This window comes from Tenacibaculum sp. MAR_2009_124 (assembly GCF_900105455.1).
GTDB lineage: Bacteria > Bacteroidota > Bacteroidia > Flavobacteriales > Flavobacteriaceae > Polaribacter.
Genome location: NZ_FNSF01000001.1, coordinates 697,058 through 927,743 on the forward strand (window position 1 = coordinate 697,058; position 230,686 = coordinate 927,743).

The window sequence follows — 230,686 nt, forward strand, 5'->3', positions numbered from 1 at the left end:
GCCTGAATTTTTTAATAGGCTGAAAGAAGTAGCTCCAAACTTATCTGTAAATGACTTGAAACATTGTACTTATATAGTGTCAAACTTAAAAAGTAAGGAAGTAGCTCAATTAATAAATGTTTCACCAAGAAGTGTTGAAACCACGAGATATAGAATTAAAAAGAAATTGGGGCTAGAAAAGGAAGAGAGTTTATATGATCTTTTGACGGACCTTTAAAAAAAATTACCAAGAGCAGAAAATCTGTCTTGGTAATAAAAATCAACGGTAAACTTTAAAAGGGGACTCTCTCAATTGAAAGTCTATTTAAACTATATTCATGACAAATGTAGACCGAGTACAAGCGGTTTTTTTTAATGTAGTGCCTTTTTGCTGGACTTGTAGTATGTTTGACGTGTTAAACTTTAAATTAAGGTTAGAGATTCACTTTAAATGTTAATTAATTGAGGATTATTTTGTCAATTGAAATATTTTTTAAATATTTGCAACGTTCATAAAAACATAGAAATGACTTTTATTCAACTACATCATCATCATTTTCATTATTGCACTCAAGCGATCTGAAAATGTATTGAATAAAATCTAAATATATTTTAAACCCGTTTGAGTAAATCAAACGGGTTTTTATTTCTACGGTACCAAGAAATAACTTTCCAAAAAGATTTACTCAAACTAAAGAAACTAAAATGAGTAAATTAAAAATAGCCATACAGAAATCAGGAAGATTAAATCAAGATTCTCTTCAAATTTTAAAAAATTGCGGAATTTCAATTGATAACGGAAAGGATCAACTTAAAGCATCATCAAGTAATTTTCCATTAGAAGTTTTTTATTTAAGAAACGGAGATATCCCTCAATATTTAATGGATGGAGTTGTTGATATTGCCATTATTGGTGAAAACTTATTGATAGAAAAAGGTGGAGGTATTGATTTTATTGAGGAGCTTGGTTTTTCAAAATGCCGAGTGTCGTTGGCAATTCCCAAAGGTGAAGTTTATAACGGGTTACAATATTTTCAAGGAAAGAAAATAGCGACTTCTTACCCCAAAACAGTGAGTGATTATTTAGAAAAAAATAATATACAAGCGCAATTACACATTATAAATGGATCGGTTGAGATTGCTCCTAATATTGGTTTGGCAGATGGTATTTGTGATATTGTTTCTAGTGGCTCTACATTATTCAAGAATAACTTACAAGAGGTAGAGGTAATTTTAAAGTCTGAAGCCGTTCTTGCGGTTTCTCCTAAAATTCAAGATTCAAAGAAAGAAATTTTAGACAAACTTCAATTCAGAATTCAGTCTGTTTTAAAAGGAAGACAATCTCGTTATGTATTATTAAATGCTCCAAATGATAAATTAGATGAAATTATTAATATTCTTCCAGGAATGAGAAGTCCAACCGTATTACCATTAGTGGAAGAAGGTTGGAGTTCGGTTCATTCGGTACTTAATAAAAATGAATTTTGGGAGGTAATAGATGAATTAAAAAAGTCGGGTGCCGAAGGAATATTGGTGTGTCCTATAGAAAAAATGGTATTATAAAATGGATAATCTAATACGAATAATTAAAAATCCAGATGAAAACTCTATTCAGAGATTAACGAAAAGGGTTTTATTAAATAATGAAGGATTAATAGAAAAAGTAAAGAAGGTTCTTTCGGAAGTAAAGCGGAATGGAAATAAAGCACTTAAAGAATATACAAAACAGTTTGATGGGGTAGTCATTGATAATATTTTGGTGTCTAATAAAGAGTTGGAAGAAGCTGAAAGTTTAATAGATCCATCTTTGAAAGAAGCAATTCAATTAGCGCAATCGAATATAACAAAGTTTCATACTTCTCAGATAACTGAGGAAAAAGTAATAGAAACAACTGAAGGTGTTAATTGTTGGAGAAAAAGTGTTGCTATAGAAAAAGTGGGATTGTATATCCCTGGAGGCTCTGCACCATTATTTTCTACAATTTTAATGTTGGGAATTCCTTCAAAATTAGCAGGGTGTAAGGAAATTGTGCTGTGCACACCTCCAAATAAAGAAGGTAAAATCAATCCAGTTATATTATACACGGCTTCTTTGGTAGGTGTTACCAAAATTTTTAAAGTCGGAGGAGCGCAAGCTATCGCGGCAATGGCGTTTGGAACAGAAACCATTCCTAATGTTTATAAAATTTTAGGACCTGGAAATCAATTTGTGACTAAGGCAAAAGAATTAGTTCAACAAGAAGGAGTCGCAATTGATATGCCCGCAGGGCCTAGTGAAGTTTTGGTAATTGCTGATGAAACAGGAAATGCAGAATATATAGCGGCAGATTTACTTTCTCAAGCGGAGCATGGCCAAGATAGCCAGGCAGTATTAGTTACTGTTGATGAGAATATAGCGAAAAATGTTGCAGAGGAAGTTAAAAAGCAATTAGATCAATTACCAAGAAAGGATATAGCAAACAAAGCTATTGAAAATAGTTTTGTTTTAGTTTTAAAGAATTATACAGACTGTCTTGATTTTAGTAATAAATATGCTCCTGAGCATTTAATTATCGCCTCAGAGAATCCAGAGAAATTTGTTGAAGGAATCGTTAATGCTGGATCAGTTTTTTTGGGGAATTATAGTTGTGAGAGTGCTGGAGACTATGCAAGTGGAACAAACCATACCCTACCAACAAATGGATTTGCCAAAAACTATAGTGGAGTTTCACTGGATAGCTTTGTAAAGAAAATAACATTTCAAAAAGTAACTAAAAGGGGAATAAAAAATATAGGGAATGCAATTGAGTTAATGGCGAGTGCAGAAGGATTGGAAGCACACAAAAATGCAATTACTGTTAGATTAAAAGATATTGAAAATGTTTAAATTAAATTCATTAATACGACCTAATATCATACGTTTAAAGGCGTATTCATCGGCTCGCGATGAGTTTAAAGGAGAGGCGGAAGTATTTTTAGATGCCAATGAAAATCCCTTTGGAGATTTAAATCGTTATCCAGATCCTAATCAATTAGAGATCAAGAAAAAACTTTCAAAAATAAAAAAGATAAATAAAGATCAAATTTTTATTGGAAACGGAAGCGATGAAGTTATTGATTTGGTGTATAGAATTTTCTGTGAACCAGGAATAGATAAGGCGTTAACCTTTTCTCCTACTTATGGAATGTATGATGTTTCAGCAGCAATTAATAATATAGAATTGATAAAAGTTCCGTTAAATAATAATTTCGAAATCGATACGAAAGAATTAGATAGGTATATCAAAGATGAAAACCTAAAGGTTATTTTTATCTGTTCGCCTAATAATCCAACGGGTAACTCGTTTGATAGAACTTCCGTTGAATATATTTTAAATAATTTCAATGGTATTGTAGTGGTTGATGAGGCTTATATTGATTTTAGTTCTAGAGAATCATGCATCTCGCAACTCAATGATTTTCCTAATTTAATTGTTTGTCAAACATTTAGTAAAGCATGGGGATTGGCAGGTGTTCGTGTAGGAGCAGCGTATTCAACTCCAGAGATTATTGATTGGTTTAAAAAAGTAAAACCTCCTTATAATGTAAGTTCATTAAATCAGGAAGCCGTTTTAAGTAGGTTAGAAAATAAGGCACAATTCGAAATTGAAAAGAATATAATCCTTAATGAGAAGGAAAAAATCATCAAGCGATTTCAAGAACTAAAACTAGTTAAAAAGATATATCCTTCTGAAGCCAACTTTATATTAATTGAAGTAATTAATGCGAATGATTTATATGAAAATCTAGTAAATCAAAGAATCATAACCAGAAACAGGAGTAAGTTGGTAAGAAACGGTTTACGAATTACGGTTGGGAGTAAACAGGAAAACGATAGGCTAATCCAAGCAATGGAAAGAATTAGTAAGCAATCATTAACGCCAAAAACGTAAAATACAATTCAATATTATGAAATGAACATGAATTTTTTTTAATCAAAAAATATACTCAAGGTATGATTAAAATAAATTCATGTGAGAACGAGTGTAACGAGTGGTTACATGAGGTCTTAAATTTTGGGATAGTTTTATCCCATCACAAAATTTTAAACACATGAAAAAAGTATTATTTATTGATAGAGATGGAACTTTAATCAAAGAACCAGCCGATGAACAAGTAGACTCATTTGAGAAATTGGTTTTTTATCCTAAGGTTTTTCAAGGATTAGGTAAAATAGCGAAAGAACTAGATTTTGAGTTGGTATTGATAACAAATCAAGATGGATTAGGAACTGATGTATATCCGGAAAACACATTTTGGCCTGTTCAAAATTTTGTGATGGAGGCATTAAAACAAGAAGGTATTGTGTTTGCTAATGAAATTATTGACAGAACTTTTGCTAAGGATAACCAACCAACAAGAAAACCCAATACAGGTTTGTTAACGGAGTATTTTTCTGAGGAGTATGATTTAGCGAATTCTTTTGTAATTGGAGATCGATTAACAGATGTTGAGTTAGCGAAAAACTTAAAATCAAAAGCAGTTTATATAAATGATGAAACCTATTTAGGTTCTGATGAAATTACGGTAAAACGTAATGACCTTGATGAATATATTGCTTTGGAAAGTAATGATTGGAATACTATTTATGAGTTTTTGAAATTAAAAGATAGATCTGCAGAAATAGAAAGAAACACCAATGAAACAAAAATAAGTATTGAGCTGAATTTAGATGGAACAGGCAGGAGTAATATTAATACAGGAATTGCCTTTTTCGATCATATGCTCGACCAAATAGCACGTCATGGGCAAATGGATTTGAATATCGAGGTTGTGGGAGATTTAGAAGTAGATGAGCATCACACAATTGAAGATACTGCCATTGCTTTGGGAGAAGTGTTTTCAAAAGCCTTAGGAAACAAACTGGGGATAGAGCGCTATGGTTTCTGCCTACCAATGGACGATTGTTTGGCTCAAGTTGCTATTGATTTTGGAGGCAGAAATTGGTTAGTTTGGGAGGCTGAATTTAAGAGAGAAATGATTGGCAAAATGCCTACTGAAATGTTTTATCATTTTTTTAAATCCTTTACTGATGGCGCAAGATGTAACTTGAATATTAAGGCTGAAGGAACTAATGAACACCATAAGATAGAGGCAATATTTAAAGCTTTTGCAAAAGCTATTAAAGTAGCTGTTAAAAGAGATGCCGATAAGATGATTTTACCATCAACGAAAGGAGTTTTATAATAATTTACTAAGAACAATTGTAAAATTATTGAAGCCAATAACTAACAATATATTAATTGGTTACTAATAATTAAATAAAGGAGATTTGAAAAATGATAGCAATAATAAAGTATAATGCAGGAAATATACGATCCGTACAAAACGCCCTTTCGAGATTAGGATACGAAAGCATTATAACAGATAATCACGAAGAGATTTTGAAAGCGGATAAAGTAATCTTTCCTGGAGTTGGAGAAGCCAGTTCGGCAATGGCTTACTTAAAAGAACGACAACTTGACAAATTGATTCTTTCCTTAAAGCAGCCAGTATTAGGAATATGTCTTGGTTTACAATTATTATGTAAAGATTCGGAAGAAGGTAATACCAAATGTTTAGGGGTTTTTAATGCGTCCACGAAACGTTTTCCTCCGAAAGATAAAGTACCACATATGGGGTGGAATAATTTTTTAATGAATCCAAAATCAAATTTATTTAATAAAATACCAAAAGATAACGACGTGTATTATGTTCATGGTTATTATGCGGAAATTAGTGATGACACGATTGCAACAAGTAATTATATTGTTTCATTTAGTTCTATAATGAAAAGGAATAATTTTTATGCAATGCAATTTCATCCAGAGAAATCAGCCGAGGTAGGTGAACAACTATTAAAAAACTTTTTAGAAATTTAACAATGAAAATTATACCAGCAATCGATATAATAGAGGGGAAGTGTGTAAGGCTAACCAAGGGAGATTACAATACCAAAAAAGTGTATAATGAAAACCCATTAGAGATAGCAAAGGAGTTTGAAGATAGTGGAATTCAATATTTGCATTTAGTTGATTTAGATGGAGCTAAATCTAGTCGTATTGTAAATCATAAAGTATTAGAAACAATAGCATCCAAAACAAGATTAATCATAGATTTTGGAGGAGGTTTAAAATCTGAAGATGATGCAAGGATAGCTTTTGAAAGTGGAGCAAGTCAAATAACGGGAGGTAGCATCGCTGTGAAGAACCCGTCGGTTTTCATGAATTGGATGAATACCTATGGTAGTGAGAAGATCATATTAGGAGCGGATTGTATTGATAGAAAAATAGCAACTCATGGTTGGCTTGAAAAATCAGAATTAGATGTTGTTAATTTTATCAAAGAATACGAGTCTAAGGGAGTTAAAAACTGTATCTGTACGGATGTTGCAAAAGATGGAATGTTGCAAGGTGCTTCAGTTGATTTGTATAAGGAAGTCATTAAGGAAAGCCAAGTTAATCTTGTAGCTAGTGGAGGAGTTTCAAATATGGATGATTTATTTGAACTAAAGGAAATAGGGTGTAGCGGAGCTATTTTGGGGAAAGCTATATACGAGGGCAAAATAACGTTAAAAGAATTACAACAATTATGCTAAAAAAGAGAATCATTCCTTGTTTAGATATAAAAAATGGACGTACAGTAAAAGGAATAAACTTTGTTGATATACGTGATGCTGGAGATCCTATTGAGTTGGCTAAACAGTATGTACTGCAAGGGGCAGATGAATTGGTGTTTTTGGATATAACAGCAACTTTGGAGAATAGAAAAACACTAGTGAACCTTGTTGAGAGTATAGCACAAGAGATCAATATTCCATTTACTGTTGGTGGAGGAATAAGTTCAGTTGATGATGCGTTGGCTTTAATCAATGCTGGAGCCGATAAAGTGAGTATTAACTCTTCTGCTGTGAAAAATCCTCAACTTATTATCGATTTAAAAGAGCGCTTTGGAAGTCAGTTCGTTGTTGTAGCTATTGATACAAAAAATGTAGATGGAGTTTGGAAGGTTTTTACAAAGGGAGGTACTTTTGAAACAGATTTGAAAACCTTAGATTGGGCTAAAAAAGTTGAGAGTTTAGGTGCCGGTGAAATATTGTTGACTTCAATGAATAGCGATGGGACTAAAGATGGCTTCGATATAGAAGTAACTAAAGCGGTGAGTACTTCCGTAAATATCCCAGTTATAGCATCAGGGGGAGCAGGTCAGGTCGAGCATTTTGATGAAGTGTTTACAAAAACTCAGGCAAGCGCAGGTTTAGCTGCAAGTATTTTCCATTTTGGAGAAATACCAATACCAAAATTAAAAAAAGAATTAAAACGAAAAAATATTCCAATACGATGAATATAGATTTTTTAAAAGTAGATGGATTAGTTCCTGTTATTATTCAAGATAGAGCAACATTGCAGGTGTTAATGCTTGGTTATATGAATAAAGAGGCATTTGAAAAAACCGAAAAGGAAGGAGTGGTTACCTTTTATAGTAGAACCAAGAAACGTTTATGGACAAAGGGAGAAACATCAGGAAACTTTCTACATGTTGAAAATATTCAGCTTGATTGTGATAATGATACCTTATTAATACAGGTAACTCCAAAAGGACCAACCTGTCATAAAGGTACAACCTCTTGTTTCGGAGAAGAGGTAGATAAAGGTTTTTTGTATAAATTAGAAGAAATTATTCATGATAGAATAGATAATAATATTGAAGGGTCATATACGAATAAACTCTATAAAAGAGGTATTAATAAAGTTGCTCAAAAAGTAGGAGAAGAAGCGGTTGAGTTGGTTATTGAAGCAAAAGATGATAATGACGAACTGTTTAAAAATGAGGCAGCTGATTTATTATATCACTATTTAATTTTATTGAAAGCGAAAGGTGTTCCATTGGTATCTATAGAAAGAATATTAAAAGATAGGAATTAGAGGTGCTAATAATAAATAACATTTAAAATCAGTATTGTGAACACAATACTGATTTTTTATGGAACTAATTTAACTTTTCATAAAGCAGTGATAAGTTCAAAAATCAGAGTAGCATGGTTTATTTTATGATGGTTTAATTCTTTTTTTAATTTTGGTATTGGTTTTTCTTGAAGGCAGTTTATAAATATTTTTTGTTTATTGTATTTTTATTTTTTGTAAACAAAATAAATATGTGTTTATGAGTGGGTAAATTCTAAAAGTTATTGCTTAAAAGTAGATTCCATGATAAAATAGATAGGAGGTTGCCAATGCTATTGAAGCTTTTTTTCTAATTATAAAAGATGTTTTTTAAATTTTGTTTATTTTTTATTTTGTTTTGTTAAACAAAATTGATTAAATTTGGAATGCACTTAAATTTAAGTGCATATTTTTTAAATAAATTCATTTTGTTTAATGTTTTTTTTGATAAAATAAACAAAGTCTGAATTTTCCGAATATAGACTATAAATAAGAAGTAGGTACTAACTTAAAACAATAAGCAATGTTTTCTAAAAATTTAAAAACAATTTTCTTCTCTGGATTGGTATTTGTTTCTGCGTCGTTTATCTCTTGTTCTGATGACGATACTCCAGTAGTTGACCAACCAAAAAATATTGTAGAACTAGCCTCTGCTACTGCTGATTTGAGTTCTCTCGTTACTGCAGTACAAAAGGCAGGTTTGGTAGATGCGCTTTCTGCGGATGGTAGTTTAACAGTATTTGCTCCGACCAATACTGCTTTTCAAGCGTTGTTAGATTCCAATAACGATTGGAATTCTATAGATGATATTCCTACAGATGTCTTAACTAATGTGCTCAAGTTTCATGTATTAGGGCAGAAGGTAACATCGGGTGATTTATCAGACTCATACACCAATACTTTGGCGGTTGGACCAAATGATGAAAGTTTGTCTTTACAAATAGAAACTACAGGAGCTATTGAATTCAATGGTGATGCAAAGCCAATTACAGTAAATGTAGAAGCGAGCAACGGTATTGTTCATATAATTGACAAAGTAATGCTGCCACCTAATGTTGTAACAACGGCAATTAATAATTCAAACTTCTCAACGCTTGTAGCAGCCTTAACAGATAGTAGACATACTACTGATTTTGTATCTATTTTAAATGGTGAAGGACCATTTACGATTTTTGCACCAACAAACGAGGCTTTTCAAGCATTATTAGATAGTAATGCAGATTGGAGCGGCTTAGCGGATATTCCAATTGAAACGTTAGATGCTGTTCTAAAATACCATGTCGTAAACGCAGCTAATGTGCAAGCGAAACAATTACAAAATAACCAAGAAATAACTATGTTAAGTACAGGAACAGTTATTGTTGATTTAACTGACGGGGCTAAGTTAAAAACCTCAAGTGATCAAACGGTTACTATAACTGCAACTGACGTTCAAGGAACCAACGGAGTAATTCATGTCGTGAATATGGTTTTACTCCCAGGAGTCTAAAAATTCCTAGACTTTTCTATTTAAATCGGTATACTTTTGTTGTTATACCGATTTTGTTATTTTTGCAGAAAAAGCCCTTGAAGGTATTCCTTATTTCTGCGCTCTTAATTTGCTATCTTTTCCAAACTTATTTTTATCTGAAAAGAATTACTAATAACGGAGTCTTAACGAGATCTCAGAAAGTTGTTAATGGTATTTTTATTTGTTTATTACCCTTTATTTGGTATTTCTTGATTAAAGACTTAATTAAAGATGAATTTGAAGTTATGACCAAAGTGAAGAGAGATTACTTACAGAAAAGAGAGCCTTCCCTTCATAGTCAGAATGACGGAGGAGCATAGCCTTAAATGAATTTTGTAAGAGGTGATGAATTTAGTTAATGTGTAATTCTGGCATGTTTTGAAGCATGGGTATGGCAAGATTGCTTACTTTTGCTGTGCATTTTTATTTTAAGTTTATAATATTAAAATGCAAAAATTAATTAAAGAATAGAGATTTGAAAGAGGCATTGCAAGAACTGTTTATTGAGTTAAAGGAGAGCTATACTAACGATAGTTTCGTAAAGCTTACATTAAGTAAAACAGTAAAAAAAAGTGATACGTTAGCAAATGTATATATAAGAAAAGTTATTATAAAAGATGAGCCTTGTTTACAATTCTTGTATAGGTACTTAACCAATGATCAGGTTAAAAACTACACTTTAGAAGAGAGTATTAATGAACTTGAGATACTTTTAACTGAGAAATTTAAAGCAGCTACTTTATTTACTTTATCTAATGATTTAATTGTTTTAATTTCAAAAAAGAAAAAGGTTAGTTATAAAAAAACAAAGCCGAGTTTAACAAAAAAGCCTTCAGAAAATCACGATAAATCTAAAGAAAGATTGGCTTCAGGTAAGTACCTAGAATTATTAGGAGTTACGGATAAGCAGGGAAACGTTATTCCAAAAATGGCAGATAAGTATCGTCAAATCAATAAGTATTTAGAGATCATAGAAGTTCAATTAAAAGCTGTTAAGCTACCTAAAACGATTCATATTGTTGATATGGGGTCAGGAAAGGGATATTTGACGTTTGCTTTGTATGATTATTTAGTAAATAAACGGAATCATAAAGTAACGTTAACAGGAATCGAGTTACGAGATTCTTTGGTCGATTATTGCAATGATGTAGCTGATAAATGCGGGTATTCTGATTTAAAATTTGTCGCACAGCCCATTCAAGACTATGATAACGATAAAATTGATATTTTAATTGCACTTCATGCGTGCGATACAGCAACTGATGATGCTATTTTTAAAGGTCTTTCTGCGAAATCAGAATTGATCATTTGTGCTCCGTGTTGCCATAAACAAGTAAGACAGCAAGTAAAAGGAAAGGAACAGGAAAGTCCGCTATTGAAATATGGTATTTTTAAAGAGCGCCATTTTGAAATGATAACCGATACTATTCGTGCGTTAATTATGGAAAAACATAATTATAATACAAAAGTGTTTGAGTTTATCAGCAACGAACATACTAGAAAAAATGTAATGCTAATTGGTTCTAAATCGAATAAAAAGTTTGATGTTGACTCATTAAACAAGAAAATAGAAGAGTTAAAAACTGCCTATCAAATAGACGAGCATTATTTAGAGAGTTTGTTTTAATAAAGTACATACTTATACCATTTACTTTGACTTTCCTTGAGCTTTTTTTACAAGTTCAAGAGTTACTTCAAAAATAGGTGATTGTTCCATTTTACTCTTTAACCAAGCGTAAAAACTCATTACAAATATGTCTTCCTGTTGTGCACCGACAAATTCAAATGATGATTCTACCAAATCATTAAATTGGGTGGTTGTAATTATCGAAGGATCTTTATAGTATTGTTCTACAAGCTTTAAATACTCAATAACTCTTTCTTGATTTATTTTTTTGATATATGTATAGTATTTTCTTTTAAAACTTAACAATCTAGATTCAAATAGATTTAAATTTTCGAGTTCAAGATGTAATAATATTTCAAAAAGGTTCTTCTTAATTACCCATTCAATTCCAACTTTATCAATATACCATTTATCCGAATGATTTAATTTATGTAGTAACTTAATTGCCTTACCAAACTGATTACTTTGAAAATAAAACATTAACAAACTTAATTGAATCTCCAAAAGTGATTTCTGATCCACGTGCTTTTTGAGTATGGCGTCTTCTAGTAAGCTAATCGCTTCATTTTGCTCATTCCTATAGTTCTTATTTAAAGCGAAGAGTAATAGGTAATTTAAATAGAAGAGTTTGAAGTATTTTTTGTTGTTGTCATTCATTAATACTAACATATACTTAAGATAGTTTAATGATTCCTCAAATTTTTTGTTTCTAAAAAGAGTGTTAGCAATCAGGTATAATACACGTATATGATAAAAAAGTTGTTTCTCTTTTCCTTTTTTACTTGTAATAATTCCATAAGTTTTTATTAAAAAAGGTTCTACTTTTAAGTAGTTTTTATGAATAAAAGCAGAAATATTGACTATTGAAATTAATTGGTATAATGATTTAAAAGAAAGGGAATCGTCGATGTTAATATGATGCTCTTTGAATATCGAGTTGATAAAAGATTCGAAATTAGAAATAGAACCTTTGTCGTTGGGGATTAGAATTAAGTTATTTCTAATTTTTGCATAAATAATATTGAGTTCTTCTTCAAGAAAGTAATTTTTTTGATTGGATTTAAATTCTTTAATAGTTTTGTTTAAATCTGTTTTTGGATGAAGGTGTGCGTATTGAATTTTGGTGTGATATATCTCGTTTAAAATAGAGAATAGTTCATAGTCTCTTGCCAATAACTCAGCTTTATTTAATAGTTTATAAGCTTCGCCATAATTTTGTTGAAATAGAAAATCTCTAGCAACCATAATGTATTTAATCAACAACATGTCTATCGAGTTTTCTCCTTGAATCTTATTCATAGCAATAAAATCGATAAGGCTTTCATGCAGGCGTTGTTTTAATGTATATAGTGCAGCCCTATTTTGTTTACCGTACAAAGTGTTGCATATCAATGCAGTTGAAGATTCTTGCTGTTTTAAAAGTTTAAATAACTGAATGTTTTTTGTGTCTCTTCTTTTGTTTCTTCTGGCTAAATACAACTCGAATTTTTGTTGTTCTTCTTGCGAAAATGATGAAATAATATGAGTAATTTGATTCATTTTATCGTTTGATTTTTTACAATAATATGTAGTAAATATAAGTTTTTTTCTATTTATTATATTAAATATATCAATAGGTTTTTTAAAATGTTGTTTTGTAAAACTTGTTGATTAATCTCAATTTTGAACCATAATTGAAACCAAAAGATATGGACAATCAAATAAAAAACGAATTCGATCAAACCAGAAAAAATAAAATAGAAAAAGAAGAAAAAAGAAAAGTATATAATCAAAAACCAACTTCTGCATATGTAGGAGCCTCTTGGGCAGGGTTGTTAATAGGAATAACTGCGTATTGCATTGGTTTATGGAATGTTGAAATGGAACTCAACGAAAAAGGCTACTATTTTACTGTATTATTATTTGCCTTATTTTCTGTAATATCCGTTCAAAAATCGATAAGAGATCGATTGGAAGGAATTCATGTTACAGAAATATATTATAGCATTAGTTGGTTTACCACAATAGTTTCTATCATCCTTTTAATTGTAGGGTTATGGAATGCGGATTTATTATTAAGTGAAAAAGGATTTTACGCAATGGCTTTTACATTGAGTATTTATGCGGCAATATCTGTTCAAAAAAACACAAGAGATACAGAATATGTAAATAAAAATGCTGAGGAAGAGGAAGAATAGTTGACATATCTTTCAGTTTTGCCCTTGAAACGCTATGGTTTCGGGGCATTTTTTTTTGTATACATTCGTATCAAATATCATTATTCATAAACTTATATCAGAAAAAAGTTTATTGTACATTTGAAAGGCAACTTCTTTATGTTAGGTTCATGAAGAGTGCAAAGAAAACTATTTAAAGATTTTAATAATATTATTAGAATTTAGAAACATCACTTTGTGTGTCAACTAAAATGAATATGAATAAAACTAAAATTCTAATCATAGCGTCCTTTTTTTCCATTTATGTCATATGGGGATCGACTTATTTAATGAATAAAATAGCGGTTGCGATTTTAGATCCAATGTTTATTGGAGCTTTCCGTTTTACCTCTGCAGGGGTGTTAATTATGCTTATAGCTAAAATGACAAATAAGTCATTGAAAATAACGAAGAAGCAATTAATGAATTCGACCATAGCTGGATTTCTTTTTTTAGTGTATGGGAATGGTGTTTTCGTTTGGGCTTTAAAATATGTAGATAGTGGGTTTGCTGCTTTATTGGCATCAACACAACCACTATTTGTACTTTTTCTAATGAGATTGATTGACGGAAAGAAAATGCAAGGAAGATCAATAATTGGTGTTTGTCTGGGAATTATAGGAATGTATTTACTAGTTAGTCAGAAAGAAGTTACTTCTTCAGAGAATATGATTCTGGGTATTTTTATGATTCTTTCGTGTGTTTTAAGTTGGAGTTATGGCAGCGTGTTTGTTTCTAAAGCGGATTTACCAAAAAACTTTTTTGTAAGCACAGGTTACCAAATGGTTATTGCTGGATTGATGTTGTTTTCATTGAGTTATTTAGTTGGAGAAACTTGGAAAATTCCAACGGAATGGGGAGGCAAGGTTCAGTTATCAATGGTTTTATTAATTCTGTTTGGAGGAATTGTGGCGTTTACGGCATTTAATTTTTTATTGAAAAATGTTTCTGCCGAAAAGGTGGCAACTTCTGCCTATGTAAATCCAGTAATAGCGTTATTATTAGGATGGTATTTTTTAAATGAAAAATTAAGCCCTCAATCTATAATTGCTTCTGCGGTTTTATTAACGGGGGTATATTTTATCAATTCTAGAAAGAAACAAAGTAAACTGAAAGTTACCACCAAACCACAAAAAGTTTAATAAACTCTCCGTTCGGTTTTTTTACCCAGCAAAGAGGCGAACTTTCCTGATCGATGAACTTTAAAATTTCAGGCAAAGAATTTTCGAAACTTAACCATTCTACGTTCGCATGTGGAATAATTAACCAATCGTGCTTGCTTGGAATATAAAGTTTACAATGAGCAAATTGTTTTAAAACGTTATAATGACAATAGAATCCTGCAATACAGTTATTATTAATTACTGGGTAGCTTTTTTCTTTATCATTTAACGGAATATATAGTTGTGCTTTAAAATAGATCTGTTGTTTTATTTGGTCAGAAATTAGATTTACTTCCTTTAAGTAAGCTTTACTTTCTTCTGAAAAGAGTAGAGGTAGTTGTTTGTTTTTTAATTTGGTTAGTTTTTGTACCAGTGAATCCCTTTTATTTGGACCGATCCATTTATAAATTTCGTCGTCCGATATTTTCGGATCGTACAAATAGAATTTGTAAATAATTTCTAAATGAATAGGAACATTATTTTGAAAGAGTAGACAGTCGATTTCACCTAAGGTTATTTTTTCCTTTTGAATTTGAACATTTTCTACTATGATGTCAATATTGGATTCATTTTTTAAATCGAAAGAAACAAACCTTTCTACAAGCTTACCCAATCTTAAATTTTCTGTAATTACAGTATTAAGAGAACAAGGATTGGTAGTTTCAATATTAAATTGCTCCAAATTAAAAACACCTTTTCCATACCATAGAAAAGGTGTTTTATGAAAACCTATATATTGTAATTGTAAGTTTTTTTGTTTTTGGTGCATTTGCTTTTACTATTCTTTAATTCCTAGTTTAGCCAATGCTTTGCTAGTGATATCAAAACGATCATCAATATAAGCGAAATCATTTCCTCTCGTTGATAATATTTGTGTATATCCTTCAGCTTTTGCTATTTCTTGAATGGCAGTATTCAATTTTTTATATAAAGGTTTCATAAATTCATCTCTTCTCAATTGAATTAAAGTTGAACCATTTTTACGAAATTTAGCCATTTCTTGTTCTATAGTTGCAATCTCATTTATTTTGTTCTTTCTGTCGTCTTCAGCTAATGTTTTTTCAACCTTTTTAAAAGCTTCGATTTTTGCATTATAATCTTTCGCTTTTATTTGAAACGTAGAATCTAACTTTTTTCCGTAAGCATTAATTCTAGTAACAACTTCTTTCATTTCCGGCATTTTTCCCATAATAAAATCAGTATCAACGGTTCCAACTTTGGTTTGAGAAAAACCGAAACTTGTTATTAGCAATGCTACTATAAGGGTAATTTTAAATTTCATTCGTTCGTATTTATTATTTATTATTAGATATAATTTCAATTGTTTGTTTTTTCTCTATAGGTTTTTTAATTCGGATATTTACTTTCGAATAATTCCAAACCCCGTTGGTTTTGTGAGCTATAATATCCATTACAGCTTTCCCTTTTGATCCAATGATTCTAATAGTTGAATGTACTGTTTGACTATTATTACTGTAGGCAACTTCGCCTTCTAGTATAGACATTTTATCAATTGGTTCAATTTTTCCAAGTAAATCAAATATTTTTGGGTCAGTTTTTACCTTATCTAAAGCATCTTCATAAAGCTCAGTATCCGAATAAGCTTTAAAAATATCAGCTCCTATTTTTCCAAACTCCGTACTAACCACGAAAATTAAAAGGAAGAATATGATACAAAAAGATATTAACCACTTTAGATTTCGTTTCCACCAATTCCTTTCTAACCGTTGATTCATTCTTTTGAAAGTGTTTTACTCAAATTATTCAAATGGTCGAAATTCCATTGTCACAAATATATAAAAGTGAGCATCTTGAGTATTCAAAAAAAAGTTAAAATTTAGCACTAATGGTTTTAATGACCCTTTCAACATCCTCTTGAAAATCGAACCAAATTATAGTCTCGTCTTTTCTAAACCATGTTCCTTGTCGTTTGGCAAAACGTCTTGTATTCTTTTTTATTTCATCAATAGCAAAATCTATTGTGAACTTACCACTGAAATAATCGAAAAGCTCTCTGTAACCAACAGTTTGAAGGGCATTTAAATGTTTATGAGGCAATAATGTTTCAACTTCTTCAAGCAATCCATTATTCATCATAATATCAACACGTTTATTAATACGTGCATACATAATTTCTCTATCCGCTTTCAATCCAATTTTTATACTATTGAAATTTCGAGGGGCTTTCGGCTTATTTTTGTAAGAAGAATAGGTTTGTTCTGAGCCAAGGCATATTTCTAAGGCCCTTATTAGGCGATGCGGGTTGTCTATAGCAATTGAATTATAAGTTTCAATATCTAAGTCTTTTAACTGTTCTTGAAGAACATTAATTCCTTCAGATTCTAGTTTTAAACTAAGGTTTTTCCTTATTTCAGGATCAACGTCTGGAAAATAATCTAAACCCTTTAAAACTGCATCAACATACAGTCCGCTGCCGCCAACCATAATTTGAATTGGAGATTTTTTAAAAAGTTCATCAAGTTTTAAAAGAGCATCCTTTTCAAATTGCCCCACATTGTAATCTTCAGAAATACTTCTGTTTTGAATAAAATGATGAGGTGCCATGGCAAGTTCATTGTCATTAGGAACAGCCGTTCCAATAGCCATTTCTTTATAAAACTGTCGAGAGTCACAAGAAATGATTTCGCAACCAAAGTGCTGTGCTAATTTTATACTTAAAGCTGTTTTTCCAATGGCTGTAGCTCCAACAATAGTAATAAGTGTATTTGTCATTTAATTATGAAGTTTACTTCCGCAGTGATTGCAATGGCTAGCGTCATCGTCATGGCCTTCTTCACCACAGTTTGGACATGCTTGAGTGTTTAAATGTAAATCTTGTGTTTTTGTCATTTCCGAAGATATAATTCCAGTCGGAACGGCAATAATACCATAACCGAGAATCATAATAATACTCGCAATTAACTGTCCGAAAGCAGTATGAGGAGCAATATCGCCATATCCAACAGTTGTTAAGGTAACAATCGCCCAATACACGCTTCTAGGAATACTCGTAAAGCCATTATCTCCTCCTTCAATTAAATACATGACAGTTCCAAGTATGATGCAAAGAATTAAAACAAAAAATAAGAAAACAGCAATTTTGGCCTTACTAGCTTTAAGTGCCTTTGCGAAATTATTACTTTCACCAATAAATCTTGCTAGTTTTAATATCCTAAAAACGCGCAGCAATCGCAACGCTCTTAGGGCAACTAAACTGTGAGTTCCAATAAAGAAAATGGATAGGTATTTAGGTATTGTCGATAAAAGATCAATAATACCATAAAAACTAAAAATGTACTTGGAAGGCTTATTGATAGCAAAAAGACGAAGAATATATTCTATAGAGAACAAAATAGTCAAAATCCATTCTCCAATATTTAAGGCACTGCCGTATTTAACTTGAATATCATCAACACTTTCTAGCATAACAAAAAGTACGGATGAAAGTATAGCAATCATTAAAATAACATCAAATACCCTTCCTTCACGTGTATCGGCTTCATAAATAATTTCATGAAGCTTCTTTTTCCATTTATTTTGTTGGTTTTTCAAAAAATGATCAGTTGTTAAATATTAACAAAAATATGTTTTTGGATGTTGCTTACCAAATTTCGTTTGTTATGATGGTATAATGGTGTTACTATTCGTAAACAGCTATAGCGCGAACAGGTGATCCAGTACCTCCTTTTATTTTTAAAGGTAGGGCAATAAAACGAAATCGACCTCTTCCAATTAATTTATGAAGATTGATCATGTTCTCATAGTGAGTAAACCCATAATCTCCACAAACATGATGTACTTTTTTATTTGAGACTCCAGGTACCCCAGGTGACATGGTTTCTACTCCAAAAGCGGCTATTTTTTTAGTACCTAAATATTCGGCACATTCAACTGTAATTCCTGGACCATCTTTCCAATTGTCGGTATTAAAATGTTTACGATAATGATCAGTATATAGTAAAACTGTATCACCTTGATGAATTTCAAGATTTTCTTTACGTAAGGCCTCTTCAATTTCTTTAGAGGAAATGAGTTCTTTCAAGCCTTTATGAGAAAAATCTAAACATATTCCTTCGGTATAAAACATAGAGAGAGGCATAGTATCGATAGACTTCCCTTTGTGTTTTGCAGCCATATGATTGATGGCGTCAACATGTGTTCCAGTATGTTCACCTAATTCCAGTTTGTAAACACTAGGAGTGATTGTAGTTGGATTTTCAATGCCATCCCACTCTTCATGTGTATTATGAACAGACATTTTTACCTGTGGTAATCCTTTATAAACAGGCATGTCTTCATAAATTTCTTGACTTAAATCTATAATTTCTGGTGTCAATTACAATTCAATTTTTACGTTGTAAGCTTCTAAGTCTTTAATGTAGTTATGAGCAATAAAGTCTTTACTGTCAAATTCTTCCTGACGTTTCTTTTTCATTTCAATACGTTTAACGGCTTTTAAAAACCTTCGCATTTCTATTTCGTCATTAATAATAATTCCAGGAACAGCTTTTCCTTTTCCATTTTCATCCTTCGCTACCATGGTAAAGTAAGAAGAGTTGCAATGATTTACTTTTCCTGTTTGAATGTTTTGAGATTCAACTCTAATTCCTACCACCATTGAAGTTTTACCGACAAAATTAATGGACGCTCTCATGGTAACTAACTCACCAACCTCAATAGGATTTAAAAAATCTACCGTATCCACCGAAGCAGTTACACAATAGGTAGCTGAGTGTTTAGACGCACAAGCAAATGCGATTTGATCCATTAGATTTAACACATAACCACCATGAATTTTACCACTAAAATTAGCATGAGCCGGCAGCATGAGTTCAGTAATAGATATTCTTGTGTCTTCTACATTAACAAATTTATTCTTCATTTTTTTCTATCGTACCACCCCTAAAATGCGGTGATTGTTCTTCTTCTACTTTAGTAACAAAATATTTAGTATCTCCTAACCAAAAGAAAGTACCAAAACGCTCTTTATAATGTACTTTCACGTATCTTCCTTGATATTTTTGAAGATTATCAATTACTTCCTTTTCTTTATCTTCTATGGAAAAAGAAAAAATTTGAGCTCCTGAAATACCTTGACTTATTTGGCCTTCCCAAGTTTTTATGGCAATTCCTTTGTAGCTAATTTTAATTAATTCTCCCGAGCGAACACCTTCACTGTAAGGGATAAAATAGATAAAAGCATAATATAAACCAGCTATTAAAGCTATAATTACCAGAATCAAGGCTAGTATTTTTTTCATTGAAATATTTTAATTTTTGTATAACAAAAGTAAGGTTAAAATTTTGACTTGTAAAATGAATTGAAATTGGTAAGTTTGTCTTGCTGTAAAAATAAAAAAATGAATTACATTTTATTTGATGGTGATGTGAGAAATGCCTTGTTACCATTTACATATACGAGGCCTGTGGCTGATATTAGAGTAGGAATTTTAACCATAAGAGAAAAGTGGGAAAAGTTTTTAGGAATAACTACCACAACCATTACTGAAGAGTATTTAGAGGAGAAGTTTCCAATGGTAGAAATGGAAATTAATATTTTATTAAATTCATCATATATACCAACGAAACCATTAGTTGAAATGGTTAAGAACCTTGAACCAAATCAGGCAATTTTTAAAGGTGAGGATGTAATTGCTTTTTATACAACAGACTCTCAAGAAGAAGTAGATTTTAGTGAATATGATCAAATTGAGTTTGATGATGATCTTATTCAAATAAAAAATACCTGGAATATTTTTAATTTAAATGCTGAAGCGATTAGAGCTGATTTCGATTTAATTACCGAAGGAAGGAAGTCGCAGCCAATTCCAGAAACCGTTAATTGTATAAATAGAGAAGATATTTTTATTGAAGAAGGTGCTGAAATTACATTTGCAACTCTAAATGCTTCTAAAGGACCAATTTATATCGGTAAGAATGCTTTGGTTATGGAAGGTTGTATGATAAGAGGCGCCTTTGCCATGGGAGAAAGCTCGGTATTGAAAATGGGAGCAAAAATTTATGGAGCAACTACACTCGGACCTTATTGTAAAGTTGGAGGTGAAGTAAATAATTCGGTTTTATTTGAGCATTCAAATAAAGGACATGATGGTTATTTAGGAAATTCTGTTCTTGGTGAATGGTGTAATCTTGGTGCGGACACTAATAATTCTAATTTAAAAAACAATTATGCTGAAGTTCGTTTGTGGAACTATGAAACAGGAAGGTTTGCAAAAACAGGATTGCAATTTTGTGGATTGATGATGGGAGACCATTCTAAATGTGGAATCAATACCATGTTCAATACGGGTACGGTTATTGGAGTCTCTGCAAACATTTTTGGAAGTGGATTTCCAAGAAATTTTGTACCATCTTTCAGTTGGGGAGGAGCATCGGGCTTTACTGAGTATAAAACAAATAAAGTATTTGAAGTTGCAGAAGTAGTAATGAAAAGAAGAGGCTTAGAATTTGATGAGAAAGAAAAAAGAATACTCGACCATATATTTGAAGAAACAAAAAAATATAGAAATTATTAATTCAAAGCCTTACCGATAAAGTAAGGCTTTTTTATGGTAATTGAAAACTTATAACTTTCTAAGTTATTGATTTACTTTAAAATTGTAGTAAATAAAAATGCTGAAAACTTAATAATATATATAAATTTTCCTTTTTTTGTAGTAACCAAATAACCAAACTATGACTACTTTAAGAGTATTGTTACTTGCAATTTTATTTTTAAATCAGATTCCACTAAGTGCGCAATCGAATTCAAATAAAATAGAGCTTCCTCCAAGCTATATCATCAATGAGTTTCGTCAATTGTACGAACAAAATAAATCTTTTAAATCGACTATTGATGATTCTTTTGAATACATCAAAAAAAATGATGCTAATAATTACTGGTATGAAAAGTCGCCTACAGATTTGTTTAAGTTTGTAGAGGACTGGTATTATTTTCTGCCATTAGTTGATGATGGATTAACTTATATTAGACGATTTGAGCAGTTTTATAAGAATAATCCGAAAGGATTAGAAATGCTGTATGAAGAACCAGGCAAATCCTGGTTACAAAATTTTGCCATTGCGAGAGGTAAATATATGGACAGTAAAGCGTCTAGAAAAAAATTGGATAAGTGGTTGAAGGATGCGTTGATAAATATAGACGATTACCAAGTTCCAGAAAAAGGGTTTCAATCTTTTAATGAGTTTTTTACAAGAGATTTGAAGTTAGGAGCTAGAACAATTGATTCGCCAACTGACAAAAGCATTTTCGTATCACCAGCGGATTGCGAGCTTGCAGCGATAAACTATAATATAAAGCTCGATACCAAGATAAATACAAAAGGGAGTGAGTATTTGGAAGTCGCAGAGATATTGAGTAATTCAAAATTTGCTAAAAAATTTAAAGAAGGTACTGTAGTTACCTTGATTTTAGTTCCAACATCATATCATCATTTCCATTCTCCTGTTTCCGGTAAAATGCTAGAGTCTAATGAAAACCTCCCAGGAGCATTTTACGACAGAAGTAAAACAGGGACTTACCACAGAGGTTATTATATTATTGATACTGAAAAATACGGTCATATAGCTATGGTTCCTATTGGATTAGCGACCATAAATTCAATAAATTTTGAAGAAAAATTCAGGAATGTTAAGGATTCAAAGCCTGTTGAAGTTCAGAAAGGAGAAAAACTTGGGCATTTTGCCTACGGAGGATCGAAGATTTTAATTTTTATGGAAAAAGAACATATGACTGAGTTAAGTTTTTTACAAGGCCAAAGAATTGGAAGAATGAAAAATTAGAGCTAGATCAAAATATTTTTTAAAAGAAACGGGCTTCAAGGTTAACTAAGTTAAAATTGAAGCCTGTTTTAGTTTTATGAAGTTCTGTGTGTTTTTAAGCCCTTTTTTAATAATATTGCAGTAGTTATAAGTTTGATTGAACTTAGAAACTGCTAATGAGTAAACAGTTCGAAATTGAAAAATGAAATAACAAACCAACAAGCCAAGGTGCCTGTTGTTATATTAAATGGGTTTTTAGGCTCTGGAAAAACTACGACGTTGAGAAACCTACTCGTACAATCTAAAAAGAAAGAATTGTCTGTTTCGGTTGTTGTTAATGATATGAGCGAGCTTGATGTTGATGGCGAGTTAATTGCAGATACAGAAATTGTTAGAAAGGCCGATCATAATTTTGAGTCTATCCATTCTTGCGTATTGAGTAGTAAAAAAGGAATCCAAAAATTGGAGGAGGTACTCAAAAAGATGCTGTCAAATCATAAACCAGATTTAATCATTATTGAAACTTCTGGAAGCTGTCATCCGATGCCTTTGATAGAGTTCTTTAAATCGCAATTAGAATTCGATTTGACGGGAGTATTGGTGTTGGCAGATAGTTCTATGTTTGCACAGGATTATAATTATGGTGAACAATTAATCCCTAGTTTACAAAACAACTTACAATCTCAAAAAAGAGATATGGTTAATTTGTTAGTAGAGCAAATAATGTTCTGTAGTCATTTGATTTTAACAAAAGCAGATAGAATACCCGAAGGAAAGCTAGCTACAATTGCCCAATCCATTCATCCACTTAATCCTTATGTAGATGTACTTTCTGTACAATTTGGAAGGTTGGATTTCGATAGCATATTGAATTTACCAAGTTATGATTTTTTCAAAGTGGCAAAATTAATAGAAGAATTAAAACCTACGCTAGAGAAGGAGTTAGATGCCGATCGACCTTATAATATGGTAACCAAAGTGATTAAAGATGATCGACCATTTCATCCTCAACGCCTATGGGAGGTTTGTCATAAATATTTAGATCAACGAATTTATCGAAGTAAAGGTTTTTTTTGGCTGTGTACTCGTGATAAAATATCGTTATTATGGAATCAGGCGGCAGGGAACATTAGCCTTGAATTAATGGGGTATTGGCGTTCGGGGGTTTTAGAAGAAGAAAATAACAATCTTAGTGATGAGGAGCTAGAACAATTGGAAGAACTTTTGAACAAAGAAACAGGTCGTTTTGGGGATCGTCATTGTCATTTAACCGTTATTGGTGACAGAGATCATGTTGATCGATTTACCGAAGCTTTAAAAATGTGTTTTCTTACAGAAGAAGAAATTGATCATTGGGAATACGGACATGAATTCCAAGACCCTTGGCCAAAGAATATGGTGAAAATGGCTTAGAATATAAGAGTAATTTAATAATGAGATTTAAAAATAAAAAAACTCCCAAGTAGGGAGTTTTTATTTTATATATATGTATTGGTTTACGAAGTTTATTGTTTAAATCTCTTTCTTAATGCTAGTATGAAAAAGGTTATGAGTATGGCAGAAAATATTGTTTGTAAATACCTTATCCCCCAATATTTATATTCTAAACTAGGTTTGAATAATGGAATAGCAGCATCTAAACTCTTTCTTATAGGATTCCAATTCCAGTCACAACATGGATTAAGGAAACACCAATCTGAATAAATTAATGGAAAAATTAGAGTTGTAGAAATAAAGAGAATAAAGAAAGGTCTTTTAAAATCTTGTGTACCACCAAGTATATTGTAAAACACGTATATAGTCCATTCGAAAATACTATTTTCTTTCCAAAGGTTTTTTTGTTTCATAAGCATTTCACTTAAATGAGCTTTTGCTGATTGTTCCCAATGTTTATTATTAGAGAAATTCTTTTTTAGACGTCTAAATATTAATTCTAATTGACCTAATTTTCCTTCTTCTGTATTAGGTATTTTTTTTTCATCTAACAAAACAATTCTACTTCCTTTTTCATTCCAACTGCAGTCTTCAAATTTTACTATTTCAATATTCGATTGCCACAAACAGACGTTTTTCATGTCTACTCGCCTAAATATAGTATTTTCATTAAAAGTGTTACTAACAAATAGAACAGACTCATTTATTTGATTTATATCAGAAAAAAGGACTGATTCGTTTTTTATGAATTTAGTGTTATTGAAGTCTATTTCCTTATCGAATATATTACGCACGAAGCAAGTAGAAGAAGAAAATTCACAGAAACTAAAATCAGCTGATGAAAATGACGTCTCCGTGAAGTTAGCTTCCCCTTTGAAGTTTGTAATGCGAAAATTACAGAATTTTTTGAATTTAGCACGACTAAAATTGATTCCACAGTCTTCTTTAAATGTAACAAAGGAAAAGTTTACATCTTCATTAAATTTAGCATTCATGAAATTAAAACTATCATGAAATACCGAGTTCGTAAACGATGCGTTTTTATAAAAAAAACAATTTTTAAAGTCCCCGTAACCTTCGAAAATTGCTTCATCAAATTCTACTTCACAATAAAAACTAATTTCTTCACCAGATTCCCAAAAGTTACCAGATACTAATTTGTGAGTTCTATTTTTTATTAATTGATTGAAAACACCTTCAAAACGTGGAAAATGGAAGCCTTTACAATTTAATTTTTTGGTTTTCAGTGCTTCTTTCTTTGCGTGTAGCCTAATTAATTTCCAAAAAGTTTTAACTGCATTGGGTCTCCATGATTTTAATTCTTTGGTAGTTAATTCACCTATTTCTTTATTATACCAATTCTTTTTAGATTCTTGGAAGTAATTTTTTACAAGTTCATCATATTCACTTTCTTTTAAATCTTCATATTTCGTTTCAAGAAAATACTGTATTCTTTCATCTGATAACATTAGCTAGTTTTTTTGTAGGTTGGTTTTTGGTTAGGAAATGTACAAAAAGTAAGAATAATTACTTTATATATTCAGGTGTTTTATTGTTGTTGTTCAGAATTAAAATGAGAAGGAGTTGAGTTGAATTTCAATGCTTATTGTCAGGCATAAATAAATATTCAAGTCATTCTGAAATAATTTCGGAGTCTCGTCGCACTTTGTATAAAGATAGTCGTGATGAGAACTTGAAACGGGGTTAGATTGACTGTTAGAGTTTATTACCTATTTAGAGATGGATTTTTTGTAAAACTAACAATTGAGAACTCAAAACTCAACATTGATAATTTATTACTGATAATTGATCATTGAAAAAACTGAGCATAAAAAAACTCCCTACTCGGGAGTTTTTTTATACGATATAATATAAATAATGTGTTTACTACATTTCCATTGAATGGTAGACTTGATTTACATCATCATCTTCTTCCAATTTATCTAAAAGCTTTTCAACTTCCTCTTGTTGTTCCGCAGAAAGCTTTGCAGTGGTGGTAGGGATTCTTTCAAATTCAGAAGAAAGAATATCTAAGCTATTTTCTTCTAAGTATTTTTGGATGGCACCAAACTGTTCGAAAGGAGCATAAATTAAAATCCCGTCCTCGTCTTTAAAAACTTCCTCTACATCGAACTCAATCATTTCAAGTTCGAATTCTTCTAAATCCATTTTTAAAGAAGATTCTTCGATTCTAAAGTTCACGGTATGATCAAACATAAAAGCAACAGAACCAGAAGTACCTAAGTTTCCGTTACATTTATTAAATGCAGCACGTACATTTGCAACCGTTCTGTTATTATTATTGGTAGCCGTTTCAACTAAAACTGCTACTCCATGTGGAGCATATCCTTCAAAAAGTACTTCTTTATAATTTTCGGTATTTTTATCAGAAGCTTTTTTAATAGCACGTGCAACATTATCCTTAGGCATGTTCGCCGCCTTAGCATTTTGAATTATAACACGTAATCGAGAGTTTGATTCAGGGTTAGGACCGCCTTCTTTAACTGCCATTACAATATCTTTACCAATGCGAGTAAAGGTTTTAGCCATTGCTGACCAACGTTTCATTTTTCTTGCTTTCCTGAATTCAAATGCTCTTCCCATTTATAAAAAATTTGTTTAATGCTTGCAAATGTAATTATTGCAATAAAATTTTACAATTAATTGTTTTGCGTTTTAGTATTTATTTTTTAAAAATACTCCTAACTTTTAATTTGTTGTCAGTTGGAGTAATTTTTATCGAGAACTACCTGTTTATTTCTCGATACAAAATTGTTTTCCCTTTAATTTTAAATAATTTCACTGGAAATGCCAGTCTTGATCGAAACAAACACGTAATAATCTCCTATCGAGTAGTGAAGCGGACTCATTTCTCACTTCTCAATACTTTAACGTTAGAACCTTTTTTTGAATAAAAGATCTTCACTTTCTTTGTCGTAGGCTTTCCATGTTCCTATTTGAACATCTTTTTTAAACTTACCAGAAATTTTTACATTTCCGTTTCTATAATATTCTTTAAAATCACCATGTTTTAATCCATTTTTAAGTTCAACTTCGATATGAACTTGTCCATTTTCATATTTTTTAATGAATTCAGAAGTACTTAAATCGTTCGGATATATTTCGGGCAATTTAAAAACTGTTTCTTCAGTTAAAACGGTGTCTACTTCTTTCGATATTTTTTGTATGAGTTCGTATCGTAGTTTTTTGTCTTCAATTTGTTGTTGTTGAATATTCACTGGGTTTTCATATGAAGCAACCAAGTAGTTCTCGAAAAAATCTCCTTTTGAAATCAACTGTAATCCTACTTGAGAAAAAGAAACAATATAATCTTTGTTTTTACGGATACTGTTTCGTGTTTTACTATCGGTTAATGTCAGCAATTCATCATAAATATAAGGAGTATTGACATATGCGAAAACACTTGATTTTTCATCAAATTGATCGTTAAAATCTAAATAATTTTGATTTGAAGCCAATGTAAAACCAATGAGTTGCGTATTGATAATCTCTTTTAAAGTATTTGGGCTATTACTAAAAATAACATAATCATCAATAATAGTGAAATATGGTTTTTCCATTTTAGCAAATAAATTACCAGCCAGTATTTTAAAGAAGCCTTTTAAATCTAAAAAGTTAATATCATAGCCTTTATAATTTATTTGTTTAAACTTTAACGGTGTTTTTTCTTTAATTTTTGAAAGAATAAAATTGAGTTTTTCTCTTGCTTTATCAATGTTTTTGGTCGTTAAAACAACAGCTAAATTTTGCTTCTTTTTTGATATTACATCGTTAATATGAAGCAAAGCAATTTCGCTACCAATCCAACTAAATACATCGTCCTTTAAATTGATATCAAGCATGTTTTCAACTTCCTTTACTTGTTCATTATATGCTTCAAATGTATCTTCATTCTCTTCCTTTATAGATTCGAAATTTTCGTAAAAAGTATCGAAATCATCAAAAGCAAAACTTAAATAAAGCGCTGTATTTTTAGGAGCCACTTTCGCAATGGTTCTTTTTCCTTTGCCAGATTTTTGAAGAGCCCGTAAATAGCTTTCAGAAGTCAAGTCGAAATTAGTAAAACCTTCTGCTTGTATCGTTGTACTTTCTTTTAGCCCAATATTGAAACCGGAATATAACCAAGATTTTTCAATAGTATTTAAAAGCTCAGAATTCATTTTGTTTGAAAAACAAGCTAAGTATTTGTTAAGGTATTTGTATTGCACAAACATCTTAAAAAAACCATCTTCAGGAGTTTCTTTGTTGATTTCTATAAAGTTAACATCTCTACCAATAACAGGGGTTTGATATTGATCGATTGATTTCTCAATCAATACATGGGTATAAGATGCAATGAGTTGATTTTTTATAAAAGAAAGGTATAATGTTTCTCGTTCCTTTTTATTATAAAGCTCTGTAATTTCATGATCTTTATAGGTTCTTTTAGTAACTTCGAAACCTTCACCAGCAAGTTTTGCTATCGAGTTTTTTAGAAATCTTAATTTCGATAGTTTTTGAATATCCACAGTATAAAACAAACCATAACTTTTAGGTTTATATACATGAATAGAAATCAAAATATCACGTTCTCCAATAAACTCAATCAGTTTTTTTTGTTCTTTAAATGTTTGGTCTAAAGTATTTAAACTTTCAGTTATTTCACTGAAATAGTCATTTTTTTGGAGGTGTTTCCAAATATTACTGTTGCTAATTTCATCCCAAGCATCGATAGGCCTTTCAGTATCAACAATAAAAACGGCATCATCAGGTATAAGATAAATCGGATTGATATTGTCTTCACTTGCAGTGGTGAAAATGTATGCCTGATAAGCTAATAAAGCTCCTACAAGAACCACAACGCTAATTATAATCTTCTTTTTCATTAGAGTATATTGAGGTTAAACATTTGGTTGTACTTTTATTTTGGATTGATAATGACTGTAGTATTCATATTTCTTTATAAGCGTATTTGATAGTTGTAATAAACCCCTCTTAGAGGGATTTATCGATTATCGTTTTTGTTAAGTTGTAATTATACTTGTATAACTCCTAAATTAAATGGTTTTTCAATCGGAGCATGATCAGCTGCCTCAATTCCCATAGAAACCCATTTTCTGGTATCTAAAGGATCAATAATAGCATCCGTCCAAATTCTGGCAGCAGCATAATAAGGAGAAATCTGATTATCATAACGAGATTTTATCTTATCAAATAATTCTTTCTCTTTTTCTGGAGTGATTTCTTCACCTTTTTTCTTTAAAGAAGCGGTTTCAATTTGTAATAAAACCTTGGCAGCAGAGGCACCACTCATTACAGCTAATTCAGCACTTGGCCAGGCAGCAATTAATCTCGGATCATAAGCTTTACCACACATGGCATAATTACCGGCACCATAAGAGTTTCCGATAACAATTGTGAACTTAGGAACTACAGAGTTACTGACGGCATTTACCATTTTCGCTCCATCCTTAATAATTCCACCATGTTCAGATTTACTTCCTACCATAAATCCAGTTACATCTTGTAAAAATACAAGAGGTATTTTTTTCTGATTACAATTGGCTATAAATCGAGTAGCTTTATCGGCAGAATCGTTATAGATAACACCACCAAATTGCATTTCTCCTTTTTTTGTTTTTACTAACTTACGTTGATTGGCAACAATACCAACAGCCCATCCATCAATTCTGGCATATCCTGTAATAATGGTTTGACCATAACCTTTCTTATACTGTTCAAACTCCGAATTATCAACTAAGCGTTTTATAATATCGAGCATGTCATATTGTTCGTGACGTGCCTTTGGTAAAAGACCATAAATGTCGTTTTCATTTTCTTTTGGAGGAAAGGATTCTTTTCTACTGAAACCAGCCTTATCATAATCTCCAATTTTGTCAACGATATTTTTAATGGTATTTAAAGCATCTTTATCATCTTTAGCTTTATAATCAGTAACACCTGAAATTTCGCAATGTGTAGTGGCTCCACCTAATGTTTCATTATCAATGGTTTCTCCAATAGCCGCCTTTACTAAATAACTTCCTGCTAAAAATATACTACCCGTTTTATCCACAATTAAAGCTTCATCACTCATAATAGGTAAATAAGCACCACCCGCAACACAGCTACCCATAACAGCGGCAATTTGAGTAATTCCCATACTGCTCATTACTGCATTATTTCTAAAAATTCTTCCAAAATGCTCTTTGTCAGGAAAAATCTCATCTTGCATAGGTAAATAAACTCCAGCTGAATCTACTAAATAGATAATAGGTAGCTTATTTTCAATAGCGATTTCTTGAGCTCTTAAGTTTTTCTTTCCTGTAATAGGAAACCAAGCTCCAGCTTTTACCGTAGCATCGTTGGCAACAACAATACATTGTTTTCCTTGGACATATCCTATTTTAACAACAACTCCTCCTGACGGACAACCACCATGTTCTTTATACATGTCTTCTCCAGCAAAAGCACCAATTTCAATAGACTTATCATCATCTAATAAATAATCAATACGCTCTCTGGCCGTCATTTTTCCTTTTTCATGGAGTTTATCAATTCTCTTTTGACCTCCACCAAGTTTTACTTTGGCGAAACGTCTACGTAAATCTGATACTAAAAGTTTGTTGTGATCTTCGTTTTTATTAAAGGTAAGGTCCATATAATGTTATCGTTGTTTGTAAGCAATTGCTAAAATAATAAATTACTAAATAAGGTTCAATGGGAAAATATAAGCTTTGTGTTAACTGTTTCACAAAGGAAATGAGTTCTAATTCTTTTTAAGAGATGTTAGGAGTAATTATTCAATATTTCACTAACGGTTTTATCAATGTTTTCATATTCAAGTTGTCTCTCGAGTCTTGAAGGTTCTGCGACACGAACCTCACAATTATTCAATGAACAAGTTTCACAGGTAATTCCAACTTCTTTTGTATGAATTTTTGAATCGCTAATAAATTTTAATTTCTTTTTTAAATGAGGCGAGATTAAAAAACCAATAGAAATGCTTCTATTTAATTGTTTTCTGAATGGATCGGGAGTCGCAGAAGACAATACTAAATATTCGTTATTAGAATTTTCATAGGAAGAGATTTGTAGCCCAAATGAAGAAGTATTGTTGGTTTTTTCTAAATCTTTTATGGATTGAATTGAAACCCATCTTCTGCAATAGTGTTCATTATTTCTATTGGCATGAGGAGTTTGTTGCTGCGTAATGTGTAGTTCTTTTGTAAGTCTGAATTTTGGTGATCCCAATTTATGTGTAAATCTTAAAAAGAATAGATTTTTAATATGGAAAAACTTGGGTAAAATATTTGTCAATCGCTGATAAAAACTTTCTTCAGAGCAATTGTACGAATCCATGATTTTAATAAACTCCTCAGTTTTCCAAATTTCCATATCGAAAAATGTATTCAAACGATTAACCAATGTTTTCTTTGGAATAATTAAGGCTCCCGCAAAATAGGAGGCAATAAAATTATTTAAAACTTTATCAAAATCATCAAATTTCACCCAAGGGAACGTATATAAGCGGTGTGTGATTTTTAAATGATTGTAAGCAAGCTCTTTTGCGTAAATGAATGTTTTTTGTGCTTCAGAGATATCATTACTTATTAAAAGTGTTTTCTTCGAAGGAATGTAAATATTACGCAACTCCATCAAGTTATTATGCTTTCCTAGTTCGTCTCTATCTATGGTATAACCAAATTCTTCAACAAGAATTTCTTCTAAGTCTTTAGAAGAAACGTTTTCTTCTAAATTTAAATGATAAGAATTTGCGAAGTTTTGAACATGGTCTTCTATATCATCAAAGTAGTTATTATGGGCTTCCTGATATGATCTTAGTGCTGCGAGAAAAAAACTCTCTCTCGTCAAATTATAGTTTTGAGATATTTTAATAATTGTACTAATAAAGGCATTGACTTTTGCAGGTGCACTAGCAACAATATCAATCAAGTTTTTTTCTTGAATACCAAAAAGCTCAAGAGGTATTTCTTTTAAAATTTTAGATTTTAAGATTTCGCCAATAGGAGCTAAGTTTTTGTCTAATTTAAGGGAAACCAAATGATCATACGGAACATCAAGTTGTTCAGAAAGGATGGCAATTTTATCTGTTTTTGGATATTTTTTCCCTTTTTCAATTTCGTTTAAATAAGATTTAGATAGGCCTGTAAGCTTTGCTAAACCAAAAAGTGAAAGCTTTTTTTCAGTTCTAATTTGCTTGAGTTTAAGCCCGAAAATAAGGCGAATGTATTCATCTTCTATGTGCATAAAATCAAAGATAGTAAATAATAGCGAATTAATAAATTTAGAAAACTTTGTAAAAATAGCGAACGTTCGCTTGTGGAGTTCAAAAATATTTTATATCATTGTTGTATCAAACAAAAAATGATAATCATGAACACAGAAACAATTACAAAAGAAATTGGATTAACAGGTTTTAATACAGTTAACTACAATGATGTGTTAACTGAGGAAGCGTTAAGTTTTTTGGTCGCATTGCATAAAACGTTTAATAAGGAAAGGTTATCATTATTAGAAGATAGAAAAATCTATCAAGCTTATTTTGACGCGGGTAATTTCCCGAGTTTTCCTGAAGAAACTAAAGAATTGAGACGGTCGGATTGGGTCTGTGCTCCTTTACCAAAAGACTTGTTGGATAGAAGAGTTGAGATAACGGGACCTGTGAGTCGTAAAATGATTATTAATGCTTTAAACTCAGGAGCCAAAACCTTCATGGCAGATTTTGAAGATAGTAATTCACCTACGATCGAAAATGTACTAAATGGACAGGTTAATTTAAGAGATGCGGTAAATGGAACAATTTCTTTTTATGATGAAAGAAGAAGTAAAAGTTATCAATTAAATGAAATGACAGCTGTTTTATTGGTAAGACCAAGAGGGCTGCATTTAAATGAAAAGCACATTACCATTAAAGGTGAAGAAATGAGTGCTTCTTTGGTAGATTTTGGATTGTACTTTTTCCATAATATTCACAAGTTATTGAAAAAAGACTCTGCGAGTTATTTTTATTTACCAAAGTTAGAGCATTACTTGGAAGCACGTTGGTGGAATGATGTATTCGTTTTTGCTCAAGATTATCTAAATATTCCACAGGGAACTATTAAAGCCACTGTTTTAGTGGAAACCATAACAGCAAGTTTTCAACTCGATGAGATTATTTATGAATTAAAAAATCACATGGCTGGTTTAAATTGTGGACGATGGGATTATATATTTTCTTATATCAAGAAATTCAGAAAGCACCAGAACTTTATTGTACCTAATAGAAGTCAAGTTACTATGCAAACACCTTTTATGGAAGCCTATTCATTAAGGGTTATTCAAAAATGTCATAAACGTGGTGTTCACGCCATGGGAGGAATGGCAGCTCAAATTCCTGTTAAGAATAATGAAGAAGCCAATAAGTTGGCCTTTGCAAAAGTAAGAAAAGACAAGGAGCAGGAAGCAAAAAATGGACATGACGGTACTTGGGTGGCACATCCAGGTTTGGTTGAAATAGCCAGATCAGTCTTTAACGAATATATGCCGAATAAAAACCAAATAGGTAAAAGAATTGATGAGCTTATAATCACTGAAGAAGCATTGGTAGAATTACCCAAAGGAACAATTACAGAACAAGGAGTTCGTGACAATATTAATGTTGGGATTTTATATATTGAAAGTTGGTTAAAAGGAAATGGAGCGGCTGCTTTATATAACCTAATGGAAGATGCGGCGACAGCCGAAATATCTAGAACTCAAGTTTGGCAGTGGTTACGAAGTGAAGTTTCTTTGGATAATGGACAATTATTGAATAAAGAGTTGTACCAATTTTTAAAAGAGGAAGAAGTCACTAAGATTAAAAATTTAGTTGGAGGGGATAGATTTAACTCAGGAAGATTCGAAGAAGCTATTAAGTTATTCGATGAACTAGTATTAACGGAAGATTTTATCGAGTTTTTAACCTTACCAGCGTACGAAATTTTATAAAAAAAAGCCCCGTAAATGCGGCAACATTTAAAGGGCAAAATAAGCATTAACAGATTAATAACTTATATCAAGAACAAAATTATGAAAAATATAGAACAAAACAGTTATAGCTCAGCATTAGAAACAGTAATAGGTCTTAAAGAAAAATATGGAGATAAGTGGAATGCAATAAGACCACATAATGCGGCCAGAATGATTACTCAAAATCAGCTTAAAACTGGATTGGATATTGCAAAATACACGGCTAATATTATGAGACAAGATATGGCCGAATACGACAAAAACCCATCTAATTATACCCAATCTCTTGGGTGCTGGCACGGGTTTGTAGCTCAGCAAAAAATGATCGCTGTAAAAAAGCATTACAAAACAACCAATAAAAAGTACTTATACTTGTCTGGTTGGATGATTGCTGCCTTGCGTTCGGAATTTGGACCGCTTCCTGATCAGTCAATGCACGAAAAGGTAGCTGTTCCGTCACTTATCGAAGAGATTTACAATTTTTTAAGGCAAGCGGATGCCATTGAATTAAATGATTTATACAGACAACTGGAAAGGGGAGAAGATGTACAAGATAAGATAGATAACTACGAAACACATATTGTACCAATCATAGCTGATATCGATGCTGGTTTTGGAAATGAGGAAGCTACCTACTTATTAGCAAAAAAAATGATTCAAGCAGGAGCTTGTGCCATTCAAATTGAAAATCAAGTATCTGATGCAAAGCAATGCGGACATCAGGATGGGAAGGTAACTGTGCCTCATGAAGATTTTATTGCCAAATTAAATGCGGTTCGATATGCATTTCTTGAATTGGGAATTGATGATGGAGTTATTGTAGCAAGAACGGATTCTGAAGGAGCTGGATTGACACAGAAATTACCAGTGAGCAAAGAACCAGGAGACTTAGCCTCGAAATACTTAGATTTTGTAGAATGTGAAGAAGTTGCCATAAGTGATGTTTCTGATAATGAAGTTTTGCTAAAGAGAAAAGGAAAGTTAGTACGCCCTGTTCGACTTGCTAATGGATTGTATAAATTTAGAGAAGGAACAAATATTGATAGAGTGGTATTAGATTGTATTACAAGTTTACAAAATGGAGCCGACTTATTATGGATAGAAACTCCAACACCTCATGTTGGTCAAATTGCTAGCATGGTAAATAGGGTAAAAGAAGTAATACCTAATGCAAAATTAGTTTATAACAATTCTCCTTCTTTTAACTGGACATTGAATTTCCGTAATCAAGTTTATGAAGAAATGTTGGCAGAAGATGAAAACATGACTGGATACGATCGTAATAATTTAATGGATGCCGAATATGATGGTTCAGAGCTTTGTTTTAGAGCGGATGAAAAAATAAAATCATTTCAATTAGATGCCGCAAGAAAGGCGGGAGTTTTTCACCACTTGATTACGTTACCAACCTATCACACAACAGCACTTCATATGAACGATTTAACCGAGGGTTATTTCGGAGAGGAAGGAATGTTAGCGTATGTAAAGGGTGTTCAAAGACAAGAAATAAGAAAAGGAGTATCGTGTGTAAAACACCAACGAATGGCTGGATCGGATTTGGGAGATGATCATAAAACTTTCTTTGCAGGCGATAATGCAATAAAGGCAGGAGGTCAAAAAAATACGTCTAATCAGTTTGAAACGAAACAATCTGGGGTAAAAGAGGTTCCAAAGCAAGAGTCGGCGGTAGCATAATATTTCAAAAAGCGAATATATATTTAGTTAACCTAGGTACTAATGCGATTAATTTATGATATCGAATAGATTAGGTGTTATTTTGAAGTGGAAAAGACTGTCATAGCTGACAGTCTTTTCAATTTACAATTCATTATTTGATGAATTTTTTTAATTCCTTAGGAGTGAAAAATGACCAGATCGTATATAAGTCTTATCATTTTTATCGGTTAAAATTATTCTAAACCAATAATCATTAGAAGGTAAAGTTTGTCCATTATAACTTCCATCCCAACCGAAGTCCTCGTTAATATTTTGTTTTGATATGGTTTTTCCAAAACGATCAAATATAATTACTTCAGCTAATGGAAAATAGGTACTATTAACTCCTCTCACAGTCCATATGTCGTTATAACCATCTTGATTGGGAGTAAAGAACTTAGGGAACTCTACCAGAGCTATTTCCACTTGCGCAATTCCACAATCGTTTTTGTCTTGTACCAAAATAGTATAGATTCCTCCTTGAAGATTCTCGAATTTAGGTTCGTCCTGGTAGGTAGCTACAATATCTCCATTTTCACTTTGAAGAGCAAATTCATAATCGCCTATTCCTAAATTGTTGTTTTCATTATTAATAATGATAGAGTAATTATTGTTTCCGTTGTTATTAGTATCGTCAATAACGGTAACGTCATCTTCTTGGATTGATGCAATAACAGACTCGTTAACAACAATTTCTAAAGGTCTTTGGCAACCAGTTGTTGTGTTTGTTGCTGTTATGATGTAGGTGCCTCCATTTGAAACATTTATATTGTCTGTAATTCCAATTGTTGCATTTGGTTGATTTGAATTAACCCATTCATATTCGTAAGTAGCACTATCAGAATTTTCAACAGCAATGTTTAACGGGGGGGTATTTAAGCAAACTATTTGAGGTGTAGTAACTTCAAAATAGGGAAGTTCATTAATAATAATGTCAAAAGTTAAATTTGTATTGTAACAACCAGATTGTTTGTCTTCGACTCTTATATAAATGGTTTGAGGGGTGCTCAAATTCGTGTATTCATTACTATTAATACCGTTGATATTAGCATTTGCATCTGCTAATGTTGGATGAAATGTAACGTTAAAGTTTGAGTATTCTGAAGCACTATAATTGGCAAGTATTTCCTGAATTTTTGTACTTAAATTAATGTCTTCTATAATGCCATCAGTATCACTGCTAAGTCCACCATTATTATGATCACATTCAATGTAATTCATGATACTGGTTGGAAGGTCGGGCTCTGGAAATACTCTCAAAAGTAACTGCGATCCACCAGATATACAACCTGAGTCTCTACTTTCAAGACTGACCCATAAAATTTCTTCGCCAATATTATTAACGATATTGGTATTGGCAGGGTTCATATCATAAATCAATGGTACAGGGTTCAATGCAGTATATGAATCAGCTTCGGTATTATGGAAAGAGATAATATAGTCAGCTATATCTCTTCCGTTTAAAATTTCATTAATCCTTTGAGCAAGATCTATATTTTGTTCCAAACCGTTTCTGGTATCATTATCTTCAGTTCCAGCATCACAGAGTTCAATCGGAGTAATGTTCATACTTAACTCTGAAAGTGGATTAATTGTAATATTGAATTGGGTATTTGGATTGATACAACTGGTGGCGTTGTCTTGAACCGCTACATAAATCGTTTGTTCGCTTATTGTTCCAGGAACAAACCCCGCTGGTGCGGTATTCCTATAAGAACTGTCGTTTGTTATAGGATTACTTGCAGAAAGAGCATCGTTGAAACTGGTATGAAAAGAGACTGTAAAATCATTAGGGTTTTGTGTTCCTAAAATATCATTTACTTTAGCTCTTAAGTCTATATTAATATTTTCGCCATCTGTTGAAGAACCACTATCTCTATCATCACAAAGAACAATTGGTGTTACTACATTTGCTTCAGGAATACTAGTTAAAATGGTAAATTCTCCAAGACCAACACACTCATTGTTTTGAGAGTTGATAATTTTAAGATATAGTGTTTGCGGAGTTAACGCTGGTAAATTAATATTTCTATAACTTGATAGATCAGGAATCGCATTTGTCACCGTATTTCTATCAGCCATATTCTCGAAGACTAAAATATCGAGGTCAGGTTGAATATTAGCAGGGAACAATGCTTTTACATCGGTTACAACAGAACTTAAATTAAAGTTGGTAATACCATCTGTATTATCATTGCTTCCAGTAATATCATTGCCATTGGTATCAAGGAAATCATCACATTCATAAAATTGGTTGTTGTAAGCAACATTACTTGCATACCCCACAATTATATTGATTGAAGAAATTCGATAACATTGATTGTTATTAATAGTTCTTACCCATATCATTTGACCATTTGATGCATTGTAACTTGCAGGATTTGAAATTATATTAGTGTTACTAATTGCATCATTTTGGGTAGGGTAGTACTGAAACGTTTCATTGGTATGATTCACAGAAATGTTTTGTTGTGCCAATGTTAAATTCATTATCGTTGTTAAGTCTGCATCTGTATCACATTGTCTTAAATCAATATTATTAACAACAGTAGGTAAAGAATTAATAACTAAATTAAAAGGAATAAAACTAGTTGAACTGGGCTCAGTGACAACATTACAATCTGTATTCAAACTGTTTTCAACTCGCACATAAATAGTTTGACTGTTAGCAGTGATGTTGGTATATGGAATACTTTTATCAATAACATCTGTTGTTGAATTAGTTTGAGCACCTGTTAATGTAGTGTGGTATGAAACTGAAAAAGTACTGGTAGAAAGACTTCCTAAAATTTCAGAATCTTTAGAGGCTAAGTCAAAATTATTAAAAATACCATCAGTATCACTACCACTTATTAAATCGTCACAAACAATATAATCAGTCGGTTGAGTTACTTCTGGTTCAGAGCTAACGGTGATATTGAATTGAGTAACATCATAGCAAGCGGTCGGAGCATTTTTATTGTGAATACGAGCGAAAATATTTTGAGAGCCAAAAGCCGTAGGATTTGTATAGTTATTAGGCAACGCATTACCTGAAATATTGGCATTTGCATCGTTAATATTAGAATAATAAATAATATCAAATTGATTAGCGTCCTGTCCATTCAGAATTAAAGGAGTTACTAAGCTTTGTAAATCAAAAGTGTGGAACCCATCACCGTCGGTATCGCAATATAATATGTCGTCGATATTGTTAGCAACTGGATTTGGGAAGAATGTAATTTCAACCTCGTCACTTCCAGTACCTCCTGTATTATCAGTAACTTCAACTTTATAGATACCAGAAGTATTATTGTTAATCAAAAGAGTGGCGCTTGTTTCGCCTACTATCTCATTAAAGCCTGACCCTGTATCCAAAAACCATTTGTATGCTGTAACCGTTCCATTCGATGGAGTAGCATCAAGTGTAATTTCTGTACCATCACATACTTTTTGATCTGGACCAAGAGTAGAAGATATAATAGAACAATCGGTGGTAGCTCCATTTGGATCCGAAGGATTCGTGCTCTCCATGCTTATAGTCCCGGCTTCTTCTTGGAAGTTTGTAACAAGAATTACGTAGTATTCTCCATTTTGAACAGAGTTTACTTCTAAAAATTCTATAGCATCTACCAAATAGCTACAGTCTTTAATACTAGCAGAGTCTAGTAAACTATAATCACCACCTCGAATATTGTCAAGTTCAGTTTCCGTATAGGGACCCCAAATAATAAAATCTACATCAATAAGATCTCCAGGATTACCATTTAAATTTCTTTGTGTAATGGTAAGTGCTAGATTCCCTGGATCGTCAACACGAATAAAAAACCAAGAAGGATAAGGTTGAGAGGCTAAACAACCATAGGCTGGACCCGCGGCTGCTTGAGTTGCAGGATTTGTACTTCCATCTGCTAGAGAGTTACAAAATGTAATTCCCGTATCGGAACAGAAGGCAGCTGTTCCAGTAATCTCACTATTGTTCAGAGTTTCCCCATCACAATTTTGAGAATAAGAGTTCACTGATTTTAATAAAAAAATCGAGCAAACAATTAAAATAAGCTTTTTCATAAAAGATAATAGTTAATTTTCCCTAATGCCTCAAATATTGAGCCACTTTAAGTTAACAAATAGTCAACCAAAAGTAAAAATACTAATTTTTTAGGGGGTACCTAAGTTAAAGTATAATTATTATGTTAAAGTTAAAACTCCACTAAAAAAGTGGAGTTTTAATAGAGGTATATTTAGTTTTGGAGTTGTTTTTCGAGTTTAGTTACTCGTTCTAATAGTGTTTTTAGTAGCTCATTTTCTTTTTCAAGTTTTTGAATTTTAGCATTTTGATTTTTAATACTTTTCTCTTGAGCTATCGTATATAAAGTGAGTTCCTCAATTTTTTTTAGAAGATTCATGTCCATTTCTCCTTGCATGACGCATTTAATCCAAATGCTGTAATTACAGCAAATGCTATTTTCGTTTTCATAATAATGTATATTTAAGTAATGTAATGTTTCGATTTATTATATAGAATACATAAGGAAAGATCAAGTCATTATAACTTGATTTCCATAGCAATTCATTTAATACTGCAAAAGTAAAAAAAATAATAAACAAGAAAAAAGGAAGGGTAAAATTTGAAGACTAATACTTTTGCTCCTCAATATTTTTTGTTACTTCAGAAAGTACGTCACCAGTATGTTGTGTCGATTTCGATTCTATTAACATTATAAGGCATTCATTGTTCGATGATACGCGATGATTAACTCCTTTTTTGACAACATATAGCTCACCTGTTTTCATTGTAAAACTCGCTTGGTTTTCTATTTCCATTAAGAGGCTTCCTTCTAGGATATAGAATAGTTCATCTTCATCTTTATGATTGTGCCACGGAATGTCTTCTCCTTTTATTTTAGCCAATTTCACATACTGATCATTAACCTCAGAGATTATCCTTGGAGAAAAGTATTGTGTTATAGTATCTGCTTCGTTTTTTAAATTCTGTTGTTTGTTCATTGTCATTTATCTGTTGAAGTGTTTATTAGGATTAACATATATTATAAAGGTTTCAAAGGATTCAGTTTTAATTCCATTTTAATATTGCAGCGCTCATAAGGACAATTTTCTTCCACTGGAATTTCAACGAATCCATATTTTCGATAGATGTAAATAGCATTTTCTAAAAGTGTATTGGAATAAAGAATTAAGATATCAAGATCTAAATCTCTAGCGAAATCTATACAATGTTGCATTAATTTTTGACCGATTTTATATCCTCTATGTTTAGGTGATACAGCCATTTTGGTTAACTCATAAATGCCATCTTTAGGCATTAAGGCAACAGTGCCAACAATCGTATCGTTCAATTTAGCAAAGAAAATATATCCATTTTTATCGAGTATATATTTTTTTGGGTTGCGTAAAACTTCTTCGTCATAGGGTTCAACATAAAAAAACGTTCTCAACCATTCTATGTTAAGTTCGTAAAAATGTGTATCGTATTCTTTTTTGTATGAAGTGATGTCTATCGTATCTTTAATGTCTTTCATTTTTATATGTTCAATAATAGCTTTACTAAAACTTTTTTCTTCAAATTGTGATTCCAATATATTTAAATGTTCAATAAGTGATTTAGATTCGAATCCTGTATATTTTTTGATTATATATTCGATACTTTCCCATATTGGAGAGACTTCTTTTACTAATTTTATTCCTTCATTGGATAAATAGAAAATTTTTTTTCTCTTGTCAATATCATGTTCCTTGTAAAGGATAAGATTTTTTTTTAATAGCTTGTTAATAGTTTGTGTGGTGGCGGGTTGAGTGGTTCGTAAACAATTGTTAATTTCAGTATTGGTTACACCGTTTCTGTTTTTTATAATTTTAAAAGTAGGGAAGAGGTAAGGGTCAAAATTAATATTAAAAGTATCATAAACAACTTGAGTTTCTCTCATTAAATATTCACTAATACGTTTTAGTCTCGAGCCCATACTTATTTCTCCTAATCCTTGTAATGTGTCCATGTATTATGATTTATATAAGTACTTATGTAAAAATAAATAAATAATTTTAAATTGAAAGAAATAATGAGAAAAAGTAATTTTCCTTGAAAATATTTTCCATGGAATTTATTTTTCATACATTTGTAACAGTTAAAAAACACATTATCATGAAAACTAACAAAATAATCTTTTACGTAACGACAGGTCTTTTATCTTTAATGATGCTTATGTCGGCAGGAATGTACTTGTTTAATAATACTGAAATTTCTGGTATGTTCGAAAACTTTGGATATCCTACGTATATTATATACCCATATGCTTTCGCTAAAGTTTTAGGGATTGTTGCATTATGGTTCTTTAGGGGGAAAGCGTTAAACGAATGGGCTTATGCTGGGTTTTTCTTTGCCTTTATTTTAGCTATTTTCGCTCACGTAATGATAGGAGATGGAGAACAATTTGGTGCTATAATAGCATTAGTCCTTTTGATAGCCTCTTATATTTTTAGCAAAAAAATTAATGAATAAAATTACAACTTCTGAAGTTAGGTTAACGGAAAAAAAATACTTAGCTGAAGCTAAAATGCGAAATCATTTTGCTGTAATAGATGAGCCTTTGAAATCTGGGGGAAGTGATACTGCACCAACACCTGTTGAATATTTATTGACAGCAATAGGAGGCTGTGTATCCATAACACTTCGGATGTATGCCGAAAGAAAAGGGTGGGATTTAGGTGAAATTGAAGTTAAAGTTACTCAGAAGGATAGTTTAGGACCGAAAGGCATTACAAAATCATTAGTTGAGGAAATTTCATTTGAAAAAGAAGTAACAGATGAGCAAAGAAAAAAGCTCATTGAAATAGCGGGTAAATGTCCTGTAGCCAAAATGGTAAAAGGAGAAACTCCAATTGAAAGTTTAATCGTGTAATACTACAAATAAATAATAATATAAAATGAAAAAAATAGCCGCATTTGCTGGAAGTACAAGTAAAACATCAATCAATAAAAAGTTAGCTGGATTTGCAGCACAACAACTTCAAAATACAACCTTTGATGTATTAGATTTGAACGATTACGAAGTACCTATGTTTAGTGAGGGTTTTGAAAAAGATAATGAATATCCGAATGGAGCTGAATTATTTAATGAAACACTAGATAAATACGATGGATTTATTATATCGTTAGCAGAGCATAATGGATCATACTCGGCAGCGTTTAAAAATTTATTTGATTGGGTGTCAAGAAAAAATAGAGAAGTATTCAGAAACAAACCAGTTTTAGTTATGGCTACATCTCCCGGAGGTAGAGGAGGGGCAACTGTTTTAGAAGCTGCTCAAGGAACTTTCCCTCATATGGGTGCAAATGTAACCGGAACATATACCTTACCGAAATTTTATGATGTTTTTAAAGATGATAAAATTACGGATGATGATAAGTCGCTTGAATTGAAGAATACCGTTACGGAATTTGAACAAGCACTATAAAATGAAACTCGTTTAGACCTCAAAGTTTAAACGAGTTTTTATTTAATTCCATTTGTAATTTTAAATTGCAAATGGTATACCAAGAACGAACAAAAACGAAAATCATGTCAGAAGGCAAGGAAATTTTAAAAACGTACGAAAAAGATGAGTTAAAAGTTTATTGGAAACCGAATTCTTGTATTCATTCAACGAAATGTTGGAAAGGTTTAATACAGGTATTTAACCCAAAAAATAGACCATGGGTAAACTTGGAAACAGCTACAAGTAAAAGAATTCAAAAGCAAATTGACGAATGTCCGTCAGGGGCGTTATCTTACGAGCTAAATACCGATGGTAAGGCCAAATACGATACAGAGGTAAAGTGTTTAGAAAATGGTCCTCTCATCATTATGGGAGATGTTCATGTCATTAATTCAAATGGTGCTGAAGAATTAAAAAAGAAAGCAACAGCTTTTTGTCGATGTGGTGCTTCAAATAATAAACCCTATTGCGATGGAACACATGGCAAAGTTGGTTTCATTGGGTAATTTCAATGGGTAAATGGTATTACCTTATTAAGATTATATAATTACCTTGAATTTATATTCCTTGGAAAATAAAAATATTTTACGTAAATTTGTACTATAAATTAAGAAAGGAGGATTCAAAATGAATATTACACTATATGGTAAAAAAGGACATGCATATACTATTGCGTATCGGAACTTTTTAAAATCTGCTGAGGTACAGTTTATTTTTAAGGATATATATGAAGATTCGGAGGCCAAAGAACATACAAAAAAGTTATATGATGGTATGATTAAATATCCAACCTTATTTGTAAATGATGATGTATATTTGACGCCAACTTCTGATACTTTTAATAAAGTAATGAAGGATTTAAAATTAAGAGCGTAATTATAATATGGGAGATATATCAAAGGACATTAATTCAAAATTTGAAGATAGTAGAGTGAAAGCTTTTATAAATATTAAGTACACGGCTAACTGGATTCAAAGTAAGGAAAATGAATTTTTTAAGCCTTATGGTATATCACCACAACAATATAATATTCTACGAATTTTAAGAGGTGCTAAAGAAGCTATAAAAGTTCAGATTATAAAGGATAGAATGATCGAAAGAGCACCTAATGCTACGCGTTTAATGGACAAATTATGTGATAAGAATTATATTCATCGTATTCGATGTGAACATGATAGAAGAGTGGTGTATATAAATATTACAGAGATGGGAATAGATATTATGAAGACAATCGATAAAGAGCTTTATTTTGAGTTTATGGATAACCTATCAAAAGATGAAGCTGAACAATTAAGTATATTACTTGATAAAATTAGGTAAGACCGAAAAAAAAATTTACAAAAATATTTTCCATGGAAAATAAATTATTTTAAACAAATGAGAACAAAAACAATAAAGAATAAAATGGGGAGTCCGATGGTAGATATGGGGCCAATAAGATTAAGACAACCGTTGCCTGCGCAAGGAGTGGATATGGTAGATCCGTTTTTGTTATTACACCATTACGGACCCTATGCGATAAGTGCTTTTAATAATCCTTTTGATCTTGGACCACATCCACATAGAGGTTTTGAACCCATTACCTTATTATTTAAAGGGGAACAATGGCATAGAGATTCTTTAGGTAATGAAATGCTAGTAAAAGCAGGAGATGTTCAATGGACCACAGCAGGACGAGGTATTATTCATGCGGAAGGCCCAGCGAAGGAGTTTGTAGAAAGAGGAGGAGATCTCGAAGGCATACAACTATGGTTGAATTTACCTGCTGAAAAGAAAATGATGACGCCACACTATCAGCATGTGAAAAGTGAAGACATTTCTACTGTTGAAGATAAAGAAGGAAATTTTATGTTAAAAGTTATTGCGGGAGAGCAAAAAGGAGTAAACGGTAAAGTTTTAACTCAAACCGAAGTAAATGTATTTACGGCAGATGTTAAAGATTCAGGGAAAATGACTATTGATATTCCAGTTCATCATGAGTCCTTAATATACTTGTTAGACGGTGAAGTTTTAGTAAATAATGAAGCTACCTTAAAAAGGGGGCAACACAAATGATAACATTTCATCAAGATGGCGATCAAATAGAATTGGAAGGTAGAGGAGAGAGCAGATTATTAATTCTTTCAGGGGTTCCTTTAAAAGAAAAAGTAGCTTCTTGGGGACCTTATGTTATGAATTCACAGACTGAAATCATGGAAGCTCTCAGAGATTATCAGCAAGGGAAAATGGGATATTTATATTAATAATTTTAAGTATACATAAACCCCTCACAGAATTTAAATTCTGTGAGGGGTTTTTATATGATTTCACTACTCATGAAGTAGTTATTTAATTCTACAAAAATTATAAGTGAATTACTTCATCATAAGCATCAGCAACAGCTTCCATAACCGCTTCACTCATGGTTGGGTGAGGGTGGATAGCTTTTAATACTTCATGACCAGTAGTTTCCAATTTACGTCCTAATACAGCTTCAGCAATCATATCGGTAACACCAGCACCAATCATATGACAACCTAACCATTCACCGTATTTAGCGTCGAAAATTACTTTTACAAAACCATCAGGAGTTCCAGCAGCTTTTGCTTTACCAGAGGCAGAGAAAGGGAATTTACCAACTTTAATGTCATATCCTTGCTCTTTTGCCTTGTCTTCAGTTAAACCAACAGAAGCAATTTCAGGAGTTGCATACGTACAACCAGGAATGTTTCCATAATCGATAGTTTCCGTATGTAAACCAGCTAATTTTTCAACACAAGTAATTCCTTCAGCAGAAGCAACGTGCGCTAAAGCAGGACCAGGAGTTACATCACCAATAGCATAATATCCAGGGATATTTGTTTGATAGTAATCATTTACTAAGATTTTATCTCTGTCTGTAATAATTCCTACATCCTCTAAACCAATATTCTCAATATTCGTTTTAATACCTACGGCAGACAACACGATATCAGCTTCTAATATTTGCTCGCCTTTTTTAGTTTTTACTGTTGCCTTAACACCATCTCCAGAAGTATCAACAGACTCAACAGAAGAGCTTGTCATTACTTTAATTCCAGCTTTCTTGAAAGAACGCTCCATTTGCTTAGAAACATCTTTATCTTCAACAGGAACAATGTTTGGCATAAACTCAACTACAGTAACATCAGTGCCCATAGAGTTATAGAAGTGAGCAAACTCAACTCCAATAGCACCAGAACCAACAACAATCATTGATTTAGGTTGTGTAGGTAACGTCATGGCTTCACGGTAACCAATTACTTTTTTACCATCTTGGGGTAAGTTTGGTAATACACGTGAACGCGCTCCAGTAGCAATAATAATATGATTAGCTGAATATTCAGTAACCTTTCCATCACTATCGGTTACATCAACTTTTTTACCCGTTTTTAGTTTCCCAAATCCGTCAATTACATCAATTTTATTTTTCTTCATCAGGAACTGAACACCTTTGCTCATTCCTTCAGCAACACCGCGACTTCGCTTAATAACAGCATCAAAGTCTTTATCAATAGCTTCAGCTTTTAAACCATATTCATCAACATGCTTTAAATAATCATATACTTGTGCAGATTTTAATAAAGCTTTTGTAGGGATACATCCCCAGTTCAAGCATATTCCACCTAAGTTTTCTTTCTCAACTACGGCAGTTTTAAATCCTAATTGTGATGCTCTAATGGCAGTTACATAACCTCCAGGACCACTTCCAATTACTAGTACGTCGTATTTCATGTTTTAGTTGTTTACTTAATTTTATAAGAAGCAAGTTTTTTAAAAAACAAATGCTCCATTGAATTCATTAATTTAATTTATTTGGGCGTTCGAGCGGGCTTTCCGTTATATCTTTTGTTTTCTATTCTCAATATTTGCTTCGCAAACTCGAATCAAAACCAAAAGGATGCCACTTCAATCCCTAACGCTAATTTAATTATGAATGATAAATTTTGAATTAATAGTTCAAAATTCAAAACTCATAATTCAACATTTACAATTAAAAATCTACATTCTTTCAGGAACATTAATTCCTAATAAGTTAAATGCTAGTTTTATGGTGTCCGCTACCTTATTGGACAGTTGGACTCTAAATATTTTTTTATCCATATTTTCTTCTCCTAATATTGATACATTTTGATAAAAAGAATTAAACTCTTTAACCAAATCGTATGTGTAGTTAGCAACTACGGCAGGAGAATAGCTTTTTGCGGCCTGTTGAATTGTGTCAGGGAAAAGAGCAAGTTGTTTAATTAACTCTTTCTCCTTTTCATGTAATTCAATACCAGAAACCTCTTTATTATGACCAAACTCTGCTTTCCTTAAAATAGATTGAATTCTTGCATATGTATATTGAACGAAAGGCCCTGTATTTCCTTGAAAATCTACAGAAGCTTGCGGATCAAACAAAATTCTCTTTTTAGGATCAACCTTTAAAATGAAATATTTTAAAGCCCCTAAACCAATGGTTTTATATAAAGAATCTTTCTCATCTGTTGAATAGCCTTCTAATTTCCCTAGTTCTTGTGAAATTTCTTTGGCAGTATCGGACATTTCATCCATTAAGTCATCAGCATCCACAACAGTACCTTCTCTCGATTTCATTTTACCAGAAGGTAAATCAACCATTCCATAACTTAAATGATATAGTTGATCAGCCCAAGTATATCCTAATTTCTTAAGAATTAAAAATAACACCTTAAAATGATAGTCTTGTTCGTTTCCAACAGTATAAACCATTCCATTTAAATCTGTAAAATCTTTGGCTCTTTGAATGGCGGTTCCAATATCTTGCGTCATGTATACGGCTGTACCATCGGAACGAAGTACTAATTTTTCATCAAGACCTTCGCTAGTTAAATCACACCAAACAGAACCGTCCTCTTTTTTAAAGAAAACTCCATCTTTCAAGCCTTGATCTATAATATCTTTTCCTAATAGGTACGTATTACTTTCATAATACAATGTATCGAAATCAACACCAATATTTTTGTAGGTAACATCAAAGCCTTTATAAACCCAACCATTCATCATTTCCCAAAGGTCAACAACCTCTTTATCGCCAGCTTCCCATTTACGCAACATTTCTTGCGCTTTAAGGAATAAGGGAGCTTGTTTTTTAGCATCGTCCTCAGAAAGTCCATCTGCTACTAAAGCACTGATTTCTTTTTTATACTCTTGATCAAATTTTACGTAGTAATTACCTACCAGTTTATCTCCTTTTAATCCAGTAGATTCAGGAGTTTCTCCATTTCCATATTTTTTCCAAGCTAACATTGATTTACAAATATGAATACCTCTATCATTAATGATTTGAGTTTTGTAAACCGTATGCCCAGCAGCTTTTAAAATTTCAGAAACGGCATAACCTAGCAAAACATTTCTTACGTGGCCTAAATGCAGCGGTTTATTGGTATTCGGTGACGAATATTCAACCATGCGAGCATCTAAACTATTAGGAGCGGCAAAGCCATAAGTTTTGTTCGTTGACGTTTGATTAAAAAAGTCGATGTAAAAGCTATCCGAAATTACTAAATTAAGGAAGCCTTTTACGACATTATAACTTGTAACATCCTTAACATGTTCAACTAAGTATTTTCCTAAATCTTCACCAATTTGAACAGGATTTCCTTTCCTATACCGTAGCATAGGAAATACTACAATTGTAATATCTCCTTCAAAATCTTTACGAGTTGCTTGAAATTCAACACTTGGAATTTCGACATCATACAAGGCTAAGAATCCTTCTTTTACTTTAGTTTCTAGTACGTTTTGAATATTCATTAATTGTCATAAATTGAAGTGCAAAATTACATAAATTATTTGGATGATATTTAAACTGATTCTAACAATTTATATAGGTATTTTTGTTGCATTAAAACCAAAAGTATACAGGGGATGATTTGTATTGATGTATGTAGTATAAATAATTGGTTTTTAATATAAATAAGGTAAGTGATGATAGATAAGGATTTAGAAGGTTTAACTGAATTAGCTAAAGAAGTTAAGGAAGAAAATATAAAATATTTTAAAAGATTAAAAAAGAGAGTACCAAAACGATTGGATTTGGTAGTACGTGAAATTCATGAAGAAGAATTTGAGCGAACCGACTGCTTAACTTGTGGTAATTGTTGCAAAACAACAAGTCCGATGTTTACCCATAAAGATATTGAGCGAATAGCGAAACATTTAAAAATGAAAGTGGCAGATTTTATAACTCAATATTTAAAAATAGATGAAGATGACTTTCATGTATTAAAAACAGCTCCATGTTCTTTTTTGGATGAACGAGACAATAGTTGTTTTATTTATGATGTTCGCCCGAAAGCATGTTCAGAATATCCCCATACAAATCGAAAGAAATTTATTCAGTTAGCGGATATTACGGTTAAAAACACGGAAATCTGCCCAGCAACGTACAGAATAATGGAGGAATTAAAGAAGCGTTTGCCAAGTTCATAAGACATTTTTAGAAAAATATAAAAAAGAAGTGTTCATTTTAAGAAACACTTCTTTTTTTATGCATTGAATATTGTTAGGCTATTCCATAGAATTTCTCTTAGCTCAATTTTTTCCAAATCAGAATTCATTGGAGTTTGTTCTGTATATCCTCCAAGTGTTTTCCCTTCGGGAGCACCAATAAGTTCTCCTGATTTACCAATATTACCCATCAAACAATCTGCATATTTTTCTCCTCCTTTTTGAGGAGATTGTGATTTACCCAGAAAGTTCATCATACCAAACATAAGTTTAAAGACCGTTTGTTTAACTTTAGGTAAATTTTTTAATCCTGACGATCCTGAAGTTAAGCCAGGAGAGAACCATACCACCTCGAGGTTTGGTTCAATTTCGGCTAACTTTTTAACCCATAATCCTCCTACAAATTTTGAAACACCTATAGCATTCATTGGATTGTACTTTGGAAGCGATTCAGATTTTAAATGTATATAATCCATCAAAGATTTCTTAGATTCAAAATGCGGTTTCTTTATCATTCCAGAAATTCCACGAGCACCTTCACCTCCAGCCATAACTATTCTTGCGGTTTTAGAGAGAAGTTCATTTCTTTTTAGTTGAACGTAAACGATATGACTTCCGATTAAATTTTGAAAAACGGTTTTTTCAAATCGAGTATTTTTATAGGTAATAAACTCATAATTATCTGAGAAAACAGCGAAACCAGCCGCTAGAAAAACAATGTCGAAAGGTTCTGTCTTATCTATCTTTTGCACGGCTTTCCTAATTTCTTCAGGATGATTCATGTCAAAACCATCGATAACGGCTAAACGTAAAGATTGATCGAACTTAACTGATTGAAGTATTTCTCTTTTAGCAATTTCACCCTTATGTTTTGTTCTCACTGCCATAACAATGTTATTGTAACCATGTTTAATTAAGTGTTTGATAGTTTCTTTTGCCATCGCTCCGTTGGCACCGGTGATAAGAACTCTTTTGTTAGTATTATTTTCCATTTAAAGAATGTTAATTTGAGATGCTTTTAAAATGTGGTATTAAATAGATGTTTATGGACTATCTATATCAATATATTAGTGTTACGAATTAAAATAGGTGCTTACTTTTTTATTGTAAAACGAGAGAAGTATTGAAATAACCGCAACAACAATTCCGATATATGCTTTCGCTGGAATTGCAACGAGAATATTTATGAAGAAAACTACTCGAGCCGCCCATAAATTTCTTTTTAAGATAAATACTACAAGGCTTATAAAGCTTATAAAATAGGCTATTCCAGTATAAATCATCCAAATGGGTTGGATATCTCCAATATTGATGTTTTTAGAGGTGATTACATAGTAAAATATAAATGGGAGCAGGCCCATAATAGCATTGAGAATAAAAATAATTCTTAAAGGAATTGGTTTATAAACATGTCGCGTTGATTGCATAATATTTAATTAATGATTAATAACAATGCAAATTTCAACAAAACGGAGCCTCTAATTCGGGTAAAAAAGTCCTTTAATCCGTTAATTTAGTCCATCATTTTGCCTGAATTCCGTGGGAGAAAGGCCATATTTCTTTTTAAAAGATTTAGAAAAACTATCAACACTTGAAAACCCACAATCAATACTAATATCCAATATCCTATCTGAAGATACTGTTAATAATTGAGTGGCTTTTTCAAGCTTTTTATTTTTGAAGTAGGAGGCTGGAGTATCGTTAAATGATTCTTTAAATTTACGTTTGAAACTAGAGATACTTAAGTTACATAAATGGGCAATTTCTTCAATGGATATATCTTCGAAAACGTTGTTACCGATAATGTTCTTAAAATGAACATTTGAAGGATTAAATATGTCATGTAGCAAATTTCTAATATTATTGCTATCAAGTTTATATAGAATATTAAGAAGTTCTTTTACTTTTAAAACAATAAGATCTTCATCCACAATATCAGGATTATTGAAATAAATCATTAAGCCTTCTATATATAGTTTCAATAGCTCGTTGCTTTTTATTACCTGTATCTTAGAATCTTTTTGATTAGATTTATCTGTCAAAAAATCAGGTATTTTATCGTTGTATACATATTTAATAAGTTCAGGATAGAGATGTATAGCTACGGCTTCATTTTCGGAGTTATCGGCATTTTCTTGCCAATAGTTAAAATAGTTACCACACTTCATCAAAACACCGTTATGTGATTTAATATCATACTTTTTATTTACGTGATAAAGAGCAGAGTTTCCCTTTATAGAGTATAATAAACAAGCTTCCGATTCCATTTGTTCTTTCAATCTGAGTGGAGGTGTAAAAACTACTCTCTCCAGAACAACTTTCCCGAGTAAATCATAATGTTGATGACTTTGAATCATGTGATAGTTTTAGTTTTGTATCTACTACAAAACTAAAAGATTATTTCATAGTAATTTCTACTTTATACAAATATGAATATTTAAAAACGAGAAGTATGCGTAGAAATCTATAGAATAGTAGAGGAACTAAAAAAACGTGTACCTCAATAATTTAGAAAATAAGTTTATATCCTTTATTTCGAATAGATAGAATTTTAATAGACTCATCAAGATTTAAGTATTTTCTCAATTTGGATATGTGAACGTCAAGTCTCCTTGAATTATAAAAACGTTCATTACCCCAAATCATTTCTAAAAGGATACCTCTTTCTGCAACTAGATCTTTATTGATTAGTAAAAAGTATAGTATTTTCGATTCCATATTGGTAAGTTGAATAAATTTGGTTAAGCCGAAAAAAGTGAGTGTTTGATTGTTGTAATCGAATTGATATTTACCAATATGATAAAGTTTTGTTTGATGATTTAAGGAGTTTCTTTTTAATAGGTTATTAATTCTTAGCTCCAACTCTTCAAAAACAAATGGTTTAGTAACATAATCGTCAGCTCCATGTTTAAGCCCGTATATAATATCACTTTTTAATTTACGAGCGGTAAGCATGATTATAGGAGTGTGAATGTTTAATTTTCTAATTTTTTTTAGCAAATCGAACCCGCTTAAATTTGGTAACATTACATCTAAAACGCAAAGATTGGGAGATTCACTTAAAAACAAATCTATTCCCTTTTCACCATTATGAGCTTTTAAAACTTCATAGCGTTTATTCTCGAGTAATTCAGATAATAATCGAAGGAGGTTTTGTTCATCTTCAACTAATAAAATTTTAGTTTTCATAAGGGCACTTAATTAAGAATTCAACTCCAGTATCAATACCATCTAAAATGGTAATACTTCCTTTCGCTTTTTTTACAATTTCATGAACATAGCTTAGCCCAATTCCATGATTTTTGAAATTATTGTTGTTTCCAGGAACTTTAAAAAAGGGTTCAAAAACTTTTGTTCTGAATTCTTTCGCTATACCAACACCATTATCTTTAATAGAAACTGTTATATATAAATTTGAAATTGATGTTTTAATTACTATTTTTCTTGGTGCACAAGAGTTCTTTATTGCATTATTTAACAGGTTATCAATTAGGTCAAAGAACAATTCCTGTGGTAATTTAATTTTAGGTGAAGGTTTATATAGATCTACTTTTAAAATATCTGTATGTTCTATAAAAGAGTTATAATTAGAGATTACCTGTTCAATGGTTTCGTTTATATTCGTTAAATTCAAAGTGGGAGGTTGATTCTGTATTTCGGCTAAATTTAAAATTCTATCTGTTAGTTTATTTAGTTTTGTTATTTCATCTCTACCTATGGTTAAATATTCTTCTATTTTTTCGGGAGATCGAATATGAAGTTGTATTTTTTTTAAGACCAAGGAAGATATGGTTATAGGTGTTTGGAGTTGGTGGGTTAGATTGTTTATGAAGTTGTTTTTGTGATTTAACAACATTTTCTCGGTCCAAAGGTTTTTGATAAGAATAAAACAACTGAACATTAAAATTATCACATAAAAAAAGGACGAGAATATTGCAAATTTCAGATTATCAAATAGAATATTCTTTACATCAAAATTAATTCCGACCATCGTGGAAGAAAAAACTAGAATTAAATTATGATCATTTTTTAAAAGAGAGAAATCTTTATGATCGTAGCCATTTACAAAGGTTATATTTCGTTTTAGGTTAGATTTATCGACATTTTTGGAAATAATTGTTTTAATAGTTTCCTTATCAATTTTTTTTAAGATACTTAGTTCTTCGGAAGGGAGAGAGTCTGTAGGGTTAATATTATCTTCAAGAAACAAATCTACATCGTGTTCAATAAGCTTATCTCTTGAACTTTTTAATACAATGAAATCAGGGCCTGTATATATTTTATTATTCTTTAATAAAGAAAGACTAACGTTCATTAAAAACAATTCTTCTACTCTCTCCAATTCTTGTTGATAACTCTTTTGTATAAACGAAAATTGAAAGTATAAAGTAAAGACATTCGCTAATATCAGTAGAGCGATTAAACCAATAAATGAATAACGTTTTTTATTTATTACAGAAACAATCATTGTATACTACAAAGTTTAGAGAAACTACATTTAGCACTAATCAAATGTAGTTTTTTTTATTGGCTTTACTTGTCATATAATCAACAGTTTACAAAACTTTACATAGCTTAACAATAATACATATAGGACTTCATTTAATTTGTTCATGTAATGTTCAAACCCAATTTTGCATGTATTTAAATTTAAAAATGACATCTATTTTAATGGTTATCACTTTTTGTTATTCCTGTTCCTTACAAAATAAATTTCTACCTATTCATGTAGAAAAAAAAGAATGTCTTTATGGTTGTCAGGCATATTCTGTAAGAATATCAAATGATAAAAAACTTGAGTTTGAAGGAAAGAAAAACACGGTTCTTATCGGGAAGTTCTCTGTTGTATTGAGTAAGAGTGAACATATGAGTTTACTTGCCCAGTACGAAAAGATAGATTATTCAAAAAAGAACACATCTGAAGAGAGGTATATCTATGATTTACAAGTAACAGAAATACGTGACAATCGGAATTTTTATTCTTTTCAAAAAAAAGATATAGATAATATGGAGGTCGCTAAGTTCATCGTATTACTAGAAGAAATTTTAAAAAACAAAAAGGTGATTAATTAAATTATAAAAAAAATGAAACAGTTATTTAATGTACGAGGAAGTGTTAGAAAACAATTAACTTGGGGAGTGTTGTTACTAATACCTCTTTTGTTTTCAAAATGTAATAAAGATGAACCGATAAAACCAACGGAACCTCAGAATTTGGAATCGGAGTTAAGAGTTGAGGCTCCAAGTGTTACTGGGGAAGAAGGCGGATATGTGATTTTAGATTTAATTTTAGAATCTAAATTGTCAAAAGACTTAATATTAAAAGGTGAATTTGATAAAACAGGATTGGTAAATCCATTAGATGACTCGGAATATGGAAATGATTTTGAGTATAGTAATGATGGAGTCAATTGGAGTAAAGAAGCAAGTGCTGATGAAATTCGATTCAAAAAAAACAATCATTTATTAAAAGTACGCATTAAAATAAACGAAGATGCTACGCCAGAGGCAGTGGAAGAGTTAAATTTGAAGTTAACTATTAAAAACAATAGTGAGTTTACCATTACCAATAAATTACCTTCTGAGATCAAGCTGGAAGTATTATATAATGATGCGGATGAGTATTTAGATTCGGGTTTAATTGATGTGGCATTTGAAAATAATTACAGTACATATAAATTGGCAATTGTTAAAAGAGTTACACAGAAAACTAAAAAATATATCAATCCAGACATATATACCCCAGCTATTGAAGCGGCAAAGAAAGCTTATGAACTTCTACCATCAACCATTAAAGTAGGAAAATTGATATTTGATGCAAATGGTCAGGGAGGTGTTGTTTATCCTACAGATGGACCTAAAAATGAAATTTGGAATATGGGTATTAGCCTCGATTTGGCATATATAAATGATCAAGGGCAATCAACGGATAACTTTAACGAAATTGGACTCTATGGTTATATTTTTACGCATGAAATGGGACATTTATTTACTTTACATAGAGGGGAAATAGATGAGACAAGCACAAATTGTGCAAATTATAGTAATCAAGAGGGATGTACGAAAGTAAACTCTGCAATTAATGAATTCAATGAAGGTTATTATAAAGATGATCCTACATTAAATGAGCCTACACACGTAAGTGATTATGCAAAAGGTAGGTTAGAGGAGGATATAGCCGAGTGTTTTGCTCATGGAATTGCTCAAGCAACAATTCCAACAGCTACTAATATAAGCTCAGGAGCTTTACAAAAATTAAATTTTATTAAAGGAAGAGACTTTTTTCAATACAAATCAAAGTTAAAAGAAATATTTGGAAAAATTATTTTTCCTCCTGGTCAAAACGATGTAATGTCTAGATATAGTTATAAAAATGAAAAAGGAGAAATAATACCATGTACAGATTATATTGAAATAAAAAAAGCGCAAAAAAGAATGAATTCTAAAAGGTAAAGGTTAAGTAGCTCTTATTTTTAATAGAGAAATAGGGGTCTGAAGGGGGTAGTTTTAAATTATCTCCTTTCTTTTTTTATGAGAAATAATGTTTATAGTTTGTATTCATTGTAAATAATAAAAAGAATTCTTTGTTATTTTGAAAGAAATATAATATTCGTATTTTTAGAGAAAATGGAAATACATGGAAGCGATTATTAATTATTTTGAGAACATTCCTCCTGCGCATAGGAGTATGATTTTGATAGGAGGTATTACTTTTTTTTGGCTTTTAGAGAGTGCTCTACCTTTGTTTAGTTTTAAGTATAATAAATGGAAACATGCATTTCCGAATCTGTTTTTTACGGGAACAACTATTATCATTAATTTTCTTTTGGCTTTTCTTCTATTGAAAACGTCTGATTGGGTTGTTGCTAGTGATTTCGGATTGATTAATTGGTTACCAGAAATGCCTTTGTGGTTATATGTTATTTTAGGAGTGCTTTTTTTAGACTTTTTTGGAGCTTATTTGGCGCATTTAGTGGAACACAAGGTAATTCTCTTATGGATGGTACATTTGGTGCATCATACTGATCATAAGGTTGATACTACTACGGCCAACAGACATCACCCAATTGAAAGCATCATTCGTTTTTCTTTTACTTTACTAGGAGTGTTTTTAGTAGGAACTCCTATTGGAATTGTAATGTTATATCAGTCAATGTCGTTGATTTTTACTCAATTGACTCATGCCAATATAAAAATACCAAAAAAAATAGATAAAGTGATGAGCTATGTTATTGTGTCGCCCGATATGCACAAAGTACATCATCATAACTTATTGCCTTATACTGATAGTAATTATGGAAATATTTTTTCTATTTGGGATCGACTTTTTGGTACTTATATGGAATTAGATAGAGAAAAGATAGTGTATGGTGTTGATACTTTTCCAGATGAAGTGAAAAATTCCAGTTTGCTTGCACTATTGCAACAACCTTTTCAAGGATATAGAAAACCTACGAACTTAGAAGAAATAAAGAAATAATAGCTACACAGCTTTAGAGTTCAACTTGTCAATTAAATATAAAATTTGTGTACCTCTAGCCTTCGTTCCTTTACTTTCATGAATAATTTTAGAAGTAATCAGATGTTTTAATTCTGGATGTACCCAATCTTTTTCTTTACCGAATAAAAACAGGGCATTCATCGTGTAAGCTCTTACCGCTATTTTTTGGTCGCTAATAAGCCAATCAAACCCTGTTTCAATAATCAAGTTAATATGACTTTCTTTTAAAGAAGTTTTAGTGTTATTGTCGTTTTTTGAATCATAAGCCATTGCCAATCTTTCACATACTTTTGCACAAGGCCTAATCGCACTATCAAATTTTAATGTACTAATGCTTTTAGTGAAGATGTCAAGGTGAGGAAGAATATAATCGATGCCATGATGTGTACATATCCATTCTAAAATCCATGCGGCTTTTATAGATAATTTATTCTCTACCTGAAAAACAAAATTTACTAATTCTTTGAATAAAGTTTCATCATTTAATACAATATTTGCGGCTTTCGTACGATTAACTTTTGAAGCATTTACTACATCATTTAATATAGAAATTAAAGAATCCGATTTCATATTGGTATAGTTTATGTAACTTTGAATATGTTTAAAGAATAACAGGATGATAAAGATAAACAGGATATTTTCAATATCACTTTTATTACTACTATTTTTAGGGAATTTTACTTTTGGACAAAAAAATAATCAGTTTGACAAAAACGGTAAAAGGACTGGTATATGGAAAAAGAATTATGAAAATGGTAATATCAGATACCAGGGGCAATTTGTAGGAGGGAAGGAAATAGGTGTTTTTAAGTTCTATGAAGTAACATCACCAACTCAGCCAACTATTATTAAAGAGTTTTCAAGGTCTAATGACACGGCAAGAGTGAAGTTTTATACTCCTAGTAGTACATTAAAATCTAAAGGGAAAATGCTTAGGAGGCATAGGATAGGGAAGTGGTTGTATTATTTTCCAAATGGAGACATAATGTCGGAGGAAAACTACACCAATGGAGAACTTCATGGAGCGCTTAAAAATTATTATCCTAATGGAAAACTTACTGAGGAAACACATTACAGTAATGGTAAGAAGCATGGTACATCTAAAGTTTTTACGGAGTCTGGTATTCTTTTAGAAGAAGTGAGTTATGAAAATGGAAAACTCAATGGTGAAGGAAAGTACTATGATTTAAAAGGAGCTTTAAAGGAAAAAGGGATGTATAAGGATGGAAAACGCCATGGTAAATGGGAGTTTTATATTGATGGACAGGTTTCAAAAAAGAAAAAAGAGAAATTGTCTGAATTTAAAGAATAGGATTTACTTATTAAACCATTGCTATTTACAATACTTTAAAACGAAAACAAATTCGTAAATTTGTCGCCTTAAAACGAAACTAATGAAAAGAGTAGTCGTAGGACTTTCAGGTGGAGTAGACAGTAGTGTAACAGCTCATCTTCTAAAGGAACAAGGATATGAAGTTATTGGGTTATTCATGAAAAATTGGCATGACGATGCAGTAACTATTTCAGATGAATGCCCATGGTTAGAAGATAGCAATGATGCTATGATTGTGGCAGATAAATTAGGTATTCCGTTTCAAACAGTAGATTTAAGCGAGCAATATAAGGAACGTATTGTGGATTATATGTTTGCTGAATATGAAAAAGGGCGTACTCCTAATCCTGATGTGTTATGTAATCGTGAAATAAAGTTTGATGTTTTTATGGATATAGCTTTAAGTTTAGGAGCTGATTATGTGGCTACCGGACACTATTGCAGGAAAGACGAAGACATAATAGAAGGAAAACCAGTTTATAAATTATTGGCTGGAAAAGATAGCAATAAAGACCAGTCGTATTTTTTATGTCAACTATCTCAAAAACAATTAGCGAAAGCGTTGTTCCCAATAGGTGAATTAACAAAGCCTGAAGTGAGAGAGATTGCGAAAGAAGCAGATTTAATAACGGCCGATAAAAAGGATTCTCAAGGATTATGTTTTATAGGAAAAGTAAGGTTACCTGATTTTTTGCAGCAAAAGTTACAGCCAAAAGATGGCGAAATCGTTCAGATACCTGATACTTTTAGTCAATTTAATCGTGTGACTCCTGATTTTGCTAGTAAAGAGGAGGAATTGGCTTACTTTTCGGAAAAGTATAAGTATGTAAAGGAAAATGGAAAAGTTGTAGGAAAACATCAAGGCGCTCATTATTTTACGAAAGGACAGAGAAAAGGTTTAGCTGTAGGAGGAACTAAAGAGCCTTTATTTGTAATAGAAACCGATGTTGAAGAAAATATAATTTATACAGGAGAGGGGAAAAAGCATAAAGGATTATACCGAAATGTACTATTCGTGTCTAATGATGAACTACACTGGATTCGTGAAGATTTAGCCTTAAATATTGAAGAAACAATGGAGGTAGAGGCTCGTATTAGATATAGACAACAATTGGAAAGAGCAATACTTCATAAAGTTGATAATGGTTTATATGTAGAGTTTGATAATGCACAATCCGCTATTCAAGAAGGTCAATTCGTTGCTTGGTATAAAAATGAAGAGTTATTAGGTTCTGGAGTAATTAGTTAGTTAATTATTTAAAAATAAAATAGAAAAGTAGTAATTTAGTTGGCATGAGAAAATTACTACTTTTTTTAACTATTTCCCTTCTGAGTAATTATACATTCTCTCAGACAGAAGATGCTTGGGTATTTTTCAAAGATAAGCCCGAAGCAAGCACATATTTGTCCAATCCTACTTCAATGTTAACTCAGCGTTCTATTGATAGAAGAACTCGCTTAAACATTGCTTTAGATACAAAAGATGTTCCTATTCATTCCAGTTATTACGATCAAGTCAAAAATACTTCAGGTATTACAGTTATGGCGAAATCGAAATGGTTAAATGCTATTCATGTTAGGGGAACTCAAACTATAATCGATGGTTTATCAACATCGTTTAGTTTTATAGAAAAGATTGAATTTGCGAACAAATCGTTAAACAGATCTGCTAATGTTTCTAGTGAAACTAAAGAAAGTAACCACGTAAACAAGTTTGAAGGATTACATACTGATTTTGATTACGGCGTTGCAAATACACAAGTAACAATGATAAAAGCGGATTATTTACATCAACAAGGTTTTACAGGTGAAGGAATCCATATGGCAGTTATTGATGCTGGTTTTCCCAATGTTCAATCGTTAAGCGCTTTTCAAAGATTAAGAGATAATAATAAAATATTAGGCGGATATGATTTTGTAAATAGAAGCTCTAATTTTTATACAGGACATAATCATGGAACGCATGTGCTATCTGACATTGCAGGATATATAGAAAATCAATTCGTAGGAACTGCTCCTGATGCTTCATTTTATTTATTTGTTACAGAAGATACAGCTAATGAAACACCTTTAGAAGAAAGTTTATGGGTGGAAGCAGCAGAAAGAGCGGATAGTTTAGGAGTAGACGTAGTGAATACTTCATTAGGATATACCACATTCGATAATTCAAGTTATAATTATAACTATAATGATATGGATGGAGAAACGGCATTTATATCAAGAGGAGCGGAAATAGGAGCTTCTAGAGGTGTTATATTTGTTACATCAGCAGGAAATAGTGGAGCCCAGTCTTGGAGGTATGTTTCAGCTCCTGCAGATGCGGCTTCTGTTTTTACTATTGGTGCAGTAAATGCTGCTGAAAACATAGCTTCGTTTAGTTCTTACGGGCCCACGGCTGATGGTAGAGTTAAACCAGATGTATTAGCTCATGGTCAAAGTGTTTATGTAATAAACTATATTTCTGGATCTCCTTCAACAAGTAACGGAACTTCCTTTTCATCACCAGTTATGGCAGGGGCAGTGGCTTGTTTTTGGCAGGCTTTTCCTGACTTAACTCATATAGAAATCATGCAAAAGATTAGAGAATCTGCCGATCGATATACCAACCCTACAGATCAGCATGGTTATGGAGTGCCAGATTTTGAACAAGCTTATAGAACGCTATCTACCGAAAAGTTACCAAACGAAAATGAAATAACCGTTTATCCTAATCCAGTTGAAAACACGGTGTTTATTGACAGTCAGTATGATAAGGTTAATGTTTCTATTATAAATCTATTAGGTGAATTTGTAAAGAAAGAAGAAGGTGTTTCAGAAGGTGTTAACGTGTCTAATTTATCGCAAGGAATGTATATATTGCAGATTGAAAAAGATGGTCTTTTTCAAAAGATTAAATTTCTTAAACAATAACTCGTTAAATATATTTTGATTAAGACGAATAATTAAGCGTAAACTTTATGAAATTGGATAGGCTTTAATTCGTCGTATCTACTATTGAATATAATGAATAAAATCACAGACCTTTTTAATATTAAATACCCAATTGTTCAAGGAGGAATGATTTGGGTTTCTGGATGGAAATTAGCTTCAGCAGTTTCAAATGCTGGTGGATTGGGATTAATAGGCGCAGGATCGATGTATCCTGATGTATTAAGACAGCATATTCAGAAATGTAAAAAAGCAACCAATAAGCCATTCGGAGTTAATGTTCCTATGTTGTATCCAGACATTCAAGAAATAATGAATATTATCGTTGAAGAAGAAGTGAAGATAGTATTCACGTCCGCTGGAAACCCTAAAACATGGACCAGTTTTTTAAAGGAGAAGGGAATAACCGTTGTTCATGTGGTTAGCTCAGTAAAATTTGCTCTGAAATCCGAGGCAGCAGGTGTTGATGCAGTGGTTTGTGAAGGTTTTGAAGCAGGAGGTCATAATGGCCGGGAAGAAACAACGACATTTACGTTAATTCCAATGGTAAAAGAACAATTAAAAATACCTGTAATTGCTGCAGGAGGCATCGGAACAGGAAGAGGAATGTTAGCTGCGATGGTATTGGGCGCAAATGGTGTTCAAATAGGAAGTAGGTTTGCTGCAACGGTTGAATCATCAGCTCATGATAATTTTAAAAAAACAATTGTTGAAGTAAAAGATGGAGACACACATTTAACATTGAAAGAATTGGCTCCTGTAAGATTAGTTAAGAATCTGTTTTATCAAAAAGTTCAAGAACTTTACCAGAATAATCCAAGTATTGAAGATATTAAAGATTTATTAGGGAGAGCTAGAGCAAAAAAAGGAATGTTTGAAGGAGATTTAGATGAAGGAGAACTAGAAATTGGTCAGATAGCGGGGTTAATTCATGAAATAAAACCAGCTAAAGATGTTTTAGAGGATATAATGGAAGAGTTCAACCAAGTAAAAGCAGAATTAAACTCTTTGTAAAATGGATGAAAAAGAAGGTGTTAAGTTTTTAAAACTACCATTTAAGTTTCATGCAGAAAAACTTTCAAAAGATTTAGATAAAATAGAAGAACTGAACTGGAGTAACCATTTTAATAAAAATGGTTATTCTGGTATTTGGAGTTCGGTGGCTCTATTTTCAGTTGATGGCGAGTTAAACAATATCTCCGTTCCTTTAGATGGACAAAAGTTATTGGAAACAAAGGCTTTAAATGTAAGTAATTATTTTAGTGAAGTTCTCGCAGTATTTAAAGCACCTATTTTGTCAGCTAGGTTATTGAAATTAAAAAGTGGCTCAGAAATAAAACCGCATGAGGATCACAATTTAGGGTATGAGGATGGTTGTTTTCGAATTCATATACCCATAATTACTGATGAAAAAGTGAATTTTTTTATTGAAGACAAAAGAATAAACATGCTACCTGGTGAATGTTGGTATACCAATGTAAATTACACGCATTCAGTATCTAATTTCAGTAAAATTGATAGAGTACATATAGTCATTGATCTTGAGAGAAATGAATGGTCTGATAGTGTTTTCTTTTCTCTTTGTAAAAAAGAGCAATTATTATTAAAACCAACTATTAATTACAATCTCGAGACAATTAAGAAAATGATTTCTGAGTTGAAGTTACAGAATACTGAAACATCAAAACAATTAATAGAATCACTTAAAAAGCAATACCAATTATAAGTTCTTATACCAGTGATGATTTGGGATTACTGTAAAAGAGAAATGGGTGTTTTATTACGGTAATTTCAATTGGTAAATGGTATTATTCCATTTTTGTATGTATTTCTTTAGCCTTATTGTAATTGTAGTTGTTTTTATCCTTTAAAATTAAGATTAAAAGCTTTTTAGCCTCTTCTTTTTTGTTTTCTTTAAGTAGAAGTAAGAGTTTATACCAATAGCCTCTAGTGCTTTCTAAACTATCATTATTTACCAATAAATCGAAAACCCTGTTGGCATTATTAATATCATTTAACTGAGCATAAGCAACACCTTTGTATATTAAAAAATAAGCGTCGTTTGAGTGCTCATTATCTAGTTTAACAATAGTTTCATACTCTTTGTTTTTATAAAGTACTTCTATCGTGTTTAACCAATTTTCATTGGTTCCTTTTTCAACTAATGAAGGTAAATTATTCCAATCTGCATATTCACGGTAAAAGTCGGTATTATCTGAAAGAACAGAATTTTTCACAAAAAAAGATAATAGAATCATTGCAGCTATTGAAGCGGCGTATTTGTAAAAATTAAATCGCTTTTTTCGATTTTTATAAGTCGACGTATTTTTTCTTATGTAGTCTGAGGTCTTACTTAATTCTTCTGATTTTAGAAGATCCTTAATGGCATTTTTTTCTTCATTCAAGTTAAAAATGGAATCTTTATGGAAGTCCTTATTATTGCTCAATATTCGATGCATATTTAATTGAAGAATAACATCTTCTTTCAATTCACTATCCAATTTCATTTCATTTTCAAATGTACTGCGCTCTTCACCACTCATTTTATTATGAATGTATTTTTCTATATTTTCTTGTTTCTTTGCTTCCATTATTTTAAACTATTATAACGACGATCTTTTTTTATAATTGAAACTAATTTTGCTTTACACTTAAAAACTCGCTGTCTAACGGTGTTTACTGAAGCATAAGAAAGTTCTTTTACCAGTTCTTCGTAACTCATTCCATTAAAATAATTACTCAATATTTCTCGGCAATTATCGGAAAGCTTTTGAAAAGCATCAGTATAAAGTTCTCTTCTTTGTTGTTCAACTATAAACGTGCTTAAAGTGTCTTCTTTTATATGTAGTGGTAGAATGTCTTTATTCATTACCTTACTTTTTCTGTTTTTTAACGAAGTTTTCCAAATATTCTTACAAATGGTAAAAAAATAAGCTTCGAAAGAGTTAATACTTAGTTGTTTCTTTCGATGAGTAACAATTAAGTACATTAGAGCATCATGAAAAACATCTTCGACATCTTCCTCTTTTCCTTTATTTCTTAGTATAAAAGAGCTGATTTTAGGATAAAATTTAGAATATATTTCTGAAGTTACCTTTTCATTTCCGTTCAATAAGGCATTCAAATATCGATCGCTTTCTGTCATAAATTACTAATGAGAATTTAAAAATAAACTAATTCTATATAAAAAATGGGTAATAAAATTCTTAATTTTAGACTATATGATACAAAAGTATGGTCTTTTGTGAATGGGGGAATTATAATTAAAAATTTAAAGAGTGATGAAGTTTATAAAATTACTATTGGTTTTGTTGGTTGTTTGTATAAATTATCAATGTAGTGAAAATAAGGATACTATAGAATTACAACAACAAAAAAAAATTACAAAACCCAAAGTAAGGCAAAACGTTCCTAGATATTCTAGAAACGAACTTATAATTAAATACAAACCTAATTTAAGTAGGAGAGATAAGCAGAATTTAAGAAATCAATATGGAGTAGAAACCTACGAACAATGCGATTTATGTGATGATGACCTTATTGAAAAATGGAATTTTGGAAGTGGTTTAAATAGTAATATAAATATTGAAGATAAAAAGTTATCCATTCAAGGGGGAAGTGGAGGACCAGAGGGAGATATAACTGATGTTGATTATGAATTTTCCTTTAGGTTAGAGGGAGAATATGATTCTTATAGCTCAGGTGAAGGTTATGGATCATATTCAGATCAAATAGTCGGATCAAATGAAGGGGTAACAATTGCAGTTCTCGATACGGGTATCGATGCAAATTATCCTTTGTTTCCAGATGCTTTTCTATTTAACTCATCAGGAATTGATGTTGAAGGAGAAACTTCGGGATGGAACTTTGTTGGACATAATAGTAATTTCTTTGACGATTATAACTTAATTCATGGAACAAAAGTTAGTTATATAATAAATAAAAAATTACGTGAAGAGGGAATTCCTCATCAAATTTTACCAGTAAAAGTTTGTGATGAAAATGGTGTCGCTACTTACTTTAATATTTTATGTGGTTTAAAATATGCATTGCCTAGAGCTAATATTGTACAAATTAGTTTAGGCTGGTACGAAACGAATACCGAAGTTAATACAATTTTTAGTTCTTTGGTTGCCCATTATCAGAAAAAGGTTTTAGTGGTAACTTCAGCTGGAAATAGTGCAAAAAATACTGATGATATCGTACATTATCCATCATGTTATCCTCAGAGAAACATATTATCGATCGCTTCGTCGAATGCGGATAATTCAAACATAGCAAGCTTTTCAAATTTTGGATTAAATACGGTTGATTTTTATGCTCCAGGTGAGGATATTGCTTTTTATGATATTTCAATGATTTTCGTACCTATATCAGGAACCTCATATTCAGCGCCGTTGGTTTCAGCACTTTCAGCGAAAATATTATATAACTCAGGAATGTTATATTCACCTAATGATATAATATCTCAGTTAACTGTAGATGGAATTACCATTTCTTATGATGTTTCAAAGCCTGTAAAATATAATAAATTATTAAATTAGTGGTGAAACTAAAACGAACCACTTTATGAATCGATTTTTCGTGTTTTTTCTGTTAATCAGCGTAAATTTAAATGCACAGAGTTCTGATAAAATAAGAAGTATCGATACTGTTTTTTATTCTAATTTAAGCGGAGAAATCAAAATAAAACAAGTTTTAGATATCCTTAGCAATGAGGGAATATCAAGCTCACCAAAACAAGCGAATATATATCATAAATTAGGGTTGCTAGCGAATAGCATTGGGCGTTACGAAAAAGCTATTGAGTATACCCGAAAATCAGTTGATTTAAGGAAGCAAAGCACTAACATTGATTATTATAAGTTATTAAATAGCTTGTATAATCTCAGTTATTATTTTGGTAGACTAAATAGAATTGATAAAAAGAAAGCTATTATAAAGGAAATTTTGGGTTACTCGGTGGAGAACAAATTCCGGTATAAAGCAACTATAGATTTGGCTTACTTAATATCAGAAGAAGGGGATTATTTTCGAACGCTTGAAAAGTTCGATAATGTCATAAATAATTATGATAAATATGAAGATCCAAAAACGCTTTTAAAAGCTCATGAGGGAGCTATTTATGCGTACAGTGAAATTGATAAATCAGAAAGGTATTTTGATAAAATATCTAATCATATTGATGGGATTAATTATCTTTTAAAGACTTATAAGCATTTAAGTACTAGTATTGGTCATGATAATAACTTAGCAAATATATACGAAGGTCAAAAGGATTACCAAAGAGCCATAGAATTTTACAAAAAATCTGAAGACATAAGTTTAAAATATCAAGACAGTGTCAAACTTGGAGATATATACAATAATCTAGGTAGAATTTATAATATAGTAGGCAAACAAAAACTAGCGAATGAATTCTTTGTTAAATCATTAAAGTTTTCGTCTGGTTTAAGATCAAAGGCTGCGGTGTATAATAATCAAGGAGATTTACTAGATGAATCAATTCAATTACTAAATAATAAAAAGGCAATAGAAACTCTTTTAGGTACTTCTTATGAAGAGTTACCCTTATTTCAGGAAATAAAAGAATCTGAATATATAATTGATATCGTAGATTATTTAATTCAAAGTGTCGATGCAGGAACGAAATTTTACACTAAAAAATCGGACACAAATGGGGTAAATAAAATTATTGATATGACGATGTTAGTAGATAAATTAATATCATTACTAAGACGAGAAAGTCTTGTTGACATGTCAAAACTTTTATGGATTGAAAGAGCGAGTGAGTTTTATATGAATGGTGTTACTTTGGCGTATCATATGAAGAACTCTCCATTAGCATTTTATTTTATGGAGAAAAATAAGGGCTTACTTCTTTTAGAAGGTTTACATAAGTCTAATAATGAATATTATAAAGAGCCTAAATTAGAAGCATTAACAGAGAATGTTAACGATTTCGTCAATGATGGAACTTCTTTTGTTGAGTATATTATGAATGAAAATGAAGGCTATGGACTGTTTTATGGCAATGAATCTCATGAGTTTTTTAAATTATCAAATGTACCTCAATTGCTTGCTAATGTTAAAAAGTTGAAACGAAGAGTACGAGAGTATTTTAAAAACGAACAAGAAAAAGAAGAATATAAAGAGTTGGCAAATAGTATTTTTAAGACCTTATTTCCATTTGAAAATTCTTTTGATAAAATAAAAAATAAAGAACTAATTATAGTTCCCGACTATGAGTTACAATATATAAACTTTGAAACATTAGTGCCGAAATCTTCAGATGGGTACCTCGTTGAAACTACTGAAGTAAGGTATCTATTATCGCTGTCGATAGCCGATCATTTAAAAAGGCAAGACAAAATTTCAAAACTTGGCGTTTTTGGAATTGCTCCAATCCATTTCAAAGAAAGTAGTTTGCCTTCTCTCGAACGAAGTAGTGCTATTATGAATGAAGTTTCTAATTCATTTATAAGTAGGATGTTGATCGGTGAAACAGCTACGAAACGAAAGTTTATAACAGATTTAGAGAATTATAAAATAGTTCATTTGAACACTCACGCAGGAATAGATGAAATTGAAAATGAACCATGGCTTATGTTTTATGATGGAAGTTTAAGTTTTTATGAAATATCACAGTTAAGGAATAATGCAGATTTAGTTGTGTTGGATGTATGCAATGGAGCCATAGGTGAACATGAAGTAGGGGAGGGAGTTATGAGTTTAGCGAGAGGTTTCTTTAAAGGGGGAGCTAAAAGTGTCGTAACAAGTCAATGGGAAGCGAATGAAAAGGCCGTTACAGAGATTTTAACTCATTTTTATAAAGGACTAAGTAAAGGCCAAACCAAATCAAAAGCATTGCAATTAGCAAAGAAAAAATACCTAGAAAATCACCAATTGAGTGAAGTATCACCATATTATTGGGGAGCTTTGGTTTTAACAGGAAATACAGATGCAATAATTCCTCAAGTAGACTATTTTAGATTAATATGGGTGGTAGTAGTGATGCTTTTAATCTTTGCTACGAGTAAATTGTTAATTAGCTATTAATCAGATCCTAACAAGTGAATTTTATTTTCATTAAGTTGATGTTTTTATTATATTTACGTGAATTATAACTTATATAACTATGAAAATAATTAAACTATTGTTAATTGCTGTGGTCAGTTTAACATTTTTACAATGTACAGATTCGGAAGATAACTTCAATACGAGCAGTCAAACTCCGAATTCCGAACAAGAATCTATTCATGATTTGAATAATTATCAGTCTACTACCGAAGATAAAAAATTAACGATTGATGCGGGTAGTGGCGGTCCAGAGTAGCTATCAGAAAAATACAAAAGGCGCAAATTAATTGTTGCGCCTTTTAAAATATTTTTACTCTTTCAATTTAATAGCCAACGTAATCTACAATTTCAAGACCATATCCAATCATACCAACACGCTTCTTTTGTTGTGTATTAGATACCAAACGTAATTTATGAATGTGTAAGTCATGTAATATTTGAGCTCCAATACCAAAGTCTTTGTTATCCATTACTACACTAGGAGCTTTCATTTCACCTTTAGTTTGATTTTCTTTTAAACCACGCAGTCTGTTTAAAAGATTTAGTGATTGCGGTTGTTGATTGATAAAAACAATAGCACCTTTACCTTCTTCATTAATAACTTTAAACATCTGGTCTAACTTTTTATCAGCATTATTTGTTAAAGTACCTAAGATGTCGTTATTTACTAAAGTAGAGTTTATTCTTGTCAAAATAGGCTCCTCTTTGGTCCAACTTCCTTTGGTTAAGGCAATATGAATCTGATGATTTGTAGTTTGCTTATAAGCTCTCAATCGGAAATCACCAAAACGTGTTTGTATATTAAAATCTTCTTTCTTTTCAATTAGCGAGTCGTGCTCCATACGGTATGCGACTAAATCTTCGATAGAAACAATTTTAAGGTCGAACTTTTTAGCAACTTTAATTAGCTGAGGTAACCTAGCCATAGTTCCATCTTCATTCATTATTTCAACGATTACACCCGATGGTTTTAAGCCAGCAAGACGAGCAAAGTCAATTGCAGCTTCGGTATGCCCAGTTCTTCTAAGAACACCACCATTTTTCGCTTTTAATGGAAAAATATGCCCTGGCCTTGCCAAATCAAAAGGTTTTGTATTCTTGTCAACTAAAGCTTGAATTGTTTTGGCTCTGTCTGAAGCAGAGATTCCAGTAGTAACACCATTTCCTCTTAGGTCAACGGATACTGTAAAAGCAGTTTCCATAGGATCGGTGTTATTACTCACCATCATTCCTAACTCTAACTCTTTACAACGATCCTCGGTCATTGGAGTACAAATCAAACCTCTACCATGAGTTGCCATAAAGTTTACCATTTCAGGAGTTATTAATTCTGCCGCGGCAAGAAAGTCTCCTTCATTTTCTCTGTCTTCATCATCGACAACGATGATTACTTTACCATTTTTTATGTCTTCAATTGCTTCTTCAATTGAATTTAATTGAATTTTAGTTGAGGTTTGTGTTGCCATTGTCTATTGTTTCTCTTTTTTTCGAGAAAATATTTTTAAAAAAGGTTATAATTGAATTAAAGAATCCGCTAATATCAAACAGTCCTTTATCTTTCGTTGCTCGTATTGTTAGTATTAACGCAAAAGGGGTCATTAATGCTATAGCAAGCCATGATCCTGTAATAGCAGATACCGTACTTTCTTCTGCCATATTCCGTCCAAACGTATTCGTAAAGAAATAAAGAACGTATACAGCAATAGCGAGAATCATTGGAAGACCCATACCTCCCTTTCTTATGATTGATCCAAGAGGGGCGCCAATGAAAAATAGTAGTAAACAAGATAAAGAAAATGCCACTCTATTATAATATTCAATATCATGAAGATTTAGCCATTTTCTTCTATCTTTTAAATTGTTTTTGTAAGACTTTTGATTGTTGAGTGTTCTTTCTAATTTAGAGTTTGCTGTACTCATAATTTCATCTTGCTGATCCAATTCAAAATTTGAAAGTATATCTTGAGATAGCTCATTGTTTTTTAGCGAATCAGGATATTCATGTAAATCGCTAATGTCTAAAGTCAAAAATAAGTTTTTAGCCCTATTACTTATATAAGTATCATAATTTTTCTTTAACGTAGGAATGGTATCCTTAAGCTGCTTTAAACTAAGCATATTAAAGTTTTTCGTGTACTTTAAATCGTCTAAGTCCGTTCCATCGAGAGATGATACATCAATATTGATAGTATATTCATCAAAATCGGCATGAGATGCGGGCATTTTTAGTCGCTCTTTATAATTTGCTCCTTTTTTTTGATGATCTTCAAAGTAGTATCCATTATAGAGTTCCAAAGTCATGTATCGACTTCCTTCTTCTGATAAAATTTTTCCTTCTTTGGCTGTTATTATTTTATTATTTCCTTTTCTTGAAGATAAGTCATAAATGAGAACTTTCTTTAAAAGGTTCTTTTCCTCTCCATATTTTTCTTCAAACTTAATTTGATAGTTCGGAATTTCGGTATTAAAGCTTCCAGGAACTAATGCTAAGGCAGGTTGTTTTTTTCTAATGTTATGACGCAAGTTTAGCTGTTTTAATACAGCATAAGGATATACGTAGTTTAAGAAGAGAAAATTAATAGAGCTTAAAAAAAGAGCCAAGAACACGAGCGATCTTACCATTCTGGGTAATGAGATACCAGCGGATTTAGCTGCGGCAAATTCGTAATTTTCTGACAAACTACCTAAAGTCATAATTGACGATAGTAGAACACCAATAGGCAGTGCCTGAGGAGCGGCCATTAGAGCAGAATACCACAAGAATTTTAAAATAATAACAACACCAATTCCTTTACCAGCAAAACTATCAAAGGCCAACCACAGCATTTGCATTATCAATACAAATAGTATGATTAAGAAGGTTGTGAGGAAAGGAATTAAAAAACTTTTAAGTATGTATCTGTCTAATGTCTTCACAGACGCAAAGGTAGTGTGTTAGTATTATATAAAACTATAAAACTTTTGTTAATAAGTATTAATTATAACAAAAGTTTTACAAATTAATCTATCAGGTATCCGAGATTAGAGTATTTATCACGATTTAGTGAAAATGATTTCTCAGAAATTGGTTGATCTTTTTTGAACTTAGTGATCGTAAAAGTGGTTTCAGCGCCATTTGATCCAATTTGAATCAACTCGTATATATGCTTGGTTTTCGCATCAACTCCCAATTTAACTTTAACAATATCAGAATTACTATCGATAGGGGTTAAATCTACATATTGAATTTTTCGACCTTTATTATTCTCTAATTTACCAATAGTGTAATTATATCCATCTTTATAAAAGGTTAATAATTTTGAGGGATAGATAAAACCATCTTCTTCCTCCAAATCACCTCTTGATATGCTAATTTCTTTATCTTCATGATTTATTACTGCCAGTTCTTTTCCATCAAAAAGGAAACTGTTTCCTAAGTACTCTAAGCTATATTTATCAGCAGAAATAACAATATTACCTCTTATAGGAGGATCATTGGTAATACCTGCTTCTCGATTAACTAAAGTTGAATTAAATCCAATAACCATATTTTTGTAGGCTCCCATTTTAGATGAAACTTCATCAAGTAGTTCTTTTGCTTCGTTCGAAGAATTCTGAGCTAATGTGTTAAAGCTTATAAGAATTCCCATTAAAAATAAACTGATATACTTCATTCGTCCTATATTTTCTGTTTGCATGTATTTTATTCTAATTATTTTTTTCATTATCCAATAATTGTTCCAAAGCAATGAAATCTGGTACTAAAACTTGACGAGCTTTACTTCCTTCAAAAGGACCAACAATTCCAGCAGCTTCAAGTTGATCAATTAAACGTCCCGCTCTGTTATATCCAAGTTTTAATTTTCTTTGTAATAAAGAGGCTGAACCTTGTTGTGCTGTAACAATAACTTCAGCAGCTTCTTTGAACAATTTATCTCGATTTGCAATATCTATATCAACATTTGTGCCACCTTCTTCACCTACATATTCTGGAAGCAAGTGAGCTTCGGCGTAAGCTCTCTGAGAACCAATAAAATCTGTTATTTTTTCTACTTCGGGAGTGTCTACAAAAGCACACTGAATACGTGTTAAATCATTTCCTCCAGAATACAACATATCTCCACGACCAATTAATTGGTCAGCACCAGGAGCATCTAAAATTGTTCTACTGTCTATCTTAGAAGTAACTCTAAAGGCTATTCTTGACGGGAAATTTGCCTTAATAATACCGGTAATAACGTTCACAGAAGGTCGTTGAGTGGCTACAATTAGGTGAATTCCAATTGCACGTGCTAATTGAGCTAAACGAGCAATAGGTGTTTCTACTTCTTTTCCTGCAGTCATAATCAAATCAGCAAATTCATCAATAACCAATACAATGTAGGGTAAAAACTGATGCCCGTTTTCAGGATTTAATTTACGAGCTTTGAATTTGGCGTTGTATTCTTTAATGTTACGAACCATCGCATCTTTTAGCAAGTCGTAACGAGCATCCATTTCAATACAAAGAGAGTTTAGTGTATTAACAACCTTTGTTGTATCGGTAATAATGGCTTCTCCATCGTCGGGAAGTTTGGCTAAGTAATGACGCTCAATTTTATTGAATAAAGTCAATTCTACTTTTTTAGGATCTACCAGCACGAACTTAACTTCTGCGGGATGTTTTTTATATAATAACGAAGTCAAAATAGTATTTAATCCAACCGATTTACCTTGTCCAGTAGCTCCTGCCATAAGTAAGTGCGGCATTTTAGCTAAATCAGTTACAAAAGTTTCGTTGGATATGGTTTTACCCATTGCAATTGGCAATTCCATAGGAGATTCCTGAAATTTCTTTGATGAAATTACCGAATGCATAGAAACTATGGTTGCCTTTTTATTAGGTACTTCAATACCAATGGTTCCTTTACCAGGAATAGGGGCAATAATACGAATGCCTAAAGCAGCTAAAGATAAAGCGATATCATCTTCTAAGTTTTTAATTTTAGAGATTCTAACACCTGCTTCTGGAACTATTTCATACAATGTAATAGTAGGTCCAACGGTTGCTTTAATTTGGGCAATACCAATTTTATAGTTTTTTAAAGTTTCTACAATTTGATTTTTATTCGCTTCTAGTTCCGTAGGATCAACAGAAATACTTTCGTTATATTCTTTTAAAAGATTGAAGGTTGGAAAACGATAATTACTCAACTCTAGCTTAGGGTCAAATTCTCCAAAATCTTTTAATAATTTGTCTGATAAATTTTCAGTGACACTTTTTTCTTCCGCAATTTTTTCGATGGCTACTTCTACTTCCTTAATGGTGTCCTCTGAAACTTTGAGTTCTGGTTCATTTTGAGAAGAAGTGGTATCCAGATTAACTTCAGTGGAATCATTATTTTGCTCGTCATCCTTTTGAACTACTTCGGAATGATTTTTTATAGTTGGAGTCAAGTTTTCAACAGATAATTCAAAATCTGATTTTGAATCATTCTCAATGTTTATGTTTTTAGACTCGGGTGTTATGGTAGGGGTGTCAGAAGTTTGAAGATCTTCCTCATTATTTATACGTTCTTGTTCTTTCTCTTTTTTCTTCGCTTCTAAATTTTCAACAATAGCATCTGGATCGATACTAAAACGAATAATTAAATAGGAAATGAAAAAGAATAACAGTAAAATGATAAGGCCAGTTTTACCAATAAAAGTTTGTAAATATTCATTGAGTTCGAAACCAATAATACCTGATAATATCGCGTATTTAGTGTTAACAAATCCTAAAGAAATTGAAGCCCATAGCATTCCGAGTAATCCCCAGTTCCATGAAGTAATAATTTTTTTTAAGTTCGATTGTAATAAAATCCTCGCTCCTGTAAAGAACAATACTATGTTCAAAATGAATGTACCTAATCCAAAACCTTTAAAAACTAATACATTGCTGAGTTTTGCTCCAATTTTCCCTAATAAATTACCCGTCGGAATACTTCTATCGGAGAATTGATTTAGGGCACTTTGGTCTTGTTGCCAAGTGTAAAAAAAAGAAACAAAGGCAACTGTCATAAAGATAGAAAACAGTATTAGAAAAGCTCCAAAAATGGTTTTATTTTGTCTATTTTCCACAAAAGACTTTACTTTTGAAATAGTCGAAATGGATTTTTGATCTTTCTTAACAGATGTTTTCTTTTTTGCCATAAATAAAAATTAACCAGTATTTAAAACGCTAAAATATAGCGATAATTTTAGGGATGTAAATAATACCTGCAATAATCAAAGAGAAGAAAGCTGCAAAAGCCGGAGCTCCGGCAGCTATATCTTTAATAAAACCTATTTTTTTGTCATAATTTGGATGTATGAAGTCGGCTACTTTTTCAATGGCTGTATTTAGTGCCTCAGCAACTAATACCAATGCAATAACTACTATTTGAGCCATCCATTCGTTTGCTGAAATGGAAAAATAAAACCCCATTATAGTAACGAGAATAGCGAAAAAAGCTTGTACTTTAATGCTATCTTCTGTTGTAAGAAGCAACCACATGCCTTTTACGGCAAATTTTACACTGCGTAGTCGACCTCTAACAAATCCTAGTTTATGATCTTTCATAAAAGATTAAAGAGCATTCAAAGCTTTTACATAATTAGGCTCGTCAACTATTTCATCAACTTGTTCAGTATATACTACATTTCCTTTTTCATCGATTACAACGATGCAACGAGAATGAAGACCTTTTAAAGGCCCAGTAGTAATTTCTAAACCATATTCTTTACCGAAGTTACCATCTCTGAAGTCAGATAACATAATCACGTTTTCAATGCCTTCAGCCCCGCAAAATCTGCCTTGAGCAAAAGGTAAATCTTTTGATATACAAACAACTTTGGTGTTATTAAGTTCTGAAGCTTTTTTATTAAATTCTCTTACTGATGCAGCACAAGTTCCTGTGTCTACACTAGGAAAGATATTTAATACAAGTTTAGTGCCTGTAAAATCACTTAACTTCTTGTCCGAAAGGTCAGAAGCAGTTAGTGTAAATTCAGGTGCTTTTTCGTTTAAATTTGGTAGGTTTCCAACAGTTTCAATTGGGTTTCCTTTTAAGTTAATAGTTGCCATTTTTTCATTTTAAATAGAATTCAAAGGTAGTTAAATAATTTAAAAAAATGAATCGAATCAAACATTATCAGATGTAAAAAGAAGTATCTTCGTAGTCAGAAAATTAAGGATATTAAGTTGAGTTTAGGGGAGTATACTAGGGAGTTTAAATACAATTGGAAATTGGCGGCTCCTGTAATGTTAGGAATGCTTGGGCATACGTTTGTAAGTTTTATTGACAATATAATGGTTGGGCAGTTGGGGACTGCTGAATTAGCGGCAGTTTCTTTGGGAAATAGTTTTATTTTCATAGCAATGTCTTTAGGAATTGGGTTTTCAACGGCGATTACGCCATTAACGGCAGAAGCTGATTCTTCTAATAATTTAAAAGATGTTAAATCGACGTTTAAACATGGAGTTGTTTTATGTTTTGGAATGGGGTTAATAATGTTTTTAGGAGTTTATTTTGCAAAACCATTATTGTATTATATGGATCAACCAGAAGAGGTTGTTACCTTGTCATTACCATACTTGGATTTGGTCGCATTTTCTTTAATTCCAATGATTACTTTTCAGGGATTAAAACAATTTAGTGATGGTATGTCTATGACTAAATATCCGATGTATGCAACTTTATTGGCGAATATTTTAAATGTAATTTTTAACTACTTACTTATTTTTGGGAAGTTTGGGTTTCCTGCTATGGGTATTGTAGGTGCGGCTTATGGTACCTTATTGTCGAGAGCTGTTATGGTAGTTTTTTTATGGTGGGTTTTAACTAGAAAAGAACGAACAAAGCAGCTTGTTACTAAAATTAAGTATTTTGTTTTGGAAACGAGTATGATTAAAAAGATTATTAGCTTAGGAGCTCCGAGTGCAATGCAAATGTTGTTTGAAGTAGCCATTTTTACAGCGGCAATTTGGTTAAGCGGTCTGTTAGGTAAAAACCCACAAGCAGCAAATCAAATAGCACTTAACTTATCATCAATGACGTTTATGGTAGCTACAGGACTTGGAGTAACTTCAATGATTAGAGTAGGGAACCAAAAAGGACTAAGAAACTATAAAGAACTGAGAAGAATCGCCTTTTCAATATTTTTAATGGGAACCATGTTAGCGGTTCTTTTTTGTGGTTTGTTTTTTATTTTTCATAAGTATTTACCGCATTTATATATAGATTTAAGCGATGCAGATAATTATGCCGATAATATGGAAGTGTTAAAAATAGCTTCTCAGTTGTTAATAGCGGCTGCATTTTTCCAAATTAGTGATAGCATTCAGGTCATGGTTTTGGGAGCACTTAGAGGGTTGCAGGATGTAGTAATTCCTACAATTATAACACTTATTTCTTATTGGGTTATTGGTTTTCCAATTAGCTTTTATTTCGGAAGTAAGGAAATGTATGGTAGTTTTGGAATTTGGCTAGGATTACTTGCCGGGCTAACATCAGCTTCAATTCTACTATATTTGCGCTTTAATTATTTAACATTAAAATTGATTAAAACAAAACATAATGAATTTACCTAAGTTTTTATTAGCAGATAATAGTAATCATCCTGACGATATATTTGTATTGCATACTGAGTATCCAAGATTTTTAATCAATTTAAAAGATGATGAAGTAGAATGGTTTGAAGATGTATCGAGTGAAAATGAGCAAGATTTGGCCAATGAGTTGGAAAACTTAATAGAGTTGGCTGGAGTGTTTTACGACGAAGAAATGAAAGAATACGAATAAAAAAAAGTGCTGGTTTTAACCAGCATTTTTTTTATTATTCTTTTTTTTGTAAAAGCTGTGTCGCCTGACCTTTCCAATTGTCTCTTGCAATTCTACCAGGGAAAAATTGAATCAAATCTGTTACTGTTTCAATTTCATCTTTTGATAATTTACTAATTTGTTTGTAATTGTAAATGCCAATACTGTTTAGTTTTTTCTCGATAAAACTTCCTATTCCATTTATTTTTGTAAGATCATCCTTATTGTTTTCGTCGGCTGTACCAATATTATCAAATTTAAGTTTTTTAGGGTGTTTGATTTCGATACCACCTCGTTCAACGGTTTTTTTCGCCCGTATTGTAGATTGCATTTCTGTCCGTAATTCAGTAATGGTTTCTTTACTTTCTTCAATTTGGTGTTCATACTTGTTTTTGTAATAGTACCAAGAAAATAAATAGCCGATTAAAAACGAGCCAAACATCCAGAAAAAGAGTCCGAGAAGGTGATAGGATTTTTCTGCTAAAAAGAGTGCCATATTCAAGGGATTAATGTTAGTTGATTAGTATTTCAATTCTTTTATTTTTTATATTATTTGATTTATATCCTTCTAAAGGCGAGGTGTCTCCTTTAGAACTTGTTTTTAGTTTTGATTTCGGAATTCCATTTTTAATAAGGTAATCAGCTAATTGGGTGGCTAATTTTAGTCCAATTGCCTTACTAGTCTCCTCATTTCTTGTTTTATTTGAATGGCCAATAATATTGACCATTTTATTTGGGTTGTTTGCTAAGTAATTTTTTAATTCAAATGCATAGGATAATAGGTTTTTGTCAGGTCTTAAAGTATTTCTACTAAAAGTGTTTTGAATTGTTTTTGTTTGAATATACTTATCAAGTGTTTTCCTTTTCTCAGCGGAAATTTCTGAATAGAAAACAGTTATTCCTTCTGCATAGAAGCCATCATTATCATAACTGTAAGTAACTAGTGAATCTTTTATATTAAGTCTGTTTGGATTTATTCCATATTTTGTGAGTCTGTTCTTTATATATATTGCTCTAGACTCTCCAAAAGACGTTTTATTGGATAAGAATTCATTTGGTAAGTAATGACCAACAATAATTATTTCTTTTGAAGGATTATTATTTAAGAAATTAAAAATGGAATCTTTGAAATATGAGAAGTTTTGAGGAAATAAAACTCGGGTATGTGCAGCGTTGGTAATAAATTTATGTTTGAATTTAAGATGTGTTGCCTTCCGTTGTCCTTTGCTGGATTTAACTTCTTTTTCAATACGTTCCTCTGAAATGGTAGGTTTCGAAGTTACTTCTTCTGGTTGTTTTAAAGGCTCAGAAGATTTTGCAGGTTCTTCATTTTTCTTTTTTGAAATGCTTTTTGTTACAATTTCATCAGTTGGCGTAGTGGTGTCTTCATAACGAAAATTATGACTCTGAACAAGAAGAGCTACGGTTGCCCAACACAAAAAAACGAGAAAAGCTTTTAAAAAGTTTCTCATAGGTAAGGGGTAATTGATTTTGTTTCTGCATTAAAAGTATAAAAATCTTTTTATTAATCAAATTATGTAGTATGATAAGCGCCATAAAATGAAAAAGCTTACCCCAATATGAGGTAAGCTTTTAAATTATAAAGTTTTATAAGTTTTATTTTATCAAATCATAACTTCTCTTAATGAAGTTGGTTAACTCTTCACCGTGTAACAAGTTTTGAGATAATTTTGCTAAATCAAAAGCTTGAGAAATTAGTTCTTTCTGCTTGTCTTCAGCTGCGTTTAAAATATCAGTAACTAATTGGTGATTTGTATTGACTACTAAATTATACATTTCAGGTAAATTACCCATTCCCATCATACCACCACCAGTAGCACTCATTTCTTTCATTCTTCTCATAAATTCAGGAACAGTAATTAAGAAAGGAGAAGCACTCGAATCCATCGATTCTAATTGAACGGTATATGATTCTTTTGGTACAGAACCTTCAATAATTGGCTTTAGTTTATCCTTTTCTTCGTCAGATAATTTAGATATAACAGTATCGTCTGTCTTAATTAAATTATCAACGTGATCTGAGTCAACACGAGTAAACTGAACCTTAGTATCTCCCCCTGAAGTTTCAAGTTTTTGCATTAAATGAGAAACAATAGGAGAGTCTAATATCACTACTTCATACCCTTTAGCCTTTGCAGACTCAATATAGGCATGTTGAGCATCTTTATTTGAAGCATAAAGAATAATGTGATTTCCGTCTTTATCTGTTTGAGTATCTTTCGTTTTTTCAACTAATTCATCAAAAGTAAAGTACTCATTATTTACGGTTGGATATAAGGCGAATTTTTTCGCTTTATCGAAAAACTTGTCTTCAGATAACATACCATACTCAATGATAACCTTTATATCATTCCATTTCTTTTCGAAATCTTCTCGATCCTTTTTGAATAAAGAACTTAATTTATCAGCAACTTTCTTTGTAATGTATCCTGATATTTTCTTAACGGCTCCATCGGCTTGCAAGTATGAACGCGATACATTTAAAGGAATATCTGGCGAATCAATAACACCTTTAAGCATTTGTAAAAAGTCAGGAACAATTCCTTCCACATTATCAGTTACAAAAACTTGATTTTGATACAACTGAATTTTATCTTTCTGCATATCTAAGTTCTGACTTAGTTTAGGGAAGAATAAAATACCTGTTAAATTAAATGGATAATCAACATTTAAGTGAATATGGAAAAGAGATTCCTCAAACTGCGTTGGATATAATTCACGATAGAAGTTGGTATAATCATCAGCTTCTAAATCCGCAGGTTTTTTAGTCCAAGCAGGATCTGTATTGTTAATAATATCGTCAACTTCAATTTGCTTATGTGGCTCCGTTGTTTCTTTTCCTTCCTCATCAGTAATTGTTTGAGGAGTAAAGTCTGGGTCATTAACTTTCTTAGTACCAAATTTGATAGGTACTTGGTTGAATCTGTTATATTTAGTTAGGAGTCCTCTTATTTTGCCTTCCTCTAAAAACTCTACAGAATCTTCAGCGATGTGTAAAATAATTTCTGTTCCACGATCAGATTTATCATGCTCTACTAAAGTATATTCAGGAGAACCATCACAAGTCCAATGAGCAGCTGTTTCTTCCTTAAATGATTTGGTAATGATTTCAACTTTATCCGCAACCATAAAGGCAGAATAAAATCCTAATCCGAAGTGACCAATTACACCAGTTTCATTTTTATCGTCTTTATATTTTTCTAAGAACTCTTCAGCACCTGAAAAAGCAATTTGATTGATATATTTTTCAACCTCTTCGGCAGACATACCCAAGCCTTGGTCAACAATACGTAAGGTTTTGTTTTCCTTGTCTATGTTAATTTCAATCTTAGGCGCCCCATAGTCAACTTGCGCTTCCCCAATAGAAATTAAATGTTTTAGCTTTGTAGTAGCATCTGTAGCATTAGAAATAAGTTCGCGTAAAAAGATTTCATGATCAGAATACAAGAACTTTTTAATCAGAGGAAAAATGTTTTCTACCGATACATTAATATTTCCTTTACTCATAATTTATATATTTTATTTGATATTATTTTCTCACACAATGATTGTCAAAAAAAGTACCAAAACTAAATAAATGACAATATGACATGTAATTAAGTCAAAAGGTTTCTTAAATTGTTTTAAAAATTATAAATTGCTATTTTTGATAGTCAAAAATTTGCATACAAGTAAAAAAATAACATAAAAAATTATGTATAGTTCAAAAATTACAGGATTGGGGTATTATGTACCCGACAACGTGGTAACCAATGATGATTTAACTCAGTGGATGGAGACAAGTGATGAATGGATTCAAGAGCGAACTGGAATTAAAGAACGTCGTTGGATTGATCCCAAAACTGGGGAGAATACTTCTTCAATGGGGGCTAAGGCCGCCGAAATAGCCATTGAAAGAGCTGGTTTAACAAAAGATGATATTGACTTTATAGTATTTGCGACTTTAAGCCCCGATATGTACTTTCCTGGAGGAGGAGTGCGCGTTCAAGATATGTTAGGAATGCCAACTATTGGAGCTTTGGATGTAAGAAATCAATGTTCTGGCTTTATTTACTCTTTATCAGTAGCGGATCAATTTATTAAGACAGGAATGTATAAGAATATTTTGGTTATTGGTTCTGAAAATCATTCTGGAGGGTTGGAAAGATCCACTAGAGGAAGAGGTGTAACTGTAATTTTTGGCGATGGGGCAGGAGCTGCTGTTTTATCTCGATGTGAGGAGGAAGGAAAGGGAATTTTATCATCTCATTTACATTCTGAAGGAAAGCATGCAAAAGAGTTAGCTTTAGAAGGGCCATCTACAGGTAGATGGGTTCCTGAAATTATGGAAAGTAATGATCCTGAAGATGTTTCTTATTATCCTTATATGAATGGTCAGTTTGTTTTTAAACATGCCGTTGTTAGATTTTCTGAAGCTATTGTTGAAGGACTTCAAGCGAATAATTTACAGAAAGAAGACATTGATATGTTGATTCCGCATCAGGCAAATTTACGCATAGCGCAATTTATACAGAAAAAATTCCAGTTATCTGATGATAAGGTGTTTAATAATATTCAAAAGTATGGAAATACTACTGCAGCTTCGGTTATTATTGCTCTTACTGAAGCTTGGGAAAATGGAAAGGTGAATGATGGAGATTTAGTAGTACTAGCCGCTTTTGGTAGTGGATTCACTTGGGGATCTGTAGTGATACGTTGGTAAGAAAATATAAAAAAACTAATAAAAAACAACCCGAAGAAAACTATTTCTTCGGGTTGTTTTTTTAGAAGAGACCTCCCTGAGACTCACTATCATCTCGTTCTTTTCTCGATCTTGTTTTTCCTTTTGAACTTCCAAAAGCATAACTAAAACCTAGATAAACGCTGTCATTTTCTAGATCGTAACTACCATTTTGAGGAAATGGATTACCTGAAAAATATTGAAAATTCATACCATTGAAGATATCCGATCCTCGTAAGGAAATTTTACCTTTATCATCTAAAATACTTAAGCTTGCTCCAATATCAACTGTTGTATAAGGCTGTATTTCGAATTGAATATTTCTTTTTCTTCCTCTATGATTAATAATTAACTGAGCATTGAAATTATTATTTACTTTGAAGTTGTTTCTTAACACTGTTTTAAAATAAGTGTTTTTAACAGATTCCATTGAACCATTAATGATTCCCTCAGATTGCTGAATATAGGTTTCTATTGAAGGGAAAACATTCCACCATTTATAAATCTTATAGCTAGCAGAGAGTTCAGCTCCGTAATTATCTGCAAAATCATAATTGTCAAAAGACAAAATTTGGATGTCAGGGTTTACATCACTTTCTTGAACGGTTCTTCCAATTCGATTGGAAAGTCTTCTATAAAAAGTTCCGATTGTAATGTATCCTTTCGAAATTGTTTTTGTATAATTTATCTCAAGAGAATTGGTAAACTGTAGATTTAAATTTTGATTTCCTTGTGAGGTAGTTAATGGGGATACCCATTCTTGAATTGGTGTTACTTGAGAAAACGCAGGTCGTTCTACACGTCTACTATATGCAAGTTGAATATTATCCTTGTCTGATATAGAATATGATGCAAATATGGACGGATAGATATTAAATTCTTTATCGGAATAAGGAACATTCATTACTTGTTGTGTATTGGAGAATGATCCATGAACATTGTATTGTTCGAAACGCAAGCCAGCTTGTACTGATAGATTTTTAAATTCTTTATTTAAATTAAAATAAGCCGAATATATAAAACGATCATAATTAAAGTCAGTATTCCCTCTAGGGACAATAGTAATAGGAGAACCAACTTCTATTTCTTGATTAGTGTTTATACTATTATGCATTAATTGACTCCTATATTCAAGTCCTGTTTCAAGTTTTATGCTGTCAAAAATGTTTTTTTCAAAATCTAAATTAATAAGCCATGATCTTCGAGTATCATCTATATCATTGGAGTAGTCATAGAGTCTATTATTTGAGTCTTGTGGAAATCTATTTATTGATTCTTCAGGATTTTTATTAACGCTATAATTGGTCTCTAATTCAATACTTCCACCTTTTTCCAACTGATGTTTATAATCGATATTGTAAATTCTTTCGGAAGCGTTATAATTAGAAAGGTTGGGAGTATATAAGGTTTCATTATCAGACTTAAAAATGGCATCATTACTCAATGAGTTATCACTAAACGTTTGATAAGTATATATAGAAAAAGTATTTTTTTTATTCAAAAATATATCAGCACCCAATCTAAATGTATGATCATCATAATCATATAGAAAGTCGAAATCTTGTGTTAAAAATTTATCGACCCTTTCTAGACGCTGCACGGTTTTATATTTTCCAAAATAACTACTGTAATTTCCAAAGAAATTAATGGATCCAGTATTGTAATTTAAATCAATAGTACTATTTGGTCTAGTATATTTACTGTGTTCCAGTCCAACCATTATGGAGCCATTAAATCCAGAATTGGTGTTTTTTTTCAAGACAAAATTTATAATACCACTCATTCCTTCGGGATTATATTTAGCAGAAGGAGTCGTAATGATTTCAATTTGCTTTAATAGAGCAGAAGGAGTTTGCCTTAAAAGTTGAGTAGGGTTCATATTAGAGGGTTTCCCATTAATTAAAATTCTTACATTTTCATTCCCTCTTAAGCTAATGCTGCCAGATTGTACATCAACATCTACTGATGGAGCGTTTTGTAAAACCTGCAAGGCATTGGCTCCTGTTGCGGCAATATCTTTACCAACATTAATAATTTTTCGATCTATTTTTTGAACGATATAAGTTTCGTCATTTTTAACTGTAATACCATCAAGTACAATATTACTTTCTTTTAAATATAACTTTTTTAGTAATAGTTTAGGGGTTGCTTTTGATAAGCTAACGTTTTTAATTAACGGATCATATCCCATAAATTGAACATCCAATATATAGGTTCCAAGAGGAATTTTTTTCAAAGAAAATTTTCCAGCTTTATTTGATACCGATCCAGATATAATTTTTCCCTCTTCAGACTTAAGCGTTACACTTGCGAAGGGAATAGCGATTTGTTTTGATTGTTCATATACATAACCATGGATTTCGCCAAAGTTTTTCTTTTGAGCAACAAGTTTAAATACACAAAGACATAGAAATAGTAGTAATAGTCTTTTCATTTTAGGATAGCTAGTAAATAGTACACTTATTATAAATAGTATAGGAGATATTATTAATATCTTTTGTAGTATATAGCCGAATGATACATTCCTTTTTAATTAACAGAATGTAGTACAATAATAAAAAAAAAACTCCAGATAAATAAATATCTGGAGTTTTTCTGTACGAGTGTTACGTTTTACTACATAAAACCACCACCGCCTTGTTTTTCATTATCATCTCTTTTTCTTCTAGCTTTAGCACGGTTTTTACCTCCACCAAATCTATAGTTAAATCCAATATATGAAGTTCTACTTTCCCATTTAAATCTACCATTTTGGGTAAATGGATTTTCTGATTGAAATTGGAATCTCATCGTATTGAATATGTCATTGACTCTAAAAGTAATATTCCCTTTTCCTTTTAATACTGCATAACTAGCTCCTATATTAATCATTCTCATTGGAGCTACTTTCCATTGAATATCTTCAACTTCGCCTCTATACATGGCAAATAATTGGAAACGTAGGTTTTTCGTAGCTGTAAAGCTATTGCTAATTCTAGCGTTAAAAACTTCGTTTTGTACTTCTAGCCTTGGAGCATTTGGAATACTTAAGTCGGCGGTACCAAATTGCTTCTGAGAATAAAAATCCATACTAGCATTAGCTCTCCACCATTTGGCAATTTTATAACTAGCAGAAAGCTCAAGTCCGTAAGCATCTGTATCGTCAAAGTTTTGGAATGATAAGATTTGACGAACATCACTTGGGTCACTTGGATCTTTATAAGTAACTCTTGAAATTACATCGTTAACATTTCTATAAAAACTACCAAAAGTAATAGATCCTCCTTTTATTTTTCGGGTATAGTTAAACTCAATTGAATTCGTGAATTGAGGTAGCAAATCTGGATTACCAATGGAAGTAATAAGAGGAGTACTGAATTCTCTAATAGGGTTTACTTGTTGTATGTTAGGTCTATCAACTCTTTTACTATAGCTCAATTGAAATTGATTTTTTTCAGAAGGGTTATAAGTAAAGAAGGCAGATGGATATATAGTAAAAATGTCATCTGTCACTGTTTCACTAGGCAACGTTTCTTGATTAAAAGCTCCATCGATATTGTATTGTTCTAATCTAGCACCCAATTGCATGCTTAACTTACCAAATTGGTGTCCATAATTTACATATGCCGAATATATATTTCTGTCATATGAAAAAGATGAATTGTTAAACCCCGTTTGATTGGTGATGTTGGTGTTATCCGCATTATTTTCACGATACTCTAAACCTATTTCTAATTTACCATTTTCAGAAACTGGGTTGGTATAATCAAGGTTAATTAGTGTGTTCGATCGATTATTAAAAATATCATTAAAATAATTTAAAGAACCATCACTAGGGTTAATTAAGTCGTTGTTAAATAAGTCTTGTGGAGTATCATTTTTTGAGTAAGTAGCTTCAAACTCAATATTGTGACCTTTCTTTTCAAAATCACACTTATAGTTTATGTTATAGGTTTGATCTTTACTATCAGATAAATTTGAGTTAGGAGCGTGATTTATTATAACCCCATTATTATCGGTAACTTCAACTCGTCCATTAGCATTATTTTCGAACCAATTTTGAGTCGTATAAAATGATAATGTATTCTTATCGTTTAGATAAATATCCGCTCCAAATTTTACTAAATGAGACTCGTTGTCATTAACAAAAATAAAATCTTGGTAGTTCGTTCCTGATCTGTTTACAAAACCAAAGTTATAACGATCTCCTCCGTTGAATCCGTAATTACCGAAAAAGTTTACTTTTCCTGTTTTATAGTTCATGTTTGTTGAAGCATTATATCGAACGTAGTGTCCGGCTTCAATACCAGTATTTATAGAACCATTGAACCCCATATTCGCATTCTTATTCAAGATAATATTGATAATTCCACTCATCCCTTCTGGATTGTATTTAGCCGAAGGATTGGTAATTAACTCTACACTTTTAATAGATGAAGAAGGAAGTTGTTTTAATAGTTGAGATGCAGGTACATTTGTTGGTTTACCATCAACTAAAACTCTAACATTTTCATTTCCTCTTAAACTAATATCTCCAGTTTGACTATCAACACTAACAGATTGCACATTGTTTAATAATTCTGATGCAGTTGCTCCGGCAGAAGTAAGGTCTTTACCTACATTAATAACTTTTCTGTCAATTTTTTGAGTAACTGTAGAAGTTTCTGCTCGTACTTCAACTTCTTCTAGGGTTGTAGAATCTTCTTCTAGCTGTATAGTTTCTAGTTGAATGTTTTTATTTTTTTTACTAACAGTAATGGATTTAGTATACGTTTTATAGCCAATAAATTGAACTTCTAATATACTGTTTCCATTGGGAATGTTTTTTATAAGAAAGGCACCGTTTTCGTTTGTTATACCACCAGTTATTAATTTTTTGGCAGCATCTTTGATAATAATGTTTACATAAGGTAAAGGTTCTTTGGTCATTTTGTCAATAACCTTTCCCGAGAGAACTCCTGGTTTTGGTAAATCATTTCCGTAGGAGAATAAAGTCATAAAGGTTAAAAAAAATAGTAATAATTTTCTCATTTCGTAAGTTTTTGAATTGTCTTAATAATTAATAGACATTGGAAGCTGTACTTTTGTTACTAGAATACATTACTTTAACGTATAATTAACAATATGAAAAAAACGACACTAGTGATAGGTGCATCTTTAAATGAATCGAGATATTCGAACAAAGCGATTAGATTACTTGTTGAAAATGAAATCAATACCTTGGCTATCGGAATCAAGGAAGGAGAAGTTTCTGACGTTCATATTTGTGTAGAAAAAGAATTGTTTGAAAATATTGATACAGTAACTTTATACATTAATCCTATTATACAAAAAGGTTATTACGATTATATTTTGAGTTTAAAACCTGTTAGAGTTATTTTTAATCCAGGAACAGAGAATAATGAATTCATAGAGATTTTGAAATCAAATAATATCCTTGTGGAAGAAGCTTGTACTTTGGTGTTGTTATCCACTAATCAATATAATTAAGCTTATGTTAGATAGGAAGAACCTTAACTTAGGGTGTGTGGTGTACTCTTTAACTACGGATGGGGTAAAAGCTGAGTGGTTGTTTAGCGAGAATAATGAAATAGAACGAGGAGTAGGAAGCGCAAAAAGAGTAACTAAATTAATAAAGGAAAGAAAATTTGAAGGGGAATTCGATATAGTTTATATCGATTCAAATGGAGATAAATCCCCAAAACTTAGACTAAGCATCTCTTTTAAATCGGGATATTACTATGTAACGTGGAAGCATAAAGAATTAGTAACCGATATAGGTATAGGAATTGAAAGTGATAATAAGCTACTGGTAAGTTATAAAAAGTAAAAAAGGTGTCTTTTAGTTTAAGTGAATCTAGGTTTTATCCTAAAAATTTAATTTAGGATTTCAAAAGGGAAGGAGTCTATAGAATAACGTTTTCCGGCTTCAGCAAGTTCTACTTTACTAAATATTGTTTCGGCTTCCTTTTTAAACTCTGAAATATCTTTATATCTACTAGAATAATGGCCAATGATAAGTTTTCCGACATTTGCCTGATCAGCAATAGAAGCTGCTTGTTCGGCAGTGGAATGCTTTGTTTTTTCACACAAGTCCTCTCTGTCCTTTAAAAACGTAGCTTCATGATACAAAACATCTACATCTTTTATAATCGGAATAATATCTGGTTTATAAGAAGTATCGCTACAAAAAGCAAAACTCTTTGGAGCTTCAGGCTCCAATGTTAATTGGTCATTAGAAATAATTTCACCAGTTGAAAGTTTAAAGTCTTTTCCCGACTTTAAATTGTTATAGTCGCACTTTTCGATTTCATCATATTGTTTAATTTTTTCAATATGAAGTCGTTTAGGTTTTGGTTTTTCAGTAAATAAAAACCCGTTGGTATAAACTCTGTGATCTAAAGGTATTGTTTTAACAATAACCTTTTCATCTTCAAAAATAACTTCGCTTTCTTTAGAGTGTAATTCATGGAAAACAACATCATATTTCGTCCATGATTTTGAAAGTTTTAATTGTAATACAGTAACTTCTTTAATTCCTTTTGGTCCGTAAATATGAAGAGGTTTTTCTCTGTTTAGAATACCAAAAGTAGATATGAGACCTATTAATCCAAAAAAATGATCACCGTGTAGGTGGGATATGAAAATGTGGTTTATTTTAGAAAAACCAACTTTATATTTTCGCATTTGTCTTTGAGTGCCTTCTCCGCAATCAATTAAGAAATGTCGGTTATTAATTTCCAAATATTGAGAAGTTGGAAAGGCATTTGCACGAGGTGTAGCTGAATGGCACCCCAAAATAGTAAGGTTTAAATCCATTTATTTAATAACGAATCTTTTTGATACTATTTCTTTACTTGTTTGAATCGAGTAAATGTACATTCCTGAATTTAAATCATTACGTCTAAAAGGAATACTGTTTTTCCCTTTTTCAGCTTTTATTTCTTTCGCCAAAATTGTTTTTCCTAAAATATTTTTGACTGTTAAAATAACGGGTTGATATTTGTCAGATTGAAAAGAAATTTTTGTTTCAAAATTAAATGGGTTTGGGTGAGTTCCCAAACTTTTAAGAGATCGAGTTTCCTGAGCGTATATAATCGCTGAAAAGGAAAATAATATAAAGAACAGTAATTTTTTTATCATATGTAATTCATTAGGGGGTGATGAATAAATTAATAGGTTAAAAACCTAAATCTCGTTGAATATCCTCCATCTCAATTACATCTTCTGCTTCAATTAAGGTTGGAACTATATTAAAGTTCTCAGGAAAATTATCAACTTCCACACCCTTATTAATAACTACAAAAGACATGCCATTTTCTTTTTGGATATCAGCATATTTCAAAAATAGCAAAATATTTTGTTCAGTGAAATTATTTTTAGAAGAAATTTCTAAAACAATATGAGAATCTTTGAGGTTTTCATATTTCTTCTCGAAATTGTTTAAGAATATTTCAAAAGAAGTTTCTTCTGAGCTAAGGAATTTATACTGATCCTTTTGAATTACTTTCATGCCTATCTCTTAATTTGTTGAGCTAACAAATATATTACAGCCATTCTAACTGCAACCCCATTTTCTACTTGATTCAATATAATAGATTGATCACTGTCGGCAACATCGCTGGTCAATTCTACGCCTCTATTTATCGGACCAGGGTGCATAATAACAATGTCTTTACCAATATTATCTAACAGTTGCTTGTTAATCCCAAACAGCTGAGTATATTCTCTTGTTGAAGGAAAATATTTAATAGCCATTCTTTCATGCTGAACACGCAATACGTTGGCAACATCACACCACTCTAATGCTTTTTTGAGATTCGTTTCAACTTCTACGCCTAAACTAGTAATATATTTAGGAATTAAAGTAGTAGGTCCACAAACTTTCACCTTTGCACCTTGTAATTGAAGCGCAAAAATATTCGAAAGAGCTACACGTGAATGTAATACATCTCCTACTATAAGTATTTTCTTTCCTTTCAAGTTACTATTAAGGGCTTCGCGCATTGAAAAACTATCGAGTAATGCCTGTGTCGGATGCTCATGTGTTCCATCTCCGGCATTTACTATTTTGGCATCAACATGTTTTGAAAGGAAAATTCCAGCACCAACATTTGAGTGACGCATTACAACAATATCAACTTTCATTGAAAGTATATTGTTTACTGTATCAATTAATGTTTCTCCTTTTTTTACAGAGGATTGCCCAGCGGAAAAATTAATAACATCTGCCGATAACCTCTTTTCTGCAAGTTCAAAAGATAGTTTTGTACGTGTACTATTTTCAAAAAATAAATTCGCAATAGTAATATCACGTAACGAAGGAACCTTTTTAATAGGTCTATTAATAACTTCTTTAAAATGAGAGGCAGTTTCAAAAATAAGTTCTAAATCTGTTTGATTCAAATACTTAATGCCTAATAAATGTTCTACACTTAACTGCTTCATTCTTAAGGTAATTTTTTAATCATCATGTTAATCAAGCTTTTGCTTGGTTTCAATATAAATAGCGTCTTTTTCGTGGGTTTCTTTCCAATGAACAGCAACTTTCTCTTCATTAATGGCATCTACCTGTCTACCTCTGTAATTAGGTTGTATTGGTAAATGACGACTAAACCTTCTATCTATTAGAACCAAAAGTTCAATACTTTCAGGTCTTCCATAAGATTGAATTGCGGTTAAAGCCGAACGAACGCTTCTACCTGAATATAAAACATCATCAATAAATACAACATTTTTACCTTCAATAAGAAAGTCTATTTGAGTTGATGTTGCCTCTAAAGGTTCGTCTCTTCTTCTAAAATCATCTCTATAAAAGGTTATATCCAATAACCCCAATTGTAAATCGGTAATTGAATAATCATTCTTTAATAATTCAGCCAAACGCTTTGCTAAAAATGTACCTCTCGGTTGTAAACCGATAAGAACGGTATTAGAAAAATCGTTGTGGTTTTCGATTAACTGACACGCTAATCGATGCAGAATGATTTCAATTTCTTTTGAAGTAAGTAGTGTTTTTCTGCTCATTGTTGCTACCAAATTTGTTTGATAGTTTCAACGTTCAAAATTACTACAAAAAAATAGTGTAGCAAAATTAAAGTTAATTAAACATAAAAGTATATCAGTAAAATTATCTTTACATTTGCCAACTTTTAGAAAAGCCTCGTAACATTATGATGAAATACATTAAAAATAAGAAGATTAAGATAAAGGATGACTCCTTAGCTGGGATTACAGTTTCTTTAGCAATGATCCCAGAAGTAGTTGCTTTTGCCTTTGTAGCACAAATCAGTCCAATAGTAGCACTATTTGGAGCTTTTGTTGTTGGGATAATTTCGGCAATTTTCGGTGGAAGACCTGGTCTTATTTCAGGAGCGGCTGGTGCAGTTGCAGTTATTTTCGTGCATATGATTCAAGAAGGTCATGCAAAAGGGCTTCTATTTGATAACCCTGTTGAAAATATGGGATATTTTTATTTACTGGCTGCTGTTGTATTAATGGGGATAATTCAGGTGTTAGCAGGAGTCTTTAAATTAGGAAAGTTTGTTCGTTTAATTCCTCATCCTGTTATGATGGGATTTGTTAATGGATTAGCGATCGTAATTTTTATGGCCCAATTAGGAATGTTTAAAGAGAATTCTAAAGATATTTTTGGGCAAAATCAAAGAAAAACAACGAACAAAGAATTGGTGTATAAGGTAGAAGGAACAGCGGTAAAAGACATCGCTTCTGACAATACTATTTTCACAATAAAAGACAAGTCCGTTTTTAATAATACTACAAATAAAGAGACGTTTTTGGTGTCGGAAGGCCAAGTTTTTGATATAAACACAAAAAAAGTTGTATTTAATGTAGGTGATGAAGGGTTTTATTCAGTAAAAGATGAAGGTGTTGTTAAATCGGCCATGACAGGAACGAAGCTGTATATAATGATCGGATTGGTATTATTAACAATGTTAATTGTATGGGGTTTACCAAAATTAACAACCAAAGTACCTGCGGCGTTAACAGCAATTTTAATCATTACATTTATTGTTATTTTTGGAGGAATCGAATCAATTAATGTAGGTGACTTTATCCGTGATGGAGGAGGTGCAGGATTAAATGGTTTTGATGAGTTATCTAAAAAATTGAATTTGGGGGATTTATGGGGTAATTTACCTTTCAACTTAGATACGTTGAAGTTTATTGCGCCATATTCATTTTTAGCAGCTTCTGTTGGATTAATAGAGACTTTAATGACAATGAATTTAGTTGATGAGTTAACTGATTCTCGTGGTAACGGAAATAAAGAATGTGTTGCACAAGGAGCTGGAAATATTGTAAGCGGTTTGTTTGGAGGAACAGGAGGTTGTGGTATGATTGGACAAACTGTTATTAATATTAACGCAGGAGGTAGAGGTCGTTTATCTGGAGCAATGATGGCGGTAACACTCTTAATTTTTATTTTGTTTGCAGATAAGTATATTGAGCAAGTTCCTATTGCTGCTTTAGTCGGAGTAATGTTTATGATGGTAATCGAAACTTTTGCATGGTCTAGTTTTAGAATTATGAATAAAATACCCGTGTCTGATGCGGTGGTGTTAATAATTGTATCAGCGGTAACTGTTGTTTTTGATTTAGCAATTGCCGTATTCGTTGGAGTGATTATCTCTGCTTTAGTATTTGCATGGGAAAATGCAAAAAAGATTAGAGCAAGAAAGAGAATGAAAGCTGATGGTACTAAGGTTTACGAAATATGGGGACCTCTATTCTTCGGAAGCATTACTGCTTTTAACGAAAAGTTCGATATTAAAAACGATCCAGAAAATGTAGAAATTGATTTTGTAGAGTCTAGAGTTTCTGATCATTCAGCAATAGAAGCTATTTTTAATTTGGTTGAAAAATATGAAACTGTAGGAAAAAAGGTTACTCTTAAACACCTGAGTGAAGATTGTAAAGTGTTAATGTATAAGGCAAGTGAAAAGTTTCATACTATTATTGAAGAAGATATCGATGATCCTAGATATCACTTAGCTGAAAATCCAGAAAAATTCCCGAAAGCTTTATCGGAATATGAATTTTAATCGTAGTATTATACTTAAGGATTCAACTCTTGATTTTGAATACTTGGAAGGTTTTACTCTAAGATAGATAAATAAAAAATCCCGCCATAGCGGGATTTTTTATTTTATGCTTTATTTAATGGACTAACAATTTCAACATCGCTAAAGGCTATAGCACCTCTTACAACACTATCAATAGTACTTTTTAGAGCTTCTATAAGTTGCATTTTAAGTTGCGATTTATGATAGATCAAACTAACTTCTCTTGCTGGAGGAGGTGTTTCAAATTCTCTTAAATGTGCCTGATCTTTCTCGTTTAAATCTAAGGTATTTAAATAAGGAAGAAGAGTCATTCCTAATCCATCTTTAGAGAGTTTAATTAAGGTGTCAAAACTACCACTTTCTAGTTGAAAATGAATATTCTTACCCGTTTTAGGTGATCTACATATATTAAGAATACTATCCTTAAAGCAATGACCATCTTCTAGTAACAAAATATCTTCAACATTTAATTCATCTACCGTTATTTTATTTTTTTGATATAATTTGTGTTCCTCAGGAATCAATCCAACAAATGGTTCATAATACAAAACACGCTCTTTAATAGCTTCATTTTCTAAAGGAGTCGCTGCAATAGCGGCGTCAATATAACCATCGGTTAATTTTCTAACGATTTCTTCGGTAGTAAGCTCTTCAATAATTAATTGCACTTTTGGATAGTTTTTATTGAAGGTCTTTAAAAACATAGGTAAAAGTGTAGGCATAATAGTTGGTATAATACCTAACTTAAACTCACCTCCAATGTATCCTTTTTGTTGGTGAACAATATCAACAATTCTGTTGCTTTCATCAACAATTACTTTGGCTTGTTCCACAATACGTTTTCCTACTTCCGTAAGTTCTATTGGTTTTTTTGATCTATTAAAAATTTTGGCATCTAATTCTTCTTCAAGTTTTTGTATCTGCATACTCAACGTAGGTTGTGTAACAAAACAATTTTCAGCTGCCACAGTGAAGTTTTTATACTCTGCAACAGCTAAGGTATATTTCAATTGAGTAATAGTCATTTCTATAATATTTTTTGATAAAGATATTAAAACAATCAATATAATTTATATTAAAAACATGTTAATTTGGGGTACTTTTGGTATAGAAAAACTAGTAAGCATAAAATCAATAGAATATGGCAATTTCAATTTTAGGATTAGATAAAAATAAAACGGAAGTATTAGTAAAAGAGTTAAATATTTTACTTGCAAATTTTCAAGTATACTATCAAAATGCAAGAGGTCTTCATTGGAATATTAAAGGGAAAAACTTCTTTGAATTACATTTAAAATTTGAAGAATTTTATACAGATGCGCAGGAAAAAGTAGATTTGATTGCAGAAAGAATTTTAACCTTACAAGGTACTCCTTTGCATACTTTTAAAGAGTACGAGGCGTTAGCTTCAGTTCCTGTAGGTAAAGATATCTCTAATGATGAGCAGGCTGTTAAATTGATCGTAGATTCTTTAGCAGAATTATTAAAAATAGAACGCGTAATTCTAGAGTTATCAGGTGAAGCAGACGATGAAGGAACAAATTCAATGATGAGCGACTTTATTTCTGAACAAGAGAAAACATTATGGATGATGAATGCTTGGTTAGGTTAAGCTCAAATCCATATTTTTAGGGGGAAGCAAAGAGGTAACATATATTCGTTGCCTCTTTTTGTTTTTATAAGTTATACGATTTATGATTAATCATTTTTATAGCCTTTTCAACTGAGGTGACAGGAAGCTTACAAAATCCTTTTTCACAAACATAAATATAGGTTGCTCCTTCAACATATTTATGTTTAAAAAGGGGTAACTCATCTGGTAAGTTTTCCTTGTTAAAATAGATCAAAGTATTTGGTAAATAAGTATTTTGAAACTTCCAAGATTTATTTTCTGCTTCAATTCCGACAACAACAATTTCTTTAATAGGAAACAATTCCTGCAAGTGAAGGTTTCCCCATTTTAAATAATTAGAGAAATTTTCTTTTAAATAGGGAGATATAGTCATTATCATTCTAGTAAATCTATCGTTATATGCTTTATTTCCATATATAATACTGAGTTGTTTTAGATTTTCGGCCATCACAGAATTAGGAGAAGGGAGCACTCCATCACTAAGTTTTACGATAGGAGATACTAAATCGGATTTTCGAGCATAAGTAAACATGTTATTTTTACCATCTCCAAAGTTTTCTACTACTATTTTAGTAAGATTGGAAGACCTCGTAGCATAAGTCGATTTACCTGTAATACTATAAAGCTTTAAATTGGCAGAAATATAGTAGGCATAATCGTCTAAAAAACCTTCTCTTTTTACAGCATTTTTATTAAATAAATGTTGTAATTTTCCGTTTGTAAAAGCTTCTGTATGTATAATCTCGGCTAAAGATTCTGCCATATTCAAGTAATTTTTGTCCCCTAATGCCTTATAAGCATCTAAAAAACCACTAATAAGTAGAGAATTCCAAGAAGTAATTTTTTTTATGTCTTTATGTGGTTGAATTCTTTGTTTTCTTTTATTTAAAAGAAGATCGATAGATTTCATTTCTTCCCTAGAAAAGCTTGTTTCGATGGGGTTTTTGGATACGACATAGCTGCTATCATTATTTTCTTGAGGAATGAGTTTATAACTGCTAATAAACGAAGTGTACTTTTTACCAAGTGTTTTTTTAAGTTCATCTTTAGTCCAAACATAATATGCCCCTTCTTTCCCTTCATTATCAGCATCAATTGAGGAAATATAACCTCCATTAGAGCTTTGCATATTTACTTCTAAGAATTGAATGGTTTTCTCTATAATATGTTTGTATTTCTGATCCTTGTATTTCATATAAGCATCGGCATAAGTACTTAAGATTTGTGCATTGGTATAGAGCATTTTTTCAAAATGAGGAAGTTGCCATTTATGATCAGTACTATACCTAAAAAAACCACCCTGTAAATGATCAAAAATACCGCCTTGATACATTTTATCAAGAGTCGTTTTAACTTGTTTAGAAACATCAGTGTCTTTCATTAAATACGCATAGTTCATTAAGAACTTTAAATTACCCGGTTTGATAAACTTTTCTTTGGTTATTTCTTGTCCATAAATGGTGTCCCAAGAAGGTTTCCATAAAGTCATTTTATCAATAAAATCTTGTTTTGAAAACTTTGGGATATCAGTATTTATTTCGATTAAATTACTTGCTGTAAGTCCTTCTGATAACTTCTTTGCATAGGAAGTTAACTCTTCAGGTTTGTTTTTGTGTAGTTCTAAAATTTTTTGAAGAACTGAATTCCATTGTTTTTTGGTATGGTAAGTTCCTCCGTAAATAGGCTTACCGTTTGGTAGTAAAATAACATTTAAAGGCCATCCACCTTTTCCAGTCATGAGTTGCAAAGCACTCATGTATAAATGATCAATATCAGGTCGTTCTTCTCTATCCACTTTTATGTTGACAAAATGATCATTCATAACGTTTGCCGTTTTTTGATCCTCAAATGTTTCCTTTTCCATCACATGACACCAGTGACAAGAGGAAAAACCAATACTTAAAACTATTAATTTGTTGTTTTCTTTGGCAAAATTTAAACTGCTATCATTCCAAGTGTTCCAAAAAACGGGATCGTCTGAGTGTTTTTTTAAATAAGGACTTAATTCATTGGTTAAAGTATTTTTGGTATTAGTGAAAGTACTAGTGTTTTTAGCTTTTTTTGAGCAGTTAACAATAAGTAAAACATTCATTAATAATAGAAATGAAAAGACTTTTGAAAAAGCGAAGTGCGTCATAGTGAACGAAAATATAAAAAATGATGTGATACTTAAAATGCTTAGTAGTTAAAAAGGGTTTTTGAATTAAATTAATCGTACAATTTGGTTTTTTGTCGAGTATTCTTTGTTTTTTAGGAATTAGATTAAAAGAACATCCGGAATATTCTTAATTTAGTAAGCTTTATAATAAATAAACTGAAACTACACATGAAGGCATCTTTATCTTTATTAACACTTTTAATACTGATTTCAATTGGTTGTAAGAACAATCAGTCGATTGAAAAAGATAACATGTCAGTAAATTATCTTTTTGAAAAGTTGGATCAAGAAAAAACGAATGTAGATTTTAAGAACACATTTAAAGAAACTCTATATTTTAATTTTCTGAATTACCCTTATGTGTATAATGGAGGTGGAGTAGCAGTGGGGGATATAAATAATGACGGATTGGAAGATGTTTACTTTGGTTCTAATGAAGGTTCTAATAAATTATACATAAATAAGGGAAGTTTTGAATTTTTAGATGTTACAGTATCGGCAAAAGTAGAAGATGCCAAAGGTTGGACAACTGGGGTTTCAATGATAGATATAAATCAAGATGGTTGGTTGGATATTTATGTTTGTAAATCGGGTTCATTACAAGATAATAACCTAAGAAGAAATAAACTTTTTATTAATAAACAAGATGGTACTTTTGAGGAAAGTGCTAAAGAATATGGATTAAATTCACCAGCATTTTCAACCCAAGGATATTATTTTGATTACGATAAAGATGGTGATATCGACATGTTTTTGGTGAATCATAGAGCAGACTTTAGAAACAATACAAGCATAGATGCTACTATAAAGAATAAAACTCACCCTTTAATGACTGATGAACTTTTTGAAAACGTTAATGGAAAATTTATAAATGTTACTCAAAAAGCAAACATAACTAATAAAGCTTGGGGATTAAGTGCTGCTATAGGTGATTTTAATGATGATGGATGGGAGGATATTTTTGTTGCTAATGATTTTTTAGATGCCGATTACTTATACTTGAATAATGGTGATGGAACGTTTAAGAATACAGTGAATGCTACTTTTGATCATATTACAGCCAACAGTATGGGCTCTGATTTTGCTGATGTTAATAATGATAATAAGTTAGATTTGGTGGTGGTAGATATGGTGTCTTCTGATCATAAAAGAAGCAAAGAGAATATGGCTACCATGAGTACCACAAATTTTCAGAAATTGGTAGATGAAGGGTATCATTATCAATATATGTCGAATATGCTTCAATTAAATTTAGGTGAAGGTGTGTTTGGTGAAATAGGACAATTAGCAGGGATTTCTAAAACCGATTGGAGTTGGTCTCCTTTATTGGCAGACTTTGATAATGATGGTTTTAAAGACTTACTTGTTACTAATGGAATTTACCATGATCTTTCAAATCAAGATTTTAGAAACCAAATGAGATCTAATATTATGAATCGAAAGAAGGTTACTCTAGAAGAAGCTATTGCCTTAATGCCTTCTACCAAAATTCCTAATCAAGTTTTTAAGAATACCAATGGTTATGTATTTAAATCGGCTAATGATACTTGGGGAATGAATGAAGCTATTAATTCCAATGGTGTTGCTTATGCCGACTTTGATAATGATGGTGATTTGGATTTGGTGGTTAATAATCAAATGGAGGTGGCTAGTATTTATAAAAACACACAAACCAATAACTTTATAAACATTGATTTAGAGGGGAATAATAATAATAGAGGTGCTATTGGCACAAAAGTGAAGTTGTTTTCAAATGGAAATATTCAAAGTCAACAATTATACCCTAGTAGAGGTTTTCAATCCTCTGTAAGTCATACGTTACATTTTGGAATCGGAAAAAATGAGTCAATCGATAGTTTGTTCGTTTACTGGCCGTCAGGAAATATATCGAATCTGAGAAATGTGGGAAAAAATCAGTTCTTAGAATTAGCGGAGGAAGAATCTATAGCCCATTCAGAGAAAAAACGAAATACCTCTTTGTTTACACTTTTAGAGGGGAGTGATTTTGGCATTAATTTTAGACATGTAGATAAGCAGTTCAATGATTATAAGAAACAGTTGTTATTACCACAGAAACAGAGTGAAAAAGGAAAAGCTTTATGTGTTGGTGATGTTAATGGGGATGAGTTAGACGACTTTTTTGTAGGAAATGGGAAAGGATATAGTGCGAAGCTGTACTTACAAACTGCAAAAGGTGTTTTTATTGAAAATAGTAATATTACTTTTGTAAAAGAAGCTAAATATGAGGACCGATCTGCAGCGTTTTTTGACATTGATTCTGATGGAGATCTAGACTTATTTGTTGCTAGTGGAAGCTACGAAGATGGTATGGATAGTGATGATTTAATAGATAGAGTTTATCTAAATGATGGTAAAGGAAATTTTGAGAAGTCAAAAAAGCATCACCCTCAAATAAAAATGCTTAGTTCTGTTGTAAAACCTTTCGATTTTGATAATGATGGAGATATGGATCTTTTCGTTGGAGGAGGAGTTATACCGGGAAAATATCCATCTGCCTTTCCTTCAAAATGGTTTAAAAATGAAAATGGAAAACTGATTGATGCAACTTCAGATTTAATAGATGATGCAGGTGATATTAATATGGTAAATGATGCGGTATTTAACGATATTGATAATGATGGGCTTGCTGATTTAATTGTTGTAGGAGAATGGATGCCTGTTGTAGTTTTTAAAAATAACAAAGGTAAATTTGAAAGAATTCCGAACGAAAGTTTAAATAGTATAGGATGGCATTATTCGGTGTACCCAAGCGATGTTGATTCTGATGGAAAGATGGATTTTATAATAGGGAATATTGGAAACAATAATAAATTTAAACCTTCAGTAGACAAGCCACTTCATATCTATGCTAATGATTTTGATAAAAATGAGAATATTGATGTAGTTTTAAGTAAAGAAACAAAGGAGGGTGGGTTGTTGCCTGTTAGAGGGAAGGAGTGTTCTTCCGAGCAGCTTCCAGTTTTGAATTCAAAGTTTAAGACGTATAAACAATTTGCAAATGCAAGTTTATCAGATATTTATGGAGAAATTGCATTAGAAAATTCAATTCATTTTAAAGCAACTAATTTTAGTTCTTTTGTATTGAGGAATAGAGGAGGTTTTACATTTGAGCTGGAAAAGTTACCTGTTCAATCGCAATTTGGACCAACAACAACTTTTGTTTCTATGAAAGATAAAATAAACAATGACGAATTTATTTTAGGAGCTGGGGCGGTTTATGAGGCAGAGGTAGAAACCGTAAGGTATGATGGTAATAAAGGCTATTTGTTAAAGAAGAATGGGAGTGATGTAGAGGCTGAGTTTTTAAATATTTTTGATAAATTACAAGTAAAAGCATTAAAGTCAATAACGATAGCAAATAAAAACTACATTCTTGTTTTATGTAAAAATGAAGGAGTTAAGTTGCTTGAAAAGAATTGATTTGGTTTGTTAGTCGTCTGTATTTGTTTTAGAACTGGTTTGAAGAATTAATTTTGAATTCCATAGGGAAACTATAAGCGACGTTTACATTTTTGTTGTCGTTCTTTCCAGGAATAAATTGAGGTAACATTGATACAATTCGAACGGCTTCTTTCTTTAGTAATTCTGTGTTTTCAAACGAGATTGTTTCAATATTTGTAACATTTCCTTCTTTATTAATAACAAAGCTAACCTGAATAACACCTTCAATTTTGTAGTCTAAAGCTTCCTTTGGATATGTGAAATTATTATTGATATGTTCTTGCATTTTATCGTTAAAACAATTGTATTGATCTTCTGAGTTTTCGTTGCAGTTTGAAAAGATAGGAACACTATCTACTTCAGAAAAAGAAATGGTATTTTCTTTTGAAGTCTTTATTATAGAGGTGACTAAACTCGTAATATTTTTTTTGATATTTGCTAATTCAATACTTTTAACAGAGTTATGATTGTTAGTGTTGTCAGTGATTTCAGCCAATAAATTTCTATTCTTGCTATTTTTTCTTCTCTTTAAATACCTTGTGTTTAATGAAAAGACTTTACTAGTACTTTTATTATCCTCCACAGTTTTACATTTGTTTATTAAAGAAATTGAATTTAAATCTGTTTGCTCTTCGTTTTCCTCAGAACAATGTTGCGAGAAGTTCTGTTGAACTATAAAAGAAAACAGCAACGGCATTATTGTTCTTGAAATAAATCCTAATTCTTTTAATATTTTATGAGAATACATACAATACAGATTTTGTAATTTATTTCAAATATAAAGGAGTATAAAAGTGTACACTTTCAGTTGTAGGTAGTTAAACAAGTACGGTCGATGAGTTGCTTGAAACTGAAGATGAAAAAAAGATGCAAAAACTATTTTAATGTATGTATTGTTGTTATTGGTGTGTAGATGGTTGTTTGTTAGTTGTTTTAGGTATGTTGAAAAAGATTGATAAAGGTGGAATTAACAATAGTATCCGAAAAAGGGTAAAACTTTAAACTAAGAATTTTTTGGATATCCATTTTTTGATTTAAAATTTTCGTTTTGAAAGAATTCAGTATTTATTTAAGCTAAATAGTAAGGTGATTATGACGAAGTAATTACCTGATGCCTACATTAAGACTTTTAAGAAGGTTTTAAATAGATTGCTAGTAAAATCTAATAGGAATACTTTGTTTTAGAAGTTGGTTTTGTTTAAAAGCAGTGGTTTCAATTGACAATAGAGATTATAATGTTTAGTATAAATACATTAAAACGGGAATCTTAAATATATACAGTTTTCTTATAATGCTATTGAGATCAAAGTTGTTGTTGGTTTAAATAGTGATGTTGCTTTTGTAGACCTTCCAGTTCTAATATTGGTTTGTGGTATCAATTTTAAATTCCATTGGAAAACTATAGGTTACGGTTACCAATTTATTGTTGCTTTTTCCGGGTATAAACTTCGGTAATAGAGATACGATACGTACCGCTTCTTTTTTCAATATTTCAGTGTTTTGAGACGAAATCGTTTTAATGTTTGTAATATTTCCTTTCGTATTAATGTCAAAACTTACCAATACTACACCTTCCATCTTTCGATCTAAAGCTTCTTCTGGATACGTAAAATTATTACTGATATGCTCTTGCATTTTAATATTAAAACAATTGTATACATCATTTGAGTTTTCATCACATTCAACGAATAAGGGCACATTATCTACTTCTGCAAACGGAATTGTTTTTTCTTCTATAGTATTCGTTATTGAAGTGGCTAAACTATTTATATTCTTTTTGATATTTGCTAATTCAAGATTTTCAACAGAGTGATGCTCTTTTTTTTGATCAATTATACTAGGATGTAAATCTCTAGTAGCGTTAAATTTTCTCTTCTTTAAGAATCTGTTGTTTAGTGAAAAATTAGTCGATACAATGCCTTCATTGTTTTCCGACTCTTCAAGTTTACATTTTTTTATTGAAGAAATTGAATTTGAATCGTCCTGTTTTTTATCATCTTCAGAACAGTGCTGGGAGAAATTTTGTTGGATTACAAAACAAAATATTATTAATATTACTCTTTTCAACATAAATCGTGCTTCTTTTAATTTTTTATGGTAATACTTACGGTGGGGGGTCTTGTAATTACTATCAAATATAAAAGAGTTCTTCAATTTTTTGTTTTTTAATAGATAATTGGACTCATTTTATCGGTGAGTTGCATTCAACTACAGATGAAAAACACATGTGAAAGCATTAATTTATGTATGTGTTGGTTGTTTTTTAGTGTAGATGGGTAGTATTTTTATGTATTTGGTCTATTTTGTGTAGGGGCAACAAGTGTCAATAACGCCCCAAAAGAGGTTTTTAAAGGAATGATTTCCATAATATTCGTAAACTAACGAAAGCAATTAGTATGGCTGTTGCCTTTTTCAATTGGATGGGGCTGAGTAGTTTATTACTTAGTCTATTGCCTAACATACCACCTAAAAAAACGGTAGTAATTAAGATAGAAGTAAGGAACCATTCAATATGGAAATTAGGATTAGAAAATTGCCCCATTATACCGCTAATCGAATTTACCAAAATGAAAAAACTCGCCGTTGCTGCAATTTTTTTAGGAGTGTCCCAATTTATGAGATGTAAAAAAGGAGCTAGAAAAATACCACCTCCAATACCAACAATTCCAGAGATAAAGCCAATACTTCCTCCGTATAAAGCGTTTTTCGAAATCTTTGTTTTTTTGAGGGAATCTTCTTTTGCTACAATTTTTTGAGATTTCCACATAACAATTGCCGCTAAAAAGAGAGTAGAGCCTAGTAAAATAAAGAATGATGTTTCTTTAATTTTTAAATAACCACCAATGAATGCCAAAGGAATGCTAAAAATAACCAAAGGAATAACTTTTTGCCAAGGGTACTTTTCATGCTTCAGATATATAAATATATTTCCCGAAACAACAACAATATTACATAAAAGGGAAGTTGCTCTAATTTGAGAAAAAGTGATACTTGTTAAGGCCAATACGGCTAAATAACTTGAACCACCTCCAAAACCTACAGAAGAGTAAAGAACTGCAATTATGAAGAATAAAATTATCAGATACCAATGATTAATTATAAGGTCAGTTACTAACGTTAGGGTCATATATTCTTAAAAAGCTAAAAATACTAAAGTAGAATCGATTTTTTAAATTGTTGAGGAGTCATTAATTCCATTTTTTTAAACTGACGATTAAAGTAGCTAGTACTGTTAAAGCCAGATTTGAAAGCAATTTCAGACATTCTGTAATTTTTAGATTCTCTCATTAGTTTTTTCGAAAACTTAATTTTTTCAGCATTTATGTAATCAATAGGAGAAATTCCTAGGGTGTTTTTAAACTGCTTGTGAAAGTGAGAAGCGCTCATATAGGCTTTCTTAGCCAATAATTCAACGGTGATATTCTTATTTGTTAAATTTTCTTTGATGAATTTAATCACAATACCAATTCGTGTGTCCGAAAAAGTTCGGTCTTTATCGTTCAAGATTAATGATTTGGCTTTTGTTTGAAGAAGTCTTACAATAAGTTCCTGAATCATTAAATTTAAAAGTACATCTTTTGAAGAGTTGTTTTGAATAAAAGTATGAGTTAGCCTCAAAACTAAATGATTAATATCTTCATTGTGAAGTAAATGAGAACATTGATCACTCAAATTCCATTGGTTATTTTCGTTTTCAATAGCTACAGATTGATTGAAATTGTAAACGACTTCCTCAATCTTATGAGTATCAATTCCTAAAGCTAAACATTGGGTAGGAGATTCTTTCGTAGCAATAGGAAAGTCAATAATCATTTCTTTATTGGAAGGCATTACTACAGACTCTCCAGGAACAAAATCGAAAGTAGGTGTATTAGGTAAGTACATTCTTTTTTTACCTGAAAGCATACTAGCAATAACAGGAAAATCAAAAGTTAATGAAACCTTTTCAGCATAGGCATGTGTTTCGAAAATATTCAACTCTGAAAACTCAGCGTTATAGGTCGTTTTATTTTCGATTAAAGTAGTAAGTTTTCTTTGTTGCTTATGCTGATTTAACAATGGATTCATACACAATATTACGAAATATAAAGGATAAATAGAAAATATGATAGATATGTGCAATGAATTAATAAATATGTTCATTTTGTTTTGTATTTGATAAAATACCTTTGTAAATATTGTTTTATTCGTATTAATTCGGGGTGTAAACAATGGATTGTTAATTTAAACCATTAATCTATGCAGTATTCAAAACCTACTTTTAAAGATAAATATGAGAATTTTATAAATGGAAAATTTGTACCACCAATTGGAGGAGAATACTTTGAAAATACTTCGCCAATTGATAGAAGTGTGATTGCTAAATATCCTAGATCTCAAAAGGAAGATATTGAGTTGGCGATTGATGCAGCAAATGTTGCGAAGAATTCTTGGGGTAAAACCTCGGCTACTGAACGAGCAACGTTATTGAATAAAGTAGCGGATATTATTGAAGCTAATTTGGAAGAGTTTGCATTGGTTGAAACATGTGATAATGGTAAACCTATTAGAGAAACTTTAAATGCTGATGCGCCCTTGTCCGCGGATCATTGGCGATATTTCGCGGCTTGCATTAGAGCTGAGGAAGGAACAGCAACAGAGTTAGACGCCAATACTGTATCAATGAATATAAAAGAACCGTTGGGAGTGGTCGGACAAATTATACCATGGAATTTCCCCTTATTAATGTTGTCATGGAAATTGCCTCCGGCTTTAGCAACAGGAAACTGTGTCGTGCTTAAGCCGGCAGAGCAAACACCATCTTCGGCAACGCTGCTTTTAGAAAAGATAGCTGATGTATTTCCTCCTGGAGTTATAAACATTGTTCATGGATTTGGACCTGAAGCAGGAAAACCATTAGCTTCTAGTTCTAAAATAGATAAAGTTGCATTTACAGGAGAAACAACTACGGGGCAGTTAATAATGCAATATGCTTCAAAGAATCTTAATCCTGTAACAATGGAGTTAGGAGGAAAATCACCTAATATATTTTTCAATAGTGTTATGGATGAAGATGATGCTTTTTTAGACAAAGCTATTGAAGGAGCAGTGTTATTTGCATTTAATCAAGGTGAAGTGTGTACATGTCCCTCTCGTTTGTTAGTGCAGGAAGATATTTATGATGCATTTTTAGAGAGAGTTGTGGAGCGTACAAATGCAATTGTACAAGCTGATCCATATAATGTAAACACGATGCTGGGAGCACAAGCATCCAATGATCAATATGAAAAAATTCAGTCGTATATTAAAATTGGTATTGAAGAAGGAGCTAAAGTATTATGTGGAGGAGAGGCTAATAAAAGTGGACCTTTGGCAAAAGGATTTTACATTCAACCTACTATTTTAGAAGGTCATAATAAAATGAGAGTGTTTCAAGAGGAAATTTTTGGCCCAGTTGTATGTGTAACCAAATTCAAAGATGAGGCAGAAGCTCTTGAAATTGCAAATGACACACTTTATGGACTAGGGGCTGGTGTATGGACACGTGATGCACATCAATTATATCAAATTCCAAGAGATATAAAAGCGGGGCGCGTTTGGGTGAATTGTTATCATGCTTATCCAGCACACGCACCTTTTGGAGGGTATAAAAAGTCAGGTTTCGGAAGAGAAAATCATGTGATGATGATGGATCATTATCGCCAAACTAAAAACATGTTGATTTCCTACGATAAAAATAAATTGGGATTCTTTTAATAGAAAATAATCATTTTATTAAAAAGTATATAAAATTCGATTGCTTCAAATAGATAGTAATTCATATTAAAGTGTAAGAAGAATCTCATGAAGGTTGAATACTAGTTATTCAACCTTTTTAATTTTTTAAGGGCATTAAAAATAGAAAGTTTAAAACTTTATGGAACGAGTAGCGATTACAGAAAAGGCACAAATAATAGTTCAAGAACTGAAAAAAAAACATGGAAATTTAATTTTTCATCAAAGCGGAGGATGTTGCGATGGGTCAGCCCCAATGCTTTTACCTAAAGAGGATTTTTATATAGATGATAGCGATATTCTGCTTGGTGAACTATTAGAGGTTCCTTTTTATATGAATAAAGATCAGTTTGAATATTGGAAGCATACTCATTTAATTATTGATGTAATCGAAGGAAGGGGAGCGAGTTTTTCATTAGAAATTCCGTTAGGTGTTCGTTTTATTGTTCATTCGAAATTATTAAGGTAAGATTGATGATGATTGTTGATTTATATATGTATTTAAATGCTAAAAACATGTTGTTAGTAGAAAAAATATGTCAAATCAATATATTAGATATAGTTTGGTTTCGAAAAATGTAAACGGTTGAATTAATGAGTAACTATCATATAAAGAATTTAGAGGAATATTATCAAGTTTATAGAAAATCAGTAAGAAACCCAGAGTTATTTTGGGAAGAAGTAGCAGAAGAACATTTCGTTTGGAAAAAACAATGGAATAAAGTTTTAAGCTATGACTTTTCAAAGCCTGAGGTAAAATGGTTTGAAGGAGCTGAATTAAATATTACCGAAAACTGTATTGATCGTCATCTTACAACAAGAGGAGATAAAACCGCCATTTTATTTGAACCCAATAACCCTGATGAGGAAGCTGAAGCGATTAGTTATAATGAGCTTCATAAAAGAGTAAATCAGTTTGCAAACGTTTTAAAGGAGAATGGAATAAAGAAGGGAGATAGAGTTTGTATTTATTTACCAATGATTCCTGAATTGGCTATTTCTTTATTGGCTTGTGCGCGAATAGGAGCAATACACTCTGTGGTTTTTGCAGGGTTTTCATCTTCTGCATTAGAAACAAGAATAAATGATTGTCAGGCCAAAATGGTGATTACATCTGACGGATCGTACAGAGGTGTAAAAACAATAGATTTAAAAGGAATTGTAGATGAAGCTTTAGAAGATTGCCCAACAGTGGAGACGGTGTTGGTAGCAAAAAGAATTCATACTGAGATTCCAATGAAAGAAGGAAGAGATCAGTGGTTGCAGCCATTGTTAGATGCGGCGTCTAACCATTGTGAAGCGGAAGTAATGAAAGCTGAAGATCCATTGTTTATCTTGTATACTTCAGGTTCTACAGGAAGCCCTAAAGGGATGCTTCATACCACAGCGGGATACATGGTATATACGGCATATACTTTTAAAAATGTATTTAATTATAGAGAGGGAGATGTGTATTGGTGTACTGCCGATATTGGTTGGATTACTGGACACAGTTATATAGTATACGGACCTTTAGCGAACGGAGCTACAACAGTAATGTTTGAAGGGGTACCTAGTTATCCTGATTTTGGGCGTTTTTGGCAAATTATTGAAAAACATAAAGTGTCACAATTTTATACAGCTCCAACTGCAATTAGAGCCTTAGCTAAAGAGAATTTAGATTATGTAGATAAGTATGACTTATCATCAATAAAAGTGCTAGGAACCGTTGGAGAGCCTATTAATGAGGAAGCATGGCACTGGTATAATGATAATGTAGGGAAAAAGAAGAACCCAATTGTTGATACTTGGTGGCAAACAGAAACAGGAGGAATGATGATTTCGCCAATACCTTATGCAACTCCAACAAAACCAACATATGCTACCTTACCACTACCAGGAGTCCAATTAGCCTTAATGGATGAACAAGGAAGTGAAATTCACGGAAATCAAGTAGACGGTCGTTTGTGTGTTAAATTTCCATGGCCATCTATGGCAAGAAGTATCTGGGGTAATCATCAACGATATAAGGATACTTATTTTTCTGCTTTTAAAGGCAAGTACTTTACAGGAGATGGAGCATTACGTGACGAGGTAGGGTATTACAGAATTACAGGTAGAGTAGACGATGTAATCATCGTTTCTGGACATAACTTAGGTACAGCACCAATTGAAGATGCTATTAATGAGCATCCTGCAGTAGCAGAGAGCGCCATTGTAGGCTTTCCACACGATATTAAAGGAAATGCTTTATATGGATACGTAATTCTAAAGGAAACTGGTGAAGGAAGAGATCATAATAATTTACGAAAAGAAATAAATCAAATTATTACAGAGCATATTGGCCCAATAGCCAAATTAGATAAAATTCAATTTACCGAAGGGTTACCAAAAACTCGTTCAGGTAAAATTATGAGACGAATTTTGCGAAAAATAGCGCATAACGAGTTAGATAACTTAGGCGATGTTTCTACTTTGTTAAACCCTGAAGTAGTTCAGAGTATTATTGACAAAAGAAAGAGCAACGAATTGGTTAGCTAAATAAATAGGGAACTATTTACATTTTTGATTAAAATGCCCTCGAATCTTTACCAGTTCGAGGGTTTTTTATGTTCAATGGTTTTATTTAACAGATTAAAAGTTTTCTTGAGAAAGAGAACAAATTAATACATAATATTAGAGGATATTACGAGCAATTAGCTCGTCGTATATATCTTTTGTGCCATAACCAATAATGTTTAGTTGTTTATTATGGTTTAGAACTTTTGTATATAACCTAGCAATAGAATTTACTGTATTCATGTCAATATCATCAACATCGTTAATGTTTAAAGTAACATTAGACTGCTTTTTTAGAAAGTTATTGACTTTTTTTCAACTTTTTTAAAGCTTGAAATGTTTAAATCTCCTTTTAAATGAAAAAAGTTGTCGCTTTTCTTTATTTTTAGGGGCATCGTATAAATATTTAAGGTTTCTTAAAATTATTTATAAACGATGATTCAGAACTAATTTTTAGTTTATTACCCCCGTAAATTCGATAAAAATCAAAATATTGTAGTTAATCGGTTTTAATTTCGAAAAAACTAAATACACTTCCCCCGTATCGCTTCTCATAACTATATTTAGGGTGACCAGACAATGTGGTGTGTTTTGAATGTTCAATTATTAAAACACCATCTTCATTAAGTAGGTTTCTCTCAAATATTATATCAGCAATTTTAATAAACTCTTCTTCTTTAAAGTTATAAGGAGGATCAGCAAATATTAAATCTGTTTGCAGTGGAGTCTTTTCTAAAAATTTATATACATCGCTTTTGTATGTAGAAATATTTAAATCGAGCTCTTTTGATATTTCATTAATAAACTTAATACAACCAAAGTGAGCATCAATAGCATAAACTTCTTGTGCCCCTCTTGATGCAAATTCTAAACTGATATTTCCAGTACCAGAAAATAAATCCATTACTGAGATACTATCGAAGTAGTATAAGTTGTTAATAATATTAAATAACGACTCTTTCGCCATATCAGTTGTAGGTCGAACTGGCAGCTTTTTCGGAGCTGAAAATCTTCTTCCTTTATGTTTTCCAGAAATAATACGCATTATAAAAGTAATAGATAAGTTGAGTGATTTGAAAGTTCGTCATTGCTATTAAAATAGACTGTTGAGCTTTCTATAAAATTAATATTTCTCACAAATTTGTATGTGATTTGATATAGATCGGAGTTTTCTTCAATCTTTCCAAGTAAAGTAAGATTAAATTCTTCAGGATCGAGGTGAAGTTGTTCTGCAACAAACAGAATATAATATATAAAATCCTCTTTTGTTTCGTACAAGAACGAATTATACAGAATTAATTGTTCGTCCTTCATAACCAGAATATCCATTTGAGAAACGCCAGCATATACAAACATTTCACTTTCTTTCGATGTTGAATACGAAAGTAATTTGTTTATTAAAAGAGAGGAATGATGTTTATATTCAAATTCACCAAAATTTTGAAAAATAAAGTTGTTAATATTTACATATGGAATATAAACATTGTGTGCTTCTATCGATTCGAGGTTATCATATGTTAAAAAATCCGTAGATAATGTCTTTACCGAAAAGTTTAAATAAGGCTTTAAATTATTTCGATCGAAGTATTCGTTGGGAACAATTGTAGCTAAATTATTCTGATGAATAGCAAAAACGCTGGTGAATTCCTGTTGCAATTCGCTATCGTTCCCAAAAATAAACATTATTTTCTCTAACAATAGTTCTGGAGAAGCCACAGTTTTATCGAAAGAGTATTCGGTATAATTTAATATTTCTTTCGATTCAGAGTTTCGAATACAAAAAGAAAATCCATCCAAACTGAATTGGATGGATAGACTTTTATGCGGCGCTATAGCGCTTATTTTTTTACTCTTTTTTTGCAAGTGCATCAGCTTTGTCGTAATAAGGAGGCCAGTTACCACCTGTTGTTACTTCGCCTAATGATCCAACAGAAACGTGAGTTCCTTTAATTTGATCAGCTTCAACAGCTTCTAATTCTTGCTTTATTAAAGAACGAGATAACCCTGTTAAAATAGGCTCTTTACTAGCTTTAGCTTCAAAAACAGGTACGTTTAATCCTTGTACTTTTTCTACGGTTCCAGTTGCCAATTCAAATTCTGCATTGGTACCTGGTACTTTAAACATGTTTTTATAGTCCTTACCTTCAAAGTATTTACTTACTGGTTCAGTACCAATAGTATCAATAACTTTTTCAGAAATTTCTTTGGTAATTCCACCACCAACATCAATGGTTTTAGGTTGGTTTCTAGTTTTTGTTAAAACTAATTCTCCATTTTCAATAAAGTTGATTAGGGTATCTTTATTATTGGTGTATTTTCCGAAAGCCTCGCTGTATTTTATCTCAGCGTCGCGTATTAGTTTCAAATTCTTAATAACCTTAGCATAGCGAACCTTTTTCTCTTTGGCAAAATTAATTGGTTCCATAACCCCGTTATAAATCTTGAAAACCAAGAAAACAGCAATTGCTAATAATACAACAGATACTAACCATCTTAATTTTAGTGGTACAAACTTAACAATCACGACTGCTAGTAAGACAGCAACTACAACCGCGGCTAAAATCAATAATATATTCATTTTACTTCTAATTTTTAATATATGATATTCGCAAATCTACAATTTTTTTTTAATGATGAAAATTTTTAACTATAAATAGATTTATCTTTGAAAATTATTTGAATTTATGATAGCATCAGCACACAAATTTTATACTGAAATACTTAGAAAATTTCCATACGAGCCAACTTACAAACAAAATGAGTTATTAAATGAGTTGACCAACTTTATTTTTGAAGACAATAACCGTGCCTTATTTGTATTGAAAGGATACGCAGGAACAGGAAAAACAACTACAATAAGTACCGTAGTAAATAATTTGTGGAGAGCAGGGAAGAAGGCTGTGCTATTAGCTCCGACAGGAAGGGCTGCAAAAGTTATTTCGGGATATTCTGGAAAACAGGCATTTACAATTCATAAGAAAATATACTTTCCAAAGAAACAAGGTAGTGGAGGTGTAAGTTTTGTTATGCAACCAAATAAACATACCGATACTATTTTTATAGTTGATGAAGCTTCCATGATATCTGATGAGAAGCAAAACTCTAAATTATTTGAAAACGGTTCTTTACTGGATGATTTAATTTCTTTTGTTTATTCTGGTAAGAATTGTAAAATTGTATTCATTGGTGATACAGCTCAATTACCACCAGTAAAATTAAATGTTAGTCCAGCGTTGGAAGCAGATAAACTGGCTTTTGAGTTTAATAAAGAAATTACAGAAATTGAATTAAACGAAGTTGTACGTCAACAGGGAGATTCAGGAATATTGTTCAATGCAACGGATTTAAGACTACTTATTCAGAATGACGCCGTTGATTTTAAGTTTGATACGGATTTTCCTGATATTGTTCGTTTAGTAGATGGATATGATATACAAGATGCCATAACTTCGGCATATGATGGAGAAATAGGAGTGGAAGATACTGCTATCATTGTTCGTTCAAATAAAAGAGCAAATCAATACAATCAGCAAATAAGAACCAAAATCAGAGACCAGGAAAGTGAAATTTCAACTGGAGATTATGTTATGGTTGTTAAAAATAATTATTTCTGGCTAAAAGATTCTTCGTCGGCTGGGTTTATTGCAAATGGTGATATTTGTGAGGTTTTACGAATTCGAAATACTAAAGAGTTATACGGATTTAAATTTGCTGAAGTTGAAATCAGAATGATTGATTATCCTGATATGAAACCTTTTGAAACAGTATTACTGTTAGATACACTAACTAGTGAAAGCCCTTCATTAAGTTATGAAGAATCGAATAAATTGTACGAAGCGGTTCGAGAAGATTTCGCTCATGAGAAATCAAAGTATAAACAATTTATGGGAGTGAAAAAAAATAAATACTTCAATGCTTTACAGGTGAAATTTTCATATGCTATGACTTGCCATAAATCACAAGGTGGACAATGGAAGACTGTTTTTATTGAACAGCCTTACTTACCAGATGGGGCTAATGTAGAATATTTACGTTGGTTATATACAGCGGTTACTCGTGCGCAAGAAAAATTATATCTAATCGGTTTTAAAGACGAATATTTTCTGAACAATTAAAGCATGTTGTTGGTGTTTAGGGTGTTGGTTTAAATTCAATACATTCTGCTAATAATTAAACTATTTTCAATTATTTAGTGATTTAATGTGACTTATTCATAAAAAATGCGTCATAATAGTAGAAAACCCTTTGAAACTATTAAGATAAAATAAAGTAAAAGAATTAGAACATTTTATCATGAAAAAACTAACAATTTTAATCGCCCTTTTTGTTGCTCAGCAAATAATAGCTCAGGAACACTGTACATCCCCAAAAGAAGAGATCAATAATCCTAACTCAATTTCATTGAATAAGTGTGAAGTTGAAAATGAAGGTAATGATGCAATAGAAACATCAAAAGAACTTCCTTTAAGAACTAGATATCTTAAAAGAAGGAAACGTTCAAGAAAAGTTGATTTCGTGGCAAGTATAATTGAAATTGAAAAGCCTGTTAAAAATTTAGAGTTGGCTAATATTAAAAAGAACATCAACAATGTAGTTAGTAATAAGGCTAACGAAAAAGTGGAAGTTTCATTTTCAGAAGTTGATACTTTACCTGCTTTTAGTTCATGTAATGAAGGAAATATGGATGAAGAACTTTGTTTTAATTTCGGAATTCAACAACATATCAGCTCTAATTTTAACTATCCGAAAGAAGCATTAGAAAATAAAATAGAAGGTATTGTTTTAGTAAGTTTTGTGATAAACTCGGAAGGAAATGTAACGGAATTAGAAACAATAGCTCCTCAAAACACTGAAATTTTGAAAAAAGAAGCAATTAGAATCGTTTCTTTATTACCAAAATTTGTCCCAGGAAAGCATAATGGTAAAGAAGTAAATGTAAGCTATAGCTTTCCAATGGAATTTAAAATAAACTAAGAAGATATTTACAACGTAAATAAACCTTTTCCCTAAATAAACACATGATAACTCCTTGTTTTACGACAAGGAGTTATTTATTTTAATAGCTTGTTTATTTTTTAAAAGAATGTGTGGAATTTATCTTCTATTCAATTTAAATGTTAGCATTTTGTTAATTTGATGAATTGCCGAAACAAAAAACTTATTTTTGTTAACAATCAAAACGTTAAAAATGAACAAAAAAGTAACCATTTTTCTTTCATTTTTATTGATGACCTCATCAATAATAGCTCAAAAACAACAAAAACTAACTTCGAACCAGATTTATGAAAAAATTCAAAAGCTTAATTTTTTAGGATCGGCTTTATATATAGCGGCGCATCCCGATGATGAAAATACACGATTAATAGCCTATTTGGCAAATCATGATAAGGCAAGAACTGGATACTTGTCTTTAACAAGAGGTGACGGAGGTCAAAACCTAATAGGACCAGAAATAAGAGAATTATTAGGAGTTATAAGAACACAGGAACTACTCGCTGCAAGAAATGTTGATGGTGGAGAGCAACGTTTTTCAAGAGCTAATGATTTTGGTTATTCGAAACATCCAGATGAAACCTTAAAAATTTGGGATAAGGATAAAGTTTTAGCTGATGTAGTTTGGACGATTAGAACTTTTAAACCAGATGTAATTATTAACAGGTTTGATCATAGAACTCCAGGGACTACCCACGGTCATCATACAACCTCAGCTATGCTAAGTGTTGAAGCTTTTGATTTAGCTAATGATCCATCGAAATATTCAGATCAATTAAGTTATACGGAACCTTGGCAACCAAATCGATTATTTTTTAATACCTCATGGTGGTTTTATGGAAGTCGTGATAATTTTGCTAAAGCTGATAAATCAAAAATGTTAAAATTTGATATTGGAACATATTATCCACTAAAAGGCTTGTCTAATAATGAGCTGGCCTCAATGGCAAGTAGTCAACATCTATGTCAAGGATTTGGACGTTTAACAACAAGGGGAAGTCAAGAAGAATATGTAGAATTTTTAAAAGGAGGTTTCCCAGCCGATAAAGAAAATATCTTTTCAGGAATTAATACAACATGGAGTCGTGTTAAAAAAGGAAAAGAAATTGGAGATATTCTGCATAAAGTTGAAAAGGAATTTGATTTTATCGATCCATCAAAACATTTACCTGAATTGATGAAGGCTTACAAGTTAGTTCAAGGTTTAAAGAACGAACATTGGAAAGGAATAAAATCGAAAGAGCTTAAAGCGATTATAAAAGCATGTGCAGGACTGTATTTAGAAGCTTCTGCGGTTAGTTCAAGTACTACACCGAATAGTAGTGTGAAAATAAATTTTGAAGCCTTAAATCGAAGTAATATCCCGATGGAGTTCGTTTCTATGGAAATTCAACCACAGGAAAGACTTTTATTGAAAAATTTAAAGCTTAGACCAAATTCCAAAGAAAATTTTTCAGAAACTATTAGCGTAGGAAATATGAAATACTCTGCTCCATATTGGTTAGAAAAATCATGGGATTTAGGAATGTATAAAGTGGCGGATCAAAGGGAAATAGGAAACCCTGAAAGTAAAAGGCCTTTTAACATAAAATACAATCTTACTATTAATGGAGAAGATATTTCGTTCGTAAAACCTGTTGTTTACCGATATTCTCAAAGAGATAAAGGAGAGATATATGAACCTTTTGAAATTGTACCTCAGGTAACAACCAAATTGGCTGATAAAGTATTGATTTTCGCGAATGGCGATGCTCAGAAAGTGAATATAGAAGTAAAAGCAGGATCAGATAATACGAATGGAACGGTTAAAATTAAAGCACCTAAAGGGTGGAAGGTTACTCCGGAACAAATTTCTTTTTCAATTGAGCAAAAAGGAGATGTACAAATGGTAGACTTTATGATTGCTCCAACATCCAATGAATCGGAAGGTTATATCAATGCCATTGCTACTGTAAATGGTACTATTTACGATAAGGAGTTGGTTGAAATAAATTATGATCATATTCCAAAGCAGACAGTTTTACTCCAGTCAAAAGCAAAGGTGGTTAGATTGAATATTAAAAAAGAGGGGTCTCATATTGGATATATTCAAGGTTCGGGAGATGCTGTTCCTGAAAGTTTAAAACAAATAGGTTATAAGGTAACGGAAATAACACCTACTGAAATAAATGAGAAAACTCTCTCAAAATTTGATGCAGTTGTTGTTGGAATTAGAGCATACAATACTAAAAAGGAATTGCAATTCAAGCAAAAATACTTATTGGAATATGTTAAGAATGGAGGGAATATGATTGTTCAATACAATACAAACAGACGTGTTGATGTAAAAGCTCCTTATGAATTAAAATTGTCTAGAGATAGGGTTACCGATGAATATGCAAAAGTAACCATGTTAGCTAAAGATCATAAAGCTTTACAGTATCCTAATAAAATAAACGAGAAAGATTTTGAAGGTTGGGTGCAGGAACGTGGATTGTATTTTCCAAATTCTTGGAGTAAAGAATACGTGCCTATTTTATCAATGAATGACAAAGGAGAATCTCCAAAAAAAGGAAGTTTACTTATTGCAAAGTACGGTAAAGGAAACTATATATATACTGGAGTAAGTTTCTTTAGAGAACTTCCAGCTGGAGTTTCTGGAGCTTATAAATTGTTTACAAATTTATTGTCTTTATAGGCTGCCATCAAATTTTTCGAAATAAGGATAGAAAAATCTCATACTTGTGTTTTTAAGTATGGGATTTTTTACTAGGAGCTATTTTTAACCTTGTTAATCTAGTTCAATAGCTCTATTGCTTTTAATTTCATTTTTTATTATTTTAATAAAACTATCAAGAAAGGGATTATCATTGGTCTTTCGATGAGAAAAGTTAACAGGTAGTGTTTGAGTTTGACCTTCTTTTGGAGAAATAAACTTAACTCCTGAAATATTGTATTTGGAAAAATTCTTACCAGTAAAAGTTATACCTGTTCCTAAGGAAACCAGATTTACTTTTTTCCACATAGACTCCACATGCTGAATGATTTTTGGAGAAAACCCAAAAGAATAGCATCTTTCTAGAAAAGTTTCATACCAAATTGGGTCGGCAAGTCTAGGGAATAATATAAAATGTTCGTTTTTTAAATCTCCTAAACATATCGATTCTTTCATAGCAAAAGCATTGCTTTCTGGAATGGCATATAAAACATGGTCATGCTCTATAATAAGACTGCTAATTCTTGTATCTAATCCGAAACCATAGGTAATTCCAATATCGGTTTTATTACTTAAAATTTTTTCCTTCACGTTATAAGAACCTTCAGTTTCACTTATTATTAATTTTACTTTAGGATATTTTATCCTAAAGGTTTCTATACATTTTTGCATACATTCTGATATACCAAAAAAAGTGAAATCAATACGTAAAGTACCAGTAGTATCCTCATCAAAGAGTCTTAAAGAATCAGTTGCCTCTTCAAGTTTTAGAAGGACTTCGCGAGCCTTTTCTAAAAAAATTGAGCCTTCATAGGTAAGTGAGATCTTTTTCTTCTCTCTTTTAAACAATGTTACTCTCAATTCACTCTCTAAACTTTTAATAAGCCTGGTTAAGGGTGGTTGAGAAATACATAGCCTTTCAGAAGCTTTACGAAAACTAAGTTCTTCAGAAACAACAATAAAACTTTTAATCTGCTTAATACTAACCATATACTAAATATATAGTAAAAAGATCAAAAAAAGTATCAAGTGATATAATATTAGAAATGAAATAGGTAAAGGTCAGGCATTAAAATAATGATATTTGATAGAAGTTATTACAACTTTCATTCAATATTAACTATAAATCCAAAGAAACATGAAGCTACGAATATTAACTATTGTCCTAATTTTATTTAGTTATAGTGCATTTTCACAATGGACGGGAACTGACCCTGTCATTCAAAGCGGAGCAGCTATAATACATAAAAACCTAACCATTGGTAAGGAGCTTTTTGGCTTCTCTCCATATGGAGTTCCTTCACCTATAGTATTACCAAAGAGAAAGTTAAATATATTCCGAAAACATGCGGGAGGTCTTGCTTACCCTTTAGGTGCACCGTTATCGAGCTATACTACTGGATTAAAGATAGTTCACAATGTTACTGCTTTTGGACCTAGTCCCGAACAAAATTACAACTGGGAAATTGCTGCATCGAAGCGACATCTATTTTTTCATTACGGAAATGATAATCGAACTTTATTAACAATGAAGTCAAATGGCAGAATTGGTATTGGAATTACAAATCCTGATGCCACACTTCAAGTAAGAAATAACAATTCTACAAGTCTAGATTCTCATTTAGAGGGATTTACTTTAATGGATGGGAATCAAGCATCTTTACTTTTAGGATCAGAAACTAACGCTCCCTATGGTGAATGGGGAATTGAATACAATCAAGGAGCTCAGGGATTAAATTTTTGGAAACCCTCTGGTGCCACCACTGGACATGGTAATTACTACATGTTTATTAAAAATAATGGAAAAGTAAGTATAGGCCTTGACCCTTTGGAACCCACTACATATAATGGTAATTATAAGTTATATGTGGCGGATGGCATTATGACAGAGAGAGTTAAAGTAGCACTACATACGTCAAGTGATTGGGCGGATTACGTGTTCGCGGAGGATTATGATTTAAAACCTCTTTCTTATGTAAAATCATTTATAGAAAAGAACAAACATTTACCCGGAGTACCAAGTGCTGATGAAGTTGTTGAAAATGGAATTGATTTAGGAAAAATGGATGCTCTCCTTTTGCAAAAGATAGAAGAACTTACATTATATGTTATTGAGTTAGAAAAAAAGATAGAAAAGCAAAATCAAAGAAAGGTTAAAAAATGTACTCATGAATAAAATAGTTATACTCATATTTTTTACTATTGTTTCCATTATTCCATTGGAATGCTTTTCTCAAAGAAAAGGAAATACGTTTAGTGATGATATCGAAGCCGCTAATTACATTTTTGGTCGTTTAAATCCTTCTTATTTCGATAATGTATTACTAAATAGATCTTTTGACAAGAGTCCTATCACAATAGATCAAATTAATGGAAAATATGGTCATACGTTTGCACCAAATGATTTTTTAGATGTCTTTTCGAATATATCAGTTGCTTCTATAGATTCCAAAGAGGTTAGCAACATTCAAGGTATTACAGAAGATATTATGGAGTTCTTTAAAAATCAAACAGACGAAGATGATTTAATTCAACCCTTTGGGTTAATATTGAATAATGTTAGTTTTATTGATAGCTTAGCTGGAACAACGAAGTTTAAAAACAAAGAAGGGCAGCTGGTTCCGTATTCTGAAAATCGATCTTTGTATAAAAAAGTATTACTTAAAGCTGCTGGAATTATTGAATTGCATCCTGATAACGGATATGAAATAGGTCAGTTAAAGTACGATTCAAAATTTATTATTACTAGTAAAGACATAACGATACAAAACATAGAAATCAATCTTAATGATGGAAATGGTTTTCAAACATTTGGAAAACGGAATTCAAGTTTACAATATAACAGGACAATTAATTATTCAAAGGCAATTGCCAGAGTGTCTTATGAATTGAATGGTCAATACTTTACTGAGGACATAAAGTTTTACATTACGACAAAAAGTGAGGAATCTAAAGAGACAAGGGGTAGAGAAGATGATGATGATCCTTGGGATGAAATTTGGAGAAACGTAAATCCAATACCTTTCAACGGACTTAAGTTTAGAGTTGGCATTAAGTATGGTTGCGGTAACAACGGTAAAATTAGAAGACCAATTATCATATCACCGCCCTACAGACCTTTAATCCAGCCTTTTTCTATGAAGAAATACTGGAATCAATTCAATGTTGGAGGTTTGTTTGATAAATATGTTAGTTTAGGTTATGATATTATATTCGTAAGGCAAAATTTCGGCTTCTTATCCTTACAAAAAACGGGCACTGAATTGGCTCAGTTTATCAAAAACATCAATAATCTAAAAAAAATAAATTACCCAGATGAAGATTGGGAAAACATTTTAATGGGATATAGCATGGGAGGACAAAATGCACGATATGCCTTACTTAAATTAGAAAAAGAGCATATGGAAGCAGGGGGAGATCATCATCATACAAGATTGTATGTACCTTTTGATTCACCTCATCATGGTGCTAATATTCCATTATTCGCGCAGGCTACTTATAAAACATTTTCAAATACGAACATTGTAGCTGGTATCGCATATAGTAGTTTGATTGACCCAGCATCGACTGACATGGGACTTTATAGTATTAATAGTTATACTGATTTGCCTGGAACTAATATTTTTAGAAAAGAACGAATACCACATCCTGATTCCAATGCAATAGATTATCAAAATGAAATAGCAAGTGATTTTCATCACCATTATTCGAACACAGGAGATACTCGAAAGACTTTTCCAGCTTTTACAAGAAATGTTGCAGTGTCAACAGGAAGTTATAAAGATGATTATAACGACAAATGGAATTTATACCCGGGGAAACTCCTTTTTTCTCAAAACGCTCCAGGTATAACACCTTATGGAGTAGGAGTGGTGAATCGAGATATAAAAGCGTCTCATTACTCAACTAGTTCTCCTAGCCGTATTTTCAGAAGAAGAGATTTTTATATTGCCGTATTTATTCCATTATATATAAGAAAGGAATATCATATGCAAAATGCCTACGAATGGGATTTGGCACAAGGAGGGTATAAAACACTTTTTTATGATGGGCTAGCAGGCGGAGCTACTACAATTTTAAGATTAGGAGCATTTGGGTTTGGAACAAAGTATTATAAAGATGAAACGTCGTTTTTACCATTAGTATCCTCTTTAGCTATTAATCCAACAGAATGGGAAAACAACAATATCAAATACAATTTACAAACGAATGATTTATTTATAGCGGGACTCACTCCAAGTGGCAGCAATATTGTAACCAATAATTATGGATATCCGAATTTAGGGCATCCTTCTGATCATTTTAATATTACGCCTTTTGAAGCCGTTTATGCGGATATTCATAGTTGGGATCATATCGTAATGAAAAAAACAGTTGATGAGTATGGAGATGTTACAAGTAGTGATTTCAACCCATTGGTGAACTTTTTGGTAAATGAAGTTGAAGCGGATGAAGTTGCTCTTCAAAATAAAGTTATAGGAGAAAACCATATACTTTCACCAGATTACCGTTATAAGGCATGGTATAAGGGGTGGAAAAAGGTTTCGTTCGGAAGTAATATCACCTATAAAACAGATCCAGGCGATTATATTATAAAAAAAACAGGAGATATAACATCATTCTCTGGAGGAGCTGTTACTTTGGAGCCAGGGTTTAGTGTTGAAGCAGGTGGAACTTTTCTAGCTTATATAGACCAAACACATCGAGATAATAGTGCATGGTACAATTGTAATAACTATGATGGCCCAAGAGATACTGGACAAATATCAAATAATATAGATGATTATTTGGAAGATTTTAATAGTATTAGCGAAACAGAGGGTTCGAATAAATCAACCGAAAATAAACTAGTAGTATTTCCTAACCCCAATAAAGGTAAATTTACTTTACGAGTTGATAAAACCATTGATAAAGGGCGTTTGGAGGTATTTAGTCTAGATGGTCGATTAGTATTCAGTCAGAAAATTTCTAAGATTCAAACAAATGTAGTAGCTTATCTAAAGCCAGGATTATATGAAGTAATCTACTATCCTGATGATGAAAATAATAAAGTGGAAACAACAAAATTAGTAATATACTAAACTTCTTTTTCTGGAGAGCACCGACGGGTGCTCTCAAAAGGATTGTTTTTATTGCTTTTCTACTTCACCTTTTAATTCTGTATTGAATTGATTATATAAAGGTATTGATGCATTTGCCAAATCATTAGTAGTAAAGAAGCTATTCGTTCCTTGATATTCATCCGTTTGAATAAACCTTGATTGACAATCCGAGATGGCTTCAACCTTAAAAATATGATTATCAATAATGCCAGGAAAGGTTGTGCTCTCCGTCGACCAACCAAATTGTTGGCCTTCGATGTAAGATAACGTACGGTTGAATTGACTTTCTGTTGGTTCTCCGGTTGTTGGGCTTGGTAAAATGTAAGTTATGGTAACTTCGCTATTATTATTAATTTCACCAGAAAGACCCTGAAAAGAACTACTCCAATCGGGCATGTTTGTAAAATCTGTTAGTATATTCCAAACTTCTTCAGCTGATCCATTAATTACGATATCCGTATAAACTCTATGTTTATTTGGTTCGATTTGAGTTATAGTCGATGTAGGAAAATCGATTGTAGTATCTGCGGTGCAAGGTACTTCTTCACTACTATCAGAGCATGATACAATTGTTAAGGTAAAGATTAATAACAGGACGCTCATTCTAAATTTTAGCATAATTGATTAATTTTAAATATTATGCTAAATTAGATTCAGGTGTTCGCAGAGCTCTTGCTAAAATGCAAGAAATCAAAAATTACAATTTGATTCTACTAAGTGTATATGGAGTCATTCCTAAAAAGGAAGCAATGTTTTGTCTTGGAGCAAATTTTGCCGATTGAGGATATTCTTCCATAAATAATTGAAGAGCTTCTTTTTTAGAGCTTTGTGTTAATTCTCTTTGGAAATTGATTTTGTCTTTCAAGATTTTTTCGAAATACTTAGTTTCGAATAGCCCCCAATGTAGAATCATACTTCTTAATTCTAGAATATTTTGTGATGTTAACACAAATATTTCACTAGGTTCAAGAGCTTCAATGGTTCTTTCACTTAACTTTTGAGTTCGATAACTCTTTAATTCTGAAAAAAAGAGTTCTCTTCTATAAAAGCAGTAGTTTGTTCGTTTCCTTTATCATCATGATAATAACTTCTTAATAATCCTTTTCTCAAGAACCCGACTGAATTATTTCTTTGTCTAAATGTGATAAAGTTTTCTTGTCGCTTTAATTCTTTAACAGTCCATTTACTAATTAATAGGTCAATATCATTAATTAGTATTGGGGCATATTGATTAAGTATGGTATGAAGCTCTTCTTTCATTTTATAGATTATAGAATAAGGTCATTTATATATTCAAAGCTTTTATTGTTTCTCTATATCGAGATTCAATCAAATTGGCAAAGGCATTTTTATCGGATCTCAATAATTCCATTGCTTCATTATTGATAAGGGTAGGGTTTAGTTTCCTTAAATTACCATCGCCCCATGCAGCAAGTTCAACAATTATCGGAGTTAAACCTAAACCAATATCAGTTAGTAAGTAAAGGTTCGTTTTTTTATTATGAGGTAGTTTGGTCTTTCTGATGATATCAAATTCTTCCAGTATTTTTAATTTGGCTGATAATATGTTGGTTGCTATTGATTCTGAACTTTCCGTAAAATCTTTAAAAGTTCGCTTACCTTCTATTAATATCTGTTTTATAATGACTATCATCCATTTATCACCAAGTATGTCTAAGGTAGAAGTTATGGGGCAATTACATCTAAATTTGGAACTCATAATTAATTTGTTTAATTTTTTACTTGCAAAATGAAAGTAATTATGTATTTTTACTTGTAAAACAAAAGTAATAATAATTAAGGGAATTCATATCATGAAAAAAAAGGTTTTGTTGACAGGTATTTCGGGGTTTGTAGGGCAACATTGTGCAGTTGAATTATTAAAGCAAGGATACAAAGTAAAAGGATCGATAAGGAAATTATCAAAAGAGCAAGAGGTAAGAAGAGGAATAGCAAAGGTTGTTGATGCAAAAGATAATTTAGAATTTTGTAAACTAGACTTACTTAACGATGCAGGGTGGGAGCAAGCAATGCGCGATTGTGATTTCGTATTACATGTAGCATCACCTTTTGTGATTGCGCAACCAAAAGATGAAAACGAATTGATAAAGCCAGCGGTCGATGGAACGCTACGGGCATTAAAATTTGCTCAAAAAACTGGTGTTAAGAAGGTAGTTTTAACATCTTCAACAGTAGCTATGGCAGGAGATAAAAAAGTTAATCATTTGAATGAAGATAGCTGGACTGATGCCAAAAACGATAAAGTTTCTGCTTATATTAAAAGTAAAACGATGGCTGAAAAAGCAGCATGGGATTTTTATTCAAATCAAACGGGTCCGAACAAAATTCAACTTACTGTTGTGAATCCAGGACCTATTTATGGACCAACATTAACAGGGAATTTATCAGGTGCATCGATGGAGATGATAAAGAAAGTAATTACTGGAAAAATGCCAATGCTACCAAATAGTAATTATGTAATGTCTGATGTAAGGGACATAGCGAAAATTCATGTGGAAGCTTTGGGGAATTTAAAATCCGAAGGAAGAAGATTGATTGTTTCTTCTGCAAAACCGCATTCTTTTGTTAGCGTAGCACAAATTTTAAAAGATGGAGGATATGATAAAGCTAGCCCAAAAACCGCACCTAGTTTAATGGTAAAATTCATGAGTCTTTTCAATAGTGAGATGAAGGGTATGTTACCATTTGTTGATGCTTTGGTAAGTGCCGATATTTCACCAGCAATGGAAATTTTTAAGTGGAGGCCAATTCCATTTGAAAAAACTATTTTAGATACAGCCGTTTCAATAGAGGAGCATCTTTAGTAAAATATAAGAATCCACAATAAGGTTATACTAACTTTGTTGTGGATTTTTTGTGTTGAATAAATTAATAGAAACTGTAGCTAAGTTGGAGTCAGGGAATTTCTTAAAAACCTGCTCGTTTGGAAATAAACCTATCGACTTCATTGCTTCCATATACTCACTTAACTCTATAATGTATTGATCAGAATAACCATGAGTTGCATCATAGGCTGTTGCTGCTGTTTTTCCTAGGTTTTTAGCTACTAAATCAGGATTTGAGGTATGAAGTTCTATGAGTAAAAGGCCGAATTTGTCTATATATGGTTTCCACTTCCTAAAATGTTGTTTAAAAGACTCTATAACCAAGTTATTGTTTAGTCGTTCCCCGCGATACGCATAAGCCCCAGTAGAAGCTGTTAGCGTTATATTTTTAGAAGTAGATGGAGTTTCCCAAATTCTATTATGATCTAAAAAAGTTCTTACATTCAATAAATCAGAAAGGTTTATGCCGTATTTATCTTCCAGATCATTCGATAGAGCTTTTGGATTTCCAATATCTCCCCAAATTACTTTCGCCCAAATATCAGCTTGTACTAAGTTTTTTCGCGTTATTTTAAGAGCGGCTTCGTTATAATCAACTCCGATTAATAACAAAGGGTGCTCTTCCAATTGTTTTCCACGAGAAGTTCTACCTTCAATAAGGTTGAATAAATGCTTTAAAAAAGCTCCATTTCCACAACCAACATCCAAAATTCCTTTGGGCTGTTCTTCAATTGGCTTATTAAACAAATCAATAATAATTTCATCAATTACTCTGAAGTAGGAGGCATGGGCACCACCGCTTCCCCAAACGTTCATCTCTCTATCAACATGAATTTCATGGTTGCTATTTCCTTCTGATCTGAAAAGACGAGGATTGCCAAAAATTAACGTATCAAGCTTTCGAAGTGTTGGAATATAGGATACTGTAACGCCATAAGCACTTGCTCGTTTTGCAAAAAATAGTCCTTTATCGGTGAATTCATAAAACTCGTTGTCTTTAGTAAACCATCCTAAATTGGTGAGAATATTTAATAAACGTTCAAAACTATCGGGATCTTTATGAAATTCTTCTGCTTTAAATTTTGTTTGCATAAAGTATTTATGAAACATACCACTCATACCTAATAATACAATAGTGGGACCTACAATAATCCCTTCAATATGTTGAAGTATTTGAGAAAGAATCCTTACTTCTTTAGAGTTTTCATTTGTGGGAATATTAAAATTTTTCGAAAAATTTTTAAACAGTTTTTCTAATTTGTAAAAAGGATCTTTATTGAATTTTCTAGCGCTAAAATGTTCAGAATATTGGAGTAATTCAAACGCTTCTTTGTAAAGATTGAAATAGTTAAAAGCTATTTGAGAGTTTTCGTTGCAAATATAGGTAACGACGTTATTTTTATTGTCTACCCGCTGAACTAACCATCCTTGCGAACATAATGTGCGCAAGGCTACATTTAAGTAGCCATTGTTAGCCTTAAACCGTTCACTTAATTTTGAAAGAGTTATTTCCTGTTTTTCTAAGAGATACTGAGTGACTCCCTGATTAAAAAGGACAAAAGCCGATGGGCAAGTTACAATTCCATCTAAATGTCTGAATAATTGATTTCTTAATTGAGATTTTTCATGTTTGCTTAGCATGCAATATTGTTTTCATTAAATATAATCAATTGATATTGAATAGAGAAGTGGAGGTTGAGCGTACTGCTTTGTAATGAGTTAAATAGTACGTTGTAATAACTTTTTGTGAATGTAAATTAAAGTATCAATGTTTTTGGGAAAACAAAAAGACCTACTCTGTGAAGTAGGCCTTTAGCTATATAACATAGCATTTAAGGTATATTGTTGTTTTTTAAGTTACTTTTTTCTTATTTGAGTCTAAGATAGTGACTTATATTTTAATAGCTTGTAACATTTGTTACATTACTGTTTAAATAAGTAACTAGATAATAAGTTTGAAAGCTTGACTTTTAAAATATTAATACAGTAATAACAATTATTATAAGTCAAACATTTGAATAATATATTGTTTTTATTGATAATCTAATAGATAGTAATTTTGGTAAATGTTTCTTTTTAGGGATCTCAGTCAAGGAGATTTACTTTATGTTTCATTTACGTTTGCTATCAATCGTTTGATATCGAGTCAAAATTTTATGTGGTGTAGTATGAGAAATTAATGATAAACGATGAAGGTAGTAAGTTCAAGTATTAATAAAGTGATTAAGTCTTTTGATTAAGAATTAAATAAACTATAACTCTATAAATGTTTCTTTTTAGGGACCTCGGTCTATCCTATGAGGTTTACTTTATGTTTCATTTACTGTTTTGTTGTCAGTTAACTTGTTTGTATTTAGGTTTTTATTTTAAATAAAGAACTTTTCGTTTACATTAATTATGACACACTATTTTTTAATAGGTCACATATTTTGATAAAAATGCTATTCGTTTAGATAAAATCAAAAAATATGCCAAAGAACAAAAGTCTCTTCGTGTTAGTCCTTAGCTAATAGTTTTGCGCAATACTTACCGCTATTTAAGGTCTAAGTTTACTTGGTTTTACTCAGATTTAGTTAATTTCGCAGGCTATTGCGAAAAATAACTTTAATGATAAAGGCTACGATAAAAGATATTGGTAGAGTTACAGATGTTTTAACAGATTCATTCAAAGAGAATAAATCAATAATTAACGTTACAAGAAAAGGTAAGAATCAAAGTTTAAGAATAAGGAAACTTATGAAGTTCTTTACCTTAAACACGTTTTATAATGGAGATGTTTTCATTTCAGACGATGCCAATGGTTGTTTATTGATGTTAACAAAAGACGAAGAGAGAAAAGGAACTATAACAAAGCGTTTACACTTACTTATTTGGAAAGTGAATTTAATGTTCAATATTCTTGGAATAAACAACGTTATAAATGTTTTACAAAGAGAAAAAGCAATTAATAAGAATCATCCCAAGGGGAATTATCTTCATTTATATTATGTTGGTGTTTATAAGGAATTTCAAGGAAAACGTATAGGATCGAAATTAATTGAGGAGGTAATACAATATTATGGAGTAACGAAAACTCTATATTTGGAAACTTCTGACATTAGGAATTTGCCCTTTTATAAAAAACTTGGCTTTAGGGTTGTAAATATTCATAACGAATTGGAAATAACATTGTATATCTTGAAAAAAGAAAGCCTGAGTTAACTATTTTATTTGTGCTTTTTAAAATTCACTCAAGCCATTTTATAACAAATTCAATTGATTTGATTTTTTAGTTTTATTAAGGTCGCTTAAAAATGTTTCGGCATTTTGAAAATGTTTATTACGCTTTTCTGTATCCATTTTATCTAAGTTAGTGATTAACATTTTTAGGCGAGGGTTTTTAGATAAGAAAACTCTGTTTACATTCATAAACCTCCAGAATAGTCCGTCCCAAATATTTTGCCAATTACCAGTAGGGTAATTACTCATTTTTTTAACATAATTACTACTGCTAATATATGGTTTTGTAGACATGAGTCCTCCATCAGCAAATAAACTCATTCCGTATATATTAGGAACCATTACCCAATCATAACTATCGATAAAAAACTCCATAAACCATTGGTACACTTCATCAGGATCAAATTCGCAAAGCAGCATAAAGTTTCCAAGTATCATTAATCTTTCTATATGATGTGCATAGCCTGTAAGCTTTAGTTTTTTTATGGTCGTATCAATAGGTAAAATACCCGTGGTTCCATCATAAAATGAATTAGGTATTTTTCGGTTGTGTTTCCAAAAATTTTTGGTTCTTTCTTCTGCGCCTTTTACTTCGTAAATTCCACGAATAAATTCACGCCAACCTAAAATTTGTCTCACGAAACCTTCTAAGGAATTAATAGGAGTATTATTCTTTTCCGCATAATCTATTGCTTTGTGAATGACATATTCCGGAGTAAGAAGACCAACATTAATTAAAGGGGATAAAACACTGTGATTTAAAAAATACTCACGAGATACAATAGCGTCTTCGTAAATACCAAATTCGTGAAACCTGGTTTCTAAAAAGTTAGTAAACCAAACTTCAGCTTCTTCAAAGGTTGTTGGATATATCTGCTGATCTTGTAGCGTTCCGAGATTTTCAGAAAAGTGTTTATGAATATATTCCTTAGCTTCTTTATAATAAGAGTTTGATTTAGGAAACGATATGGTCGGCGCTACTTTCCCTTTGGGGTATTTCTTACGATTTTCAGTGTCATAGGTCCATTTTCCACCTGTAGGTTTTCCATTTTCGATAAGAATATTTCTTAATAGTCGCTGTTGTTTATAGAATGAAGTTTGAAAGAACTTCTTTTTTGTAGGCTTAAAGAAAGATGACAGGTCGTTTTTAGAATTTATAAAAAGAGGCGATTCATGGATGGTAATGCTAATTCTTTTTTCGAAACCTATAATTCTTTTTTTCAACCAATTATCACTGGGATCTATAAGATATAGTTCTTCTAGGCCCTGAAGAATAAGTTTTTCTAAAAGAAATCGAATGTCACTTTCTTTTTCCAGCGCTTGAATATAGTTAACATTGAAATTCTGTTGTTTTAAAAACTCTTCATAAAATTTCATGGTAGCTCTATGGAAAGCCAATTTTTGCTGATGAAAATTGTATTGATTAAAGAATAAAGTTTCTTCAATTAGATATATAGGGATCTCAGAATCCAGTAGTTCTATATTTTTAAAAATTTGATGCGGAAATATAAATATTACTTGTTTCATGGGGATTGTATTAAATTTTTAGAATAAAGAAGTTTGTAACCAAGTTCGACGATAGTGACCGTGCCCGTCATATTTTTCAGCTTGCCATTGCACATTAAACTTTCTATCTCTCGGATCATTACCAACACCAGCAACATATTGCCAGTTTCCATAGTTACTATGAACATCATAATCGATAAGCATACTTTCGAAATAAGCAGCACCAATACGCCAATCAAGAAATAACTCTTTTGCGAAAAAGGAAGCTACATTTTGTCTACCTCTATTACTCATCCAGCCAGTTTTTTTAAGCTCTATCATATTAGCATTAACAAAATCATTGGAAGTTTCTCCGTTAATCCAATCATTAACAAGTTTTTTGTCGTTATTCCATGAATATTCGATTTGTTTAATTCCAGTTGCTTTAAACAAATTGTTTTGATGTTTAAGAGATAAAAACTTGAAGTAATCTCTCCAAATCAATTCAAAAATTAACCAATAGGTAGACTGATTGCTTCCAAACTCCTGTTCAAATTTTTTAACTTCCCAGTAAATACTCTTTGCCGAAATACAACCATTGGCCAACCAAGGAGAAAACTTTGAACTATAGTCGATTCCTAATAATTCATTCCTTGTCTTTTTATAGAAGTTTAATTTTTTTGTTTTGAAGAAATAATGTTGTAAACGCAGAGACGCCTGGGTTTCACCTCCTTTAAAAGGAAAGGCCGATTTCTGATGCTTTTCAAAAACTTCAGACCCTAAATCCATCAACGAGGGTAATTGTGTGTCTACATTAATCCAATTACTCGTTTCTTTTGGGACGATGACTAAAGATGGTTTGGTAGAAACAACTTTTTCAATCCTTTTTCTGAAATTGGTAAAAACCTCTGGAGTATGAAGAATATCGAAATTAACCGTGTCTGGATGATATAAAAACTGATCGTAATATGAGTGAATTGTTACTGTTTTTGATAGTTTTTGTTCTATTCTCTTAATAATGCTGTTTTCTTCATGAGTAAACTCTTTTTGAAAGAACAAAGCACTTGCATTGTATTTTTTGCAAAACTCAACAACTTTACTATTTGGATGATCGAAGTAGGTGAATAAGGAAATATTTAACTTTTTAAGATTCTCGGCAAGATTGTTAACCGACTCAATTAGAAATTGAGTTCGGAACTTTTCGATTTTTTTAAACCCAAATTGTGAGGTGTTAAATAGATTCTTATCAAAACAATAAATACCAATCACTTTAGAGTATTGAGAGCAGGCCTCATACAAAGCTTTGCTATCCTGTATTCTTAAGTTATTAGTAAACCATACGATTGCTGTTTTTTGCTGCATCTTACTTTATTCTCTGATTGAGTTATCAAAGATAAATTATTTTGTTTAATGTTTTTAGTTGTAGGTTAGACAAAATTAATAAGAAAAGTAATTCCAGATACTTTATTGTGGTAATTCCACTTGCTAGATGGTATAATCGTTCGAAAGGAGCACCATTTAATAAAATGGATTTGGTGATTTTTTAATCGTTCTTATTTATTTCAAGTTGTATTATTGATACACAATTGGGGTAATGGAAATAAGATAGTTGAGTTTTCTTTCCATAATTAGAATTATCTCAAGTAATTCTGTATCGATATTTGGATTACTTCTTTAAGCTTCTATAAAATGTTCGTCTTATCGCTTCCCCAGAAATAAACCAATCACCATATTTAAGATCATCAAATTTTTGGGTGAGTTTAATGTTGTTGGCTACTTCTTCTTCAGTTTTTCCAGCATTAATTTCAGTAAGGATATTTATTTTAATCTCCTCCAGCATTGCGAGGTATTCTTTTAATTCCGTTTTAAAAGAAAGATTTCGATGACCAGGAATTATTTTGGTTTCATCATCAATTATTAAAAGGGCCTTTTTAATGGCATCAATATATCCCTGAGCACTTCCTCCAGAGTCTAGGTCTATGTATGGGTACTTTCCTTGAAAATAAGTATCTCCCATATGAAGTACATTGCTGCTTCCAAAATATACCATAGCATCGCCATCGGTATGCGCATTGTGTACATGAAAAGCATATATCGATTCTCCATTAAAGTGAAAGTTGAGGTCTTTTGTAAAGGTAACTATAGGTAGAGCACCTTTCGGAGCAGCTTTTATGGTACGATTGCGTCGCTTTTGAAATTGATCAGTGCTCATGCGCTTTCTTACATTTTCATGAGCTATAATTACAGCTCCTTCTTTTTCCATATTTTTATTTCCACCAGTATGATCACCATGCCAATGAGTGTTTAACAAAAATCTAATGTCTTTTTCGCTAACTGTTTTTATTGCCTTTAAAATTTTGGGTGTTAATCGAGCAAATTGGTCATCAATCATAAAAACACCGTCTTCGCCTGCCGAAATAGCAATGTTTCCTCCTTGTCCAACGAGCATATATACATTGTTCGAAACATGGTGTACTTTAATTTGGATTTCTTTCTGTTGCGAAAAACCGATAGCAAAGGTGAATAGGAAAGTTATAAAATTAAGAAATGCTGGAAGTTTCATAATAATGGAGTTTATCAATGTTCTGTCGTAGCAAATGAAAATTCCTTTCCGAAAACAAATTTTATGCTGGTAATTGCGGTCATTTTTCTTAACAATCCTTTTAGTAAATGGTGTAATTATAGCTTTTAGAAAAATCTATTAGTATGACAAGGTGGTATTGATAAGGTTTCTACGTTTTTCCTAAATTAAGAAATTCGAACTATTGATTATTGATGAGGTTTAGCTAATAAAATAGTTCCATCTTTTCCTAACCTTGGAGGTGTGCCGCCTCTCCCGTTGATATGCCAAAAAATGTAAGCTTTTTCATATTCTGAAATTCTTTTTTCTTTATACTCTTTTGAAATAACTTCTTTAATAGAACTGTAATATTTCTTTGGTGAATGTATAAAAATAAAATAGGCTGACGATTTGTATACTTTTAAACGCTCTCTACTAGGAAATCCATGTTTTTTTGTTAAATCAAGAAGTAGTAGAGTATTGGATTCGTTAGTTTTATCTACAAGACTTTTAATACTATCCTTGCTTTTTTGGTAGTTTTTATAGTTATCTCCTAATTTCTTTCTTTTTGCTTTTTGAGTCAGAAACTTCCCTCCATTATTCTTCCTATCTACTTTGTATTTCGAATCAACAGCAATTAAGTTATGTCGGTGTTTTTGATCTAAGAAATGCATTGAATCAATTACCTTGTTTAATTGAGTTTTTTCTTGAGTGGTTAATGTTTTTACTGTTCCGCAAGAAATAACAAGCACTAAAAAGATAAATAGGATAATTTGGGGAAGGGGTCTCATACAAATTGAAGTTTAGAGGTTGAAATTCATATCAATATTAAAAGCAAAGGTAATCTATTCAAATGCATATACATTCATCGGTTTATAACCTTGCTAATTTTGCATAAATTATGAACGGTTTTTCAATGTCATTTCCTTGAACGTTTCTACACCTATTTCTTCAAGCTGTTGTGCCTCATAATCAGTTGGAAGAATGGGGGAAGTGGTGAATTATACAATTTAGAATAAAGTTAATTATGTAGCTTTTTGTTCACTTTAACATTGTATAATTCGTGTTTTTTGCAAATATTCGTATATTGCACCCGCTATGGAAGTACTTTACTTTCGAAATGACTGTAAAAATTGCTTTCAAATACAAAAGTTTTAAGTCTAAATGTTTAGGTATTAATAATACTTAAGCTAGTTATATATTGAATATGCAGGAATATTCTCTGTGTAGTAATGATATTGCTATGTTTTCATTTTAAGAGAAATGAAATGGTATAGCCCTAGGTTTTATCTAGGAATAAAATACAGGTATGGGGGTACCTGTATAATTGATTTCTCATTTGTAGAGTAGAGGTTGTTTATTTGGTTATGGGCAGCCTCTTTTTTTGGACTATAATAAAGATTAGTGATTAGTGATTTCGATAAAGTAGGTAGTCAAAATTATAACTTTAATCCGTCAAAATTATATTGAACAACTAAACCAAAAGAAATTCCTTCGTCAAAAAAGCCTTTATCATTTTTATGTACTCCGAATAAATCTCTGGTTTGTATATAAACACCTCCCATAAGTTTATTGTCTTTACTATTATAAGCATGAAAACCAATTCCTAAAACTGTATTATTTTTTAATGTGTTCGCGTTGTTATAAATTCTATGTCTTAAATATGGATTTATACTCAAGTACGTTTGACTTGGTTTATGAGGATTTCTTTGTTCAAGAAGTTTGAATAAATAGGCATAGTCCAGATTAATATCTAAACGATGGAAACGATCATAACCTCCAGTAAGGGCGTTTATTTGTTCAACATTAACAAGATTACCTCCTTGTACGTTTGGATCAACGGTTTGAAATGCAAAGGTTCTACTTTCCAAGCTACCTAAGTTATGAGTATAAGAATAGGCAATGCTTGCTCCAAGGAATTTTTGCTTTTTGAATTGCATGGTCGTTCCTAATTCAACGTTATAACCATTAAAGGATGTATCTGCAAATCTAGAATCAATACTTGTTCCGTTATTTTGAAGATCGAGTTTAAATTCAGAGCCAGAGAATCCACCGCGAACATAAACTAGATATTTATTTTTGTAATTCAATTGATTAATAATATCGTTTTCACTTTCGGCATCAAGTTTTACTAATAAATCCAATCCATTTTGATATTTCTTAAAAGAAGTGATTAATAGGTCTATCTCTTGTTTAGGCTTAAAAGAAATTTTTGTGTGGTATTTTTCATCTTTCTTTAATAAAATTAAATGATCAATTTTGTGCATAACTTTATCCCATTCAGAGGCAAAAATGTTATCATTATTAAACGGAATGGATTTAAGAAGAAACTTATAGTCCTTTTTTTTCATGAGAGCACTTAAGGACTTTTTATGCGAAAAAATGTCGGCATCAGGTTCATTTCTATCAATTGCTCGTTTTAAACGTGCTGTAAATGTTGCTAACTGTTGTAAATGATTAATTATAGCATCCATTGAAGGTACATAACCCGACTTAAGAGTTTCTAGTTCATTTATATTGTCAATTACTTTAGGTATTTTTTCTTTAACACTTATAGAGTCATTATCTAATTTTGTAATTAAATGTTTTTGTTGTGTCGGAGTTAAAACTTTGTTTTTGAGTAGTTTTTTTACTTGCTTTTTAATTTTTAAAAACTCACTTATATTTAATCTTGCTTGAACATAATCAAGTATATGTTCTTTTGTGTGATGATGTGTCATCCATTTTATTCCGATTAATCCGTTAATACTTGCTGAAGATGCCAGTTTTTCGGAAGAGAATATCGGTGCAAGTCCATTTTCAGAACTTCCTTTTAAATCCACTCCATAATAAACATATTTACTAGCCTTTTCTTTATTTCTGATAGCTTCTTTTTGTTTTAGTATTTTTTCTAGGTTATTCTTTATAATACTAGGGTCATTACTACCTCGAAAAGCATCTGATATCCGAGGCATAGTGGATGGTTTATTATTTGTAAACCTCGATTTTCTATATAAACTGAAACTAGCAACGTCTTCACTTAAGTTTAATCCAATATTTGTTGATGGAAACACAAGTGTGCTAAAGCCTTCCGTATCTTGCCCTAATGATTGACTGACTGATTGGTATGAGAAAGTTAATAAAATTCCCATGAGCCAAGGTATAATTTGTTTTTTCATGTGTAATGTTTGTTATAGTTTTTAGTAATCTGGTATACAGCGTAGATTTATTCCCTCATTTTATACAGGTTCAGTTTCTATAAGCACATATTCATCAGAGTCATTTATAGGGTTATTAGTGTGATTATATTCTTGCGAGGAATTACGGATATAATCAGTATTAAAGTTGTACGGATTGTTTGTTTGAGTATTTTGATTAACTTCCAAATCAATCGTATTATCAGGATTCATGGATACATTAGAAAGAATTCCAGAGGTAGTTGTTGATCCTTCACCACCAATATAAATAGTATCTAAATCAACCCCTGATATGTTATATTTAACTTCTACTGTAATTCCTACATTATTCCGTGAACTAATACCAATTACATTAGAAGCTTTTAGAATTCCTTTAACAGTTTGCAGTGAGGCTCGTTTGTAAAAATTACCCTTTAAACTTTCTAAGGATAATTTAGTATTACTCGATTCAATAATAGCTTTCATTTCTGTTTCCAGATTTTTTAAACGAGTGTTGCTTTGTAAATGCTGGGTTGTTATCATAATTTGTAGTTTTAGTTAAGTAGGGTAAAGGTATAAAGAGCTTGGTTAGTATAAATACCTAAGGATAGGTATTTTAACTCAGTGTAATTTCACGGTCTTGAAAAATAAACTTCATAGGGTTTTTAATATTGAGAAGAAACAGTCAGTCGATTAAATAATCCATGTGATCATACAGATAGGGGAATTAAACTAAATATTGGAAATTAAGAGTGACGAATGCTTTAGTTTTATGCGTCATTTTAGACTAACTGTGTATTGTTTTAGAAGCACTTTTAAGGAAATTGGTAATTTAAGTATATGAACGTATGCAGTTAGTTGTTTAAAAGTCTAGTAGTTTTATAGGGTGTTTGATTCGTCGATCAAATCAAACCATTTAACTTAAAAAGAGAACAAAATATCTAAATAACTCAGGAAATAATATATATACCTGTAGTTTTGGTATAAGTGTAGTAAGCTTTAGTGTAAGGATAGGAAGGTTTGACTTTTGGAGAAAACTTCTTATCCTTTTTTAATTCTCTATAGGTAGATTTTTCATAATTTTTATGATAAAATCTTTAGATAACTACGTAATACTTTGTTGACGATAATATTATTCTTAATATAAATTTATAGTGTTGGGACTTTAATTTCCATACGGATGGAAAGTACTAGGAGAAGCTCTTTTAAGAGCTTCTTTTTTTGTTTATATGCAAAGCCTTAATAATTAGTTAACTATTATTCTTGTTGAATTTTTTTACTTTTTACTTGTTGAAAATATTATGGCTTAGTTGGCTTTTTATTAAAGTTGTCCTAACCTTAATAAAAGCGGTTTTTTTTATGTTTGCGGTATTATGAAGGTGTTACAAAATTACATTGAGTCCCCCTTATAAATGAGAAAAGTCACAATGATGTCATGTGGCTTTTTTCTCTTTTTGTAGTTTTTTATGTTATTCTCTTAGATGTGATTTATAATTGAATTCTTAGTAGTCATTTGATTTCAATAAATATGTTTTTTGCTTAAATTTGCGTTTGCATTTATTGCCTATTATAATGCCTTTAAAAATTGGGTTTCTTAACAAATTAGTTTTACTTTTATATTATGAATAGATTAAGATTATTATTGCTTGAAGATTTAGATAGAGAAGCGACTCAATTAATTTCTTTCCTTGAGAGTAATAATTATGAGGTAATTAGAGCTCATAATTCATTGGAGGCAGAGAAAGAGATTAAAAATCGTTTTTTCGATGTAATAATTTTAGACATAATGATTGAAGGGAAGCCAGAAGGAATTGAACTGGCTCAGCGTTTAAACTATCAAGGGGTAAATATTCCATTTTTGTTTTTAACAAGCATGCAAAGTAAGGCTGTATTTGATGAAGCAAAGCTTACCAATCCAATGGTTTATTTATTAAAACCTTATAATGAACTAGAATTGTTGTATTCATTGGAGCTAGCCATAGAATCTTGTTACCAGCAAGCAAATAGTATAAGTTTTAATGAGAAGAGCGCTGTAATTAGTCCATCATATCTTTTTATTAAGAAGAAAAGAAGCGTTGTTAAAGTAGATGTAGATTCTATAAATTTTGTAGAAGTTAAAGAAAAGTATTGCAGTATTACATGTGCCGATGGAAGTTATCTTATAAAATTGTCATTAACTAAGTTAAAGGAAATACTAGGTAATGCCGATTTTAGACAAGTTCACAGGAATTATGTGATTAATATTAAAAAGGTAAAAGAAATTTATTTCGAAGATAATTTAATCATTTTGGAAGATGGTAACCAAATTCCTTTTAGTGAACGTTATAAAAACGCTTTTATAAAAGATAACACCATTTTCAGGTAAATTATATTGTTCTTATATCGAAAACAGCTCCGTTTTCTAACTTGTTCTGAATATCAATATTATAAATAGTTTCCGCGACGTAATCAGCGGAATACAAATCGTTGTTTTCTTTTAGATCCACGAAACGTTGAAGATTTTTAAAATTTTCCTCTTTCGTTCCTCTTATTTGTGCCTGCATGCTTGTATCGACAACTCCAGGATATAGCGAAATACATTTTATACCATTAGCCAGCATTTCCTGCTCAGCGGCAACAGTTTTTGTAAACATATCTAAAGCTGCTTTAGAGGCACAATAAACACTCCAGCCTTCATATGGTTTTGTTGCGGCTCCAGATGAAATATTAATAATTTGCTTTTTACATGAAAGGTTTTTTGTGTAATTGATAAACATATTTGAAAGTACCATGGGGCCTGTTATGTTTAAGTTTACGCTTTCTGAAATATCAATAGGATCAATATTTTCAATATTTGAAATAGTACCTAGTCGACCAGCATTATTGATTAAAGTAATAGAAGAAGTAGAATGTTCTTTTAATTGATCTAGAAGCATGGAAAACTGATTTTTCATTTCTTTAAAATTACTTAAATCAACTACAATTTGAGTTACATCTTGTATGTTTATAATACTTCTTGAAAGGGAATAGACTTTGTAGTTTTCAGAAGCATATTTTTTTGCTAAGGCCTTTCCAATTCCTTTACTTCCTCCAGTAATAATAACAATATTCATACCAGTAAAGATACGGTAAAAATGATTTAAAGCTCGATAAATGGTAAAAAACCACTTGTCTAAAATATTACTTTGTTGATCGCCAGAGGCAAAGGACACTGTCTTATTTTATCAGTATTAAAAGGGGCTTCAGTGTATCTTTAAATAAAAATTTTTTCATTATTAGATTTTTTAAATTGGTTTTTAGTTTTAGCTCTCTTCGGAGGGCTTTTTTTTGTGTAATGGTTAATGGGTAATAATGACTAGGGAAAACCCTGATCATATTTCTAGGGCTAACCCTTACAAGGAAATATTATGATTTTGTATATCTTGCAAGTGTATTTGTACCGAAATACAAATACGATACATTCTGCTAATATTTAAGGGATATCTCCTTTCTAACGAAAGGGGATTTTTTCGTTTATTAAATATAAAACTATTTAAAATGGAGGAGGAGAGTGAACTACGATTTCTTTTGTTGTAATAGGATGTATGAATTTAATTTGTTCAGCATGTAAACATAATCTTTTTGCCTTATTACCATATAAATCATCTCCAATAATAGGCGAATTTAATCCTATTGGATGAGCTGAGTGCACACGTAACTGATGCGTTCTTCCAGTAATAGGATAAAAATATACTCTCGTGCAATTATTTTCAATGGATATTTTCTCCCATCTTGTAAGAGCTTTTTTTCCGAAATTATAACATACCATCTGTTTTGGTCTATCTTCTAAATCAACTCTTAGCGGTAAATCAATTGTTCCCTGTTCTTTAGTTAAAACCTCTTCCAGAAGAGCTACATATCTTTTTTGTATAGTTTTATTTATAAATTGCTTCTGAAGTTCCTTATGAATATCTTTTCTTTTGGCAACTAATAATATTCCTGAAGTTGACATGTCTAGTCGATGAACTATTAAAGGTCCCGTTGCTTTTGGATAGTTTTTTTTGACTAAATATTCAATACTATGTTCAATCTCTTTCCCTGCAACACTTAAAATATTATAAGGTTTATTTAATGCTAACAAGTACTCATCTTCATAAAGAATATTGAGAGTATTTGTTTGATTAAGAGTAGCCAATAAAGGATTCGTACCAACGGGAAGTCCCTGGAGCATGTGTTTCAATATTGGTTTACACTTGCCTGTGCATGCAGGATAGTACTGTTTATGCTTTCGAATAGCCGAGGTTAATGGTTTTCCCCACCAAAATTCGGCGAGAGCAATAGGAGTGAGTTGATTTATATAGGCATATTGAAAAAGTTTAGGAGCGCAACAGTCACCTGCTCCCGCAGGAATATTTTGTGTACTGTCCTTAAAGAGATGTAATAAGTTCGCCTCGTCATAATTATTATTCAAAAATTGATAGTTTTGAAATAATTTTTGCTGAATCTCGAAAGATAGCTGAGTTCTTTTCTGTTTTAACGTTGTAATTTCCTTTTGTTTCTTAAAATACTCAGTTTTTATCGATGCTATTTTATCGTTGAGGTATATCTCATATTCTTTTAAATAAAACTCTTCATTAATGTTTTTTTGATTGTCAATAGCATTTTGTTGTTTTCTTAGTTTTCTTCTTTTCTTTATGTTTATTTGCTCAGTTTCTAAGAGTTGTTCGTGCAGTTTATTTTGGTTGTTGTAGCTGCGTTCAAGTTCCAAATAATACCCATTGGAACTAAGTATTTCAATTTGTTGAGTTAACTCATTTAGTCTTTTTTCCCCGGTAATATAAAAATTACCAGAATCTAAAGTATCGAACACAGGAGGAACAAAGTAGTTATATATAGTTTTTTCGGCTAATTTTCCTGAAAAAGCAGCTATATAACCTAATTCTTTGCGTTTGTTTTGAACAACAAGAACTCCAAACATTTTGCCAACTCCTTCAGAAGAGTTTAAACCAAAATTATATATAAAATCGGACTGTATTTGTAAATATTCCTGAAGTTCTTCAGAGGCAATTTGTGCGATTTTATGAGGTGTATAGTTATGCGGATAGTCAATCTCTTTTGGGAGTTCAACAGCACTTATATTTCTTTGAAAAGAATGAAATTTGTTCATTAATAGTTATAAAAAAGAAACGTCATTGCAAATATACAATGACGTCCTTTATTTAACTTGAATTAACTTGAATTAACTTGAATTAACTTGAATTAACTTGAATTAACTTGAATTATCTTGTTATTATCTAAGCTCTATATATTTTATCATATAAATCTTTGTAAATATCTTTAATTACTGCACGTTTCATCTTCATAGTAGGGGTAAGTTGACCACTATCAATTGACCACTCATCTGGAGTCAATTCAAATCGTTTAATTTGTTCCCATTTTCCAAAGTTACAGTTGCATTCGTCAACCTCTTCTTGAATTCTCTCAATAACTTTTTGATTTGAAATAACGTCAGCATTATCACCTAAAGTAATCTCATGGCGTTTAGCCCATTCTCTTACAAACTCAAAATTAGGTTGAACTAAAGCAGCTGGCATTTTTTCACCTTCACCAACAACCATTACTTGTTCAATAAATCTCGATTGTTTTAGCTTTCCTTCCAATAAAGGAGGAATAACATATTTCCCTCCTGATGTTTTGAACATTTCCTTCGTTCTACCAGTAATTTTTAAGAAACCTTCTTCACAGATTTCACCTTTATCACCAGTATGGAAATAACCATCTTTTAGAACTTTAGCGCTTTTTTCAGGATCTTTATAGTAACCCACCATAATGTTGGGACCTTTTACTAGAATTTCGCCATTGTCCGCAATTTTTACATCAACACCATCAATAACTTTACCTACAGTTCCAACTCTGAAACCTTTATTTCTTTGATCATTTACAGTAATTACTGGTGATGTTTCTGTAAGTCCGTAACCTTCCATAACTGGCATACCAGCAGCGGCAAAGACTCTTGCTAATCTTGGTTGTAATGGAGCAGAACCCGATACCATAAGGTTTAATTCACCACCTAATGCGGCCTGCCATTTTGAAAAAATAAGCTTTCGAGCTAAACCAAGTTGTTTTTCATACCACCATCCGTTGGCTCCATAAGGTTTGTATTTTAATCCTAAATCAATTGCCCAAAAGAATAACTTTTTTTTAAATCCAGATAACTCTGTTCCTTTCGCATAAATTTTATCGTAAATTTTTTCATAAAGTCGCGGTACGGCCGTCATAACGTTCGGCTTCACTTCTTGGGCATTTTCGCTGAGTTTTTCAATTGATTCCGCAAAGTATATTGAGACACCACAATATTGATACAAATACAATATCATACGTTCAAAAATATGGCAGACAGGTAAAAAGCTCAAAGATTTTTCTTTACCATATGAAAAAGGAACACGCTTTTCACTACTAATTACGTTGGATACGATGTTTTTATGAGTTAGCATTACACCTTTAGGCCTACCTGTAGTTCCTGATGTATAAATTAGCGTAGCTAAAGTATCAGGAGTAACTGCATTTTTCCTTTCTTCAACTTCTTTTTGATTGCTTTCATCGTTACCTAATTCAATAACTTCTTTCCAGCTTTTTTCGCCACTAATGTCATCAAAGGTAAAAACACCTTTTAACTTTGTTTTCGATTTTATTTGGTTCAGTTTTTCTAGAACTTCAATATCCGAAACAAAACAATAAGTAGCTTCTGAGTGATTTAAGACATACTCATAATCTTCTTTGGAAATTGTAGGATAAATTGGAACATTTTGTGCTCCAACCTGTAAAATACCAATATCACAAACATTCCATTCTGTTCGGTTATTGGTAGAAATTACAGCAATTTTATCATTTGGTTGAACTCCTAATCGCAGTAAACCACGACTGATTGTATTTGCTTGTTCAATGTATTCTTTTGTAGATATCGATTGCCATTTGCCATTATATTTGGTGGTAAATGCTTTCGATAAATTATAAGTCTCTAATTGGTAATAAGGAAAATCAAAAAGACGTTTAATTTCGCGCGGCATATAATCAATGTTTAGTGTTATGCAAAATAGGAAAAATAGGCCGATTGCACAAAAAATGTCTTCATCGTTGATTTATTGGTGATTACGTGTTTTTTTGGTAGAATAATTACGATTTTTTATTGTTTTTAAGCTTAATTATTTATAGTTGATAATTAATTCAGATTTAAACCGTTTAATTTTTATTGAATACCTGGTCAATAAAATTAAAAATCAACATATTTTTAGAATATGATAGATTTAACTCAAAATAGAGATAAAAAAACTCATCCTGACTTTTTCCAATTCTTGCAAGATGAGCACAGTTCACTTCGGATATAGTACTTTTTTTATACGCTCCCTGCTGCGAATTTTGAATACTCTCCCATCTAAATAAATATCGATTCATTTTCGTTCAATTACAAAAGATGAAATTAGTTCATAGAAAGTGAAGAAAGAAGTTGACTAAGTGGATGGTATAATTTTTTACTTGTTTAAAGCTTCCAATAAAATATTACAGCCTTTTACAATTTCTTCATTTGAAATAGTTAGGGGAGGAGTAACTCTGATAGCTTTTCCTTCAAATAGTAACCAAAATAAGATAAGACCTTTGCTCATACATTCTAAAATAACCTGCGTGGCAAAATCAGGTGAATCTACAATAATGGCAAGCATTAATCCTTTACCTCTAATTTCTTTAACTTTCGGGTGGTCTTTGAAGAAATTTCTAATAATATTTTCTTTATGTAAAGTATCTTGCATTAAAGTTGAGCTACTAATTTCGTTTACGGTAGCCAAACCAGCGGCGGCTATTACTGGATGCCCTCCAAAAGTTGTTATATGCCCTAGTTTAGGGTTTTCTTTTAAAGTAGACATTATTTCATGTGAAGAAATAAAAGCTCCAATAGGCATTCCACCTCCAAGACCTTTTCCAGTAACGATAATGTCAGGAGTCATATTGTAGTTTTCAAATCCCCAAAAGGTTCCTGTTCTTCCAACTCCTGATTGTATTTCGTCTAAAATGAGTAGGGCACCAACTTCCTCACATTTTTGTTTTACTTTTTGCAAGAAGTTATTTTTAGGTTCAATAAAACCAGCGCCTCCTTGAATTGTTTCTAAGATAACACCAGCTGTTTTGGTTGTTATTTTTTCTAGGGCGGATTCGTCATTAAAATGAATAAATTTTGTACCAGGAATTAAAGGACGATAGGCTTGATTTTGTTGTTCAGCACCACATACACTCATTGCGCCTTGTGTATTTCCATGGTAAGAATTCTTAGCGGCAATAATTTCACTCCGACCTGTATATCGTTTGGCAAGCTTTAAAGCTCCTTCCGTTGCCTCTGTACCTGAATTTACTAAATATACTGAGGATAATGATTCTGGTAAGGTTTTCGCTAATGCTTTACAAAGTTCCAGTTGAGGAGTCTGTATAAATTCACCATAAACCATTACATGGGTATACTTGGAGAGCTGATTTTGAATCGCTGCTGTTACTTTTGGGTGATTGTGACCTAAACTGTTGGCAGAAACTCCAGCAACAAAATCTAGCATTTTATTTCCTTCAGCATCGTAAATATAACTTCCACTAGCATGAGAAATCTCTATCGCTAAAGGATGAGGAGATGTTTGACCTTGATATTTAAAGAAATCATTTTTCATGTCAAATTACTCTTTTTTAAAGTTGTAGACCTTTTCTTTTTCTTTTTTCTCAAGTTCTTTGGAAAATTGTCGTTTTGCTTTCAGGACTTCCTTTTTGGCTTTATCTAAAATAGGTCGATTGTCCTTCTTTTTAACTTTGTACTTATCCTTATCGCTTATAAAGATGTCTTCCATAGTTAAGGGTTGTTCTTTTCCTCTCCAAAGAAAACCTCTAAATTTTTTTTGATCTTCAGGGAATTCAGAAGGAGGAAATGTTTTCCCCTCAGATTTTTTAAAATATTTGGTTTGCATTATTTCATTATCCTCTAAGGTAAACTCAATATCACTTGCAATTTCTTTTGTTATTGTCTCCAATTTATTAGTTTCATCATTTCTATTGTGATATAACGATTCCGCATTTCCTTTAACCAGCATGGTTCTTAAATCATTTCCATCAAACTTTCCATAGATGTTTCTTCCTTTAATTTGATTATAGTCATCAATAGAGAGAGAATCTTTTTCAATCATAAAAGCATTCTGAAACACAAATAATGAGTCCAATTTGTTAGTCTCCTTATCGGAAAGTAACTGAATACTATCACCTGTTATTTGACTCTTTCCAGACCAAAGAACTGGACTTCTAAACATACGTGTTAAGCCCGTTACTTGACTGGTATGTATAGAGTCGCACTTTCCTTGTAAATTCGATTTAAAGATTTTTACATCGTTAAATATTCTTACAATACGCTCTTCGGTTTTTCCAGTAATAAGTATCTTATCTCCGTGCACATACATAGAATCTTTATCATGAACAGAAATAGCCACGGCTTTTTTTATGATAAATAAAGAATCTTTTTCTTCATACAGTTCCGCGTAGTTCCCTTTGGTAACCATATTTTGAATTGTATCAATAACTTTAATTCTATTGGTTGCAGAAGCAAAACCTTTTCGTTTGTCGTAGTACAAACTATCAGCCTCTACGGTTCTATCTTTTAAGAAAAGTTTAGCTCTTTTTACAAAGTAAGATACTTCTGTATTAGTATCATAAAAGCCTCTTTCTGAGTAAATTTTTGTGCTATCTTTTAGGTTGGTAATTGTACTAGGTCCATACAAATACGCCAAACTAGAATTGGTATAATAGTCTAAATGATTGGATTCTAAAAAGTGGTCTGGGTTTACAACTGTTACTTTTGATTTTGCTGAGAATTTTTTATCCTCTAAATAATAGGTACCCTTTCTACTTTTTAAAGTGTTTTTTTTATCAGTAATGGTTCCACCACTTTGATAATACAATACTTGTTCTTTTCTATCAAAATAAAGAGTATCGGTGCTCATTTTCATTTCTTTGTCATTCACCTCGACATTTCCCCAAGAAGTAGCTTTTTTTGTGTTACCATTATAAATGGTATAATCGCTATATTGAATAATACTATCTCCTTGTTCAATAACAACTTCACCTAAAGCTTTAAAAATGTTTTCTTTTTTATAAAGCAATGCTTGTTTACAGTCAAGTGTAGCCCCTTCATGAGCAATTTTTACATTGCCAATTAAAATGGTAGCTCCAGGATATTTTTTCTCATCTGCTTCCGAGTATTCACTTGATAATACTTTGATTTTCTTTGTTTGTGAAAAACCACTAGCAGTAATAAATAAAAAGAATAGAACAAATAATCTTTTCAAAATAGTATTGTTTTAAGTGAACAAAAGTAATGAAAAACAGAGGCTAAATTTCTTAAGGAGAGTATAAAATCTCATAACTAGTTAAATCTGTATCCTTTGCACATAATTTTCCTTGTATATTGACTCCAGCAAAGAAAAAAAGCTTTCTAACCGAGCGAAGAGGTATAAAGGAAAAAAATATGCCATGAAGTGGAGACATTTTGATTTTCTTTCATGTTTTTTGCTTTAATGGTTGTGAATTTTAATAATAATTGAAGCATTAAGACATGATTAATTAGCTCTTTTATTATGGGGCGGAATTTTCTTTTAGAAAGAAGAAAAAACAAAGAAAGATTCCTTTAAAATAGGTGTTAAACGATTTCAAATATCTTAATTTTGCACAAAATTTAAAATACTTAAAAATATGAGCGCTCATTTTGATTTATCAAAAGAAGAAATGAAGTCGTATGGATATAAAATTGTTGATTTAATTGCCGAGCATTGGGATGGTATTGGAAGTAAAAAACCAGTAATACGCGCCACCAGAAAAGAAATGGATAAAGTTTTCTTACAGGAGGCTCCAGAGCAAGGAACACCTGCTGAGGAGGTGTTGGATTTTGTGATGGAAAATGTGATGTCGAACAGTACGGTAATATCGCACCCAAAAGCATTTTCATTTGTACCTGGACCAAGTAATTTTATTAGTACTATGGCCGATAGCTTAGCTACTGGTTTTAATATTTTTTCAGGAGGATGGATGGTTTCGCCGGCTGCTGCTGAAATAGAAATTGTAACCATGAACTGGTTATTAAAAATGTATGACTTTCCTGTAGAAAAGGGTGGAGGTATTTTTACTAGTGGAGGTTCGATGGCTAATTTAACGGCTTTGGTAACGGCAAGAAGAATTAAATGTGGTGATGACTTTTCTAAAGCAGTAATTTATTTATCAGATCAAGCGCATTCTTCAAACATTAAGGCTATTCGAGTTTTAGGGTTCAAAAAAGAACAAATTCGAGTATTACCGACGGATCTAGAGTTTAGAATTAGTATTAACAAATTAAAGAATGCTATAGCTAAAGATAGGTTGGAAGGATTGCAACCATTTTGTTTTATTGCTTCTGCAGGAACTACCAATACTGGAACAGTAGATCCTTTAAATGATATAGCGGATATTTGCGAAGAGGAAGGTTTATGGTTTCATATTGATGGCGCATATGGGGGAGCAGCAATTTTATCTGATAAAGGAGCAAAGGCCTTAAGAGGTATAGAAAGAGCCGATTCCTTAACAGTAGATCCGCATAAATGGTTTTATCAACCATACGAAATTGGATGTTTATTGGTAAAAGATGCTTCTTGGTTAAGTAATACTTTCAGTGAAACTCCTGAATATTTAAGAGATATTGAAGGAAACGAATCTGAAATCAACTTTTATGATTACGGTGTTCAATTAACACGCCGTTTTAGAGCTTTAAAATTTTATATGTCCATAAAAACATACGGACTTGATACTTTTAAAAAGGCGGTAAGTTATAATATACAATTGACTGATGACGTAGAAAAAATGCTACGAAAAAGTAGAAATTGGGAAATTATTTCTCCAGCGAATTTGGCGGTAATTAATTTTAGATATAATCCGATTGGGTTGAATTTAAAAGAAGACGAAATTGATGAGTTAAATCAGAAAATTTCTGCGAAAGTAATGGAGTCTGGTGAGGCCTTCTTGGTTACCACAATTTTAAACAAACAAGTTGTATTGAGAATGTGTTTGATTAACCCGAAAACTACATTTGAAGATGTAAAATCAACATTCCTTCTTTGTAATAGTTATGCAGATGAGATATTGGAAAAACAGAACTAAAAAACAAAGGCTATTCAGTTAAGAATAGCCTTTGTTTTTTAATTCTATTAGGTTTTATCCTTTGTAAAAAGGTAACTTTACAACCTTAGCTGCAACTTGTTTTTTTCTAATTTGAACGAATATCTCACTATCAACTTTAGAGTTTGCAATAGTTACATATCCTAAACCGATTCCTTTGCTTAAAGAAGGACTCATGGTACCAGAAGTAACATTTCCTATCACATTTCCATCTGTATCTACTAAATCATATCCTTGACGAGGAATTCCGCGCTCCGTTAACTCAAAAGCAACTAATTTACGAGTAACCCCCTCTGCTTTTTGCTTTTTTAAGGCTTCAGCATTTACAAAATCTTTCGTGAACTTAGTAATCCAACCTAAACCAGCTTCAATAGGAGAAGTAGTGTCGTCAATATCATTTCCGTATAAACAGTATCCCATTTCTAAACGCAAAGTATCACGAGCAGCCAAACCAATTGGTTTAATTCCCCAATCAGCACCAGCTTCAAATACTTTATTCCATACGGCTTCAACATCTTCATTCTTAACATAAATTTCGAAACCGCCAGATCCAGTATATCCCGTAGCAGAAACCACAACGTTTGGAAGCCCAGCAAAATCTGTTATTTCGAAAGTATAGAATTTAATGGTAGAAAGGTTTACGGAAGTTAAAGACTGCATTGCTTCGGCAGCTTTTGGACCTTGAATAGCTAATAAAGACCATTCTTCCGAACGGTTTTCTATTTCAACACCTAAATCGTTATGTTTTGAAATCCAGTTCCAATCCTTTTCAATATTCGATGCATTTACTACTAACATATACTCATTTTCACTAATCATATAAATAATTAGATCATCAACAATACCGCCATCAGCATTTGGCATACAGCTATATTGTGCTTTTCCAGGAGTTAATTTCGAAGCATCATTTGAAGTAATTTTTTGAATTAAAGCCAAAGCATTTTCACCCTTCAAAAAAAACTCACCCATGTGGCTCACATCAAAAACACCAACTCCATTTCTTACAGTTTCGTGCTCAGCGTTCACACCTTCGTATTGTACCGGCATATTATAGCCTGCAAATGGAACTAATTTTGCTCCTAAAGTATCGTGGATGTGAGTTAATGCAGTATTTTTCATTATATAGAATTGTTTGTTTTATTAAACCGCTAAAGTAGCCAAAAAATGAGAAACAAATTCTTTGAAATTGTTGAATTTTTAATGATTATAATTTCGAGTAAGGATGTAATTTTACGGAAGACTAAAGAAGAGGAAATAATGGATAATTAACTATAGAAGTTCAAAGATAGGTTGCAAGTGTTTTTATTAATAAGGAAAATAGAATAGAAATGAAATTAAAGAAGAAATCGATATACAACATATTTTTTATAATTTTAATAGCACTGCTGCTATATCCACCGGCTAAAGAACGTATGATTAGATTCGTTGCTTTCAGTCCGACGGTAATAGAAAAAACAGACAGACAAATTCTAATTGATTATGAATGGAGTTTACAAGGTTTAAATAAAGCTTCTATTAATGGAAATGAATTAAGAGGAAATGTTGTTTTTCTGAATTTTTGGGCAACTTGGTGCCCTCCTTGTCGTGCTGAATTACCTAGTATTCAAAAGTTATATAACGATTATAGAGATAAAGTAAATTTTGTTTTCGTGACAAATGAAAAAAGGGAAGTAGTACATCAGTATTATAAAGAGAAAGGGTATCAATTACCAACATATAATTTTGCTTCAAAACTACCTAGCTTATTAGAAACAACATCAATACCACAAACTTTTATTATAAATAGGGAGGGAGAAATAGTAGTATCAAAAAATGGAGCAGCAGACTGGAACTCCAAAAAGATAAGAAAACTGTTGAATGAACTTGTTTCACAGAAATAAAAGGGGGCGTCTAAAAAGTAATTTTTATGCGATTTTTTTGAGTGGAGATATTAAATTTTTATTGAATGAAGATTAAATGTTAAAAAATCTAATAAAAAATAAACGAAACGATCTTATATAGTTAAACTGTATTTTTTAAGCTTATGAGCTAGCTCAATTAACCCAATTTCAATAATAACTTTTCTTAACCCTATTAATATATATCGTCTAAAATTTATATTTTGTTTGATATCTCCAAATTCCAATACCGCTATTTGTTTTTAGTTACGCCTTTTGTTGATATTATTAGTTCTCTAGTTTTGGTAGCTTGAGATTCCTCCTCTTTCATATAGTTTTTCTATAGAACAGGTATCTATATGATCTATAATAATATTCACTATTTGAACGGGATTATTTCGTGGAAAGAAATAATTAAAAGTTGGAGCTAGAAGACTTAATTGATGTTGGTTATCTGTTTTTTAAACTATTTTACAACTCATTCTGCGAAATACGAATTTTTATTCTTCAAAGCAAAAAAAACTATCTTCTTAGACAGCTTCTTTTTTATAAGAATCAAAGTAATCAGAGGTTTTACTATAAGTTATCGCATTACTTACTCTTTAGTAAATTTTTTGTTTTTTCCATTACATTCGATAATATATATTCCTGATACCAGATTTTTAGTATCTATTTCTATCTTGGTGTTTGATTTATTTAGAATTCGTATTTTATTTGTAACATTTTGCCCCAATATAGTGCATACTCTAATTTCCGAAAGTGATTCCTTTGTTTTTAGGTTAGCTACAGTAACCCGATTCGAGGATGGATTAGGATACAAAACCAACTCTTCAGTAACAATCTCATCAATTTTAACTAATACATTTTTTATTTCATTTAGGTTAAGAGTTCCAAAATCAATATCCTGCCCCATTGCTTCAATAGCTAGCATCTCTTCTTTCGAATCTATTTTTTGTAAAACTCCCGAAAACTGTTCTATTAGTTTGTTAAGAGATTCTTTTTCGGATGTTATATCATTAGCAACACTCCTGTTTTCAGTAGTACAGGGTTGAGTTTCTAAAGGGGTTAAATTACTTCTAAGACTTAACTCATACTGAGAAAACAGTGGTGGTTTTAAATCGTAATTTAAATTTCTTGAACCTTTTGGTTTAAGCATTTCTGTCGCTAGTTTTTTGAACTCTGTTTGGAATGCTCCCAATTGATGTTTCCCAAAAATTGTATGTCCTCCTTCATAATCCTGAAATAAATACTCATCATAGGTAGTGGTATACCCTATAAATTCATTGGCATATGACGTTACTAAAACCTTATCAATACCCCTTTGAGCTAATACCTCTTGTATGGTATTTTTTAATCTATTATGTGCTATTGTTGTAATTTCTCCAGGAATACCTGCAATTGCAATATTTCCTATAATTATAATTTGAATGGGAAGTATGGTAGGAACCAATGTATGTTCTTCTAAAGCTCCTTGCTCTCCTGATATAAATGTTTGTTTCAAGATTAAATCTTGATTTATAATCAATTCTCTGAAAAGTTTATACAGACAATGTAAATCTTCTGGATTTCGGGTAGTTACTATATCCATATCCAAAAACTTTTTGCTATAATGATCAACAATTCTTTTCTTTGGTGAATGTGCCTTTTCTTGCTCGTTGCGATACGCTATTTCTTGAGATGACGGAGCTTGAGAAAATGTTTCTACAACCCACCTTAAAAAATATCCGAACCCCACAGCTCCTGAAGTTAGACTGAATTCAGGGTTATAATCATATTCAAACTGGTTTCTTCCACATAGGTCATCTCCAGCAAGAGCAGGAAGTCCCATAGCAGGCTGACCTATTTTAGCTTGGCTATCCCCATTAGAAAACTCAGAGAACACAGTAACATTAGGCATATCAATATAAATCAATTCATAGTCAATATTTCCTGATATCTGTAATAAAGTAGGATGATTTTTTTGTATATCTAAGGCTTTTAATGCTTGTTGATTTCCATTCCATTTAGAATGAGGGACGCTAGTGAGTTTTGGGTTATATTCTGAATCACCAATAATCTGACTCATTTGTGCTGTGTATGTTTCTTTATTATGCATATCTGAAGTCATTACGTCTCCTGCACCTGATTGTGCAAAAATAGCAATAGTACCTTCGGGCATATTTTCTTCGGCAAATGTTGCTGCGTACCCCTTACTAGCACCATTAATTTTTTTTGTATCAGGTTTAATTTCTATGGGATGTACTCCGAACCAATTAATAAATCCTTTATGATTTCCTTGACTATCTTTAAAATTCATTAAAGGCATTTCTCTATTTATAGCCAGATTTGTTTCGTTACGATGAAAACTTCTTTCTTTATCAGGATTCCTATTATAGGCTTTTAACGACCTGTTAAATGCAATCGGTATATTATCAGAAAACCTACCTTCTTTCATCTCAATAGTAGATTCAGTACGGTTATTTTGAGCCATGATTATTGATTGAAAAATTTGTTCAACCAAAAAATTTAAAAAGGAGGTCTGTAGTCCTGGTGCGTTAGAAGCCATATAAAGTGGATATTCAGAAAACCCTGAAGGAGCATGGTGTGTATGTGATGCAGAAAATATTATGGCTGCTTGATCAAAATCAGGGCTAACGCTTCTCATTTTTTGTATTACTCCTTTCCTCAAAGCATCAGATATTCCTCCTAAATCAACATGTACGATTAGTGCTTCTTTAGTAGTGTTAGGATCCATAATATTAACGGTTCTACTATATAATCTAGATTCAATTTCCGATGGGGAAGCACATTCTGATAGCCTATGGCTGTAGGTGCCATAACCAAAAAAACCTAAATTAGGTTGAAGATAGGTAATGTCGGTTTTTCCATAACCTACAAGGTACTTTTGTGTTGACTGCTGAGCAAAGCCGGATAATAATATAAAGCTAATGGTCAGAAAAAGTAATTGTCGTTTCATATGAATAAAATTATGTTAATTATTTAATCAATAATAAACCTGAGAGCAATCGCTAAGCTTTTTTTTATTCATTAAATTCTTTTCCTTATTCTATCAGATTCCTTGTATGTGTGGGCGGGAAGGGGAGGTTTTTTTTAAATATAATTAAATCAAATATTTTTTTGATAAAAATTTATTAAAAGATTTAAATGTATGAAATAAAATTAAATAATTAACTTTTTAATTGAGGTTTTATAGTTTTTTTTATTTTTTTGTTAGGAATTCTATATTTTTAAAATTCATCTTTCTAACTCTATAATTTACAAAATTATTCATTAAAAAAAGGGGAAAGCTCTAATATTGTAAATTACTTTGAATGTTAAAATTTACAAGGTACTACCAGGTTTCTTAATCGATATCATTCGTTTCAGCTGATTTTAAAAATGTACCATATAGTTACAATTTTTGGGGAGGTACAATTAAAATTAAAAGGGGCGTCTAAAAAGTAACCTAATACGATTTTTTTTAAAGGAGTAATTAAAATTTTGTTGAATGAAGATTACATGTTAAAAAATCTAATACAAAATAAAACGAGCGATCTTATATTATTAAACTGTACTTTTTAAGGTTATGGGCTAGCTCATTTAACCCAATATCAACATTAACTTTTTCTAGGCTCTTTTAATTTATCACCTAAAATTCATATTTTGTTTGATATCTCGGAATACGGACTCCACATTCCAACATCGTTGTTTACTTTTAGCTATTCCTACTGTTGAGATTAATGGTTCTCTTGCTTTGGTAGTTTGATGTTGCTTCTTCCTTATATTGCTTTTTTATGGAATTGATATTTATATGATCTATAATCATATTAACTATTCGAACGGGATGATTCTGTATAAGCAAGTGATTATGTAGGTAAGGAGGCATATTTGAAGTTGGTTATTAGTTTTCGTATTTTACGACCCATACTACAAAATGCGAATCTTTACTTTTTAATAAAAAAAAGCTGTCTTTTCAGACAGCCTCTTTTGCTAATATTTAAGTTTTACTATTTTTTTATTTTAATAGGTAAAATATAAATTTCTTGATTTTTTACTTCTGAGGCAGATGATACCTTCTTGTAATTAATTTTATTTTTGATGTAAGAGTTTACTTCTTTGTTTTTAGAAATAACATCTACAACTACCAATTCGTTTTGATTGTTCACTACAAAAGAAACACGAACAATAAAGTTTTCTTTAGCATTCATTGGAACTTTTTTTCCAATCAATTCAACTATTTCTGAGCGTAAAGCATTGGTTTTTTTTGGAGTTTTGTCGTTAGCGTACGCACCTACTGATACAAATAAAGCAACGGCAATTAATAAGGAATTAAATATAGATTTCATAATTGTTTTTTTACGGTTTTTATTTTTGGTATTTTATGACAAGGCAAAGATATGTAGAGTAAAATTTAAATAGAAACTTAAAAATGTAATTAACGTTTTTTTAATAAAAATACATTTTAAGACCTTTAATGCTTGTTTTTTTTACATTATATTTAAAATCATGATGTTTTAAGTTTCAATAACTTTAACTAAGTATTAATTTTTAACCGATTTCATAAAGAGGGATTTGTTAAAAAATAGTAACACAGTTTTTGCAAGTGAAAAAGTGAAATTTACGCAGTTTATTTCGCGATAATGGTGTAACTATATTAACCAATAATATCTAGTTTCACAGGAACTTCATAAAAAGAGCCTCTTTGAGATTTAGAGACGTTAATTTTTTTATAGTTCAATTTGTTTTTTATCATTTCGCTTAGCTTATTACTTTTCGATGTAACTTCAATTACAACAATTTCGTCGTTAGCGTTAATTATAAAATTAACATGAGCTTCTGAAGCTTCTAATTTATCAGACGGAATTTCTTTTCCTAATAAGGTAATAATTTGTGTTCTAATGTTCTTCTTATTTTTTGGAGAGGTTGGATTTGTATTGGCTGCAGCTGATACCATAGTTAAAATTGTTATTCCAATGGTGATCATAATATTTATTAAAGTTTTCATACTAAGGTTGTGTTTGTGATTTATATATAAGACTACATTATTAAAATTATGTTTCAGTTATATAGCTAGTTTAATATAAAATTAACATTTGTCCTTATTAAAGTGTTGTTTAATAGTGTTTTATGTTTTTGTTTTATATGTTTTTAACAATTAAAAAACTATTCGTAAATGTTATCAATTTATTGTAATTTTGATTTCTTTAAATTTATATTCCTATCAATTTTATAGACGTTATATTACCGATTCCTTTGCGTAAAACTTTTACGTATGCCATCACTCAGGCTGAGGCTGAGTATTTAAAAAGAGGAATGCGTGTCGCGGTTTCTTTTGGAAAGAGTAAAATTTATACTGCTTTAGTTTTTAATATTCATCAAATTCCTCCCGAGTTATATGAAGCAAAGGACATTCATCAAATACTTGATGAGCATCCAGTTGTTAACGAGAGTCAATTAAAACATTGGGAGTGGATATCTAATTATTATATGTGTTCTTTGGGAGATGTATATAGAGCTGCATTACCCTCTGCTTTTTTGTTGGAAAGTGAAACAATTATTTATAAAAACTCTTCATTTACAGATGATGTTTCTTTAGGAGATGAGTCTTTTTTGATTTTTGAAGCATTACAACATCATTCGCAATTAACCATACATCAGGTTTCTGATATTTTAGGTAAGAAAAAAGTTCTCCCTATTATTGATGAGCTCATTCAAAAGAACGCTATTTATGTTAAGGAAGAAATATACGAAACGTATAAACCGAAATTGATTAAGTATGTCAAGTTAAATAGCGAATATAGTAATGAAAATGGATTGCAAGTTTTATTGGAGAAATTATCGAGATCAAAAAAGCAACGGGAGGCAATTCTTCATTATTTTCAATTAGCAGGAAGTAAGAAACCAGTAAAAGCTAAAGAACTTCAAGATAAAGCTGGAGTTTCTTCAGCTGTTTTAAAGGCGTTGGTAGATAAAGAAATCTTTGAATATTATCATATTAAGCAGGATAGGATTAGTTTTGAAGGAGAGTCAAATGGAATAAAAACATTAAGTGAATTTCAGGAAGAGGCCTTTTTAAAAATAAAACAATCTTTTAAAGAAAATCCAATAGCTCTTTTGCATGGAGTTACTGGTTCGGGAAAAACAGAAATATATGTAAAACTTATTAAAGAAGTTTTAGAGCAAAAAAAGCAAGTGTTATTTTTATTACCAGAAATAGCGTTAACTACTCAAATAATTGGTAGACTTCAACGATATTTTGGAAATTATCTTTCTGTTTTTCATTCAAAATACTCTATGAATGAAAGAGTAGAGGTATGGAACAATGTTTTAGAAAGTAAAACAAAAGCTCAAATAGTTTTAGGAGCACGTTCTTCCATTTTTCTTCCCTTTTCTAATTTAGGATTGATTATAGTTGATGAAGAACATGAAAGTTCATATAAACAATTTGATCCAGCTCCTAGATACAATGCAAGAGATGCGGCAGTTGTTTTGGGGTACCAACATAAAGCAAATGTTTTACTAGGGTCAGCAACTCCTTCTTTAGAAAGTTCTTATAATGCTTCACAAAAAAAATATGGTTTTATTCCGTTAAAGAGACGATTTGGAAATATTCAATTACCTAAAATTGAATTGATCGATATAAAGGAGAAGTATAAGAAGAAACGAATGAAAGGTCATTTTTCTGATCGTTTGTTAGAAATGATAACGGAGGCTTTAAATGAAAATGAACAAGTTATTTTATTTCAAAACCGGAGAGGTTTTTCTCCAGTAGTAGAATGTAAAACTTGTGGCGTTTCTCCTCAATGTCCCAATTGTGACGTTAGTTTAACGTATCATAAATATAAAAACGAACTGAAGTGTCATTATTGTCATTATCATAGGGCAATGCCTAATTCATGTGGTGCTTGTGGAAGTAGTACGCTTGATACTAAGGGCTTTGGAACGGAGCAGATTGAATTGGAACTTAAAGAGCTTTTTCCAGAAAACAAAATTGGAAGAATGGATTTGGATACGACAAGAGGTAAACATGGGTATCAAAAAATTATAGGAGCATTTGAGGCACATGAGATTGATATTTTAGTGGGAACCCAAATGCTTTCAAAAGGATTGGATTTTCATAATGTTTCTCTGGTGGGAATTTTAAATGCAGATTCGATGCTTAATTACCCTGACTTTAGAGCACATGAACGTGCCTTTCAATTGATGGTTCAAGTATCGGGAAGAGCGGGGAGGTCGAAAAAACAAGGAAATGTAGTTATTCAAACCTATAATCCATATCATCAAATTCTACAGCAGGTATCTACGAATAGTTATAATGAAATGTATAAGGAACAATTGCATGATAGACGACAGTTCGATTATCCTCCTTATTACAGGGTTATAAAAATTACTTTAAAACATCGTGACTACACAAGAGTAGATTCAGGTATAAATTGGTTGGCAGTGGCGTTAAGAAATTCATTTGGACAATATGTCTTAGGTCCTTCCGAACCTGTTGTGTCTCGTATACGAAATCAATATATTAAAAATGTAACTATAAAAATACCTCCGAAGCAATCTTTAGTAAAGACGAAGGATCAAATACAAAAAATAAGGGTTGCCTTTGAGGCTATTAAAGATTATCGCCCTATTCGGTTTACTGTAGATGTAGACGCATATTAGCGTAATGAAAGGCATATGTTAATTAAAAGTTATAAAAATTACATATGTGTCATTATTTTATTTTGTGTTTCATATATTTTGTTTATATTTGTAACGTCTTTGGAGACGTCCTTAGACTTTCTTTTTCATAGCAATTTTCCCACTCAATCTTTTGAGTGGGTTTTTTTTTGTCTTATGTGATTTACGTTTTATCTACTCAAATGGCATATTAATAGAAGGTTAATAGAATTTCAACTAAAAGCAAAGCTTTACATTCCGATAACTAACTAATTTGCAGTGTAATTAAAGCTTATATATATGAAGACAGAAGTCGTTAAAATAAAGCTAGTTAACAAAAACGGATATGAAGTTACACAAAACTATGTGTTCATTGAGATTCCCTTAGTTTCAAATGAAGTGTTATTTAATCAGGTATATATGATTAAAGATTTTGGTTGTGTATTTTTGAGTTAATATATAAAACGTATATTTTTCCCCTTGTACTAGAGAAAAGAGAGTTTAATAGGAAGAAAGCTCTTAGAAAATTAAATATTGGAGATAACTCTCTAATTAAATGAAATAAAAAAGGCTGTCAGAAAAATCCAGACAGCCTTTTTTATTTGAAAACTTTGTCAAAGCTTATTCGATTTTAACTCCCGTGAAGGTAAGGTTTATGTCCTCTGAACCACCTTGAACAGTACCCCATTCATTAGAGTCATCAGTACTATCTGGTTCATGAATTAAAGCGATCTGTACGTTTCCAGAACTTACAGCACCGGCTACCCAAGTAGTTTTAACACCTAACTTGCTTCCTCCTGAACCGATAGTATCGTCATTATCTCTTGTCATAGTTAAGTTTATTCCGTTTACTTTAAACCAGAAAAAGTGCTCTGCTGCTTCAGGGATAATATCTTCAGTTAACACATCTTCATCACCATTTAAAAGTTCTAAAGTTAATGAATACGTAGCTCCAGTTTTAAATTTTCCCTCAACATTATAGGTTGAAGTTCCATCTTGCCCATTTGGAGCGACATTACTTAAAACAACTTTATCATTGGCATCAGCAGCGTTTGTAAATGTTAAATTTACATTAGTAATCATTTCTTCTTCAAGTACTGGTATTGGATCCTCGTCAGAACATGCAGTAAATAAAACAGCTGAGAAAAATAAAATAGATAATAATTTAATTGTCTTCATAATAAATAATTGTTTAGTAATTTAAATTGTAAAGGTTTAATATTTAAATGTGAATTGGAGGGTGTAATTCCTTCCTAATTCATTGGCAAAAAAGCGTAATTGATTTAAGTAATTTCTATAATTTGTATTGAAAATATTATTGACACCAAAGTTTATATTTAGACTGGTGTTTTTACTTAAGGGAAATGTTGCTTCACTGTTAAAGTGTAATAAATGATAAGCTGGAGGTGGATTACTGATATTGATCGCTACCTCTTCATTTGTTAATCTATCTACTACCGTAAAGTTGAAATCGGGCCATTCATTTTGTTCAAATACCCATTCAGACTTCAGTGTTGCAGAAAAGTTATTCCAATTTTCATTTGAATACTTAATTTTATTAATGGTTGTGAAAGGAGGTATATCAATTAATGGTGTATTATTAGATTCATATCCCTTTATAAAAGCAGTATTGTTCTGCCATTCTAAGTTTTTGGTGATATCATAGTTTACGGTAATATCAACACCAAATAGTTGAGCGTTTGTTTGTTTATATTCCCATATAGGATATGGTCCCCTAATTGTTTCTATAAAATCAAAAGGTTTTAGGTAGATGTAATCGTTGATGTTATTATAAAAAACTTCGGTTAAAAAATAGATTTTATTTGAATTGTATTTATAAGAAGCAGAAAACCTATTGGACACTTCTTTGTCAAAACGTAAATCACCAAGTTCATATCTTGCCGCTGAATGATGTAATCCATCACTAAATAGTTCGGCAGGGTTCGGGGGTCTATTAGTAAGTGCGTAGTTGGTAATTAAGAAACTATTGTCGTTTAATCTAACTTTAGTTCCAAGTGAAGCCGAAATATTATGATAATCAAAAACAGGGTTTGTTAAATATTGCGATCCTGTTTCTTGAATTATAATGTTTGAAAAGTCTTCATTATAACCTCGCTCTTCCCATCGGAATTTTCTATAGAACTTTTTAGCATCAATTCTATTAAAATCGTAACGAATAGCAGCATCTGCGGTTACGTTCTCATTTAACTGCCATTCTGTGGTTGCGTAGAATCCAATATCATATTTATTATAATCTGGAATCAAGCGTCTTACACCAGTCGTAGGATCAGCAAAGTTATCTTGGTAACGCGCCATAATACCAAAATTATATTTCCTATTTGAATTAGAATCTAAATTTAAATCAGCTAAAACCGAATGTGTTTGCAAGGTTAAATCAATAGCAGGAATGAATTTTAAATCACCTCTTCTTACATCAAATTCAAAACGTTGATTGTGTTGGTAGTCATATTGTAAGCTTAGCTTACCAAAGTTTTTAAATCGCTTGTAATAGTTCGCTTTCATAAGATGATGTGTAATATCTTGTTTAGGGACATCAATAGAATAGCGAAAATCATCAATAACACTAGGAATTCCAGTTTCTATAGCACGTGCTAAATCAAATACATTTCCTACAGCCGAACCTCTTAAAATGCCTATTTGAGAGTTCAAATAACTATAAAAAACCTCAAAACCAGACTCAAAGTTATTTTTTCCAAATCGTGCAGTTAAGCCTTTTAAATTCGCGCCAGTGTTTGTTAGATTATAATTAGGGGTGTTAAAATCACCATTAGCCTTATAACTTCCCTGAATTTGCGCGAACCAACCAGAACTATAGCTTTTATTTAATTTAGTGGAAGTGTTATAGCCCATACCATTGGTTTGCATTCCAAAAATAGTTTGCCCGTATAGGGTGTCATTTTTTATAATTCGACTTGGGTTAATAAGTACGACACCTCCAATAGCGTCACCACTATATGCTAACGCTCCTGAACCTTTTATTACTGAGATTGTATTAGCAGAATTAACATCTACGTTTGGGGCATGTTCAATTCCCCATTCTTGATCTTGTAATCGTACATTATTATTAATAATTGAAATTCTGCTACCCAGCATACCATTTATCATGGGTTTTACAATAGAGTTTCCTGTATTTATTGAAGAAACACCTGAAACTTCTTTAAGAGCATCTCCAAGGCTTAAACTAGTGAATTTTTCAAGAGTATTAGCTGTAACAACAGTTTCTTGAGCTGTTTCAGTTTCTTTTCGAACTTCAGATTTTACATTAATTTCATTTAGTTCTTCGAGATGATGTTCTAAATCTATAATTTTGTGTAAATCTTTCGTGATATTAAATTCAAATCGTTGCGTTTCACAAGCCAAATGTGATATTTCAACAACTATTTTACCTGAACAAATATTTTGAACAGAAAACTTTCCTTCAGTATCTGTGGTAGCGTACTTATTTAAATTTTTCACAAAAATAGTAGCACCAATTATAGGAGATTTATCATGAAAATCTTCTACAAGTCCAGAAAACGTGTGTTTACAGTTTTGAGCTTTTAATACTATTGATGAGAATAGTACTAAAAGTATCAGAACAATACTCTTTAAATTCATCTATGATTTTGTTGTATTTATAATTATATACAGTTATATGAATAACTATAATAGAGACGGAGGCGCTCTTGGAGATTTTTTTGCTTTATCGATGACCAAAACACTTTTTACTTGTTCGGTATTGAAAAGTATTGGTGTGTAAGTGATGAAAGTAGGTTCTTTAAAATAGTTATAAGAAAATACTTCCTTTTGAAAGTGCCATAACGAACAGTCAACTTGCTGCTCGTGAAAATGGTGTTCATCTATTGATGAGCAAACAATATGTGTATGATCATGGAAAGCATGCAGTGATTGTAAAACCGAAGGAATCAGCAATACAACTAGGCAAAATAATGTTATGTGTTTTTTTAGTGTTAACACGTAACAAAAGTAAGTAAAAAAAAGAAACCTCAACATATTAAAATATTGAGGTTTCTTTTTATGTAAAGTAGACTGTTTTTATTACTTATTTTTTCTCATTCGCATGTTTAACATTTCAACTACAAGAGAAAAAGTAATTGCAAAGTATAAATATCCTTTAGGAATAGTTCCTACTTCTTGACCAAATAGTTTGGCATGAGAAAGGTGGGCGGCTTCAGCAATTAGCATAAATCCAATTAAAATTAAGAATGATAAGCCTAGCATTTGAATTGTAGGATGTTTGCTAACAAACTTTCCTACAGGATTAGCAAACAACATCATAATAATCATGGATAGTACTACAGAAGTTATCATAATAATCATGGCTCCTTCAACACCATTAGTCATACCAACGGCTGTTAAAATAGAATCAAAAGAGAAAACAATGTTAATTAATGTAATTTGTATGATAGCCTGACCTATAGTGTATTTTTTCTTAGACTTCTCGTCTTCTAAATCCTCTTCACTACCTTCAACTTTATGGTGAATTTCTTTCGTACTTTTATAAAGAAGAAAAAGCCCTCCAACGAACAATATTAAACTCTGTCCAGTAAATCCTGCTTTAAACCACGACCAATCTATACTAAAGAAAGGAGCGTTCATTGCTATTAATATTGAGATTCCAAAAAGTAGTACAACACGAAGTACCATTGCTAATAAGAGACCAATATTTGTCGCTTTTTTTTGTTCACTTTCCGGAAGTTTGTTGGCAGCTATTGAAATAAAGATAATATTATCAATACCTAATACAATTTCTAAGAAGGTAAGGGTAACAAGAGCTCCCCAGGTATCTGCTTGTAAGAAAATTTCCATAGTTTATTTTACTTTATATACGGTTCCTGTTTGTTTAAAATTTGAATAACCCATTCTTAAAGAAAAATCATAAGAACTATCTTTAACCTGAGTAATTTGCACAAATATAGGATCTTTATCTAAATCTGTTTTTGGATTTTTATTAATACAAGTATAATTGAAATTATTTTTCCATTTTATATAAAACGTATCAATATGTTTAATTAGTTTTTCGCTGTTCATACTGTCATTCGAAATACTAATTTTTTCAGTATATTTTTCAATTTGTAAACTATCGATTCTAGTAATTTGTACTTTACTAATGTTTCCTACTGAAGGAAATTCGAAAACCCCAAATTTAAATCTGTCAGGATTACCTTTTTTCTCAGGTTCACAAGCAGTAGCTAAACATATTATTGTAACAAAGGCAGCTATTTTAGCAATATGAATTCCTAATGTATTGATTGAACTTTTCACTATTTTAAATTTTTATTTATCAGTTCGAAAATTTCTTCCCGACTTTGATTCCCGTCTATTTCAATGGTTGTTACTCCAGTTTGCTTAATGTACTCAACGGCAGGAATTGTAAAGTTGCTAAATTCGTTAATTCGAGTAATTACGGTGTTTTTGTCAGCATCATCTTTTCTATTTTCTTCAAGTGCTCTTTTCTCAGCTCTTTCTAAAAGTATATTTTTAGAAACTTTCAAATAGATAATGAAATCGATTTTATCATTATCAGCATTCAAAAAATTAAGTAAATGCTTCGCCTGATCAACATTTCTAGGATACCCATCGAATAATAAACCTTTTCCACTATTGAGATTATAAAAACGTTCTACAATTTTCATGACCAAGTCGTCAGGAACTAGAAGACCATTTTTACTGAATTGTTCAGCTTTTTTACCTAGTTCGGTATTTTCCTTCTTTTCCGCTCTCAATACATCTCCAGTAGAGAGATGTGTTAAGCCAAAATTTTCTATTATTTTTTTTGATTGCGTTCCTTTGCCTGCAAGCGGAGGACCGAAAATGATAACGTTCATAACCTTATATTCCTGTATAATTAGAAGGAGTAATTGCTTTTAATTCATTTTTAATATCAGAAGAAACCTCCAACGTATCAATAAATGAAGCAATTGAGTTTTGTGTTATTTTTTCATTCGTACGTGTAAGCCCTTTTAATGCTTCGTATGGATTTGGGTAGGCTTCTCTACGTAAAATGGTTTGAATAGCTTCAGCAACTACTGCCCAGTTGTTTTCTAAATCTTCTTCAAACTTTTCCTTATTTAATAATAACTTATTTAACCCTTTTAAAGTAGAAGCAAAACCGATTAGGGTATGTCCATAAGGAACACCTACGTTACGTAAAACAGTACTATCTGTTAAATCACGCTGTAAACGAGAAACAGGAAGTTTTATGGCTAAGTGCTCAAAAATTGCATTGGCAATTCCTAAGTTCCCTTCAGAGTTTTCAAAATCTATGGGGTTTACTTTGTGAGGCATTGCAGAAGATCCAACTTCTCCCTTTTTAATTTTTTGTTTAAAATAGTCGTTTGATACATACGTCCAAACATCTCTATTTAGGTCGATTAAAATAGTGTTAACACGTTTTAAACCGTCATATAAAGCGGCCATATGATCATAGTGCTCTATTTGTGTTGTAGGGAAGGAATGATGCAACCCTAAAACATTCTCAACAAAATTGGTCCCAAAATTCTTCCAATCAATGTTTGGGTATGCAACTTTGTGAGCATTAAAATTACCTGTAGCACCACCAAATTTGGCAGCGTGAGGTGTATGTTGAATGTGTATTACTTGGTTATTAACGCGTTCAACGAAAACAAAAAACTCCTTTCCTAATCGAGTAGGAGAGGCTGGCTGTCCATGTGTACGAGCAAGCATAGGAATATTTTCCCATTCTTCGGATAAATCTGCTAATTTTGAAACTAAAGTATCTAAAGTAGGATAATACACTTCTTCCATAGCATCTTTAATTGATAATGGAATAGCAGTGTTATTTATATCTTGAGAAGTTAATCCAAAATGAATAAACTCTTTGAATGCTTGTAAATTTAAAGCGTCAAATTTTTCTTTAATAAAATACTCAACAGCTTTAACGTCATGATTCGTTACGCTTTCAATTTCTTTAATTTTCCCAGCATCTTCAGCTGAAAAATCTTCATAAATCTTACGTAAATCAGTATATAAATCTTTGTTGAACTCCGCTAATTGAGGAAGTGGAATTTCACATAAAGCGATAAAGTATTCAATTTCAACTTTTACTCTATATTTAATTAAGGCTTCTTCAGAAAAATAGTTCGCTAAGCTAGCTACTTTGTTACGGTATCTACCATCTATAGGAGAAATGGCATTTAATTGTGTTAAGTTCATGTTTATTTGTTGTATTGAAACAACAAAAGTAAAAATTCTACAATTGATATGATGTAATAAAATTGGAAATTTTGTGTGTTGAGAAGTATTTGAACAAGGAAAGAGAAAAAACTATTCTTATCTACTAGTTAACGGTATACTTTTCTAGAAATTATTTTCACTTCACCTTTCTTTTCAAGGTTTTTAATAGATCGAATTACTGTTTCTACTCTTAATCCTAAAACATCGGCAATTTGCTGTCTTGTATAGGGGATTTTAAAGGAAGATTTTGAAGATTGTTCATGCACATCATTTTTTAGATAATCGAAAAAACGAAGAATTCTATGCATGGGTTCCTGCCCAGAAATTTCAGATGCAATTATTGCCTTGTAATGCAATCGTTTTGCTAAATTTTCTGTTATCTTTAAATGAATATCACGGTGTTCGTTTAATAAATGTAAAAGCTTTTCTTTGGGAAGTAATATTATTTCAGAGTCAGAAAGGGTAATTGCATTGGCGGGATAAGGAACATCAATAAACAAGGGAGGTTCACCGAAGCTTTGCTTTTTGTAAAATATACCTTGTATGAATTCTTTTCCATCGTCGTTAAAATTACTCATTTTAACGGCTCCTTTTAAAATTTGATAATAATTTCTGGCAATATCATTTTCAGAAAAAATTTTTTCATCTTTAGTAAATGTTTTACTAGTAGCGCCGTATTTAAATAAAGTATCTTGTGGAATCATTATGATTTAGGTCATAAAAACGTTAAGTATAAATATATACTTTTGATGATTATTAAATGGAGTTTACATGAATAAAAAAGAAATAGAATCTAGAGAAGACGTTTACTTGTTAGTATCAACCTTCTACGACAGAATTAAAAACGATGATTTTATTGGTCCCATTTTTACTGAAACAATACCAGAAGCTGAATGGAACAATCATATAGATAAGCTTACTGATTTTTGGGAAACAAATTTATTTTTTGTGAGAAAATTTAAAGGCAACCCTGTTAAAGCTCATAAAGATGTTGATAGAAATTTTGAACACAGTATTTCTCAAAAACATTTTGGTCATTGGCTTCAATTATGGTTTTCGACAATAGATGATCTTTTTATTGGAGAAAAAGCGAATAATGCGAAAGAGAGAGCGAGAAACATCGCCTCTATGTTATTTTTTAAAATGTTTGAAAACAGACCAAAATCTACATTAACTTAAGCTTCCGTATATAGATTGTTATGAATTATTTTTTAATAGACTATGATATACCGGTATATCTATAATTAATTATTTGTTTTTATTGGGGCTATTTTCCTTTAGAATTATTTTACATGTATGGAATAAGTTGATATATAACAAGTATTAAATTTCCTAAAATGTTTACTATAAAAGCCCAAGTAACAACTTTAAAAGGGCGTTGACTTATAGCAGTAACATTTGCGCCCATAGCGGATAAACAAGTAAAAATTAAAGGAAAGTAAGCAATTTCACCATGAATGGCTAAAGCTGCAGATATAGAGGCAACCATTGTACCTACCATGATAAATAAAATAGAAATTCCAAAAGCGTTTTCTTGTTCTTTCTTAACCCATTTATTAATAATTGAAATTAAAGAGAAATTTTGAGGTTTTGAAATTGTAATGTTTGCGGGTATTGAATTTGTGGTATCCATATTTTAATATTTGATATAACAAATTTAGCATGTAGTTTCTCCTTTGTTTATGACCTCAATCATAAATTAGAAAAAATTGATGGCACATATTTGATAGATATTTTTATCTTCACATTTTAAAAACCATTCTGTGGAGTCATTAACACTAATTTATGTTGTAGTAGCTTTACTTCTAAGTATTGCCGTTGCTTTTTTTCAGTATTTCTATAAAGAAAGGAAACAACCCAAAGTAACAATCCTTCTTTTTGCCTTACGAGCACTAAGTTTGTTTTTTTTGGGAATTCTTTTGATTAACCCACAACTTGATGTTGTGAGAACAGAAAATATAAAGCCCATAATTTCTTTATTAATAGATGACTCTAAATCGACTCGTTTTTTTAACGAAGAAAAAAGTGTTGAAGGTATTCTTAAAGCAGTGAGGAGTGATAAGGAATTAAATAAAAAATTTGAGGTAATTCCTTTTGCTTTTGGAAAAACACTAAAACCTTTGGATAGTCTAAACTTTAAACAGGAAAATACTGATATTAATGGAGCTATTTCAACAATTAGCACGTTATATCCTAAACAAAAAGTAGCGACTATTTTGGTTACAGATGGAAATCAAACATCAGGGAATGATTATGAATATTATACCTCAAAAAATAAGGTGCATCCTGTTGTTTTGGGAAATACTACAAAGTATCAGGATATTCAATTAACTCAATTAAATGTTAATAAATACAGCTATATTAAAAACAAATTTCCGGTTGAAGCATTAATCCATTATGAAGGAAATGAACCCACGAAATCTATTTTTACAATTTCACATAAAGGAAGAAAGGTTTTCTCTAAGAAACTATCCTTTTCACCTAAGCAAACGTCACAAACGGTGAATGTAACCTTAACTTCCGATGAAAAAGGTTTACAGTATTATCAAGCGTCAATTAGTGGATTGTTAAACGAAAAAAATAAAAAAAACAATTATAAAAACTTTTCGGTAGAGGTAATTGATGAACAAACAAAAGTATTGTTGTTAAGTTCTGTTTTACATCCAGATTTAGGAGCTATTAAAAAATCCATTGAGAGCAACAAGCAAAGAAAGGTTGATATAAAAATAATAAACAAAGACACCTTTGTTTTGGGCGATTACCAAATGTATATATTTTATCAGCCGAACTTTCACTTTAAAAATGTTTTAAAGGAAGTTTCAACGGATTATCTTTTAATTTCGGGAACCAAAACCGATTGGAGGTATTTAAATACGCTCGACTTAGGAGTAAATAAAACGGCCATAAATCAAAAGGAGGTAGCTACAGCTTCGTATAATGATCAATTTTTAACCTTTTTACAGGAAGATATCGGTTTTGATGAATTCCCTCCGTTAGATGATATTTTCGGGAAGATAAAGATCACAAGAAACAACCAGGTTTTGTTAAGTCAAAATATTGGAGGTGTGGATTCAGAACAACCTTTAATAGTAGCTCTTGAGGAAAATGAAAATAATGCAATGTTTTTATTTGGAGAAGGTATATGGAAATGGAGAGCGGCTAGTTTTTTAAAAGATCAAACATTTGAGAGTTTTGACGCTTTTATGGGGAATATTGTTCAGTATTTAGCAAAGAATAAAAGGCGAAGTAGGTTAGAGGTGAAAACAAAAAGTATTTACCCAGCCAACGAGAGCATAACGTTTTCGGCTTTTTACGTAGGGAAAAATTATCGTTTTGACAACAGAGCTTCACTCGACTTAAAAATAACGAATACTAGCACTAAAAAGATTAAAAATTTACCTTTCTCTTTAATGAATAACTCATATCAAGTTTCTTTAGAAGGATTGGATGCAGGAGAATACACATATCAGGTTTCTGTGAAAAATCAATCAATAAAGAAATTTGGGAAATTTAAGATTACAGAATTCGAAATTGAAGATCAATTTGTTAATGCGAATACAGCCAAACTTGAAAAGTTAGCTTTAAATACTCAAGGGAAATTATTTTATAAGAATCAAATAGAATCCTTAATAAAAGAATTAAATTCTGATCCGAACTACTTTACTGTTCAAAAATCGACAACATCAAAAAAGAACTTGATTGAGTGGTATTGGATTTTAGTTTTAATTGTTTTCTTATTATCTTTAGAATGGTTTATCCGAAAATATTTTGGACGAATTTAATCGTTTGGTAAAAACCAAAAGTAGAATTTGATACTCTTATAAAGTTACTTATTAAAATGATAGAACATTTCTTTCAGTGTCCTTATTGTTGGCAAGACATTTCCATGTTATTAGATTCTAGTATAACTCATCAAAGTTATATTGAGGACTGTGAAAATTGTTGTAACCCTATTCAAATAGAGATGTCTTTTACTGATACAGTGTAGCCTTTCCTTTTTTAGGACACCTCTAAATTCGACAAATAATTATTATTAAGGTCAGATTTGATGAAGAATTTAAATTCTTCATCAAATCTGGGCATAAACTCTTTAGGTGACTTGTATCCCAAAGATTTATGCGGATGATTAAAATTATAGTCTTCTCTCCAGTTATCACTTATCTTTTGAAGTTGATAAGTGTCATTAAAATAATAAGCACTTAATATATCCTCTCTAAAGAAGCGATTGAATCGTTCTATATAGCCATTCTGCATAGGTTTACCGGGTTGTGTATATTTAATTTCTATAAAATTCTTTTTGCACCAGTTGACAAAAATCTTGGAAATAAACTCTGGACCATTATCACATCTCACATACTTAGGTACTCCTATTTCTTCTTTTAGGCATTCCAGTGTTTCGATAACGGCTCTTGCTGGATATGAAAGACCAGCATTTATAGCCAGTGCTTCACGATTGCAATCGTCAATAACATTGAACACACGCACCTTTCTACCGTCAATAAGTGCATCACTCATGAAATCCATGCTCCAACATTCATTGAGTTTTGAAGGTCTTTCCAAAGGTTGTTTTACACGTTTAACCAAACGCTTTTTGTGCTTACGTCTTAAACTGAGTTTCATCTCACGATACACTCGTAACACTCGTTTCCTATTCCATATTAAGCCTTCACGACGGATCTTATGATAATACTCATCAAAACCTCTTGTAGGGTACGATTCAGAAAGTTCGGTTAACTTATCAATAACCTCGCTATCATCTTTTTTACTCTGGTAATACCAAATCGATCTACTAAGGCCTACAACTTTGCAGGCATGGACTATAGAAATCACATACGCTTTGATGAGATACTTTACACGAACTCTTTTGTCGGAAGGCTTTAGAACTTTTTTGATAGTACGTCTTTTAGCATTTTGACATCCAAACTTACATCTGCATACATTTGCTTGAGCCTATTATTCTCTTCCTCTAACTCTTTTAAACGTTTTAGTTGCTGTTGTTCCATACCTCCATACTTTTTTCGCCAGTAATAAAAAGTACTTTTATCGATTCCTAATTCTCTTGATAAATCACCTACAGACCTACCTTGTTCATTTTCCTTGAGAGCCTTGATTATCTGACTCTCGCTAAACTTGCTGATTTTCATTGTGACAGTTTGAGTTTAAAGTTAGTAAATTCGAATTTTAAACTGTCCTGGTTTTGGGGAAGGCTACAACAGAACTTACAAGTTTTACCGTAGAACAAGATTTTTAGTGTGTTTTTTAAACTAATTTCAATTGTTATTGAGCCTAAAAAGGATATTGTTTTTAACTTAATATTCAGTTTTTATTGATACTCAAGTAAACCAAGGACAACAAATGTGTTTCAACATAAAGTAGGGGAGGCCTAAAAAGAGTCAAACCCTATAGCTAATAATCGTTTCTATGAATGTGGTTATACGATTTACAACTAAAAATTTCGTATATTTCTTGTTTGTTTTTCCTTTCTACTGCGTTAAAAAAATGAACTGTAGCCAAGGCTCTGCTTTATTTTTTCGTCTTGTTTAAATAAAATATAATTCAACTAATTTATACGAATTTTTTAATCATGAATCGTATTAAATAGAAGCTTAGAGATCATTTTTAAACATTGTACCGTATAATAGAAACCGAGTTTATTGTATTATTGAGAATGACTGGCCAATAAAACTTTATTTAATCCGGTATACGAAATCTTCTTTTAATTCTCTTTAAAATAGGGATTCCTGTTTCGTAGGATTCATTGTTATGTACTGTTATTTTAATTCGATAAGAAGTGCGTCGAGTCTGTCAAAAACAGATCCCCAACCATTTAAAATCCCCATTTTTTCTTGTTGTATTTTATATTCTTCAGTTGGATGTATCACATTAAACGTAAAGTTGGTTTTATTACCGTCTTTTTCGAATAAAGATTGTATTTCTACTCCTTCTGTCATTGGTTTAAAATTAGCTAAAGAGATAATTTTTATAAGTTTAACAATCTCGATGTATTCTCCATCTGCAATGAATTCAGTACCATTTGGCATAGGCATAGAATATTTCCACTTTCCACCAATATTAAAATCGTGTTCAATTATTTTAGTTTCCATTCCTTTCGGGCTCCACCATTTAGCAATATGTTCTGGCTGTGTCCAAGCTTCCCATACTAGTTCTATAGCTGCGTTAAATGTTCTATTTATCGTAATTGTTCGTTTTGATTTATCCATTGTCTTTATTTTTTGTTTTTAATTCCATTAAATATTTTTCGAAAGAGTCAATTTTATCTTCCCAAAGTTTTTGATATTGCTCAATCCACAAAAAAGCAGGTAATAAGTTTTTGGGCTGTATAATACAAAAGCGTTCTCGTCCTTTCTTTTGGATTTCAATTATTCCGCATTCACTTAATATTTTTAAATGTTTTGAAATGGCGGGTCTACTAATTTCAAATTTGTCAGCTACTTCATTTATAGTTAATGAATTGTTTGAAACTAATTCAATAATTTCTCTTCTAATAGGGTCCGCAATTGCTTGAAACACATCTCTTCTCATAAATTATGTAACTGATTGGTTATAAATATGATTATAATAATTAAATTATGCAATTATTAATTTAAAAAGGAGGTCGTTTTTTTGAAAAAGGTAAGGTTTCTAGAGTTTCATTTCTTTGGCGAAGTGTAGTCTTTTCTACATATGTTGTCCGAATGTCAATAAATTGCTATCTGGGTCAAGAATCGAGAATTCCTTTGTAACTTTTTTGTTGCGCATGGAGAATTTCGGATGTAGGGATAGCGTAAAGAGAATCGCCTAACCAAAAAAGCTATAATGAAAAACATTGCCAAATTATTTTGCTTTTTTTGTCAAAAACTAGAGTAATATCATTGTCTCCATATTTTTCAGTTTTTCCTTTCCAGTAAATCCAACTTTCCGATTTTACGCAATCAGCTCTATGAATAAAATAATCAATTCTAGGTGTTATTTTCTCTGAGTTCAATCCCTTTTTTACTCCAAATTTCATTTATAGTTTTTCATTGCTTAAAAAGGAGCTCTCGAAAGTCTTAATTTCATTTATATTTAGTACACTTGATGTTACGGCTGCATAAGCAAATCGTTGTAGCTTTTTCCAATTCTTTTTAAGTGTAGTTTCATAGATTTTCTGTTAGAAGTAAAAAAGAGAAAGATTAAAATCAGAATAGCGATAAACTCGGCAATATAATTGAATTGAGTAAAAGTTTCTAAAAAGCCTTCTGTCCAAATAAAAATGTAAAAAACTCCATACGTCAGCGGCAATTCCCATGGCTTGTCTTATAGATAAACTGGTAAATCAAAATAGGATAAAAAAGGTGTACAGGTAAATACAGTAGTCATCTATCGAATAGCAAATTCATCTCAAATATGGTATAGCATATTTAAGTTTTCTTCGCCGCTATTCAGAGCTGTTTTTAGCAACTGTATTAATGGTCATATAGCCAGACACTTAAAATCAACTACATTTTTTATTTTATTCTCTCTTATTAATTCAACTAAATGATATCCTTATTCTTTTAAAATAGCTAAGCAAGCTTTTTTAACATTTTTAGGCTAAGTGATTTGAATAAGCTTTTTACAGTATCTTTCATCATTTTAAATTTGTCATATTTAATATCTAAATAAACGCTTATAGTGGAGTTGATAATACTATATTGAGCATTCATTTACGTGAAATTTTGGTTAGCTTTTTTGCTTAATTTAATGAGTGTAGTCAAAGCAAGAACTTCTATTGCTACAATTACAATATGAATTCCTAAATCCGCTATTGGAGAAACAGGTGCATTTAATACTGGATATAAAGGATCAATTATAGTTTCTAGACCTTCTCGCATTATATTCATAATTAATACAATAATATACTGCTTCGGGTTTTGAGTAAACATTACAAATATCGACACCAGTGCCATTACTAATGTTCTTGCTCCCATTTCATACACTAAGTTTAACAAAGGAACTCCTTCTACCTGAACTCCTGTTTCTGCCATCATTTGGTGATTAAAAAAATACATAACTACCTGACCAAGCATAATTAAAATCAACACTGCTTGCATAATATTTATCCATAATGGAATTTTCACTTTGTTCATTTTTTTAATATTTAGATTGAAAAAAGAATATTATTGAAAGTCAAACAATAGTATTCCCTAACATTTCAATTATTTATGATACGCTTTTGAAACTTCAAAACTATCCTCAAACCAGTTCCATAGAATAATTTTACCATCTTTTATTTTTACTCTTAGTGCATAAGTAAATTCCTTAGTTTTCTTTCCTGAATGCTTTAGTTGTCCAATCATTTGCCCAAAATAAGCCGCCGTATTTCCTTTGGCAAATGAATCTGTAGGTTCCCATTTTTTAGTTATGAATCCTGCCTCAAATGCTGGGAGAAATTCTTCTAGAATTGTTTTTTTGCCTTTCCAAGGTCCCATCCAAGGTAAATTAGAATCGCCTGCATTTTGCCATATCATATCATCGTGCATTAACGACGCCATTTCTTCCATATCACCTTTACTCATAGCTGTCATAAAAGTGTTGGCTATATCTAGTGTCTTTTGTGACTCTACAGCCAATTTATCAGCTTCACTTCTTTCTATAGTTTTTGTTACTTGTTTTTCTGAATCATTATTATTCTTTTTTTCAGCATTACAGCTTACAAGAAATAGAACGATTCCAAAAATCGAGATTAGTTGTTTTTTCATACTATTAGTTTTTACAATTAAGACTATAATTCTTTTAAGTCAAGAATAACTAGTAATAATTAGTAGCTATTAGGTTTTGTCCAGTAACATAATTATACCCGTCAACGATAAGTTGAAATGTTACGCTAAGTTCATCAATAGATTGAGGTGTATATAGCATTACAAAACCATCCCATCCTGCAATTTGTTGTACCGCAAATGGATGAAAAATCCCCCAACATGCTGTTACTGTTTCATTAGCTCGAGATGGTTCTAAAAAGATGTGCAAGCTTCCATCATCATGTATATGACCAAATTCACGACCGCTTATAAGTGCATCTGGTACAGCTATTGTGATATCATCTGTTAACCACATGCCTCTCCATTCCCCAACGACTGATTGTCTATTCTCAATTCCAGGAAGAGAGTATACTCTTCTAAATAATTCTTCGTTAACTTCGGGAACAAATTGAACACCTATCTGATGATGTGGAACATTTGTAGTTGTTTCTGGACTTAAATCGCATCTAGGAGGTAACTCTTCTGATTCCATTCCTCCTTGCATTTCTTCTTCTGTATCAGGTACTTCAACAAAAATAGCATCCTGTGTTATTGGATCATCGTTACTGCAAGAAGATAAAAACAGTAAGACTAGAAAACCTGATAAAATTAAATTATTAAATTTCATGAAATTACTATTTAAAGATTAAATTATTTTAACTGTTTTAATGCTGTAATCCAATCTTCGATATGGTTTACTTTTACAATTTTTTCATTTTCGATAGTATGAATATCGATAGACATTGTTTGAAACGATTTAGAACCGTCTGTAGGTAGTCCGAAAAATTTTCCTTCTGGAGAATTTGGTGAACCAGTAACCTTACTTCTTACTATTACTTGGTTTTCCACTTCGATAACTTCAACAGGCTCCCATGTCAGGTCTGGAATCATTTGCCAAAATGACCCTAATTGACGAATTAGCTGTTCCTTATTTTTGTTATCGACTGTACCTTCAGAAATAAAATCCTCTGACAAAATTGAGTTTAATACTTCACTAGGATTAGTGTTAGCATTTACTGTAAGAGCGCCATGGTAAAATGGCAACACAATTGTTTTTAAGCCTTTCATGCCTCCAATATTTAAAGTTCATAGTACAAAGTTGTATATAAATACTTTACAAGTAAAGATGAAAGCTGGGAGATAAAAGGTAAATATCGAACCTTTAAATCCTTTTTATAGATAATAAGAACTCTTTTGGGGTAAATCCAGTATTTTTCTTGAAATATTTAGTGAAGTTAGTTGAGTCTTCGAAACCTAATTCATAGGCTAATTTGGTACTTTTTATAGAAGTGTTAATTAATTTTCTTTTTGCAATGAGAATTAAAAAATCATCAATTACATTTTTAGCAGTTTTATTAGACACCTCTTTACAAACTTCATTTAGATGTTTATAAGTGATAGCTAATTTATCTGCATAAAAGTTAGCATTCCTACTTTCTTTATAATTGATGTCTAAGAGCAAATTAAATTGTTTGAACAATGTAACTTTTAATGAATCTATGGCATTTTTGTTTTGACCTTCATTAATTCCCTCTGCCTTAGATAAAAGAACGGTAAGTAATGACTTTGTTACATTTATATTATTAAATGTATTCTTCGTTTGAAATTCTTTTAACAACAAATTGAAATAATTTATAACATCCGAATCTTCTGGCACTTCGACGACCGACCTTGAAAATTGAGAATTAAATAAATGAAGTAAATAATTATTAGGGAATTCTGAAAAGCAATTCAAAAAAAAGTTTTCAGTAAAAACCATACAATAGCCTTCTAAATTACTAGAAAAATCAAAAGCATGTACTTGATCTTTTGCCAAAAAAACAAGAGACTTTTCTTTTATAGGGTACCATTTGAAGTCTATATAGTGTCTTCCTCTTCCTTGGATAAAAAAGATAATATTATAAAACTTGAGTTGATGAGGAAGCTCAGAATTATGTTCCTTTATTTGTTTATTGGCAATTTTATTTATTGGGACAATTTCAAAATTAAAATTTTCCTTGGCGGCAGGTTGGAAGTTAATTTTAGGAATGTCTTTTTTCATATTACCTACAACGTGAGTCTGCGCACAAACTCCATTTTGTTTTCAAAATTAATTAATATTTGGGAATCTTAAGCTCTAAAGAGATTTAGATTAGATGTCTTTCTATTTTTAAAAATGTTAGTTCTATTAAAACATAGGTTAAATATACGTAAAACAGCTCCTATTTTAGCAAAAAGTAGAGTTTAGATTATGTAGCCTTCAATAATTCGTAAAAAACTAACATACAAAAATTATCATTTGCTATTTATCAGTAATATATACATATATTAAACGTATTATTTACTTTACCCATTCGATGTATAATGATGGATAACATTTGTGAAGAAAAAAGCTTCAGTGCAGTAGCTAACCAGAATTCATGTTGTGCATTGACCACTGGAGTAATTACCACTTAGTACAGGGCCATAATTTGGTTCGAAAGGAGATGGTTGTAATCACGAAACTGTTAAGGTCTTTAATTAATTTACACGAAATTGTTAGTCACAAAATGTATAAGATAGTGTTTTGATTGATTAATCGAAGTCAATAAAACAAAAAAGCCAGCGTTGAGCTGACTTTATATTTTTTATGAAGAATTTTAATTTATTCTTGACCTATTTGATTAATACCAGAATCATTTCCAATCCCTTTAGGATTGTCTCCCCATTTGTTTTTTCCTGGTTGGCTATCTTCTACTAATAAAATTAACATCCAAATGTTACCTATTATTGGAACGAATTTAATAAGAAACCACCAGCCGGATCTACCAGTATCATGTAGTCTTCTAACTACGGAAGCAAGGCTCGGAATTATAGTTAAAAGAACATACAACCCTGCAATACCAAAAGTCATATCGTCATCATCTAGGGATTCAGAAAAGAACAATCCGCAGCCTAAAATAGAAGCAATGATAAGAATATTGAATAAAGTGAACATCCAAAATTCTCTTCTTCTCCCTCTTGGTTGGAAGTTAAAGGTGTTTTTTAAGCAATATACATACCATTCCATATGCCTATTCTTGTCCTATTGTAGAAATTTCAACTCCAGTTTTTTCAAACTCTAAATCAAGACCTCCCGCTTTTTTTAATACAAAATTAAAAATCATTGTGCCTATGATACCAATGATAAAACCGAAAACAAAATAGATAATAGGAAAAAGGATTAACGCGAAAATTCCACCACCCATTATCATTGCTAAGGGACCTAGTTCACTCGATGCCCCTGCACCTAAAGCTCCGAATATACTTCCGAATAAGGTTATTACACCTATCATTACGAAGGCTATTAACGCCATTAAACTTGCGGTAATTAAAGCGTATTTTACTGGATCAATTTTTGTTAATTTTAATTTTAATTTGTTCATGATAATTTAGTATTCTTAGTTTAATTTTTGGTTAAAACAACCCTCGTGACTTTAGTTCTAAATATTTGTTAATAGTATTGCCTGTTAAATTTTCTGGTTTGGTAAGTACCGATTGTATTCCGTATTTCTTTAATTCATTAGCAATTTGTTTCTTTTCATACATAAATTTCTCAGCAATTATTTTATCATAAACATCTTCAACTGTTGTTGCTTTTTGTTTAATCAAAGTATTTAGCTCTGTATTTTCAAAAAACACGACTAATAAAAGATGATTTTTAGCAATGGCTCTTAAATAGGGAAGTTGCCTTTTAAGTGCATCTAAAGTTTCAAAATTTGTATATAAAATTAAAAGACTTCTGCTTGTAATTTTTCTCTTAATGGAAGCATAGAGCAAACTATAATCTGCTTCTAAAAAGTTGGTAGAAACATTATAAAGAGCTTCAGAAATTAAATTCATCTGAGAAGTTCGTTGTTCCGCTACTATTAAGTTTTCTATTTTCTTTGAAAAAGTTAGCATTCCTGCTTTGTCTTGTTTTCGAAGAATTATATTGCTAACTGCAAGTGTGGCGTTGATTGCATAATCAAGCAGAGAAAGGTTATTGAAATGCATTTGCATGGGCCTACCTTTATCTATAATGGAATATACGGGTTGCGATTTTTCTTCAATATATTGATTTACCATCAATTGATTTCTTTTCGCTGTGGCTTTCCAGTTTAATGTTCTTATATCATCTCCAGAAACGTACTCTTTAATTTGTTCAAACTCTAAAGAATGTCCAATACGTCGTATTTTTTTATTGCCATGAGCAGTTAAGTCATTAGAAACAGCTTTAAGGCTAAAATCATTTAACCTTAAAAAAGATGGATAACATTTTATTTTTTTTGCGGTTCCTAGTATGTACTTTTTCGTGGCCAGTTGAAGGGGAGAGCTAACATATACGTTAATATGTCCAAAATGATATTCACCTCGTTTAACAGGATGTAAATCATAATGTATAAGCTTTCTTTCTTTTGGTTTCAAAAGTTGATTAAAAGTGAAGTTTCGCTTCTGAAATTGAAAAGGAAGTTCCTCTATAACAATTGAATGTGTATTAAAACCATAATTATTTTTAAACTCCAAGGAAATCTTATTATCATCTCCGTTTGATAGCCGTTCAGGAAGTGATCTTTTCACTTCAAAGCCCTCTTTAATACTATATATCAATATGATATCAATAAATGTAATAATACTGATGGCAAATAATACTATTTTTGAAACGTTAAAGAGAATAGGAATGAAAAAGCCTAAAACGAAAACTACAGCAACGACAGTCAAACAATAAAAGAACCTGTTGTTAAGAAATAAAGAATGATAAAGCTTGCTCATTGACCTATCTTGGAATTTCTACTGATTCAATAATTTGTTCAATAATTTGCTTGCTTGTAAGTCCTTCCATTTCTCTTTCAGGAGTAACAATTACTCTATGTTGAAGTACTGGTATTGCCGCGTTTTTGATGTCTTCAGGGGTCACAAAATCCCTACCATTTATTCCAGCAAAAGCTTTAGAAGCCTTTAATATAGCAATGGTAGCTCTTGGAGATGCGCCTAAGAATAAAAACGAATTGTTACGAGTGTTTACAACAATATTGGAAATATACTTTAATAGATGAGCTTCCACTTTTACTCGTGTAAGGAGGTTTCTGAATTTTAAGATATTCTCACCAGAAATAACTGTTTCAATTTTATCAATTTTAGCGCCATTGATAAGTGCTTGCTCTCTGGTAACAATTTCTAGCTCTTCTTCATTAGTTGGGTATTCAACGTTTATTTTAAATAAGAAACGATCCAATTGAGCTTCTGGTAATCGATAAGTACCCTCTTGTTCAATCGGGTTTTGCGTAGCCAAAACTATAAAAGGTTGATCCATTTTATAAGTATCACCATCAATAGTAATTTGTTGCTCTTCCATTACCTCAAAAAGCGCTGCCTGAGTTTTTGCTGGGGCTCTATTGATTTCGTCGATAAGAATCATGTTTGAGAAGATAGGCCCTTTTTTAAACTCGAATTCTGAAGTTTTTACATTAAAGACAGAAGTTCCTAAAATATCTGACGGCATTAAATCTGGAGTAAACTGAATTCTACTAAAATCCACAGACATCGTTCTAGATAACAATTTTGCTGTAATTGTTTTTGCTACACCGGGCACACCTTCAATCAAGGCATGGCCATTGGAAAGAATAGCGACGACCAAAAGATCAATCATGTTTTTTTGACCTACAATAACCTTTCCTAATTGATTTTTTATGTTGAAAACACTTTCTTGTAGTTCAGATAGGTCAATTCTGTTTTCAAATTCTAAATTATTGTCGTTAATAGTATTGTCTTCCATAGTTAATGAGTTTCTAAAAAGTTTTCGATAAGTGTATTTAAACGCATTAGTTCATCTTGTGTACAGGTAGATTTTTTATCTAAAGCCACAATGGTATTGATTAAATAGCGTGTGGTACTGACTTTATTTCCAGACTTAGATGCGAGCTTTTCGATAAAACTACTGTTTAATTTTTGTGTATTTAACAAATATTTTACCCTCACTAATTCTAAAAAATAGGTGATTTTTTTATTGACTAGATTTTTATGATTATCTTCTTTCAGATAAAGATTTGCAATGGTGTGCGTAAAATCTACAGTAGAGTTTTTTAATTTATCGATAATAGGGATTGCTCTTTGCTTTCTTCTTGCATTAAAAGTAATAAAAAGAAGCAGTCCTAAAAAGGCAACGTACAACGACCATTTTAGTGATTCGTGCTGCCAAAAGAATTTGAGAATAGAATTATCTTCCTTTTCTTTGGTATTTTTTCTACGTTTTATCAATGGGTCCCAAAGAATTGTATTATCGGATAAAAATGAAAATACATGTTCGGTATATTCTTTTTGATTTTTTAACAAGTAATAATTCGTAAAAGTAATCGGTTGGGTATGAAGATAAACAGCTCCTTTTCCAAGATTTATTTTTATGAAATTAGGAAGCTCAGCACCATCAATATCTTGCGTACCCAGTACAATAGTGTTTTCCGAATTGAATTTAGAAAAATAATGACGCCTTATATTTCTATCGAAATCATATTCTCCCGGAGGAAATGCACCATCATTTAGATACAAATGGAGTTTTCCTTTTAATGTTTTTAATTCTTTTACACTATGAAGTTTATTATCGAGGTTATTAGTTTCAAAATTAAGAGCTTCTTTTAAATGAGATGAAAAAAAGTTTAGTGAGAAAAAAGCTTCGTTTCCTGCCTCTATAAATTCTAATAGTTTTGTTACGGATTCCTTATCAAGTTTATTAGAATTATGCTTTATAGAAATATAATTGGCGAAGTTTTCTTCATCTTGATAGTAAACATCATCGAAGTAATCGTATATGTTTTTCTTAAGATAAATTACTTCATTATCATTAAAAAACTCGGATGCTTCTTCATGAAAGATAAAGGTACCAAAAGGATCTTTTGAGTATTCTCTATAGTTTTCGTTCCAGTTTGTTTTTTCACAGCCTACAAAAAACAAGGTAAGTACATATAAAAATGATATCTTTTTCAAGTAGTTCACTATAGTTTTTTTATAAAAGTTGAATAGTTATTCTCGATATTTTCAAATTTAATGTCATCAACAGGAAACTCTCCATACCAAACGTAATCATAGATATATAGTAAATAAGAAAATTGTTTTCTTGTTTCAGCATTTTTTAACTCGAAAATATATTGTGAATTTGTTTTATCCTTATGATAGTCTATAAGATTTTTTTTACTCATGTTTTTTAACAATAACAAATAATAATACCTTGTTGCTAGTCTAAAATCACCATTGTTTTTAGCTCTTTTTAGAAGTCTTTCAAAATCATTTTCATGAATATCCTCTTCTTCATCTTCATAAATCAGTTTTTTATTTGTTGGTATTTTGGTCTTTTTAAATTTCCAAAGATCCTTATCGTTATAAACAAAGCTTTTTATTAAAATGAATACAACAAGAAGTGCAAGGAGGTAAGGAAAAATACTTGCTAAAAATGTAAAGAAATTAGCAAAAACTTTAGCTGTATTAGGATCTGATTTCTTTTTACTCTTTTCTTTTACAGGTTTTTCTTTTTCCTCGGTATAAATGAAATCTGTACCATTATATTTCTCATTAAGGTTCTCTTTAAAACTTCTATCTTCTTGCAGTTCCATGCTACTGGCATAATTCAAACTATCAGTTTTTTGTTGAATGAAAGTGTTTGAATTGGCATATTGAAGATAGCTAAAGAAAAATAACAAAGCAGTAAATACAGTTCTTTTCATTATCGAAGGTTATGTTTAGAAGCTACCTTATAAGGTAAGATGAGATAATAAAAAGATATAGAAAATAGGCATAGTAAAATTATAGCAAAACAAAAAACAGAAGGCATCTGGTTATAGTATCGCGTGACATAGCCTTCTAAAAAAGCGGCAATAAAAGTAAAAGGAATTGTGCTTAGGAATATGTAAAAAGCTTCTCTGAGCCCTTTTTTAAATGAAATCCACCGATTTAAAGACCCTGGGAATAATATACTGGCTCCAATGATATATCCAGCAGCAGCTTCAATAATCATGGCAAAAATCTCATAAGTTCCATGAATCCATATTCCTTTTATACTGTCAATGAATGTATTGTTTTGGTAAAAAAATGCCTGAAAAACAGCCACCATAATTCCATTATAAATAATATAATATCCTGTTCCAAGCCCTATAAATAAACCAGATAAAAACATATTGAGTCCCACTCGGAGGTTATTATCAAAAATACCAATAAAACTTCCCCAATTGCTACCGCCTTTATATATGGCTAAAGCATCGCCGCTTTCAATGTTTTCTAGAGTTTGATCTACATACGATTCACCGAGTATTTGACGAGCAAAGCTTTCATCATTAAAGGTAGATAGAAGACCAATAAAAAAACAAATGAAAAAGAAAACAAAGGATATATAAATATATTTTCGATGTTTATATAATAACAAGGGTATCGTCTCTAAAAAAAACTCTAATAATGTATTCTTGTCTTGTTTTTTAGTATGATATATTTTTTCATAACTTTTCTTTGCCAATTTATTTAAGTATAAAACTACCTTACTTTTAGGGTAAAACGATTGAGCATAAGACAAATCGTTCATAATTTTAACATGTAAATCAGCAATTTCGTCAGGGCTTTTTTCAGTTTTATTTGAAATTACTTCTTCAAATTCAAGCCATTTTTCTTTATTTTGCTTAATAAAAGCTACCTCTCTCATTGAGACAAATGTAAATAATGTATGAAAAGACTGCAAGTAAATACCACACAAAATGTAAAAATTGACTTCGAATTGGCAAATATTGGACATAGAATGCTAGCGTTTTTTGTGGATAATATTATAAAATTCGCATATGTTTATTTGGTTATACGGTATTTTAACTTCGGTGCCTTTAATAATGTGGTTGGAGACTCTTGGTCAATAAAAGCTTTAGATATACTAATGTTTTTGCCAATTACATTTTATTCCTTGTATTCTGAAATTTTATTGAATGGTCAAACAATAGGGAAGAAATTAGCCAAAATAAAGGTAATTAATGTTGACGGATTTAAGCCTTCGTTTATTGATTTTACCATGAGATGGTTTATGCGTATTGTTGATTTTAATTTTTTTATACTCGTTTTTATTTATGCATATTCACTTGGATTGGATAAATATTTGGTTTTGCTATGGTTAATCTTTTTTGGAGGGAAATTAGTGGGGTTTTTCAGCGTTTTAACAAGTAAAAATAATCAACGAGTAGGGGACCTTTCAGCCAATACGGTTGTTATTCATTTGAAAGACGAAGCCTCGTTTTCACACACAATAATTGAAGAACTGACGGAAGAGTATACTCCTAAGTATGTTAATGTGATAAAACTTTCAGATAATGATGCTCGAATTATTAAAGATACTTTCTATTCTGCACGAAAGTCTAAAGATTATAAGACTTTGATAAAGTTGAGAACGAAAATAGAGGAAGTTACGGGCATAAAATCTAAAGAAGATTCCGATATTCAATTTATTGATCGAGTTTTAAAAGATTATAACTTTTATACACAGAATATGTAGTTTAGGAACGAATTCAAAACTAGCATATTCAATACGTTCAAGTTGCTGAAATAATAGATAGAAAAAGTATTAGAGTTGTTGAATTTGAATAGGTTGAAGCAGATTGCGAATATTTAGGCTGTAATTAGTTTTTTTAGTCGTATTTTTGAGTAATTAAAAACTTTAATAATGGCAAGAAATCAAGTAGGGTTGAATATACCTAAAGGTTCTTTTTTAATACCAATAGCAATAGTTCTATTAATTTTTATCGTTAAATCTACCGAAACTATTGGTCCTGGTGAAGCTGGAGTTCTTTTTGAAAGATTTGGTGATGGAATTAATACTGAAAAAACATATGGAGAAGGATTTCATATCGTGGCTCCATGGAATGAAATGATTGTTCAAAAAGTACGTCAGCAGTCTATTTCAGATCAAATGAATGTATTATCTGTAAACGGGCTGGAGGTTCGTGTTGATGGAACGGTTTGGTTCCGACCTGATTATAAGAACTTAGGGAATCTTATAAAAAAGAAAGGAGAAAATTTCATTTCTGATATTTTAGATCCTGCAATTAACGCAGCGGCAAGAAGTGTGGTAGGAAGATATACTCCAGAACAATTGTATTCTAGTAAGAGAGATGTTATTGAACAAGAAATTTTGGAAGAGGCACAAGATGAACTAAAAGATCAATATATTGTTGTAGAAAGAATTTTAGTTGAAGATGTACAACTACCAAATACGATCCGTGACGCAATTGAAAGAAAGTTAAAGCAAGAGCAAGAATCGTTAGAATATCAATTTAGAATTGAAAAAGCACAGAAGGAAGCGGAAAGACAAAGGATAGAAGCAAAAGGTAAGGCAGATGCAAATAAAATTTTAAGTGCTTCCTTAACGGATAAAATCCTTCAAGATAAAGGAATAGAGGCAACGACTAAATTGGCGGATTCTCCTAATAGTAAAGTGGTTATTATCGGATCAGGAAAATCTGGAATGCCAATAATTTTAGGAAACCAATAGTTTAAGGTTGAAAATATGATTTTGAATATGAAGAGAGATGAGAATCTCTCTTTTACTTTTATATAGCCTAAATAACTAGGTTTATATAAAAATACTTGAAATAAAACTACGTATAATTAGAGATTGCTGCAATTTTTTGTATATTTGCAGGCTTAAAATTAAATTTTAAATAATTAAATATGAACCATTACGAAACTGTTTTCATTTTGAATCCCGTTTTATCTGAAGGTCAGATAAAGGAAACAGTGCAAAAATTTGAAGACTATTTGGCTTCAAAGAGCGCAGAAGTGATTCACAAAGAGAATTGGGGCTTAAAGAAATTAGCCTATCCAATTGAAAAGAAAAAAAGTGGATTTTACCACTTAATCGAGTTTAAAGCTGAAGGAGATGTAATTGCTCCGTTTGAATTAGAATTCAGACGTGACGATAGCATCATGCGTTATTTAACTGTAAAGTTAGATAAGCACGCTGGAGCTTGGGCTGAGAAGAGAAAAGAACGTGTTAAATCTGCTAAAAAATAACCTATGGCGTCTATTGATCAACAAGCAAAAGGAAATAAGCAAGGAGAGGTACGTTACTTAACTCCACTTGATATTGAAACTAAAAAAGAAGCTAAGTACTGTCGTTTTAAGAAAAACGGAATTAAGTATATCGATTATAAAGATGCTGACTTCTTAATGTATTTAGTAAACGCGCAAGGTAAAATTTTACCAAGACGTTTAACAGGAACATCATTAAAGTACCAACGTAAAGTTGCACAAGCTATTAAAAGAGCTCGTCATTTGGCATTAATGCCTTATGTTGGTGATATGTTAAAATAATAAAGAAGTAGAAACATGGAATTGATATTAAAACAAGACGTAGAAAACTTAGGTTTTAAAGACGATGTCGTAACTGTTAAGAATGGTTATGGTCGTAACTACCTTATACCTCAAGGATATGCTGTTTTAGCTACTTCTTCAGCTAAAAAAGTATTAGCAGAAAACTTAAAGCAACGTGCTTTTAAAGAAGCTAAAGTAATAGAAGACGCTAACAAATTAGCTGAAGCTGTTAAAGGATATGAAATCAAAATAGCTTCTAAAGTAGGTTCAGGTGATAAATTATTTGGATCTGTAAACAATGCTGATGTTGCTAAAGCTTTAGAAAAAGCTGGAACTGAGGTAGAGAAAAAGTTTATCAAAGTTACAGGAGGTAATGTAAAAAGATTAGGAAAATATAATGCAGCAGTTCGTTTACATAGAGCGGTAGTTGCTGACATCGTATTTGAAGTGGTTGCTGAAAAGTAATCAATCTTTATTTAAAATAAATAAAAACCGCTTATTAAGCGGTTTTTTTTGGTTAATATCGGGTGATTTTCCTGTAAAATATTCTATATTTAAGCTTGATATTGCACTTGTAAATAAATTTTAGGGGAGTTTATTTACACAATCAAATCAAATTACGCAATTACTTTTAAAAAAGTATGTAAAAAAACTCCAATTTCAATGAAATTGGAGTTTTTAATTTATATCGTAACTTGTTCTTGATTACGTAGAATATCTTCAAAGGTTTCACGCTTCCTTATCAAGTAATCTTTGCCTTTATGAATCATTACTTCTGCTGGCTTAAATCTAGAGTTGTAGTTTGAGGCCATAGAGTAACAGTAGGCACCTGCATTGTCGAAACATAAAATATCTTCCTCAGCTATTTCCGAAATCCTTCTGTTAGAACCAAAAGTATCTGTCTCACAAATATACCCTACAATACTGTAAAAACGCTCCCTTCCTTTAGGATTAGATATATTTTCAATATGATGGTAAGCATTATAAAACATCGGTCTGATTAAGTGATTTGATCCACTATCTACTCCAGCAAAAACGGTAGAAGTTGTTTGTTTAATCACGTTTACTTTCGCTAAGAACTTTCCAGATTCACTTACTAAAAACTTTCCTGGCTCGAACATTAATGTAATGTCTTTTCCGTAATTTTTACAGAATTCATTAAACCTTCGAGATAGTTTCTCTCCCAATTCTTCAATGTTGGTTGAAATATCATCTTTTTTATAAGGTACTTTAAATCCGCTTCCGAAATCAATAAAATCTATATTCTTGAATTGTCTCGCTACCTCGAATAGAATCTCCGTTGCACGTATAAAGGTGTCAATATCTAAAATATCGGATCCTGTATGCATGTGAATTCCATTAATGCGCATTCCCGTGTTTTCAACCACTCTTTTTATATGTGGAACCTGGTGAATGGAAATACCAAATTTAGAGTCAATATGTCCTACAGAAATTTTACTGTTTCCTCCAGCCATTACATGTGGATTTATACGAATACACACAGGAATTTTTGGATGCTTTTGACCAAAAAGTTCTAGGATAGATAAATTATCAATATTAATTTGTACTCCCAACTTAGCTACTTCTTCTATTTCTTGCAAGGAAACACCATTGGGTGTATAAATTATGTCTTTAGGTTCAAAACCAGCTAATAAACCAAGCTTAACTTCTTGAATAGAAACCGTGTCTAAACCACTTTTTAAAGAATTAAAAACCTTTAAAATATTTATGTTGGAAAGGGCTTTTGTAGCATAGTTAATCTTTACATTTTTAACCTTAGAAAAAGCTTTAGTGATTTTGTTATATTGATTAATTATAACATCTGTATCATAAACATATAAAGGGCAGCCATACGTATCTGCCATTCTTAATAATTCTTTTCTATTCATTATTATAAATTTAAAACGTCAAAATTAGAAAAGAGGAGGAGTTATGAAAATTAATTTAAAGAAATAAACACATCTATAATTTTTGTGTAAAAACATTATAAAAGCCCTGTGAATCTAGCTCACAAGGCTTTTTAAAAGTAATTGAAAATGTCAAATTAATTTTTGTCAACAACATCTCCCGATCCTGCAGAAGTTGTGTCAATATTGTTTGGTTTTCCTTTATAATATATGTTACCTGAACCAACCATAGCAGCCTTAATTTCGGAAGTAACATATACCGATACATCTCCTGATCCTGCAATACTTGCCTTTAAGTTGTTTGTTTTTAAATCGAAAGCTCTTACGTTTCCTGAACCACCAATAGAACATTTAAAGTTGTTCGTTTTACCGCTCAATTTAATAGTACCTGAACCACCTATAGATGTTTTAACATTACTGGTATTAACACGAGCCTTAATGTCACCTGAACCACCAATATTAAAGGCAACACTATTGTTATCAATTTCTTTTGTTACATTAATATCTCCTGATCCTCCTAAAGAAACTGCAGATAAACTATTAAAAGGAACTGTAACGATTAGCTTTTTGGTAATTCGAATATTCATATTATCCTTAAATCCAATTCTTAAGTCACCACCTTTTACCTCGGTTTCTAAATAGGGAATGATGTTTTCTTCACCTTCAATTTTTAAAGTACCTACTTTACCTTCAACTAACATAACGGTAAAAGAACCTCCAACACTAACTTCATTAAAGCGACTAATTTTTCTTTTTTTTGTTATTACGTTACCGTTTCCTTTAACTTTTTTAGTTCCCCACCAACCTTGAGATTGACTTGGTAATGTAACTCCTAACATGAATACTAATAATAGTGTAATTTTTTTCATTTTTATATAATTTTAGTTAATCGTTTAATTTTAATGTAACACCTCCGTAGCTAGACTTAATATTTATTGAAGAGTTTGAAGAATTGTTTCCAAATGCGCCTTCATAATATTTTTTACTAGATTTTTTTATGCTTTTGGTCATGTTAACTTTATCTGATGGATAATTGAAGCCAGCGTAACTTAAGCTTACATTGAATTTGAAGTTATTGTCAGCGTCTGTTCCAAGTTTTATTCCGGCATAGCTTCCTTCAATGTTAATTTCCTCAAATCCTTTTTTAATATTTTGAATTTTTACACTTCCATAATCGGTATCCACAGTTAAGTTCTTTCTGATCGTTCCAATTTTTACACCGGCATAATCGGAATTTCCAAGAATGTTTGCGGCATCTCTAATTACAACACTACCATAATCAGAATTGAAGTTTATAGATTCTACATTACCAACTTTCATAGTTGAATAATCTGAACTAACTTTTAATTTTTTTGATTTGTCTATTTTAAGAGTAGAGTAGTCGGCAGATATATTACCAGAATGCATGTAGTCTATTTCTGAAGAACCACAGTAATTGATTTCGATTATATTATCTGTATTGTGGAGTTTGCCTATTTCAATATTACCGTAATCACAGTTAATGTTTGATTTACCCTTTAATTCATCTAATTCGATATTCCCATATTTATTATGAAAATCAGCATTATTGGTAATAGGCATTTTTACTGTATAGTGAATTTTAAAAGAGGTATTGTTCTTTTTCCACCATGACCAACTTGATTTATTATTTTCAATAATGGTTTTTGCTTTTACCAAATCTTTACTTGACTGAAAGGCTACATCAATTCCATTTAATTTATCATTTACATTGCTTAAACTACCACCTTTTACGGTAATCTTCACATCTATTTCAATTCGGTTTTGATCCCAAGAAGTTACATTAACATTACCATATCGGTTATCAATAAATAAGGTAGCATTTTTATTTACAGAGAACTCTTTTCGTATGGTTTTACTTTTTTCATGTCGTTTTACTTCTGGTGTATTATTAGCGTAGCTCATTGCAGTAAAGAGAGCTAGTATAAGTGTTATCTTAAATAATTTCATCATAATTAATTTCAAATTTTGCGGGGTTCTTTTGATACTCAAGCTTCGATAGTAAGTTCTCTAATACCGTTAATCGCTGTTGATAGTTACCAATTAAACTTTTAATAATTAACCTTTTGTTGTGGTTTTTAGATAGTTCTTTGATAAAGGTTTGGTATTGCTCTTCCAACTCTTCAATTTCATCTAAGGCATTTTCAATTAAAGACTCCGTTTCAATGTTTCTGTGCCTTTCTATTTCCTTTATCTCTTGACGTATAGTTGTAACGAAAAAGCTTTCAGTTTCTGCCATATCAGGATCAAACTTAGCAATGCTAAATTCGGCTTCTCCGGGTTGCATTTTACCTAAATAAAAACCTAGGATTAATATAATTGAAGCTGCAGCTCCCATCCATTTCCATGAAAAACTCTTCTTCTCATTGGGTGCTTCTAATTTTCGTTCGAAACGATCAAGATGTCCTGAGTGTGGCTCATGAATATCAAAATCATTGTCATTAAAAAAAGATTGTAATTTATCTTCCATACAGACTACTTTTTGTGTTTGTAGCAAGTAATTCTTGCTTTAACTTCTTTTTTGCTCTTGAAACTGTAGTTCTCACATTTTCATTGGTATAATTTAAAATCTCCGAAATCTCTTCATAGTCATACCCTTCAATTAGATTTAAGGTTAGAATAACTCGGTAATTTTCTTTTAAACCTTCTATAGTTTTTAAAACCTGTTTTACATTTAAACCGCTATAATCGATGGTTTCTTCTTCTATTTCGTAATTCGGAATCACATCCATTTTTACTACGTCATATCTCGTGTTTTTTTTGAGTTGAGTTAAACTCTTATTAATTACTATTCGCTTTAACCATGCCCCAAAAGTAACTTCACCTTTGAAAGTATGTAGCTTTGAAAAAGCAGATAAAAATGCTTCCTGCATTAAGTCTTCTGCCTCGAATTCATCTTTTAAAATACGATAAGCACTATTGTACATTGCTTTGTAATACTGCTGATAAATTAACATCTGAGCATTACTATCATTATTTTTACAGCGTTCGATTAGTTGATTGATATGTGAATTTTGTTTTTCCAAAAAATTAAATTCTACTCTAACGACAATATTTTTTATAATATGTGACACTTTTGAAAAAAAAATGTCTAATAAATAGAAAACAGTCCTAAAGGAGGTACTAAAATAATTGATTTAACGAATAGGATAAAAGTAAAATAAACTTAAAATTTATTGAAATTATGTATATTTGAGCAATGAGTGATAGCGTAAAAATTATTGAATGTCCAAGAGATGCTATGCAAGGAATAAAAAGTCATTTTATTCCTACTGATTCTAAGATAAAATACATAAATTCTTTGTTAAAAGTTGGGTTTGATACCATAGATTTTGGTAGTTTTGTATCGCCTAAAGCAATACCGCAAATGCGTGATAGTGCGGAAGTTTTGGCAGGATTGGATTTGTCAAATACAAAAAGTAAACTTTTAGCCATAGTGGCTAACGTTAGAGGAGCCAACGATGCCTCAGTATTTGATCAAATTGATTATTTGGGATATCCGTTTTCAATATCTGAAAATTTTCAGATGAGAAATACACATAAGACAATAGAGCAGTCTATTGAAACGTTAAAAGAAATATTATCTATAGCAAATAGAACGAATAAAGAAGTTGTAGCCTATTTGTCTATGGGATTTGGAAATCCATACGGAGATCCTTGGAGTGTTGATATTGTTGGAGAATGGACAGAAAAGCTTTGTAAGTTAGGGGTAAATATACTATCTTTATCTGACACGATAGGTAGTTCAACTCCTGAGGTTATTGAGTATTTGTTTTCAAACTTGATTCCTAAATACCCAAATATTGAATTTGGAGCGCATTTACATACAACGCCTAATTCATGGTTTGAAAAGGTAGATAGTGCTTATAAGGCAGGATGTAGACGTTTTGATGGTGCTATAAAAGGTTATGGAGGTTGTCCAATGGCGAAAGATGATTTGACAGGAAATATGCCAACGGAAAAATTGTTATCATATTTTACATCAAATAATGTGAAAACTAATATTAAACCAATGAGTTTTGAAAGTGCTTATAATAAAGCATTAGAAGTTTTTTAAATTTATGAAGTTAATAATTGTTTCTTTTTTTGTTACATTTTCATTGTTCCATTATTCATCGGATGATGAAAAAATTGGTACATGGAGTATAAAAAATGGTAGGTTCATAAAAAATTATGCTAAAAATGATGACTTAGCGGCCCTCCATTGGAAAACATTCTATGATATATTCCCAAAACCGATTGTTAAAAAATATATCAAGAAACTTGTACTTATTTCTGATGGATTAGACGAAAAAACAGGGGCACTTGGAGCTTTGAATAAAAGAAATGATAAATGGCAATTAGTTTTAGACACTATTGATGTTAACTTTAGAACTAACGACAAAAGAAGATTGCGTGAGTCTGTGTATACACTGGTGCATGAGTTTGGTCATTTATTGACATTAAATAGCACTCAAATCAGACCTACTAGTAAAATACGCCAAGAAGAAGGAGAGCCTTACTTAACTATCGAGGGAGAAACCTATAAAAATAGTTACTTAAACAAGTTTGTTTCTTTGTTTTGGAAAGGTAAGCTTCTTGAAAAATGGGATGTTATAAAAGAGAGACACTGTTTTACAGAGGAGAGTTGTGTGGAGAAACTATTTGGACTTTACTACGAGAATTACTCTGAATTTGTTACGGATTATGCAGCCGAAAGTCCTGAAGAGGACATTGTTGAAAGTTGGGCATTTTTTGTATTAAAGAAGAAAATTAAAAATCCTAAAACAATTGCTCAGAAGAAAATAAACTTTTTTTACCAATTTCCTGAATTGGTTGAGTATAGAAAACAAATAAGGTATAATACTCGATTTTATTTACATTAGATTTAGTAATTTTGATTTCATTTTTGAATAAATAATAAGCCGGTTGAGTGAATATTGCTGTTTAAAACGTAGTTTTAAATTTTATTAAGTATTCGTTGAGACCTTATTAATGAGTGAAATTAAACGAATGAAATCAATTAAATTATTACTACTCCTAACATCCTTTGTGTTTTTAAATGGATGTTCCAATAAAAAACTTCAATCATCTAATACTCATGTTCCGTATGAGTTTAGCATTTTACAATTAAATGACGTTTATGAAATTTCTCCAATCCAAGGAGGGAAGTATGGCGGAATGGCTAGAGTAGAAACTGTTCATCAGGATTTACTGAGGAAAAATAAGAATGTGCTTTTGGTTCATGCGGGTGATTTTTTGAATCCTTCATTATTAGGGACAATCAAAGTAAATGGAGAGAGGGTTAGAGGAAAACAAATGGTAGAGGTTATGAACGCTATGAATTTTGATGTAACGGCTTTTGGAAACCATGAGTTTGATTTGAGCTATAAAGATTTACAAAAAAGAATTAACGAAAGTAGTTTCGATTGGATATCGTCAAATGTTCTCCATAAAATATCGGGTAAAAAAGAAAGGTTCTATAAGGAAACAATAGGAGTAAAAAAAGATTTAAAGGATACTTATATTAAGGAATTTACCTTTGGAGAAAATAAAACATTAAGAGTGGGATTTATTAGTGTTTGTATTCCATCGAACCCTAAAGATTATGTACATTATGGCAATATTTATGAAAATATAAAACGTTCATATAACGAGTTAAAGCCAAAGGTAGATATTGTATTAGGATTAACACATTTATCGATAGATCAAGATAAAAAGATTGCTGAAATGCTACCAGAGCTTCCTTTAATTATGGGGGGACATGAACATACTAATTCATATGACTACGTTGGAAATGTGGCTATTGCTAAAGCAGATGCTAACGCAAAAACTGTATATATACATAGATTCAAATATGATCCAAGCGCAAAAACGCTCACATTTAAATCCGAGTTGAAAGAGATAAATGATAAAATTACATCAAATGTTAAAGTGAGTACAATTATAAAAAAATGGCAAGATATTTTAAACATTAAGATCAAGGAAGTTGTAGATAATCCAGAGGAGGTGATATATATAGCAAGTGAGCCTTTAGATGCACGAGATACTCCTATTAGAAGTATACAAACTAATATGGGAGATATGATTACAAGATCTATGAGTTATGCGTATAATAATGAGGTGGATTGTGCTTTGGTTAACGGAGGCTCAGTAAGAATTGACGATGTATTAAGTGGTGATATTAACGCTATTGATATTTTTAGAGTTTTACCATATGGTGGGGCGGTTTTAAAAGTTAATTTAACAGGGGCTTTACTGGAAAAAGTTTTAGATTATGGGATGAGTTCAGCGGGTACTGGCGCATATTTACAAAGGTATAATGTAAATAAAGTAGGAGGTAAGTGGATGATTGGCGAAAATGAAATAAATAAAAGTAAGGAGTATTCGGTGGCTTTTTCTGATTATTTATTAAAAGGATTTGATATACCCTTTTTAAATGAGAAGAATAAAGAGGTTTTACATATTTATGAACCGCAAAAAAATGAAATAGCCTATGATATTCGAAGAGCGACTATAACGTATTTAAAGGAGTTGTAAATAAACAAGATGAAAGAGAGGGGAATTAGACTCTCTCTTAATTTAAAACTTACATTCTCTGACTATTTTTTGGCTTTATGTTTTTCATCTTAAATGAGTGTTTTGATGAAAGAGAAGTAAGATCTTAATTAGGTTATGAGTCTATACTCGGAACTTGTTATAGTACACCTTACTTCTTTTCTCTTTCTAAATTTAACTTTTAATTTATTATGCAAGTCTAAAGGAACTTGTTTCAGGTTCTAATCATAAATGTATGTGCTACAGAATGATGAGATTCCGAAATGAATTTTGAATGAAGTAAATTTTGTCATTATGACCAATAACGGACAATCATTTTTTTTTCATTAAACTCAAAGAAAGACTTAGATTTAACTAATAAAACCAACTAATTTTAATTACTGACACTTTACAATGAAATAAAATTTGTAGGATTCAGTGTAAACTCACTATGTAAAATACAAAGTGAATTTTGGTAAAAATCGAATTCATATCTTACAAAGTTTTAAATTTGAGCCGTTTTTAAGCCTTAATTCGTTTGAATCAATTCAATAAAAATCAAAAAATAGAATTTTACGCTAAGAACTCTTAAAAAGAAAAGCATGATTGCACCTTGTTTTTGGTTGTTAACTTTCTGTTTTGGTGCTTTACTTTTCGTACATTTCCGCATAATATTCTTGGTAGCTACCGCTGGTAATATTTTCTACCCAAGCTTTATTTTCTAAATACCATGTTACGGTTTTCTCTATACCTTCCTCAAATTGAAGAGAAGGCTTCCAACCTAATTCTGAATTTAACTTGCTCGAATCAATAGCATATCTATAATCATGACCTGCCCTGTCCTTTACATAAGTAATTAACTCATTAGAAGTTCCTTCGGATCTTCCCAAATGTTTATCTACTGTTTTTATAATAAGCTTAATCAAGTCGATATTTTTCCATTCATTAAAACCTCCAATATTATAGGTTTCTCCAATACGACCTTTATGAAAAATTACATCTATAGCCTTTGCATGATCTTCAACAAACAACCAATCACGTACATTATTACCTTCTCCGTAAACTGGAAGTTTTTTATTGTTACAGATATTATTAATAAATAACGGAATTAGTTTCTCTGGAAATTGGTGTGAACCATAGTTATTAGAACAATTTGAGATTGTTATAGGTAAACCGTATGTGTCATAAAAAGATCTGACAAAATGATCTGAAGACGCTTTCGATGCAGAATATGGCGAATGAGGATCATAAGAAGTTTTCTCTGTAAAATATCCTGAATCAGAAAGTGTTCCATAAACTTCATCTGTTGAAACATGATAAAATAATTTGTTTTTAAAGTCGTCTTTCCAAAATTCTTTTGCCGCTTGAAGTAAACTTAATGTTCCAATAATGTTTGTCTTAGCAAAAGAAAAAGGATCTAGTATCGATCTATCTACATGAGATTCAGCTGCAAGATGAATAACACCATCTATTTGATGTTTCTCAAAAATGGTTTTCATTAAATCAAGATTACAGATATCTTCTTTTATAAAAGTGTAATTATCATAATTTTGAATATCTTTTAAGTTCTCTAAATTTCCAGCATATGTTAGGAGATCAAGATTTATAATATTATAATTGGGATATGAGTTTAAAAATAAGCGAACTACATGAGATCCGATAAATCCGGCTCCACCTGTTATCAAAATGTTTTTCATATTTCTATTATTTTTTAATGGTAAAAATGTAACTATATGTGTTTAAAAAAAATTGTTGTCTTAGAGTTTATTTAGTGTATCAATTACTTTAAACATATCAGTTCATATTATTTCTTTGCAATGATTTCTATACATTGCTTTAAAGAGTCTCTCCAATGAGGGATTTCAATTGAAAAATCTCTTTTTATTTTAGACTTATTCAATAAAGAGTAGCTGGGTCTTTGAGCTAAGGTTGGATAGTCTTTCGTTTCAATCGGTATTAGCTTACAGTCAATTTCTCCTAGTTCCATTATACTTTTTGCAAAATCATACCAAGAAGCAACTCCTTCGTTTGAATAATGATAAATCTTTGAGGTTTTCGATAAATTCTTGTCAATCAAACTTAAACATAATTTAGCTAAATCTTTGGCATAAGTAGGTGTGCCTATTTGATCTGATATAACTCGTAAATGCCCTTTTTCAGTTCCCAAGCGAAGCATAGTTTTTACAAAGTTATGCCCATAACTAGAATATACCCAAGAAGTACGTATAATTATACTTTGTATCGTAGCATCGATTACGTATTGTTCTCCGTTTCTTTTTGTACTTCCATATACGCCAAGAGGATTGACTTCGTCTGTTTCTTGATAGGGTAAATGACTTTGTCCATTAAAAACGTAATCCGTGGAAATATGAATTAATTTACCTTCTTTAGGTAGAGCAGATATTAAATTTTTAACCCCTTCAGCATTTACATTTTCAGCTAATTCAGATTCCGATTCTGCTTTATCAACTGCCGTATAAGCTGCACAATTAATGACAACATTAATATTGTTATTTTCAATATATTTGTTAATATTTACTTTGTCAGTAATATTTACTTTACTAGAGTTTTCAAAAAAAAACTGATGGTTTGTTTTGTAGTATTTTGATACTTCTTTTATTTCAGAACCTAATTGTCCTGAAGCTCCTGTAACGAGTATATTCATATTAATAGGTAAAAGGGCTTTCTAAATTTTTAAACATATCTAACTCCTTGTCTTTGTCTGATAACACAAATTTTTCACTTTCAATACCCCAATCAATATTTAAAATTTGATCATTCCAAATAATTCCCGAATCATATTCAGGAGCATACCGATTATCAACTTTATAGGAGAAAATGGCTTCCTCAGAAAGTACTACAAAACCATGAGCAAATCCTCGAGGAATAAACAATTGCTTTTTGTTTTCTTCTGATAACTCTACAGAAACATAGTCACCAAAGGTAGGAGAACCTTTTCGTATGTCCACCGCTACATCTAACACTTTTCCTTGTATGCATCTTACCAGTTTTGCTTGAGCATATGGAGGTTTTTGAAAATGTAAACCTCGGAGCACGCCTTTTGAGGATTTAGACTCGTTATCTTGAACAAAATTTATTTTATGAACATATTCTTCAAACTGCTTTGCATTAAATGATTCAAAAAAATAACCTCTTTCGTCTCCAAATACCTTAGGTTCAATAATGGTAAGGTTTGGGATTTTTGTCGCTATAAAATTCATTTTTATTATTTAACTAAGTTTAATAAATACTGTCCGTATTTGTTCTTTTTTAAAGGTTGAGCTAAACGTTTTATTTGTTCTTTATCAATGTACCCCATAAATAAAGCAATTTCCTCTAAACAAGCTACTTTTAAACCTTGTCGTTTTTCAATTGTTTCAATAAATTGCCCAGCTTCCATTAATGAGTCGTGAGTACCTGTGTCTAACCATGCAAATCCTCTACCCATAAGTTCAACCTTTAAATTTTGTTGTTCTAAATAGGCTTGATTTACTGATGTAATTTCTAATTCTCCTCTATCGGATGGATTGACTTCTTTGGCTATCTTAATTACGCTATTGGGGTAAAAATACAAGCCTACTACAGCATAATCAGATTTAGGATATTGCGGCTTTTCTTCAATAGAAATTACTTTACCAGTTTTATCAAATTCAGCAACGCCATAACGCTCTGGGTCGGCTACATAATAACCAAATACGGTAGCTTTTCCTTCTTTTTCTACATTACTTTTAGCATTAGCTAACATTTCCGTTAAACCATGTCCGTAAAAAATATTATCTCCTAAAATCATACAAACATTATCGTCTCCAATAAACTCTTCTCCAATGATAAAGGCCTGTGCCAAACCATCGGGTGATGGTTGCGCCTTGTAGTGTAAGTGTAAACCTAGCTCTTTACCATCTCCTAGTAATTGCTCGAAATTAGGTAAGTCATGAGGAGTTGAAATAATTAGTATATCACGTATGCCCGATAGCATTAGAACAGACAACGGATAATAAATCATAGGTTTATCATATATGGGTAAAAGTTGTTTTGATACTCCTTTCGTTATTGGATATAATCTTGTCCCTGAACCTCCTGCGAGAATAATACCTTTCATAAAGTTGGTGTATTTTTAGGATGCTAATTTATAAAAAAAATAAGGGGTTGTAAGGAATATGGTGGTTTAGTTTACAGAAAGGTTACTGCCCATAAGTAAATTTTATTGAATCATTTTGATGTTAAGGAGCTTATATTTTAAAAACAATACTCGTTATGATTGTGATCCTAATATTAAACAATTAATTAGCTTCTATTTCGTAATTATTTTGCTGTAGAGTATATCTATAACGAAGATTATTGGTTGATTTTGTTGTTCTCGTTTTCATGTATGTTTTTTGCACTATCCTCAAATTTATTTGGTACAATCAACCAATTTTGGTTGGTTGTATAATATCAATTTACAAGAAAATTATAAAATACTTCATTCTTGTAACTCTAAGAAATATTATCTATTTAAAAAACTTTTTAGATTGTTCCCAGATAACATCCATTTCAGATAATGTCATTTCAGATAAAGGCTTGCCAATTTTCTTAGTTTCTTTTTCTAGATATTGGAAACGGTTGATAAACTTTTTATTGGTTTTTTCAAGAGCATTTTCAGGGTTTACATTAATAAATCGAGCGTAATTTATCATGGAGAATAACACATCACCGAATTCTTTTTCAATTTTTTCTGTGTCGTTATTTTTAATCTCGTCATTAAGTTCGGACAGTTCCTCCTGAACTTTATCCCAAACTTGATGAGGCTCTTCCCAGTCGAATCCAACACCAGAAACTTTTTCTTGTATTCTGCTTGCTTTAACTAAAGCAGGAAGACTTTTAGGGACTCCCTCAAGAACTGATTTTTTGCCTTCTTTTAGTTTAATTTTTTCCCAGTTCTGTTTTACCTCCTCTTCATTAGATACTTCAATATCTCCATAGATATGAGGGTGTCTTTCAATAAGTTTATCACAAATTGAATTGGCGACGTCAGCGATGTCGAAAGCTTTTTGTTCACTTCCTATTTTAGAATAAAAAACGATGTGCAAAAGCACATCGCCTAATTCTTTTTTTATTTCTTCCAAATCATTATCTAAAATGGCATCAGTTAACTCGTAGGTTTCTTCAATTGTTAAATGTCTTAAACTTTGTAAAGTTTGTTTTTTATCCCAAGGACACTTCTCACGAAGTTCATCCATAATATCTAACAAACGATTAAAAGCTGCCAATTGTTCTTTACGAGAATTCATCTGCTTATTTTTTAGTAATAATCTTTAAGTCTCTAATTTATTCTTCTTCTTCAGAACCTACAGGTTCCTCTGCAGCAAGAGTACTGAAATCAAACTTGGCACTTACCAAGATATTGTACCATTGAATTACCTTTTTAACATTAGAAGCATATACTCTTTCTTCGTCGAAACCAGGTAAAATTTCTGAAAAATAAGATAACAATGTTTTATTGCTTTCTTTATGAGAAATCCCTTCTTTTCCGTCTTCTTTATCGGCAATATTCTTAATTACCTGCGCCAAAGGAATCTCCTCTTCATACGTGTAAATAGCAATATTTTCTAATAAACTTACATTGTGAGTAGCTGTAATTGGAAAACGTTTATCATCTACAATTGATTTTACAATAACACCAGTTTTTGTCTGAGATAAAATTTCGAATAAACCAGGTTTTCCAGTTACGGCAATAATTTTACTAAATTCCATATATTATTTAAAAATTTAACGTCGTTTTATTTTTTTCTATTAGGGAAGCGCATTCTGTATCCAGGATCAATTTTCCCATTAGAAATTTTCTCTAATTTTTTCTTTAAAAGTCTTTTCTTTAGAGAAGATAATTTATCTGTAAATAACACTCCTTCAATATGATCATATTCATGTTGAAAAACTCTTGCAGGTAAACCAGTTAAGGTTTCAGTATGAGTTTCGAAGTTTTCATTTTGATATTCGATCGTAATTGATTCTTGTCTGAAAACATCTTCTCTTACTTCGGGAATACTAAGACATCCTTCGTTGAAAGCCCATTCGTCACCTTCTTCTTTAATAATTTTAGCGTTAATAAATACTCTGTTAAAGCTTTCTAACACCTTTTTTTCTTCTTCGGTAACATCATCATCTTCCGCAAACGGAGTGGCATCAATTAAGAATAAACGAATATCTTTTCCTATTTGAGGAGCGGCTAACCCAACCCCTTGAGCATTGTACATTGTTTGTCTCATATCCTCAATTAATTTTTCTAAATTAGGATAATCAGCATCAATCTCTTTTCCAACTTTACGTAATACTGGATCACCGTATGCTACTATGGGTAAAATCATTTATTTTATTTTTAACGTGGGCAAAAATACAAAGAATGGTTCTCTGAAAAAAAACTATTTGCTGTATAAATAAGATTGAAGGATAATCGTGGCACTTATTTCATCAATTAACGCTTTGTTCTGTCGTTGTTTTTTCTTTAAGCCACTATCAATCATTGTTTGAAAAGCCATTTTTGAAGTGAAACGTTCATCGATACGTTTTACAGGTATCATTGGAATCTCTTTAGAAATTTGTTTCAAAAAAGGAGTGATGAGAACTTCACTTTCGCTCGCAGTATTATTCAATCGTTTTGGTTCACCTATTACAAAGAGCTCTACATTTTCCTTTTTAACATATTCCTTTAAAAACAAAATAAGTTCACTTGTATTTATAGTAGCAAGTCCAGAAGCTATAATTTGAAGCTCGTCAGTAACCGCTATTCCTGTTCGTTTTTTTCCATAATCAATGGCAAGAATTCTACCCATGTATTCGTTCTTTTTGAGCAAAAATAGTGAATTTTAACAAGAGCCTGTTTTCTGTTTAAAAAATGTATCTTCGTGTTCAATTCAAGAACACAATTTATATTTGCGAGAAATAAGTTTTAAGATGACAGAATTACAATCTATTATAGAAAAAGCGTGGGATAACCGTGATTTATTAAAAGAAAAAGAAACAATTGATTCGATAAGAAAAGTTGTTGATTTATTAGATAGTGGTGAATTAAGAGTTGCTGAGCCTACTAATGACGGTTGGCAAGTGAATGAATGGGTAAAGAAAGCAGTAGTTTTATATTTCCCAATTCAGAAAATGGAAACTTTAGAAGCTGGAATTTTTGAATATCATGATAAAATTCCTTTAAAGAGAAATTATAAAGAAAAGGGAATTAGAGTGGTTCCTAATGCAGTAGCAAGACATGGTGCATATATATCATCTGGAACTATATTAATGCCTAGTTATGTGAATATTGGAGCATATGTTGATGAAGGGACTATGGTTGATACATGGGCTACTGTTGGTTCATGTGCACAAATAGGAAAGAATGTTCACTTATCTGGAGGTGTTGGAATTGGAGGAGTATTAGAGCCATTACAAGCTGCACCAGTAATTATAGAAGATAACGCTTTTATTGGATCAAGATGTATCGTTGTAGAAGGAGTTAGAGTAGAGAAGGAGGCTGTACTTGGAGCAAATGTAGTGTTGACTGCATCTACAAAAATTATTGACGTTACTGGAGATGAGCCAGTTGAAATGAAAGGTAGAGTTCCTGCAAGGTCTGTTGTAATTCCAGGAAGTTACACAAAGAAGTTTAAGGCTGGAGAATACAATGTTCCATGTGCATTAATTATTGGAAAACGTAAGGAAAGTACAAACAAAAAAACATCATTAAACGATGCACTTCGTGAATATGATGTAGCGGTATAGTTCTTATTAAGAATTAAAAAATATATTTTGATTAACTAAGTTTTTTATTAATCTTTGAGAAAAAATTATAGTTGATAAAATTAACAGTAATCATACCAACATTAAATGAAGAGTCCAACGTTCAAAGAGCGTTGGATTCTGCTTTTTTTGCTGATGAAATTATTGTAATAGATTCTTTTAGTTCTGATACTACAGTTGATATAGTAAGTCAATCGGATGCAATTTTATTTCAACGAAAATTCGATGATTTTTCTTCTCAAAAGAATTATGCTCTTCGTAAAGCATCCAATGAATGGATTTTTTTACTAGATGCAGATGAGGAGATTACTGAAGAGTTAAGAGACAGTATAATTTTTAATTTGAAGAGTAATGCTCTTCATTCTGGCTTTCTTTTAAAGAGAGATACTTTTATGAATGAAAGAAAATTACATTTTGGTGGTTTTCGAAATAATATTGTTCGTCTTTTTAAAAAGGAAGGTTCTTTTTATGAAGGGCTGGTTCATGAACAAATTCAAATAGACGGATCTATCGGAAAGCTGAAGGGTAACTTAAATCATTATACATTTACCAATTTTAAACAATTTAAAAGGAAAATAGACCATTATGCTCAATTAAGAGCGTCAGAACTTTATTCCAAGCAAAAAAAGGTAACTTTGTATCATGAATGGATCAAGCCATTTGCCCGATTTGTAATTCACTATATTATTAAGCTAGGATGTTTAGATGGGAAACGAGGATTCCAGTTTTCCTATTTAATATCGTACGGTGTTTGGAAAAGGTTCCAGTTATTAAAAAAACTAAACAATACATAGATGAAAATAGGATTTGATGCTAAACGTATTTTTCACAATACCACAGGATTGGGAAACTACAGTAGAGATTTAGTACGTATTTTGGATAGATATTGTCCTTCAAATTCTTATTATTTATACAACCCTAAACCTAAAAAGGTAAAAAGGTTGAAGCTGGAGTCGTCAATGACGGAAGTTTTACCAAATACATGGTTTGGGAAGAAGTTATCATCGCTATGGAGACAGAAAGGTGTGATTACTCAAATTAAAAGTGACAATATTGATATATTTCATGGTTTATCTGGTGAAATTCCAAGAAAATTGAGAGAAAATGGAATAAAATCTGTGGTTACAATCCATGATTTAATTTTTATGAGATATCCGGAATGGTACTCATACTTCGATAGAAAAATACATTTTTCCAAGTTTAAATATGCTGCTGAAAATGCAGATTGTGTGATTGCTATCAGTGAACAAACAAAGATGGATATTATAACGTATCTTAAAATTCCTGAATCAAAAATAAAAGTAGTTTATCAAGGTTGTCATAATGCTTTTAAAGTTGAAAGGACGAATGAAGAAAAGGAAAGTTTAAAAAAGAAGCTTAAATTACCAGAACGGTTTTTATTAAATGTAGGTACTATTGAAAAAAGAAAAAATGCCTTAACGATCATAAAAACTTTAAAAAATATTAATGTTCCTTTAGTTATTGTTGGAAGAAAAACAAAGTACTTTCAGGAAATAGAGCAATATATTTCACAGAATAACCTAGAGAAAAAAGTCATTTTTTTAGAAGGTTTGACGATGGAACAATTATCTACTTTATATCAATTGGCGGAAATTTTTATTTATCCGAGTGTTTTTGAAGGATTTGGGATTCCAATCATAGAAGCGTTATTTTCGAAAACTCCAGTAATTACAACCGATAGCGGTGTATTCCCTGAAGCAGGAGGTAAATATTCAAGATATGTTAATCCCACAGATGTTACGGCAATGGAAAATGAAATAAAGTTGTTGTTATCATCAAGTGAATTGAGGGCTGAGATTGCTGGGGAAGGTTTTAAGTACGCTCAGAAGTTTAATGACAAGGATATTGCTACAAGTATGAATAGAATTTATTCTAACATCTGATAGTCTCTTTAGATATTATGATTATTTAAATGTGGCAGTATTTCATAAACTGTGTAAGTTTTAAAATCTCGGGGTTGAATTCAACCCCGAGATTTTTTTATTCATTAACTTTAATTTTTACACATTTATGAAACCAGAAGATTTATTGAACGGCGAATTTCTAAAACAATTTAAAGATGGCTCAGAGTTAACTAGCTTTATAGAACAACTTCACAAACGAGGAGTTGAAAAGATTTTAGAAGGAGAGTTATCAGCTCATTTAGATTACGAGAAACATCAAAAGAGCACTAACTCTAATTCTCGAAATGGCTATTCAAAGAAGAAGTTAAAAACAACTTTAGGAGAAACAGAAATAGAAGTCCCAAGAGACCGTGAAGGATCTTTTAATCCTATGTTGGTAAAGAAAAGAGAAAGTACTACAGATGGTGTTGAAAATCTTATCATCTCTTTGTATGCTAAGGGAATGAGTGCTTCTGATATAGAGGAGCAAATCCGAGAGCTATATGACTTTAACATCTCTACTTCAACGATTTCAAGAATCACAGATAGCATTACTAATGACATTGTAGCATGGAAAAATAGACCTTTAGAAGCTACTTATTTAATCGTTTGGATGGATGGAATTGTTTTCAAGGTTAGAGAGAACTCTAAGGTTATTAACAAAACTATATACATAGCTGTAGGCCTTAGATCCGACGGTAAAAAGGAAGTACTAGGTTTGTGGTTAGGTAAAAATGAATCAGCTGCTTTTTGGATGAGTGTTTTGACTGATATTAAGGCCAGAGGAACGCAAGATATACTGATTACTGCAACCGATAATTTAAACGGATTTACAGATACTATAAAGACAGTGTTTCCTAATTCTACCACACAAATATGTGTAGTACATCAGATTAGAAACTCTTGTAGATACGTGGTTTGGAAAGATAAAAAAGAGTTTACTAAAGATATGAAGCAAATCTATACAGCTCCAACTAAAGAAGCCGCAAAGGCTGCTTTAAAAGATTTTAAAAATAAATGGGAAGCTAAATATTCGTATGCTATTAAAAGTTGGGAAAACAACTGGGATGAACTCACTGTTTTCTTCGATTTTCCAATTGAAATAAGAACTATTATTTACACCACTAATCTTATTGAAAATCTTAATGGGAAAATACGCAAATACACTAAAAACAAACTCTCTTTCCCGACAGATGACGCTGTTATCAAATCGGTATATTTAGCTTTAAGAGAAAGTACTAAAAAGTGGACAATGCCCATTAGAAATTGGGGCATAATTCTAAATCAATTTTTAGCTATATTTGAAAAAAGGATTAGGCTATAAATAACCTAACCCTGATATTTTGAACTTACACACTTTTTAGGATAGTGTCTTAAATGTTTTACTGTTGTAAATGCAAGGCTCAATATATTTCAAAGCCTAGTGTTTACATCTCTAAATCCTCTTAGAATTTGATAAGCTTTATTTTAATGAGGTAAATCTATTGGTGTATGCCCTTCATCTCCGAGTACATATGCCAACCAATTTTTGAAACTATATTTAAATTTTATCTCTTTATCAATAGGAGAGTAAGGGGTTCTAATGAACTCTTCCAGTCCATCTAAATTATAACCATCCCAAATAAAAATATTCTCAGGTTTATAGAAATCATAATTTTTGACAGCTGGGTTATTGGTAATTAATTTTTTGTCATAATACAAAGCTTCAAAAGTTCTAAATGACAATCCTTTATGGGTCTCATTTAAGAAATCTATTACAATTTTCGATTTTTTTAATTGTTCAATATTATTTTCATATGTCATATGTTCATTAATATACTTTAAACCTTTAATTGGATATTTTTCTTTATCTGATTCGAGAGTATAAAATACATTGACATCTAGTTTTAAATTTAATTTTAAACCAAATTCAATAAAATTCTGAATTTTATTCATCCTTTTATGAATGAACGACCCGATAAAAAAAACATCATTTTCACAAGCCTCCTGAGGAATAACTTCTTTGTCATAATCGCAATAAAAATTAGTTAAAGGAAGAAGTTTACGTTTTTTATATTCCAAATCTATTTTATCAAAAACAAAAAATCGATCAAATAAGTGAATGCAACTGTAAATTGCTGGAAACCTATGTAAACCATCCCATTGATAAGCTATGAAATTATCTGATTGCTTTTTAAGCATTTTTAGAATATCTAAAGGGTAAATATCAGGCCTTATTAAAAGCGTATAGTCTACCATACCATCAATAGCCTCAATTTTTTGTTCTATTTCCCCTCTATATTGCTCAAATTTTAATTTGTTTTTGTAGGTCTTATCCTGTAATAAGGTTTTACGAAAAAAATTATTTAACCGCTGTCCAAAATTCTTGTATCTAAATCTGTGGTCTTCATAACAGATAGAAATGACATCATAGCCATGAAATTCCATATTCTTTTTTATGGCTTCAAACATGCTAAAACTCTTTGGCAACCCTAAAACTATTCTTTTTTTCATACTCCTATCTTTAATGAGGGGGCAAAAATATGAATTAAATGATTTATCAACAACATTAAAATTATTTACATTTGTTGCAAAATGTAAATATGCTACTTGATACAACTATTTTAATTGACTTAGAACGCATGCGTTATCCGAATTCAGGATTATCTAGCGTCTGTGAGTCACTGCTACAAGGGTTACTTGAGCTTGATTTCGGGGATAGTGTTTCCTATTATGGGAATAACGATACTTTGGATAGAATAAAAGCTAAAAGAACTGAAAAATGGAGGTCATGGCATAAATTATATAACACTGCATTATCGAAATATGATTATGTTCATATCATGCATCAATCGAGTACGTATTTTCCTTCTTGTAAAAAAAATAAAATAGTAACACTGCATGATTTAAATTTCTTACATGAAAACCTCTCAGAGAAAAAAAAATCTAAAGCCATATCTACAATAAATAAAAACTTAAAGAATGCAAAAGTATTAGTTTGTATTTCAGAATTTACGAAGCAGGATTTTCTAAAAAATCAAAGACTTTTTGAGTTTGATCCTAGCATGAAGATTATTGTGATTCATAATGGTTTAATTTTTAATTCTAGGGTTAAAAAAGAGCTTTCAAGTAAATTTCAAAATTTAATCGAGAAGGAATATATTTTAAATATTGGTGTACTTCACCCTAAAAAAAATCAATTAAGTCTACTTTGTATTTTAACAGAAAACCCAAATTTGAACTTAGTACTTGTTTGTAGCAGTAAAAAATCCGAGTATGAGGCATTATTTTTTAAAGAAGCCAAACGATTAAATTTGCTAAATAGAATATTTCTTTTTGAGAATGTAACAGAAAACCAAAAAAAATATTTAATACAGCATTGTACGGCAATGGTTCATCCTTCTAAAGCAGAAGGGTTTGGTATTCCTCCGATAGAAGCGATGTATTATGGTAAACCTGTTTTTGTGAGTAATAGAACTAGTTTACCTGAAATAGTAGGGGATGAAGGATACTACTGGAATTCGTTTGACCATGAACATATGAACGAACAATTTCGTTATGGAATTAAAGATTATTCGAACTCACCAGATAAACAAATAAGATTAAAAGAATGGGCAAGTAAGTACACCCATTTGGCGATGGCCGAAAAATATATCGAATTGTATTTAAAACTTAAGAAAAACAATGATTGAAATTTCAAAATCTACTAAAATTTATGCTTTTTGTCCAGCAGCTTTTGCTTCTGGGGGGCCAGAATTGCTGCATCAATTGGTATATAAATTAAAACAAAAAGGCTATGATGCTAATATGTATTATTGGTTTTCTAAGTATCAGAACGTAAATATTGATCCAGTTCATGAAAATTATAAACATTATAACTTATCTCATGTAACTGAATTAAAGGATAAAAAAGACCAGGTAATTATATTTCCTGAAATAGAAACCGGAAAAATTTATAAATTCCCAAAGTCAACAAAGGCAATATGGTGGTTAAGTGTGGACTTTTTCTTTATCTCTTGGGATACAAAAACGAAATTTAAAGATAAATTAAAAAAGAAGCTAGGTATCATTAAAAGGTATAAGTTTGAGAAAATGCCACGATTGTATCATTTGGCTCAATCATATTATGCACTTGATTTTTTATCTAAAAAAGGAATTGATAATAATGTTGGATATTTATCTGATTATTTAAACAAAACTTTTTTAGAAAATATTCCTAAAGAGTTATCAGTTTCAAACAGAAAGGATCAAGTTTTATATAACCCTAAGAAAGGTTTAGAAAAGGTAAACCTTTTGAAGGAAAATGCTCCAGAAATTAATTGGATTCCCATTGAGAATATGTCTTTTGAGGAAATACTTAGGTTACAACAAAATAGTAAAGTATATATAGATTTTGGTTTTCATCCAGGTAAGGATAGAATACCAAGAGAAGCAGCAATTAATGGCTGTTGCGTAATAACGGGAAAAGAAGGAGCTGCAAAATTTTATGAAGACATCCCTATTAAAGATGAATACAAGATTGGGTTTAATGAAGAGAATGTTACAGAGATTATAGAGAAAATAAAGGACTGCTTTGAAAATTACGAGACGAACACGAAAGATTTTGTAGCCTATAAACAAATGATTTTGGACGAAGAAAGCAAGTTTGAAGAAGATATTGACTGTATTTTCGTTAAAAATTAAAATAACTGAAAGGATGTATGATTATTTAATTGTTGGTTCTGGACTCTATGGTTCAGTTTTTGCTCATGAAGCGACCAAAAGAAACAAGAAATGTTTAGTTATTGATAAACGAAGTCATTTTGGCGGCAATGTTTATTGTGAAAATTTAAGTGGAATAAATGTTCACAAATACGGAGCCCATATTTTTCATACCAATGATAAAGAAATTTGGAATTATGTTAATCAATTTGCTGAATTTAATAACTATATCAACTCGCCTGTAAGCCTTTCTAATGGTAAATTATATAATTTACCGTTTAATATGAATACTTTTTATCAATTATGGGGGGTAACCACACCTCAAGAGGTAAAAGAAATTATAAACAAACAAATTAAAGAGTTTGGCGTAGATAAACCTAAGAACTTAGAAGAACAAGCTTTGTCTTTAGTAGGAAAAGATGTATATGAGGTCTTAATCAAAGAATATACGGAAAAACAATGGGGACGTAAAGCGACCGAATTACCCTCTTTTATTATTAAAAGATTACCTGTTAGGTATACTTATAATAATAATTATTTTAACGATAAATACCAAGGAATTCCTATTGGAGGATATAATAAAATAATTGAAGGATTACTTGAAGGAGTAGAAGTAAAGCTAGGAGTTGATTTTTTTGAGAACAAAGAAGATTTGGAAAAACTAGCTAGTAAAGTTGTTTTTACAGGAAAAATTGATGAATATTTTGATTATAATCTTGGAGAGTTAGAATATAGATCATTGAGGTTTGAACATATGCCGTTAGAGGTTGATAATTTTCAGGGGAATGCTGTAGTAAATTATAATAACGCTGAGTTCGATTTCACAAGAATTATTGAGCATAAGCATTTTGAATTCGGAACTCAAAAAAACACAATAATTACAAGAGAATATCCTGAAAAGTGGGATAAAAGAAAAGAAGCATATTATCCGATTAATGACAGCAAGAATAGTAAATTATATGGAGAATATAAAAAGTTAGCTGAGCAAAAAAACAATGTGATATTCGGAGGTCGTTTAGCGGAATATCGTTATTATGATATGCATCAAGTAATAGGTGCAGCTTTAGCTAAAACGAAAAAGGAATTTAGTCAATGATTCAATATGAAATCAAGAAGGCATTGACCTTTTTAAATAAAGGCAGAGTTATTTTGTACCCCACAGATACAGTTTGGGGACTAGGTTGCGACGCTACAAATAGTGAGGCCGTACAAAAGGTTTATAAGCTAAAAAAACGTAAAGAATCTAAGAGTTTGATTATTTTGGTTGATTCTGTTGAGATGCTGGCAAAGTATTTACAAAGTGTTCCTAAGGAAGCGTTGGAATATTTAAACAATACAATAAAACCAACAACTATTATTTATTCTGACCCGATTAACTTAGCTCAAAACACTATTGCTAGCGATAATACAATAGCTATTAGAATTGTTCAAAATGAGTTTTGCCAGAATTTAATTAGAGAATTTGGAAAGCCTATAGTTTCTACTTCTGCAAATGTAAGTGGAGAACCTACTCCAAAATCTTTTTCGGAAATTAGTAATGCTATTATTAATGATGTTGATTACGTGGTCGATTTATATAAAGATATTATAGCAAAAAAGTCATCTACAATTATAAAAATTCGTAATGGAAATATGACGATTATTCGCGAATAGAATATAAGATACCCGACAAGATTATAGGTCCTGTCGGGTAAGAATCAATAGAATCTAATTTGTTTAGTATTCTGAAAGTTTAACTAAAACTTGCGAATCTCCGAAACCAACAATATCCGCCTTTCCATCGCCATCTACATCAGCAACAGTTCTGACATGTTTGTCGTTTCTCCATCCACTATTGTAAGAATAATCAGAAGAAAGAACAGTATAAGGTTGGAAGTAACTTCCGTTAGATAAAGATACTCTTATTTCGTTTTCTCCGAAGCCAACAATATCATCTTTCCCATCCCCGTTTACATCAGTGACAATTCTAACATGTTTGTCCACTCTCCATCCACTGTTATTGTATGCAAAATGAGTGCTCCATACACGATATGAACCAAAACTGCTTCCGTTTGATAATGCAACTCTTACTTCATTTTCTCCAAATCCAATAATATCTGCTTTACCATCTCCATTTACATCGGCAACTGTTCTTGCATGTCTTTCAACTCTCCAGCCCGAATTATTATAAGCGAAATGTTGATTCCAAACGGTATAAGGACCGAAGCTATTACCATTTGAAAGAGAAACCCTAACTTCGTTTTCTCCAAAACCTATAATATCAGCCTTCCCATCACCATTCACATCAGCGAGCTTTCTTACATGTTTTTCAACTCTCCAGTTAGAGTTGGTATAAGTAAAATCATGCGTCCAAACAGTATAAGGAGCGAAACTACTTCCGTTAGATAGAGCTACTCTTACTTCGTTTTCTCCAAAACCAACAATATCGGCTTTCCCATCTCCGTTTACATCGGCAACAGATCTAACATGTTTATTTGTCATCCATCCATCATGGCTATTATTGAAATGTTTATTCCATGATTTAGTTTGCTCAAAGTTACTTCCGTTAGATAAGGAAACCCAAACATCATGTTCTCCAAAGCCGATAATATCAGCTTTTCCATCACCATTTACATCTCTCAACTCTCTTGGATGCCCTTTATAAAAGGTTTGAGTTTCGAATATGTCTTCACACTCAAAAACTCTAAATTCATAAGGAGGAGCACCTCTAGTAACCCATTTACAATCTTCACCTACTTTTATTTTTTCTGTAACTTTATATTTCACTCGCCAACCTTGGGCGTAGGTAAAATCACTTAAACTAGAGAAACCGTGAATTCCTCTTCCTAAATGACTCTTCCCTTCTGAATTTGTGGTTTCTGTGTGAGTATTTTGATTAGTTAAAAGTTCCTCTTCGGTAGAGCAAGAGAAACACGAAATTAATATACTTAAAACAGGTATAAATGTTTTTTTCATAGTTAAATTAAATATCCTTTTATTAGATATGATTTAATAGTTTAAAATTTTATTGATTTCAGGTCTTAGGATGCTATCGTAAAAACATATTGATAATAAGATGGTTATCATCAATTAGTATAATAGAAATACTCCCTTAAATAATGGTAGATTATGTATTCATTAGCAACGTTTTCAATTTTTGAATGCAAAAATATACTTTTAAAGTAATTACTCCGTGTTTTTATGTTTCTTTTTACTTTAAAAAATCTAGTAAAACTTTTTCGGAATTTACGTCATCTATTGTAATTAATGTAGATTATGTGGTAGATTTGCATTGAGATAGAATAGAAGAAAATTCATCAACTATATATAAAATAGAAGATGAAAATGTGATTAGAGAATAAAATTATGCCAGACCACTATTTTAAAGAAGCTTTAGAAAAAGAAATATTTAAATATATAAATCAAGCAACGGAAGAATTACAACTAGAAAGTTATGTAATTGGAGGTTTCGTTCGAGATTTTGTTTTAAAAAGAGGAAATGCAAAAGATATTGATGTTGTAGCTGTGGGGAGTGGTATAGCATTAGCAGAAAAGGTTGCTGAAATTTTGCCTAATAAGCCCAAAGTTCAAATTTTTAAAACTTATGGTACCGCCATGTTACGTTTTAAAGAGGTGGAAATTGAGTTTGTTGGAGCAAGAAAGGAATCATATTCAGAAGATAGTAGAAATCCAAAGGTCTCAAGCGGAAGCTTACAAGATGATCAAAATAGAAGGGACTTTACAATTAATGCATTGGCATTAAGTTTAAAAACTGAAAATTTTGGGTTGTTGTTAGATCCATTTAATGGAATTCTTGATTTAGAGAATAAATTGATTAAAACACCATTAAATCCTGATATTACCTATTCAGATGATCCATTACGAATGTTGAGAGCTATTCGATTTGCTTCTCAGTTAAACTTTCAAATTGAAGAAGAATCATTAAAAGCAATTAAAAGAAACGCTTCTCGTATTGATATTATTACAAAAGAGAGAATTGTAGTAGAATTAAATAAAATTTTAGAATCTCCAAAACCTTCTGTTGGTTTTTTACATTTAGAAAAAACAGGATTATTGGATAGAATAATTCCTGAATTGACTGCGTTGAAAGGAGTAGAAGAGGTAGAGGGACAAAAGCATAAAGATAATTTTTATCACACGTTAGAAGTTGTAGATAACATATCGAGAAATACTGAAGATGTTTGGCTTCGTTGGGCGGCTCTTTTACATGACATAGGTAAAGCTCCAACGAAGAAATATAATAAGAAGCAAGGATGGACGTTCCATTCACATGAATTTGTAGGTTCTAAAATGGTGTATAAGTTATTCAAAAGATTACGTATGCCATTGAATAATAAAATGAAATTCGTTCAGAAAATGGTATTACTAAGCTCTCGTCCCATAGTATTGGCCTCGGAAGTTACTGATTCAGCAGTCCGACGATTAATTTTTGATACGGGAGATGATGTTGAGAGTTTGATGACGCTTTGTGAAGCCGATATTACTACAAAAAATTCAAAGAAATTCAAAAGATATCATAAGAATTTCGAAATCGTTAGGTATAAAATTAAAGAAGTTGAAGAAAGAGACAGAGTGCGTAATTTTCAACCACCAATTACAGGAGAGGAAATAATGGAAACCTTTAGTTTAAAACCTTGTAGAGAAATTGGTCAGATAAAAGAAGCCATTAAAGAAGCTATTTTAGAAGGGACTATTCCTAACGAATATGAAGCTTCTTATGAATTTATGATAAAAAAAGGAGAAGAACTAGGTCTAAAAAGAGTTTAGTTCTGATTTGTTTGTTTAAAGAATTGATTTAAAACCTTTATAGAAATCTCTTTTTCAACGCTACGATTACGGAATTGATGGGTCCATCGATGAGCATTTTTAATAATTGTTAATGCTTCATTTTGATTTTCAAGATAATAAGCTCTCTTTTCTAAAAGATTGGAATAGTCGTCTTCGATTAAAACATAATGATAATCTGGTATTAATTTTCCTTCCATATACCATGTTTCAAATTGAGGTTTAGGCATAAAGCAAAGAGAGTTTGAGGACATTATCCATTTCAAATTTGTAGCAACATCGACTCCTTCAATAGATAAAACAAATTTAGAAGCCAATTGCTCTTTAATTGATAAGAAACGTTTTTTCCAGTTAGGGTTATCCCATTTAACATGACTTACATCACCAATATCACAAAAAGGGTGATTATAGAACATGTCAACCAAAAGCCGTCTATTTTCTTTGTGTATGGTTCCTCTCCAAACTATTTTGTCATTTTTTTCTAAAAAAGTTCTGTCGTCATCAATAAAATAGAAATGTCGTAAAGAATCAAGCTTCATTAAAACTGAATTTCCATTATGATTTATGGGTCTGCTTTTAACTAGAGTTGGAGCATTAAAGTTTTGAGTTATATCACCGAAAGCGAAATTAATTTTCTTATTTATTTCGAAGTACTTGGCTACTTTCATCGAATCGAAAAAATACATTGTTCCTTTTTTGGGAATCTTGAAATTAGCTATACTGATCCATTTTTTATCTGGATTGACGTTTATATTAGGAGAAACATAGTATTTTATTCGATCGTCAATTTCCTTACTGTTTCTAGTCAACCATTTTTTTAAATGTATCTGATAGAAAACTTTAGGAGTTGCGTAAATCAAGATATGTTTTAAATAATAATAAAATTTTTGCCTTTTTAATGCTTTAATAAATTTCATTATTCTAAACTTTGCATGGTTACTAGTTTATGATATTCTCCCTTAGTTTTCAAGAGTTCTTCATGCTTTCCTTGCTCAATTATTTTACCCTTTCTCATAACAACAATTAAATCTGCATTTTGAATAGTCGATAATCTATGCGCAATAACCAATGATGTTCTATTTTTCATCATGTTTTCTAAAGCGTCTTGTACTAATTTCTCTGATTCAGTATCCAATGCTGATGTAGCCTCATCCAATATCATGATAGGAGGACTTTTCAATACAGCTCGGGCAATGGCAACACGCTGTTGTTGTCCACCTGATAGGGAGCCTCCTCTATCGCCTACATAAGTATTGTATTTATGATCTAAGTCTTTCAAAAATTCATGGGCATTGGCAACCTCCGCTGCATTTTGGATATCTTCAATTTGAGCATCAGGATTACTCAATGCAATGTTATTGGATGCAGTATCATTGAATAGCGTAGGGCTTTGGGTAACAACTCCCATTAAGCTTCGAAGTGATTTTTTGGTCACATCTTTGATATTATGACCATCGATATATATTCCACCTTCGTTAACGTCATAAAAACGCGTAATTAAGTTAGATAAGGTAGATTTACCACTTCCAGATTGTCCCACTAAAGCAACCGTTTTTCCCTTCGGAATTTTTAGAGAAAAATTTTCTAGGACATAATTTTCTCCATATTTAAACGAAATATCTTTAAACTCGATTTCGCTATTGAAATCTTTTAGTTCAATACTATCTTTTTTATCTTCAAGATTATTTTTAGTATCTAGTATCTCAAAAATACGTTGGGCAGCGGCATTACCAATTTTAATATTATTATTGGCTTTAGCCATTGCTTTTGCTGGAGTTAATACATTATAAGCCATAAGTATAAATCCAGTAAAAGTACTACCAACCATCGTTTTATCGATTAATACCATTTTACCACCATACCAAAGTAAAGCTGCTATAGTAGCAATACCTAAAAATTCACTCATAGGACTGGCTAATGCTTCTCTAGTACTCATTTTATTTGAGAGTGTTCTAACTTCTTCCGATTGATCTGAAAAACGTTTAGAGAAAAGACCTTCTCCATTAAATGCTTTGATAATTTTTAACCCAGAAATACTTTCTTCAATAATACCTAATAGACCACCACTTTTTTCAAAGATTTCTGATGACTGTTGTTTAATTCGCTTACTAATTATTGATATAACAAAACCAGCTACAGGAATAAAGGTGAAAATAAAAATAGATAATTGCCAACTCGATTTTATCATTACTATTAAAGAAAAAATGATATTAACAGGTTCACGAATGAAGGTAATCACTAGGTTTAAATAGGTTTCATTAATAATAGCAACATCTCCTGTAGCTCTGTTAATAATATCTCCTTTTTTTTGTTCAGAAAAGAAAGGAAGGGGCAAACTAATTATTTTGTCGTACATAGTACTTCGCAAATCTTTTAAAACACTATTTTTTAGAAATATCATGGTCAGTTGACCTAAGTAACTAAATATGTTTTTTAAAAGAAAAACGGTAACAACAGCGAAAACAACATAGAGCAAAGTTCTCTCAGCTCCAAAGGTTTCATTGGTATACGTTACCCAATAATTAAGGAGGTCTCCCAAATATTCTTTATTTAAGGACTCATAAAAACCTTTAAACACTGGTTTTTCATATATTTTTTCTGTTTCGCCAAAAAGTATATTTAAAGTTGGCATCAATACAACAAAGGAAAGTGTTGTAAATAATGCGTACAGGATATTTAAGGAAATACTTAAAATCCATAGTTTTTTATATGGGGCCGCGAATTTGAAAAAACGCTTAAAATAATTCATTAATTATTCGTTGTATTTTAGAATCAAGTTGTTCTTCTACAGTACTCGCATTGTCAATTGAATCCAGTGAAGTATTTGTACTTATATAAAATTTAATTTTTGGTTCAGTTCCACTTGGTCTAGCAGCTACTTTTGTTCCATTTTCTGTTTCATATATTAATACATTCGATTTAGGTATATCAATTTTAATTTCTTCTCCAGTAAGTAGATCTTTTTGTATTGAAGTGTTATAATCGTATAAAAATTTTACCGTTTCGCCATCAATAGTTGATAAGGGATTGTTTCTTAAATCACTCATCATTTGTTGAATTTGAGTAGCACCATCCATTCCTTTTTTTACTAGTGAAACAAGATGCTCTTTATAGAAATTATGACGAGTATATAAGTTTAGTAACTCTTTGTAAAAAGAGCTCCCTTTAGATTTTGCATCAGCCGCAATTTCACAAGCAAGTAGGGCAGAGGTTACTGCATCTTTGTCTCTAACGAAATCACCTACCATATACCCAAAACTTTCTTCACCTCCTCCTATGAAATCTAGCTCAGGGAAGTCTTTGATCATTTTGGCAATCCATTTAAAGCCTGTCAATCCTACTTTAGTTTCAACTCCGTAACTATCGGCTATTTCATTAACCAAATTGGTTGATACGATAGTCGAACCAATAAATTGTTTTCCGTTTAATTTGTCATTCTTCTTCCAGTCATTGATGAGGAAATCTGTCATTAAACTCATCGTTTGATTACCATTTAACAATTTCATATTTCCTTCCATATCACGAACAGCGATTCCAATTCTATCAGAATCTGGATCAGTTCCTAAAACAATATCGGCATTGGTCGCATTTGCTAAATCTACGGCCATTTTTAAGGCTTCTGGTTCTTCTGGATTCGGAGATTTAACAGTTGGAAAACTACCATCTGGCTCAGCTTGTTCTTCAACAATGTGAACGTTTGTGTACCCTGCTCTTTTTAAAACTTCAGGAATTAGTGTAATAGAAGTTCCATGAAGAGAAGTAAATACAATTTTTAAATCTTTTCTACCGTCAACATTAAAAGCACCATTTTTTATAGAGGCTTTCCAAAAAGCTTCGTCTACTTCTTGTCCAATTACGGTTACTAGCTCTTCTTTAGCATTGAAGTTTATATTCGAATACTCTAAACTATTCACTTCACTAATAATCCCTTTATCTTGCGGTGGTACTATTTGTCCTCCATCACTCCAGTATACTTTGTATCCATTATATTCTGGTGGATTGTGAGAAGCTGTCAGAACAATACCAACATCACACTTTAAATAGTTTACGGCAAAAGATAGCTCAGGAGTAGGTCTTAAGTCTTCAAAAAGAACTACTTTAATATTGTTTGCAGATAAAACATCTGCAACAACTTTAGAAAGCCATTTACTATCATGTCTACAATCGTAACCAATCGCAACTTTTAATTCTTTACCTGGTTTCTCTTTAATCAGATAATTACAAAGACCTTGGGTAGCTTTACCAATAGTGTACTTATTAATTCGATTTGTACCAGAGCCAACGATACCTCGCATTCCGCCAGTTCCGAACTCTAAATCTTTATAAAATCTATCGGAAATATCTTCAGATTGAGAATCTATTAATTGTTGAATCTCTTTTTTCGTTTCAGCATCGAAAGAGTCTGAAAGCCATTGATTTGCTTTTACTAGTATTTCTTCCATAAGGTCAAATAAAAAGTTAACAAAAATACAACTTTATAAATTCAGTTGTTCTTTTATTTTATAATGTTTTTGATGTGTATTACTTTTAATAATTAGCTCACCTAAAAAACCAGCTAAAAATAACAGTGTTCCTAAAATCATTGATGTGAGTGCAATATAAAACCACGGATTATTGGTAACAAGAATTGTTTTTACGTGATTTGCTACTCGATATAATTTCATAGCTCCGATAAAGAATGCAGAGAAGAAACCAAAAATAAACATTAAAGTTCCCCATAAACCAAAGAAGTGCATAGGTCTTCTACCAAATTTACTTAAAAAAGAAATGGTGATTAAATCCAAAAAACCATTAATAAACCGATCCATCCCAAATTTGGTAACTCCATATTTACGTGCTTGGTGTTGAACCACTTTCTCACCTATTTCATTAAAACCTTCGTTTTTGGCCAGAACCGGGATATATCGATGCATTTCACCACTCACTTTTACAGTTTTAACAACTTCGTTTTTATAGGCTTTTAAACCACAATTGAAATCATTTAATTCTAGACCAGAAGTTTTTCTAGCAGCCCAATTAAACAATTTGGAAGGAATATTTTTAGTTACTACATTATCAAATCTTTTCTTTTTCCATCCTGAAACTAAGTCGAAATTATCTTTTTGAATCATTTCGTATAAACCTGGTATCTCATCCGGACTATCTTGTAAATCGGCATCCATAGTAATTACTACATCACCTTTTGCCATATTGAATCCAGCATCTAATGCCTGAGATTTTCCATAATTTTTTTGAAAACGAATTCCTTTAACTTCAGTATTCTTTTCAGACAATTCTTTTATAATCTTCCAAGAGTTATCATTACTACCGTCATCAATAAAAATAACTTCGTAAATAAAGTGATTGGATTGCATAACTTTTGCAATCCAATCATATAATTCTTGTAATGATTCTTCTTCGTTAAGAAGTGGTATTACTACCGATATATTCATGTACGGATTTCTTAAATCTATAAAAGCCAAATTTACTAGTCTTTTAAAGATTATACAACCTTTTTAATAAACTAATTAGTATTCAATTTCTTCCGTTTTTTTCATGATTGCTCCAGCAATTGCTGAAACAACGAACCCCATAAAAGCAAAAAACAATAAGCCCATTGCAATCCCTAAAAAAGGACTTTGATTTTTTTGACTTTCTAAGTTTTCTTCTATTACGTCCTCAGAAATCCCCCAATTTTCCATCGTGGTTCGGGCAACTTCTAATTTTTGTTCAATTAATTCAGGAGCGATTACATTTTCCAGGATGTATTGAAACCCTAAAGCCAATACTCCCCATATTAATGCAATTCCAACACCAATTTTAACCGCTTGTCCCCAGCTTATATAACCATTGTTTTCGGTTTTAAACTTTCGAATGCCTAAAACTAGTAGTGTTAAAGGAACAACTGAGCCTATTATAGAAAGGGCTATTCCTGGATCTGCTGCTTTTCCGATAGCATACAATACTAATGCTAGTAAAATACTTATTCCTCCAGTATATAAACCATAGTTTAAAATAATACTCTTACTGTTTGCTTGTTTTTCCATTGTGTGAAATTAGTTAGTGATACAAATATATTTTTTTGGTGATACTTTTCCTAATTCATTGTTTTTTTAAAAAAAAGTATGACAACAATGTGTTAGTATTCAAAAGCTTAAAAATGTTACAATAATTTTCTGTAAATTTTATTGTTTTTTATTGAAAAAAGACTGTACATTTGCAGCGGCAAGTCCTACACAACTAGCTCCCTTTGAATCCCCCAGGGCGGGAACGCAGCAAGGGTATTAGGTTGTAGCAGTGTGATGTAGGTAGCTTGCCTTTTTTTATGCAATAAAGTTACCTAAAACCTACAATTCTTTATGATCTCCTCTAGGATGGAAGGTATCAACTGTTTTCTTTAAATCTTTTTTATCTAAATGAACGTAAATTTCAGTAGTTGTAATACTTTCATGACCTAATAGTTCTTGAATTGCTCTTAAGTCTGCTCCATGTTGTAGTAAATAAGTAGCAAAAGAATGGCGAAGGGTATGGGGACCTAATTTTTTATTTAGATTTATTTTTACAGCTAAATTCTTCAGGATAATGAAAATCATTTGGCGTGTTAATCTTTTTCCTCGTCTGTTTAAAAAAATAGTATCTTCATCTTCTTTTACAGGTATTGTTTTCGATCGTATTTCGTGAATATACAAATCCAATCTTTTAATGGTTGTATGATGTATTGGTACAAAACGATGTTTGTTTCCTTTTCCTAAAATTCTAATGAAACCTTCATCAAAAAAGAGATCGGATAGTTGTAAGTTAATTAGTTCGCTCACACGCAGGCCGCAACTGTAAATGGTTTCAATAATCGTTTTATTTCTTTCTCCTTGAGGATGGCTTAAGTCTATTGCTCCAATTAAAGCGTCTATTTCATCTTTAGAAAGTGTGTCTGGTAGTTTTTTTGATACGTTAGGACTTTCAATAAGATCCATAGGGTTGTCTTTGCGATAATCTTCAAAAACTAAATAATCAAAAAAGTTTCTCAGTCCAGATATTAATCGAGCTTGACTTCTAGAGGAGATAATTTTGCTTTGTTCATATATGAACTCCTTAATAACTTCTGAGTTAATGGCTGTGGGTGTATGTTTTTCTTCAAGATTTTCTAGATGTTTTAAAAGCTTATTGAGATCTCTTTTGTAGCTATTTATGGAGTTTTCAGCTAGTCCTCGTTCTATTTTTGTAAAAATTGCAAAATCGTATAAAACTTGTTCCCAGTTCATTAAGTGCAGTGTGTTAAAAAAAGTATAAATAGGAGTTTTTTATGTCGAAAAAAAAATTACTTTCGCCGCTCAAATATAAAAATTTTAAAATGAAAAAATTATTTATGATTGCTATGATTGCAGTAGGATTTACTGCTTATGCTCAAAAAAATGTTGTGAAAGCAAATCCATTAGGATTGGCGTTTGGCGTAGCTGATTTATCTTATGAAAGAGTTATTGGAGACAATACTTCTTTTGAGGTAGGTTTATCTTATGCTGGAGCGGAAGTTACTTCGAACAACGAAGTAATAAGTACAAGTGCTATTGGAGGAGAAGGAAAGTTTAAATTTTATTTTTCTTCTGAAGAAAATGCACCTAGAGGTTGGTATGCGGCACCGTTCGTAAATTATTCAACTTCATCTGCTAAGAGTAGCGAAGGACAAGATGTTGGATTTTCTACTTTTTCGGGTGGAGCTTTAGCTGGATATCAATGGGTATTTGGTGGTGATGATTCAGGTTTTGCTTTAGATTTAAACTTTGGAGCTCAATATGTTTCAGCTTCAGCAACGGGTGGAACTACTGTAAGTATTGACGGATTTTTACCAAGATTAGGTGTGTCTTTAGGTTACGCTTGGTAATAAAAAAAGAAATAAACTATATTGATGAAAGGAGATTCGAAAGAATCTCCTTTTTGTTTTACTGATTGTAATGTGATTTAGGAAACGTTGACTAATTCTTATGATTAATATGGTATGTTTATAGATGTACCTTCACTAAAGCTTGAAGTAATAAAATGAATTATTTTTATTAAAACTATTGTATGCTTATTCTTTTTTATTGGATTAAGATTATATTAACATATTGTGTTAGGAATATTGATTTTTATATCTAAATTTGTTGAAAATTAAATTTAAAAAATCATGAAAAAATTTTTAGTTGCAGCAATAATGTTATTTGGACTAGCTGTAAACGCACAAGAAGGAGAATTAAACGTTGGAGGTACTATTGGATTACCTGTAGGTGATGCAAGTGACGCTTTTGATGTTACTGGTTCAATTGAAGCAAACTACTTATTTAGTGTTTCTGAAAAGTTTAAGGTAGGACCTTCTGTTTCTTATGTACACTTTAATGGTGAAGGAGCGGATGTTGCCTTTTTACCTTTAGCCGCAGCAGCACGTTACAGTGTTAGTGATAAGTTTATCGTTGGAGCGGATTTAGGTTATGGTATTGGTGTTAGACCTGAAGGAAACGATGGAGGGTTTTATTACCGTCCAATGGTTGGGTATAAAGTAACCGATAAAATAACTCTACATGCTAATTATTCAGCTGTTAACGTGAGTCAATCTGTTGATTTAGGTGTTTTCGGGAGTGTTAGCGCTAGTGCTACCTATGGTACATTTGGTATTGGTGGAACATATTCGTTTTCACTTTAAAAATAAGTAGAAAAAATAATGAAGAGCAGGACATTTTTGTCCTGCTTTTTTTATTTTATAAATGTAAATCACTATCAATTAAATACATATCTTTTTATAGGGATTCGCAATTTTTTTAAGTTAAAAAAGACTTAAAAAACAGGTGGTTTTTTCTTGGTTTTTTAACATGTTAAAGTATTATAGATTTCTCAATTAAATATACATTTGCGGCTCAAAAATGTAAATTAAATATTATGAAAAAATTATTAGTAGCGGCTATGATGGTTTTCGGACTAGCTGCAAACGCGCAGGAAACTACTTCAAGTCAAACTGCTCAGGGGAAATTCGTAATCGAAGCAAATACTGGTTCTGCTACAACAGGAAGTACTGCTTTTTCATTTAGTTCTCAGGATGGATACACAGCATGGTCTATTGGTGCAGAGGGTGGTTACTTTGTAATTGATGATTTAGCTGTTAAAGCTGGTTTAGGATTTGCTTCTAATGATAATCCATTTGAAAGTGATCAATTTACTTATAAAATAGGTGCTGAGTACTATATTCTTGGAAACATTCCTGTAGGAGTTGATTTCACAGGAACTTCTGTTACGGGAGGAAGTGTTAACTGGATTGGATTACAAGGTGGTTATGCTTATTTCTTAGGTGAGAATGTTAGTATTAAGCCAGCTGTAAGATATAACATAGGATTAGAAGATGGTCAAAAAGGACAATTCCAAGGATTAATTGGATTCGCTTTATACTTCTAAGAAGGAAACACATTTTTTATATGATAAAACGGGAGTTATTTTTTAATAATTCCCGTTTTTAATTTTAACAATATTTAAAATAAATAGAGATGAAAAAGTTATTATTTGCTGTATTTATGATTTTGGGATTGACTGTAAATGCACAGAATATTGAATTTGGAGCGAAAGCTGGATTAAGCTTGTCAAATTTAAGTGTTGAAAATTCTTTTGGTGCGCAATCTTTTGATTCATCAACAAATTTTCATTTTGGAGGTGTTGTAGAGTTTAAGTTATCAGAAAAATTCTCAATTCAACCTGAACTGTTATTTTCTCGACAAGGAAATGTTGTTATACTTAAGGGAGGTAATGGTATTGCTATAACTGATTTTGAAGAAACAACACGTCTTGATTATTTAAACATTCCAGTAATGGTTAAGTATTATTTCATTAAAAACTTTAGTGTAGAAGTTGGTCCTCAAATAGGTGTTTTGTTATCAGCTAAATCGATTCTTGAAGACAAATCTGTTACGGGAAACGGAGATGAAAAAAACGATATCAAAGAATATATTGAAAGTTTAGACTATGGTGTTAATTTCGGAGTAGGTTATAAATTAGATAACGGAATAAACTTTGGTTTACGTTATAATTTAGGGTTATCCGATATTGTAATTAGTGAAAACAACACTTTGAAAAATAGAGCTTTTCAAATTTCGTTAGGATACAATTTCTAAAGGAAATAGAAACTATATAATTAACGGAAGCTATTTCACAATAGCTCCCGTTTTTGTTTTATAAGAATCCTTTATCTCTTGCAACTAAAATTAATTCACGATCGTCGTTACTATCTACTTCAAATATTTTAGCCAAGTGTCGCTTTCTTTTTTGAATTCCAGCAAAGGACAAGGGAATAACTTCAGGTAATTTTTTCATTCGGTTACCGATTGAAAGTTCATATAATATTTTTCTATCAATATCATCTAAAATATATTCGTTAGATACTTGGGTGCGAATCATTTTCATAACCGTTTTACTGTAATAAGGAGGTGTTGTTAATACTTCTTCAATGGCAGTAACAAGTTCTTTCGGAGTGATGTCGTTTTTTACCAAGAATCCATCTGGATTAATTCTTCTGATAATATTATGAACTCGGTAGTTATCGTTAAAGGTTGTAGAAACAATAATTTTTGATTCAGGTAAAACTTGATTAATTTTAAGTCCTAAATCTTCACCTGATAATATTTTTCCATCACTAGAAGGAGGGAGCCTCATGTCGAGAAAAATAATATCAATATTTTGTTTTGTTTCAGCATAATGATGAATGATTTGTTGAGCATCATCGCAGTTATGCTTTACATGAATGTCAAATGAATAGGGGTTGTTTTGACTTTCTAAAAATTTGAAGGCGCTTTTATAGGCTTCTGAGATTAACGGATGATCATCAATAATTAAAGCAGTTAATTGTCTATTGTCCATCTTTTTTGATGCAGGGGGTGTTAATTTGTAGGGTGGTACCTACGTTAATTTCTGACTTTATTTTAATGCTTCCTTTTAATTTTTCAATTCTAGATTTTATATTTTTTATTCCAATTCCTCTTTTGCCTTTTTTAGTATCAAAACCAACTCCATCATCTTTAATTTTAAGAACAAGTTGGTCATTTTTGATTTCAAAATGCAGACTTACATGGGTAGCTTTTGCATGTTTAATTATATTCTGTAAAGCTTCTTGTATGATTCTGTATATATTAGCTTTGGTCACTTCATCTATTTGCTTCCATGAAATAGCCTGAGAAAAATGAATACTGTGGGTAAATGTACCAATAATACTTTTATCTTCTAATAATTGTTTAATAATAGACGTAAAATTAATATCTGTATTATTGAAATTGTCACTCAGTTTGTGAGAAACATCTCTAATTTCTTTCTCAATATCTTGCAATTCATCTAATAAACTTTGATGCTTTTCCAACGTTTCGTCATTGCCTTCTAAAGGTAAAAAACCTAAGCCAAAGCGGGTACCGAATAATTTCCCTAAAATACCATCATGTAACTCTTCTGAAATTCGATTACGTTCTTTAATACGCTCTTCTTCAACTCTGGCTTGTTGTTGTAAGGTCAATACATACACTTCTTCATTGGCTTTTTGGTGTTCAGCCTCAATACGAAGTTTTTCGTTGTTTACTTTTTGTACACGTAAAAAGTATAATAAACTCAAAATAAGTAAGCCACCAATACTAGAAACAAGTATCCAAATACGTTGCTGCGTTAAACGCTCGGTTTCTTCAATATATTCATCGGTTTCAAACTCAATACGAGTAAATTTATTACGCATACGACGCTCGGCACTTACCAAGCTGTCATTAAATTCAATATAGCGATCTAAATACTTTTTAGAGTTTTGCGGATCTAGGTTAGCTAGTTGTTTTAAAGTAGTGAGATAATCTACACCATTTTTAATTTCTTTGGCTAGAGAATTGGCTTCTTCAGCCAGTCGAAAGGCTTTTAAAGAGTCTTTTTTAAATAAATAGAAGTCTGAAAGATGTTTTTTACTGTATACAATGCCTGCTTTATTATTCAACGTTTCTCGAATTCTAAGTGCTTTTTCGAAATCTTTAAAAATCCCGATTGTATCCAGCATCTTAAGCTTACAGTATGCACGATTATGAATAATTCTAGCAAATTGATCTTTTCTTAAGTTTTTGTTTTTTAGTTCTTGGTTATAGAAAATAAGAGCTTTTTGAAATTCTTTTTTTTCAAAGTATGCATTTGCGATATTATTGTAAATCTCAATGTAACTTTCTTTTTTGATATTTTTTGGAATATTTTGGTAATATTCTATTGCCTTATTGTAACAGACGATAGCTTTATCGTATTCCTTAATATCCCGTTGAAGGATCCCAAGATGATTATGTAACTTGTATAAGTTCAAATTGTCGTTAAGCTTTTTAAAAATTTTAGTAGCTCTGATATTTAAAAGCTCACTTCCGGCAAAATCTTTATAATAACCTTTAATTTGAGCCATACCGTAAAGCATTATGCCTGCATTTCGTGTTTTATTAATTTTTTCGAAATGTATATAAGCCTTATTGAAATGAATATAGGCTTCAAGAAAGTTGGATTGTTTTTTATAATAAGAAGAATAATTCCAATGTAAGTAACCATATAAATAATCACTTTGTAATTTATTGGTTAGAACTTCTGCTTTTTTATTTACCTCTAAGAATTGAATAGAATCTTTGAGTTGGTAATATCTATAGGCAATTTCGATAAGCCGATCCGCTTTAATAGAGTCTTTTTTAATTGTGTTTAGGTATAAACATGCCTTATTAAGTTCATGTTTTCGAAAATCAATTTTTTTCTTAATGTCTTTAGCTTGCTCAATATGTTGGTTAACTTTTTGTAGAGGGGTTTGACAATATATTTGACAAATAAAAACACAAAACAAGTATAAAGTAAGAAGAAATCTATCCATGATTTACAAATAAAAAAAAAGTCTTTGGATTGACCAAAGACTTTTAGTGAATCTATTGATGTTGTTAACCTCTATCTGTATCACCATCACCATCACCATCACCAGTATCCATTGGCATGGTATTTGGAAGTTTAGAGTTAACGTTCTCTTTTTTTAGTTTATCGTGTAATTTAAGATCTTCAGTAAGATCAGTACAAGAGGTTGTAAACACGATTAAAAATAACATAACAAAAATAGTTTTTAGAGTTTTCATAACTTAATAATTTTAAATAGTTGACAATAGTTTTCCTGGCCGCGTATAAGCAGCATCAGAACATCGAATGATTTTCGATCAATTTTATTCGCCAAATTTGAATTAGCGATATAGGCATACACCCCATAGCAATGGGTGTGTTAGTAGAATTTTACGGGCAGGTTTCGCCCAACAACATTGAAGACAATTTTACTACTAAGGCCTATTGAGTTCAACAGACTTCAGGAAATTCTACATTGTCATAAATTTAGGAAGCGTTTGAAATTTTGGTTGAACGCTAGTTGATCTTAACCCTAAAATAGTGGGTTAATAGATTACGGTGTACGTAATTTTAGTAAGCGTTCCTTATGGATGAGTAAACGTCCTTTTTCATTTAGTAAGTGCAATTTTAAACTTTTCATAGTATTCTAATTTTTTCATATACTCTAATATACTGATAAATTACGATATTTACAAATTTTCCACCGATTTTAACATTTAAACTATATATTGTTGCTTGTTTAGCGCTAAAACCTGATTTTAATTCAATAAAAAAGGCATCTTTATGAAGATGCCTTGGGAAATATCAATATACTATGAGCAGTTTACCGCCTCATACGTAATGGTTTCCAAAAAGCATCCTTTTTTAACGTGTTCTCCGAGATCATTGTTATTACAAACTTACTTCCAAATTTTCCTCGTAAATGCATGTTTTTAGTTTTTAATTATTATTTATTTGATTTTATTTGATGGGGCAAAGATGAATACTTTTTTTCAATCTACCAAATTTTAAATCGAGCTAAGTATTTGTTTTTCAATTGTTTGCGGTTGTTTTGAAGATAGCGGATACCTGTCCAGATTCTCTCTAGATATTAGTTGAGTTGCAACTTGTTTGAAGTCAGTAGTTTATTTCTTAAACTCAATTATTTCGTATGTTTTTAAATTTTCATCATTTAATTAAAAAAATATCAAAAAAAAAGCGTCCAAATTATTATGGACGCTTGTTGTATTTAAATTTTTAGTCTTTTCACCTATTATAATTATACACATTACGTCGCTTCTTATACTCCAGAACTCCTTCTAAAGTACAAAATGGCCAAATACTTCTTTGGTCATTATAAGTGATATGTGATTTCATTTTTGTCATTATTTGGCGAAGATATTGTTTTTGTTAAATATAAACGAACATTTTTCTAAATATCGGTAAAAATTAACATTTTGGGGTAAAAAGTAAGTCATTGACTTACTAAAAGTAAGTCATTGACTTACTAAAAGTAAGTCATTGACTTACCACTTTTAAAAATAAGCCCAATATCTTTGCCCTGTACAAAAACGGTACATATAATATTGGCTAAACAATGAAAGTATAATACAAGGAGCCGTCGGGGAAAATTATTATGAAAAAGTGTTTTAAGAATCGGAAACGTCCTCATTGTTTATTATTTGTTGCGAGTTATTTTAACTGCAGTGTATTACAAACGATTCTTTAAACAAATTTTTATTGCCTATGAATGAAGGGGTAAAAAAAACGTCAACTCGACGTTTTTTTTCTTTTATATGAATAGGTATTAGATAACAAATAAAAAATATAACAATGATAGGAGTAGTATTCGAAACTTTATTTAGATTGGTTCTAGTTATTTATAATTTAATAAACTAGTTAACTTTTAACTTAAGTGAATTTAATCTTCTCGTAAGACTAAGATAATTTCATTAGCGTTGATTTGCGTCGTAAAGAATAACAAAAACAACACAATGAAAAAAATTAACGTAAGCAAGCTAAGCTTGTTGTCATTATCATTAGTAGTATCGACATTTATTGGATGTCAAGATGGAATTAACGGAAAAGACGGGGTAGATGGAACGGATGGTTCTAACGGAACCGATGGATCTAACGGATCGGATGCTTCTTTGTATTTAACAGCATCAAAAACACCAAATTTCTTAAAGGTGACTGGTGAATTTTCTCATTTAAAAATAAAACCAATTTTATCATCAGAAGATGTAATTCCGAATACGCCTGATTTTGTATATGGATCAATGGCTGATGGAGCTGGTTTATTAGCTGAAGCTGATGGAACTTTTACATTTATTAATAATATTGAGGCCGATTACTCAATAGCCAGAATTAAATTGAATGATAAATTAAGACCTGTATCTGGTGAATACATTTTAAATGCTGCAGCCACTGCAAATACAGCACAATGCTCAGGATCATTAATTACTCCTGAAGAACATGGATTTGGACCTTTGTATTTATCAGGAGGTGAATGGGGAGGATCTTCTAAAGGTGTTTTCGCTACTGAAACGAATAAAAATGCTTCAGAGGCTGGTACAGCAAGAATGTTAACTTCATTAGGACAATGGTCAACAGAAAATGCTGTGGCACTAGGAAAAGATGCATATGCAGATAAAACAGTGGTTTTTATTGGTGATGATAACAGTAATAACAGCGTGCCTTCAGGACAATTAGGGATGTATGTTGGTGATAGAGGTGATTTAGAAGGAGGTAAACTATATGGTTTAAAAGTTACTTCGGCTGGTATTAATTATGAAATGGACATGACTGAAGGTACTACATATGATGCTGAGTTTGTAGAGTTAACAGAAAAAGAAATTACTGCCTTAGATACGGAATGTAAAACCAAAGGTGTAATGGGATTCTCAAGATTAGAAGATATTGATTGGAGAAGAGGATCAGCAGCAAATAATAGAGAGTTATATATGGCCGTGACGGGAAGAAACAAACCTGGACTTGTAGGGAAAGGAACTCTTTATGGACGTATTTATAAAGTAGTTTTAAATGAAAACGATCCAACAGGAGCAGCAAAGATTACGTGTTTATTAGATGGAGATAAATTGGATGGTATTGCAAAAGATTTTCATAGTCCTGATAATATTTTGATAACTGAAAACTATGCGTACGTTCAAGAAGATCCAAACGGATACTTTGATACAGCCGATAAAACGCATTGGGCTCGTTTATATCAGTATAATTTAAACACAGGTGATCTTAAAGTTGTATTAGAGTGTAATCAAGAAGATGCAGCTTCTAAAGGATACGGGAATACTACGAAAGCATGGGAAATTACTGGTATGATTGATGTAACCGATGTTGTTAACGACGGTAAAAATACGTTTATGGTTATTACTCAAAATCATGGATGGGATCCAGCTGATGGAACTGCATTTACTGATCCGAATGCAAATGCAGATGTTGCTAATAGTAGAAAAGAAGGTTCTGTTTTACATATAATTACAGGACTAGATAGATAGTATTTATGAGGTATATATATTATAAGGCGAAGACATACATTTTTGTATGTCTTTCGCTTTTAGCCATAGGATGTGGTCAGAAAGATAAAAAGTACGACGTGGTCGATACTTTTGAAAAAGAGATTTCTATAGTTTATGAGAAACAACTAGAAGCTTCAGCGAGCTATTTGGATAGTTTAAATGCGACTATGGAAATTGAGAAAAAAAGAGACTTTTATGCTAAAGCTCGCAAGAACTTTAAGCTTTTAGAACCTGTTTTAGCACATACAGATAAGAATAATTATAAATCGTTAAACGCACCGAATATTCTTATTGTAAAAGGGGAAGAAAGTTTAGATTTAAAGGTAATGAATCCGATTGGATTTCAAGTAATTGAAGAGACACTTTACGAAGATACCTTAGATACATTAGCTTTAAAGAATTTGGTAAATGTTACAAGTGCTCGTTTAAAGTTAATAAAGAATAATTTACATCTTCAATTAAAAGAGTATCATATTATTTGGTTATTGAGAGAGCAGATAACTCGTATTGCAACGACTGGAATTACAGGTTTCGATTCTCCTGTTTTGAATCAATCATTGTTAGAATCGAGTTATACATACGAAACCTTAAAGGAGATTGTAAAATTGAATAGGAGTAAATTTTCTTCAAAAGATATGTACGCTAAGGTTATTAAAAGCTTTGAGATGGCTCAGTTCGCTTTGAAAACCGATTTTAATGCGTTTGATCGCTTCGATTTTATCCAGAATCATACAGACCCTCAATTGAAGTTATTATTAGAAGTTCAAGAAGATTGGAAGGTTCAATTTCCGTTTGAATTAGGATTGAGTAATAATATGCACACACTATTTTCGGAATCTACCTTAAATAAAGGCTATTTCTCAGACAAGCAGAATGATACGGTTAAAATAATAGAGAAGGAGGCTCTTGGAAAGGCATTGTTTAATGATGTTTCGTTATCAAAAAATTATAATATGTCCTGTGCTAGCTGTCATATTAAAGATTTGGCATTTACCGACGGAAAGAGAGTATTTGATAAAAACCAAACACGTAATACGCCAACATTAACCTATTCGGCCTATCAAAAAGGTTTTTTTATGGATTCAAGAGCTGGAAGTTTGGAAGGTCAAGTGGTTGGTGTGGTAAAAAATCATAATGAGTTTAATACTTCTATGGATTCAGTTATAGCTAGAGTGTTTCAGAATAATGATTATAAAAAGAGTTTGGAAACGTTATACGGTAACAAAAGAGTTTCTTATAATATTAGACATGCAATAGCTTCGTATATTAAAAGTTTAAATGCGTTTAGTTCAAAATTTGATAAGAACATAAGAGGAGAAGAAAATACATTAACGCAAAATGAGAAAAAAGGATTTAATCTTTTCATGGGAAAAGCACTCTGTGCAACGTGTCATTTTGCTCCAGTATTTAATGGTACCGTCCCACCAAATTACTTAGATACCGAAATGGAAGCTATTGGAACACCGAATCTAGCACAAAATGGTCTGAGTGAAGATTTAGGACGATATGATGTATTTAAAACAGAAGCACGAAAACATTTCTTTAAAACACCAACGATTAGAAATATTGGTAAAACTTCACCTTACATGCATAACGGTGTTTTTAAAACACTGGAAGAGGTGGTCGATTTTTATAGTAAAGGAGGTGGTGTTGGTTTAGGTTTTGATTTACCTAATCAAACGCTACCATTTGATAATTTAGAGTTAACCGATCAGGAAATAAAAGAACTTGTTTCCTTTATGGAAACCTTAACCGATGAATAGAAGCTGCTTATAAAGCAGCTTTTTTATTAACAGAATTTTATCATACATAAGGCAATACTTTCTCGTAATTTTGTTTTTATATATTGAACTCGTTTAAACGAGTTCATTGACTATATCAAACAAATAATTATGCAATATTTTAAATATCTCTTCGTTTTTCTAGCGTTTCTTGCATGTAAACCTGAATACACAGCTCAAGAAATTGTTGATGCGTCTATTAAAAATTCAGGTCTGAATGTTTTAGATAATTCTGAATTAACATTTAAGTTCAGAAATAACAGCTACAGTGCTCATAGAAATAATGGAGATTATAACTATACTAGGATTGCAAAATCAGATAGCACCGTAACGAAGGATGTTCTATCAAATAAAGGATTCAGAAGATTTATAAACGGAGAAGAAGTTGAGTTAACTGAAAAACGAGTTAATCAATTGAGTAATTCTGTAAATTCAGTTCATTATTTTTCAGTATTACCCTACGGCTTGAATGATAAAGCAGTTATAAAAAAACTATTAGGTAGTACTTCAATCAAAGGAATTGACTATTACAAAATTGAAGTTACCTTTAATAAAGTGGGAGGAGGAGACGACTTTGATGATGTTTTTCTATATTGGTTCAATAAGGAAACACTTCTATTAGAATACATTGCTTACAAATATCATACAAGCGGCGGAGGAATTCGTTTTAGAGATATGAAAAAAGAACATGGTGTGAACGGAACGAGATTCTTGGATTATCAAAATCTTAAACCAAAAAGTATTGATATAGATTTCTATGCAATAGATAAATTATATGAAGAAGGTAGTTTGTTAAAAGTTTCTGACATTGAATTAGAGAACATTCAATTGAGACAAAATTAGATATTCAAAAATCGTATTACTTTTAAGAAAACCCCCTATGTTTTTTAAATTCGGAATATTTATTGCTATTTTCTTAGTAATCTTGCTCATTTTAAAAAGAAATAAAACAAATTCAGATAGAATACTTGGATATTGGCTATGTTTAATGGCTGTCCATTTATTTTTTTTCTATTTAAGAGATAGTGAATTAATGGTAGAAATGCCTTATTTAATAGGTGTTGATTTTGTTTTTCCGATACTCCAAAGTGTCTTTTTGTATTTTTATGCTAGAAGTATTACAGGAAATGGTTTATCAATAAAAAAAACACTTGTACACTTAATACCTACTTTTATTCTGTTAATTACATCAATACCATTTTTTATGCTAGATGATGAAACCAAGATTGATATTGTCATTAGGCGTACAAATCATGATTACGATTGGTATGATTATTTAAGTACAATTTTTGTAATAATATCGGGTTTTGCTTATTGCGTAACAACCTTGTTTTTAATAGAAGAGCATAAAAAAAATATACTTCATAGATTTTCAAATACGGATAATAAAGAATTAATCTGGTTAAAAAACTTAACAATAGGCTTGTTAATTATATGGTTGTCTGTATTTATAACGGATAATCCGGCTATTATTTTTTCTTTAGTGGTGTTATTTGTTCTATTTATTGGTTTTTTTGGAATCAATCAAACGTCTATTTTCTCTTCGCAACCTATAAATAAAGAAGAATTAAATATTTCTTCACAGAATACTTCCGATAATATAGTTGATGCAAGTGTTAGTGAAATTACCATTAGTA

At 31.4% G+C, this 230,686-nt stretch carries 213 protein-coding genes and 1 other RNA gene (2 of these 214 cut by a window edge); 90 read left to right on the plus strand and 124 right to left on the minus strand.

What is annotated here, in order from left to right; translation table 11 throughout:
- The 11 genes from BLW23_RS02175 to BLW23_RS02230 all read left to right on the plus strand — a co-directional run.
- A protein-coding gene (locus tag BLW23_RS02175; protein WP_093667605.1) for a helix-turn-helix transcriptional regulator crosses the window boundary here: on the plus strand, positions 1 to 217 show its end. 1,334 nt of this gene lie to the left of the window's left edge; the window shows 217 of its 1,551 coding nt (coding positions 1,335-1,551); its start codon lies beyond the left edge, outside the window; the stop codon is at positions 215 to 217.
- A 467-nt stretch (positions 218 to 684) separates the two neighbouring features.
- On the plus strand, positions 685 to 1,542 hold the full coding sequence (gene hisG, locus BLW23_RS02180; RefSeq protein WP_093667606.1) for an ATP phosphoribosyltransferase: 858 nt from the start codon (positions 685 to 687) through the stop codon (positions 1,540 to 1,542).
- A gap of 1 nt (position 1,543) precedes the next feature.
- Positions 1,544 to 2,845 carry a histidinol dehydrogenase gene (gene hisD, locus BLW23_RS02185; RefSeq protein ID WP_093667607.1) on the plus strand — a complete coding sequence of 434 codons (1,302 nt, stop codon included), beginning with the start codon at positions 1,544 to 1,546 and terminating at the stop codon, positions 2,843 to 2,845.
- Entirely contained in the window at positions 2,838 to 3,890 is a 1,053-nt protein-coding gene (gene hisC / locus BLW23_RS02190; RefSeq protein ID WP_176829734.1) for a histidinol-phosphate transaminase, read from the plus strand. Before hisD ends, hisC begins: the two co-directional genes overlap by 8 nt.
- A gap of 160 nt (positions 3,891 to 4,050) precedes the next feature.
- Positions 4,051 to 5,184 (plus strand): bifunctional histidinol-phosphatase/imidazoleglycerol-phosphate dehydratase HisB, encoded by a 1,134-nt coding sequence (gene hisB, locus BLW23_RS02195; protein WP_093667609.1) that lies wholly within the window; start codon positions 4,051 to 4,053, stop codon positions 5,182 to 5,184.
- Positions 5,185 to 5,276: 92 nt separating this feature from the next.
- Positions 5,277 to 5,858, plus strand: coding sequence for an imidazole glycerol phosphate synthase subunit HisH (hisH, locus tag BLW23_RS02200; protein ID WP_093667610.1), 582 nt, complete (start codon positions 5,277 to 5,279; stop codon positions 5,856 to 5,858).
- Positions 5,859 to 5,860: 2 nt separating this feature from the next.
- The gene (gene hisA, locus BLW23_RS02205; protein ID WP_093667611.1) at positions 5,861 to 6,574 is read left to right on the plus strand and encodes a 1-(5-phosphoribosyl)-5-[(5-phosphoribosylamino)methylideneamino]imidazole-4-carboxamide isomerase; all 714 of its coding nucleotides are present in this window, start codon (positions 5,861 to 5,863) and stop codon (positions 6,572 to 6,574) included.
- A complete protein-coding gene (gene hisF, locus BLW23_RS02210; protein ID WP_093667612.1) occupies positions 6,568 to 7,320 on the plus strand; it encodes an imidazole glycerol phosphate synthase subunit HisF in 753 nt (250 codons plus the stop codon). Before hisA ends, hisF begins: the two co-directional genes overlap by 7 nt.
- Positions 7,317 to 7,901 carry a bifunctional phosphoribosyl-AMP cyclohydrolase/phosphoribosyl-ATP diphosphatase HisIE gene (hisIE, locus tag BLW23_RS02215; protein ID WP_093667613.1) on the plus strand — a complete coding sequence of 195 codons (585 nt, stop codon included), beginning with the start codon at positions 7,317 to 7,319 and terminating at the stop codon, positions 7,899 to 7,901. The genes hisF and hisIE overlap by 4 nt, the downstream gene beginning before the upstream one ends.
- 541 nt (positions 7,902 to 8,442) lie before the next feature.
- On the plus strand, positions 8,443 to 9,408 hold the full coding sequence (locus BLW23_RS02220) for a fasciclin domain-containing protein (protein WP_093667614.1): 966 nt from the start codon (positions 8,443 to 8,445) through the stop codon (positions 9,406 to 9,408).
- Between the two features lie 496 nt (positions 9,409 to 9,904).
- On the plus strand, positions 9,905 to 11,056 hold the full coding sequence (locus BLW23_RS02230; protein ID WP_255362711.1) for a class I SAM-dependent methyltransferase: 1,152 nt from the start codon (positions 9,905 to 9,907) through the stop codon (positions 11,054 to 11,056).
- A 21-nt stretch (positions 11,057 to 11,077) separates the two neighbouring features.
- Here the strand turns inward: BLW23_RS02230 and BLW23_RS02235 are convergent, their stop codons facing one another.
- Positions 11,078 to 12,595, minus strand: a complete 1,518-nt coding sequence (locus BLW23_RS02235) for a hypothetical protein (protein WP_093667617.1) — start codon at positions 12,593 to 12,595, stop codon at positions 11,078 to 11,080.
- A gap of 149 nt (positions 12,596 to 12,744) precedes the next feature.
- On the opposite strand from BLW23_RS02235, the gene yiaA reads away from it, so the two are divergent.
- The gene (gene yiaA, locus BLW23_RS02240) at positions 12,745 to 13,233 is read left to right on the plus strand and encodes an inner membrane protein YiaA (RefSeq protein ID WP_093667618.1); all 489 of its coding nucleotides are present in this window, start codon (positions 12,745 to 12,747) and stop codon (positions 13,231 to 13,233) included.
- A gap of 230 nt (positions 13,234 to 13,463) precedes the next feature.
- Positions 13,464 to 14,393, plus strand: coding sequence for an EamA family transporter (locus tag BLW23_RS02245; protein ID WP_093667619.1), 930 nt, complete (start codon positions 13,464 to 13,466; stop codon positions 14,391 to 14,393).
- Here the strand turns inward: BLW23_RS02245 and BLW23_RS02250 are convergent.
- The 8 genes from BLW23_RS02250 to BLW23_RS02285 form a co-directional block, all read right to left on the minus strand.
- Complete coding sequence (locus tag BLW23_RS02250; RefSeq protein ID WP_093667620.1) at positions 14,368 to 15,183, minus strand: DUF1853 family protein; 816 nt, start codon at positions 15,181 to 15,183, stop codon at positions 14,368 to 14,370. The two genes, BLW23_RS02245 and BLW23_RS02250, sit on opposite strands and share 26 nt — an antisense overlap.
- A 9-nt stretch (positions 15,184 to 15,192) precedes the next feature.
- Positions 15,193 to 15,696, minus strand: coding sequence for an OmpH/Skp family outer membrane protein (locus BLW23_RS02255; protein WP_093668420.1), 504 nt, complete (start codon positions 15,694 to 15,696; stop codon positions 15,193 to 15,195).
- Positions 15,697 to 15,709: 13 nt separating this feature from the next.
- A complete protein-coding gene (locus BLW23_RS02260) occupies positions 15,710 to 16,150 on the minus strand; it encodes a cytochrome c oxidase assembly factor Coa1 family protein (RefSeq protein ID WP_093667621.1) in 441 nt (146 codons plus the stop codon).
- 94 nt (positions 16,151 to 16,244) lie between these two features.
- Positions 16,245 to 17,147 carry a tRNA (adenosine(37)-N6)-dimethylallyltransferase MiaA gene (miaA, locus tag BLW23_RS02265; RefSeq protein ID WP_093667622.1) on the minus strand — a complete coding sequence of 301 codons (903 nt, stop codon included), beginning with the start codon at positions 17,145 to 17,147 and terminating at the stop codon, positions 16,245 to 16,247.
- Positions 17,148 to 17,966 (minus strand): ion transporter, encoded by an 819-nt coding sequence (locus tag BLW23_RS02270; protein WP_093667623.1) that lies wholly within the window; start codon positions 17,964 to 17,966, stop codon positions 17,148 to 17,150.
- Positions 17,967 to 18,054: 88 nt separating this feature from the next.
- Positions 18,055 to 18,750, minus strand: a complete 696-nt coding sequence (locus tag BLW23_RS02275) for a cyclase family protein (protein ID WP_255362712.1) — start codon at positions 18,748 to 18,750, stop codon at positions 18,055 to 18,057.
- A complete protein-coding gene (locus tag BLW23_RS02280) occupies positions 18,751 to 19,296 on the minus strand; it encodes an acyl-CoA thioesterase (RefSeq protein WP_093667624.1) in 546 nt (181 codons plus the stop codon). It abuts the gene before it with no gap.
- Entirely contained in the window at positions 19,286 to 19,675 is a 390-nt protein-coding gene (locus BLW23_RS02285; RefSeq protein ID WP_093667625.1) for a 6-phosphogluconate dehydrogenase, read from the minus strand. The genes BLW23_RS02280 and BLW23_RS02285 overlap by 11 nt, the downstream gene beginning before the upstream one ends.
- Before the next feature lie 99 nt (positions 19,676 to 19,774).
- Here BLW23_RS02285 and BLW23_RS02290 point away from each other — a divergent pair, with 99 nt between their 5' ends.
- The 3 genes from BLW23_RS02290 (at position 19,775) to BLW23_RS02300 (ending at position 23,609) form a co-directional block, all read left to right on the plus strand.
- Complete coding sequence (locus tag BLW23_RS02290) at positions 19,775 to 20,950, plus strand: GlmU family protein (protein WP_093667626.1); 1,176 nt, start codon at positions 19,775 to 19,777, stop codon at positions 20,948 to 20,950.
- 160 nt (positions 20,951 to 21,110) lie between these two features.
- Positions 21,111 to 22,217: a phosphatidylserine decarboxylase gene (locus BLW23_RS02295; RefSeq protein ID WP_093667627.1), complete on the plus strand. Its 1,107-nt coding sequence runs from the start codon at positions 21,111 to 21,113 to the stop codon at positions 22,215 to 22,217.
- A gap of 174 nt (positions 22,218 to 22,391) precedes the next feature.
- A complete protein-coding gene (locus BLW23_RS02300; protein WP_218134022.1) occupies positions 22,392 to 23,609 on the plus strand; it encodes a CobW family GTP-binding protein in 1,218 nt (405 codons plus the stop codon).
- 92 nt (positions 23,610 to 23,701) lie between these two features.
- Here the strand turns inward: BLW23_RS02300 and BLW23_RS02305 are convergent, their stop codons facing one another.
- From BLW23_RS02305 to BLW23_RS02325, 5 genes are all read right to left on the minus strand, one after another.
- Positions 23,702 to 25,099, minus strand: a complete 1,398-nt coding sequence (locus BLW23_RS02305; RefSeq protein ID WP_093667628.1) for a pentapeptide repeat-containing protein — start codon at positions 25,097 to 25,099, stop codon at positions 23,702 to 23,704.
- 418 nt (positions 25,100 to 25,517) lie between these two features.
- Complete coding sequence (locus BLW23_RS02310; protein WP_093667629.1) at positions 25,518 to 26,234, minus strand: YebC/PmpR family DNA-binding transcriptional regulator; 717 nt, start codon at positions 26,232 to 26,234, stop codon at positions 25,518 to 25,520.
- A gap of 290 nt (positions 26,235 to 26,524) precedes the next feature.
- Positions 26,525 to 28,516, minus strand: a complete 1,992-nt coding sequence (locus BLW23_RS02315) for a DUF3352 domain-containing protein (protein ID WP_093667630.1) — start codon at positions 28,514 to 28,516, stop codon at positions 26,525 to 26,527.
- Between the two features lie 149 nt (positions 28,517 to 28,665).
- On the minus strand, positions 28,666 to 30,291 hold the full coding sequence (locus BLW23_RS02320; protein WP_093667631.1) for an acyl-CoA carboxylase subunit beta: 1,626 nt from the start codon (positions 30,289 to 30,291) through the stop codon (positions 28,666 to 28,668).
- A gap of 128 nt (positions 30,292 to 30,419) precedes the next feature.
- Complete coding sequence (locus BLW23_RS02325; protein WP_093667632.1) at positions 30,420 to 31,901, minus strand: helix-turn-helix domain-containing protein; 1,482 nt, start codon at positions 31,899 to 31,901, stop codon at positions 30,420 to 30,422.
- 126 nt (positions 31,902 to 32,027) lie between these two features.
- On the opposite strand from BLW23_RS02325, the gene aceB reads away from it, so the two are divergent.
- Both aceB and BLW23_RS02335 read left to right on the plus strand, forming a co-directional pair.
- On the plus strand, positions 32,028 to 33,623 hold the full coding sequence (gene aceB / locus BLW23_RS02330; protein WP_093667633.1) for a malate synthase A: 1,596 nt from the start codon (positions 32,028 to 32,030) through the stop codon (positions 33,621 to 33,623).
- Between the two features lie 81 nt (positions 33,624 to 33,704).
- The gene (locus BLW23_RS02335; RefSeq protein ID WP_093667634.1) at positions 33,705 to 35,339 is read left to right on the plus strand and encodes an isocitrate lyase; all 1,635 of its coding nucleotides are present in this window, start codon (positions 33,705 to 33,707) and stop codon (positions 35,337 to 35,339) included.
- A gap of 150 nt (positions 35,340 to 35,489) precedes the next feature.
- Here the strand turns inward: BLW23_RS02335 and BLW23_RS02340 are convergent, their stop codons facing one another.
- The 4 genes from BLW23_RS02340 to BLW23_RS23860 all read right to left on the minus strand — a co-directional run bounded on the left by BLW23_RS02340 (position 35,490) and on the right by BLW23_RS23860 (position 41,353).
- Positions 35,490 to 39,407, minus strand: coding sequence for a T9SS type B sorting domain-containing protein (locus BLW23_RS02340; RefSeq protein WP_093667635.1), 3,918 nt, complete (start codon positions 39,405 to 39,407; stop codon positions 35,490 to 35,492).
- A gap of 173 nt (positions 39,408 to 39,580) precedes the next feature.
- Positions 39,581 to 39,763 carry a hypothetical protein gene (locus BLW23_RS02345; protein WP_093667636.1) on the minus strand — a complete coding sequence of 61 codons (183 nt, stop codon included), beginning with the start codon at positions 39,761 to 39,763 and terminating at the stop codon, positions 39,581 to 39,583.
- Positions 39,764 to 39,974: 211 nt separating this feature from the next.
- Positions 39,975 to 40,346, minus strand: a complete 372-nt coding sequence (locus tag BLW23_RS02350) for a cupin domain-containing protein (RefSeq protein WP_093668423.1) — start codon at positions 40,344 to 40,346, stop codon at positions 39,975 to 39,977.
- A gap of 41 nt (positions 40,347 to 40,387) precedes the next feature.
- Entirely contained in the window at positions 40,388 to 41,353 is a 966-nt protein-coding gene (locus tag BLW23_RS23860; protein WP_143032085.1) for a bifunctional helix-turn-helix transcriptional regulator/GNAT family N-acetyltransferase, read from the minus strand.
- Positions 41,354 to 41,499: 146 nt separating this feature from the next.
- On the opposite strand from BLW23_RS23860, the gene BLW23_RS02360 reads away from it, so the two are divergent.
- From BLW23_RS02360 to BLW23_RS23595, 8 genes are all read left to right on the plus strand, one after another.
- Positions 41,500 to 41,856, plus strand: a complete 357-nt coding sequence (locus BLW23_RS02360; protein WP_093668425.1) for a DoxX family protein — start codon at positions 41,500 to 41,502, stop codon at positions 41,854 to 41,856.
- Complete coding sequence (locus tag BLW23_RS02365; RefSeq protein WP_093667637.1) at positions 41,849 to 42,256, plus strand: OsmC family protein; 408 nt, start codon at positions 41,849 to 41,851, stop codon at positions 42,254 to 42,256. The genes BLW23_RS02360 and BLW23_RS02365 overlap by 8 nt, the downstream gene beginning before the upstream one ends.
- Before the next feature lie 25 nt (positions 42,257 to 42,281).
- A complete protein-coding gene (locus BLW23_RS02370; protein WP_093667638.1) occupies positions 42,282 to 42,812 on the plus strand; it encodes an NADPH-dependent FMN reductase in 531 nt (176 codons plus the stop codon).
- Positions 42,813 to 42,916: 104 nt separating this feature from the next.
- Positions 42,917 to 43,339 carry a (4Fe-4S)-binding protein gene (locus BLW23_RS02375; RefSeq protein WP_093668426.1) on the plus strand — a complete coding sequence of 141 codons (423 nt, stop codon included), beginning with the start codon at positions 42,917 to 42,919 and terminating at the stop codon, positions 43,337 to 43,339.
- Positions 43,340 to 43,460: 121 nt separating this feature from the next.
- Positions 43,461 to 43,709, plus strand: a complete 249-nt coding sequence (locus BLW23_RS02380; RefSeq protein WP_093667639.1) for a glutaredoxin family protein — start codon at positions 43,461 to 43,463, stop codon at positions 43,707 to 43,709.
- Positions 43,710 to 43,716: 7 nt separating this feature from the next.
- Complete coding sequence (locus tag BLW23_RS02385; RefSeq protein WP_093667640.1) at positions 43,717 to 44,154, plus strand: MarR family winged helix-turn-helix transcriptional regulator; 438 nt, start codon at positions 43,717 to 43,719, stop codon at positions 44,152 to 44,154.
- Between the two features lie 57 nt (positions 44,155 to 44,211).
- A complete protein-coding gene (locus BLW23_RS02390; RefSeq protein WP_255362713.1) occupies positions 44,212 to 44,889 on the plus strand; it encodes a pirin family protein in 678 nt (225 codons plus the stop codon).
- The gene (locus BLW23_RS23595) at positions 44,886 to 45,077 is read left to right on the plus strand and encodes a pirin-like C-terminal cupin domain-containing protein (RefSeq protein ID WP_255362714.1); all 192 of its coding nucleotides are present in this window, start codon (positions 44,886 to 44,888) and stop codon (positions 45,075 to 45,077) included. Before BLW23_RS02390 ends, BLW23_RS23595 begins: the two co-directional genes overlap by 4 nt.
- A 100-nt stretch (positions 45,078 to 45,177) precedes the next feature.
- Here the strand turns inward: BLW23_RS23595 and lpdA are convergent, their stop codons facing one another.
- The gene (lpdA, locus tag BLW23_RS02395; RefSeq protein WP_093667641.1) at positions 45,178 to 46,566 is read right to left on the minus strand and encodes a dihydrolipoyl dehydrogenase; all 1,389 of its coding nucleotides are present in this window, start codon (positions 46,564 to 46,566) and stop codon (positions 45,178 to 45,180) included.
- Positions 46,567 to 46,833: 267 nt separating this feature from the next.
- Positions 46,834 to 48,609, minus strand: a complete 1,776-nt coding sequence (gene argS / locus BLW23_RS02400) for an arginine--tRNA ligase (protein ID WP_093667642.1) — start codon at positions 48,607 to 48,609, stop codon at positions 46,834 to 46,836.
- Between the two features lie 177 nt (positions 48,610 to 48,786).
- Between argS and BLW23_RS02405 the strand changes: the two genes are divergently transcribed.
- The gene (locus BLW23_RS02405) at positions 48,787 to 49,287 is read left to right on the plus strand and encodes a YkgJ family cysteine cluster protein (protein WP_093668427.1); all 501 of its coding nucleotides are present in this window, start codon (positions 48,787 to 48,789) and stop codon (positions 49,285 to 49,287) included.
- A gap of 56 nt (positions 49,288 to 49,343) precedes the next feature.
- Here the strand turns inward: BLW23_RS02405 and BLW23_RS02410 are convergent, their stop codons facing one another.
- The 5 genes from BLW23_RS02410 to BLW23_RS02430 form a co-directional block, all read right to left on the minus strand.
- On the minus strand, positions 49,344 to 50,297 hold the full coding sequence (locus BLW23_RS02410) for an SDR family NAD(P)-dependent oxidoreductase (protein ID WP_093667643.1): 954 nt from the start codon (positions 50,295 to 50,297) through the stop codon (positions 49,344 to 49,346).
- A gap of 81 nt (positions 50,298 to 50,378) precedes the next feature.
- A complete protein-coding gene (locus tag BLW23_RS02415) occupies positions 50,379 to 50,732 on the minus strand; it encodes a hypothetical protein (protein WP_093667644.1) in 354 nt (117 codons plus the stop codon).
- 81 nt (positions 50,733 to 50,813) lie between these two features.
- Entirely contained in the window at positions 50,814 to 51,662 is an 849-nt protein-coding gene (locus tag BLW23_RS02420) for a helix-turn-helix domain-containing protein (RefSeq protein ID WP_093667645.1), read from the minus strand.
- Between the two features lie 151 nt (positions 51,663 to 51,813).
- Positions 51,814 to 52,494 (minus strand): response regulator transcription factor, encoded by a 681-nt coding sequence (locus tag BLW23_RS02425; RefSeq protein WP_093667646.1) that lies wholly within the window; start codon positions 52,492 to 52,494, stop codon positions 51,814 to 51,816.
- Positions 52,484 to 53,773, minus strand: coding sequence for a sensor histidine kinase (locus BLW23_RS02430; RefSeq protein ID WP_093667647.1), 1,290 nt, complete (start codon positions 53,771 to 53,773; stop codon positions 52,484 to 52,486). Before BLW23_RS02430 ends, BLW23_RS02425 begins: the two co-directional genes overlap by 11 nt.
- Positions 53,774 to 53,961: 188 nt before the next feature.
- Here BLW23_RS02430 and BLW23_RS02435 point away from each other — a divergent pair, with 188 nt between their 5' ends.
- The 3 genes from BLW23_RS02435 to BLW23_RS02445 all read left to right on the plus strand — a co-directional run bounded on the left by BLW23_RS02435 (position 53,962) and on the right by BLW23_RS02445 (position 56,785).
- Positions 53,962 to 54,378, plus strand: coding sequence for a DUF6438 domain-containing protein (locus tag BLW23_RS02435; RefSeq protein ID WP_143032086.1), 417 nt, complete (start codon positions 53,962 to 53,964; stop codon positions 54,376 to 54,378).
- A gap of 12 nt (positions 54,379 to 54,390) precedes the next feature.
- Positions 54,391 to 55,758: a hypothetical protein gene (locus BLW23_RS02440; protein ID WP_093667649.1), complete on the plus strand. Its 1,368-nt coding sequence runs from the start codon at positions 54,391 to 54,393 to the stop codon at positions 55,756 to 55,758.
- Positions 55,759 to 55,942: 184 nt separating this feature from the next.
- Positions 55,943 to 56,785: a sterol desaturase family protein gene (locus tag BLW23_RS02445; RefSeq protein ID WP_093667650.1), complete on the plus strand. Its 843-nt coding sequence runs from the start codon at positions 55,943 to 55,945 to the stop codon at positions 56,783 to 56,785.
- 3 nt (positions 56,786 to 56,788) lie between these two features.
- On the opposite strand, the gene BLW23_RS02450 is transcribed toward BLW23_RS02445, so the two are convergent.
- Positions 56,789 to 57,376 (minus strand): hypothetical protein, encoded by a 588-nt coding sequence (locus BLW23_RS02450; protein WP_093667651.1) that lies wholly within the window; start codon positions 57,374 to 57,376, stop codon positions 56,789 to 56,791.
- Positions 57,377 to 57,422: 46 nt separating this feature from the next.
- Between BLW23_RS02450 and BLW23_RS02455 the strand changes: the two genes are divergently transcribed.
- From BLW23_RS02455 to BLW23_RS02475, 5 genes are all read left to right on the plus strand, one after another.
- A complete protein-coding gene (locus BLW23_RS02455; RefSeq protein ID WP_093667652.1) occupies positions 57,423 to 58,118 on the plus strand; it encodes a toxin-antitoxin system YwqK family antitoxin in 696 nt (231 codons plus the stop codon).
- A gap of 82 nt (positions 58,119 to 58,200) precedes the next feature.
- On the plus strand, positions 58,201 to 59,388 hold the full coding sequence (gene mnmA, locus BLW23_RS02460) for a tRNA 2-thiouridine(34) synthase MnmA (protein ID WP_093667653.1): 1,188 nt from the start codon (positions 58,201 to 58,203) through the stop codon (positions 59,386 to 59,388).
- Positions 59,389 to 59,432: 44 nt separating this feature from the next.
- Positions 59,433 to 61,049 (plus strand): S8 family serine peptidase, encoded by a 1,617-nt coding sequence (locus BLW23_RS02465; RefSeq protein WP_093667654.1) that lies wholly within the window; start codon positions 59,433 to 59,435, stop codon positions 61,047 to 61,049.
- Positions 61,050 to 61,142: 93 nt separating this feature from the next.
- A complete protein-coding gene (locus tag BLW23_RS02470) occupies positions 61,143 to 62,081 on the plus strand; it encodes an NAD(P)H-dependent flavin oxidoreductase (RefSeq protein ID WP_093667655.1) in 939 nt (312 codons plus the stop codon).
- A gap of 1 nt (position 62,082) precedes the next feature.
- Complete coding sequence (locus BLW23_RS02475) at positions 62,083 to 62,793, plus strand: aspartyl/asparaginyl beta-hydroxylase domain-containing protein (RefSeq protein ID WP_093667656.1); 711 nt, start codon at positions 62,083 to 62,085, stop codon at positions 62,791 to 62,793.
- A gap of 82 nt (positions 62,794 to 62,875) precedes the next feature.
- Here BLW23_RS02475 and BLW23_RS02480 read toward each other — a convergent pair whose 3' ends face one another.
- Both BLW23_RS02480 and BLW23_RS02485 read right to left on the minus strand, forming a co-directional pair.
- Positions 62,876 to 63,658 carry a hypothetical protein gene (locus BLW23_RS02480; protein WP_093667657.1) on the minus strand — a complete coding sequence of 261 codons (783 nt, stop codon included), beginning with the start codon at positions 63,656 to 63,658 and terminating at the stop codon, positions 62,876 to 62,878.
- Positions 63,658 to 64,212, minus strand: coding sequence for an RNA polymerase sigma factor (locus BLW23_RS02485; RefSeq protein WP_093667658.1), 555 nt, complete (start codon positions 64,210 to 64,212; stop codon positions 63,658 to 63,660). The genes BLW23_RS02480 and BLW23_RS02485 overlap by 1 nt, the downstream gene beginning before the upstream one ends.
- A gap of 136 nt (positions 64,213 to 64,348) precedes the next feature.
- On the opposite strand from BLW23_RS02485, the gene BLW23_RS02490 reads away from it, so the two are divergent.
- The 3 genes from BLW23_RS02490 to BLW23_RS02500 all read left to right on the plus strand — a co-directional run bounded on the left by BLW23_RS02490 (position 64,349) and on the right by BLW23_RS02500 (position 68,403).
- Positions 64,349 to 65,611 carry a S8 family peptidase gene (locus BLW23_RS02490; protein WP_143032087.1) on the plus strand — a complete coding sequence of 421 codons (1,263 nt, stop codon included), beginning with the start codon at positions 64,349 to 64,351 and terminating at the stop codon, positions 65,609 to 65,611.
- 25 nt (positions 65,612 to 65,636) lie between these two features.
- The gene (locus tag BLW23_RS02495) at positions 65,637 to 68,126 is read left to right on the plus strand and encodes a CHAT domain-containing protein (RefSeq protein ID WP_093667660.1); all 2,490 of its coding nucleotides are present in this window, start codon (positions 65,637 to 65,639) and stop codon (positions 68,124 to 68,126) included.
- 79 nt (positions 68,127 to 68,205) lie between these two features.
- Positions 68,206 to 68,403, plus strand: coding sequence for a hypothetical protein (locus tag BLW23_RS02500; protein WP_093667661.1), 198 nt, complete (start codon positions 68,206 to 68,208; stop codon positions 68,401 to 68,403).
- Positions 68,404 to 68,470: 67 nt separating this feature from the next.
- On the opposite strand, the gene ribB is transcribed toward BLW23_RS02500, so the two are convergent.
- The 6 genes from ribB to tpx all read right to left on the minus strand — a co-directional run bounded on the left by ribB (position 68,471) and on the right by tpx (position 75,210).
- Entirely contained in the window at positions 68,471 to 69,613 is a 1,143-nt protein-coding gene (gene ribB / locus BLW23_RS02505; RefSeq protein WP_093667662.1) for a 3,4-dihydroxy-2-butanone-4-phosphate synthase, read from the minus strand.
- Entirely contained in the window at positions 69,591 to 71,063 is a 1,473-nt protein-coding gene (locus tag BLW23_RS02510) for an LptF/LptG family permease (protein ID WP_093667663.1), read from the minus strand. Before BLW23_RS02510 ends, ribB begins: the two co-directional genes overlap by 23 nt.
- Before the next feature lie 83 nt (positions 71,064 to 71,146).
- Positions 71,147 to 71,851: an outer membrane lipoprotein periplasmic chaperone LolA1 gene (locus BLW23_RS02515; RefSeq protein ID WP_255362715.1), complete on the minus strand. Its 705-nt coding sequence runs from the start codon at positions 71,849 to 71,851 to the stop codon at positions 71,147 to 71,149.
- Positions 71,835 to 74,297: an FtsK/SpoIIIE family DNA translocase gene (locus BLW23_RS02520; RefSeq protein ID WP_093667664.1), complete on the minus strand. Its 2,463-nt coding sequence runs from the start codon at positions 74,295 to 74,297 to the stop codon at positions 71,835 to 71,837. The genes BLW23_RS02515 and BLW23_RS02520 overlap by 17 nt, the downstream gene beginning before the upstream one ends.
- A gap of 28 nt (positions 74,298 to 74,325) precedes the next feature.
- Positions 74,326 to 74,706: a diacylglycerol kinase family protein gene (locus BLW23_RS02525; RefSeq protein WP_093667665.1), complete on the minus strand. Its 381-nt coding sequence runs from the start codon at positions 74,704 to 74,706 to the stop codon at positions 74,326 to 74,328.
- 6 nt (positions 74,707 to 74,712) lie between these two features.
- On the minus strand, positions 74,713 to 75,210 hold the full coding sequence (gene tpx / locus BLW23_RS02530; protein ID WP_093667666.1) for a thiol peroxidase: 498 nt from the start codon (positions 75,208 to 75,210) through the stop codon (positions 74,713 to 74,715).
- A gap of 117 nt (positions 75,211 to 75,327) precedes the next feature.
- On the opposite strand from tpx, the gene BLW23_RS02535 reads away from it, so the two are divergent.
- Together BLW23_RS02535 and BLW23_RS02540 are read left to right on the plus strand one after the other, a co-directional pair.
- Positions 75,328 to 76,716 carry an MATE family efflux transporter gene (locus BLW23_RS02535; RefSeq protein ID WP_176829735.1) on the plus strand — a complete coding sequence of 463 codons (1,389 nt, stop codon included), beginning with the start codon at positions 75,328 to 75,330 and terminating at the stop codon, positions 76,714 to 76,716.
- The gene (locus BLW23_RS02540) at positions 76,703 to 76,927 is read left to right on the plus strand and encodes a hypothetical protein (protein ID WP_093667667.1); all 225 of its coding nucleotides are present in this window, start codon (positions 76,703 to 76,705) and stop codon (positions 76,925 to 76,927) included. Before BLW23_RS02535 ends, BLW23_RS02540 begins: the two co-directional genes overlap by 14 nt.
- Before the next feature lie 34 nt (positions 76,928 to 76,961).
- Here the strand turns inward: BLW23_RS02540 and BLW23_RS02545 are convergent, their stop codons facing one another.
- The 3 genes from BLW23_RS02545 to htpG form a co-directional block, all read right to left on the minus strand.
- Positions 76,962 to 77,441, minus strand: a complete 480-nt coding sequence (locus BLW23_RS02545; RefSeq protein WP_143032088.1) for a hypothetical protein — start codon at positions 77,439 to 77,441, stop codon at positions 76,962 to 76,964.
- Between the two features lie 16 nt (positions 77,442 to 77,457).
- On the minus strand, positions 77,458 to 78,417 hold the full coding sequence (locus BLW23_RS02550) for an OmpA family protein (RefSeq protein WP_093667669.1): 960 nt from the start codon (positions 78,415 to 78,417) through the stop codon (positions 77,458 to 77,460).
- 145 nt (positions 78,418 to 78,562) lie between these two features.
- Entirely contained in the window at positions 78,563 to 80,473 is a 1,911-nt protein-coding gene (gene htpG / locus BLW23_RS02555; RefSeq protein WP_093667670.1) for a molecular chaperone HtpG, read from the minus strand.
- A 187-nt stretch (positions 80,474 to 80,660) separates the two neighbouring features.
- On the opposite strand from htpG, the gene BLW23_RS02560 reads away from it, so the two are divergent.
- Entirely contained in the window at positions 80,661 to 81,668 is a 1,008-nt protein-coding gene (locus tag BLW23_RS02560; RefSeq protein ID WP_093667671.1) for a 3-oxoacyl-ACP synthase III family protein, read from the plus strand.
- 61 nt (positions 81,669 to 81,729) lie between these two features.
- Here the strand turns inward: BLW23_RS02560 and BLW23_RS02565 are convergent, their stop codons facing one another.
- Positions 81,730 to 84,120: a TonB-dependent receptor gene (locus tag BLW23_RS02565; RefSeq protein ID WP_093667672.1), complete on the minus strand. Its 2,391-nt coding sequence runs from the start codon at positions 84,118 to 84,120 to the stop codon at positions 81,730 to 81,732.
- A 182-nt stretch (positions 84,121 to 84,302) separates the two neighbouring features.
- The gene (locus BLW23_RS02570; RefSeq protein WP_093667673.1) at positions 84,303 to 86,696 is read right to left on the minus strand and encodes a TonB-dependent receptor domain-containing protein; all 2,394 of its coding nucleotides are present in this window, start codon (positions 86,694 to 86,696) and stop codon (positions 84,303 to 84,305) included.
- Positions 86,697 to 86,789: 93 nt separating this feature from the next.
- Between BLW23_RS02570 and BLW23_RS02575 the strand changes: the two genes are divergently transcribed.
- On the plus strand, positions 86,790 to 87,155 hold the full coding sequence (locus BLW23_RS02575) for a CoA-binding protein (protein ID WP_093667674.1): 366 nt from the start codon (positions 86,790 to 86,792) through the stop codon (positions 87,153 to 87,155).
- 4 nt (positions 87,156 to 87,159) lie between these two features.
- A complete protein-coding gene (locus BLW23_RS02580; protein ID WP_093667675.1) occupies positions 87,160 to 87,495 on the plus strand; it encodes a hypothetical protein in 336 nt (111 codons plus the stop codon).
- Between the two features lie 47 nt (positions 87,496 to 87,542).
- Here BLW23_RS02580 and BLW23_RS02585 read toward each other — a convergent pair whose 3' ends face one another.
- The 5 genes from BLW23_RS02585 to pyrR are packed head-to-tail and all read right to left on the minus strand — an operon-like array spanning position 87,543 to position 90,692.
- The gene (locus tag BLW23_RS02585; protein WP_093667676.1) at positions 87,543 to 88,484 is read right to left on the minus strand and encodes a ribonuclease Z; all 942 of its coding nucleotides are present in this window, start codon (positions 88,482 to 88,484) and stop codon (positions 87,543 to 87,545) included.
- The gene (locus BLW23_RS02590) at positions 88,485 to 88,808 is read right to left on the minus strand and encodes a T9SS type A sorting domain-containing protein (RefSeq protein ID WP_093667677.1); all 324 of its coding nucleotides are present in this window, start codon (positions 88,806 to 88,808) and stop codon (positions 88,485 to 88,487) included.
- Between the two features lie 37 nt (positions 88,809 to 88,845).
- Positions 88,846 to 89,178 (minus strand): hypothetical protein, encoded by a 333-nt coding sequence (locus tag BLW23_RS02595; RefSeq protein ID WP_093667678.1) that lies wholly within the window; start codon positions 89,176 to 89,178, stop codon positions 88,846 to 88,848.
- A gap of 2 nt (positions 89,179 to 89,180) precedes the next feature.
- On the minus strand, positions 89,181 to 90,113 hold the full coding sequence (locus BLW23_RS02600) for an aspartate carbamoyltransferase catalytic subunit (RefSeq protein ID WP_093667679.1): 933 nt from the start codon (positions 90,111 to 90,113) through the stop codon (positions 89,181 to 89,183).
- A gap of 27 nt (positions 90,114 to 90,140) precedes the next feature.
- Positions 90,141 to 90,692, minus strand: coding sequence for a bifunctional pyr operon transcriptional regulator/uracil phosphoribosyltransferase PyrR (gene pyrR, locus BLW23_RS02605; RefSeq protein ID WP_093667680.1), 552 nt, complete (start codon positions 90,690 to 90,692; stop codon positions 90,141 to 90,143).
- A 146-nt stretch (positions 90,693 to 90,838) separates the two neighbouring features.
- Between pyrR and BLW23_RS02610 the strand changes: the two genes are divergently transcribed.
- Complete coding sequence (locus BLW23_RS02610) at positions 90,839 to 92,731, plus strand: SulP family inorganic anion transporter (RefSeq protein WP_093667681.1); 1,893 nt, start codon at positions 90,839 to 90,841, stop codon at positions 92,729 to 92,731.
- Positions 92,732 to 92,835: 104 nt separating this feature from the next.
- Here the strand turns inward: BLW23_RS02610 and BLW23_RS02615 are convergent, their stop codons facing one another.
- Positions 92,836 to 93,777 carry a hydrogen peroxide-inducible genes activator gene (locus BLW23_RS02615; RefSeq protein WP_093667682.1) on the minus strand — a complete coding sequence of 314 codons (942 nt, stop codon included), beginning with the start codon at positions 93,775 to 93,777 and terminating at the stop codon, positions 92,836 to 92,838.
- Between the two features lie 116 nt (positions 93,778 to 93,893).
- Here BLW23_RS02615 and BLW23_RS02620 point away from each other — a divergent pair, with 116 nt between their 5' ends.
- Positions 93,894 to 94,364 (plus strand): Dps family protein, encoded by a 471-nt coding sequence (locus tag BLW23_RS02620; protein WP_093667683.1) that lies wholly within the window; start codon positions 93,894 to 93,896, stop codon positions 94,362 to 94,364.
- A 64-nt stretch (positions 94,365 to 94,428) separates the two neighbouring features.
- On the opposite strand, the gene BLW23_RS02625 is transcribed toward BLW23_RS02620, so the two are convergent.
- Positions 94,429 to 96,477, minus strand: a complete 2,049-nt coding sequence (locus tag BLW23_RS02625) for a thioredoxin domain-containing protein (protein WP_176829736.1) — start codon at positions 96,475 to 96,477, stop codon at positions 94,429 to 94,431.
- 234 nt (positions 96,478 to 96,711) lie between these two features.
- Here BLW23_RS02625 and BLW23_RS02630 point away from each other — a divergent pair, with 234 nt between their 5' ends.
- The gene (locus tag BLW23_RS02630) at positions 96,712 to 99,984 is read left to right on the plus strand and encodes a VCBS repeat-containing protein (protein ID WP_093667685.1); all 3,273 of its coding nucleotides are present in this window, start codon (positions 96,712 to 96,714) and stop codon (positions 99,982 to 99,984) included.
- Positions 99,985 to 100,012: 28 nt separating this feature from the next.
- Here BLW23_RS02630 and BLW23_RS02635 read toward each other — a convergent pair whose 3' ends face one another.
- From BLW23_RS02635 to BLW23_RS02650, 4 genes are all read right to left on the minus strand, one after another.
- Positions 100,013 to 100,753: an energy transducer TonB gene (locus BLW23_RS02635; protein WP_093667686.1), complete on the minus strand. Its 741-nt coding sequence runs from the start codon at positions 100,751 to 100,753 to the stop codon at positions 100,013 to 100,015.
- Positions 100,754 to 101,361: 608 nt separating this feature from the next.
- Entirely contained in the window at positions 101,362 to 102,075 is a 714-nt protein-coding gene (locus tag BLW23_RS02640; protein ID WP_093667687.1) for an energy transducer TonB, read from the minus strand.
- Positions 102,076 to 102,352: 277 nt separating this feature from the next.
- Positions 102,353 to 103,132, minus strand: a complete 780-nt coding sequence (locus BLW23_RS02645) for a sulfite exporter TauE/SafE family protein (RefSeq protein ID WP_093667688.1) — start codon at positions 103,130 to 103,132, stop codon at positions 102,353 to 102,355.
- A 23-nt stretch (positions 103,133 to 103,155) separates the two neighbouring features.
- A complete protein-coding gene (locus BLW23_RS02650) occupies positions 103,156 to 104,073 on the minus strand; it encodes an AraC family transcriptional regulator (protein ID WP_093667689.1) in 918 nt (305 codons plus the stop codon).
- 171 nt (positions 104,074 to 104,244) lie between these two features.
- Between BLW23_RS02650 and BLW23_RS02655 the strand changes: the two genes are divergently transcribed.
- The 3 genes from BLW23_RS02655 to acs all read left to right on the plus strand — a co-directional run bounded on the left by BLW23_RS02655 (position 104,245) and on the right by acs (position 108,279).
- Positions 104,245 to 105,741 (plus strand): aldehyde dehydrogenase family protein, encoded by a 1,497-nt coding sequence (locus BLW23_RS02655; RefSeq protein ID WP_093667690.1) that lies wholly within the window; start codon positions 104,245 to 104,247, stop codon positions 105,739 to 105,741.
- A 160-nt stretch (positions 105,742 to 105,901) separates the two neighbouring features.
- Positions 105,902 to 106,228, plus strand: a complete 327-nt coding sequence (locus tag BLW23_RS02660) for a DUF779 domain-containing protein (protein ID WP_093667691.1) — start codon at positions 105,902 to 105,904, stop codon at positions 106,226 to 106,228.
- 125 nt (positions 106,229 to 106,353) lie between these two features.
- Positions 106,354 to 108,279, plus strand: a complete 1,926-nt coding sequence (acs, locus tag BLW23_RS02665) for an acetate--CoA ligase (RefSeq protein ID WP_093667692.1) — start codon at positions 106,354 to 106,356, stop codon at positions 108,277 to 108,279.
- 517 nt (positions 108,280 to 108,796) lie between these two features.
- Here the strand turns inward: acs and BLW23_RS02670 are convergent.
- The 3 genes from BLW23_RS02670 to BLW23_RS02680 are packed head-to-tail and all read right to left on the minus strand — an operon-like array spanning position 108,797 to position 110,875.
- Positions 108,797 to 109,342, minus strand: coding sequence for an RsmD family RNA methyltransferase (locus BLW23_RS02670; RefSeq protein ID WP_093667693.1), 546 nt, complete (start codon positions 109,340 to 109,342; stop codon positions 108,797 to 108,799).
- Positions 109,342 to 110,160 carry a DUF3822 family protein gene (locus BLW23_RS02675; RefSeq protein ID WP_255362716.1) on the minus strand — a complete coding sequence of 273 codons (819 nt, stop codon included), beginning with the start codon at positions 110,158 to 110,160 and terminating at the stop codon, positions 109,342 to 109,344. The genes BLW23_RS02670 and BLW23_RS02675 overlap by 1 nt, the downstream gene beginning before the upstream one ends.
- Positions 110,144 to 110,875, minus strand: a complete 732-nt coding sequence (locus BLW23_RS02680; RefSeq protein WP_093667695.1) for a hypothetical protein — start codon at positions 110,873 to 110,875, stop codon at positions 110,144 to 110,146. Before BLW23_RS02680 ends, BLW23_RS02675 begins: the two co-directional genes overlap by 17 nt.
- Before the next feature lie 106 nt (positions 110,876 to 110,981).
- On the opposite strand from BLW23_RS02680, the gene BLW23_RS02685 reads away from it, so the two are divergent.
- The 3 genes from BLW23_RS02685 to BLW23_RS02695 all read left to right on the plus strand — a co-directional run bounded on the left by BLW23_RS02685 (position 110,982) and on the right by BLW23_RS02695 (position 115,966).
- Positions 110,982 to 112,412, plus strand: a complete 1,431-nt coding sequence (locus BLW23_RS02685) for an ATP-dependent DNA helicase (RefSeq protein ID WP_093667696.1) — start codon at positions 110,982 to 110,984, stop codon at positions 112,410 to 112,412.
- Between the two features lie 178 nt (positions 112,413 to 112,590).
- The gene (locus BLW23_RS02690) at positions 112,591 to 113,271 is read left to right on the plus strand and encodes an energy transducer TonB (protein WP_093667697.1); all 681 of its coding nucleotides are present in this window, start codon (positions 112,591 to 112,593) and stop codon (positions 113,269 to 113,271) included.
- A gap of 214 nt (positions 113,272 to 113,485) precedes the next feature.
- On the plus strand, positions 113,486 to 115,966 hold the full coding sequence (locus tag BLW23_RS02695; protein WP_255362717.1) for a PIG-L family deacetylase: 2,481 nt from the start codon (positions 113,486 to 113,488) through the stop codon (positions 115,964 to 115,966).
- Between the two features lie 93 nt (positions 115,967 to 116,059).
- On the opposite strand, the gene BLW23_RS02700 is transcribed toward BLW23_RS02695, so the two are convergent.
- On the minus strand, positions 116,060 to 116,974 hold the full coding sequence (locus BLW23_RS02700) for a LysR family transcriptional regulator (protein ID WP_093667698.1): 915 nt from the start codon (positions 116,972 to 116,974) through the stop codon (positions 116,060 to 116,062).
- 148 nt (positions 116,975 to 117,122) lie between these two features.
- Between BLW23_RS02700 and BLW23_RS02705 the strand changes: the two genes are divergently transcribed.
- Together BLW23_RS02705 and BLW23_RS02710 are read left to right on the plus strand one after the other, a co-directional pair.
- A complete protein-coding gene (locus tag BLW23_RS02705) occupies positions 117,123 to 118,160 on the plus strand; it encodes a hypothetical protein (protein WP_093667699.1) in 1,038 nt (345 codons plus the stop codon).
- On the plus strand, positions 118,153 to 121,065 hold the full coding sequence (locus BLW23_RS02710) for a T9SS type A sorting domain-containing protein (protein ID WP_093667700.1): 2,913 nt from the start codon (positions 118,153 to 118,155) through the stop codon (positions 121,063 to 121,065). The genes BLW23_RS02705 and BLW23_RS02710 overlap by 8 nt, the downstream gene beginning before the upstream one ends.
- A gap of 48 nt (positions 121,066 to 121,113) precedes the next feature.
- On the opposite strand, the gene BLW23_RS02715 is transcribed toward BLW23_RS02710, so the two are convergent.
- The 4 genes from BLW23_RS02715 to BLW23_RS02730 all read right to left on the minus strand — a co-directional run bounded on the left by BLW23_RS02715 (position 121,114) and on the right by BLW23_RS02730 (position 122,806).
- Positions 121,114 to 121,704: an SRPBCC family protein gene (locus BLW23_RS02715; protein ID WP_143032089.1), complete on the minus strand. Its 591-nt coding sequence runs from the start codon at positions 121,702 to 121,704 to the stop codon at positions 121,114 to 121,116.
- Positions 121,705 to 121,783: 79 nt separating this feature from the next.
- Positions 121,784 to 121,999: a hypothetical protein gene (locus tag BLW23_RS02720; protein ID WP_093667702.1), complete on the minus strand. Its 216-nt coding sequence runs from the start codon at positions 121,997 to 121,999 to the stop codon at positions 121,784 to 121,786.
- A 101-nt stretch (positions 122,000 to 122,100) separates the two neighbouring features.
- The gene (locus tag BLW23_RS02725; RefSeq protein WP_093667703.1) at positions 122,101 to 122,346 is read right to left on the minus strand and encodes a cyclic nucleotide-binding domain-containing protein; all 246 of its coding nucleotides are present in this window, start codon (positions 122,344 to 122,346) and stop codon (positions 122,101 to 122,103) included.
- 25 nt (positions 122,347 to 122,371) lie between these two features.
- The gene (locus BLW23_RS02730; protein WP_093667704.1) at positions 122,372 to 122,806 is read right to left on the minus strand and encodes a winged helix-turn-helix transcriptional regulator; all 435 of its coding nucleotides are present in this window, start codon (positions 122,804 to 122,806) and stop codon (positions 122,372 to 122,374) included.
- 94 nt (positions 122,807 to 122,900) lie between these two features.
- Between BLW23_RS02730 and BLW23_RS02735 the strand changes: the two genes are divergently transcribed.
- A complete protein-coding gene (locus BLW23_RS02735) occupies positions 122,901 to 123,911 on the plus strand; it encodes an NAD-dependent epimerase/dehydratase family protein (protein ID WP_093667705.1) in 1,011 nt (336 codons plus the stop codon).
- A gap of 30 nt (positions 123,912 to 123,941) precedes the next feature.
- Here the strand turns inward: BLW23_RS02735 and BLW23_RS02740 are convergent, their stop codons facing one another.
- Positions 123,942 to 125,573: a class I SAM-dependent methyltransferase gene (locus BLW23_RS02740; RefSeq protein ID WP_093667706.1), complete on the minus strand. Its 1,632-nt coding sequence runs from the start codon at positions 125,571 to 125,573 to the stop codon at positions 123,942 to 123,944.
- Between the two features lie 966 nt (positions 125,574 to 126,539).
- Here BLW23_RS02740 and BLW23_RS02745 point away from each other — a divergent pair.
- The gene (locus tag BLW23_RS02745; RefSeq protein WP_093667707.1) at positions 126,540 to 127,133 is read left to right on the plus strand and encodes a GNAT family N-acetyltransferase; all 594 of its coding nucleotides are present in this window, start codon (positions 126,540 to 126,542) and stop codon (positions 127,131 to 127,133) included.
- Positions 127,134 to 127,172: 39 nt separating this feature from the next.
- Here BLW23_RS02745 and BLW23_RS02750 read toward each other — a convergent pair whose 3' ends face one another.
- The 6 genes from BLW23_RS02750 to BLW23_RS02775 all read right to left on the minus strand — a co-directional run bounded on the left by BLW23_RS02750 (position 127,173) and on the right by BLW23_RS02775 (position 134,894).
- On the minus strand, positions 127,173 to 128,678 hold the full coding sequence (locus BLW23_RS02750) for a cryptochrome/photolyase family protein (RefSeq protein WP_093667708.1): 1,506 nt from the start codon (positions 128,676 to 128,678) through the stop codon (positions 127,173 to 127,175).
- Positions 128,679 to 128,696: 18 nt separating this feature from the next.
- The gene (locus tag BLW23_RS02755; RefSeq protein WP_093667709.1) at positions 128,697 to 129,998 is read right to left on the minus strand and encodes a DASH family cryptochrome; all 1,302 of its coding nucleotides are present in this window, start codon (positions 129,996 to 129,998) and stop codon (positions 128,697 to 128,699) included.
- A gap of 304 nt (positions 129,999 to 130,302) precedes the next feature.
- Entirely contained in the window at positions 130,303 to 131,199 is an 897-nt protein-coding gene (locus BLW23_RS02760) for an MBL fold metallo-hydrolase (protein WP_093667710.1), read from the minus strand.
- 206 nt (positions 131,200 to 131,405) lie between these two features.
- A complete protein-coding gene (locus BLW23_RS02765; RefSeq protein WP_143032090.1) occupies positions 131,406 to 131,987 on the minus strand; it encodes a hypothetical protein in 582 nt (193 codons plus the stop codon).
- A gap of 648 nt (positions 131,988 to 132,635) precedes the next feature.
- On the minus strand, positions 132,636 to 134,354 hold the full coding sequence (locus BLW23_RS02770; protein WP_143032091.1) for a hypothetical protein: 1,719 nt from the start codon (positions 134,352 to 134,354) through the stop codon (positions 132,636 to 132,638).
- Positions 134,355 to 134,414: 60 nt separating this feature from the next.
- Entirely contained in the window at positions 134,415 to 134,894 is a 480-nt protein-coding gene (locus BLW23_RS02775; RefSeq protein WP_093667713.1) for a hypothetical protein, read from the minus strand.
- A gap of 1,078 nt (positions 134,895 to 135,972) precedes the next feature.
- Here BLW23_RS02775 and BLW23_RS02780 point away from each other — a divergent pair.
- Complete coding sequence (locus BLW23_RS02780) at positions 135,973 to 136,716, plus strand: LytR/AlgR family response regulator transcription factor (RefSeq protein ID WP_093667714.1); 744 nt, start codon at positions 135,973 to 135,975, stop codon at positions 136,714 to 136,716.
- A gap of 1 nt (position 136,717) precedes the next feature.
- Here the strand turns inward: BLW23_RS02780 and BLW23_RS02785 are convergent, their stop codons facing one another.
- The 5 genes from BLW23_RS02785 to BLW23_RS02810 form a co-directional block, all read right to left on the minus strand.
- Positions 136,718 to 137,443: a (S)-benzoin forming benzil reductase gene (locus BLW23_RS02785; protein ID WP_143032092.1), complete on the minus strand. Its 726-nt coding sequence runs from the start codon at positions 137,441 to 137,443 to the stop codon at positions 136,718 to 136,720.
- A 419-nt stretch (positions 137,444 to 137,862) separates the two neighbouring features.
- Complete coding sequence (locus BLW23_RS02790; protein ID WP_093667716.1) at positions 137,863 to 139,476, minus strand: RluA family pseudouridine synthase; 1,614 nt, start codon at positions 139,474 to 139,476, stop codon at positions 137,863 to 137,865.
- A gap of 127 nt (positions 139,477 to 139,603) precedes the next feature.
- The gene (locus BLW23_RS02795; protein WP_093667717.1) at positions 139,604 to 141,376 is read right to left on the minus strand and encodes an AMP-dependent synthetase/ligase; all 1,773 of its coding nucleotides are present in this window, start codon (positions 141,374 to 141,376) and stop codon (positions 139,604 to 139,606) included.
- A 462-nt stretch (positions 141,377 to 141,838) separates the two neighbouring features.
- A complete protein-coding gene (locus BLW23_RS02805; RefSeq protein WP_093667719.1) occupies positions 141,839 to 143,014 on the minus strand; it encodes an aspartate aminotransferase family protein in 1,176 nt (391 codons plus the stop codon).
- Positions 143,015 to 143,020: 6 nt separating this feature from the next.
- On the minus strand, positions 143,021 to 144,673 hold the full coding sequence (locus BLW23_RS02810; RefSeq protein WP_255362718.1) for an OstA-like protein: 1,653 nt from the start codon (positions 144,671 to 144,673) through the stop codon (positions 143,021 to 143,023).
- A 403-nt stretch (positions 144,674 to 145,076) separates the two neighbouring features.
- Here BLW23_RS02810 and BLW23_RS02815 point away from each other — a divergent pair, with 403 nt between their 5' ends.
- Positions 145,077 to 146,510: a pyridoxal phosphate-dependent decarboxylase family protein gene (locus tag BLW23_RS02815; protein WP_093667720.1), complete on the plus strand. Its 1,434-nt coding sequence runs from the start codon at positions 145,077 to 145,079 to the stop codon at positions 146,508 to 146,510.
- Between the two features lie 54 nt (positions 146,511 to 146,564).
- Here BLW23_RS02815 and gcvT read toward each other — a convergent pair whose 3' ends face one another.
- Entirely contained in the window at positions 146,565 to 147,647 is a 1,083-nt protein-coding gene (gene gcvT / locus BLW23_RS02820) for a glycine cleavage system aminomethyltransferase GcvT (RefSeq protein WP_093667721.1), read from the minus strand.
- 209 nt (positions 147,648 to 147,856) lie between these two features.
- Between gcvT and BLW23_RS02825 the strand changes: the two genes are divergently transcribed.
- On the plus strand, positions 147,857 to 148,408 hold the full coding sequence (locus BLW23_RS02825) for a TlpA family protein disulfide reductase (protein WP_093667722.1): 552 nt from the start codon (positions 147,857 to 147,859) through the stop codon (positions 148,406 to 148,408).
- A gap of 592 nt (positions 148,409 to 149,000) precedes the next feature.
- On the opposite strand, the gene BLW23_RS02830 is transcribed toward BLW23_RS02825, so the two are convergent.
- The 3 genes from BLW23_RS02830 to BLW23_RS02840 all read right to left on the minus strand — a co-directional run bounded on the left by BLW23_RS02830 (position 149,001) and on the right by BLW23_RS02840 (position 153,389).
- Positions 149,001 to 151,361: a neutral/alkaline non-lysosomal ceramidase N-terminal domain-containing protein gene (locus BLW23_RS02830; RefSeq protein ID WP_093667723.1), complete on the minus strand. Its 2,361-nt coding sequence runs from the start codon at positions 151,359 to 151,361 to the stop codon at positions 149,001 to 149,003.
- Positions 151,362 to 152,391: 1,030 nt separating this feature from the next.
- Positions 152,392 to 152,730 carry a hypothetical protein gene (locus BLW23_RS02835; RefSeq protein WP_093667724.1) on the minus strand — a complete coding sequence of 113 codons (339 nt, stop codon included), beginning with the start codon at positions 152,728 to 152,730 and terminating at the stop codon, positions 152,392 to 152,394.
- 308 nt (positions 152,731 to 153,038) lie between these two features.
- Positions 153,039 to 153,389, minus strand: coding sequence for a hypothetical protein (locus BLW23_RS02840; RefSeq protein WP_093667725.1), 351 nt, complete (start codon positions 153,387 to 153,389; stop codon positions 153,039 to 153,041).
- A 233-nt stretch (positions 153,390 to 153,622) separates the two neighbouring features.
- On the opposite strand from BLW23_RS02840, the gene priA reads away from it, so the two are divergent.
- On the plus strand, positions 153,623 to 156,046 hold the full coding sequence (gene priA, locus BLW23_RS02845) for a replication restart helicase PriA (protein WP_410529745.1): 2,424 nt from the start codon (positions 153,623 to 153,625) through the stop codon (positions 156,044 to 156,046).
- Between the two features lie 297 nt (positions 156,047 to 156,343).
- Positions 156,344 to 156,499: a hypothetical protein gene (locus BLW23_RS23110; protein WP_176829737.1), complete on the plus strand. Its 156-nt coding sequence runs from the start codon at positions 156,344 to 156,346 to the stop codon at positions 156,497 to 156,499.
- Between the two features lie 165 nt (positions 156,500 to 156,664).
- Here the strand turns inward: BLW23_RS23110 and BLW23_RS02850 are convergent, their stop codons facing one another.
- From BLW23_RS02850 to BLW23_RS02880, 8 genes are all read right to left on the minus strand, one after another.
- A complete protein-coding gene (locus BLW23_RS02850; RefSeq protein WP_093667726.1) occupies positions 156,665 to 157,222 on the minus strand; it encodes a hypothetical protein in 558 nt (185 codons plus the stop codon).
- A gap of 36 nt (positions 157,223 to 157,258) precedes the next feature.
- Positions 157,259 to 159,661: a TonB-dependent receptor gene (locus BLW23_RS02855; RefSeq protein WP_093667727.1), complete on the minus strand. Its 2,403-nt coding sequence runs from the start codon at positions 159,659 to 159,661 to the stop codon at positions 157,259 to 157,261.
- A 45-nt stretch (positions 159,662 to 159,706) separates the two neighbouring features.
- Positions 159,707 to 160,021 (minus strand): hypothetical protein, encoded by a 315-nt coding sequence (locus BLW23_RS23005; protein ID WP_143032093.1) that lies wholly within the window; start codon positions 160,019 to 160,021, stop codon positions 159,707 to 159,709.
- A gap of 81 nt (positions 160,022 to 160,102) precedes the next feature.
- Positions 160,103 to 160,873: a TerC family protein gene (locus BLW23_RS02860; RefSeq protein ID WP_093667728.1), complete on the minus strand. Its 771-nt coding sequence runs from the start codon at positions 160,871 to 160,873 to the stop codon at positions 160,103 to 160,105.
- Between the two features lie 3 nt (positions 160,874 to 160,876).
- On the minus strand, positions 160,877 to 161,329 hold the full coding sequence (locus tag BLW23_RS02865; RefSeq protein ID WP_255362719.1) for a hypothetical protein: 453 nt from the start codon (positions 161,327 to 161,329) through the stop codon (positions 160,877 to 160,879).
- Positions 161,329 to 161,892, minus strand: coding sequence for an adenylate kinase family protein (locus BLW23_RS02870; RefSeq protein WP_093667729.1), 564 nt, complete (start codon positions 161,890 to 161,892; stop codon positions 161,329 to 161,331). Before BLW23_RS02870 ends, BLW23_RS02865 begins: the two co-directional genes overlap by 1 nt.
- A gap of 4 nt (positions 161,893 to 161,896) precedes the next feature.
- Positions 161,897 to 163,240 carry an adenylosuccinate lyase gene (gene purB / locus BLW23_RS02875; RefSeq protein WP_093667730.1) on the minus strand — a complete coding sequence of 448 codons (1,344 nt, stop codon included), beginning with the start codon at positions 163,238 to 163,240 and terminating at the stop codon, positions 161,897 to 161,899.
- A 128-nt stretch (positions 163,241 to 163,368) separates the two neighbouring features.
- Complete coding sequence (locus BLW23_RS02880; RefSeq protein ID WP_093667731.1) at positions 163,369 to 163,965, minus strand: Crp/Fnr family transcriptional regulator; 597 nt, start codon at positions 163,963 to 163,965, stop codon at positions 163,369 to 163,371.
- A gap of 67 nt (positions 163,966 to 164,032) precedes the next feature.
- Here BLW23_RS02880 and BLW23_RS02885 point away from each other — a divergent pair, with 67 nt between their 5' ends.
- Positions 164,033 to 164,440, plus strand: coding sequence for a group III truncated hemoglobin (locus BLW23_RS02885; RefSeq protein WP_093667732.1), 408 nt, complete (start codon positions 164,033 to 164,035; stop codon positions 164,438 to 164,440).
- A gap of 109 nt (positions 164,441 to 164,549) precedes the next feature.
- Here BLW23_RS02885 and BLW23_RS02890 read toward each other — a convergent pair whose 3' ends face one another.
- A complete protein-coding gene (locus tag BLW23_RS02890) occupies positions 164,550 to 164,894 on the minus strand; it encodes a hypothetical protein (protein WP_093667733.1) in 345 nt (114 codons plus the stop codon).
- A gap of 130 nt (positions 164,895 to 165,024) precedes the next feature.
- On the opposite strand from BLW23_RS02890, the gene BLW23_RS02895 reads away from it, so the two are divergent.
- Entirely contained in the window at positions 165,025 to 167,043 is a 2,019-nt protein-coding gene (locus BLW23_RS02895) for a VWA domain-containing protein (RefSeq protein ID WP_255362720.1), read from the plus strand.
- A gap of 56 nt (positions 167,044 to 167,099) precedes the next feature.
- Positions 167,100 to 167,249 (plus strand): zinc ribbon domain-containing protein, encoded by a 150-nt coding sequence (locus tag BLW23_RS02900; RefSeq protein WP_093667734.1) that lies wholly within the window; start codon positions 167,100 to 167,102, stop codon positions 167,247 to 167,249.
- An 11-nt stretch (positions 167,250 to 167,260) separates the two neighbouring features.
- Here BLW23_RS02900 and BLW23_RS02905 read toward each other — a convergent pair whose 3' ends face one another.
- The 17 genes from BLW23_RS02905 to BLW23_RS02990 form a co-directional block, all read right to left on the minus strand.
- The gene (locus BLW23_RS02905; protein ID WP_143032094.1) at positions 167,261 to 168,154 is read right to left on the minus strand and encodes an IS3 family transposase; all 894 of its coding nucleotides are present in this window, start codon (positions 168,152 to 168,154) and stop codon (positions 167,261 to 167,263) included.
- Complete coding sequence (locus tag BLW23_RS02910; protein ID WP_093667736.1) at positions 168,139 to 168,405, minus strand: transposase; 267 nt, start codon at positions 168,403 to 168,405, stop codon at positions 168,139 to 168,141. The genes BLW23_RS02905 and BLW23_RS02910 overlap by 16 nt, the downstream gene beginning before the upstream one ends.
- Positions 168,406 to 169,032: 627 nt before the next feature.
- On the minus strand, positions 169,033 to 169,482 hold the full coding sequence (locus BLW23_RS02915) for an SRPBCC family protein (protein ID WP_093667737.1): 450 nt from the start codon (positions 169,480 to 169,482) through the stop codon (positions 169,033 to 169,035).
- Positions 169,475 to 169,804: an ArsR/SmtB family transcription factor gene (locus tag BLW23_RS02920; protein WP_093667738.1), complete on the minus strand. Its 330-nt coding sequence runs from the start codon at positions 169,802 to 169,804 to the stop codon at positions 169,475 to 169,477. The genes BLW23_RS02915 and BLW23_RS02920 overlap by 8 nt, the downstream gene beginning before the upstream one ends.
- A 268-nt stretch (positions 169,805 to 170,072) precedes the next feature.
- Complete coding sequence (locus BLW23_RS02925) at positions 170,073 to 170,270, minus strand: hypothetical protein (protein ID WP_093667739.1); 198 nt, start codon at positions 170,268 to 170,270, stop codon at positions 170,073 to 170,075.
- A 676-nt stretch (positions 170,271 to 170,946) separates the two neighbouring features.
- Positions 170,947 to 171,369 (minus strand): hypothetical protein, encoded by a 423-nt coding sequence (locus tag BLW23_RS02935; protein ID WP_093667740.1) that lies wholly within the window; start codon positions 171,367 to 171,369, stop codon positions 170,947 to 170,949.
- Positions 171,370 to 171,438: 69 nt separating this feature from the next.
- Positions 171,439 to 171,981, minus strand: a complete 543-nt coding sequence (locus tag BLW23_RS02940) for a nuclear transport factor 2 family protein (protein ID WP_218134023.1) — start codon at positions 171,979 to 171,981, stop codon at positions 171,439 to 171,441.
- Between the two features lie 49 nt (positions 171,982 to 172,030).
- Positions 172,031 to 172,648, minus strand: a complete 618-nt coding sequence (locus BLW23_RS02945) for a luciferase domain-containing protein (protein WP_093667741.1) — start codon at positions 172,646 to 172,648, stop codon at positions 172,031 to 172,033.
- Between the two features lie 23 nt (positions 172,649 to 172,671).
- Positions 172,672 to 173,088, minus strand: a complete 417-nt coding sequence (locus BLW23_RS02950) for an ester cyclase (protein ID WP_093667742.1) — start codon at positions 173,086 to 173,088, stop codon at positions 172,672 to 172,674.
- Positions 173,089 to 173,182: 94 nt separating this feature from the next.
- A complete protein-coding gene (locus BLW23_RS02955; RefSeq protein WP_093667743.1) occupies positions 173,183 to 174,061 on the minus strand; it encodes an AraC family transcriptional regulator in 879 nt (292 codons plus the stop codon).
- Positions 174,062 to 174,643: 582 nt separating this feature from the next.
- Positions 174,644 to 175,048 carry a DUF805 domain-containing protein gene (locus BLW23_RS02960; RefSeq protein WP_093667744.1) on the minus strand — a complete coding sequence of 135 codons (405 nt, stop codon included), beginning with the start codon at positions 175,046 to 175,048 and terminating at the stop codon, positions 174,644 to 174,646.
- A gap of 4 nt (positions 175,049 to 175,052) precedes the next feature.
- The gene (locus BLW23_RS02965; RefSeq protein ID WP_093667745.1) at positions 175,053 to 175,403 is read right to left on the minus strand and encodes a hypothetical protein; all 351 of its coding nucleotides are present in this window, start codon (positions 175,401 to 175,403) and stop codon (positions 175,053 to 175,055) included.
- A 31-nt stretch (positions 175,404 to 175,434) separates the two neighbouring features.
- Complete coding sequence (locus BLW23_RS02970; protein WP_093667746.1) at positions 175,435 to 176,769, minus strand: DUF58 domain-containing protein; 1,335 nt, start codon at positions 176,767 to 176,769, stop codon at positions 175,435 to 175,437.
- Positions 176,770 to 176,773: 4 nt separating this feature from the next.
- A complete protein-coding gene (locus BLW23_RS02975; protein WP_093667747.1) occupies positions 176,774 to 177,772 on the minus strand; it encodes an AAA family ATPase in 999 nt (332 codons plus the stop codon).
- Positions 177,773 to 177,774: 2 nt separating this feature from the next.
- Positions 177,775 to 178,986, minus strand: coding sequence for a hypothetical protein (locus BLW23_RS02980; protein WP_410529740.1), 1,212 nt, complete (start codon positions 178,984 to 178,986; stop codon positions 177,775 to 177,777).
- Positions 178,986 to 179,711 carry a hypothetical protein gene (locus tag BLW23_RS02985; protein ID WP_093667749.1) on the minus strand — a complete coding sequence of 242 codons (726 nt, stop codon included), beginning with the start codon at positions 179,709 to 179,711 and terminating at the stop codon, positions 178,986 to 178,988. Before BLW23_RS02985 ends, BLW23_RS02980 begins: the two co-directional genes overlap by 1 nt.
- The gene (locus tag BLW23_RS02990) at positions 179,711 to 180,676 is read right to left on the minus strand and encodes a stage II sporulation protein M (protein WP_093667750.1); all 966 of its coding nucleotides are present in this window, start codon (positions 180,674 to 180,676) and stop codon (positions 179,711 to 179,713) included. The genes BLW23_RS02985 and BLW23_RS02990 overlap by 1 nt, the downstream gene beginning before the upstream one ends.
- Before the next feature lie 21 nt (positions 180,677 to 180,697).
- Between BLW23_RS02990 and BLW23_RS02995 the strand changes: the two genes are divergently transcribed.
- The 5 genes from BLW23_RS02995 to rplI all read left to right on the plus strand — a co-directional run bounded on the left by BLW23_RS02995 (position 180,698) and on the right by rplI (position 183,789).
- Positions 180,698 to 181,507 (plus strand): RDD family protein, encoded by an 810-nt coding sequence (locus BLW23_RS02995; RefSeq protein WP_093667751.1) that lies wholly within the window; start codon positions 180,698 to 180,700, stop codon positions 181,505 to 181,507.
- A 168-nt stretch (positions 181,508 to 181,675) separates the two neighbouring features.
- On the plus strand, positions 181,676 to 182,503 hold the full coding sequence (locus BLW23_RS03000; RefSeq protein WP_093667752.1) for a prohibitin family protein: 828 nt from the start codon (positions 181,676 to 181,678) through the stop codon (positions 182,501 to 182,503).
- A gap of 179 nt (positions 182,504 to 182,682) precedes the next feature.
- Entirely contained in the window at positions 182,683 to 183,024 is a 342-nt protein-coding gene (rpsF, locus tag BLW23_RS03005; RefSeq protein WP_093667753.1) for a 30S ribosomal protein S6, read from the plus strand.
- 3 nt (positions 183,025 to 183,027) lie between these two features.
- Positions 183,028 to 183,324, plus strand: coding sequence for a 30S ribosomal protein S18 (gene rpsR / locus BLW23_RS03010; protein WP_093667754.1), 297 nt, complete (start codon positions 183,028 to 183,030; stop codon positions 183,322 to 183,324).
- Positions 183,325 to 183,339: 15 nt separating this feature from the next.
- Positions 183,340 to 183,789: a 50S ribosomal protein L9 gene (gene rplI / locus BLW23_RS03015; RefSeq protein WP_093667755.1), complete on the plus strand. Its 450-nt coding sequence runs from the start codon at positions 183,340 to 183,342 to the stop codon at positions 183,787 to 183,789.
- A gap of 218 nt (positions 183,790 to 184,007) precedes the next feature.
- Here rplI and lysA read toward each other — a convergent pair whose 3' ends face one another.
- The 5 genes from lysA to BLW23_RS03040 form a co-directional block, all read right to left on the minus strand.
- Positions 184,008 to 185,213, minus strand: a complete 1,206-nt coding sequence (lysA, locus tag BLW23_RS03020) for a diaminopimelate decarboxylase (protein WP_093667756.1) — start codon at positions 185,211 to 185,213, stop codon at positions 184,008 to 184,010.
- A 155-nt stretch (positions 185,214 to 185,368) separates the two neighbouring features.
- The gene (locus BLW23_RS03025; protein ID WP_093667757.1) at positions 185,369 to 186,100 is read right to left on the minus strand and encodes a head GIN domain-containing protein; all 732 of its coding nucleotides are present in this window, start codon (positions 186,098 to 186,100) and stop codon (positions 185,369 to 185,371) included.
- Positions 186,101 to 186,116: 16 nt separating this feature from the next.
- Positions 186,117 to 187,202, minus strand: coding sequence for a hypothetical protein (locus BLW23_RS03030; RefSeq protein WP_143032095.1), 1,086 nt, complete (start codon positions 187,200 to 187,202; stop codon positions 186,117 to 186,119).
- Positions 187,186 to 187,719: a hypothetical protein gene (locus tag BLW23_RS03035; RefSeq protein WP_093667759.1), complete on the minus strand. Its 534-nt coding sequence runs from the start codon at positions 187,717 to 187,719 to the stop codon at positions 187,186 to 187,188. Before BLW23_RS03035 ends, BLW23_RS03030 begins: the two co-directional genes overlap by 17 nt.
- Complete coding sequence (locus BLW23_RS03040) at positions 187,709 to 188,275, minus strand: RNA polymerase sigma factor (protein WP_143032096.1); 567 nt, start codon at positions 188,273 to 188,275, stop codon at positions 187,709 to 187,711. The genes BLW23_RS03035 and BLW23_RS03040 overlap by 11 nt, the downstream gene beginning before the upstream one ends.
- Positions 188,276 to 188,448: 173 nt before the next feature.
- Here BLW23_RS03040 and BLW23_RS03045 point away from each other — a divergent pair, with 173 nt between their 5' ends.
- From BLW23_RS03045 to BLW23_RS03055, 3 genes are all read left to right on the plus strand, one after another.
- Complete coding sequence (locus BLW23_RS03045) at positions 188,449 to 189,306, plus strand: hydroxymethylglutaryl-CoA lyase (protein ID WP_093667760.1); 858 nt, start codon at positions 188,449 to 188,451, stop codon at positions 189,304 to 189,306.
- 4 nt (positions 189,307 to 189,310) lie between these two features.
- Positions 189,311 to 190,114 (plus strand): putative zinc-binding metallopeptidase, encoded by an 804-nt coding sequence (locus BLW23_RS03050; protein ID WP_093667761.1) that lies wholly within the window; start codon positions 189,311 to 189,313, stop codon positions 190,112 to 190,114.
- A gap of 127 nt (positions 190,115 to 190,241) precedes the next feature.
- Positions 190,242 to 191,768, plus strand: a complete 1,527-nt coding sequence (locus BLW23_RS03055) for a bifunctional metallophosphatase/5'-nucleotidase (protein ID WP_093668437.1) — start codon at positions 190,242 to 190,244, stop codon at positions 191,766 to 191,768.
- Positions 191,769 to 192,412: 644 nt separating this feature from the next.
- Here the strand turns inward: BLW23_RS03055 and rfbB are convergent.
- From rfbB to ruvX, 8 genes are all read right to left on the minus strand, one after another.
- Complete coding sequence (gene rfbB, locus BLW23_RS03060) at positions 192,413 to 193,462, minus strand: dTDP-glucose 4,6-dehydratase (protein WP_093667762.1); 1,050 nt, start codon at positions 193,460 to 193,462, stop codon at positions 192,413 to 192,415.
- A 107-nt stretch (positions 193,463 to 193,569) separates the two neighbouring features.
- The gene (gene rfbD, locus BLW23_RS03065; RefSeq protein ID WP_093667763.1) at positions 193,570 to 194,430 is read right to left on the minus strand and encodes a dTDP-4-dehydrorhamnose reductase; all 861 of its coding nucleotides are present in this window, start codon (positions 194,428 to 194,430) and stop codon (positions 193,570 to 193,572) included.
- A 1-nt stretch (position 194,431) separates the two neighbouring features.
- Positions 194,432 to 194,986 carry a dTDP-4-dehydrorhamnose 3,5-epimerase gene (rfbC, locus tag BLW23_RS03070; protein ID WP_093667764.1) on the minus strand — a complete coding sequence of 185 codons (555 nt, stop codon included), beginning with the start codon at positions 194,984 to 194,986 and terminating at the stop codon, positions 194,432 to 194,434.
- 5 nt (positions 194,987 to 194,991) lie between these two features.
- Positions 194,992 to 195,864 (minus strand): glucose-1-phosphate thymidylyltransferase RfbA, encoded by an 873-nt coding sequence (gene rfbA, locus BLW23_RS03075; RefSeq protein ID WP_093667765.1) that lies wholly within the window; start codon positions 195,862 to 195,864, stop codon positions 194,992 to 194,994.
- Between the two features lie 391 nt (positions 195,865 to 196,255).
- Positions 196,256 to 197,035, minus strand: a complete 780-nt coding sequence (gene mazG / locus BLW23_RS03080) for a nucleoside triphosphate pyrophosphohydrolase (protein ID WP_093667766.1) — start codon at positions 197,033 to 197,035, stop codon at positions 196,256 to 196,258.
- 37 nt (positions 197,036 to 197,072) lie between these two features.
- Complete coding sequence (locus BLW23_RS03085; RefSeq protein ID WP_093667767.1) at positions 197,073 to 197,498, minus strand: DUF5606 family protein; 426 nt, start codon at positions 197,496 to 197,498, stop codon at positions 197,073 to 197,075.
- A gap of 26 nt (positions 197,499 to 197,524) precedes the next feature.
- Entirely contained in the window at positions 197,525 to 198,109 is a 585-nt protein-coding gene (def, locus tag BLW23_RS03090) for a peptide deformylase (RefSeq protein ID WP_093667768.1), read from the minus strand.
- 54 nt (positions 198,110 to 198,163) lie between these two features.
- Positions 198,164 to 198,574 (minus strand): Holliday junction resolvase RuvX, encoded by a 411-nt coding sequence (gene ruvX, locus BLW23_RS03095; protein ID WP_093667769.1) that lies wholly within the window; start codon positions 198,572 to 198,574, stop codon positions 198,164 to 198,166.
- A gap of 121 nt (positions 198,575 to 198,695) precedes the next feature.
- Here ruvX and BLW23_RS03100 point away from each other — a divergent pair, with 121 nt between their 5' ends.
- From BLW23_RS03100 to BLW23_RS03115, 4 genes are all read left to right on the plus strand, one after another.
- Complete coding sequence (locus tag BLW23_RS03100; RefSeq protein WP_093667770.1) at positions 198,696 to 199,511, plus strand: 2,3,4,5-tetrahydropyridine-2,6-dicarboxylate N-succinyltransferase; 816 nt, start codon at positions 198,696 to 198,698, stop codon at positions 199,509 to 199,511.
- Positions 199,512 to 199,582: 71 nt separating this feature from the next.
- Positions 199,583 to 200,323: a glycosyltransferase family 2 protein gene (locus BLW23_RS03105; protein ID WP_093667771.1), complete on the plus strand. Its 741-nt coding sequence runs from the start codon at positions 199,583 to 199,585 to the stop codon at positions 200,321 to 200,323.
- Positions 200,324 to 201,433 (plus strand): glycosyltransferase family 4 protein, encoded by a 1,110-nt coding sequence (locus BLW23_RS03110; protein ID WP_093667772.1) that lies wholly within the window; start codon positions 200,324 to 200,326, stop codon positions 201,431 to 201,433.
- Positions 201,434 to 201,560: 127 nt separating this feature from the next.
- Complete coding sequence (locus BLW23_RS03115; RefSeq protein ID WP_093667472.1) at positions 201,561 to 202,757, plus strand: IS256 family transposase; 1,197 nt, start codon at positions 201,561 to 201,563, stop codon at positions 202,755 to 202,757.
- A gap of 143 nt (positions 202,758 to 202,900) precedes the next feature.
- Here BLW23_RS03115 and BLW23_RS03120 read toward each other — a convergent pair whose 3' ends face one another.
- On the minus strand, positions 202,901 to 203,926 hold the full coding sequence (locus tag BLW23_RS03120; RefSeq protein ID WP_093667773.1) for a WaaS/CpsH family glycosyltransferase: 1,026 nt from the start codon (positions 203,924 to 203,926) through the stop codon (positions 202,901 to 202,903).
- Between the two features lie 89 nt (positions 203,927 to 204,015).
- Between BLW23_RS03120 and BLW23_RS03125 the strand changes: the two genes are divergently transcribed.
- The 4 genes from BLW23_RS03125 to BLW23_RS03140 are packed head-to-tail and all read left to right on the plus strand — an operon-like array spanning position 204,016 to position 207,766.
- Positions 204,016 to 205,104 (plus strand): glycosyltransferase family 4 protein, encoded by a 1,089-nt coding sequence (locus BLW23_RS03125; protein ID WP_093667774.1) that lies wholly within the window; start codon positions 204,016 to 204,018, stop codon positions 205,102 to 205,104.
- Positions 205,097 to 206,095, plus strand: coding sequence for a hypothetical protein (locus BLW23_RS03130; RefSeq protein ID WP_093667775.1), 999 nt, complete (start codon positions 205,097 to 205,099; stop codon positions 206,093 to 206,095). The genes BLW23_RS03125 and BLW23_RS03130 overlap by 8 nt, the downstream gene beginning before the upstream one ends.
- 13 nt (positions 206,096 to 206,108) lie before the next feature.
- Entirely contained in the window at positions 206,109 to 207,209 is a 1,101-nt protein-coding gene (gene glf, locus BLW23_RS03135) for a UDP-galactopyranose mutase (protein ID WP_093668438.1), read from the plus strand.
- The gene (locus tag BLW23_RS03140; protein WP_093667776.1) at positions 207,206 to 207,766 is read left to right on the plus strand and encodes an L-threonylcarbamoyladenylate synthase; all 561 of its coding nucleotides are present in this window, start codon (positions 207,206 to 207,208) and stop codon (positions 207,764 to 207,766) included. The genes glf and BLW23_RS03140 overlap by 4 nt, the downstream gene beginning before the upstream one ends.
- Positions 207,767 to 207,829: 63 nt before the next feature.
- Here BLW23_RS03140 and BLW23_RS03145 read toward each other — a convergent pair whose 3' ends face one another.
- A complete protein-coding gene (locus BLW23_RS03145) occupies positions 207,830 to 209,068 on the minus strand; it encodes an FG-GAP repeat domain-containing protein (protein WP_093667777.1) in 1,239 nt (412 codons plus the stop codon).
- 390 nt (positions 209,069 to 209,458) lie between these two features.
- Here BLW23_RS03145 and BLW23_RS03150 point away from each other — a divergent pair, with 390 nt between their 5' ends.
- Entirely contained in the window at positions 209,459 to 210,880 is a 1,422-nt protein-coding gene (locus BLW23_RS03150; protein ID WP_093667778.1) for a CCA tRNA nucleotidyltransferase, read from the plus strand.
- Here BLW23_RS03150 and BLW23_RS03155 read toward each other — a convergent pair.
- From BLW23_RS03155 to BLW23_RS03175, 5 genes are all read right to left on the minus strand, one after another.
- Positions 210,877 to 211,815, minus strand: coding sequence for a glycosyl transferase family 90 (locus BLW23_RS03155; protein WP_093667779.1), 939 nt, complete (start codon positions 211,813 to 211,815; stop codon positions 210,877 to 210,879). The two genes, BLW23_RS03150 and BLW23_RS03155, sit on opposite strands and share 4 nt — an antisense overlap.
- Positions 211,815 to 213,647 carry an ABC transporter ATP-binding protein gene (locus BLW23_RS03160; protein WP_093667780.1) on the minus strand — a complete coding sequence of 611 codons (1,833 nt, stop codon included), beginning with the start codon at positions 213,645 to 213,647 and terminating at the stop codon, positions 211,815 to 211,817. Before BLW23_RS03160 ends, BLW23_RS03155 begins: the two co-directional genes overlap by 1 nt.
- Positions 213,634 to 215,340 (minus strand): phospho-sugar mutase, encoded by a 1,707-nt coding sequence (locus BLW23_RS03165; RefSeq protein ID WP_093667781.1) that lies wholly within the window; start codon positions 215,338 to 215,340, stop codon positions 213,634 to 213,636. The genes BLW23_RS03160 and BLW23_RS03165 overlap by 14 nt, the downstream gene beginning before the upstream one ends.
- A gap of 33 nt (positions 215,341 to 215,373) precedes the next feature.
- Entirely contained in the window at positions 215,374 to 216,330 is a 957-nt protein-coding gene (locus BLW23_RS03170) for a glycosyltransferase family 2 protein (protein WP_093667782.1), read from the minus strand.
- 75 nt (positions 216,331 to 216,405) lie between these two features.
- Positions 216,406 to 216,924 (minus strand): DUF4199 domain-containing protein, encoded by a 519-nt coding sequence (locus BLW23_RS03175; RefSeq protein WP_093667783.1) that lies wholly within the window; start codon positions 216,922 to 216,924, stop codon positions 216,406 to 216,408.
- 176 nt (positions 216,925 to 217,100) lie between these two features.
- On the opposite strand from BLW23_RS03175, the gene ffs reads away from it, so the two are divergent.
- Positions 217,101 to 217,199, plus strand: an RNA gene (gene ffs / locus BLW23_RS03180) — signal recognition particle sRNA small type.
- A 25-nt stretch (positions 217,200 to 217,224) separates the two neighbouring features.
- Here ffs and BLW23_RS03185 read toward each other — a convergent pair.
- Positions 217,225 to 218,136: a tyrosine recombinase gene (locus BLW23_RS03185; RefSeq protein ID WP_093667784.1), complete on the minus strand. Its 912-nt coding sequence runs from the start codon at positions 218,134 to 218,136 to the stop codon at positions 217,225 to 217,227.
- An 89-nt stretch (positions 218,137 to 218,225) separates the two neighbouring features.
- Here BLW23_RS03185 and BLW23_RS03190 point away from each other — a divergent pair, with 89 nt between their 5' ends.
- The 4 genes from BLW23_RS03190 (at position 218,226) to BLW23_RS03205 (ending at position 221,001) form a co-directional block, all read left to right on the plus strand.
- Positions 218,226 to 218,753 (plus strand): DUF3575 domain-containing protein, encoded by a 528-nt coding sequence (locus BLW23_RS03190; RefSeq protein ID WP_176829738.1) that lies wholly within the window; start codon positions 218,226 to 218,228, stop codon positions 218,751 to 218,753.
- Positions 218,754 to 219,035: 282 nt separating this feature from the next.
- Positions 219,036 to 219,548 (plus strand): hypothetical protein, encoded by a 513-nt coding sequence (locus BLW23_RS03195; protein WP_093667786.1) that lies wholly within the window; start codon positions 219,036 to 219,038, stop codon positions 219,546 to 219,548.
- Between the two features lie 233 nt (positions 219,549 to 219,781).
- Positions 219,782 to 220,291, plus strand: coding sequence for a hypothetical protein (locus BLW23_RS03200; protein ID WP_093667787.1), 510 nt, complete (start codon positions 219,782 to 219,784; stop codon positions 220,289 to 220,291).
- Between the two features lie 89 nt (positions 220,292 to 220,380).
- Positions 220,381 to 221,001 carry a porin family protein gene (locus BLW23_RS03205; protein WP_093667788.1) on the plus strand — a complete coding sequence of 207 codons (621 nt, stop codon included), beginning with the start codon at positions 220,381 to 220,383 and terminating at the stop codon, positions 220,999 to 221,001.
- A 58-nt stretch (positions 221,002 to 221,059) separates the two neighbouring features.
- On the opposite strand, the gene BLW23_RS03210 is transcribed toward BLW23_RS03205, so the two are convergent.
- The 3 genes from BLW23_RS03210 to BLW23_RS03220 all read right to left on the minus strand — a co-directional run bounded on the left by BLW23_RS03210 (position 221,060) and on the right by BLW23_RS03220 (position 223,992).
- Positions 221,060 to 221,743: a response regulator gene (locus BLW23_RS03210; RefSeq protein ID WP_093667789.1), complete on the minus strand. Its 684-nt coding sequence runs from the start codon at positions 221,741 to 221,743 to the stop codon at positions 221,060 to 221,062.
- Positions 221,733 to 223,739 (minus strand): tetratricopeptide repeat-containing sensor histidine kinase, encoded by a 2,007-nt coding sequence (locus tag BLW23_RS03215; protein WP_093667790.1) that lies wholly within the window; start codon positions 223,737 to 223,739, stop codon positions 221,733 to 221,735. Before BLW23_RS03215 ends, BLW23_RS03210 begins: the two co-directional genes overlap by 11 nt.
- Before the next feature lie 64 nt (positions 223,740 to 223,803).
- Positions 223,804 to 223,992, minus strand: a complete 189-nt coding sequence (locus BLW23_RS03220) for a hypothetical protein (RefSeq protein ID WP_093667791.1) — start codon at positions 223,990 to 223,992, stop codon at positions 223,804 to 223,806.
- Between the two features lie 1,734 nt (positions 223,993 to 225,726).
- Here BLW23_RS03220 and BLW23_RS03225 point away from each other — a divergent pair.
- The 4 genes from BLW23_RS03225 to BLW23_RS03240 form a co-directional block, all read left to right on the plus strand.
- Positions 225,727 to 227,247 (plus strand): PhoX family protein, encoded by a 1,521-nt coding sequence (locus BLW23_RS03225; protein WP_093667792.1) that lies wholly within the window; start codon positions 225,727 to 225,729, stop codon positions 227,245 to 227,247.
- A 5-nt stretch (positions 227,248 to 227,252) separates the two neighbouring features.
- Positions 227,253 to 229,031: a cytochrome-c peroxidase gene (locus tag BLW23_RS03230; RefSeq protein WP_093667793.1), complete on the plus strand. Its 1,779-nt coding sequence runs from the start codon at positions 227,253 to 227,255 to the stop codon at positions 229,029 to 229,031.
- A gap of 129 nt (positions 229,032 to 229,160) precedes the next feature.
- Positions 229,161 to 229,892: a DUF6503 family protein gene (locus BLW23_RS03235; RefSeq protein WP_093667794.1), complete on the plus strand. Its 732-nt coding sequence runs from the start codon at positions 229,161 to 229,163 to the stop codon at positions 229,890 to 229,892.
- Between the two features lie 37 nt (positions 229,893 to 229,929).
- Positions 229,930 to 230,686, plus strand: the 5' portion of a protein-coding gene (locus BLW23_RS03240) for a helix-turn-helix domain-containing protein (RefSeq protein WP_093667795.1). The gene runs 377 nt beyond the window's last position; the window shows 757 of its 1,134 coding nt (coding positions 1-757); the start codon lies at positions 229,930 to 229,932; its stop codon lies beyond the right edge, outside the window.

Bases quoted from the DNA above. Each gene is read 5' to 3' on its own strand.
- hisG (WP_093667606.1), top strand. From the start codon at position 685: ATGAGTAAATTAAAAATAGCCATACAGAAATCAGGAAGATTAAATCAA.
- hisD (WP_093667607.1), top strand. From the start codon at position 1,544: ATGGATAATCTAATACGAATAATTAAAAATCCAGATGAAAACTCTATT.
- hisC (WP_176829734.1), top strand. From the start codon at position 2,838: ATGTTTAAATTAAATTCATTAATACGACCTAATATCATACGTTTAAAG.
- hisB (WP_093667609.1), top strand. From the start codon at position 4,051: ATGAAAAAAGTATTATTTATTGATAGAGATGGAACTTTAATCAAAGAA.
- hisH (WP_093667610.1), top strand. From the start codon at position 5,277: ATGATAGCAATAATAAAGTATAATGCAGGAAATATACGATCCGTACAA.
- hisA (WP_093667611.1), top strand. From the start codon at position 5,861: ATGAAAATTATACCAGCAATCGATATAATAGAGGGGAAGTGTGTAAGG.
- hisF (WP_093667612.1), top strand. From the start codon at position 6,568: ATGCTAAAAAAGAGAATCATTCCTTGTTTAGATATAAAAAATGGACGT.
- hisIE (WP_093667613.1), top strand. From the start codon at position 7,317: ATGAATATAGATTTTTTAAAAGTAGATGGATTAGTTCCTGTTATTATT.
- BLW23_RS02220 (WP_093667614.1), top strand. From the start codon at position 8,443: ATGTTTTCTAAAAATTTAAAAACAATTTTCTTCTCTGGATTGGTATTT.
- BLW23_RS02235 (WP_093667617.1), bottom strand. From the start codon at position 12,595: ATGAATCAAATTACTCATATTATTTCATCATTTTCGCAAGAAGAACAA.
- yiaA (WP_093667618.1), top strand. From the start codon at position 12,745: ATGGACAATCAAATAAAAAACGAATTCGATCAAACCAGAAAAAATAAA.
- BLW23_RS02245 (WP_093667619.1), top strand. From the start codon at position 13,464: ATGAATATGAATAAAACTAAAATTCTAATCATAGCGTCCTTTTTTTCC.
- BLW23_RS02250 (WP_093667620.1), bottom strand. From the start codon at position 15,183: ATGCACCAAAAACAAAAAAACTTACAATTACAATATATAGGTTTTCAT.
- BLW23_RS02255 (WP_093668420.1), bottom strand. From the start codon at position 15,696: ATGAAATTTAAAATTACCCTTATAGTAGCATTGCTAATAACAAGTTTC.
- BLW23_RS02260 (WP_093667621.1), bottom strand. From the start codon at position 16,150: ATGAATCAACGGTTAGAAAGGAATTGGTGGAAACGAAATCTAAAGTGG.
- miaA (WP_093667622.1), bottom strand. From the start codon at position 17,147: ATGACAAATACACTTATTACTATTGTTGGAGCTACAGCCATTGGAAAA.
- BLW23_RS02280 (WP_093667624.1), bottom strand. From the start codon at position 19,296: ATGAAGAATAAATTTGTTAATGTAGAAGACACAAGAATATCTATTACT.
- BLW23_RS02285 (WP_093667625.1), bottom strand. From the start codon at position 19,675: ATGAAAAAAATACTAGCCTTGATTCTGGTAATTATAGCTTTAATAGCT.
- BLW23_RS02290 (WP_093667626.1), top strand. From the start codon at position 19,775: ATGAATTACATTTTATTTGATGGTGATGTGAGAAATGCCTTGTTACCA.
- BLW23_RS02295 (WP_093667627.1), top strand. From the start codon at position 21,111: ATGACTACTTTAAGAGTATTGTTACTTGCAATTTTATTTTTAAATCAG.
- BLW23_RS02305 (WP_093667628.1), bottom strand. From the start codon at position 25,099: ATGTTATCAGATGAAAGAATACAGTATTTTCTTGAAACGAAATATGAA.
- BLW23_RS02310 (WP_093667629.1), bottom strand. From the start codon at position 26,234: ATGGGAAGAGCATTTGAATTCAGGAAAGCAAGAAAAATGAAACGTTGG.
- BLW23_RS02315 (WP_093667630.1), bottom strand. From the start codon at position 28,516: ATGAAAAAGAAGATTATAATTAGCGTTGTGGTTCTTGTAGGAGCTTTA.
- BLW23_RS02320 (WP_093667631.1), bottom strand. From the start codon at position 30,291: ATGGACCTTACCTTTAATAAAAACGAAGATCACAACAAACTTTTAGTA.
- BLW23_RS02325 (WP_093667632.1), bottom strand. From the start codon at position 31,901: ATGCACATAGAAGATGAATACATTCGCCTTATTTTCGGGCTTAAACTC.
- aceB (WP_093667633.1), top strand. From the start codon at position 32,028: ATGAACACAGAAACAATTACAAAAGAAATTGGATTAACAGGTTTTAAT.
- BLW23_RS02335 (WP_093667634.1), top strand. From the start codon at position 33,705: ATGAAAAATATAGAACAAAACAGTTATAGCTCAGCATTAGAAACAGTA.
- BLW23_RS02340 (WP_093667635.1), bottom strand. From the start codon at position 39,407: ATGAAAAAGCTTATTTTAATTGTTTGCTCGATTTTTTTATTAAAATCA.
- BLW23_RS02345 (WP_093667636.1), bottom strand. From the start codon at position 39,763: ATGCAAGGAGAAATGGACATGAATCTTCTAAAAAAAATTGAGGAACTC.
- BLW23_RS02350 (WP_093668423.1), bottom strand. From the start codon at position 40,346: ATGAACAAACAACAGAATTTAAAAAACGAAGCAGATACTATAACACAA.
- BLW23_RS23860 (WP_143032085.1), bottom strand. From the start codon at position 41,353: ATGGACACATTACAAGGATTAGGAGAAATAAGTATGGGCTCGAGACTA.
- BLW23_RS02360 (WP_093668425.1), top strand. From the start codon at position 41,500: ATGAAAACTAACAAAATAATCTTTTACGTAACGACAGGTCTTTTATCT.
- BLW23_RS02365 (WP_093667637.1), top strand. From the start codon at position 41,849: ATGAATAAAATTACAACTTCTGAAGTTAGGTTAACGGAAAAAAAATAC.
- BLW23_RS02370 (WP_093667638.1), top strand. From the start codon at position 42,282: ATGAAAAAAATAGCCGCATTTGCTGGAAGTACAAGTAAAACATCAATC.
- BLW23_RS02375 (WP_093668426.1), top strand. From the start codon at position 42,917: ATGTCAGAAGGCAAGGAAATTTTAAAAACGTACGAAAAAGATGAGTTA.
- BLW23_RS02380 (WP_093667639.1), top strand. From the start codon at position 43,461: ATGAATATTACACTATATGGTAAAAAAGGACATGCATATACTATTGCG.
- BLW23_RS02385 (WP_093667640.1), top strand. From the start codon at position 43,717: ATGGGAGATATATCAAAGGACATTAATTCAAAATTTGAAGATAGTAGA.
- BLW23_RS02390 (WP_255362713.1), top strand. From the start codon at position 44,212: ATGAGAACAAAAACAATAAAGAATAAAATGGGGAGTCCGATGGTAGAT.
- BLW23_RS23595 (WP_255362714.1), top strand. From the start codon at position 44,886: ATGATAACATTTCATCAAGATGGCGATCAAATAGAATTGGAAGGTAGA.
- lpdA (WP_093667641.1), bottom strand. From the start codon at position 46,566: ATGAAATACGACGTACTAGTAATTGGAAGTGGTCCTGGAGGTTATGTA.
- argS (WP_093667642.1), bottom strand. From the start codon at position 48,609: ATGAATATTCAAAACGTACTAGAAACTAAAGTAAAAGAAGGATTCTTA.
- BLW23_RS02410 (WP_093667643.1), bottom strand. From the start codon at position 50,297: ATGGAAAATAATACTAACAAAAGAGTTCTTATCACCGGTGCCAACGGA.
- BLW23_RS02415 (WP_093667644.1), bottom strand. From the start codon at position 50,732: ATGCAATCAACGCGACATGTTTATAAACCAATTCCTTTAAGAATTATT.
- BLW23_RS02420 (WP_093667645.1), bottom strand. From the start codon at position 51,662: ATGATTCAAAGTCATCAACATTATGATTTACTCGGGAAAGTTGTTCTG.
- BLW23_RS02425 (WP_093667646.1), bottom strand. From the start codon at position 52,494: ATGAAAACTAAAATTTTATTAGTTGAAGATGAACAAAACCTCCTTCGA.
- BLW23_RS02430 (WP_093667647.1), bottom strand. From the start codon at position 53,773: ATGATTGTTTCTGTAATAAATAAAAAACGTTATTCATTTATTGGTTTA.
- BLW23_RS02435 (WP_143032086.1), top strand. From the start codon at position 53,962: ATGACATCTATTTTAATGGTTATCACTTTTTGTTATTCCTGTTCCTTA.
- BLW23_RS02440 (WP_093667649.1), top strand. From the start codon at position 54,391: ATGAAACAGTTATTTAATGTACGAGGAAGTGTTAGAAAACAATTAACT.
- BLW23_RS02445 (WP_093667650.1), top strand. From the start codon at position 55,943: ATGGAAGCGATTATTAATTATTTTGAGAACATTCCTCCTGCGCATAGG.
- BLW23_RS02450 (WP_093667651.1), bottom strand. From the start codon at position 57,376: ATGAAATCGGATTCTTTAATTTCTATATTAAATGATGTAGTAAATGCT.
- BLW23_RS02455 (WP_093667652.1), top strand. From the start codon at position 57,423: ATGATAAAGATAAACAGGATATTTTCAATATCACTTTTATTACTACTA.
- mnmA (WP_093667653.1), top strand. From the start codon at position 58,201: ATGAAAAGAGTAGTCGTAGGACTTTCAGGTGGAGTAGACAGTAGTGTA.
- BLW23_RS02465 (WP_093667654.1), top strand. From the start codon at position 59,433: ATGAGAAAATTACTACTTTTTTTAACTATTTCCCTTCTGAGTAATTAT.
- BLW23_RS02470 (WP_093667655.1), top strand. From the start codon at position 61,143: ATGAATAAAATCACAGACCTTTTTAATATTAAATACCCAATTGTTCAA.
- BLW23_RS02475 (WP_093667656.1), top strand. From the start codon at position 62,083: ATGGATGAAAAAGAAGGTGTTAAGTTTTTAAAACTACCATTTAAGTTT.
- BLW23_RS02480 (WP_093667657.1), bottom strand. From the start codon at position 63,658: ATGGAAGCAAAGAAACAAGAAAATATAGAAAAATACATTCATAATAAA.
- BLW23_RS02485 (WP_093667658.1), bottom strand. From the start codon at position 64,212: ATGACAGAAAGCGATCGATATTTGAATGCCTTATTGAACGGAAATGAA.
- BLW23_RS02490 (WP_143032087.1), top strand. From the start codon at position 64,349: ATGAAGTTTATAAAATTACTATTGGTTTTGTTGGTTGTTTGTATAAAT.
- BLW23_RS02495 (WP_093667660.1), top strand. From the start codon at position 65,637: ATGAATCGATTTTTCGTGTTTTTTCTGTTAATCAGCGTAAATTTAAAT.
- BLW23_RS02500 (WP_093667661.1), top strand. From the start codon at position 68,206: ATGAAAATAATTAAACTATTGTTAATTGCTGTGGTCAGTTTAACATTT.
- ribB (WP_093667662.1), bottom strand. From the start codon at position 69,613: ATGGCAACACAAACCTCAACTAAAATTCAATTAAATTCAATTGAAGAA.
- BLW23_RS02515 (WP_255362715.1), bottom strand. From the start codon at position 71,851: ATGAAAAAAATAATTAGAATAAAATACATGCAAACAGAAAATATAGGA.
- BLW23_RS02520 (WP_093667664.1), bottom strand. From the start codon at position 74,297: ATGGCAAAAAAGAAAACATCTGTTAAGAAAGATCAAAAATCCATTTCG.
- BLW23_RS02525 (WP_093667665.1), bottom strand. From the start codon at position 74,706: ATGAAAGATCATAAACTAGGATTTGTTAGAGGTCGACTACGCAGTGTA.
- tpx (WP_093667666.1), bottom strand. From the start codon at position 75,210: ATGGCAACTATTAACTTAAAAGGAAACCCAATTGAAACTGTTGGAAAC.
- BLW23_RS02540 (WP_093667667.1), top strand. From the start codon at position 76,703: ATGAATTTACCTAAGTTTTTATTAGCAGATAATAGTAATCATCCTGAC.
- BLW23_RS02545 (WP_143032088.1), bottom strand. From the start codon at position 77,441: ATGGCACTCTTTTTAGCAGAAAAATCCTATCACCTTCTCGGACTCTTT.
- BLW23_RS02550 (WP_093667669.1), bottom strand. From the start codon at position 78,417: ATGAGAAACTTTTTAAAAGCTTTTCTCGTTTTTTTGTGTTGGGCAACC.
- htpG (WP_093667670.1), bottom strand. From the start codon at position 80,473: ATGAGTAAAGGAAATATTAATGTATCGGTAGAAAACATTTTTCCTCTG.
- BLW23_RS02560 (WP_093667671.1), top strand. From the start codon at position 80,661: ATGTATAGTTCAAAAATTACAGGATTGGGGTATTATGTACCCGACAAC.
- BLW23_RS02565 (WP_093667672.1), bottom strand. From the start codon at position 84,120: ATGAAAAGACTATTACTACTATTTCTATGTCTTTGTGTATTTAAACTT.
- BLW23_RS02570 (WP_093667673.1), bottom strand. From the start codon at position 86,696: ATGAGAAAATTATTACTATTTTTTTTAACCTTTATGACTTTATTCTCC.
- BLW23_RS02575 (WP_093667674.1), top strand. From the start codon at position 86,790: ATGAAAAAAACGACACTAGTGATAGGTGCATCTTTAAATGAATCGAGA.
- BLW23_RS02580 (WP_093667675.1), top strand. From the start codon at position 87,160: ATGTTAGATAGGAAGAACCTTAACTTAGGGTGTGTGGTGTACTCTTTA.
- BLW23_RS02585 (WP_093667676.1), bottom strand. From the start codon at position 88,484: ATGGATTTAAACCTTACTATTTTGGGGTGCCATTCAGCTACACCTCGT.
- BLW23_RS02590 (WP_093667677.1), bottom strand. From the start codon at position 88,808: ATGATAAAAAAATTACTGTTCTTTATATTATTTTCCTTTTCAGCGATT.
- BLW23_RS02595 (WP_093667678.1), bottom strand. From the start codon at position 89,178: ATGAAAGTAATTCAAAAGGATCAGTATAAATTCCTTAGCTCAGAAGAA.
- BLW23_RS02600 (WP_093667679.1), bottom strand. From the start codon at position 90,113: ATGAAGCAGTTAAGTGTAGAACATTTATTAGGCATTAAGTATTTGAAT.
- pyrR (WP_093667680.1), bottom strand. From the start codon at position 90,692: ATGAGCAGAAAAACACTACTTACTTCAAAAGAAATTGAAATCATTCTG.
- BLW23_RS02610 (WP_093667681.1), top strand. From the start codon at position 90,839: ATGATGAAATACATTAAAAATAAGAAGATTAAGATAAAGGATGACTCC.
- BLW23_RS02615 (WP_093667682.1), bottom strand. From the start codon at position 93,777: ATGACTATTACTCAATTGAAATATACCTTAGCTGTTGCAGAGTATAAA.
- BLW23_RS02620 (WP_093667683.1), top strand. From the start codon at position 93,894: ATGGCAATTTCAATTTTAGGATTAGATAAAAATAAAACGGAAGTATTA.
- BLW23_RS02625 (WP_176829736.1), bottom strand. From the start codon at position 96,477: ATGAATGTTTTACTTATTGTTAACTGCTCAAAAAAAGCTAAAAACACT.
- BLW23_RS02630 (WP_093667685.1), top strand. From the start codon at position 96,712: ATGAAGGCATCTTTATCTTTATTAACACTTTTAATACTGATTTCAATT.
- BLW23_RS02635 (WP_093667686.1), bottom strand. From the start codon at position 100,753: ATGTATTCTCATAAAATATTAAAAGAATTAGGATTTATTTCAAGAACA.
- BLW23_RS02640 (WP_093667687.1), bottom strand. From the start codon at position 102,075: ATGTTGAAAAGAGTAATATTAATAATATTTTGTTTTGTAATCCAACAA.
- BLW23_RS02645 (WP_093667688.1), bottom strand. From the start codon at position 103,132: ATGACCCTAACGTTAGTAACTGACCTTATAATTAATCATTGGTATCTG.
- BLW23_RS02650 (WP_093667689.1), bottom strand. From the start codon at position 104,073: ATGAATCCATTGTTAAATCAGCATAAGCAACAAAGAAAACTTACTACT.
- BLW23_RS02655 (WP_093667690.1), top strand. From the start codon at position 104,245: ATGCAGTATTCAAAACCTACTTTTAAAGATAAATATGAGAATTTTATA.
- BLW23_RS02660 (WP_093667691.1), top strand. From the start codon at position 105,902: ATGGAACGAGTAGCGATTACAGAAAAGGCACAAATAATAGTTCAAGAA.
- acs (WP_093667692.1), top strand. From the start codon at position 106,354: ATGAGTAACTATCATATAAAGAATTTAGAGGAATATTATCAAGTTTAT.
- BLW23_RS02670 (WP_093667693.1), bottom strand. From the start codon at position 109,342: ATGCGTATTATTTCTGGAAAACATAAAGGAAGAAGATTTTCAGCTCCG.
- BLW23_RS02680 (WP_093667695.1), bottom strand. From the start codon at position 110,875: ATGAATATATTATTGATTTTAGCCGCGGTTGTAGTTGCTGTCTTACTA.
- BLW23_RS02685 (WP_093667696.1), top strand. From the start codon at position 110,982: ATGATAGCATCAGCACACAAATTTTATACTGAAATACTTAGAAAATTT.
- BLW23_RS02690 (WP_093667697.1), top strand. From the start codon at position 112,591: ATGAAAAAACTAACAATTTTAATCGCCCTTTTTGTTGCTCAGCAAATA.
- BLW23_RS02695 (WP_255362717.1), top strand. From the start codon at position 113,486: ATGAACAAAAAAGTAACCATTTTTCTTTCATTTTTATTGATGACCTCA.
- BLW23_RS02700 (WP_093667698.1), bottom strand. From the start codon at position 116,974: ATGGTTAGTATTAAGCAGATTAAAAGTTTTATTGTTGTTTCTGAAGAA.
- BLW23_RS02705 (WP_093667699.1), top strand. From the start codon at position 117,123: ATGAAGCTACGAATATTAACTATTGTCCTAATTTTATTTAGTTATAGT.
- BLW23_RS02710 (WP_093667700.1), top strand. From the start codon at position 118,153: ATGAATAAAATAGTTATACTCATATTTTTTACTATTGTTTCCATTATT.
- BLW23_RS02715 (WP_143032089.1), bottom strand. From the start codon at position 121,704: ATGCTAAAATTTAGAATGAGCGTCCTGTTATTAATCTTTACCTTAACA.
- BLW23_RS02720 (WP_093667702.1), bottom strand. From the start codon at position 121,999: ATGATTCTACATTGGGGGCTATTCGAAACTAAGTATTTCGAAAAAATC.
- BLW23_RS02725 (WP_093667703.1), bottom strand. From the start codon at position 122,346: ATGAAAGAAGAGCTTCATACCATACTTAATCAATATGCCCCAATACTA.
- BLW23_RS02730 (WP_093667704.1), bottom strand. From the start codon at position 122,806: ATGAGTTCCAAATTTAGATGTAATTGCCCCATAACTTCTACCTTAGAC.
- BLW23_RS02735 (WP_093667705.1), top strand. From the start codon at position 122,901: ATGAAAAAAAAGGTTTTGTTGACAGGTATTTCGGGGTTTGTAGGGCAA.
- BLW23_RS02740 (WP_093667706.1), bottom strand. From the start codon at position 125,573: ATGCTAAGCAAACATGAAAAATCTCAATTAAGAAATCAATTATTCAGA.
- BLW23_RS02745 (WP_093667707.1), top strand. From the start codon at position 126,540: ATGATAAAGGCTACGATAAAAGATATTGGTAGAGTTACAGATGTTTTA.
- BLW23_RS02750 (WP_093667708.1), bottom strand. From the start codon at position 128,678: ATGAAACAAGTAATATTTATATTTCCGCATCAAATTTTTAAAAATATA.
- BLW23_RS02755 (WP_093667709.1), bottom strand. From the start codon at position 129,998: ATGCAGCAAAAAACAGCAATCGTATGGTTTACTAATAACTTAAGAATA.
- BLW23_RS02760 (WP_093667710.1), bottom strand. From the start codon at position 131,199: ATGAAACTTCCAGCATTTCTTAATTTTATAACTTTCCTATTCACCTTT.
- BLW23_RS02765 (WP_143032090.1), bottom strand. From the start codon at position 131,987: ATGAGACCCCTTCCCCAAATTATCCTATTTATCTTTTTAGTGCTTGTT.
- BLW23_RS02770 (WP_143032091.1), bottom strand. From the start codon at position 134,354: ATGAAAAAACAAATTATACCTTGGCTCATGGGAATTTTATTAACTTTC.
- BLW23_RS02775 (WP_093667713.1), bottom strand. From the start codon at position 134,894: ATGATAACAACCCAGCATTTACAAAGCAACACTCGTTTAAAAAATCTG.
- BLW23_RS02780 (WP_093667714.1), top strand. From the start codon at position 135,973: ATGAATAGATTAAGATTATTATTGCTTGAAGATTTAGATAGAGAAGCG.
- BLW23_RS02785 (WP_143032092.1), bottom strand. From the start codon at position 137,443: ATGAATATTGTTATTATTACTGGAGGAAGTAAAGGAATTGGAAAGGCC.
- BLW23_RS02790 (WP_093667716.1), bottom strand. From the start codon at position 139,476: ATGAACAAATTTCATTCTTTTCAAAGAAATATAAGTGCTGTTGAACTC.
- BLW23_RS02795 (WP_093667717.1), bottom strand. From the start codon at position 141,376: ATGCCGCGCGAAATTAAACGTCTTTTTGATTTTCCTTATTACCAATTA.
- BLW23_RS02805 (WP_093667719.1), bottom strand. From the start codon at position 143,014: ATGAAAAATGATTTCTTTAAATATCAAGGTCAAACATCTCCTCATCCT.
- BLW23_RS02815 (WP_093667720.1), top strand. From the start codon at position 145,077: ATGAGCGCTCATTTTGATTTATCAAAAGAAGAAATGAAGTCGTATGGA.
- gcvT (WP_093667721.1), bottom strand. From the start codon at position 147,647: ATGAAAAATACTGCATTAACTCACATCCACGATACTTTAGGAGCAAAA.
- BLW23_RS02825 (WP_093667722.1), top strand. From the start codon at position 147,857: ATGAAATTAAAGAAGAAATCGATATACAACATATTTTTTATAATTTTA.
- BLW23_RS02830 (WP_093667723.1), bottom strand. From the start codon at position 151,361: ATGAAACGACAATTACTTTTTCTGACCATTAGCTTTATATTATTATCC.
- BLW23_RS02835 (WP_093667724.1), bottom strand. From the start codon at position 152,730: ATGAAATCTATATTTAATTCCTTATTAATTGCCGTTGCTTTATTTGTA.
- BLW23_RS02840 (WP_093667725.1), bottom strand. From the start codon at position 153,389: ATGAAAACTTTAATAAATATTATGATCACCATTGGAATAACAATTTTA.
- BLW23_RS23110 (WP_176829737.1), top strand. From the start codon at position 156,344: ATGAAGACAGAAGTCGTTAAAATAAAGCTAGTTAACAAAAACGGATAT.
- BLW23_RS02850 (WP_093667726.1), bottom strand. From the start codon at position 157,222: ATGAAGACAATTAAATTATTATCTATTTTATTTTTCTCAGCTGTTTTA.
- BLW23_RS02855 (WP_093667727.1), bottom strand. From the start codon at position 159,661: ATGAATTTAAAGAGTATTGTTCTGATACTTTTAGTACTATTCTCATCA.
- BLW23_RS02860 (WP_093667728.1), bottom strand. From the start codon at position 160,873: ATGGAAATTTTCTTACAAGCAGATACCTGGGGAGCTCTTGTTACCCTT.
- BLW23_RS02870 (WP_093667729.1), bottom strand. From the start codon at position 161,892: ATGAACGTTATCATTTTCGGTCCTCCGCTTGCAGGCAAAGGAACGCAA.
- purB (WP_093667730.1), bottom strand. From the start codon at position 163,240: ATGAACTTAACACAATTAAATGCCATTTCTCCTATAGATGGTAGATAC.
- BLW23_RS02880 (WP_093667731.1), bottom strand. From the start codon at position 163,965: ATGATTCCACAAGATACTTTATTTAAATACGGCGCTACTAGTAAAACA.
- BLW23_RS02885 (WP_093667732.1), top strand. From the start codon at position 164,033: ATGAATAAAAAAGAAATAGAATCTAGAGAAGACGTTTACTTGTTAGTA.
- BLW23_RS02890 (WP_093667733.1), bottom strand. From the start codon at position 164,894: ATGGATACCACAAATTCAATACCCGCAAACATTACAATTTCAAAACCT.
- BLW23_RS02900 (WP_093667734.1), top strand. From the start codon at position 167,100: ATGATAGAACATTTCTTTCAGTGTCCTTATTGTTGGCAAGACATTTCC.
- BLW23_RS02910 (WP_093667736.1), bottom strand. From the start codon at position 168,405: ATGAAAATCAGCAAGTTTAGCGAGAGTCAGATAATCAAGGCTCTCAAG.
- BLW23_RS02915 (WP_093667737.1), bottom strand. From the start codon at position 169,482: ATGGATAAATCAAAACGAACAATTACGATAAATAGAACATTTAACGCA.
- BLW23_RS02920 (WP_093667738.1), bottom strand. From the start codon at position 169,804: ATGAGAAGAGATGTGTTTCAAGCAATTGCGGACCCTATTAGAAGAGAA.
- BLW23_RS02925 (WP_093667739.1), bottom strand. From the start codon at position 170,270: ATGAAATTTGGAGTAAAAAAGGGATTGAACTCAGAGAAAATAACACCT.
- BLW23_RS02935 (WP_093667740.1), bottom strand. From the start codon at position 171,369: ATGAACAAAGTGAAAATTCCATTATGGATAAATATTATGCAAGCAGTG.
- BLW23_RS02940 (WP_218134023.1), bottom strand. From the start codon at position 171,981: ATGAAAAAACAACTAATCTCGATTTTTGGAATCGTTCTATTTCTTGTA.
- BLW23_RS02945 (WP_093667741.1), bottom strand. From the start codon at position 172,648: ATGAAATTTAATAATTTAATTTTATCAGGTTTTCTAGTCTTACTGTTT.
- BLW23_RS02950 (WP_093667742.1), bottom strand. From the start codon at position 173,088: ATGAAAGGCTTAAAAACAATTGTGTTGCCATTTTACCATGGCGCTCTT.
- BLW23_RS02955 (WP_093667743.1), bottom strand. From the start codon at position 174,061: ATGAAAAAAGACATTCCTAAAATTAACTTCCAACCTGCCGCCAAGGAA.
- BLW23_RS02960 (WP_093667744.1), bottom strand. From the start codon at position 175,048: ATGGAATGGTATGTATATTGCTTAAAAAACACCTTTAACTTCCAACCA.
- BLW23_RS02965 (WP_093667745.1), bottom strand. From the start codon at position 175,403: ATGAACAAATTAAAATTAAAATTAACAAAAATTGATCCAGTAAAATAC.
- BLW23_RS02970 (WP_093667746.1), bottom strand. From the start codon at position 176,769: ATGAGCAAGCTTTATCATTCTTTATTTCTTAACAACAGGTTCTTTTAT.
- BLW23_RS02975 (WP_093667747.1), bottom strand. From the start codon at position 177,772: ATGGAAGACAATACTATTAACGACAATAATTTAGAATTTGAAAACAGA.
- BLW23_RS02985 (WP_093667749.1), bottom strand. From the start codon at position 179,711: ATGAAAAGAACTGTATTTACTGCTTTGTTATTTTTCTTTAGCTATCTT.
- BLW23_RS02990 (WP_093667750.1), bottom strand. From the start codon at position 180,676: ATGAGAGAGGTAGCTTTTATTAAGCAAAATAAAGAAAAATGGCTTGAA.
- BLW23_RS02995 (WP_093667751.1), top strand. From the start codon at position 180,698: ATGAAAAGACTGCAAGTAAATACCACACAAAATGTAAAAATTGACTTC.
- BLW23_RS03000 (WP_093667752.1), top strand. From the start codon at position 181,676: ATGGCAAGAAATCAAGTAGGGTTGAATATACCTAAAGGTTCTTTTTTA.
- rpsF (WP_093667753.1), top strand. From the start codon at position 182,683: ATGAACCATTACGAAACTGTTTTCATTTTGAATCCCGTTTTATCTGAA.
- rpsR (WP_093667754.1), top strand. From the start codon at position 183,028: ATGGCGTCTATTGATCAACAAGCAAAAGGAAATAAGCAAGGAGAGGTA.
- rplI (WP_093667755.1), top strand. From the start codon at position 183,340: ATGGAATTGATATTAAAACAAGACGTAGAAAACTTAGGTTTTAAAGAC.
- lysA (WP_093667756.1), bottom strand. From the start codon at position 185,213: ATGAATAGAAAAGAATTATTAAGAATGGCAGATACGTATGGCTGCCCT.
- BLW23_RS03025 (WP_093667757.1), bottom strand. From the start codon at position 186,100: ATGAAAAAAATTACACTATTATTAGTATTCATGTTAGGAGTTACATTA.
- BLW23_RS03030 (WP_143032095.1), bottom strand. From the start codon at position 187,202: ATGATGAAATTATTTAAGATAACACTTATACTAGCTCTCTTTACTGCA.
- BLW23_RS03035 (WP_093667759.1), bottom strand. From the start codon at position 187,719: ATGGAAGATAAATTACAATCTTTTTTTAATGACAATGATTTTGATATT.
- BLW23_RS03045 (WP_093667760.1), top strand. From the start codon at position 188,449: ATGAGTGATAGCGTAAAAATTATTGAATGTCCAAGAGATGCTATGCAA.
- BLW23_RS03050 (WP_093667761.1), top strand. From the start codon at position 189,311: ATGAAGTTAATAATTGTTTCTTTTTTTGTTACATTTTCATTGTTCCAT.
- BLW23_RS03055 (WP_093668437.1), top strand. From the start codon at position 190,242: ATGAAATCAATTAAATTATTACTACTCCTAACATCCTTTGTGTTTTTA.
- rfbB (WP_093667762.1), bottom strand. From the start codon at position 193,462: ATGAAAAACATTTTGATAACAGGTGGAGCCGGATTTATCGGATCTCAT.
- rfbD (WP_093667763.1), bottom strand. From the start codon at position 194,430: ATGAATATACTCGTTACAGGAGCTTCAGGACAATTAGGTTCTGAAATA.
- rfbC (WP_093667764.1), bottom strand. From the start codon at position 194,986: ATGAATTTTATAGCGACAAAAATCCCAAACCTTACCATTATTGAACCT.
- rfbA (WP_093667765.1), bottom strand. From the start codon at position 195,864: ATGAAAGGTATTATTCTCGCAGGAGGTTCAGGGACAAGATTATATCCA.
- mazG (WP_093667766.1), bottom strand. From the start codon at position 197,035: ATGAATTCTCGTAAAGAACAATTGGCAGCTTTTAATCGTTTGTTAGAT.
- BLW23_RS03085 (WP_093667767.1), bottom strand. From the start codon at position 197,498: ATGGAATTTAGTAAAATTATTGCCGTAACTGGAAAACCTGGTTTATTC.
- def (WP_093667768.1), bottom strand. From the start codon at position 198,109: ATGATTTTACCCATAGTAGCATACGGTGATCCAGTATTACGTAAAGTT.
- ruvX (WP_093667769.1), bottom strand. From the start codon at position 198,574: ATGGGTAGAATTCTTGCCATTGATTATGGAAAAAAACGAACAGGAATA.
- BLW23_RS03100 (WP_093667770.1), top strand. From the start codon at position 198,696: ATGACAGAATTACAATCTATTATAGAAAAAGCGTGGGATAACCGTGAT.
- BLW23_RS03110 (WP_093667772.1), top strand. From the start codon at position 200,324: ATGAAAATAGGATTTGATGCTAAACGTATTTTTCACAATACCACAGGA.
- BLW23_RS03115 (WP_093667472.1), top strand. From the start codon at position 201,561: ATGAAACCAGAAGATTTATTGAACGGCGAATTTCTAAAACAATTTAAA.
- BLW23_RS03120 (WP_093667773.1), bottom strand. From the start codon at position 203,926: ATGAAAAAAAGAATAGTTTTAGGGTTGCCAAAGAGTTTTAGCATGTTT.
- BLW23_RS03125 (WP_093667774.1), top strand. From the start codon at position 204,016: ATGCTACTTGATACAACTATTTTAATTGACTTAGAACGCATGCGTTAT.
- BLW23_RS03130 (WP_093667775.1), top strand. From the start codon at position 205,097: ATGATTGAAATTTCAAAATCTACTAAAATTTATGCTTTTTGTCCAGCA.
- glf (WP_093668438.1), top strand. From the start codon at position 206,109: ATGTATGATTATTTAATTGTTGGTTCTGGACTCTATGGTTCAGTTTTT.
- BLW23_RS03140 (WP_093667776.1), top strand. From the start codon at position 207,206: ATGATTCAATATGAAATCAAGAAGGCATTGACCTTTTTAAATAAAGGC.
- BLW23_RS03145 (WP_093667777.1), bottom strand. From the start codon at position 209,068: ATGAAAAAAACATTTATACCTGTTTTAAGTATATTAATTTCGTGTTTC.
- BLW23_RS03150 (WP_093667778.1), top strand. From the start codon at position 209,459: ATGCCAGACCACTATTTTAAAGAAGCTTTAGAAAAAGAAATATTTAAA.
- BLW23_RS03155 (WP_093667779.1), bottom strand. From the start codon at position 211,815: ATGAAATTTATTAAAGCATTAAAAAGGCAAAAATTTTATTATTATTTA.
- BLW23_RS03160 (WP_093667780.1), bottom strand. From the start codon at position 213,647: ATGAATTATTTTAAGCGTTTTTTCAAATTCGCGGCCCCATATAAAAAA.
- BLW23_RS03165 (WP_093667781.1), bottom strand. From the start codon at position 215,340: ATGGAAGAAATACTAGTAAAAGCAAATCAATGGCTTTCAGACTCTTTC.
- BLW23_RS03170 (WP_093667782.1), bottom strand. From the start codon at position 216,330: ATGAATATATCGGTAGTAATACCACTTCTTAACGAAGAAGAATCATTA.
- BLW23_RS03175 (WP_093667783.1), bottom strand. From the start codon at position 216,924: ATGGAAAAACAAGCAAACAGTAAGAGTATTATTTTAAACTATGGTTTA.
- BLW23_RS03185 (WP_093667784.1), bottom strand. From the start codon at position 218,136: ATGAACTGGGAACAAGTTTTATACGATTTTGCAATTTTTACAAAAATA.
- BLW23_RS03190 (WP_176829738.1), top strand. From the start codon at position 218,226: ATGAAAAAATTATTTATGATTGCTATGATTGCAGTAGGATTTACTGCT.
- BLW23_RS03195 (WP_093667786.1), top strand. From the start codon at position 219,036: ATGAAAAAATTTTTAGTTGCAGCAATAATGTTATTTGGACTAGCTGTA.
- BLW23_RS03200 (WP_093667787.1), top strand. From the start codon at position 219,782: ATGAAAAAATTATTAGTAGCGGCTATGATGGTTTTCGGACTAGCTGCA.
- BLW23_RS03205 (WP_093667788.1), top strand. From the start codon at position 220,381: ATGAAAAAGTTATTATTTGCTGTATTTATGATTTTGGGATTGACTGTA.
- BLW23_RS03210 (WP_093667789.1), bottom strand. From the start codon at position 221,743: ATGGACAATAGACAATTAACTGCTTTAATTATTGATGATCATCCGTTA.
- BLW23_RS03215 (WP_093667790.1), bottom strand. From the start codon at position 223,739: ATGGATAGATTTCTTCTTACTTTATACTTGTTTTGTGTTTTTATTTGT.
- BLW23_RS03220 (WP_093667791.1), bottom strand. From the start codon at position 223,992: ATGAAAACTCTAAAAACTATTTTTGTTATGTTATTTTTAATCGTGTTT.
- BLW23_RS03225 (WP_093667792.1), top strand. From the start codon at position 225,727: ATGAAAAAAATTAACGTAAGCAAGCTAAGCTTGTTGTCATTATCATTA.
- BLW23_RS03230 (WP_093667793.1), top strand. From the start codon at position 227,253: ATGAGGTATATATATTATAAGGCGAAGACATACATTTTTGTATGTCTT.
- BLW23_RS03235 (WP_093667794.1), top strand. From the start codon at position 229,161: ATGCAATATTTTAAATATCTCTTCGTTTTTCTAGCGTTTCTTGCATGT.